192 protein-coding genes and 2 tRNA genes (1 of these 194 cut by a window edge) are annotated in these 230686 nt (G+C 33.3%); 79 read left to right on the top strand and 115 right to left on the bottom strand.

The window, feature by feature from the left end:
* Both IW20_RS03115 and IW20_RS03110 read left to right on the top strand, forming a co-directional pair.
* Positions 1 to 358, top strand: the final stretch of a protein-coding gene (locus IW20_RS03115; RefSeq protein WP_051885511.1) for an alpha/beta hydrolase family protein. 569 nt of this gene lie to the left of the window's left edge; the window shows 358 of its 927 coding nt (coding positions 570–927); its start codon lies off the left edge, out of view; the stop codon is at positions 356 to 358.
* A gap of 48 nt (positions 359 to 406) precedes the next feature.
* Positions 407 to 1408 (top strand): acyl-CoA thioester hydrolase/BAAT C-terminal domain-containing protein, encoded by a 1002-nt coding sequence (locus IW20_RS03110; RefSeq protein ID WP_123869427.1) that lies wholly within the window; start codon positions 407 to 409, stop codon positions 1406 to 1408.
* Between the two features lie 120 nt (positions 1409 to 1528).
* On the opposite strand, the gene IW20_RS03105 is transcribed toward IW20_RS03110, so the two are convergent.
* Together IW20_RS03105 and rnpA are read right to left on the bottom strand one after the other, a co-directional pair.
* The gene (locus IW20_RS03105) at positions 1529 to 3166 is read right to left on the bottom strand and encodes a S41 family peptidase (RefSeq protein WP_035618593.1); all 1638 of its coding nucleotides are present in this window, start codon (positions 3164 to 3166) and stop codon (positions 1529 to 1531) included.
* 97 nt (positions 3167 to 3263) lie between these two features.
* Positions 3264 to 3686 (bottom strand): ribonuclease P protein component, encoded by a 423-nt coding sequence (gene rnpA / locus IW20_RS03100; RefSeq protein ID WP_035618591.1) that lies wholly within the window; start codon positions 3684 to 3686, stop codon positions 3264 to 3266.
* 126 nt (positions 3687 to 3812) lie between these two features.
* Here rnpA and IW20_RS03095 point away from each other — a divergent pair, with 126 nt between their 5' ends.
* The 3 genes from IW20_RS03095 (at position 3813) to IW20_RS03085 (ending at position 6478) form a co-directional block, all read left to right on the top strand.
* Positions 3813 to 4547: a lysophospholipid acyltransferase family protein gene (locus IW20_RS03095; RefSeq protein ID WP_035618830.1), complete on the top strand. Its 735-nt coding sequence runs from the start codon at positions 3813 to 3815 to the stop codon at positions 4545 to 4547.
* A 10-nt stretch (positions 4548 to 4557) separates the two neighbouring features.
* Positions 4558 to 5550, top strand: a complete 993-nt coding sequence (locus tag IW20_RS03090) for an acyl-ACP desaturase (RefSeq protein ID WP_035618588.1) — start codon at positions 4558 to 4560, stop codon at positions 5548 to 5550.
* A gap of 274 nt (positions 5551 to 5824) precedes the next feature.
* Positions 5825 to 6478 (top strand): HD domain-containing protein, encoded by a 654-nt coding sequence (locus IW20_RS03085; RefSeq protein WP_035618585.1) that lies wholly within the window; start codon positions 5825 to 5827, stop codon positions 6476 to 6478.
* Between the two features lie 312 nt (positions 6479 to 6790).
* On the opposite strand, the gene IW20_RS03080 is transcribed toward IW20_RS03085, so the two are convergent.
* From IW20_RS03080 to IW20_RS03050, 7 genes are all read right to left on the bottom strand, one after another.
* The gene (locus IW20_RS03080) at positions 6791 to 7321 is read right to left on the bottom strand and encodes a hypothetical protein (protein ID WP_035618582.1); all 531 of its coding nucleotides are present in this window, start codon (positions 7319 to 7321) and stop codon (positions 6791 to 6793) included.
* A 32-nt stretch (positions 7322 to 7353) separates the two neighbouring features.
* Positions 7354 to 7758, bottom strand: coding sequence for a hypothetical protein (locus IW20_RS03075; protein ID WP_035618578.1), 405 nt, complete (start codon positions 7756 to 7758; stop codon positions 7354 to 7356).
* Positions 7759 to 7900: 142 nt separating this feature from the next.
* Positions 7901 to 8683 carry an enoyl-CoA hydratase/isomerase family protein gene (locus IW20_RS03070; RefSeq protein WP_035618577.1) on the bottom strand — a complete coding sequence of 261 codons (783 nt, stop codon included), beginning with the start codon at positions 8681 to 8683 and terminating at the stop codon, positions 7901 to 7903.
* Positions 8684 to 8694: 11 nt separating this feature from the next.
* The gene (locus IW20_RS03065) at positions 8695 to 10110 is read right to left on the bottom strand and encodes an ATP-binding protein (RefSeq protein ID WP_081912427.1); all 1416 of its coding nucleotides are present in this window, start codon (positions 10108 to 10110) and stop codon (positions 8695 to 8697) included.
* A gap of 146 nt (positions 10111 to 10256) precedes the next feature.
* Complete coding sequence (locus tag IW20_RS03060) at positions 10257 to 10805, bottom strand: CopD family protein (RefSeq protein WP_035618575.1); 549 nt, start codon at positions 10803 to 10805, stop codon at positions 10257 to 10259.
* Between the two features lie 45 nt (positions 10806 to 10850).
* The gene (gene hemH / locus IW20_RS03055) at positions 10851 to 11864 is read right to left on the bottom strand and encodes a ferrochelatase (protein WP_035618574.1); all 1014 of its coding nucleotides are present in this window, start codon (positions 11862 to 11864) and stop codon (positions 10851 to 10853) included.
* 147 nt (positions 11865 to 12011) lie between these two features.
* Positions 12012 to 12884, bottom strand: coding sequence for a helix-turn-helix domain-containing protein (locus IW20_RS03050; protein ID WP_035618569.1), 873 nt, complete (start codon positions 12882 to 12884; stop codon positions 12012 to 12014).
* 228 nt (positions 12885 to 13112) lie between these two features.
* Here IW20_RS03050 and hemA point away from each other — a divergent pair, with 228 nt between their 5' ends.
* From hemA to IW20_RS03005, 9 genes are all read left to right on the top strand, one after another.
* The gene (gene hemA / locus IW20_RS03045) at positions 13113 to 14369 is read left to right on the top strand and encodes a glutamyl-tRNA reductase (RefSeq protein WP_035618567.1); all 1257 of its coding nucleotides are present in this window, start codon (positions 13113 to 13115) and stop codon (positions 14367 to 14369) included.
* Positions 14370 to 14470: 101 nt separating this feature from the next.
* Positions 14471 to 15397: a hydroxymethylbilane synthase gene (hemC, locus tag IW20_RS03040; RefSeq protein ID WP_035618563.1), complete on the top strand. Its 927-nt coding sequence runs from the start codon at positions 14471 to 14473 to the stop codon at positions 15395 to 15397.
* The gene (locus tag IW20_RS03035) at positions 15397 to 16071 is read left to right on the top strand and encodes a uroporphyrinogen-III synthase (protein ID WP_035618560.1); all 675 of its coding nucleotides are present in this window, start codon (positions 15397 to 15399) and stop codon (positions 16069 to 16071) included. Before hemC ends, IW20_RS03035 begins: the two co-directional genes overlap by 1 nt.
* A 76-nt stretch (positions 16072 to 16147) precedes the next feature.
* Complete coding sequence (gene hemE / locus IW20_RS03030; RefSeq protein WP_035618552.1) at positions 16148 to 17173, top strand: uroporphyrinogen decarboxylase; 1026 nt, start codon at positions 16148 to 16150, stop codon at positions 17171 to 17173.
* Positions 17174 to 17338: 165 nt separating this feature from the next.
* Positions 17339 to 17992, top strand: coding sequence for a hypothetical protein (locus IW20_RS03025; protein ID WP_123869429.1), 654 nt, complete (start codon positions 17339 to 17341; stop codon positions 17990 to 17992).
* Between the two features lie 29 nt (positions 17993 to 18021).
* Positions 18022 to 18402: a hypothetical protein gene (locus tag IW20_RS03020; RefSeq protein WP_035618549.1), complete on the top strand. Its 381-nt coding sequence runs from the start codon at positions 18022 to 18024 to the stop codon at positions 18400 to 18402.
* A gap of 10 nt (positions 18403 to 18412) precedes the next feature.
* Positions 18413 to 18952: a GNAT family N-acetyltransferase gene (locus IW20_RS03015; protein WP_035618545.1), complete on the top strand. Its 540-nt coding sequence runs from the start codon at positions 18413 to 18415 to the stop codon at positions 18950 to 18952.
* Positions 18949 to 19851 (top strand): oxygen-dependent coproporphyrinogen oxidase, encoded by a 903-nt coding sequence (gene hemF / locus IW20_RS03010; RefSeq protein WP_035618542.1) that lies wholly within the window; start codon positions 18949 to 18951, stop codon positions 19849 to 19851. The genes IW20_RS03015 and hemF overlap by 4 nt, the downstream gene beginning before the upstream one ends.
* Positions 19842 to 20786: a DUF4421 family protein gene (locus IW20_RS03005; protein ID WP_035618539.1), complete on the top strand. Its 945-nt coding sequence runs from the start codon at positions 19842 to 19844 to the stop codon at positions 20784 to 20786. The genes hemF and IW20_RS03005 overlap by 10 nt, the downstream gene beginning before the upstream one ends.
* A 51-nt stretch (positions 20787 to 20837) precedes the next feature.
* On the opposite strand, the gene IW20_RS03000 is transcribed toward IW20_RS03005, so the two are convergent.
* A complete protein-coding gene (locus IW20_RS03000) occupies positions 20838 to 22646 on the bottom strand; it encodes a hypothetical protein (RefSeq protein ID WP_035618536.1) in 1809 nt (602 codons plus the stop codon).
* A gap of 2 nt (positions 22647 to 22648) precedes the next feature.
* Positions 22649 to 23281, bottom strand: coding sequence for a hypothetical protein (locus tag IW20_RS02995; RefSeq protein ID WP_035618534.1), 633 nt, complete (start codon positions 23279 to 23281; stop codon positions 22649 to 22651).
* A gap of 277 nt (positions 23282 to 23558) precedes the next feature.
* Here IW20_RS02995 and hemB point away from each other — a divergent pair, with 277 nt between their 5' ends.
* From hemB to IW20_RS02960, 7 genes are all read left to right on the top strand, one after another.
* Positions 23559 to 24551: a porphobilinogen synthase gene (gene hemB / locus IW20_RS02990; protein ID WP_035618532.1), complete on the top strand. Its 993-nt coding sequence runs from the start codon at positions 23559 to 23561 to the stop codon at positions 24549 to 24551.
* 20 nt (positions 24552 to 24571) lie between these two features.
* Entirely contained in the window at positions 24572 to 24970 is a 399-nt protein-coding gene (locus tag IW20_RS02985) for a c-type cytochrome (RefSeq protein WP_035618528.1), read from the top strand.
* A 585-nt stretch (positions 24971 to 25555) separates the two neighbouring features.
* The gene (locus IW20_RS02980) at positions 25556 to 26032 is read left to right on the top strand and encodes a methylated-DNA--[protein]-cysteine S-methyltransferase (RefSeq protein ID WP_035618525.1); all 477 of its coding nucleotides are present in this window, start codon (positions 25556 to 25558) and stop codon (positions 26030 to 26032) included.
* Positions 26033 to 26201: 169 nt separating this feature from the next.
* A complete protein-coding gene (locus IW20_RS02975) occupies positions 26202 to 26915 on the top strand; it encodes a 3'-5' exonuclease (protein ID WP_035618520.1) in 714 nt (237 codons plus the stop codon).
* Positions 26916 to 26999: 84 nt separating this feature from the next.
* Entirely contained in the window at positions 27000 to 28073 is a 1074-nt protein-coding gene (locus tag IW20_RS02970) for a winged helix DNA-binding domain-containing protein (protein WP_035618517.1), read from the top strand.
* A gap of 325 nt (positions 28074 to 28398) precedes the next feature.
* On the top strand, positions 28399 to 29838 hold the full coding sequence (locus tag IW20_RS02965; RefSeq protein WP_035618516.1) for a nucleoside recognition domain-containing protein: 1440 nt from the start codon (positions 28399 to 28401) through the stop codon (positions 29836 to 29838).
* A 136-nt stretch (positions 29839 to 29974) separates the two neighbouring features.
* Complete coding sequence (locus IW20_RS02960) at positions 29975 to 30727, top strand: hypothetical protein (RefSeq protein WP_035618515.1); 753 nt, start codon at positions 29975 to 29977, stop codon at positions 30725 to 30727.
* A 49-nt stretch (positions 30728 to 30776) separates the two neighbouring features.
* On the opposite strand, the gene IW20_RS02955 is transcribed toward IW20_RS02960, so the two are convergent.
* From IW20_RS02955 to IW20_RS02930, 6 genes are all read right to left on the bottom strand, one after another.
* Positions 30777 to 33554: a M4 family metallopeptidase gene (locus IW20_RS02955; RefSeq protein ID WP_035618513.1), complete on the bottom strand. Its 2778-nt coding sequence runs from the start codon at positions 33552 to 33554 to the stop codon at positions 30777 to 30779.
* Positions 33555 to 33927: 373 nt separating this feature from the next.
* On the bottom strand, positions 33928 to 34584 hold the full coding sequence (locus IW20_RS02950) for a CoA transferase subunit B (RefSeq protein WP_035618511.1): 657 nt from the start codon (positions 34582 to 34584) through the stop codon (positions 33928 to 33930).
* Positions 34585 to 34693: 109 nt separating this feature from the next.
* Entirely contained in the window at positions 34694 to 35395 is a 702-nt protein-coding gene (locus IW20_RS02945) for a CoA transferase subunit A (protein ID WP_035618509.1), read from the bottom strand.
* Positions 35396 to 35811: 416 nt separating this feature from the next.
* Positions 35812 to 38115 carry a penicillin-binding protein 1A gene (locus tag IW20_RS02940; protein WP_035618508.1) on the bottom strand — a complete coding sequence of 768 codons (2304 nt, stop codon included), beginning with the start codon at positions 38113 to 38115 and terminating at the stop codon, positions 35812 to 35814.
* A gap of 11 nt (positions 38116 to 38126) precedes the next feature.
* Entirely contained in the window at positions 38127 to 38606 is a 480-nt protein-coding gene (locus tag IW20_RS02935) for a gliding motility lipoprotein GldH (RefSeq protein ID WP_035618507.1), read from the bottom strand.
* Entirely contained in the window at positions 38590 to 39909 is a 1320-nt protein-coding gene (locus IW20_RS02930) for a PSP1 domain-containing protein (RefSeq protein WP_035618505.1), read from the bottom strand. The genes IW20_RS02935 and IW20_RS02930 overlap by 17 nt, the downstream gene beginning before the upstream one ends.
* A gap of 484 nt (positions 39910 to 40393) precedes the next feature.
* On the opposite strand from IW20_RS02930, the gene IW20_RS02925 reads away from it, so the two are divergent.
* The 4 genes from IW20_RS02925 to IW20_RS02910 all read left to right on the top strand — a co-directional run bounded on the left by IW20_RS02925 (position 40394) and on the right by IW20_RS02910 (position 43797).
* The gene (locus IW20_RS02925; protein ID WP_051885507.1) at positions 40394 to 41410 is read left to right on the top strand and encodes a hypothetical protein; all 1017 of its coding nucleotides are present in this window, start codon (positions 40394 to 40396) and stop codon (positions 41408 to 41410) included.
* A gap of 205 nt (positions 41411 to 41615) precedes the next feature.
* Complete coding sequence (locus IW20_RS02920; protein ID WP_123869430.1) at positions 41616 to 42323, top strand: hypothetical protein; 708 nt, start codon at positions 41616 to 41618, stop codon at positions 42321 to 42323.
* Between the two features lies 1 nt (position 42324).
* Positions 42325 to 43107, top strand: a complete 783-nt coding sequence (locus IW20_RS02915) for a hypothetical protein (protein WP_035618501.1) — start codon at positions 42325 to 42327, stop codon at positions 43105 to 43107.
* Positions 43108 to 43131: 24 nt separating this feature from the next.
* Positions 43132 to 43797: a hypothetical protein gene (locus IW20_RS02910; RefSeq protein WP_035618495.1), complete on the top strand. Its 666-nt coding sequence runs from the start codon at positions 43132 to 43134 to the stop codon at positions 43795 to 43797.
* Between the two features lie 119 nt (positions 43798 to 43916).
* Here IW20_RS02910 and IW20_RS02905 read toward each other — a convergent pair whose 3' ends face one another.
* The 3 genes from IW20_RS02905 to trhO form a co-directional block, all read right to left on the bottom strand.
* Complete coding sequence (locus IW20_RS02905) at positions 43917 to 44147, bottom strand: ferredoxin (RefSeq protein ID WP_035618494.1); 231 nt, start codon at positions 44145 to 44147, stop codon at positions 43917 to 43919.
* Entirely contained in the window at positions 44147 to 45388 is a 1242-nt protein-coding gene (locus IW20_RS02900; RefSeq protein WP_035618493.1) for a peptidase U32 family protein, read from the bottom strand. The genes IW20_RS02905 and IW20_RS02900 overlap by 1 nt, the downstream gene beginning before the upstream one ends.
* Before the next feature lie 184 nt (positions 45389 to 45572).
* On the bottom strand, positions 45573 to 46961 hold the full coding sequence (gene trhO, locus IW20_RS02895) for an oxygen-dependent tRNA uridine(34) hydroxylase TrhO (RefSeq protein ID WP_035618492.1): 1389 nt from the start codon (positions 46959 to 46961) through the stop codon (positions 45573 to 45575).
* Between the two features lie 328 nt (positions 46962 to 47289).
* On the opposite strand from trhO, the gene IW20_RS02890 reads away from it, so the two are divergent.
* The 3 genes from IW20_RS02890 to IW20_RS02880 are packed head-to-tail and all read left to right on the top strand — an operon-like array spanning position 47290 to position 52987.
* Positions 47290 to 48435, top strand: coding sequence for an efflux RND transporter periplasmic adaptor subunit (locus tag IW20_RS02890; RefSeq protein ID WP_035618489.1), 1146 nt, complete (start codon positions 47290 to 47292; stop codon positions 48433 to 48435).
* 18 nt (positions 48436 to 48453) lie between these two features.
* Positions 48454 to 51627 carry an efflux RND transporter permease subunit gene (locus tag IW20_RS02885; RefSeq protein ID WP_035618488.1) on the top strand — a complete coding sequence of 1058 codons (3174 nt, stop codon included), beginning with the start codon at positions 48454 to 48456 and terminating at the stop codon, positions 51625 to 51627.
* A complete protein-coding gene (locus IW20_RS02880) occupies positions 51620 to 52987 on the top strand; it encodes a TolC family protein (protein WP_035618486.1) in 1368 nt (455 codons plus the stop codon). Before IW20_RS02885 ends, IW20_RS02880 begins: the two co-directional genes overlap by 8 nt.
* Before the next feature lie 185 nt (positions 52988 to 53172).
* Here IW20_RS02880 and IW20_RS02875 read toward each other — a convergent pair whose 3' ends face one another.
* The 10 genes from IW20_RS02875 to IW20_RS02830 all read right to left on the bottom strand — a co-directional run bounded on the left by IW20_RS02875 (position 53173) and on the right by IW20_RS02830 (position 63016).
* Positions 53173 to 53583 carry a BrxA/BrxB family bacilliredoxin gene (locus IW20_RS02875; protein WP_035618483.1) on the bottom strand — a complete coding sequence of 137 codons (411 nt, stop codon included), beginning with the start codon at positions 53581 to 53583 and terminating at the stop codon, positions 53173 to 53175.
* A 168-nt stretch (positions 53584 to 53751) separates the two neighbouring features.
* On the bottom strand, positions 53752 to 54195 hold the full coding sequence (locus IW20_RS02870) for an ArsR/SmtB family transcription factor (RefSeq protein ID WP_051885503.1): 444 nt from the start codon (positions 54193 to 54195) through the stop codon (positions 53752 to 53754).
* Positions 54196 to 54410: 215 nt separating this feature from the next.
* Entirely contained in the window at positions 54411 to 54839 is a 429-nt protein-coding gene (locus IW20_RS02865) for an ArsR/SmtB family transcription factor (protein ID WP_051885502.1), read from the bottom strand.
* A gap of 401 nt (positions 54840 to 55240) precedes the next feature.
* Positions 55241 to 56038 (bottom strand): tetratricopeptide repeat protein, encoded by a 798-nt coding sequence (locus IW20_RS02860; RefSeq protein WP_035618480.1) that lies wholly within the window; start codon positions 56036 to 56038, stop codon positions 55241 to 55243.
* 16 nt (positions 56039 to 56054) lie between these two features.
* The gene (locus IW20_RS02855; RefSeq protein ID WP_035618478.1) at positions 56055 to 57209 is read right to left on the bottom strand and encodes a lycopene cyclase family protein; all 1155 of its coding nucleotides are present in this window, start codon (positions 57207 to 57209) and stop codon (positions 56055 to 56057) included.
* Between the two features lie 143 nt (positions 57210 to 57352).
* Positions 57353 to 57817, bottom strand: a complete 465-nt coding sequence (locus IW20_RS02850) for a thioredoxin family protein (RefSeq protein WP_035618473.1) — start codon at positions 57815 to 57817, stop codon at positions 57353 to 57355.
* A 237-nt stretch (positions 57818 to 58054) separates the two neighbouring features.
* Positions 58055 to 60331: a TonB-dependent receptor gene (locus tag IW20_RS02845; protein WP_035618471.1), complete on the bottom strand. Its 2277-nt coding sequence runs from the start codon at positions 60329 to 60331 to the stop codon at positions 58055 to 58057.
* 195 nt (positions 60332 to 60526) lie between these two features.
* Positions 60527 to 61438: an NAD(P)/FAD-dependent oxidoreductase gene (locus IW20_RS02840; protein ID WP_035618468.1), complete on the bottom strand. Its 912-nt coding sequence runs from the start codon at positions 61436 to 61438 to the stop codon at positions 60527 to 60529.
* A gap of 17 nt (positions 61439 to 61455) precedes the next feature.
* Entirely contained in the window at positions 61456 to 62664 is a 1209-nt protein-coding gene (locus IW20_RS02835) for a GTP-binding protein (RefSeq protein WP_035618465.1), read from the bottom strand.
* Complete coding sequence (locus IW20_RS02830; RefSeq protein WP_035618462.1) at positions 62657 to 63016, bottom strand: MerC domain-containing protein; 360 nt, start codon at positions 63014 to 63016, stop codon at positions 62657 to 62659. The genes IW20_RS02835 and IW20_RS02830 overlap by 8 nt, the downstream gene beginning before the upstream one ends.
* Positions 63017 to 63100: 84 nt before the next feature.
* On the opposite strand from IW20_RS02830, the gene IW20_RS02825 reads away from it, so the two are divergent.
* The 3 genes from IW20_RS02825 (at position 63101) to IW20_RS02815 (ending at position 66276) form a co-directional block, all read left to right on the top strand.
* A complete protein-coding gene (locus IW20_RS02825) occupies positions 63101 to 63478 on the top strand; it encodes a Fur family transcriptional regulator (RefSeq protein WP_035618459.1) in 378 nt (125 codons plus the stop codon).
* Between the two features lie 84 nt (positions 63479 to 63562).
* Positions 63563 to 65431 (top strand): Nramp family divalent metal transporter, encoded by a 1869-nt coding sequence (locus IW20_RS02820; RefSeq protein ID WP_035618456.1) that lies wholly within the window; start codon positions 63563 to 63565, stop codon positions 65429 to 65431.
* Between the two features lie 191 nt (positions 65432 to 65622).
* The gene (locus IW20_RS02815; RefSeq protein WP_035618453.1) at positions 65623 to 66276 is read left to right on the top strand and encodes a metal-dependent transcriptional regulator; all 654 of its coding nucleotides are present in this window, start codon (positions 65623 to 65625) and stop codon (positions 66274 to 66276) included.
* Between the two features lie 435 nt (positions 66277 to 66711).
* Here IW20_RS02815 and IW20_RS25715 read toward each other — a convergent pair whose 3' ends face one another.
* The 4 genes from IW20_RS25715 to IW20_RS02800 form a co-directional block, all read right to left on the bottom strand.
* On the bottom strand, positions 66712 to 66837 hold the full coding sequence (locus IW20_RS25715) for a FeoB-associated Cys-rich membrane protein (protein ID WP_081912426.1): 126 nt from the start codon (positions 66835 to 66837) through the stop codon (positions 66712 to 66714).
* 6 nt (positions 66838 to 66843) lie between these two features.
* Complete coding sequence (gene feoB, locus IW20_RS02810) at positions 66844 to 68943, bottom strand: ferrous iron transport protein B (protein WP_035618450.1); 2100 nt, start codon at positions 68941 to 68943, stop codon at positions 66844 to 66846.
* Positions 68944 to 68951: 8 nt separating this feature from the next.
* Positions 68952 to 69182, bottom strand: coding sequence for a FeoA family protein (locus tag IW20_RS02805; protein ID WP_035618447.1), 231 nt, complete (start codon positions 69180 to 69182; stop codon positions 68952 to 68954).
* A 183-nt stretch (positions 69183 to 69365) separates the two neighbouring features.
* Entirely contained in the window at positions 69366 to 70031 is a 666-nt protein-coding gene (locus tag IW20_RS02800; RefSeq protein WP_035618445.1) for an SCO family protein, read from the bottom strand.
* A gap of 237 nt (positions 70032 to 70268) precedes the next feature.
* Between IW20_RS02800 and IW20_RS02795 the strand changes: the two genes are divergently transcribed.
* Positions 70269 to 72329 carry a M13 family metallopeptidase gene (locus IW20_RS02795; RefSeq protein ID WP_035618816.1) on the top strand — a complete coding sequence of 687 codons (2061 nt, stop codon included), beginning with the start codon at positions 70269 to 70271 and terminating at the stop codon, positions 72327 to 72329.
* Between the two features lie 216 nt (positions 72330 to 72545).
* Here IW20_RS02795 and IW20_RS02790 read toward each other — a convergent pair whose 3' ends face one another.
* On the bottom strand, positions 72546 to 73469 hold the full coding sequence (locus IW20_RS02790) for a DMT family transporter (RefSeq protein ID WP_035618443.1): 924 nt from the start codon (positions 73467 to 73469) through the stop codon (positions 72546 to 72548).
* 210 nt (positions 73470 to 73679) lie between these two features.
* On the opposite strand from IW20_RS02790, the gene IW20_RS02785 reads away from it, so the two are divergent.
* Positions 73680 to 75740 (top strand): M13 family metallopeptidase, encoded by a 2061-nt coding sequence (locus IW20_RS02785; protein WP_035618440.1) that lies wholly within the window; start codon positions 73680 to 73682, stop codon positions 75738 to 75740.
* 417 nt (positions 75741 to 76157) lie between these two features.
* Here IW20_RS02785 and IW20_RS02780 read toward each other — a convergent pair whose 3' ends face one another.
* Positions 76158 to 76982: a Rossmann-fold NAD(P)-binding domain-containing protein gene (locus tag IW20_RS02780; RefSeq protein WP_035618438.1), complete on the bottom strand. Its 825-nt coding sequence runs from the start codon at positions 76980 to 76982 to the stop codon at positions 76158 to 76160.
* A 214-nt stretch (positions 76983 to 77196) separates the two neighbouring features.
* Positions 77197 to 78096 (bottom strand): LysR family transcriptional regulator, encoded by a 900-nt coding sequence (locus IW20_RS02775; protein ID WP_035618435.1) that lies wholly within the window; start codon positions 78094 to 78096, stop codon positions 77197 to 77199.
* A 147-nt stretch (positions 78097 to 78243) separates the two neighbouring features.
* Between IW20_RS02775 and IW20_RS02770 the strand changes: the two genes are divergently transcribed.
* Together IW20_RS02770 and IW20_RS02765 are read left to right on the top strand one after the other, a co-directional pair.
* On the top strand, positions 78244 to 78639 hold the full coding sequence (locus IW20_RS02770; RefSeq protein WP_035618432.1) for a rhodanese-like domain-containing protein: 396 nt from the start codon (positions 78244 to 78246) through the stop codon (positions 78637 to 78639).
* A gap of 104 nt (positions 78640 to 78743) precedes the next feature.
* Positions 78744 to 79700, top strand: a complete 957-nt coding sequence (locus IW20_RS02765) for a DMT family transporter (RefSeq protein ID WP_035618430.1) — start codon at positions 78744 to 78746, stop codon at positions 79698 to 79700.
* Between the two features lie 35 nt (positions 79701 to 79735).
* Here IW20_RS02765 and IW20_RS02760 read toward each other — a convergent pair whose 3' ends face one another.
* From IW20_RS02760 to IW20_RS02745, 4 genes are all read right to left on the bottom strand, one after another.
* On the bottom strand, positions 79736 to 82132 hold the full coding sequence (locus tag IW20_RS02760) for a M20/M25/M40 family metallo-hydrolase (RefSeq protein ID WP_035618427.1): 2397 nt from the start codon (positions 82130 to 82132) through the stop codon (positions 79736 to 79738).
* Positions 82133 to 82147: 15 nt separating this feature from the next.
* Positions 82148 to 82495, bottom strand: a complete 348-nt coding sequence (locus IW20_RS02755; protein ID WP_035618425.1) for a hypothetical protein — start codon at positions 82493 to 82495, stop codon at positions 82148 to 82150.
* Positions 82496 to 82630: 135 nt separating this feature from the next.
* A complete protein-coding gene (locus tag IW20_RS02750; RefSeq protein ID WP_035618423.1) occupies positions 82631 to 82963 on the bottom strand; it encodes a hypothetical protein in 333 nt (110 codons plus the stop codon).
* A 10-nt stretch (positions 82964 to 82973) separates the two neighbouring features.
* Positions 82974 to 84503, bottom strand: a complete 1530-nt coding sequence (locus tag IW20_RS02745) for a bifunctional GNAT family N-acetyltransferase/carbon-nitrogen hydrolase family protein (RefSeq protein WP_035618421.1) — start codon at positions 84501 to 84503, stop codon at positions 82974 to 82976.
* Between the two features lie 170 nt (positions 84504 to 84673).
* Between IW20_RS02745 and IW20_RS02740 the strand changes: the two genes are divergently transcribed.
* From IW20_RS02740 to IW20_RS02675, 14 genes are all read left to right on the top strand, one after another.
* Positions 84674 to 85009, top strand: coding sequence for a single-stranded DNA-binding protein (locus IW20_RS02740; RefSeq protein WP_035618418.1), 336 nt, complete (start codon positions 84674 to 84676; stop codon positions 85007 to 85009).
* A 752-nt stretch (positions 85010 to 85761) separates the two neighbouring features.
* Positions 85762 to 87447 (top strand): arylsulfatase, encoded by a 1686-nt coding sequence (locus IW20_RS02735; protein ID WP_035618814.1) that lies wholly within the window; start codon positions 85762 to 85764, stop codon positions 87445 to 87447.
* A gap of 69 nt (positions 87448 to 87516) precedes the next feature.
* The gene (locus tag IW20_RS02730) at positions 87517 to 88533 is read left to right on the top strand and encodes an HAD family hydrolase (protein WP_081912425.1); all 1017 of its coding nucleotides are present in this window, start codon (positions 87517 to 87519) and stop codon (positions 88531 to 88533) included.
* Between the two features lie 107 nt (positions 88534 to 88640).
* A complete protein-coding gene (locus IW20_RS02725) occupies positions 88641 to 89468 on the top strand; it encodes a hypothetical protein (RefSeq protein ID WP_051885501.1) in 828 nt (275 codons plus the stop codon).
* A 65-nt stretch (positions 89469 to 89533) separates the two neighbouring features.
* Complete coding sequence (locus tag IW20_RS02720) at positions 89534 to 90985, top strand: DUF1254 domain-containing protein (protein WP_081912424.1); 1452 nt, start codon at positions 89534 to 89536, stop codon at positions 90983 to 90985.
* A gap of 21 nt (positions 90986 to 91006) precedes the next feature.
* A complete protein-coding gene (locus IW20_RS02715; protein WP_035618416.1) occupies positions 91007 to 91786 on the top strand; it encodes a DUF2490 domain-containing protein in 780 nt (259 codons plus the stop codon).
* Positions 91787 to 91798: 12 nt separating this feature from the next.
* A complete protein-coding gene (locus tag IW20_RS02710) occupies positions 91799 to 93199 on the top strand; it encodes a DUF2252 domain-containing protein (protein WP_035618414.1) in 1401 nt (466 codons plus the stop codon).
* Between the two features lie 36 nt (positions 93200 to 93235).
* Positions 93236 to 93976 carry a DUF2092 domain-containing protein gene (locus IW20_RS02705; RefSeq protein WP_081912423.1) on the top strand — a complete coding sequence of 247 codons (741 nt, stop codon included), beginning with the start codon at positions 93236 to 93238 and terminating at the stop codon, positions 93974 to 93976.
* Positions 93977 to 93998: 22 nt separating this feature from the next.
* Positions 93999 to 94724, top strand: a complete 726-nt coding sequence (locus tag IW20_RS25265) for a DUF6515 family protein (protein ID WP_123869432.1) — start codon at positions 93999 to 94001, stop codon at positions 94722 to 94724.
* A gap of 268 nt (positions 94725 to 94992) precedes the next feature.
* On the top strand, positions 94993 to 95574 hold the full coding sequence (locus IW20_RS02695) for a DUF4136 domain-containing protein (protein WP_035618410.1): 582 nt from the start codon (positions 94993 to 94995) through the stop codon (positions 95572 to 95574).
* A 151-nt stretch (positions 95575 to 95725) separates the two neighbouring features.
* The gene (locus IW20_RS02690) at positions 95726 to 96934 is read left to right on the top strand and encodes a helix-turn-helix domain-containing protein (protein ID WP_035618408.1); all 1209 of its coding nucleotides are present in this window, start codon (positions 95726 to 95728) and stop codon (positions 96932 to 96934) included.
* 90 nt (positions 96935 to 97024) lie between these two features.
* The gene (locus tag IW20_RS02685) at positions 97025 to 97996 is read left to right on the top strand and encodes a SphA family protein (protein WP_035618406.1); all 972 of its coding nucleotides are present in this window, start codon (positions 97025 to 97027) and stop codon (positions 97994 to 97996) included.
* A gap of 90 nt (positions 97997 to 98086) precedes the next feature.
* Positions 98087 to 99085: a hypothetical protein gene (locus IW20_RS02680; protein WP_035618404.1), complete on the top strand. Its 999-nt coding sequence runs from the start codon at positions 98087 to 98089 to the stop codon at positions 99083 to 99085.
* A gap of 1 nt (position 99086) precedes the next feature.
* On the top strand, positions 99087 to 100247 hold the full coding sequence (locus IW20_RS02675; RefSeq protein WP_035618402.1) for a BamA/TamA family outer membrane protein: 1161 nt from the start codon (positions 99087 to 99089) through the stop codon (positions 100245 to 100247).
* Positions 100248 to 100342: 95 nt separating this feature from the next.
* Here IW20_RS02675 and IW20_RS02670 read toward each other — a convergent pair whose 3' ends face one another.
* The gene (locus IW20_RS02670) at positions 100343 to 101209 is read right to left on the bottom strand and encodes a CPBP family intramembrane glutamic endopeptidase (RefSeq protein WP_035618399.1); all 867 of its coding nucleotides are present in this window, start codon (positions 101207 to 101209) and stop codon (positions 100343 to 100345) included.
* 78 nt (positions 101210 to 101287) lie between these two features.
* Positions 101288 to 102091 carry a helix-turn-helix transcriptional regulator gene (locus tag IW20_RS02665; protein ID WP_081912422.1) on the bottom strand — a complete coding sequence of 268 codons (804 nt, stop codon included), beginning with the start codon at positions 102089 to 102091 and terminating at the stop codon, positions 101288 to 101290.
* A gap of 240 nt (positions 102092 to 102331) precedes the next feature.
* Here IW20_RS02665 and IW20_RS02660 point away from each other — a divergent pair, with 240 nt between their 5' ends.
* Entirely contained in the window at positions 102332 to 103528 is a 1197-nt protein-coding gene (locus IW20_RS02660) for a C1 family peptidase (RefSeq protein ID WP_035618394.1), read from the top strand.
* A gap of 630 nt (positions 103529 to 104158) precedes the next feature.
* Here the strand turns inward: IW20_RS02660 and IW20_RS02655 are convergent.
* From IW20_RS02655 to rseP, 6 genes are all read right to left on the bottom strand, one after another.
* Positions 104159 to 106258, bottom strand: coding sequence for a hypothetical protein (locus IW20_RS02655; RefSeq protein ID WP_035618392.1), 2100 nt, complete (start codon positions 106256 to 106258; stop codon positions 104159 to 104161).
* 12 nt (positions 106259 to 106270) lie between these two features.
* Positions 106271 to 106795 carry a Panacea domain-containing protein gene (locus IW20_RS25260; protein ID WP_051885499.1) on the bottom strand — a complete coding sequence of 175 codons (525 nt, stop codon included), beginning with the start codon at positions 106793 to 106795 and terminating at the stop codon, positions 106271 to 106273.
* 435 nt (positions 106796 to 107230) lie between these two features.
* Positions 107231 to 107629: a helix-turn-helix domain-containing protein gene (locus tag IW20_RS02645; protein WP_035618389.1), complete on the bottom strand. Its 399-nt coding sequence runs from the start codon at positions 107627 to 107629 to the stop codon at positions 107231 to 107233.
* A 1023-nt stretch (positions 107630 to 108652) separates the two neighbouring features.
* A tRNA-Asn gene (locus IW20_RS02640) sits at positions 108653 to 108726 on the bottom strand.
* A gap of 39 nt (positions 108727 to 108765) precedes the next feature.
* Positions 108766 to 108839, bottom strand: a tRNA-Asn gene (locus IW20_RS02635).
* A gap of 83 nt (positions 108840 to 108922) precedes the next feature.
* Positions 108923 to 110266: an RIP metalloprotease RseP gene (gene rseP, locus IW20_RS02630; RefSeq protein ID WP_035618386.1), complete on the bottom strand. Its 1344-nt coding sequence runs from the start codon at positions 110264 to 110266 to the stop codon at positions 108923 to 108925.
* A gap of 198 nt (positions 110267 to 110464) precedes the next feature.
* Between rseP and IW20_RS02625 the strand changes: the two genes are divergently transcribed.
* The 7 genes from IW20_RS02625 (at position 110465) to hflX (ending at position 121283) form a co-directional block, all read left to right on the top strand.
* Positions 110465 to 111532: an NADH:flavin oxidoreductase/NADH oxidase gene (locus IW20_RS02625; RefSeq protein ID WP_035618384.1), complete on the top strand. Its 1068-nt coding sequence runs from the start codon at positions 110465 to 110467 to the stop codon at positions 111530 to 111532.
* Between the two features lie 175 nt (positions 111533 to 111707).
* Positions 111708 to 112748 carry a Gfo/Idh/MocA family oxidoreductase gene (locus IW20_RS02620; RefSeq protein ID WP_035618382.1) on the top strand — a complete coding sequence of 347 codons (1041 nt, stop codon included), beginning with the start codon at positions 111708 to 111710 and terminating at the stop codon, positions 112746 to 112748.
* Positions 112749 to 113013: 265 nt separating this feature from the next.
* Entirely contained in the window at positions 113014 to 114231 is a 1218-nt protein-coding gene (locus IW20_RS02615) for an MFS transporter (protein ID WP_035618380.1), read from the top strand.
* 464 nt (positions 114232 to 114695) lie between these two features.
* Complete coding sequence (locus IW20_RS02610) at positions 114696 to 117533, top strand: carboxypeptidase-like regulatory domain-containing protein (RefSeq protein WP_035618378.1); 2838 nt, start codon at positions 114696 to 114698, stop codon at positions 117531 to 117533.
* Positions 117534 to 117551: 18 nt separating this feature from the next.
* The gene (locus tag IW20_RS02605; RefSeq protein WP_035618376.1) at positions 117552 to 118904 is read left to right on the top strand and encodes a DUF5689 domain-containing protein; all 1353 of its coding nucleotides are present in this window, start codon (positions 117552 to 117554) and stop codon (positions 118902 to 118904) included.
* A gap of 169 nt (positions 118905 to 119073) precedes the next feature.
* Positions 119074 to 119940, top strand: coding sequence for a hypothetical protein (locus tag IW20_RS02600; RefSeq protein ID WP_240478449.1), 867 nt, complete (start codon positions 119074 to 119076; stop codon positions 119938 to 119940).
* A gap of 107 nt (positions 119941 to 120047) precedes the next feature.
* A complete protein-coding gene (hflX, locus tag IW20_RS02595) occupies positions 120048 to 121283 on the top strand; it encodes a GTPase HflX (protein WP_035618371.1) in 1236 nt (411 codons plus the stop codon).
* A gap of 39 nt (positions 121284 to 121322) precedes the next feature.
* Here the strand turns inward: hflX and IW20_RS02590 are convergent, their stop codons facing one another.
* The 6 genes from IW20_RS02590 to IW20_RS02565 all read right to left on the bottom strand — a co-directional run bounded on the left by IW20_RS02590 (position 121323) and on the right by IW20_RS02565 (position 125434).
* Positions 121323 to 122255, bottom strand: coding sequence for a DUF3078 domain-containing protein (locus IW20_RS02590; RefSeq protein WP_035618367.1), 933 nt, complete (start codon positions 122253 to 122255; stop codon positions 121323 to 121325).
* A gap of 81 nt (positions 122256 to 122336) precedes the next feature.
* Positions 122337 to 122846 carry a DUF2480 family protein gene (locus tag IW20_RS02585; protein ID WP_035618363.1) on the bottom strand — a complete coding sequence of 170 codons (510 nt, stop codon included), beginning with the start codon at positions 122844 to 122846 and terminating at the stop codon, positions 122337 to 122339.
* A 73-nt stretch (positions 122847 to 122919) separates the two neighbouring features.
* Positions 122920 to 123243, bottom strand: coding sequence for an SUF system Fe-S cluster assembly protein (locus IW20_RS02580; protein ID WP_035618360.1), 324 nt, complete (start codon positions 123241 to 123243; stop codon positions 122920 to 122922).
* A gap of 112 nt (positions 123244 to 123355) precedes the next feature.
* Positions 123356 to 123781, bottom strand: a complete 426-nt coding sequence (locus tag IW20_RS02575; RefSeq protein WP_035618356.1) for a SufE family protein — start codon at positions 123779 to 123781, stop codon at positions 123356 to 123358.
* 1 nt (position 123782) lies between these two features.
* Complete coding sequence (locus tag IW20_RS02570; RefSeq protein ID WP_240478448.1) at positions 123783 to 124136, bottom strand: hypothetical protein; 354 nt, start codon at positions 124134 to 124136, stop codon at positions 123783 to 123785.
* A gap of 83 nt (positions 124137 to 124219) precedes the next feature.
* On the bottom strand, positions 124220 to 125434 hold the full coding sequence (locus IW20_RS02565) for an aminotransferase class V-fold PLP-dependent enzyme (RefSeq protein WP_035618351.1): 1215 nt from the start codon (positions 125432 to 125434) through the stop codon (positions 124220 to 124222).
* A 324-nt stretch (positions 125435 to 125758) separates the two neighbouring features.
* On the opposite strand from IW20_RS02565, the gene IW20_RS02560 reads away from it, so the two are divergent.
* Positions 125759 to 127102, top strand: a complete 1344-nt coding sequence (locus tag IW20_RS02560) for a serine hydrolase domain-containing protein (protein ID WP_035618348.1) — start codon at positions 125759 to 125761, stop codon at positions 127100 to 127102.
* Between the two features lie 134 nt (positions 127103 to 127236).
* On the opposite strand, the gene sufD is transcribed toward IW20_RS02560, so the two are convergent.
* The 6 genes from sufD to IW20_RS02530 form a co-directional block, all read right to left on the bottom strand.
* Entirely contained in the window at positions 127237 to 128553 is a 1317-nt protein-coding gene (sufD, locus tag IW20_RS02555; protein WP_035618343.1) for a Fe-S cluster assembly protein SufD, read from the bottom strand.
* Positions 128554 to 128619: 66 nt separating this feature from the next.
* A complete protein-coding gene (sufC, locus tag IW20_RS02550) occupies positions 128620 to 129366 on the bottom strand; it encodes a Fe-S cluster assembly ATPase SufC (protein WP_035618340.1) in 747 nt (248 codons plus the stop codon).
* Between the two features lie 22 nt (positions 129367 to 129388).
* Entirely contained in the window at positions 129389 to 129658 is a 270-nt protein-coding gene (locus tag IW20_RS02545) for a Txe/YoeB family addiction module toxin (RefSeq protein ID WP_035618337.1), read from the bottom strand.
* Entirely contained in the window at positions 129649 to 129840 is a 192-nt protein-coding gene (locus tag IW20_RS02540; protein ID WP_035618334.1) for a DUF2683 family protein, read from the bottom strand. Before IW20_RS02540 ends, IW20_RS02545 begins: the two co-directional genes overlap by 10 nt.
* 18 nt (positions 129841 to 129858) lie before the next feature.
* On the bottom strand, positions 129859 to 131307 hold the full coding sequence (gene sufB / locus IW20_RS02535) for a Fe-S cluster assembly protein SufB (RefSeq protein WP_035618331.1): 1449 nt from the start codon (positions 131305 to 131307) through the stop codon (positions 129859 to 129861).
* Positions 131308 to 131403: 96 nt separating this feature from the next.
* Complete coding sequence (locus tag IW20_RS02530) at positions 131404 to 131733, bottom strand: HesB/IscA family protein (protein ID WP_035618328.1); 330 nt, start codon at positions 131731 to 131733, stop codon at positions 131404 to 131406.
* A gap of 256 nt (positions 131734 to 131989) precedes the next feature.
* On the opposite strand from IW20_RS02530, the gene IW20_RS02525 reads away from it, so the two are divergent.
* Positions 131990 to 132847 carry an MBL fold metallo-hydrolase gene (locus tag IW20_RS02525; RefSeq protein ID WP_035618797.1) on the top strand — a complete coding sequence of 286 codons (858 nt, stop codon included), beginning with the start codon at positions 131990 to 131992 and terminating at the stop codon, positions 132845 to 132847.
* Between the two features lie 83 nt (positions 132848 to 132930).
* Here IW20_RS02525 and IW20_RS02520 read toward each other — a convergent pair whose 3' ends face one another.
* The 3 genes from IW20_RS02520 to IW20_RS25250 form a co-directional block, all read right to left on the bottom strand.
* Entirely contained in the window at positions 132931 to 133626 is a 696-nt protein-coding gene (locus tag IW20_RS02520) for a glycoside hydrolase family 78 protein (protein ID WP_035618325.1), read from the bottom strand.
* Between the two features lie 2 nt (positions 133627 to 133628).
* The gene (locus IW20_RS25255) at positions 133629 to 138740 is read right to left on the bottom strand and encodes a T9SS type A sorting domain-containing protein (RefSeq protein ID WP_051885498.1); all 5112 of its coding nucleotides are present in this window, start codon (positions 138738 to 138740) and stop codon (positions 133629 to 133631) included.
* Between the two features lie 210 nt (positions 138741 to 138950).
* The gene (locus IW20_RS25250; RefSeq protein WP_051885497.1) at positions 138951 to 141350 is read right to left on the bottom strand and encodes a LamG-like jellyroll fold domain-containing protein; all 2400 of its coding nucleotides are present in this window, start codon (positions 141348 to 141350) and stop codon (positions 138951 to 138953) included.
* A 303-nt stretch (positions 141351 to 141653) separates the two neighbouring features.
* Here IW20_RS25250 and IW20_RS26160 point away from each other — a divergent pair, with 303 nt between their 5' ends.
* From IW20_RS26160 to IW20_RS02500, 3 genes are all read left to right on the top strand, one after another.
* Positions 141654 to 141827 carry a hypothetical protein gene (locus tag IW20_RS26160; protein ID WP_165571400.1) on the top strand — a complete coding sequence of 58 codons (174 nt, stop codon included), beginning with the start codon at positions 141654 to 141656 and terminating at the stop codon, positions 141825 to 141827.
* A gap of 162 nt (positions 141828 to 141989) precedes the next feature.
* Positions 141990 to 143615, top strand: a complete 1626-nt coding sequence (locus IW20_RS02505; protein ID WP_035618322.1) for a S8 family peptidase — start codon at positions 141990 to 141992, stop codon at positions 143613 to 143615.
* 62 nt (positions 143616 to 143677) lie between these two features.
* A complete protein-coding gene (locus IW20_RS02500) occupies positions 143678 to 145555 on the top strand; it encodes a M1 family metallopeptidase (RefSeq protein WP_035618319.1) in 1878 nt (625 codons plus the stop codon).
* Positions 145556 to 145638: 83 nt separating this feature from the next.
* Here IW20_RS02500 and IW20_RS02495 read toward each other — a convergent pair whose 3' ends face one another.
* The 4 genes from IW20_RS02495 to IW20_RS02480 form a co-directional block, all read right to left on the bottom strand.
* Positions 145639 to 146847 carry a DUF418 domain-containing protein gene (locus IW20_RS02495; RefSeq protein ID WP_035618317.1) on the bottom strand — a complete coding sequence of 403 codons (1209 nt, stop codon included), beginning with the start codon at positions 146845 to 146847 and terminating at the stop codon, positions 145639 to 145641.
* 226 nt (positions 146848 to 147073) lie between these two features.
* Positions 147074 to 148282, bottom strand: a complete 1209-nt coding sequence (locus IW20_RS02490) for a DUF418 domain-containing protein (protein WP_035618314.1) — start codon at positions 148280 to 148282, stop codon at positions 147074 to 147076.
* Positions 148283 to 148502: 220 nt separating this feature from the next.
* Entirely contained in the window at positions 148503 to 149711 is a 1209-nt protein-coding gene (locus tag IW20_RS02485; protein WP_035618311.1) for a DUF418 domain-containing protein, read from the bottom strand.
* Between the two features lie 213 nt (positions 149712 to 149924).
* Positions 149925 to 150872 (bottom strand): L-threonine 3-dehydrogenase, encoded by a 948-nt coding sequence (locus IW20_RS02480; protein ID WP_035618309.1) that lies wholly within the window; start codon positions 150870 to 150872, stop codon positions 149925 to 149927.
* 579 nt (positions 150873 to 151451) lie between these two features.
* Between IW20_RS02480 and IW20_RS02475 the strand changes: the two genes are divergently transcribed.
* Together IW20_RS02475 and mfd are read left to right on the top strand one after the other, a co-directional pair.
* The gene (locus IW20_RS02475) at positions 151452 to 152057 is read left to right on the top strand and encodes a hypothetical protein (protein ID WP_035618788.1); all 606 of its coding nucleotides are present in this window, start codon (positions 151452 to 151454) and stop codon (positions 152055 to 152057) included.
* Positions 152050 to 155415 (top strand): transcription-repair coupling factor, encoded by a 3366-nt coding sequence (mfd, locus tag IW20_RS02470; protein ID WP_035618306.1) that lies wholly within the window; start codon positions 152050 to 152052, stop codon positions 155413 to 155415. Before IW20_RS02475 ends, mfd begins: the two co-directional genes overlap by 8 nt.
* 67 nt (positions 155416 to 155482) lie before the next feature.
* Here mfd and IW20_RS02465 read toward each other — a convergent pair whose 3' ends face one another.
* From IW20_RS02465 to IW20_RS02415, 11 genes are all read right to left on the bottom strand, one after another.
* Complete coding sequence (locus tag IW20_RS02465) at positions 155483 to 156214, bottom strand: AAA family ATPase (protein ID WP_205625896.1); 732 nt, start codon at positions 156212 to 156214, stop codon at positions 155483 to 155485.
* A gap of 175 nt (positions 156215 to 156389) precedes the next feature.
* A complete protein-coding gene (locus IW20_RS02460; RefSeq protein ID WP_035618303.1) occupies positions 156390 to 157736 on the bottom strand; it encodes an IPT/TIG domain-containing protein in 1347 nt (448 codons plus the stop codon).
* A 189-nt stretch (positions 157737 to 157925) separates the two neighbouring features.
* On the bottom strand, positions 157926 to 160229 hold the full coding sequence (locus tag IW20_RS02455; RefSeq protein WP_035618300.1) for an aminotransferase class III-fold pyridoxal phosphate-dependent enzyme: 2304 nt from the start codon (positions 160227 to 160229) through the stop codon (positions 157926 to 157928).
* Between the two features lie 132 nt (positions 160230 to 160361).
* Positions 160362 to 162497 (bottom strand): beta-galactosidase, encoded by a 2136-nt coding sequence (locus IW20_RS02450; protein WP_051885496.1) that lies wholly within the window; start codon positions 162495 to 162497, stop codon positions 160362 to 160364.
* 42 nt (positions 162498 to 162539) lie between these two features.
* Positions 162540 to 164546 (bottom strand): MGH1-like glycoside hydrolase domain-containing protein, encoded by a 2007-nt coding sequence (locus IW20_RS02445; RefSeq protein WP_035618297.1) that lies wholly within the window; start codon positions 164544 to 164546, stop codon positions 162540 to 162542.
* Positions 164547 to 164696: 150 nt separating this feature from the next.
* Positions 164697 to 166196: a RagB/SusD family nutrient uptake outer membrane protein gene (locus IW20_RS02440; protein ID WP_035618780.1), complete on the bottom strand. Its 1500-nt coding sequence runs from the start codon at positions 166194 to 166196 to the stop codon at positions 164697 to 164699.
* A 22-nt stretch (positions 166197 to 166218) separates the two neighbouring features.
* Positions 166219 to 169356, bottom strand: coding sequence for a SusC/RagA family TonB-linked outer membrane protein (locus IW20_RS02435; RefSeq protein ID WP_035618295.1), 3138 nt, complete (start codon positions 169354 to 169356; stop codon positions 166219 to 166221).
* A 765-nt stretch (positions 169357 to 170121) separates the two neighbouring features.
* On the bottom strand, positions 170122 to 170778 hold the full coding sequence (locus IW20_RS02430; protein WP_035618292.1) for an aspartate kinase: 657 nt from the start codon (positions 170776 to 170778) through the stop codon (positions 170122 to 170124).
* Positions 170779 to 170896: 118 nt separating this feature from the next.
* Positions 170897 to 171256 (bottom strand): YraN family protein, encoded by a 360-nt coding sequence (locus tag IW20_RS02425; protein ID WP_035618289.1) that lies wholly within the window; start codon positions 171254 to 171256, stop codon positions 170897 to 170899.
* A gap of 172 nt (positions 171257 to 171428) precedes the next feature.
* Positions 171429 to 172328: a S66 peptidase family protein gene (locus tag IW20_RS02420; protein ID WP_035618286.1), complete on the bottom strand. Its 900-nt coding sequence runs from the start codon at positions 172326 to 172328 to the stop codon at positions 171429 to 171431.
* Positions 172329 to 172444: 116 nt separating this feature from the next.
* Complete coding sequence (locus IW20_RS02415) at positions 172445 to 173461, bottom strand: XAC2610-related protein (RefSeq protein WP_051885495.1); 1017 nt, start codon at positions 173459 to 173461, stop codon at positions 172445 to 172447.
* Positions 173462 to 173637: 176 nt separating this feature from the next.
* Between IW20_RS02415 and IW20_RS02405 the strand changes: the two genes are divergently transcribed.
* The 9 genes from IW20_RS02405 to IW20_RS02365 all read left to right on the top strand — a co-directional run bounded on the left by IW20_RS02405 (position 173638) and on the right by IW20_RS02365 (position 182394).
* Complete coding sequence (locus tag IW20_RS02405; protein WP_035618280.1) at positions 173638 to 174711, top strand: endonuclease/exonuclease/phosphatase family protein; 1074 nt, start codon at positions 173638 to 173640, stop codon at positions 174709 to 174711.
* A gap of 167 nt (positions 174712 to 174878) precedes the next feature.
* A complete protein-coding gene (locus IW20_RS02400) occupies positions 174879 to 175418 on the top strand; it encodes a 3-hydroxyanthranilate 3,4-dioxygenase (RefSeq protein WP_035618277.1) in 540 nt (179 codons plus the stop codon).
* 146 nt (positions 175419 to 175564) lie between these two features.
* The gene (locus tag IW20_RS02395) at positions 175565 to 176491 is read left to right on the top strand and encodes a magnesium transporter CorA family protein (RefSeq protein WP_035618274.1); all 927 of its coding nucleotides are present in this window, start codon (positions 175565 to 175567) and stop codon (positions 176489 to 176491) included.
* 316 nt (positions 176492 to 176807) lie between these two features.
* Positions 176808 to 177701, top strand: coding sequence for a CorA family divalent cation transporter (locus IW20_RS02390; RefSeq protein ID WP_035618271.1), 894 nt, complete (start codon positions 176808 to 176810; stop codon positions 177699 to 177701).
* Positions 177702 to 177787: 86 nt separating this feature from the next.
* Positions 177788 to 179341: an L-piperidine-6-carboxylate dehydrogenase gene (amaB, locus tag IW20_RS02385; RefSeq protein ID WP_035618268.1), complete on the top strand. Its 1554-nt coding sequence runs from the start codon at positions 177788 to 177790 to the stop codon at positions 179339 to 179341.
* Between the two features lie 198 nt (positions 179342 to 179539).
* The gene (locus IW20_RS02380) at positions 179540 to 180352 is read left to right on the top strand and encodes a leucine-rich repeat domain-containing protein (protein WP_035618265.1); all 813 of its coding nucleotides are present in this window, start codon (positions 179540 to 179542) and stop codon (positions 180350 to 180352) included.
* Positions 180353 to 180394: 42 nt separating this feature from the next.
* On the top strand, positions 180395 to 181438 hold the full coding sequence (locus tag IW20_RS02375) for a hypothetical protein (RefSeq protein WP_035618262.1): 1044 nt from the start codon (positions 180395 to 180397) through the stop codon (positions 181436 to 181438).
* Between the two features lie 7 nt (positions 181439 to 181445).
* The gene (locus IW20_RS02370) at positions 181446 to 182009 is read left to right on the top strand and encodes a LemA family protein (RefSeq protein WP_035618259.1); all 564 of its coding nucleotides are present in this window, start codon (positions 181446 to 181448) and stop codon (positions 182007 to 182009) included.
* Positions 181993 to 182394 (top strand): hypothetical protein, encoded by a 402-nt coding sequence (locus IW20_RS02365; RefSeq protein WP_035618256.1) that lies wholly within the window; start codon positions 181993 to 181995, stop codon positions 182392 to 182394. Before IW20_RS02370 ends, IW20_RS02365 begins: the two co-directional genes overlap by 17 nt.
* A gap of 142 nt (positions 182395 to 182536) precedes the next feature.
* Here IW20_RS02365 and IW20_RS02360 read toward each other — a convergent pair whose 3' ends face one another.
* The 4 genes from IW20_RS02360 to IW20_RS02345 all read right to left on the bottom strand — a co-directional run bounded on the left by IW20_RS02360 (position 182537) and on the right by IW20_RS02345 (position 187578).
* On the bottom strand, positions 182537 to 185023 hold the full coding sequence (locus tag IW20_RS02360; RefSeq protein WP_035618253.1) for a pectate lyase family protein: 2487 nt from the start codon (positions 185021 to 185023) through the stop codon (positions 182537 to 182539).
* Between the two features lie 327 nt (positions 185024 to 185350).
* The gene (locus IW20_RS02355) at positions 185351 to 186142 is read right to left on the bottom strand and encodes a hypothetical protein (RefSeq protein ID WP_035618250.1); all 792 of its coding nucleotides are present in this window, start codon (positions 186140 to 186142) and stop codon (positions 185351 to 185353) included.
* A gap of 139 nt (positions 186143 to 186281) precedes the next feature.
* On the bottom strand, positions 186282 to 186806 hold the full coding sequence (locus IW20_RS02350; RefSeq protein WP_035618247.1) for a DUF6646 family protein: 525 nt from the start codon (positions 186804 to 186806) through the stop codon (positions 186282 to 186284).
* A 46-nt stretch (positions 186807 to 186852) separates the two neighbouring features.
* Positions 186853 to 187578, bottom strand: coding sequence for a metallophosphoesterase family protein (locus IW20_RS02345; RefSeq protein ID WP_035618244.1), 726 nt, complete (start codon positions 187576 to 187578; stop codon positions 186853 to 186855).
* Positions 187579 to 187813: 235 nt separating this feature from the next.
* On the opposite strand from IW20_RS02345, the gene dinB reads away from it, so the two are divergent.
* Together dinB and IW20_RS02335 are read left to right on the top strand one after the other, a co-directional pair.
* Entirely contained in the window at positions 187814 to 188896 is a 1083-nt protein-coding gene (dinB, locus tag IW20_RS02340; RefSeq protein WP_035618241.1) for a DNA polymerase IV, read from the top strand.
* Positions 188897 to 188978: 82 nt separating this feature from the next.
* Positions 188979 to 189494: a PAS domain-containing protein gene (locus tag IW20_RS02335; protein WP_035618238.1), complete on the top strand. Its 516-nt coding sequence runs from the start codon at positions 188979 to 188981 to the stop codon at positions 189492 to 189494.
* Positions 189495 to 189545: 51 nt separating this feature from the next.
* Here the strand turns inward: IW20_RS02335 and IW20_RS02330 are convergent, their stop codons facing one another.
* From IW20_RS02330 to aspS, 17 genes are all read right to left on the bottom strand, one after another.
* Positions 189546 to 190322 carry a Bax inhibitor-1/YccA family protein gene (locus IW20_RS02330; RefSeq protein WP_035618776.1) on the bottom strand — a complete coding sequence of 259 codons (777 nt, stop codon included), beginning with the start codon at positions 190320 to 190322 and terminating at the stop codon, positions 189546 to 189548.
* Between the two features lie 480 nt (positions 190323 to 190802).
* Positions 190803 to 192173 (bottom strand): NADH-quinone oxidoreductase subunit N, encoded by a 1371-nt coding sequence (locus IW20_RS02325; RefSeq protein ID WP_035618235.1) that lies wholly within the window; start codon positions 192171 to 192173, stop codon positions 190803 to 190805.
* Between the two features lie 145 nt (positions 192174 to 192318).
* Positions 192319 to 193758 carry a complex I subunit 4 family protein gene (locus IW20_RS02320; RefSeq protein ID WP_035618232.1) on the bottom strand — a complete coding sequence of 480 codons (1440 nt, stop codon included), beginning with the start codon at positions 193756 to 193758 and terminating at the stop codon, positions 192319 to 192321.
* 10 nt (positions 193759 to 193768) lie between these two features.
* Positions 193769 to 195652 carry an NADH-quinone oxidoreductase subunit L gene (gene nuoL, locus IW20_RS02315; protein ID WP_035618774.1) on the bottom strand — a complete coding sequence of 628 codons (1884 nt, stop codon included), beginning with the start codon at positions 195650 to 195652 and terminating at the stop codon, positions 193769 to 193771.
* Positions 195653 to 195658: 6 nt separating this feature from the next.
* Complete coding sequence (gene nuoK / locus IW20_RS02310; RefSeq protein ID WP_035618229.1) at positions 195659 to 195979, bottom strand: NADH-quinone oxidoreductase subunit NuoK; 321 nt, start codon at positions 195977 to 195979, stop codon at positions 195659 to 195661.
* Entirely contained in the window at positions 195979 to 196518 is a 540-nt protein-coding gene (locus IW20_RS02305; protein ID WP_035618226.1) for an NADH-quinone oxidoreductase subunit J family protein, read from the bottom strand. The genes nuoK and IW20_RS02305 overlap by 1 nt, the downstream gene beginning before the upstream one ends.
* The gene (locus IW20_RS02300; protein WP_035618224.1) at positions 196518 to 197063 is read right to left on the bottom strand and encodes a NuoI/complex I 23 kDa subunit family protein; all 546 of its coding nucleotides are present in this window, start codon (positions 197061 to 197063) and stop codon (positions 196518 to 196520) included. The genes IW20_RS02305 and IW20_RS02300 overlap by 1 nt, the downstream gene beginning before the upstream one ends.
* A 160-nt stretch (positions 197064 to 197223) precedes the next feature.
* Positions 197224 to 198276 (bottom strand): NADH-quinone oxidoreductase subunit NuoH, encoded by a 1053-nt coding sequence (nuoH, locus tag IW20_RS02295; RefSeq protein ID WP_035618221.1) that lies wholly within the window; start codon positions 198274 to 198276, stop codon positions 197224 to 197226.
* A gap of 2 nt (positions 198277 to 198278) precedes the next feature.
* On the bottom strand, positions 198279 to 199310 hold the full coding sequence (locus tag IW20_RS02290; RefSeq protein ID WP_035618219.1) for a 2Fe-2S iron-sulfur cluster-binding protein: 1032 nt from the start codon (positions 199308 to 199310) through the stop codon (positions 198279 to 198281).
* A gap of 71 nt (positions 199311 to 199381) precedes the next feature.
* Complete coding sequence (gene nuoF, locus IW20_RS02285) at positions 199382 to 200749, bottom strand: NADH-quinone oxidoreductase subunit NuoF (protein ID WP_035618216.1); 1368 nt, start codon at positions 200747 to 200749, stop codon at positions 199382 to 199384.
* Position 200750: 1 nt separating this feature from the next.
* On the bottom strand, positions 200751 to 201281 hold the full coding sequence (locus tag IW20_RS02280; RefSeq protein WP_035618214.1) for a complex I 24 kDa subunit family protein: 531 nt from the start codon (positions 201279 to 201281) through the stop codon (positions 200751 to 200753).
* Between the two features lie 141 nt (positions 201282 to 201422).
* Positions 201423 to 202661, bottom strand: a complete 1239-nt coding sequence (locus IW20_RS02275; RefSeq protein WP_035618212.1) for an NADH-quinone oxidoreductase subunit D — start codon at positions 202659 to 202661, stop codon at positions 201423 to 201425.
* A gap of 32 nt (positions 202662 to 202693) precedes the next feature.
* Positions 202694 to 203215: an NADH-quinone oxidoreductase subunit C gene (locus tag IW20_RS02270; protein ID WP_035618209.1), complete on the bottom strand. Its 522-nt coding sequence runs from the start codon at positions 203213 to 203215 to the stop codon at positions 202694 to 202696.
* 4 nt (positions 203216 to 203219) lie between these two features.
* Positions 203220 to 203768 (bottom strand): NADH-quinone oxidoreductase subunit B, encoded by a 549-nt coding sequence (locus IW20_RS02265; protein ID WP_035618207.1) that lies wholly within the window; start codon positions 203766 to 203768, stop codon positions 203220 to 203222.
* A gap of 124 nt (positions 203769 to 203892) precedes the next feature.
* Positions 203893 to 204258, bottom strand: a complete 366-nt coding sequence (locus IW20_RS02260) for an NADH-quinone oxidoreductase subunit A (protein ID WP_035618204.1) — start codon at positions 204256 to 204258, stop codon at positions 203893 to 203895.
* A 246-nt stretch (positions 204259 to 204504) separates the two neighbouring features.
* A complete protein-coding gene (locus IW20_RS02255; protein WP_007137066.1) occupies positions 204505 to 204699 on the bottom strand; it encodes a cold-shock protein in 195 nt (64 codons plus the stop codon).
* A 112-nt stretch (positions 204700 to 204811) separates the two neighbouring features.
* A complete protein-coding gene (gene aspS / locus IW20_RS02250; protein ID WP_035618200.1) occupies positions 204812 to 206569 on the bottom strand; it encodes an aspartate--tRNA ligase in 1758 nt (585 codons plus the stop codon).
* Between the two features lie 140 nt (positions 206570 to 206709).
* Here aspS and IW20_RS02245 point away from each other — a divergent pair, with 140 nt between their 5' ends.
* Entirely contained in the window at positions 206710 to 207702 is a 993-nt protein-coding gene (locus IW20_RS02245; RefSeq protein ID WP_035618197.1) for a TlpA family protein disulfide reductase, read from the top strand.
* A 176-nt stretch (positions 207703 to 207878) separates the two neighbouring features.
* Positions 207879 to 208226, top strand: a complete 348-nt coding sequence (locus tag IW20_RS02240) for a toxin-antitoxin system YwqK family antitoxin (RefSeq protein WP_035618195.1) — start codon at positions 207879 to 207881, stop codon at positions 208224 to 208226.
* Positions 208227 to 208282: 56 nt separating this feature from the next.
* Here the strand turns inward: IW20_RS02240 and IW20_RS02235 are convergent, their stop codons facing one another.
* The 10 genes from IW20_RS02235 to IW20_RS02190 form a co-directional block, all read right to left on the bottom strand.
* Entirely contained in the window at positions 208283 to 209395 is a 1113-nt protein-coding gene (locus IW20_RS02235; protein WP_035618192.1) for a PepSY-associated TM helix domain-containing protein, read from the bottom strand.
* A gap of 268 nt (positions 209396 to 209663) precedes the next feature.
* Positions 209664 to 211211 carry a PepSY-associated TM helix domain-containing protein gene (locus IW20_RS02230; protein WP_035618190.1) on the bottom strand — a complete coding sequence of 516 codons (1548 nt, stop codon included), beginning with the start codon at positions 211209 to 211211 and terminating at the stop codon, positions 209664 to 209666.
* Between the two features lie 3 nt (positions 211212 to 211214).
* Positions 211215 to 211517 (bottom strand): hypothetical protein, encoded by a 303-nt coding sequence (locus IW20_RS02225; RefSeq protein ID WP_035618187.1) that lies wholly within the window; start codon positions 211515 to 211517, stop codon positions 211215 to 211217.
* A gap of 25 nt (positions 211518 to 211542) precedes the next feature.
* Entirely contained in the window at positions 211543 to 211875 is a 333-nt protein-coding gene (locus IW20_RS02220; RefSeq protein WP_035618185.1) for a hypothetical protein, read from the bottom strand.
* A gap of 64 nt (positions 211876 to 211939) precedes the next feature.
* Positions 211940 to 214432, bottom strand: a complete 2493-nt coding sequence (locus tag IW20_RS02215; protein ID WP_035618182.1) for a TonB-dependent receptor — start codon at positions 214430 to 214432, stop codon at positions 211940 to 211942.
* 214 nt (positions 214433 to 214646) lie between these two features.
* Entirely contained in the window at positions 214647 to 217817 is a 3171-nt protein-coding gene (locus IW20_RS02210; protein ID WP_035618179.1) for an efflux RND transporter permease subunit, read from the bottom strand.
* Between the two features lie 71 nt (positions 217818 to 217888).
* Positions 217889 to 218956, bottom strand: a complete 1068-nt coding sequence (locus IW20_RS02205; RefSeq protein ID WP_035618175.1) for an efflux RND transporter periplasmic adaptor subunit — start codon at positions 218954 to 218956, stop codon at positions 217889 to 217891.
* Positions 218957 to 218961: 5 nt separating this feature from the next.
* Complete coding sequence (locus tag IW20_RS02200) at positions 218962 to 220332, bottom strand: TolC family protein (RefSeq protein WP_035618172.1); 1371 nt, start codon at positions 220330 to 220332, stop codon at positions 218962 to 218964.
* A gap of 24 nt (positions 220333 to 220356) precedes the next feature.
* Positions 220357 to 220956, bottom strand: a complete 600-nt coding sequence (locus IW20_RS02195; protein ID WP_035618169.1) for a TetR/AcrR family transcriptional regulator — start codon at positions 220954 to 220956, stop codon at positions 220357 to 220359.
* A 50-nt stretch (positions 220957 to 221006) separates the two neighbouring features.
* Positions 221007 to 221528: a YceI family protein gene (locus IW20_RS02190; RefSeq protein WP_035618166.1), complete on the bottom strand. Its 522-nt coding sequence runs from the start codon at positions 221526 to 221528 to the stop codon at positions 221007 to 221009.
* Between the two features lie 212 nt (positions 221529 to 221740).
* Between IW20_RS02190 and IW20_RS02185 the strand changes: the two genes are divergently transcribed.
* The gene (locus IW20_RS02185; RefSeq protein ID WP_035618163.1) at positions 221741 to 222715 is read left to right on the top strand and encodes a polyprenyl synthetase family protein; all 975 of its coding nucleotides are present in this window, start codon (positions 221741 to 221743) and stop codon (positions 222713 to 222715) included.
* 124 nt (positions 222716 to 222839) lie between these two features.
* Positions 222840 to 223193, top strand: coding sequence for a hypothetical protein (locus IW20_RS02180; protein WP_035618159.1), 354 nt, complete (start codon positions 222840 to 222842; stop codon positions 223191 to 223193).
* Between the two features lie 192 nt (positions 223194 to 223385).
* Here the strand turns inward: IW20_RS02180 and IW20_RS02175 are convergent, their stop codons facing one another.
* From IW20_RS02175 to IW20_RS25995, 5 genes are all read right to left on the bottom strand, one after another.
* Positions 223386 to 226520: a lantibiotic dehydratase gene (locus IW20_RS02175; RefSeq protein ID WP_035618157.1), complete on the bottom strand. Its 3135-nt coding sequence runs from the start codon at positions 226518 to 226520 to the stop codon at positions 223386 to 223388.
* 20 nt (positions 226521 to 226540) lie between these two features.
* Positions 226541 to 228700: a peptidase domain-containing ABC transporter gene (locus IW20_RS02170; RefSeq protein WP_035618154.1), complete on the bottom strand. Its 2160-nt coding sequence runs from the start codon at positions 228698 to 228700 to the stop codon at positions 226541 to 226543.
* The gene (locus tag IW20_RS02165) at positions 228693 to 229847 is read right to left on the bottom strand and encodes an HlyD family secretion protein (RefSeq protein ID WP_035618151.1); all 1155 of its coding nucleotides are present in this window, start codon (positions 229845 to 229847) and stop codon (positions 228693 to 228695) included. The genes IW20_RS02170 and IW20_RS02165 overlap by 8 nt, the downstream gene beginning before the upstream one ends.
* A gap of 412 nt (positions 229848 to 230259) precedes the next feature.
* Positions 230260 to 230415, bottom strand: a complete 156-nt coding sequence (locus IW20_RS26000; protein WP_117614463.1) for a class IIb bacteriocin, lactobin A/cerein 7B family — start codon at positions 230413 to 230415, stop codon at positions 230260 to 230262.
* A 25-nt stretch (positions 230416 to 230440) separates the two neighbouring features.
* The gene (locus tag IW20_RS25995; protein WP_117614462.1) at positions 230441 to 230593 is read right to left on the bottom strand and encodes a class IIb bacteriocin, lactobin A/cerein 7B family; all 153 of its coding nucleotides are present in this window, start codon (positions 230591 to 230593) and stop codon (positions 230441 to 230443) included.
* Positions 230594 to 230686: the final 93 nt, after the last annotated feature.

Raw genomic sequence — 230686 nt, 5'->3', positions numbered from 1 at the left:
AACTAATATTGCAATTGCTGGACAAGCCGATTTAATCGAATCAAAACGCCCTGAGATGTTTGGCGTTTATAGAGAAAGAATTCCGGGTTATGCCAAAGATTCAGTTGCAGCTTTAAAAACGCGTTCTAGTTTGCTGGCAATAGATTCTATCCAGAATAAAAAGGTTTCTCATTTTATTATTCAAGGTAATAAAGATGTGAAAGTTGATATTAGCAATGCCTTTGCTTTTTATTCCAAATTAAATTCAAAAGAATATACTACACGCTTATTAGTTTATGAAAATGAAGGACATGATTTAGAAATCGTAAACGATAATTTGTTAAATCAAATAGCCGATTGGCTAAAGAGATATTTATAGGATATATTTGTTTCTGTATGAATATAGAAACAATTTAAAACAGAATAAATGAGCATCTTTAGATATTTTATAATAGCTACATTTTCGTGTTTTGTTATGCATGCACAAAATGGAGAAGATTACCATTTGCAAAAAGCAGGGTTTGATAAAATAACCCTGAAGACAAAGAAGGATACAATTGTGTTTTTGATGTCTAAAAGCGAATCTAAAGTGCCGAAACCAACCATTTTATTTGCTCAGGGTTCGCTGCCTTTACCAGTAATTTTTTATGATCAAGATATATCAAATTCTTTGATTCCGTTTAGTATTAAAGAGTATTCCGAAAAATTTAATTTTGTCATCATTGCAAGAAAAGGAATCCCTTTAATCGGTACTTATGATAAAGATGCAAACGGTTATGTTGATGAAAAAGGAGAAGTTCCTCTGGAGTATACCAAAAACAATAATTTAGGATATAGAGTTAGTCAGGTACAAACAGTTATAAACTATTTATATAACGATAAAAGGGTCAAAAAAGATTCCATCTTTCTTATCGGACATTCAGAAGGATATAGAGTAGCGTGCAAATTAGCAGAAAGCGATACAAAAATTGCAAAATTAGTTTGTATGTCAGCAGATCCCTTTAATAGAGTAACCGAAAGTATTTTGCGAGAGCGAGTTAAGGGTTTCGGAACAAATAATGATGAAGCCTCACAATTAGAAATTGATAATTTAATTGATGATTATAAAAATATTCCAGCAAGTAAAATAACGTATAAAGATGATATAAAATTTAATAATTGGTTGAGTTATAATGAACATATGAGTTATGAAAGCCTACGAAAATTTAAAAAACCGATATTGGTTGTTTATGGTTCTGCAGATATTGGGTCAGCACACAATGATTTACTACCTTTTTTACTGCCCAAAAACAATATAAAACTCAAAGCTTATCCTAACTACAGTCATAATTATGAAAAGAAAGAATTTGATGCTAACGGAAACCCTTTAGAAGATAGCTATCATTGGGACGAAGTATTTAAAGATGTAGTAAATTGGCTCACTTTATAATAGTATAAAAGCTCATTTTACTGTAATTAACTTTAGAGGATATAAGGTATACCTCAAAAAAAAATGCAAAAAGAAAAATATTCCTTTTTGCATTTTTTTATAAAAACTATTTTTATAAAATTACATTTTCAAGATAGATTTATATTCTGTTTGATTGTTTAAAACACCCACAGCCTTTTTAATCTCGGAGTTGTTTTTAAGATAATATTGATACAAACCTTCCTGATATTGATATCTTTTTATTAACTCTTCCTGAATCAAATTTCTAATCTCTTTCTGATTCTTGTCAAGCAAAGTAGTTTCGCTTTTCTCCAGCGCATTAAGTAATTGCTGATATTCAGTAGTAATAGTTTCGTCTATTTTTTCTTTTTTGGCTGCAGCCAAAGTGTTTTTTAAAGCCACTTCAGTTTCAGTATCAAAAGTAATTTTGTTCGTTTTTAAAAACTGTTTAAAACTACTATAATCAGCATCAGTTATTGTTGGGATTTGAGTTCCAAGATTTGGATTCTTATAGTAATAGCTAGTAGCATAGTCAAAAATACCATCGTTTTTAAGCAACGCATTAGTAATTGCGCTCAATTTAGTTTCGTCTAATTCGATATCAGGCATAACCCCACCACCATCATAAACAGTTCTTCCTTTTCTGGTTTTAAACGCATTAAAGTTTTTAGCATCCGTTTTTGTAGCCACACCATTTTTGTCTTTATGAGCATAATCCAGCGCCTGAATACATCTTCCGGAAGGAGTATAATAACGAGAAATAGTTACTTTAAGCTGAGTTCCATAAGTAAGATCAACAGAACGTTGTACCAAACCTTTACCAAAACTACGGCTTCCTAAAACAACTGCACGATCTAAATCCTGTAATGCTCCCGATACAATCTCAGATGCAGAAGCACTTCTTCCGTTAACCAAAATCGCTAGTGGAATTTGAGTATCAATAGGCTCTTTAGTAGTTTTATAAGTATTATTATGTTTGTCGATTCTAGATTTTGTAGTTACAATAACCTCATTCTTTGGCACAAAGAGGTTGCAAATATTTACAGCCTCATTAAGAAGTCCACCTGGATTTCCTCTTAAATCCAAAACTATTTGAGTTGCACCATCGCGTTTAAGTTGTTCTAAAGCATTTTGAGTTTCGGCAGAAGCTTTACGGCTAAAATGAGCCAAAACGATATAACCTGTTTTAGCATCAATCATTCCGAAGAAAGGAACCGACTTAATATCTACTTCATCCAAAACGATATCAGTAGTATTCGTTTTTCCTTGACGAAGGTATTTAATAGAGATTTTAGTGTTTTTTGCCCCTTTAAGCAATTGCGAAGCATCATCCTTAAAATCAGCAATTAATACATCACCAATTTGTATGATTTCGTCACCCGCTTTAAGTCCAGCTTTATCAGCAGGATAATCTTTGTATTGTTCCTTAACAATTAATCGGTCTGCTTTTCGGGTAATTAAAGCACCAATTCCGGTATATTCTCCTGTATTGTTAATTTTAAAATTTAAAACATCCTGTTCATTAAAGTAAACAGTATACGGATCTAAACTAGCCAACATGCTTTTAATGGCTTTATCCATTAAATCACCCGGATTGGTTTCGTCAACATAATTAGTGTTAACAGCTTTAAATAAAGTTGTAAAGATTTCTATTTGTTTTGCAATTTCGAAAAAGTCGTCTTTGAAACTAGTTCCAACGAATAAAAAAGCAGCTGCAACAAAAGGGATTATAATTTTTTTTTTGAAAAACGCGACCATGTTTGTGATTTATCTTAAATTTCAGAGTACTAAAATAAGAATAATTCAGCAACATTAACGAGAGTCTATACCGAAACACGTTTTAGAGAGGTAAAATCTATTGAATTGGATCGTTTTGAGTGTCCGTTTCAGATTCAGGAACAGGTTTTGGGTTTACCAGAAGCGCGAATTTTTCAAACAATTGAATCGTTTTGGTATTGATTTCTTCATAAGACAGTCTGTCTTTTGTTTGATAAAAGAACATAAACGAATAAGGCTTGTCTAGATTATCAAGTAAGATATGCTTGTTTAAACGGTATGTTTCGCGCAAAACACGTTTGAAGTAATTACGCTCAACAGCCTTTTTGAAATATTTTTTGGATGTCGAAACACCCATTTTTATTTTCTCATCTTGCTTTATATCACCAGAATAATAAACCAATCGCAACGGATATTTAGAAACCGATTTCCCTTCAGAAAATAGTAGTCCAATGGTTGTTTTGCTTTTTAGTCGTTCGTTTTTTGGGTAAGTAAAGCTCATTTTTTGATTTTGAAAAAAACTGTGAATTATGCAGCAAAGGTACAATTTAACAACAAACCTATTATTATTTGCGATTTAATTAGAGCTAAAAATATATTTATTACTTTTGCAGCTAATTTTTTAAGCATGCAAAAACTAATTTCGTACCCCATATCCGTTATTTATTATTTGTGTTTTGGATTTTGTTTAGCAATTTTCCATCCAATTCAATGGGTTTGTTTAAATGTTTTTGGCTACCAAGCACACAAAAAAAGTGTAGATTACCTTAATTTCTTCCTGGTTAAATGTACAAACCTTGTAGGGACAACCTATAAATTTGAAAACAGAGAATTAATCCCAACAGGAGCTCCTATTATTTTTGTTTCTAATCACCAAAGCATGTACGATATTGTAGCAATGATTTGGTATTTACGCCGTTTTCATTGTAAATTTGTAAGTAAGAAAGAGTTAGGTTCAGGAATACCAAGTGTATCTTATAATTTACGTCATGGAGGTTCAGTTCTAATAGACCGTAAAGACCCTAAACAAGCCATTCCTGCTATAAAAGGATTGTCTGAATATATTGAGAAAAATAATCGTGCTGCCGTTATCTTCCCCGAAGGCACTCGAAGTAAAACCGGAAAACCAAAGGAATTTGCTCAAAACGGTTTGAAGATATTATGCAAATATGCACCATCTGCATATGTTGTACCCGTTAGTATTAATAACTCATGGAAAATGGTAAAATTTGGCTTTTTTCCTGTGGGTTTAGGAAATCATCTTACCTTTACCATCCATAAACCGTTGGCGGTGAAAGATTACGATTTTGCAACGATAATGGAAAAGTCGGAAAAGGCTGTAGTAGAAGGAGTTAAAATTTAAATTATATAAAATGTCTATAAAGAACATTCGATTAGAAGTGATGCAGTTTTTAGAGAAAAACGTAGACAGCTTCGTTGAACAGTATTTAATACCTGTTGAAAAAATTTGGCAGCCGTCAGATTTTTTACCCAATTCTGAAAAAGATACTTTTTTTGAAGAGGTAAAAGAACTACGCGAAATTGCTAAAGATTTACCATACGATTTCTGGGTAACTCTTGTTGGAGATACAATTACAGAAGAAGCATTACCAACATACGAATCTTGGTTAATGGATGTAGAAGGTATTAATCAAGTTGAAAATGGTGGAAACGGTTGGTCTAAATGGATTAGACAATGGACTGGTGAAGAAAATCGTCACGGTGATTTGCTAAATAAATACTTGTATTTGTCTGGTCGTGTAAACATGCGCGAAATAGAAATTACTACACAGCACCTAATCAATGATGGTTTTGATATCGGAACCGGAAGTGATCCATACAAAAACTTCGTGTACACTAGTTTTCAAGAGCTTGCAACATACGTTTCTCATAACAGAGTAGCACAAATGGCTAAGAAATATGGTGATAATAAATTATCTAAAATGTGTAAAATGATTGCTGGTGACGAGATGCGCCATCATCATGCATATAGCGAATTTGTTAATCGTATTTTTCAAGTAGATCCAAGCGAAATGATGCTTGCTTTTCAATACATGATGAAGCAAAAAATCGTTATGCCAGCACATTTCCTAAGAGAATCTGGACAAAAAATAAGCTCAGCTTTCGAACAATTTTCTGATTCTGCACAGCGTATCGGTGTTTACACAGCAAGCGACTATGTAGATATCATGCAAAAGCTAATTGATAAATGGGAAATTGACAAAATTGGTGGTCTTACAGATGAGGCTGAAAAAGCGCGTGATTACCTGATGAAATTACCAGCAAGAATGGCTAGAATTTCTGAAAGATTAGTTATTCCTCAAGAATCACATATCTTTAAATGGGTTGAACCTGCAAGACTTTAAATAATTTTAGATTGCAGATTTTAGGTTGTTTTGAATTTTAGATTTAAAATTGATTTTGTTTGCAGTTGATATTAATATTGAAAATATTGTTGATTGTTAGAGTTTTTCAAGCTTTAACAATCAACATTTTTTTATTTAGAATAAGGGTTTAAGCAGTTGAGTGTAATTCTACCTAGTGAGTTTAGAGTTAGTCTATGCTATTTAAATCTGCTTAATTTGCAAAATCTGCGAGCTATTTTTAGTTTTGCAAAGAAGTATTAATTAAATACATATTATGAGTAATTCGGAGTTAATAAACAAAACGATCACTTTTGTAAAAGAAAAGCTAAATGGTGCCGAAGGAGGGCACGATTGGTTTCATATTGAGCGAGTGTATAAAAATGCACTTTTAATCGCTAAGGATACATCCTGTGATGTTACAGTGGTAAAATTGGGTGCTTTATTACATGATATTGCCGATAGTAAGTTTCATGGTGGAGACGAAACTATTGGACCTAAAACGGCTCGATTGTTCTTGGAGTCAGAGAATGTTGATGAAGAAATTATAGCACATGTTATAAATATTATTGAAAACATATCGTACAAAGGTGGTAATTTTGAGAAAAAGTTTACTTCTCTAGAATTAGACATTGTACAAGACGCAGACCGTTTAGACGCTATTGGCGCAATAGGTATTGCAAGAGCATTCCATTATGGAGGATTTAAAGATAGAGCAATCTATGATCCTAGCATTGCACCGATTACCAATATGACCAAAGAGGAATATAAAAAGAATAATGCACCAACAGTAAATCATTTTTATGAAAAATTATTGTTGCTAAAAGATAAAATGAATACCGATACTGGTAAACAAATTGCGGCTGAAAGACATCGTTTTATGGAAACATTTCTTTCGCAATTTTATGCTGAGTGGGAAGGAGCGAAGTAAGTGTTCAGTCTCAGTATTCAGTGTTCAGTTTTTAGTAAAAAGTGCTCAGTAAAAAAGGATTTAGTTTGTCAAGCTGAGCATAGTTGAAGCTTTTTTGTGATTCACTAATTCTACAATCTTGTCTTTCCGACGCAGGAGGAATCTCCGCAAGAAACTAACACAAAACAGTCTTTAATTATCGAGCCACTCGTGGAGACCCTTCGTTCCTCAGGGTGACAAGATTGTGGTTGTATGGTGTAATTTTTATATCATAAGCTGTCTATAATAATTCGACAAAAAAAGAGCCTAAGTTTATAACTTAGGCTCTTTTTTTTATTCTTTTATGCTGTAAAGTATTTTCTGGAAATCAGCTTTATACTTGTCTTTATTATCTATAGATGCCCAAGATAAAACTTTATAAAAGGCAGTTTTTGTTTCTACAACACCAATCAAATAGTAAATGGTATTATTGATTTCTTTGTCAAAATAAGTAGCTTCTACCTCAATAAAACTAATATCACCTTTCTTAGTTGACTTTGGAGCAGATACGGATCTTTTCTCTTCGTCTTTTAGAAAGTCTTTAATGAAATCTTCGTAAAATTCATTAGTAGAAGTGTAATTCATTTCTAGAAGTTTTAATTCTTCCTTGGTGTCAAAAATGACAACTCCATAAATGTCTTTTACTACGTTTTTATATTGTATCGCTGCAGAGCTGTTTAAATCGGCAGTTTTGCTCATATAATCAGGCAAACTAATGTTAAAGGTATGTCCGGCTTTATATTCTTTCATAGTACTTTGAGCAAAAATAGTTGTGCTCATAAATAAAGAAGCGATAAATAATAATGATGTTACTGTGGTTTTCATTTGAAGGTTTTGGTTATAAATGATTTATGTGTTTAAACTATTCCTTTTTCAATCATCTCAAGCATTACAGGAGATGCATTTTTAAAAGTAGGAGCTTGTTCGATAATACTTCCCACATTCTTTTTGTTTACTTTAAAAGTAAGATCAGCATCGGTTGTAAACAACAAAGCAGTTAAAAAAGGATTTTTTATGTATGGAGTCAGAACTACAAAAGCTTCCTCAAGAGTATGAAAGCTTTCTATTTCCTCGGTTTTATAGCGAGTAGTAAGAGAAACGCCGTAAGTAGTATTGTCTTCGTTAATGACTAGACGAAAATAGATGTTCTTTATTTCGGTGTCACCAATAGTTTTAGCCAATGTTAGTTTAGCAAAAGTTCCGTTCTGGATGCTTTCTTTTACTTTTTGCCAAAACTCGATTAATATGGGTTCGTAAGACATGATTCTGTTTTAATGTTTAATTGATTTAACTTTTTAACCGCAAAGGGCGCAAAGTTTTTACGCAAAGAACGCCAGGAAAAAAAATACACAAAGCTTTGCGAACATAGCGTAAACCTTTGTGTACTTTGCGATTAAAAAAAAATTATTTCCCTGTAAATTCAGCTTTTCTTTTTTCTAAAAATGCTGTTGTTCCTTCGATGAAATCTTTAGTTCCAAAGCATTTACCAAATGATTTTATTTCAGTTTCAAAACCGTTTTTGCCATCTTTATAATTAGCATTTATGGCCTTAATCGCTTTAGAAATAGCGTATGGAGCATTCTTAATTATTTTTTCTGCAATACCGTTGCAATAAGTAATAAGTTCTGCTTGAGGCACTACATGATTTACCAATCCGTATTGTTTAGCTTCTTCGGCGTTAATCATTCCTGCAGTCATAATCATTTCCATGGCACGACCTTTACCAATAAGTTGAGGTAAACGTTGTGTTCCTCCATATCCAGGAATAAGTCCTAGAGTAACTTCTGGCAATCCCATTTTTGCATTATCAGATGCAATCCTGAAATGACAAGCCATCGCTAATTCTAATCCGCCACCAAGAGCAAAACCATTTACGGCTGCAATAACTGGTTTCTTTAAATTTTCTATAAAATCAAATAATTTCTCTTGACCTTCTGCTGCCAAAGCCGTCCCTTCTTCGATAGAATAATTAGCAAACTCTGAGATATCAGCTCCAGCTACAAAAGCTTTTTCTCCGCTTCCAGTTAATACAATTACGCGAACGTCATTGTTTTTAGCCAATAATTTAAATGCCTTTTGCAAATCATTAATCGTTTTTTTGTTCAATGCATTAAGCTTCGTAGGACGATTAATTGTAATAGTTGCAATTTTCTCTTCGATAGAGATAAGTATATTTTCGTAGTTCATGATACTGTTATTTATGAGTTTGTAATTGGTAATGTAACCGTAAATGTGGTTCCTTTTCCGTATTCTGTTTCAAAGGTAATTGTTCCTTTATAATTTTCGATAATGTTTTTTATAATTCCGAGTCCAAGACCCATTCCGCTATTTTTGGTGGTAAACTTAGGTTCAAAAACGCGATCAATATCTTGTTTTTGTATTCCTATTCCGTTGTCAGTTACAGTAATCTCAACATTATCGCCTTGTCTTTTTACAGTAACTAAAATTGATTTGTGATGCTGTATTTCTGGAATTGCTTGTGTAGCATTCTTAACCAAATTGGTAATAATTCGGATTAATTGCGTTCTGTCCATTTTTGAGATAATCTCTTCCTCTTCACTCTGGAAAACAATATACTCTTCGTTAAAAATATCTAGCGCAAGCTCTACAACTTCTACCACATTTAATGTTTCGTTTTGTTGAGCAGGCATCGAGGCAAAATTTGAGAATGCCGAAGCCACAGCGGTCATTGTATCTATTTGCTGAATTAATGTCTCGGAGTAATCGTTTAGTTTTTGCTTAACATCGGGTGCAGTTGGGTCAAATTTTCTCTGAAAACTCTGTACCGTTAAGCGCATTGGCGTAAGCGGATTTTTAATTTCGTGGGCAACTTGTTTCGCCATTTCGCGCCAAGCTTCCTCACGTTCGCTTTGAGCTAGTTTTATGGCACTTTTCTCAAGCTTTTCCACCATTCCGTTGTAAGACTTGATCAAGAAGTTAATCTCCTTGCTGCTCGCCTCTAAAACAATCATTTCGTTTTTCTGGTTTAAGTTGGTCTCACTTAATTTATCCGAAATGGTTTTTAATGATTTTGTAATGTATGTCGATAAGAAATAAGCCAAAGCAAATGCTACAATAAGCATGAAGGAATATACCTGACCTAAACGAATTAAGAAGGTGTTTAATTCATTTTCATAATAGCCATCATCTTCGATATATGGTAAATTCAAAATTCCAAGCGGTTTGAATTTTTCGTCTTTAATCAAACTATACGAAGAACGGTTTTTTACGCCGTCTTGAGTTTTTATATCTACAAAACGTTTCTCAATTGAGGAACGAACTAGTTTTAAGATGTATTCTGGGATTGGAGGAGCAACTTTATCAACAGCAAAAGACTCTTTGGATGATTTTAAAAGTTGTCCTTTAAGACTGTAAATATTGATTTCGATATTATGAATTTGGGCTAACTCATGTATTTTATCTTTAAAAATCAAATCTAGATTAGCAGTTTTTAAAGGATAAGTAGTAGTAGCAAGAACATAATTGATGTGTTCCTTTACCGCGTTTTCCTTTCGTTCTAAACGTTCTTGATGGTATTCTTTGGCTTCGTTCTTAAATTGAATAATCGAAATCGAAGCCAATAAAACAGAAGCGACAACAATCAATACAATCATCGAAAGGAATATCCTTACACGCAACGAAAGCATCGACATTTTGAAGTTCTTGAACATTTTTTTTAGTTTACAGTCTCGGTTTGCAGTTTTCAGTACTAGTATTCAGTCTCAGTTGGAAATCTGTAAACTGTCACTGCGACTAAGAACTATTTTTTTTCTCTTATTCTTTTATAAAATTGAAAACCCAACATGATTAAAACCGAGAACAATATAATTCCGATTACACCATAAATCCAGTTTACGGCATTTTTTAAAACAACCAAAAACACAACAGAAAACAAGATTATTGTTGCTCCCTCATTCCATAAACGCATGAAGTTATTCGTGTATTTTATTTCGTCATTTTGCAATTGCTTAAAAATCTGATGGCATTTTCCATGATATAAATATAATAAAAATACGAAGCAAAGTTTTACGTGCATCCACGGCATTTGTAACCACGATTTACCTAAATCGGTAAAAAACAGCATCCAGAAAGCAAATATACTTGCCAAAACTGCTGATGGCCAAGTAATAATATACCATAATCGATACGTCATTATCTTGTATTGCTTTTGTAAAATTTCTTTCTCTGGCGATGGTTTATCGTTGGCTTCGATTTGATAAACAAATAATCGAACGATATAAAACAATCCAGCAAACCAAGTGATTACAAAGATGAGGTGTAGCGATTTCAGGTAGTTGTAATATTCCATTATTAAAGTCTTTGTTCTATACTCTTTGTTCTGTTTTCTATTTGTCTATTTAGCCCAATCTTTAATCCAGTTACTTACCGTTACGCACCATTCATCATCATCGTTCAGGCAAGGAATGGCAAGGAATTCTTCGCCACCATTTTCTTGAAAATCTTCTTTGGCGCGCATTGCAATTTCTTCAAGTGTTTCTAAACAATCCGAAACAAATGCTGGTGTAACAACTGCTAGGTTTTTGATTCCTTTAGCAGGGATTTTGTTGATTTCAATATCGGTATAAGGCTCTAACCATTTATCACCTGCCAATCGTGATTGGAAAGTTAAACTGTATTTATCTGCAGGAAGTCCTAATAACTTCACAACTTGTCTTGTAGTTTCATAACATTGGTGACGGTAACAAAAATCATGTGCCGGAGATGGTGTATTACAACATGAACCATCGATTTTGCAATGTGATTTTGTTACATCGGTTTTACGAATATGACGTTCCGGAATTCCGTGGTATGAAAACAATAAATGGTCATAATCAAACCCAACCAAATTTCTTTGGATAGAATCTGCCAGGTTTTTAATGTAATCTGGTTTATTGTAAAATGCAGGAACATCAGTAAAAGTCATTTGTGGAAACTTCTTTTTACGAATTTCTTCAGCTTTAACCAAAATTGTTAAAGTAGATGCCATTGCATATTGCGGATACAAAGGGAAAAGCAATACTTCGGTCACACCTTTTTCATGTAATTCTTGTAATCCTTTTTCAATTGTCATGCTACCATAACGCATTGCCAGTGATACAGGAACATCTACTAGTGGTTGAATTTTCTTTTGCATTCTTTCTGAAAGAACAACAAGAGGCGAACCTTCGTCCCACCAAATCTTTTCGTAAGCATGTGCCGATTCTTCAGGTCTTTTTCTTAAGATGATTCCACGAACTAATAAAGCTCTCAGTAAATACGGAACGTCTATTACGTATTTATCCATTAAAAATTCATCTAAATATGGTTTTACATCTTTTGGAGTTGGACTTTCGGGTGAACCCAGATTTACTAATAATACGCCTTTCATTATGATTTTCTTGCTTTAGGCTTTAAGCTTTAGGCTTTAAGCATGTGTTTGTTTAAATTTTCGTCAAAAGTATGTATTACAACTTTTTAGAAATATGATAAATATTATTTTTTATTTATGTTTTGATATAGAAAATTGATACTGATTTTAAACATTCGTATTTATCGACATCAAATATTTTTTTGGAGTTGTTGCAAATTTTTTCTTGAAAGCCGCTATAAAGTGACTTCCAGTACTGTATCCTATTTTTAAGCCAACTTCGTTTACGTTATAAGATCCGCTGTCGAGTAATTTTCGGGCGTAATCCATTTTATAGTCGAATAAAAAACCATAAACCGTATCACCATAAATTTGTTTGAAACCCATTTTTAGTTTCTTCAAATTCAAACCAATTTCATCTGCCAATTCTTGTAAACCCGGTGGTTCAGCCATATTAGCAATAATGATTTCTTTGGCTTTTCGTATTTTTAAAACATTGTCTTCGTCTATCAAAAACGGACATTGTTCGGCATTTGGATCTTCGGTTCTATTAAAGTATAAACTCAATAACTCATATCCTTTGCCTTTATAATATAGGTTTTTTATAGAGGGATGTAAGTTGTAATGAAATAGCTGACTCAGAACAATTGCCATCGATGGACTAATATTTCCTTCGTTATAATATTTCTTATCTTTATTATCGGCACTTAAAAAAGTGATGTAATCAGCTTCTGTTGAGAATAATGCGTGAAATTTCTTAATCGAAACGATTACCGAAATAACCCACGAATTAGGAGAAAGTTCTAAATGAAGAGGTAATTCTTTTTGAGGATTGTATAAAAGAAGCGATTTTTCTTCTTTCAATTCCAATGCATAATTGCCTTGATTGAACAAGAATTTAGCTCTTCCTTTTATGCCAAAGTGAAACTGTATCAGTCCACTACCAATCTCTCGCTGGGCATTAAATACCTCCGAACTGTCATTCTGAAAACGAATAAGCGTAAAGTCGTCTTCAATTTTTATAATTTCTTGAGAACTCATAGCGATATTTTTTTTAGCTAAAAATGAAAGTTAATCTCAAATCTTATTTAGAACAACTCTAAATAAAACAATTCTAACGACTTGATTTTGCTGCAAAAATAACGTTTTTTGCATAATAACAACCAATTAGAATTAAAAAAACACATAGCGACACAAAAAGTACTTTGAGCGTTACTTTTATAAATACTATAATGATAATTTTGTTGCACTTTTATGATAAGGGCATATATGGAAAATAATAACGTATCGAAACATCACTATTTTTATTCAGTTGGACTGAGCTATAAAAAGGCCGATGCTGCGATTAGGGGTAAGTTTAGTATAGACGCTGATGCAAAAACGCGTTTGCTGGAACAAGCCAAAAATGAGGGAATAGAAAGCTTAATAGTTACATCTACATGTAACCGTACAGAAATATATGGTTTTGCAGAACATCCTTTTCAACTTATAAAATTGATTTGCGAAAACAGTAATGGTTCTATCGAAGAATTTCAAAAAGTTGGTTTCGTATATAAAAATCAAGAAGCAATTAATCACCTTTTTAGAGTAGGAACTGGTTTAGACAGTCAGATTTTAGGAGATTTCGAGATTATTGCTCAAATAAAAACTAGCTTCACACAATCAAAAGCATTTGGTTTAGCTAATACTTTTATCGAAAGATTAGTAAATGCAGTGATTCAGGCTAGCAAAAAAATCAAAAATGAAACCGAAATAAGCTCAGGAGCAACTTCAGTATCTTTTGCTTCGGTTCAGTATATCATCAAAAACGTTGAAGATATCGGGAACAAGAACATCTTGTTATTTGGTACAGGAAAAATTGGTAGAAATACTTGTGAGAATTTAGTAAAACATACTAAAAACGAGCATATCACTTTGATAAACCGTACTAAAGATAAAGCCGAAAAACTAGCGGGAAAATTAAATCTTATTGTAAAAGATTATTCAGAGTTACATCTTGAACTACAAAAAGCCGATGTTGTTGTTGTGGCAACAGGAGCACAAAACCCTACGGTTGATAAAGCAATCCTAAATCTTAAAAAACCTTTATTGATTCTGGATTTATCGATTCCTAAAAACGTAAATGAAAATGTAGAAGAGCTAGAAGGAGTTACATTAATTCACATGGATTATTTGTCACAACTTACAGATGAAACATTAGAGAATCGTAAAAAACATATTCCTGCTGCCGAAGCTATCATTGAAGAAATTAAGGAAGAATTTGTAACCTGGACTAAAGGGAGAAAATTTGCCCCAACTATCAATGCTTTGAAAGAAAAACTGAATGCAATAAAAAATTCAGAATTAGATTTCCAAAGCAAAAAAATAGCTGGCTTTAATGAGGAACAAGCCGAAATTATCAGCAATAGAATCATTCAGAAGATTACAACACATTTTGCCAATCACTTAAAAGATGATGATACTATGGTAGATGAAAGTATCGAATGGATTGAAAAAGTATTTAAAATAGGAGTGAGCGCAAAATAAAATCAAATTTTAAACCATATAAGTTCATTTAATAAAACTGCTGCTTTTATCCAAACTGCTTAAATTTACTTATATAACTTATATGGTTGAAAAAATAAAAAATGGCAGACAAAATCATAAGAATAGGAACTCGCGATAGCGAATTGGCTCTTTGGCAAGCGCATACGGTCGAGAAAAAACTAAACGATTTAGGATATAAAACCCAAATTATAGCGGTTAAATCGCAAGGTGATATATTACTTGATAAACCACTTTATGAACTCGGGATAACCGGTATTTTTACCAAAACTCTTGATATTGCCATGATTAATGGCGAAATAGATATTGCAGTGCATTCTATGAAAGATGTTCCTACGGCTTTGCCAAAAGGGATTGTTCAGGCAGCCGTTCTGGAAAGAGCCAATTCATTAGATATTTTGGTTCATAAAGGCAATCTGGATTTCTTAAATGGGTCTGGTACTATTGCAACCGGAAGTTTACGTCGCCAAGCACAATGGTTAAACAAATACCCAAATCATAAAGTAGTTGATTTGCGTGGAAACGTAAATACGCGCATGCAAAAATTAAGCGATAACGATTGGAGCGGAGCAGTTTTTGCAGCAGCAGGACTAGAAAGAATCAATTTAAAACCAGAGAATTATATTAATCTGGATTGGATGATTCCGGCACCGGCTCAAGGTGCAATGGTTGTTGTAGCAATGGAAAACGACAATTTTGCACTAGATGCTTTAACGCAACTTAACGATATCGAAACTGAAATTGTTACTTATATCGAACGCCAGTTTTTAAGAACTCTAGAGGGAGGTTGTACTGCACCGATAGGATCTTTGGTTCAATATAATGACGAAGAAGATACACTTCATTTTCAAGGAGTTTTATTTTCATTGGATGGAAAAATAAAAATCGAAATTGATAAGATTGTTCCAATTGAAGAATGGAAGAAATTAGGTTTTAATATGGCACAGGAAATTCTTAGTAATGGTGGAGCGGAATTGATGAAAACGATTAAAGAATCTCTAAAAAAATAATGGCAAAATCAATTCAAATATTATCTACAAAAGTGCTTTCGAGCATTCAGAAACAAGAATTGCAAAAAGCAAATATTGATGTAGTCGAAGCAAATTTTATTGAAACCCAAAATACACCTTTTAAGATTCAAGATATTAATGAAAATTTGATTTTTACGAGTCAGAATGCGGTTCATAGCATTTTATCTGATCCAAAATCAGAAGAACTGAAAAGTAAAAATGTCTTTTGTGTCGGATTAAAAACAAAGATTTTATTATCAGAAAGCGGATTTAATGTTGTGGCTTATACTGGTTATGCAGCTGATTTGGCTGAGATAATTACTTTGATTTATGCTAATGAGAGTTATACTTTTTTCAGTGGAAACCTTCGAAGAGAAACTTTGCCAAAAGCATTAAAAGATGCTGGAATAAAATTGAATGAGATTAAAGTGTATGAAACTACATTAACACCTCAAAAAATCAATTCAGCTGTAGATGGAATTTTATTTTATAGTCCTTCAGGAATTGAAAGTTATCTGAAAGAGAATACTATTAAAAATGAAATTTGCTTTTGCATAGGCGATACAACAGCCGAGGCATTAGAAAACATCACCAAAAATATCATCATCGCGGATCAACCAACGGTTGAAGATGTGCTTGAAGATGTAATTGCCGAGTACAGCAATAAGCTTTAGGTAGTAAACCAAAGCCAAAATTATAGATAAACAAAATGCTTAAAGCCTAAAGCTTAAAGTCTAAAGCAAGAAAAAAATGTTAAAAAACGACCTATTTTTAAAAGCACTAAAAGGAGAAACAGTTCAACGTCCGCCAGTTTGGATGATGCGTCAGGCAGGAAGATATTTGCCAGAATTTATCGCTTTGCGTGATAAATATGATTTTTTCACTCGTTGTCAAACTCCAGAATTAGCTGCAGAAATCACTGTACAGCCAATTCGTCGTATTGCTCCGGATGCTGCAATTTTATTCTCGGATATTTTAGTAGTTCCTCAAGCAATGGGAATTGAAGTATTGATGAAAGAGAATTTTGGACCGTTTTTGCCAAATCCTATTCGTACAATGCAAGATGTTCAGAGAGTTTATATTCCGGACATTCAGGAAAGCCTTGGTTACGTAATGGACGCAATTAAACTAACAAAGGAAATGCTGAATGATGAGGTGCCTTTGATTGGTTTTGCAGGTTCTCCTTGGACAATTTTTTGTTATGCTGTAGAAGGTAAAGGTTCTAAAAGTTTTGATACTGCTAAAGGATTTTGTTTCTCAAACCCAGCAGCAGCACATACCTTGTTACAAAAAATTACAGATACAACCATATTATACTTAAAAGAAAAAGTAAAAGCAGGAGTTGATGCTGTTCAGATTTTTGATTCTTGGGGTGGAATGCTTTCACCTGCTGATTATCAGGAATTTTCATGGAAATACATGAACCAGATTGTGGAAGCTTTGGCTGATCATGCTCCAGTAATTGTTTTCGGAAAAGGATGTTGGTTTGCTTTAGGCGAAATGGGTCAAAGTCGTGCTTCTGCATTAGGAGTTGACTGGACTTGTTCAGCAAGAAATGCTCGTTACTTATCTGGAGGAAACATTACATTACAAGGGAATTTTGATCCATCAAGATTATTTTCTCCAATTCCAACCATCAAAAAAATGGTACACCAAATGATTGATGAATTCGGAAAAGACAAATATATTGTAAATTTAGGTCACGGAATTTTACCAAATGTTCCTGTAGATCACGCCAAAGCATTTATTGACGCGGTTAAGGAATACGGGAACTAGAAGTTTGTAGTGCTCAGTTTTCAGTTTACAATTTTGACTCCTACAAGGTTTTTTCAACCTTTTAGGAGTCAAATGGTTTAGCAGCTTATGTAGGACACACCTACAAGGTCTTTAAAACCTTGCAGGAAATGAAACTAAAAAGGATTAAGAGATACTGAAAAATAGATGCTCGCAAATATAAACTTTCATAGAAACTCACCATTTTCTTTTATAGAATATGGTTTTTATGCTTATTATGCGACTGTGTTTTTGATGGTTTGGTTGCATCCTGAACAATACAATACTAGTTTGATAAACGATTTAGCTATATTAATCGTTTTTGAATTTATAATGGTTCATTCAGGAGTTTTTATGGCGGTAATGCCAAAGAGATATTCCATTTTTGTCTTTTTCCCCATGTACGGTCTTTTTGCATATAGTTTCAATAATTCTGTTATTGATACCAATATTTTTTATATTTATTTGCTGGTAGTTTTAAATCGAATGCGATTTGCTTTTTCAAATGTTAGTGATGAAGTCAGATTAAAAGAGATTGGAAAATCGGTTTTTAGGGCAATGTTGTATTTTGTTTTACTTTTTGCCGTAGTGCTAGGAAATGCGTTTGTACCAAAACTTGGACTTACACCCGATTTTTTGGATAAAGTTCATTATTTTGATAAAATAAAATCTAGTGGATTAATTATGGAAAAGCCATATATCGCAATGTGTATGGGCTTTTTATATTATTCATTACCCGTTTTGTTTTTCTTATACAGAATAATAAAGCGTACTTATAACTCTTATTTTGTAAAAGAGAGAGTGATAAAGAGATACTATTAGAAAATTTGCAGAAAATAAAATATTAAAACATGCTAAACAAAGGATTAAGAGATGAAGAAAGTACCCGAATAGACAATGTACTTAAAGTATTAATGTCTATTGGATTCTTGCCTAAATTTTGGAATATCGAAGATACCAGTCTTATCGATAATGAACTTACAAGCTTTGGATTAAGTGTAGAGAGTATGGTTAATCTTAGCGAACAGGACTTAATCACGCTCTTAGTTAGATGCCATTTAGATTGGAATCAATTAGAATTATTTGGGGATTTCTTAGTTAGATTTTCCGTTGTAGATAATTATAACTTTTCAGGAAAAGCAATTGCCATTTACGAATACGTTCAGCAAGAAAGCAAGACCTTTTCATTTGGGATTATTAGTAAAATTGCTTCTGCAAAAGCAAATTTGTAAATCATAGCAAATGATAATCTATAAAACAGAAGAGTTTCATATAACAACTTTAACTTTAAAAGATGCGATAAGTCTTAATGAAATGATGCTTCATAATGTAGAACGTTTTAAAAGATATTTCCCTAAAACGCTCTCTAAGAATTTAACTCTTGAAGCTTCAGAAGCTTATGTTTTAGAAAAAAATAACGAGATTCAATCCAATTCTGAATTTACTTTTGGAATTAAAGAGAACAAAACGGATAAAGTTGCAGGACTAATTATCATCAAAAAATTGAATTGGGAAACCAAACAAGGCGAACTTGCTTATTGTATTGATGCAAGATATCAAGGAAAAGGTTGGGTATCTGATGCAGTAAGTCAAATTTCAAATTATGCTTTCAATGTTTTAAATTTGAAAACATTACAAATCATTTCTCATAAAACGAATTTAGGAAGCATTAAAGTCGCAGAAAATTGCGGATTCCTATGGAGAAAAACATTAATTAGCGAATTTACTCCAACTAATGAACTTGCGTTAGATATGGAACTATATGAATTAACAAAAAGATGAAAGAACAATTTTATAAATATATACAAAGCCTTCAAGATACTATAGTTTCAGGATTAGAAGCGGTTGATGGTCAAGCCAAATTCCGTGAAGATATTTGGGAACGTCCAGAAGGTGGCGGTGGAAGAACACGTGTAATCGAGAACGGAGCAGTTTTTGAAAAAGGTGGTGTTAATATATCGGCAGTTCATGGTAAATTACCAGAAGCGATGCAAAAAATGTTTAATGTAGGCGAAGCCGATTTTTTTGCTTGTGGACTAAGTTTGGTTTTACACCCAAAAAGCCCGATGGTTCCTACTGTCCACGCCAATTGGCGTTATTTTGAAATGTATGACGATAAAGGAAATGTAATTCAGCAATGGTTTGGTGGAGGTCAGGATTTAACGCCATATTATTTGTTTGAGAAAGATGCGAAACACTTTCATCAGACTTGTAAAACGGCTTGTGATAAACATAACCCTGAGTTTTATCCAAAATATAAAAAACAATGCGACGCTTATTTTTGGAACGCACATCGTAATGAAGCCCGCGGAATTGGCGGATTATTCTTTGATTATTGTAAAGCGACAGACGAAATGAGTATGCAGGATTGGTACAATTTTGTTACCGAAGTAGGGAATAGTTTCTTAGAAGCGTATGTTCCAATTGTCGAAAGAAGAAAAATCCTGTTATATACAGATGAACAAAGAACATGGCAAGAAATTCGTCGTGGTCGTTACGTAGAGTTTAACCTGGTTCATGATAAAGGGACTTTATTTGGTTTAAAAACCAATGGTCGAATCGAGAGTATCTTAATGAGTTTACCACCTCATGTGCAATGGGTGTACGATCATCATCCCGAAGTAGGAAGCGATGAGGAAAAACTAATTCAAACGCTTGAAAACCCTAGAGAATGGATCTAAAATTGATTTATATAGTGTTTTTTGCAGGAGTTTTTGGGTGTTTTGCTCAAAAAGATTCTCTTCAAAATTCCTATTTTAAATCATATGATGGTAAAGTTACGGCAAGTACATATTATCTAAATACATCCAATAGTTTTCAGATTGTTTACCCAATTCCTGGAGGAGAGAAGGCAACACTTGATCTGATTCCAAATAGGAAAGAACAATTAGGAGCTTCACTTTCATTTAAGTTTGTTGATTTGTCATTTGGTTTCTCGCCGAAATTTTTAAATGCTAATAAAGACAATACCGATTCTAAACTTTTAAATTTTAATGCAAGATTGTATCATAAACAATGGATGCAAAGCTTTACTTATTTTTATCAAAAAGGGTTTTATGTAAGTCAAGACGGTATAAATGCTGCTTTCCCGGGATTTCGTTCGTTAAAATTAGGAGGAGCCACATCTTATATTTTTAATAAAAAATTCTCTTATAAGGCCATTGCTGGTCAGAACGAATGGCAAACGAAAAGTGCAGGAAGTTTTATTGCTAATTTTTCAGCTTATTATACCAATATAAAATATGAATCTGATGAAGATAAGATAAACGGAGATATATATTTATTCTCTCTGACACCATCTTATTATTATAATTTGGTTTTAGGAAAACATGTTTTAGTTTCAGCAGGATTATCTATGGGAGCAGGTATTAACATCACAGATGGAGAGACAAGAGTGCTTTACGAAGTTGATACAAGTTTAAAGATGGGCTACAATTCTGATTCCTTTTTTGTATTTATGAATGTTAATAATGTCAATTTTATTCAGGATGAAACTAATACTATTGGTTTAAACGATAATATATCGACTTTTAAGATTACGGCAGGTTATCGATTTAATGCTCCAAAAAAAGTGACTGAGATTTATGATAAGATAAATAAGAAAACAGGCTTATAAAAAAAAGGGAGACGCTCAGTACGTCTCCCTTTTTTTATAATGAAATCTAGATTATTTGCTAAGTTCTTGAACAAAATCAAGTGTTTGCAGAATGATGTTTTTATTCGATTTCAAAGAGTTTAATCGTAACTCGAATTTAAGTTTGTTATCAATCAGTTTTTTTGAAGATTGAAGCGTAACATCGCTAAACTGTGTTGCAAACTGGTCGATTTTTTTAATATCAGCCGTTTTTGTTTCTGCAGTATGACTATATGCATTAGAAATCTCTGGGATATTAAGTTTTGCCAAAAAGTAATTTTGCTTTAAATCCTTTTTTACTTCTTTTATAAATACTCCATTGTTAGTATTAAAGTATTCACGGCTATTTCCTATCACAACAACGTCATTATCTTTAAAAATAAATAAATCGCCATATTTTCCTTTAGTTCCAGCAATCTCGTAGTAATTTCCTTTTTGTATTAGTAATTTTTTGCGAACACCTAGTTGTAACAATTTATCGCCAAACGTAGGATGCGTTGAGGTAAAAACCATTGAAAAAAGCGGAATTGTTTTCTTTTCTATTTTCTCTACTTCAATTTCTTCGTAATTATCGTCATATTCGTAAGATTTTGTCATTACTTCAGTTTCCTTGATGTCGTGTAAGAACATGCTTAAATCGCCATCAAAAAGAGTTGCAGTAGCTTCTTCATCGACTATAGTCGAAATCAAATCTGTTACAATGCTAATATCATCTTTTGTTAATGCAGCACTGTTTAAAATCTCAGCCGTTAATGATGGCATGTTTTTTAATGCTTCTTTGGTATTAATATGATAAGTCATATACCCCAAAGGCTTCTTGTCAGGGAAGTAGTTAAAAATGTTTTTATTGATTTTTCTATTAGCTATTTTGTTTACAATATCAGCCATAGGTTTAGAGTATTCAATAACTTCTTCTACACGAGCATTATCATTATCAAAATAAAAATCCAGATTGATTCCTTTTACAAGATTCCCCCAGTTTTTCTGAGAAGGCAAGAATTTATTGTAAGTCGTAAATTGAGACAAAGTAGCATAAGACTCGTAAAAAGATGACATAGCTGCGCTGTAATTAATCCAAGAGGAAATATCTGCAGTAGCATTTATTTTATCCGAAGATGGGGCTGTAAAACCTTTATCAAAAAGAGATTTGATAAATTCATTTTGTTGTATCGATTGTAAACTATCAAAAACTCTACGACCATTCTCATATTCGGCGTAATAATTATCTGTATCAACAGCGGTAGAATCTATAGTTTCTTCTGAATACGGAGTGTTAACATCAATTGGAGATTCTTCAATTCGTTCTCCTTCGTCTGGAACTGCATCAACAGTTATTTCTTCCTGAGTTTCTGCAACATCATAAAGATTAGAACTATACTTTTTAGTAAAACCTACAATTACAAGATAATTATCATTCCAAGCAACAGAAGCCTTATTGTCTTTAGATGTTAATAATGAGTATAAAGGGAAATCTACGATAGAAGTAGTTGGGATAGAGTCAGCATCTTTTTTCGTATGCATTTTTTGCATGAATTGTTTAATGTCATTTCTATTCTTAATCGGAATTGTGACTTGATAATAGGGAATACTATCGGTAAAGTTACCGTTCACGCTTATTTTGTTGTCTAATTTAAAAAGATTTGCATATTGGTTAATGTCGAAATCAGGTTTGCCTTGGGTATATTTATTAATCAAAGGATGATTTAAGACATCGATAATATTTACTTTTTTAGAAAGTTGGTCGCCATTAAATTGTACAAAATAATCGTAGGATTTAATATTGGTTTGGGCATTGACAAAAAAAGTTATTAATAGAGTCAAATAGCTGAAAAAATGCTTCATAATTAGGGTGTTAATAGGATTGTATTGTTCATTAAAGATGATTTTTTAAGTACGCTGTACATACTTTGTTTTAAAAAAACAGTCTTTTTATTTTTAGAGATTTTGCTGTTAGGGTTATCAGTACTAGCAATATCACGGTCAAAAGTGTAAATCGATATAATGTTGGCTTGCTCCAAGTCTTGTTTTTTCTTAGGATCTTTTACCAAATTTTCGGGAACAGGATAAGATGCAATTCTTTCAAAGCCCTTGGAATTACTGCTAAAATGAATTTGGTCATTCTGATTGTTGATGCTATTTACCACAGCATTGAGTGCTTTTAGACTTGCATAATTGAGTTTGATAATGAAAATGTAATTTTCAAAATCAGTTTTAGTACTTACGTTCGTGATTCCGTCTATTTTTAAAGCTTTCACTTTAAAATCAGCTAGTTTCTTAGTGATTTCCTGTTCATTTGGGATTTTTACACCGTCAACTTCCTCCAGCCAAATGGCCGATTTAGTCTTAAACCATGATTTCGAAAAGTCAACCATCAGCGTATATTCACCACTTTGGTCGTCATGGTGTTTTATTCGTTCCGTTATCTCAAAACATCCTGTTAGGAGTAAACAGCAGCATAAAGCGAGAATTTTCTTCATTAGGCAAATTTAAATTTAAAATATTGTAAAAACTACCATACAAGTAGATTCTTAAATGGGAAATATAAAACATTAAATTTTAGATAATATTAACGCATTCTAAACAATGCTAAAAGCCTAATTCTGTTGATTTTTCTTTAACTTTGCACCGTTCCTAAAATTAGAATAATCTTCAAAATATAAAAACAACTGCGCTTTTAGAAACGATGATTAATTAATCTGCTTTTAATGAAATCAGCTTGAAGTCTAAAATCTAAAATTTAAAATCTAAAATTACATGTTCCCACTACAAAGAAACCGCCGTTTAAGAACTAATGAATCTATTCGCTCTTTAGTTCGTGAAACTACACTAAGTCCAAATGATTTTATGCTTCCAATGTTTATTGCCGAAGGAAAAGATGTAAAAGTCGCCATTCCGTCAATGCCGGGAATCTACCGTCATTCATTAGACAATACTATAAAAGAAGTAAAAGAAGCTTGGGCATTAGGGATAAAAGCAGTTAACCTTTATGTAAAAGTGAGCGACAACCTTAAAGACAACAAAGGGGTTGAAGCTTGGAACAAAGACGGATTAATGCAACAAGCTATTCGTGCGATTAAAGATGCAGTTCCAGAAATGATTGTAATGCCAGATGTAGCATTAGATCCATTTTCTATTTACGGACATGACGGAATTATAGAAAACGGACAAGTTATAAACGATGCAACGGTAGATGCATTAACTCGTATGAGTTTAAGTCATGCCGATGCAGGAGCCGATTTTGTAGCGCCAAGTGATATGATGGATGGACGCGTTCTTGCAATCCGCAAAGCATTAGAAGAAAACGGACACCACAATGTGGGAATCATGAGTTATAGCGCTAAGTATGCTTCGGCATTCTACGGACCTTTCCGTGATGCATTAGATTCTGCTCCAGTAAATATGCAAGAAGTTCCAAAAGACAAAAAAACATACCAAATGGATTATGCCAACCGTATCGAGGGACTTCGTGAAGCGTTATTAGATGTTGAGGAAGGAGCGGATATCGTTATGGTAAAACCAGGAATTGCTTATCTAGATATCGTTCGCGAGATAAAAGATGCTGTACATGTGCCAGTTGCAGTATACCAAGTTTCGGGAGAATACGCTATGGTAAAAGCCGCAGCCGAAAGAGGATGGTTAGATCACGACAAAATTATGATAGAGCAACTACATTGCATTAAGAGAGCAGGAGCTAGTATTATCTCGACTTACTTTGCTAAAGAGGCATCAGTGATTTTAAATAAGTAAAAGATCGAAATACATAAAGCATGAAAAAAATAATACTCGCATTTGCAATACTTGCATTCGTTTCTTGTAAAAAAGAAGAGAAAGTAACAATAGATAATTCCGGAATGCCAAGCGAAGAATCAGCTACTTTAACTGCTAAAACGCCAGAAGAATTAGGAAAAGCAATTTTTGAAGGACAAGGAAACTGTTTTGCTTGCCATCAGGTAGATCAAAAAGTTATTGGCCCAAGCATTAAAGAAATTGCCAAAATATACAAAGAGAAAAATGGAGATATGGTTACATTCCTTAAAGGAAAAGCCGACCCAATAGTCGACCCAAGCCAGTTTGATGTTATGAAAACCAATTTTCCTGTAACACAAGCCATGTCCGACGAAGAATTAAAAGCACTCGAAACCTATTTTTATAGCTTTTTAAAGTAGGAGCTTAATCCCGCTATTCGCTATATCTTTATGTTTTTAAAGGAAAAACATAAAGGATGCCGCTTCTATCGGGGCTAAAAATCTAAAAACCACTCGTATTTACGGGTGGTTTTTTTATACCTGCAAGGTTTTTAAAACCACAACTTTATCCTTCTGAGCTGAGTCGAAGAATCTCCACAATAAAGGAGACCTTTGTCAAAGTTTTAAACTTTGACAAAGGTTGCGTAAAGATTCTGATTGCAAAATCTGCGTGAGATTCACCGCAAACTTGTCCTTTTGAACAGAGTCGTAGAATCCTTAAAAACTAGTTTTGATTATAGCCCACGGTTTCAACCGGGATACTGATTGTAATAATGCATTGCGCTCCAACGGCTGAAACCGTTGGCAATGTTTATAGCGTGACATTTCCCTCAATCTTGTCCTTCTTAACCTAGTCGAAGAAACTATATAAGTTACTAAACAATAAATGATTGATATTAATTACTTAAAGTAGATTTTTGTCAAAGTTCAAAACTTTGAGAAAGGTTAGGAGTAAAGGATTGGAAGAATTGTAAATCTTTAGCGTTATTTTTTTACTTTTATAACATGGAAACAGCTTACATTAATTCGCCTTTAGGAATCACCAAAATTGTTGGTGACGAAAACGGAATCTCAGAGATTACCGTCGCTAATGCTGGTGATAATGCGGTTTCAGATATAATCGCAACAGAGTTGCAAGAGGCTGTTTCGCAATTAAATGATTACTTTCTAGGCAAAAGAACCGATTTCGATTTTAAGCTAAACCCCAAGGGAACAGATTTTCAGCAAAGAGTTTGGAAAGGATTACTTGAGATTCCTTTTGGTAAAACTATGAGTTATTTAGAACTATCAAAAAAACTAGGCGATGTAAAAGCTATTCGTGCCGTAGCATCTGCTAATGGAAAAAATCCACTTTGGATAGTTGTTCCATGCCATCGAGTAATAGGAACCGATGGTTCATTAACAGGATATGCTGGTGGATTATGGCGGAAAAAATGGTTGCTAGACCACGAAAATCCTCTAAAACAACAAAGCCTTTTTTAATTTGCCCATGATTAATTTTACGAATTTTGAAAGTGTCAAAATTTAAGTACATTTATACAGGCGATGAATTAGTTTTAAAAGATTTTTAAAACAGTCTAAATATCTAAGAATTTATGATTCTAAGAAGTCTAAGTATGTCTAACAATCTAAGTAAGTCTAAAATAAAATAATGATTGAAAAAATAAACCTAAACAACATCCTTTTTCTAGATATAGAAACCGTTCCCGAAACAGCCGATTTTGGAGAACTAGATGATGAGATGAAAGAACTTTGGGAACACAAAACACAATATCAGCGTAAAGAAGACTTTACCGCCGAAGAATTTTATGATCGTGCCGGAATTTGGGCAGAGTTTGGTAAGATTGTTTGTATTTCTGTTGGGTATTTTACCATCAAAGGCGATGTCCGAAATTTTAGAGTAACATCGTTTTTCGGTGATGAGGTAAAAATCCTGAAAGACTTCAATAACTTACTAAACAACCATTACAATAAACCGTACCACGTTTTGTGCGGACATAATGCAAAGGAATTTGATATTCCGTTTATCGCCAGACGTATGATTATCAACCAAATTGCAATTCCAGACAAATTGAACTTATTTGGGAAAAAACCGTGGGAAATTCCACATCTAGATACGTTGGAACTTTGGAAGTTTGGTGATTATAAGCATTTTACCTCTCTGAAATTATTGACTAAAATCTTGGGAGTTCCTTCTCCAAAAGGAGATATCGACGGAAGTCAGGTAGGACATGTTTTTTATGTTGAGAAAGACATTGACAGAATCGTAACCTATTGCGAAAAAGATACGATTGCTGTAGCCCAGATTTTTCTGCGTTTACGACGAGAAGATTTATTGATTGATGATGAAATTATTCATGTTTAATTTTTAAGGAACTAAGGCGCAAAGTTACAGAGGTTCTAAGTTTAAGTGGACTTACATAATTTATAAGATTTTAATGTTTTAGGAATGACACATCAGGAAATTTCACATCATCGGTTAGTTTCTCAAAAACTGTATAAAAACACACCAAGTTCTCCGCAAGATATTGTGCATCATTTAGGTGCGATGCAAGCTCAGGATTATGCAATGGCAAAGTGGGCGATAGGTTCCCGTTGCGATGCTACCGAAAAAGCAATAGAAGAAGCTATAAATTCTGCAGAAATTATCCGAACACATATCTTGCGCCCAACCTGGCATTTTGTCGCAGCAGAAGATATTCATTGGATGCTTGATGTTTCAGGACCTCAAGTGAAACGTATTGTCGCTTCTTATGTCAAAAAATATGGATATGATACTAAGAAATTTGACCAGATCAATGCATCTATCGAAAAGATATTGGCAGGTAATAATCATCTAACTCGTGATGAAATTATGCAGGAACTTAATATCAATAAGGTTTCTAGCGATGATTCTTTGAGCGGTCCTATCATGATGTACGCAGAATCGGTTGGTTTAGTTTGTAATGGAAGAATGAAAGGCAAACAAATAACGTATGCCTTACTGGATGAAAGAGTTGCAAAGCCAAAAACGAAATTATCTAAAGATGAGGCTTTGGCCAAATTAGCCAAGCGTTATTTTGAAAGTCACGGACCTGCAACGTTATTAGACTTTTCGTGGTGGTCAGGTTTTGCGCCTACAGTTTGTAAACAGGTTATTAGTTCGATTGAGTCGGAACTGAACTCGGTTGAAATTGACAATCAACAATACTGGTTTGGAACAAATTTCACCGATGAGGATAACTTTTGCGAAAGCGTACACTTTCTTCCCGCATTCGATGAGATTCTAATTTCGTATAAAACGCGAGAAGTCTCTATTTCACAAGAACATCAATCGAAGGCATTTACCAATAATGGTATTTTTAGACCAATTATTCTAGAAAACGGGAAAGTCATCGGAACTTGGAAAAGAACCATCAAAAAAGATCATGCAAAAATAAATACACAATTTTTTCATGAAACCGAAAATGCTAAAAAGAATGCACTGTTTGATGGTATTAGATCTTTTGAAAATTATCTCGAGACTAAAATTGTTATTGAGTAAATATTAGCGGTAGTTTTATATACTGTTATCACAAAAATATTAATGCAGTATTGTTGCGTTTTGTGTAGTCGCTTTGTTTTCAGGGGATTTATAGTAAATATTTGATGGTTTCTATTAGATGTCATGCTTCACGTAAGCTAAAAAAACTCCTTTAAGAGTTTGCTATTTATAGCAATAATTCATAGTTCGTAGTTTTTAATCTCATCGGAATGTCATATAAAATTGAATAATATTTTTCAATCTATAACAAATACTTCGAGTTTCATCAGTAAAATGGTTGTGCATTTTATTGCTAAATAATTACATTTACAAAAAATATATAATTATGGTGTTAAGTAGATTTTGGCTAGCGATATTTATTTCGTCAATTGCTTTTATTGTAATCAGTTTGTTTACTGGTAATACATATACTATTGATTATGTATTGAATGGTAAGAAAGACGAGCCTGTTTTAATCTCTGAAAAGTATATTGATCAAGTTCCTGTTTTTATCAGAGATAGTATTAAAAATGCACCAGACAACACTATTATCATCAATCGTGATGAGGCTAATGCTGATACGACCTATGTTTATAAAAACAAAACGGTAAAGATTTTTAGCGGAGTTCAAAAATCAGACGGTTTATTGCCAACTTGTAAAAGCACTTTGGTCGATTTAATTCTTCCGCTTATTGCTTATTTGGCGTTTTTCTGCGGATTAATGGAGCTTTTAATCATTTCTGGAGCGTCAGGAAAACTAGCAAAAGGCTTGAGCCCAGTATTCGTAAAAGTCTTTCCTAGTATCCCGAAAAATCACCCGTCGATTTCGTATATGACCTTAAATTTTGCGGCAAACTTCTTAGGATTAGATTCTGCTGCCACACCATTTGGTCTTAAAGCAATGGAGAGTTTGCAAGAAATAAATCCAGAAAAAGATAAAGCCAGCGATGCTCAAATTATGTTTATGTGTTTGCATGCATCGGGTCTTACATTAATAGCAACTTCTATCATCGGGTATCGTGCTGCCGCTGGCGCAACAAATCCAGCCGATGTTATGTTGCCTTGTATTATTACCTCTTTTATCGGAACAATTGCTGCTTTTTTGATTGTTGGAATCAAACAAAAAATCAATTTCAAAAGTGCTTCTTTAGTTTTAGGCTTGATGGTTATGATTGCTGCCATTGTTGGACTTTTATTCTATGTAAATAGTTTAGATTTAATTGGTAAAAACTTCTTCACATCAAATCTTTCAGGCTTAATATTGTTTGCAATCATTGGGTTTACGTTGGTTTTCTCGCTTAGACATGAGAAAAAATTTATTGCTGCAGACACTACCGTTTTTGATGCATTTGTAGTAGGAGCAAATAATGGTGTTAAAACAGGAGTTACAATTTTTCCTTACGTTTTAGGAATGTTAGTGGCTATTTCATTATTTAGAAACAGTGGTTTGTTTGAAATTATTAGCCACTGGATTGCATTCATTTTCTCGAATATGGGAGTGAGTAAAGAAATCACCGATGCGTTGCCAGTTGCAATGCTTCGTCCTTTTAGTTCAGCAGGTTCACGTGGATTCTTAATTGACTCGATGAATACTTTTGGAGCAGATTCTATGACTGGAAGGTTGAGTAGTATTTTTCAATGTAGTGCCGAAAGTACTTTTTACGTAATTGCGGTTTACTTCGGGTCAGTAAACATAAAAAATACCCGTTACGCTTTAGGAACTATGCTTTTGGTTGATGTAATTTGTGTGATTACAGCTATATTTGTGGCGAGTTGGTTTTTTTAATAAGTAGAATTTAAATTAAAAATTATATAAATATAAAACAGTATGAGAATTAGTAAATACACCAAATACATTGCAATTGCACTAATGTTGCTTTTTTTAATTACGAGTCTATTAGCTTAAACGTTAGTCGATTAATATGAATAGAATTTACATTACGTTGTTTTTGTTGGCTCTGGTAAGTTGTAAAAAAGAACCAGCAACAGTAGGTCCAAAGTGGACCAAGGAAGACAAAAAAGAAATGACTGCAAAGCCAGCATTTAACAGGACTACCCCAAAAATAGATACGATTTATATTTCTGGGAATGAAGAAATAGGAGCGAGTAACTATGTTTTAGCTTCTCTTTTAGATAAGAAAATGGATAAAGACAGTCTAATAACTGTTCAATACAGACTTGATTTCTTTACTAATAAAACAAAAGTTGGTTCTGAGAAAGTTACCATTGACTCATTTACCGAAGGTTCGGGTTGGGGTGCTACATATGGTTTATCAGATGAGGACAATGCTACGGTATCACCTTTTATCCATATCAGTATTGGTTATGAAGCTTGCGGATATAATCGACAAAACTATTTGTATTATCTAAAAAATAATAAGGTACAGCTTGTACACGACTGGGACTCTATGAGTGACGGTGGTTGGGGAAGTTGGTTAGAATTTGGAGGAATAAATCCTAAAAATGAACCAGTTTCTTTTTATAGCAAAAGAGTTTCTTACGGCGGAAAAGAAGATGTTAATGATGAAGATATGGGAACCGTTGAACATTCGGATTCTATCGTATTTCATTTGAAAAACAATAAATGGGAAAAACGATTGTTGACCCCAAAGGAAAAGGTGTACTGGAAAAAAGACATTACTTTTAATGAATTTTATCCTCAATTTGCAGAATAAAAAAAGCCTCGCACATTGCGAGGCTTTTCCGTTTTTAGTAAGCAACAATTTATTTCTTAACGAATTTCTTAACGATTCTTTTTCCGCCGTTATTTAATTCTATGATGTAAATACCAGTATTTAATCTGCTTACATCTATAGAAGTTCCGCTTAATTGTCCTGAATTTACTTGTTGTCCAAGATTATTTGTAATCCTGAAAGTAGCTCCATCGCTTTTTGCTAATGAAACATTCAATTCATTGTCAACAGGATTTGGATATAAAGCAAAACTTGCATTATCATTAGTTTCTACTAATCCTGCAATCACTTCTGGAGATACAATCGGACCAGCAGCTGTAATGTTTACAGAGTAATCTTCTACTTGACCATAAGAGAAAGCCTCACAAGAAGTTGGGATTCCGTTGTATTTCATAGCAACTCTTAATCTTGTAGTTCCAAGAGTGGCAGCAGCTGGAATTGTAATTGTTCCAGTTACAGGAGTTGTAGTAGATGTTGCTTTTGTCCAAACTGTTTCACCTGAATCTGCAAAATCACCATCTTGGTTGTAATCTATAAAAACAGCATAACCTTCACTGTAAACCGTAGATGTCCAAGAAGGAGTTATTGTAATTGTATAAGCAGTTCCTCTTGCAGCATTTGTAGAGATAGCAGTAAAGTTTTCATAACCAGCTGTTCCTGTTGAGGTATTGCTGATTGTACCAAATACTACTTTACCAATTTTTTCGTCGGCAGTATTGTTTCCTTGAGATGCACAATAGCTAATTGTATTAGCAAGCGTTGTTACATTTACAGTGTTACTTGCTGGAGAAACATTTCCTGCAGCATCTTTAGCTTTTACGCTAAAGTTATAAGCTGTTAAAGCTGTTAATCCAGTTACAGTATAGCTTGTAGTTGTAGATGAGCCTTTAAGAGTTGTTCCTTCGTAAATATCATATCCAGTTACGGCTACGTTATCTGTTGCAGCAGTCCATGATAAATTAGTAGTTGTTCCAGTTGTACCAGAAGCTGCAAGTGCAGTAGGAGCAGTTGGAGCAACTGTATCTGTAGAACCTGAGTAAGCAGCTCCAACACCTACAGCATAAAATGCATTTGTTGTAGCAATAACCTCTGCAGATCCAGCGCCATATAAATCAATAGCTGATTGTATTCCTGAGGTTCTTGCATTTGCAAAAGTAGAATTAGCAGTAAGATAAACGCTTTCTAAACGATAAGCGATTTTTGCAGCTTTATCGATTGTAATTCCTGTTACACTATAAGAACTACCAATGTCATTTGTTCCTGTCTTACCTACAGACAGAATGTAAAACCAATGGTTTAAAACACCAGAATTTGTATGAACACCGCAATAATCATTAGCTTGAGTAGGAGTTCCACAATTAATAACTTTCCAGTTTGTACCACCATAAGTATCTGGCTGACCTTCAGATTTAGGGTTGCTCATAGAACGTAAAGCAAGATGTCCTGCTCTTCTTTCGATATCTTCTCCAACTAACCAAGTTGATTTAGTAGGTGCTGCATAATACTCAATACATGCTCCCCAGATATCTGAGAAACCTTCATTCATCGCACCAGATTCTTTTTGGTAAGCTAAGTTTGCTGTATAAGTACAAACGGCATGACCAATTTCGTGACCAGCAACATCTATAGCAGTTAAAATATCAAAATAAGTTCCGCTTCCGTCGCCATAAGTCATTACGCTACCATCCCAATATGCATTATCGTATGCATTACTGTAATGTACATAGCTTTTTATGACTGCCCCAGCATTATTAAAACTATTTCTGCCATGAACTGCTGACCAATAGTCATACGTTTTTTCGGCTCCCCAATGCGCATCTAGTGCACCATTGTCTTTATTTGCATTTGCATACTCAGCAGCTGTCCAGTTATTATCAGCATCTGTAAAATTTACAGCAGCCGTATAACTAGTTCCTTTTTTCATATTATACGTGTTTATACCTAAACCTCTTGTTGCATCTGCAAGTATATATGAAGATCCGCTTAAAGTAGTTTGAATTACTTGAGTTCCGCTATAACGTGTAGCTGCATTTGCTGCAACAAAAGCCATTTTAGAATCAACAACTTCTTTTAGGTTTTTTGCATCAACATTAGTCGATTTTGACTTGCTGCCATGAGCATGCTCTCCAAGATGTTTTATAGTTGCATTATAGAACAATACCTGGCCGTTTTCTGCATCTATGTATAAATCCCCTCTACTTACAGGATTTGTTGCGTAAATGTCAAATTTATAGGCTAAACGAACCTTGTCGGTTGTTCTGTTAGTACCTTGATCTTCCATCGCAGGTAAAAACACTAGTTCGCCTTTTGGTTTTTCATAACCAATTTCTTTGGCATCTTGAGGATTTTCCCATAAATATTGTTTAGCGCCTGTGTAGCTAATCGCTCTATTAAGAGCATCTTGAGCTGAAAGTTTTGGTTTTGTAGTTACTTTGTTGATGTTGTAATACTCACCATTCATAGAAACTAATTTGCCATCTTTAGAGTGTAAGGTGTAGTTTGCAAATTCTACTTTAATACCTTGCTCATACAATTGGAATTTTTCGTGAGTATAACCTTGTGGGTCAGATTCGGTTTTAACTCTTGCAAAGGATTGGTTTTCCTTTAGTCCTAATTGATCCTGAAACACCTTTTGAGAATCAGACCCTTTGTAGGTCGATTTGTCGCTAAAGGTGATTAGACTTGGTTGTCCGTTTTCGGATACATTTTTTTGGCTTACACGCTTATCCGTTATTTGCGCAAATGCCGATAAAGAGAATGTAAGCACAACAGCGGTTGTTGTGGCAATTTTGGGTAATGTACTTTTCATAATCGATTTGGGGTTTAATGTTAATTTAATTATTAGTTTGTATAGCAATTAAAGCGTGTAGGTAAATACTTTAATTTGTTATAAAAATATAAACATTTTGTTAAATAAATTAACATAATTTCCATTAATCGATAAAATGCAACAATTGTTGTTAAATAATTATTAAATATTAACAAATTAAAAACAATCATCAGAAAAAACCTGTTTTTATTATTATATTATTGATTTGTAATGTTTTACTTTGTTGTTAACTCGTTGATGTTGATAGTGTTGCAGAATATATGTTGCTGCTAGGCAGAATAAGCTATGACAGAAAAAAGGCTAACATTTTTTATGTGTTAGCCTTTTGTGTGTATTCTTTAAAAAAAAAGTGTTAATCGATAATCATCTCGGGAATTTCACCTTCAATTATCAAATTTGCTTCAGTTGAAGCAATAATATGTTCTACAGAAACTCCGGGAGCGCGTTCTAAAAGTTTAAAGCCTTTTGGAGTTATTTCTAAAACAGCCAATTCAGTTACAACTTTCTTTACACAGCCAACACCGGTTAATGGTAAGCTACATTTTTTTAATATTTTAGATTCGCCAGCTTTGTTTACGTGCATCATTGCAACGATAATATTTTCGGCAGAAGCCACTAAATCCATTGCTCCGCCCATTCCTTTTACCATTTTGCCAGGAATCTTCCAGTTGGCAATATCTCCATTTTCAGAAACCTCCATAGCACCAAGGATAGTTAAATCTACTTTTTGGCTACGAATCATTCCAAAACTAAAAGCAGAATCAAAGAAACTAGCTCCGGGAAGAGTTGTAATAGTTTGTTTTCCTGCATTAATAACATCTGCATCTTCTTCTCCTTCAAAAGGAAACGGTCCCATTCCCAGAACGCCGTTTTCACTTTGAAATTCAACGTCAATTCCTTTTGGGATATAGTTTGCTACCAATGTTGGTATTCCGATACCTAAATTCACGAAATAACGGTCTTTAAGTTCTTGTGCAATTCGTTTTGCAATATCTTCTTTTGTTAACATATCTTTTTAATGTGTCAATTTTTTTAATGTGCCAATTAGTCAATTTGATAATTAGAAAATTTAAAACATTCTGTAGAGAATTATCTAATTGTCTTATTATCTCAATTATCTAATTCTTCACTCTAACAGTTCGTTGCTCAATTCTTTTTTCAAATTTTTCTCCTTGAAAGATACGTTGTACCATGATTCCTGGAATATGAATTTGATTTGGATCTAAAGTTCCAACGGGAACTAGTTCTTCTACTTCGGCAATTGTTATTTTTGCTGCACCAGCCATACAAGAATTAAAGTTTCTGGCTGTTCCTTTAAAGATAAGATTACCAGCTTCATCACCTTTCCATGCTTTTACAATAGCAAAGTCAGCTTTAAAAGCGTGTTCCATAATATGCATTTTTCCGTTGAACTCGCGAACTTCTTTACCTTCGGCAACTTCGGTTCCGTATCCTGCAGGCGTAAAAAAAGCTGGGATTCCGGCTTGTGCTGCACGACAACGTTCAGCTAATGTTCCTTGCGGAATAAGTTCGACATCTAATTCTCCTGAAAGCATCTGACGTTCGAATTCGGCATTCTCACCTACATAAGAAGAAATCATTTTCTTGATTTGCTTTTTTTGCAATAATAATCCCAAACCAAAATCATCGACACCTGCATTATTAGAGATGCAAGTAAGACCTGAGGTTTCTGTTTTTACCAATTCGGCAATAGTGTTTTCTGGAATACCACATAAACCAAATCCGCCAAACATAATTGTCATGTCGTTTTTGATTCCTTGAATTGCTTCCTGAACTGTGTTGACTTTTTTACTAATCATATTATTTGTCTTGTATTGACGTATATTTTTGATAAAAATACCAATTTTAGATTAAATTATAACGATTTCGTAAAAAATAAATCTACAAGGTAATTTGTCGAATATAATTCAATAACAAAGATGATTAACCGCAAAGGGCGCTAAGGTTTATGCAAGGTTAACAAAGCTTTTAAATCCTTTTAATCTGTGGCAAGGAAATTAACCGCAAAGTTCACAAAGACAAAACCGCAAAGTTCGCAAAGTTATTTTATAGATTAAGCTTTGCGCACTTTGCGTAAACCTTAGCGCGTTTTGCGGTTAATTTTTTATTTTTTTGGATCAATCTGCATTGAATTTGTTCCAGAAAAAATCCTTTTGCATCTTCCGAAAAATCAGAAGGAACAAAAGGATTTGTATTGTTTTAATATGAAGCTAAACTACAGTTCGAATTCGTCTGTGTTTTGTTCTGTGTCTGTTGTATCTTTTACTTTTGGAGCTGAGTAACAATCTACTTTTATCTGCAGACCTGGAGGTCTTTCAAATTCAGATTTTGATACTTGTAAACCTGGATCAGCATAACAAAGTTTCATAAAATAACCCCAAACAGGTAAGGCAGCAGTTGCTCCTTGTCCGTAAGTAATACTTTTAAAACGTGCCGAACGGTCTTCGCAACCTACCCAAACACCAGTAACTAAGTTCGGAACCATTCCCATAAACCAACCATCAGATTGGTTTTGTGTTGTTCCTGTTTTACCAGCAATTGGATTTCGGAACATATAAGGATATCCTGTCCAACGTTTATCACCGCTACCACCGCCTTCAGTACGTAATCTAGAACCCGAACCACTTTCGGTAACCCCTTGAAGAAGTTTAATTACAGCAAATGCAATATCTTTATTTAATACATCATGAGATTCTGGAATTGGCTCATAAATTACTTCGCCACTTTTATTTTCAATTCTGTTTAAGAACTGTGGTTTTACATAAACACCTTGATTTGCAAAAGTGCTATAAGCAGCAACCATATCTTCTACAGTAATTTCAACAGCACCTAATGCGATTGAAGGTTGTACCGGAATTTGAGATTTTACTCCCAATTTATGCGCTAGTTCAACTACAGCTTCTGGACCAACACGGTCAATTAATTTAGCTGAAACTGTATTAATCGAGTTTGCCAAACCTTGTTTTAAGGTAACCATTCCGCGGTATCTGTTATCCGAGTTTCTTGGCTCCCAGTCAGCCGTAACGTGGTGACGTCCTTTGTGTATCATAAACGGACCATCTAGGATAGAATCACAAGGAGACATATTTAATTGCTCAATCGCTGCTGCGTAAACAAACGGTTTAAATGTAGAACCTACTTGTCTTGCTCCCTGACCTACGTGATCGTATTGAAAGTATTTGTAATTGATTCCACCAACCCAAGCCTTAATGCTACCAGTTTGTGGCTCCATTGCCATTAAACCAGCCTGCAAAAAGTGTTTGTAATAACGAATAGAATCCAGAGGAGTCATAATCGTATCTCTTTCACCTTTCCAAGTAAATACAGTCATTTTTGTTTTTTCGCTAAATGACTTTATGATTTCTTCATCACTTTTATCGGCAGCTTTCATAACTGTCCAACGGTATGATGATTTCATCGCTTGGTTTATAATTCGTTGCGTTTCAGCTTCAGAAATATTAACGAAAGGAGCGTTTTTATTTGTTTTAGACTGTTCAAAAAATTCTTCTTGTAAGTTTTTCATGTGTGCAGCAACAGCTTCTTCAGCGTGTAATTGCATTCTAGAATCGATAGTCGTGTATATTTTTAAACCGTCTTTGTAAATGTTATATTCTGTACCGTCAGGTTTTTTATTTTCCGCTACCCATTTTTTCATGTAGTCACGTAAATATTCTCTAAAGTAAGTTGCAGTTCCTTCACGGTGACTCTCTAGTTTGAATTTCAATGAAATAGGAAGCGCTTGTAGTTTGTTTTTTTGATCGTTTGTAATCATACCCGCTTTTTCCATTTGCGAAAGCACAACATTACGACGATTTTTAACCCCTTGTGGGTTTCTTACTGGATTGTATAAACCTGAATTCTTGAACATTCCGACTAACATTGCCGATTCGTCCATAGTTAAATCTTTCGGTTCTTTAGAGAAATAGGTTTGCGCAGCAGAACTTACCCCAACCGAATAGTTACCAAAATCATATACGTTGCAATACATTGCAATGATTTCGTTTTTGGTGTATTGTCTTTCTAAACGAATAGCGATAATCCACTCTTTTACTTTTTGTACAATTCTAAAAGGTAAAAACTTAGATCCTTCTCCGTGAAATAATTGTTTTGCTAATTGTTGTGTAAGTGTACTTGCTCCACCACTAGTTCCTAAACTAGCAATAGCTCTTAAAGTTCCACGTCCGTCGATACCAGAATGCTCGTAAAAACGCTCATCTTCAGTAGCTACAAGAGCTTCAACTAAGCTTTTAGGTAAGTCTGAATATTTTAATTGTGATCTGTTTGTTTGAAAATATTTTCCGATTACAACTCCATCTGAAGAGATAATTTCGGTAGCCAAGTTAGAATCTGGATTTTCTAAGTCTTCAAATGAAGGCATAGAACCAAAAATTCCCCATGAAGCAAATAAGAAAAAGGTAATAACACCTAATAAACCGTAGCCAAAAATTTTCCAAAAGGTCTTTTTGTAATAATTTATGTCTTTCTCAGTTTTTGTTGGATTGTTTTTTTTAGCAGCCATATAAATCTATTCTAATCTTTTTTTTCAATTCTAAAACCTACATCTGTAATTCCGTCAAGTTGTTGTACACCAGGAACTTTACCTGATTCTCTAACCGCTTGTTTGATATGAACTTTGTATTTTCCTTTAAACTTAACATCCTCTTTATAAAAGAGTTTGCTTTCTTTTATGTCTGTAAAACCGTTACCCATTAAAGTCCCGTCAGGATGTGCCATTTGGTACTCAAGAGTATCTACTTTTGTAAATCCGCTTTGAGTTTCGATGGCAACAATCAAAAAGATATTGTTGAAAGGGAAATTGTTGTTATCTCTCAAATTAACAAATAAATTGTATCGTTTGGTCGAATCTAATTCGGGTAAATCAAATGTTACAATACTGTCTTTATGCCAAGCACTTCCTACAGATTTGTACTCATCAAATACTCTTTTTTTGTCGCATGAAAAAAGAAGTATAGCCACCAAAAGAAGAATCCCGCTATTTTTTATTCTCATTTTTTGTAATAATTATTGGTTTTCTAGGGCCTGCTGGTTTCTTATCGTTTCCAGCATTATTATTTGGCTTATTGTTATTGGGTTTATTGTTATTATTGTTTCCAGCTGGCTTGTTGCCTTTTTGGCCTTGATTGTTTTGCGTAGGTGCAGTAGCAACAGCAGCGTTTTCGCCAATTGTTTTACGTTTCTTAGCTGGTTTTTTCTTTCTCTTTGGTTGGTCAAAACGAGTTAAGCTTTCTTGACCCATAGCGTTATTGAAGTCTTTTTCAGGTTCTTGAGTGATTTCTATTGCAAAATCTTCAAGTGAAGAAACTCTATTTTTAAGTTTGTTTTCGGCTATGATTTCTTTTACCTGATCAATTTTTAAAACGTGCCAGTTTGCAAAGTTATTGGTGTAAGCAAACCACATTAACCCTTTAAAAATATCTTGTTTTTGGCAAATAGCATCACCTTTTTCAGTAACTAATTTGGTGTCGTAATCAGGGAAATCCTTAAGAGCATCCATGTAAGTGTCTAGCTCATAGTTTAAGCAACACTTTAGTTTTCCGCATTGTCCAGCAAGTTTTTGTGGATTCAACGATAATTGTTGGTATCGCGCTGCAGAAGTATTTACACTTCTAAAATCGGTTAACCAAGTAGAGCAACACAATTCTCTTCCGCAAGAACCAATTCCTCCTAAACGAGCAGCTTCCTGACGGAAACCAACTTGTTTCATTTCGACTCTTGTACTGAATTCTTTAGCAAAATCTTTGATTAAAAGTCTAAAATCGACTCTGTCATTTGCCGTATAATAAAAAGTAGCTTTTGAGCCATCTCCTTGAAATTCAATATCCGAAATTTTCATTTCTAGTTTTTGAGCAATCGCTAGTTCACGAGCGCGAACTTTCATCGGCTCTTCTTTTTCACGGGCTGCCGACCAAATATCGATATCTTTTTGAGAGGCTTTACGGTAAATTTTAGGAACTTCATTGCTACTAGGACTAACTCCTTTTTTCTTCATCTGAATTTTTACCAATTCGCCAGTAAGAGTTACAATTCCTATGTCATGTCCTGGAGATGCTACAGTTGCAACAATATCTCCAATACTTAAAGTTAATTTATCTGAGTTTCTAAAGAATTCTTTTCTACCGTTCTTAAAACGTACTTCAACACAATCAAAAGGAGCTTCTCCGTTAGGCAAACTCATATTCGAAAGCCAATCAAAAACCGTTAATTTATTGCAGCTATCGGTGCCGCAAGTCCCATTATTTTTACAACCCTTAGGTGCACCACCATCAGAAGTTGAACAACTTGTACATGCCATAATTTTATATGTAGTGTCGCAATTAATGCAACTTAAGTTCTTAAAAAAGATTAATGCGTAAAGATAGTATTTTTTTTAGTTTGCTTTTTAATGGATTAACACTAATGCTACGTTAAATACAAAAGACAGCCATGTTTAAGAGAAAATTAATGGTTTTTATGATAGTAAGAAACTTGATTTATCAAGAAAATTCTTTTGCTATTTATTTGTCTTAGTTAAAATAACTTACAGTTTGGTGGTGTTTTTTTTGATCAAAAAAACTATTCTGATTATTCTTAAATAACTATTTAAACTTATATTTGGTTTGTATCTGTAGGTTTTATATTAGGAACTTAACCTTTAGTATTGGTTCAAAAAAATAAAATATACCTCATTAGTAAGCGCTATTAGCTACTGGAATACAAATTATTATTATGCTGTAGAGAGTTCATTGTCAATATCTTCAAAAATTATCAATCTTTTTATATTATTTACTACAAAACCTATGAACAAATTATTTTACGTTTTATTCGCAATCCCTTTTTTTATTAGCTGTACGAATAAAAAGCCTTTGGATCAAAAAAATATTAATTCAACTAAAAAACAAACAGCTCTTACTGATACTGTTGCTGTGGGAACACAAAAAATATCAGATTTGGATATATATAGTGTTTATTCAATTTTTGGCGAAAAAGACACTATTGCACAAGTATCCTTATCAGATAAATATCAATTAAGCGACCATAAAGATTCTCTTGCTATTCCTAATATTAAAAACTTAGAAGAAAAAGATGCTAAATACTTAGTATTGAATTCGACATATAGAAATAGAATGCTATCCAAAATGAAAATATCAGAAAAAGATAGTGTTTATGTATATGATTATTCTACCAATATTGTCAATGCATTTTCTGTGAAGTCTTTAAAAGTTGTGGCTGTTGTAAGCCCATACGGAGCAGATTGGCCTTATACACAACATGATTATATGATTGGATTTGAACTAGATCCAAAATTATTAAAAGGATTTGATTCCTATTATTTGAATACTTTGGTTTGTATTGGTTCAAAAAATCCTTTTGCAATGAAGCCATTGAAAGTTATAAAGTGGAAAGAAACAACAATTGCAAAAGTACCTGCTGCATCTGTAAATCCTGACTATAATCATTTGATAAAAATGGCTAATAAGAAAACGGCTTATAGTTATAAATCAAACGGCTTTGAATATTTTTTGCAAGATTATATAGAAGAAGAAGCAGTATTGTTGAGAAGATTGATTGTTAAAGAGGAAAAATCAAATAAGATTGTTTGTGATAAATATTACCGTGCAGATGAAGGCGGTTCGTTTGCAGAATTAAGCCTTAATATAGAGAATCAAGAAACCGGTCAATGGACAGGTAAACTTTTTAAGAATAAACCCGAAGTGGTTTTTGGTTTTGTATACGTTTCCTTCGGTTGTCCAGGGATCTCATTCTTAGATAAAAATGAACCGGATGTTTTTATAAACTGTGATAACAGACATTAATTTAACAACATAAAAGAGAAAAGCCCTAATTCTATAATTAAATAGAATAGGGTTTTTCTTTTGCTGTCAATTGCTAATCTCGACAATCTACTTGGTTCAGAGTCATTTTAATTATCACAATTATGCTATTCTTTTAATTAAAAGTGAATACTTTTATAGATGAAATTATTTCAAATTAGATGAATATTCAATCCATAAGACTTTAATGAAATATCTATACTTGCTCTTTTTGTTTATCTGTAATGTGACTTTTTCGCAAACAGAAACAGATTCTATTTCGTACAATCTTATATTTAAAGTTAATTATCCTCCAGAATCTTATGGTGTTGAGGATATAGATTTTAATAAAGAAAAGCCTGAATGTGTATTTGAACTTAAGGGAAAAACACCTTTAAAATATTCCTTCCGTTTGCAAAATGATTCTATTGCTTCTCTTTATCAATTTAAAAATAACAAATTCGAACATCAGGAAAATGTGCATTATCAGTCTATTTTTTGGCATTTTGATAAGGATATACTTTTCTCAAATTTCAAGGTAGTTGATTTTGATAATGATGGAGACGAAGATTTGCTGTGCTGGGTATTTTCTAACATAAATGGTAATGAATGGACTATTGTTTTTATAAATGACCAAACGCAACAAAAACTGGTTAGATTATATAATGCAGCCGATGAAACGGATATTTGGGGCAAACCTAGATTTGATAAAGTGACAAATACGATTCATACGGAACTTTACGGAAGTGCTTTTGGAACTTCCGCTGAAAGCAGTTATAAGTTACAAGATAATCTGACTGTTATTCCTCTAACAAAATATTTTCAAGATAGAACAGGCAAACGCATGTATGACTATGAATATATTGGAATAAACGGTAAATGGAAATTAAAATCTAAAAATAGAGTAAAGCAATAAAATGAAACAAATTATAATTCTGACTATTTATTTGTTGTGCAATACAGTTGCATTAAATGCGCAAAGTGCCGATATTAAACAGATTGAGAAAGGCATAAAGCTCCAAGCGATGGAAGGAAAATATCAAAAAAAAGCGGTAGACCTGAATAACGATGGGCAAATTGATGTTATATATACTTACCAATGCGGAGAACCTAAATGTGTTGAGGTGTATTTAAATATAGGCGGTGTATATAAAAAAGTGGTAAATGAACCATTCGGGAGTAGCAAGTTGGATGAAACCACAAGCAAAAAACAATTACGTTTGATATTATATCATTGTTGTGGTGAAAGTCCTTATGAATCCAGACGTTTATTTGGTTTTGGTAAAAATGCTGCGTTACTAGAAGAGAACTATGTATTAACAAATGATGAATATGTACAAGAAAAGAATGCAATGTTGCTTCCAGTAGTTTATTTAGCGACACCACGTTTTGTAAGGAATACTATAGATAATTATAACGTACGTTATTCTCCAATAATAAAAGCAACAGGTAAAAAAGGAGTTGATGATTTTGTTTTTACCTGTGAGGAAGGCACAAATATTATAGCAAAATTAAAACAAAAGTCAACCATTAAAGTACTTGCAGAGAAAGTAGAAGCAGAGCGTACCTGGCTTTTTGTAGAAATAGAAAAAAGTGCCATTGCTGGCGAATGTAATCCTGTTAGTTTTGATTTTAAAGACCAAAAATTACGAGGTTGGATAAGTGGAAAATTTACTGAGAACATTGCTGAAAAAAAATAATAAGAAACAGAAAAAACAATAACGATGAACAAACCAAAAAAAGAGAATGAAATTTGGGGACAATGGATTACGATTAATAATTACCAAAATTATCCTGCATTAGTAAATATGTTAGCTGATTTTGTCGGTGATAACATCTTGGGATTTGTTTATATTGACCATGTGGCAGGAACTACATTGGAGGTTGTGAAATTATTTAACAATGTTGATGACGAAATAGTATTTACGGACTCTCCTCGTGATAAGGAAATTAGAGTTATTATACGACACGCTCAATTTTCACAAACTCTTTTTCAAGTAATAGAGGACAAATTTTTAGGTGATTATGAATTAGTTAAACCATTGTACATCGAAAGCTACGATAGAGATGATTTAACTGAATTTAGAAGGGATGAAACTCTTGATCCTTTTAGGGCTGAAGGTTTTCCTGACGATATAAAAATATTACTATTATCAAAAGATAATGATACAACACCCGAATTAGTTTGGGGGCGTATTATAAAGTATAATCATTTAAATAAAACAGGAATATCCCAGTTAATGGTTCAGCCAAATCAAGATTTTGGGATAAACAAGAATGAAGGACTAGCGTTTACAATGACAGAAGTTGAGGATGAAGTATGGATTATTGGAATAATAATCGATAAAAAAGTGAAAATTGAAAGTAAACCATGGTGGAAGATTTGGTAAGATATTCCTAAGAATTATTTGCAAAAGCACTGCTAAGCAATATAAGACTAACTATTTTCGTGAAAAACAAAAGAGCCACAATTTGTGGCTCTTTAAATTTATAATAATGTCAAGTATATCTATGTTTCTTTGACCGTAATAATCTTTACAGGACAAGCTTTTGCTGCTAGTTCGCAACTTTCGACAATGGCATGATTGGGAGATTTTAAAGTAAAAAAACCTTTAGCGTTTACCGAATGTATCAAAACTGATTTCCCGTCTTTTTTTGACATCTGAAAATGTACTGGATCCATTTCTACACAGTAGTTACAACCAATACATTTATCTCTTTGTAAAGTAATAATAACCATTATGCCTCTACGATTTTATATAATTTATCAGACATTCTGATTCTGAAAGGTAATTTGAAGGTACAATCATCGCCTTTTGTAGCTTTATCGGCTACAATGTCGTTTACGAACATTTCGTCGATTACCATTTCCTGAGCTCCTGTGCTTGGTCCTGTTACAAGAATTCTGTCTCCAATTTTAATATCGTAAGCTTCAATTTTAAATTGCCCAACCTCAGCTTTTGGAAAGAAATGAGTTCCTTTACCTACATAGACTTTCTTTTGGGTTGCTGCTGATCCCGGAATATCACTCCATTCTCCTAATTCTTGTCCAAGATAATATCCTGACCAAAAACCACGATTGTAAACGGTGTTTAAAGCTTCCATCCAAACTGCAATTTTTTCTTTAGAGAAAGTTCCATTATAGTAAGCATCAATAGCTTCGCGGTAGGCTTTTATTACCGTTGCTACATATTCGGGTGCACGACCACGGCCTTCTATCTTAAGAACCTGAATTCCAGAGTCGATTACCTGATCAAGGAAGTCTAGCGTACATAAATCTTTAGGAGACATAAGGTATTCGTTATCGACTTCGATTTCGAAACCTGTTTCCTGATCTATAACGGTATATTTTTTACGGCAGTTTTGCTTGCAAGCGCCACGATTTGCTGAGGAGTTATGCGAATGTAAACTCAAATAACATTTACCCGAAACAGCCATACATAAAGCACCATGTCCGAAAATTTCGATTTCGACTAAATTTCCGTTCGGGCCCTTTATTTGTTCTTTCTCAATTTGTTCTGTGATACTTTTTACCTGACGTAAGCTCAATTCACGACTTAAAACCATTGTATCTGCAAATAAACTGTAGAATTTTATGGTTTCGATATTTGTAACATTAAGTTGGGTTGAGATATGTACTTCCATACCAATTGTTCTTGCCATTGCAATTACAGCTTGGTCAGATGCAATTACAGCAGTAATATTGGCTTCTTTGGCTTTGTTTAGTAATGTTTTTACAATCGATAAATCATGATCGTAAATAATAGTGTTCAAAGTAAGATAGCTTCGTACTTTTTTGGTAGCGCAACGATTGGCAATTTCTTGCAAATCATCCATGGTGAAATTCACGGTTGAACGTGCTCTCATGTTGAGTTGTTCTACACCAAAATAAATAGAATCAGCACCATTATCTAGCGCAGCCTGAAGTGACTCAAAACTCCCTGCGGGAGCCATAAGTTCAATTTTATTGTTAATTGCCATTTTTGATTTATTATTCAAATGGCAAAAATAATGTGGGTATAGATTAGATTCCTATGATTTATATCATAGTCTATATTTTAAAAATTATTTGTAGTATATTATTAAAAAAGCCCACGATTGAAACAGTGGGCTTTGTTCTATATTATCAAAATTTAGCATAAATGCCGCAACACTCATATTAAATTCAATCTAAAATCTTGTATACCTTATCAGACAATCTAATTCTAAATGGAACCTCAAAAGTAACTCTATCGCCAATTTTAGCAATAGTAGCAACTTCTTCATTAACAATCATTTTTTCTAAAACCAATTCTTGATTTCCTGTAGTAGGACCAGAGATTAAGATGGTATCACCAGTGTTTAGTTCATGATTTTCGATAGTAAAAAGACCTACTTGCGCTTTTACATAATAATGCTCTGCTTTACCAAGAAGTACTTTTTTTACTTTTATTTTTTGGCGAATATCGACTGGTTTAGCTACGCTCCGTTCGGCTCCGCCTCGGGTTTCTGCCGTAGCCAAAGAAGCGTTAGGTAACTCTCCAGAATGTTTGAATTTCAAACTATCTGATTTTCCTTTTCTAAAAACTTTATTTCCAACTTGTTTTCCAGTTCTCAATCGAACCTGATCAACTAGTGGCATGTGTATAATGTCTAAACATTCTGTAGAACAGCAATTTTCCATTGCAGTTTTGCAATCATCACATTGAATAAACAACAAATGACATCCGTCATTCTCGCAATTGGTGTGATTGTCGCAAGGTTTTCCGCATTGATGGCATTGCGAAATAATATCTTCGGTGATTCTTTCGCCAAGACGATTATCGAATACAAAGTTTTTCCCAATGAACTTACTTTCTAAACCTTCAGCTTCAATTTGTTTGGCGTAATTAATGATTCCGCCTTCTAATTGATAAACATTTTTAAAACCCTGATGCTTAAAGTAAGCACTAGCTTTCTCACAACGAATTCCACCTGTGCAATACATTACCAGGTTTTTATCCTCTTTATGATTCTGAAGTTGATCGTTTATTATTGGTAAACTCTCTCTAAAAGTTTCTACGTCTGGAGTAATAGCTCCTTTAAAATGCCCAACTTCACTTTCATAGTGATTTCTAAAATCAACAACAATGGTATTTGGATCATCAAGAATTTCATTGAATTCCTTGGCTTTCAGGTGAACGCCTATATCAGTAACATCAAAAGTTTCGTCGTTTAAACCGTCAGCGACAATTTTGTGACGAACTTTAATGGTTAATTTTAAAAATGAATGGTCATCATGTTCTACTGCTTCATTCAATCGTATACCTTTCATGAAATCATAGATTTCAAGAGTTTCTCTAAAAGCTTCCAAATTTTCGGCAGGAATACTCATCTGAGCATTTATACCTTCGTTAGCAACATAAATTCGGCCTAAAGCATCGAGCTTGTTCCAGGCTACAAATAAATCATCGCGAAATTTTTTGGGATCTTGAATTTTGGCATACGCATAAAAAGACAACGTTAATCGTTGTTTACCAGCATCATCAATCATGATGGCTCTTTCTTCTGCGCTCAAAGTGTTATACAGTTGCATGCTATAAACAGTTTTAAGTTAAGAAATTAAAATATGAATTCACTTTTTGAATTCGGGTGCAAAAATAAGGTTTATTTTGAGATTAAAAATTCTATTAACATTTTATCTGATTTTTTTGATTAAAAAGCTGGATAAATTCACACAGTTTTGTTTATCGTCCACTTAAAACCTTAATAATTACTGATAATCAATCAAATACATGCTTTTTGAGGCAAAGAAAAATGAAATACACTTTTTTTACTTTTTTATTAAAAAAATGTTAACTTAGCTTTGGACTTAATTGGTTCTTAATTAGTTAAATATTAATGCATCTTAATATAAATTAAAAATGAACAAAATTTACCTTTCAGCAATTCTAATTCTTTTCTTTCTTACAGCCTGCAAAAAAGAAACCCCACCAGCACCTAAACCACTAGAAATCTCTATCCTTACCGTTTTGAATCAGGATGTAAACGTTGAATCTGAATATACTGGACAAACATACGGGCAATCAGATATTCAAATAAATCCGCGAGTGGATGGTATCATTACAAGTTTAAATTTTAAGGAAGGTGCTTTTGTAACTAAAGGTCAGTTATTGTACAGCATTGATCCGTTGCCTTATAACGCAAAAGTTGCTGAAGCTGAAGGAACATTGGCAGAATCACAAGCGCGTTTGGCAAAAACAAAATCAGACTTAGACATGATTGCACCATTAGCTAAGATAAATGCTGTTAGTCAGAGAGAATTAATTTCGGCAAAATCAGCCTACAATGCATCACAAGCTCAAATTAAAGCGTCACAAGCATCTTTAGAAAACTCAAGAATAGAATTGGGTTATTGCCAAATTCTAGCGCCTATTTCAGGTTTAATCGGAATATCAAAAGTAAGAGTTGGTGATTATGTGAGACCTGGTGCGGCATCTGTTCTAAATACAATTTCTGATCTAGGCGATGTAAGAGTTCGTTTTACAATGAGCGAACAGGAATTTCTTCGTTTATTTAGAGAATTCAATAAACCAGGTTCTGCTTTAAAAGGATCTGGTGCAATAGTTTCGCTAAAATTATCAGATGGCTCGACTTATCCTGAAACGGGTAAAGTTAGTTTTGCCGACAGACAGATTGATCCTTCTACTGGCGCCATAACATTTGAAGCGTCATTTACAAATCCAGACAAATTACTGCGTCCGGGACAATATGTAAAAATTGGTTTGCTTACAGATGTTCGTAAAAATGCAATTGTGATTCCGCAGCGAGCTGTTATAGAAGTACAAGGCATTTATCAGGTTTATGTTCTAGGAAAAGACAATAAAGTCAATATGCAGATCGTAAAACCAGGCCCATCGGTAAAAGATGGATACGTTATTGAAGATGGCTTAAAACCTGGAGATAAAATAGCCATGGGAGGTACTTCGTTATTAAAGAATGGAAGTGTTATTACACCAAAAGTAATTCAATGGAAATTAGGTCAGACTGAAGCTGGAGTAGCTAAATAATTTATACAAGATAGTATTATGGGAGAATTTTTCGTTCGAAGACCAATCGTTGCTATTGTCATTAGTATTATTATTGTAATACTTGGGTTATTGGCATTACAAAAAACACCTATTTCACAGTATCCTGACATCAATCCGCCTGTTGTAAAAATAACTACAAGTTTTACAGGAGCCAATGCGTTGAATGTTGAACAAGCCGTTGCCACACCAATTGAACAAAAAGTAAATGGCGTAGAAAACATGTTGTACATGAAATCTACCAATACCTCAGACGGAGCTTGTACTATTGAGGTAACTTTTGATGTGGGTACCAATTTGGATAATGCTAATATGCTTACGCAAAACAGGCAGAATCAATCTTCTCCTTTTATGCCCTCAAGCGTGAAGCAACAAGGTGTTGTGGTAAAGAAGTCGCTGTCATTCCCGATGATGTTATTTACGGTTACCTCGACCAATCCAAAATATGATGCTAAATTTTTAAATAATTATGCCAGTATCAATATTGTAGATCAATTGGCTCGTATAAAAGGTGTTGGAGAAGTTTCCTTATTTGGAGGAAGCGACTATTCAATGCGTGTTTGGCTAAAAGCCGATGTGATGAGCAAACTAGGTGTTACTGTTGATGATGTAAAAAATGCATTGAATGCTCAAAACATGATTAGCCCCGGAGGAAAATTTGGAGCTGAGCCAGCACCACCAGGAACCGAGTTTACTTATGGTGTTACATTACAAGATCGACTAGTAACCGAAAAGCAATTTGGAGAAATCGTTGTTCGAAGCAAAAAAGACGGCGCTCAGGTTTTACTTAGTGATATTTCCAGAATCGAATTAGGTACAGAAAATTATAGTTCTTCTGCACGTCGAAACAGTTCTCCTAGTGCGGTAATTGCAGTTTATCAAATGCCCGGTAGTAATGCTCTCGATGTAGCTGCATTAGCAAAAAATGCTATGAAAGAAATGTCTGAAAAATTCCCAAAAGACATTGAGTACCAAGAATCCTTAGATACAACTCTTGCTATTACAGCTGGAGTTGAGGATATTGTCCATACCCTTTTTGAAGCTGTTTTATTAGTTATTTTGGTAGTGTTTATTTTTCTTCAAAATTGGCGCGCCACATTAATTCCGCTTATAACAGTTCCTGTTTCCTTAATTGGAACAATTGCCGTTTTCCCGTTATTAGGATTCTCTATCAATACACTTTCGCTTTTAGGATTAGTATTAGCTATTGGTATCGTAGTCGATGATGCAATTGTGGTTGTAGAAGCTGTAATACATCATATCGAAAAAGGCAAAAGTCCGCGAGAAGCAACAATTCAAGCCATGCGAGAGGTATCTGGGCCAGTAATCGCAATTGCTTTAATCTTAATTGCTGTATTCGTACCTGTTGCTATGACTCCGGGAATTACAGGTCGTTTTTATCAGCAGTTTGCCATAACCATTGCAGTATCTGTAGCATTTTCTGCCTTTAGTGCTTTGTCATTGAGCCCTGCTTTATGTGCTATGTTATTAAAACCAACAAAACCAATCGAAGAACAAACAGGATGGCTATCGAAGTTTTTTGCAGGGTTTAATAGAATATTCGAAAAAGTTACAGGCAAATATATATCAGGAGCCACTTTTTTTGCTAAAAAAGCAACCCGAATAGTCATTTTGCTGGTAGTCATTTTAGCCTCAGTTGTATTATTGGGCAAAAAAATACCGTTAGGATTTATTCCTGAGGAAGATCAAGGTTATGTGTTAGTTAATTTGTCTTTACCGCCAGCATCTTCATTACAGCGTACAGATGAAGTATCGAAAAAAGTAGACAGCTTTCTGAAAGAAGAAAAATCGATACTGTCTTACACCACAATAAATGGGTTTAGTATGCTTACCAATTCATACCAACCTAACAGTGCTTTTGTTTTTATCTCCTTAAAACCTTGGGAAGATAGAGAAGAAACTGCAAAACAATTTATCGATCGATTAAATAAAAAACTTGCAACTCAAATAACTACTGCAACTGCCTTTGCGTTTGGTCCGCCAGCAATTCAGGGTCTTGGTGCATCGGCAGGTTTTAGTTTAATGATTCAGGACAGAGGAGGTAATCCGCCGCAGTATTTAGCAGAGCAAACACAAGCCTTTATTGCAGCTGCCCAGAAGCGCCCTGAAATAAAACGTATTTATACCACTTTTAATGCTGGTTCTCCACAAATTAAACTAGATATTGACAACGAAAAAGCTATGAAATTAGGTGTGCCTGTTTCGAAAGTTACAGAAGCATTGGGTGCTTTTTTGGGTGGAAGTTATGTCAATGATTTTAATCGTTTTGGGCGTCAGTACAAAGTTTATATACAAGGTGAAGCGGCTAATAGAGTTAAGCCCGAAGACTTAAATTTAATTTATATCAAAAATAATGATGGCGATATGCTGCCAATATCAACATTAGTTACCGCAACAAAAGTTACAGGTCCAGATTTCACCAATCGATTAAATCTATTTCGATCTGCTGAAATAGGAGGTGCACCAAACGATGGCTATAGTAGTGCCCAAGCATTAGAAGCTCTGGAAGAAGTAGCTAAACAAACTTTGCCAGCAGATATGAGTTATGATTATATCAACCTTTCATATCAAGAAAAACATTCGCCCGGCGGAGGTTCTGTTTTTCTAATGGCATTAGTATTTGTTTTTCTGATTCTCGCTGCGCAGTATGAAAGTTGGAAATTGCCTTTTAGTGTTCTGCTTGGAGCTCCATTTGCCGTATTTGGGGCATTTTTAGGACTGCTTTTAGCTAGAATTGGAAGTGATGCTTATGTCAACAATGTTTTTGCTCAAATTGGACTGGTATTGCTAATCGGGTTAGTAGCTAAAAATGCTATTCTTATTGTTGAGTTTGCCAAAGAAGAATATGAAAAAGGTAAACCTCTTTATGAATCGGCAATGGTTGCTGCAAAACTTCGTTTTCGACCAATATTAATGACAGCTTTTGCTTTTATTCTAGGTGTTGTTCCACTCTTAACTGCTACAGGAGCTGGCTCTCAAGCTCGTATTGTAATGGGAATGGCAGTATTTAGCGGTATGTTAATTGCTACTGTACTGGGCGTATTAATTGTACCCGGTTTATTTGTCATGATCGAAAACATCGGAAAAAAGAAAGATGATACGGTCAAAATATCCGAAAATAATATGGACTCAAAAACTACAGATCATGATTAAGAAATACAAAATAATCGTAGTTATATTTACACTTTCGCTATTACCGGTGGGCTGTATGGTGGGACCAAAATATACAAAACCCGAACAGCAAAAATCCGATTCTTATAAAAACGAAAGAAATTTAGATACTCTGGCTTCTGTAACCAACTTAAAATGGTTTGATTTATTTAATGATGATGTTTTAAAAGATCTGATTACAAAAGGCCTTCAAAATAATTATGATCTAAAAATTGCTGTCGCGAGAATTGATCAGCTTAGAGCACAGTTAGGCTATTCTAAAACAAATTTATTGCCCACATTTCAATACGGAGCAACCATAAACAGCAATGAAAAAAACTTAACTCCATCAAATGTGGGAGCGAGTATGTCATGGGAAATTGATTTCTGGGGAAAATACCGTCATGAAAATAATGCGACACAAAATGAACTTCTCGCTACAGAAGAAGCACGAAAAGTTGTTTTGTCAGATATTGTAAGCAGTATCGCTACAGCATATTTTCAGATGCGAAATTTAGATAATCAACTGGAAATTGCGAAACAAACGCTCTCTACCAGAGAGAAATATTATGATATTATAACTAAAAGATTTGAAAGCGGTTATATCTCTGAAGTCGATAAAGTTCAAATTGAACAGCAGGTTGCTATTGCAGAAGCTACTATTCCAAACATAAAAAGACAAATAACATTTCAGGAAAACTTAATATCGCTGCTAACAGGACAACTTCCTACCGAAATTCCACGAGGTAAATCGAATACTGAGTTACGAATTGTAAGCGAAATTCCGTTATCGATACCTTCTTCATTACTTGAAAACAGGCCAGATGTAAAAGCTGCGGAATTAAAATATAAAGCTTCAAATGAGAGAATCGGAACTGCTCAGGCTATGCGATTTCCTTCTCTTAATCTTGCTGCGATTGGTGGATTTGCCAGTGCCGATTTAAGTAATTTGTTTTTAGGAAGTTCGTACTCGCAAAATGCTTCTGCTGGAATCGCTGGTCCCATATTTGCTTTTGGAAGAAATAAGCGAAGAGTCGAAATTTATAAGCAACAGGCAGAAGAACTAAAATTTAGCTACCAAAAAACATACATTAATGCTGTAATAGAAGTGGAACAATCGATACAAGACATTAAAACATATAAAGAGGAATGGGCTGCACGCAACAGACAAGTGCAAGCGGCCTTAATTAACTATAAACTGTCCTATGAAAGATATGATAGCGGTTATGTCTCTTACCTGGAAGTTTTAGATGTAGAAAGCAATCTATTTCAAGCACAATTGAGTTTATCGCAGTTGTCTCAAAGTCAGCTAAGTTCTATGGTACAATTGTATAAAGCACTTGGTGGGGGATGGAGCTTCTAAGGTTCTGAGTTGCTGAGGGACTAAGATACTAAGGTTTTGATAAAGAGTTTAAAACAAAAAAAGAGGTTGTTCTGATTGAACAACCTCTTTTTTTTAATCTTTGTGCCTCTGAATCTTTGTTACTTTGAGCCTAAAACCTTAGTATCTTAGTCCCTCAGCAACTCAGAACCTTAGTCCCTTAAAAATTAGCAAAACTCGTTAAACGCATCTTGCAAATTCTCAGCGATTAATTCAGCTGGGCGACCCTCAATGTGGTGACGCTCTAGCATGTGAACTAATTCTCCGTTTTTAAACAAAGCCATACTTGGTGATGATGGAGGAAAAGGGAACATATGTTGTCTTGCTGCATCTACAGCTTCTTTGTCAACACCTGCAAAAACAGTAATTAAGTGGTCTGGTTTTTTAGCACCATCTAAACTCATTTTTGCTCCTGGACGTGCGTTTCTTGCTGCACAACCACATACAGAGTTTACAACTACTAATGTTGTTCCTTCTGATTTGATTGCGTTATCAACTTCTGCTGCACTATGTAAATCTTGAAAACCTGCTGCTGTTAATTCAGCTTGCATTGGTTTTACCATTTCTTCTGGATACATATTTTTTATTTTTTAGTTTAACTTTAAGAATTGCAAAGTTACAAAGTTTAAAAACATGAACTTTAATTCCGGTATAAAGTTTTGTTATAGTTTAGTGTTTGTTTTTAGATCTAATCATATAGTATAATATTCTTTTGAATTTTTCCCTATTTCGTGAATTTTAGACAGCTAAGAATCTGAAATGTCTTTAGTTGCTGTTTTATTTTTATCAGGAAATTGATAGTTGTATTGTTTTAAGCGACCATTTAAACTTGTTGTTTTATGTTTAGTTGTTAAAACGGTTGACTTATTTTGCTCAGGAACCTCAATAGTTGAAAGATAACTGCTTAGATATTTTTTAAGTATTTGCATGTTGTCGACTTCAACCGAGTAAACGACTCTTTTTCCTTCATTTTTTATAATAACAAGATTTGCTTTCTTTAATTCTAATAAATGTTTGGATATTGTTGATTGTGCTAAGGGAATTAATTCAACGATTTCACCACAAGTTCTGTTGTTTTTTTTCCAGAGTAAGGTCATAATCTGAATTCGCGTAGGATGACCTAGTGCTTTGCAAATTTCCCCTATTACTTTTGTCTCGATATCAAAATCTAAGTGTTTAGTAACTCCCATAAATTTGCAAATTAATTTATTATCGTTATTGAGCGATTACACTAAATATACATTAGTCTTAATTGTAAAGTTACAAAGTTTAAAAGCAAGAATTTTAATTACGGGATAAAGTTTTTGTAATAGTTTAAAGTTTATTTTTAAGTCGAAGATAAAGCTATACTTTCCTTCAAATTTTCTTTTACTTTATGGTTTTTCAATGGGGAAATCAGGAATATTTACATTGCCTGTTTTATTATTTTATCAGGGAATTGATAGTTGTATTGTTTATAATGACTATTTCGACCTCTTATTTTATGTCTGGTTTCTAAAACCGTAGTCTTACTTTGTTCAGGAACTTCGATAGTCGAAAGATAACTACTCAAATATTTTTTAAGCAGTTGTATATTTTCAACATCAATAGAATAAATTGTTTTCTTTCCTTCATTCTTTACAGTTACAAGATTTGCTTTTTTTAATTCTAATAGATGTTTTGATATTGTTGATTGTGCCAGCGGAATTAATTCAACGATTTCTCCACAAGTTCTGTTGTTTTTTTTCCATAACAAAGTCATAATTTGTATTCGCGTTGGGTGTCCAAGTGCTTTACAAATTTTTCCTATTGCGTTTGTTTCTATATCAAAATTTAAGTGTTTAGTAACTCCCATAATTTTCCAATTTATTCATTATCGTTAATGAACGATTACATTATATCTACATCATTAATTGTAGATTTTTTATTCATTTTTTTTCTCTCAACTTTGGTTTCTTTAATAATGAATTGAACATTATTTTGAATTTGCAAAGCTAGATAGCAATGAGCCTTCGTAATCGCCTCAAAAAAACCTTAAAGTACAAGAATAAGACATTATTGTTCTGGCAAACGATATTGCTAAATGAATAATTTGCTTTTTTTGTTTGCCGAATTAACCTCAGTTTTCAAGGTATGCACTACTTTTTTCGATAAAAAGATCTTAGCGAATTCAAGAATTATATGGAGCTATTTGGGTATAAAAAAATCTGCAAAGTCGAGAGACTTTGCAGATTTCAGTATTTTGTTGATTAAAGGTTATTTGGGGAACTTTACTTGATATGGGTAGGTCTCGTAAATTGTATTGTCTTCATTAATTGTAAAACCTTTCGCAGCATCTTCTTTTCCAGCATTGAATAAAGCAATAACTTCTTCTTTTGGTTTTCCTTGTTTAAGCATACAAATTGCTTTGTAACATTTCGCATCCGAAAATTGCGGATAAATCTTCAAGGCTTTATCAAAAATAGCAATAGCTTCGTCCCATTTTTTTAGTTCATATTTGGCTATTCCTTGGTAAAAATAGGCTGTGGGATGTTCTAGTTGTTGTCTGTTTTTATAAATGTCATTTACATAATCATCAAAAAGTTTTTCTGCTTTGTCATATTCGTTTAGTTGTAAGTAACAAAGCCCAATATAAAAACTATACGGATGATCCATTCTATATCCGTTGCCATAAAGAGCTATAGATTCTTCTAAATCCTTAATGGCATCTCTGCATGTTTTTGTGAAAATACATTTCATAAAGCCTCTATAAGGCAACCATTCCTGCTTATCATATAAAACAGCTTTGTCTAGAAATGGCATTCCGATTTCATATTTTTTACATTTAAAATAGGGCATTGCTTTTTGCTGCCACAAATAGGCTATTGTACTGTCTTTTTTTAAGCCTTCATCTATGCAATTTTGCCATTCCGACATTGCAATTGCATAATTGTGTTTGTAAGCACAACTGTCTAAAGCTTGTTTAACAATAGCTTCTTGAGCTTTGTCTTTTGGCATTTGACCTAAAGAAAGCATTGTGATAAAAAAAGGGAGAACTAAAATAATTTTTTTCAATTGCTAAGATTTAAAGTTAGAATTTATTTGAAAGAAAAACCACTCTAAATAACGCTTTAATAAATGGTGTTTTTGGACACTTTAAAATAACTTTAACATCTTCGATTAAGTTCGTTTCTTCATCTAAGAATTTAAAAATCAATGCAGGATTGCCTTTCTGAAACATATCTGAAAAAATGGAACTTCCGAGTTCATTGTTTCTATCGAGAATATCCAATAAAAGCAAATCATAGAACCAGAATTTACCTTTTTGATGAAATTTTCTGAAATCAGTTTGTGTTTCAAGAAACGACACTAATTGTGTTGATTTTTTATCGGACTTCTTAAAAGTATAACCTGTGCTTGCTTTGGTCCAACCGCCAGCTGTACCAATATTCAGCACACGATTAGTATTTCTTTTCCAGAAAGGGTAGCAAGTCATCGGGATGCATCCTTGTTCTTTTTCGATTATTTCATAATCATGAATGCCTAGATTCCTGATGTAGTTTTTAATCTCCGCTTCGTATTCTTGCTTTTCTAAAAGAGAATGTGAAAACAAAGTATATTCGAATAAAGCTTCGGTTGTAGATGTTGGTAAAACATACATAAAACGCGTGTTTCCTTTTTGTACAACCGAAAAATCCATGAAGGTAACTTGTTCCGGATTTAAAGCGGCTTGCTTACTTTTGATAAACCATCCGATAAAATGCTGTTGTAAAACGGGATATTTTTGTTGACTTTCAACCAATGCTTTATTATAAATGCTGTTTAAAAGCTGGTTGCAAGTAAACGTATTTGTTGAGATTGCAACAAAAACATGAGTTTCAAGTTCGTTAATATCGGTTACTTTGTCGTTTAAGAAAGTGATGTTTTCTTGTTTTCCTATTAGTTCGAAAACAGAGTTGTTAAAATCTAAACCGCGAATTTGATTGTATTGGTAAGGCTTTAACTCTAAATTACGTTTAAAGTTTTCGTTGGCAAATAATGCCGAATCCCATTTTTTTGAAATAGTATTCTCCCAGATTGATTGTCCTTTTTCCCAAAAACACCAAGTTCGGTCGTTGGTTTTCTTGGCGTCTTCATCAATTAATAAAATAGATTTTTCGGCAAACTTCCCAGATAACACCATTTTATAAACCGTCATCATTGCAGATAAACCGGTTCCTGTAAAAATGTAATCGTAATGCTTCATGTTGTGGGAAATCTATTTTTATCAAAAATAGGTAATTTTAGTTCGTTGGGTTTAATCGATGAAATTATTTATAACCATGTAAGTGATTTAAGTAAATATAAGTTTTGCTTAAATGGACTTATATAACTTATATGGTTAATTTTTTATCCCTTCAGCTTCGCCAAAATCACTTCAAAGTCTTTTGCATTGCGATAACTTGTATCTTGAAATATGATTTCGTTTTCGGGATTTAGAACACAAACAATGGGATAAGTTATTTGATTGTTTACTGTTCCTAGCTGAATCGCTAATTCATTAACTCCGCTTGAATTCCCGTTTGGTTTGTAATTGAAGGTTTGATTATTAAAATGGATTGTTCTTTTTTCTTCGGCATTAAAATCAACAAAATAGAAATTGTTGTTGAGTTGTGTTATTATTGTTTCGTTCTTGAAAGTCGAATTTTTCATTGCCTGACAATATTTACACCAATCGGTATGGATAAAAACGATAACTTTTCGTTTCTGAATTTGCTGTAAGCTATCTATTTGTTCAAACGAATAGAAGCTTAGTTGAGCAAAACCAGTAGAGGTAATTCCTAAGAAGAGAATAATTAGTATTAGCTTTTTCATTTGTTTTGTTTTTAAAGTGAAAATTTAACCGCAAAGGTTCATCTTTGGCTTAAAATGAATTTGGATAAAACGGATTCGCTAAGGCGAAAACGCGGATAAAAACGGATTTTTTTAACTTTTTTTAACTTTTTTTAAATCTGTTTTTATCCGCGTCTTTACTTTTGTAAATCCGTTTTATCAGCGTTCTTTTTTCGCTACTAACTTCTTTTAATATGTGCAATCTGTTGCAATAACTGTTTATCTCAAGTTATATCGTAATCCAAAGAAACCGCGTATTCCTTGGTTTGGCCCGTAAACATAAGTTGTGTCGAATGTTAAACCATACGGGTTGCTCGGTGTTACAAGTACCGTTCCGTTTGGTGCGTATTCTACATTTTTGTCAAAAGGGTCATTAGTTCTCGAAATCAAGAACGGATTGTTTCGCTTAGGTGTAAAGTTAAGTAGGTTTTTAATTCCTGCATACAATTCAAAATTCCTCCAACCTGTATACGTAAACTGAATGTTTTGTAGGCTATACCAAGGGGAATTTGGACTTCTTGGATCGGTATCGCTTAACAATGGTAATTTCATAGGACTGTAAAGATTTCCAGTATAATCTATAGCTAAATCTATCGGATCTATTTTATATGAAATACTCCAAGTTGCTGTAAATTTCTCTGTTAGATATGGTCTTTCTCGAACTCCGTCCTGTACATTGGAAACATCCATAATTGTAGCGCCAGTAATTAGTTTTAATCCGTTAGTAAAGTTCACGTCAATGTTTGTGCTGATTCCCTGACTTACTGCATAACCATTAATGTTGTCGTAAATAATTTTGTTTGGATCAGTTATATAATCTGAAACTATCTTATTACTAAATCGAGTATAAAAGGCTGTAGTTTCTATTCCTACGAATGTTCCGCTTGGGAAGTATATTTTTTTGATGTAGTTTAAATTGGCATTGACCGATTTTTCAGGATTCAGATTGTTTGCAATTACTACTTCTCTTGAGCCAGTTAACGCAGCATGGTCTTCTGTAAATAAATTCACAACTCTATATCCTGTTCCTGCATTAAAACGAAGAATGTTATTGTCGTTGAATTTTAGTTTATAAGCAAATCTAGGAGTTATGATATTCCCGTGAATAGAGTTGTAATCGTAACGAAGCCCTAATAGAATTTTATTTTTCTCGTTGAGGGTTATTTCGTCTTGCAGGAAAATACCCGGTAACCATGTTTTCTCTGGATTGTTTTGCCCTTGCAGTAATGTAGCAGTTGTATTGTCGTCGTAATAAGTGTAACGAGAAGCTATTCCGGCAAGCAAATCGTTACTTCTAATTTTCTTATCCCAGGTAAGTTGTGCAAAACCTATTTTTTGGTTTGCAATATAAGATGTAGTTCCGTAGCGGCTGTCTTGATAATGTACATTACCAGAAAAAGAGAATACTAGTTTTTCTTTTGTAGGTAATTGGTAGCTTCCTATAAGTTCCCCACGTTTGGTGTAAATACTCTCCCCGTAAATTTCGTCGCCACCACGATATTTTTTCTCCCAGCGTACATCACCACCCCAACGATCCTCGTACATTCCGCGTGCGGCAATGGTAAAGAGTCTGTTTTCTTTTCTTTTAAAAGTCCATTTTTGGAATACCGAAATACGATCTTGTAACGTAACATCGGTAAAACCATCATTATCGTTATCGATTCTCTGATTGTAGTTAAAATAGTTTACGCCTAATAATGCTGTTGCTTTTTTACCTACATCAAATTTTACTCCTAAATCTACATTTGTTTCTAACCAACTTGTAGTAAAAACATCGGCTGAGAAAGTGGGGGCGTTTGCTGCGCTTTTGGTGATAATATTTATTAAACCTCCAACAGCTTCACTTCCGTATAAAGATGAGGCTGGACCTTTTACAACTTCAATCCTTTCGACTAATGAATTCGGAATTCCAGACAATCCATAAACAGTGGATAAACTACTCACAATTGGCATTCCATCAATCATTACAGCAGTGTAAGGACCTTCGAGACCATTTATATGAATATCTCCTGTGTTACATACGCCACAATTAAGTTGAGGTCGAACACCGTTTACGTTTTGTAATGCTTCATAAATATTTGCAGTAGGATTTTTTTTGAAAAAAACTGGCGAATAAACCTCTACAGGAACGGCACTTTCTAATCTTTTTACGGCTTTTAAAGTTCCGGAAATTACTACTTCGTTTAGTTCGTTTTCGTCATTAGATAATTCAAAATCTAAAATAAGTGGTTGATTTTCTTTAACCAATATAGTTTTGGTTATGGTTTGTAAACCGAGTGATGAAATCTGAATCTTATAATTTCCTTGTGGAATACTTTCTAATTTGTAATTACCTAAACTATCGGTTTGGGTTTTATAATTTGTTTTTAATAATTGGACATTAGCTTGTGGTGTTTCTTGATTTTCAATAAATACTTTTCCTGAAATTGAACTAGTATTTTGTGAAAAAGAAACCTGAAGTATTGAAAACAGTAGTATTGTAAATAAATATTTCATTTTATTTAAATTATATTTTAGACAAATCTAAAAATTATATTTGATAAACAAAATTCTAATGCTTAAAAATATATTTTTGCATTAAAAAAAGCGATTCATTATTAAGAATGAACCGCTTAGTATTCCAACCGCAAACCAAAACAATTGGAATTTAACAAAACCCAAAATTCTTAAAATGTTATTTTCTGATTGTAATTAAACAAAATCTTCTTCGATAAGTTCTTTATTTATTAATGCACCAGCCACAGATCCCGATGAAACTGCAAGAGCAAGCGAACGACCAAATGTGCTATTGTCGCCTGCTGCATAAATGCCAGCAACGGTTGTTTTTTGGAAACTGTCAACCTTTATTAAACCTTGTTCTGTTATTTCGCAACCTAATTCCTGTGGTAAAAGAGAATGTTGTTCAAAAGGAGGTTTGGCATAAAGTGCTTTTATAGCGGTTTTAGTTCCATTTTTAAAAACGATATTCATTAGTTTACCTTCATTGTGCTGGAAATAATCAATCTCATTTTCTACGACAGTTATATTATTTTTTTTAAGAATACCGATTTGCTCTTCTGTTAAGGTAGGTTTGCCATTCGTAAAAACAGTTAAGTTTTTTGTCCAGTTCGAAATCATCTTAGTAAATTCATATCCGATATCCCCGTTTGCAACAATGCCGGTTTTTTCATTTTTAACCTCATATCCGTGGCAATATGGGCAATGTAATATTGAAATTCCCCAGCATTCTGCAAACCCATTAATTTCTGGAAATATATCTTTTAATCCTGTTGTAAAAAGTAATTTTCGGGAAGTAAATGTTTCTCCTTTTTCTGTTTCTATTTCAAAATCATTTTCAGTCTTTATAGCTTTAGTTGCTTTTGCTTCTAAGAAAGTTATTGTTGAATACTTTAGGACTTGTTTTTTTGCTTTAGCATTAATATCCGAAGGTTTCTTGCCATCGTGCGTTATAAAATTATGTGAATATGGAGTTTGATGGTTACAAGGTTTCCCGCTATCTATTATTAATACTTTGCGCAAGGAACGACCTAATGCCATTGCTGCAGAAAACCCTGCGTAGCTACCTCCAATTATTATAACATCATATTTATTATTGTCTATCATCGTTTTGTATTTATTGTTTATGAAAAGATTCTAGGTATGGGGAAAGGGTCTTTTTTTGAGAAACTTCCTTTTTGATAATCAATAATTTCATCTTCGGAGCAAAGGCACTTTTTTAGTTCTTTGGTGATTTTTTCTTCATTCATTTTTTGACCAATAAAAACAATCTCATTAAGTCGGTCGCCAAAATCGGAAGTCCAGCGTTCTTCGATTATATCCTGAAATTCTACAAAATTGTTATAAGACATACGTTCGCCAAGCGGCATACTTGCCCACCAGACACCAGCTCCCTCTGCTTTCATTGATCCTCCTGCCTGACTCCAGTTTATGGCTTGCTCAGGACGAGATGCCATCCATAATAATCCTTTACTACGAATTATATTTGAAGGGAAATCAGATTTAATAAAATGCCAAAAGCGATGTGGATGAAACGGTTTTGGATCACGAAACACAAATGAACTTATTCCGTATTCTTCGGTTTCGGGTGTATGAATTCCTTCTAATTCCCTAATCCATCCTGCTGAGTTCTCGGCTTCTTCAAAATTGAATAATCCTGTATTTATAATCTCAGCTGGATTAACTTTGCCTAAAATCGAAGTAAGTATTTTGGCAACGGGATTTAGTTTTTGTATATAAGCTTTAAGTGTTTGTAGTGATTCAGGATTTATTAAATCCGTTTTGTTCAGGATAATTACATTGGCAAATTCTACCTGATCTACCAAAAGATTCACAATTGTTCGGTTATCGTTTTCTATATCCGAAGCATTTCTTTCTTGTAATGTTTCGGCAGAACTAAAATCTTTGAAGAAGTTTAAACTATCTATAACCGTAACCATTGTATCGACATAACTAAAGCGTGATAAATCGATGTTTTCATCTTCATTTACAAAAGAAAATGTTTGTGCAACAGGAATAGGTTCGCTAATTCCAGTACTTTCGATAAGTAAATAATCAAAGCGATTTTCTTTAGCCAGTTTTTCTACTTCAATCATTAAATCTTCTCGTAATGTACAGCAAATACATCCATTGCTCATTTCGACCAGTTTTTCTTCGGTGCGGGACAATGTGTGTTCGTTTTTTACTAGTTGTGCATCAATATTTACTTCGCTCATATCATTAACGATCACAGCAACTTTTAAACCTTCTTTGTTGTGCAGAATATGATTAAGCAAAGTTGTTTTTCCAGCTCCAAGAAATCCGCTTAATACAGTTACAGGTAGTTTATTCATTTGCTTTTCTTTTATTATGATTTCTATAATTTAAAAAATGTCCGATAATCATACCAGTTCCCCCAATGTAGATTAAATAGGAATGTACATCTAACACTATTTCTATGAGAATACTTGCAAAAATTAGCGTTAACGACAGAATAAGGATACTACTTACCAAAAGATTGGATTTCTTTATTATTTTTACAACAGCAAAGAATCCTATTGAAACAAATAATAAATCGATTAAAGGATTGTGACTGATCCCTAAAGGAATGATTGTGATGATGGGAAAAATTAAGCAATGTATCAAGCAGATAGATGCGCTCGAAATTCCTAATAAGTCCCAATTAAAGATTGTTTTTGTTTTCATTTCGTGTATATTTGCTTAATGCAATAATGTTGCAAATATAGAAAATAATTTTAAATGCAACTATGTTGCGTTAATATTTTACATATGAAAGTTACCCGTAATACCGCGGCTAAGGGAGCCATTTTAGAATTAATTACTAATTCAGACACGGCATTGTCCCATTCAGAGATTCATAAACTTACCCAAGATTTATGTGATCGCGTTACCATTTATAGAATTTTAGATCGATTGGTAAACGAAGATGTTATTCATAAAATCGTCAATCTTGACGGTACTATCAAGTATGCCAAATGTCATCATGCAAATCATGTTCATATTCATAATCACGTACATTTTAGTTGTGAAAAATGTTTGAAAGTTACTTGTATGGAAAACGTGCAACCAAGCTATATAATTCCCCGTAATTACAAGGTCAACGACGTAAATTTTACCCTTTCGGGATTGTGTCCGAATTGTTTATAAAATCATTTAAGATTTAGACAAGGCTAAAAAAAATATTTGAGCAATACTATTTTTGTATATATTTGCTTTAATAATTTTTATGAAATGACTAAATCTCTTGAAGAAGTTAACCAATCGGTTCATACGCAAAATAAAACCTCAGTATTTAGAAAAATATTAGCATTTTTTGGACCAGCTTATTTGGTGAGTGTCGGTTACATGGATCCGGGAAACTGGGCGACCGATATTGCAGGAGGAAGTCAGTTTGGGTATGCCTTGCTTTGGGTTTTGTTAATGAGTAATTTAATGGCTTTGTTATTACAAAGTCTTAGTGCCCGATTAGGTATCGTAACCCAACGCGATTTGGCACAGGCTTCGAGAGAAACCTATTCTAAATTCATCAATTATATATTATATATTCTTGCCGAGGTGGCTATTGCAGCCTGCGATCTTGCTGAGGTTTTAGGAATGGCAATTGGTATTAATCTGTTATTTGATATTCCGCTTATCGAAGGAGTTCTAATAACTGTTCTTGATACTTTCTTGTTGTTGTTTCTTATCAATAAAGGCATCCGAAAGATGGAAGCTTTTATCATCGTTCTGGTTGCAATAATTGGGTTTTCTTTTGTTTTTGAAATGATTTTTGCGGAGCCCGAACTTGATAAAGTTATTTACGGACTGATACCATCTATACCAAATTCTGCTGCTTTATATATTGCAATCGGAATTATTGGTGCAACAGTAATGCCTCACAATTTATACTTGCATTCCTCTTTGGTTCAAACAAGAAAGTTTGACCGCAGCACCGCAGGAATCAAGCAAGCATTAAAATATAATTTTATTGATTCGACAATTGCGCTTAATCTTGCTTTTTTTGTAAATGCTGCCATTTTAATTTTAGCGGCAGCTACTTTTCATCGTAACGGAATGTTTGAGGTAGCCGAGATTCAAGATGCGCATAAGTTTCTGGAACCACTTTTAGGAACCAAATGGGCGCCAATCCTTTTTGCTGTAGCATTAATTGCTGCTGGGCAAAGTTCTACTATTACAGGAACTCTAGCAGGACAGATTGTTATGGAAGGATATCTAAACCTGAGAATCCAGCCTTGGGTACGCCGAATCTTAACTCGTATTATTGCAATTGTTCCAGCAGTAATCGTAATCCTGATTTATGGGGAAAGCGTCACGGGAAAATTATTGATTTTAAGTCAGGTAATATTGAGTTTGCAATTAGGGTTTGCTATAATTCCGTTGATACACTTTGTGAGTGATAAAACTAAGATGAAAGGGTTTCACATTGGTCGACTAACTCAGGTTACAGCATGGATAATTGCCTTAATCATCGTTTCGTTAAATGGAAAATTAGTTTTTGATGAAATAAGTGGCTGGTTAGCAGCTTCGGAAAATCCGATTGTGCTTTGGCTTACCGTTGTGCCGCTGGCAATAGCGTTTTTGGTTTTGCTGCTTTATATTGTTGTGAAACCGTTTGTTGCCAAAGCTAAATCTAACATTCAGAATCATTCACCTCATAATCTTAGCTTGCATTTTTCAGTAAAAGAAACGTATAGCAAGAAGAATATCGCCATTACAGTTGATTTCTCTAATGCGGATGAAGCTGCAATTAATAGTGCTTTTGAGTTGGGAGGAATAGATGCTAATTATACTTTAATTCACGTGGTCGAAACAGTTGGCGCTCATATGTATGGTCAAAATGTAGACGATCACGAAACCACAATCGATGAAAAACTGCTGCTAGAATATAAAGATATGCTCATGGCAAAAGGATTCAAGATTGAAACCGAACTTGGATTTGGTAAACCCAACAATATCATTCCAATCATTGTAAACAAAGGAAGTTTTGATATTCTGGTAATGGGAACTCATGGACATACTGGGTTTAAAGATTTGCTTTTTGGTACCACAGTCGATAAGTTGCGTCATAAAATTTCGATACCTTTGTTTATTGTTAAATAAAGTTGCTGAGGTACTGAGTTGCCAAGGTTCTAAGGTTTTTTTTAGATTCTTAAAAAAGCTTAGAACCTCACATTCTTAGAACCTCAAAATAAAATAAACGTTTCATTAGTGAGATAAAGATTCAGATAAGCAAAGACGTGAAGTTTTCTAAATTTGAAATCTAAAATCAACATTCTAAAATCTAAAATCAAATGACTTTCTCAGAAGAAAACTATCTTAAAGCTATTTATCATTTAACCACTTCTTCTGAAGCTGAGGTTAGTACAAATGCTATTGCCGAAATGATGGAAACAAAAGCCTCATCGGTAACAGATATGCTAAAAAAACTATCCGAAAAGGATTTGATAAATTATAAAAAATACCAAGGGGTTTCATTAACCGATAACGGAAAATTAGCTGCCAAGATGATTGTGCGTAAACATCGTTTGTGGGAAGTATTTCTTGTAGATAAACTAGATTTTTCATGGGATGAAGTACATGATATTGCTGAACAATTAGAACACATTAAATCAGAACAATTAATTAATAAGTTGGATGATTTTCTGGGTAATCCTACCGAAGACCCACACGGAGATCCAATTCCTGATGCTCATGGTCGAATCATTAAAGTCGAAAAGCAATTACTATCTGAACTTGTAGAGAATCAAGTTGGTGTTTGCGTAGGCGTAAAAGATACTTCATCGGAATTCTTGCAATATCTAGACAAACAAGAAATTGCTTTAGGTTCAAAAATCGAATGTGTATCAAAAGAAAGCTTCGATTTGTCATTAAAAATTAAAGTAAACGATAAGGAACTAACGATTTCTAATAAAATAGCTTCGAATCTTTTTGTGAAGGTACAGTAGTTTTCAGTCGCAGTATTCAGTTTCAGTCTTAGTAAAGTCAGGTTTTTATTACTCAATCTTGTCAGGCTGAGCGGAGTCGAAGCCCCACAAGCTTCATCGTAAATAGAACGCGGATTAAACAGATTCGCAAAAGCGAAGACACGGATAAAAATGGATTTTCTATTCGTAATCTTGTCAGGATAAACTCTGTCGGAGCCCACAAACTTCATCGTAAATAGAACGCGGATTAAACAGATTCGCAAAAGCGAAGACACGGATAAAAACGGATTTTCTATTCGTAATTTTGTCAGGATAAACTCTGTCGAAGCCTCGTACGTCCTTCGACACGGCTCAGGATGAAAAAATCGTGTAAAGAAAAGGTTCAAAGATTGTCGAGTTTAAACATAAACCGAGCAACCTTTGAACCTTTGTTTCTTAGTACCTCAGTACCTTTTCTCAGTGACATCCACAATCACTTCCTCCGCAGTTATCTTTCTTTTTAGAAGATTTCCAGAAAAACTTACGAATTAAAAATGCGATAGAGATGAATAAAATTCCAAATGCTATTATTTCCTGTATCATGATACATTATTTTAGTAGTTGAAAAGCCAGTAAGGCAGTAATGTATGCAAAGCCGGTCATTAACACGAGCTGAACCATTGGCCATTTCCAAGAGTTTGTTTCTTTTTTGGTAATTGCAAGTGTACTTGCGCACTGTAATGCAAAGGCGTAAAAGAGTAACAATGAGATTCCTGAAGCAAAATTAAAGATTTTTTCACCCGTTTGCGGATTGATTTCTTCTTTCATTTTGTTTTTTATGGTCGTTTCATTATCGGTACCACCTACACTGTAAATAGTTGCAAGCGTTCCCACAAATACTTCACGGGCTGCAAATGAGCTTATAATTGCAATACCAATTTTCCAATCGTATCCTAATGGTGATATTACAGGTTCGATGGTTTTACCCATTAAACCGATATAAGAGTTTTCTATTTTTTGAGATGCAACTGCTTCTTCAAATTCAAAGTCATCTAGAGGCTTCTCTTTGTGTCTTTCGGTTACGATAGCTTCAGCATCATTAAAGTTCTTTCCTGGTCCGTATGAGGCTAAAAACCATAAAACAACCGATATAGCCAAGATTATCTTTCCTGCTCCAAAAACGAATGCTTTAGTTTTCTCAACAACATTAATAGCAACGTTCTTGAATAAAGGCATTTTGTAGTTAGGCATTTCGACTACAAAATATGTTTTGGATTTTATTTTTAGTATTTTATTTAAGATATAAGAAGACAAAATCGCCATCCCAAATCCTAGAAGATATAATAACATTAATGTTAATCCTTGCATATTTAGGAATCCAAAAATACGCTCGTCTGGTATTACTAATGAAATAATAATAGCATAAACAGGTAATCTAGCCGAACAAGTTGTAAATGGTGTTACTAAAATCGTGATTAATCTTTCTTTCCAGTTTTCGATATTACGAGTTGCCATAATTGCCGGAATTGCACAAGCAGTTCCTGAAATTAAAGGCACAACGCTTTTTCCTGATAGTCCAAATTTGCGCATGATTTTATCCATAAGGAAAACCACACGACTCATATAACCACTTTCTTCAAGTATGGAAATAAAGAGGAATAAAAAGGCAATTTGCGGAATAAATATCAAGATTCCGCCAATTCCTGGGATAATTCCCTGAGATAATAAGTCGGTTAAGATTCCGCTTGGCAATCTTTCTGCAACTATTGTGCTTAATGATGCAAACGTACTATCGATAAAGTCCATTGGTATTGTTGACCATTGGAAAATGGATTGAAAAATAATAAACAAGATGGCAAAAAAGATGGCGTAACCCCAAACTTTGTGGGTTAATACACGGTCTAGTTTTGCACGGAAATCTTTAGCAACAGTATGGTCTACTTTTAAACCTTCTTTTAGGACATCATTTATAAATTGATACCTCTTGATGGTTTCTTTTTGTTGCAAACGTTTTAACTCTGAATGCGATTTGGTAAACGTACTTCTAACTTCGTTTCTATCTAAATTCAAGAAGTTCACATCTTGAGTAATTACCAACCACAGTTTGTATAATAACTGGTTTGGGAAAGCGTGTTGTAAACTCTTAAAATACTCCGGGTCAATAACCGATGCGTTTAAGCACGGTTCGTTCGGAATAGTTTTATAAGAAACAATCAAGTTTTTAAGCTCATCGATTCCGTGACCTTTACGAGAACTTATTAAAGCAATTTTTGTTTTTAAATGTTCCTCTAGATATGGGATGTCTAGAGTAATCCCTTTAGATTCCATTCTATCAGCCATGTTAATGACTAATATTGTTGGGATTTCAAGATCTTTTATCTGAGTATAAAGAAGTAAGTTTCTTTTTAGATTTTCAACATCTGTAACAACAAGTACTACATCTGGATATAATTTGTCGTTTTTGTTTAATAAAAGTTCAATTACCACATTCTCATCAATAGAGCTGGCATTTAAACTGTATGTTCCCGGTAAATCGAGAATGTTGGCTTTAATGTTATTTGGTAATTTGCAAAATCCCATCTTTTTCTCAACAGTAATTCCTGGATAGTTTCCTACTTGTTGATTAAGACCTGTTAATTGATTAAAAACTGAAGTTTTTCCTGTATTTGGATTACCGATTAAGGCAACATTTATATTTTGAATACTCATTGCAAATTCTATTTGATTATTTCTACTTCTATTACACGTGCCGTTTCTATTCGAATAGCCACATGCGAACCATTAATATTCAAATATAAAGGATCTCCGAACGGAGCAATTTGAAGCAATTCGACCATGTTACCTGGCAAGCAACCCATTTCTAATAATTTCAACGGAACTAAATCAATATCAAATTCTTTGATAATGGCTTTTTCGCCTTTTTTCAGGGTGTGGATAGAATGTTTCAAGTTTATTTAGATTGAATTAATATTGCAATATTAATCATTTAATATTGATTTAAGCCAGTTTTCCCCTATGGTTTCAATGTTTTAAGATATAATTCACATATAGGATTGCCTCTTCTAAAAGTTAAATGAAAACCATTTATTCAGAGATTTAACGATTTTGAGAGGAAATTTAAAACCGTAAAGTTATTCGGTACACAAAAAGTTAATATCTTCTATAAGTTTTTGAATATCTTCTTTCTTGGTTCCGTCATAAAAACCACGTACGCGTCTTTTTTGATCTACCAAAATAAAGTTCTCTGTATGTACCATATCGTACAATTGGTCAGGTCTTCCTAGTTTTACAGCCAAATAAGATTTTCTTGCCATGGTGTAAATTTCTTTTTTGTCGCCAGTAACCAAATTCCATTTACTATCTACAACACCATTTTTTACAGCGTATGCTTTTAGAACAGGAATACTATCAGTTTCTGGGAATACGGTATGCGAAAGTAATTTTACTTTAGGATTATCTAAAACCGCTTTTTGTACATCGGCAAGATTTGCTGTCATTTTAGGACAGATTGAACCACAAGTAGTAAAAAAGAAATCGGCTACGTATATTTTTCCATCATAATCTTTTTGAGTAATCGTATCGCCATTCTGGTTTACAAACGAAAAATCGGCAATTGTATGATACTTGCTTTTGTATTGCATAGTGCTATCAACCAGTTCTGGGTTTACATCGGCTGGATTAAAAATAGGCAATGTTTTCTTCGGTTTTAATGCTGAATAAAACAATGAAATTGTGACGGCTGAAAATACGAATAGGACCAAGAAAAATTTCCTGTACTTATAGAGTAAAGATTTCATAAACAAAATTTGGGGCAAAAGTACAAAAACCTCTTTTTAAATACGGTAACATTGTTTTTTTTAACCAAATTATAGCAGGTGATTTCTGCCAAGAAGATAAGAATGTATTGTAGTATTAATTGTTTTGTTATGAAACAACTAGATATTTTTGATTTTTCTGGCTAAAAATCGTACAATCGTTAACATTTTATTCAAAATAATAACGATATGTTTGTAAATACTAAACTAAAAACAAATATGAAAAAACAAATTAACAGGCATTTGTTGTTTGCAATTCCAGCAATGTTAGGATTTGCAGTGTGTCAGGCGCAAAGCACGGCGCCAAAAACATCAGGAATTGATGTTTCCTTAATGGATAAAAATGTTAAGCCAAGTCAGGATTTCTTTAGATATGTAAATGGGACATGGGTGGACAAAACCGAGATTCCTAGTGATAGAAACGCTTGGGGAAGTTTTAATGAATTACGCCAAAAGACAGACAACGATGCTTTGGCAATTTTGAAAGAAGCTTCAAAAAGTCAAAAATATAAATCGAATACCGATCAAGGAAAAGCAATTGCACTTTTTAATACAATCTTAGATACTGTAGGAAGAAATAAAAGAGGGATTACACCGCTTCAACCTTACTTAAAGAAAATTGATGCGATTAAAAATGTAGCCGATTTGCAGAATTTCTTAGCAGAAATGGAATCTCAGGGAGGCGTTGGTTTCTTTGGATTTTATATCGGAGCAGATAAAAAGAATAGTAATGTAAATGCGGTTAGCTTAAGCGTAGGTAGATTAGGATTGTCGGATAAAGATTATTATGTGTCTGAAGATAAGGACTCTAAAGAAAAACGTGCTAAGTATGAAACCCATATTGCAAGAATGTTGCAATTAATAGGGGAGACTCCACAAAAGGCAAAAGAAAACGCTGCACAGATTTTAGCTTTAGAAATTGCGATGTCTTCACCAAGGTTAGATCGTGTAGAGCGTAGAGACGGAAGACTGCAATATAATCCGACGGCTGTTGCTGATCTTAAAAAAATGACTCCTGCAATACAGTGGGATAAATACCTTGCGGGTATAGGAATGGTAAAAATAGATACGATTATTGTAACGCAACCTCGTTACATGAAAGCATTACAAACCATTTTTACCGAAAATAAAGTAGGGGCTTGGAAAGAGTATTTAAAATGGAGTATGTTAAACAAAACATCTTCGCAGTTAACTACACAAATAGAAGATGCTAGTTTTGATTTTTACGGAAAAACATTAACTGGAGCAATAAAACAACGTCCAGCAGAAGAAAGAGCACTTCAGGTAATAAACCAAGTGGTTGGAGAATCTTTGGGTAAACTGTATGTTGAGAAAATGTTTCCAGCTGAAGCTAAAGTAAAAGCCGAAAAGATGATTCAGAATGTAGTTTTGGCGTACCAAAATCGTATTACCAATTTGCCTTGGATGTCTGCAGAAACTAAAACTAAAGCAATTGAAAAACTGAATAAAATTGCCATAAAAATTGGTTATCCTGACAAATGGAAAGATTATAGCGAGTTGGTTATTAAAGATGTATCTGAGGGAGGAAGTTATTTTGATAATAGTATTAACCTAGCCAAATGGAACTATAATCAGGATATTGCTAAATATAAAAAGCCTGTAGATAAAACGGTTTGGGGAATGTCTCCGCAAACGGTAAATGCGTATTACAACCCATCGTATAACGAAATTGTATTTCCAGCAGCTATCTTGCAACCACCATTTTACAATTATCAAGCTGATGAAGCAGTAAATTATGGCGGAATTGGTGCTGTAATTGGTCATGAAATTTCTCATGGTTTTGATGATTCGGGTGCGCGTTATAACGCAAATGGTAATCTAGTGGACTGGTGGACAGCTGATGATTTAAAACAATTTACAGCTTTAGGAACTGCATTGGCAAATCAATATAGTGCATTAGAGCCTTTACCTGGAATTCACGTAGACGGAAAGTTTACATTGGGTGAAAACATAGGCGATTTAGGTGGTATAAATGCAGCTTATGATGGATTGCAATTATACTTGAAAGCCAATGGAAACCCTGGATTAATAGATGGTTTTACACCAGAACAACGTTTCTTTATTTCTTGGGCAACAGTTTGGAGAACTAAGAGCCGTGATGAAGCAATAAAAAGTCAGGTTAAAACAGATCCACACGCTCCGGGAATGTACCGAGCTTATGTGCCGTTGCAAAATGTAGATGCTTTTTATGATGCATTTTCTATAAAACCAGGAGATGGGATGTATATAGAACCATCAAAACGAGTTAAGATTTGGTAAAATAAAAATACAAAAACGGCTGTCTTTAATAAGGCAGCCGTTTTTTATTTAAGTATTAAGTATTAAGTATTAAGTATTAAGTATTAAGTATTAAGTATTAAGTATTAAGTATTAAGTATTAAGTATTTTGTGCTTAAAATCTATTTTTCTTAAATGCTAATATTTAAGAATTCTAAAAGTCTAAGCCAGTCTAATAATCTAAGAAGTCTAATTAGTCTATTTCTTTATCTTTCTAATAGAAGAATTTACCAAATACAAACCAATTAAAGTTACCAAAACTCCAATAACAATGGCGAGAGTAAGTGTTTCGTCAAAAAGGATGAAACCTAACAAAATGGCAACAATAGGATTAATGTAAGCATAAATACTACTAACTTCTTTTGGTAAATGTTGCAATGTATAGATAAATGCAATAAAGGTTAGAACCGACCCGATAATAACCAAATAGGCAATTGACCACCAAGAAACTGCAGGGATTAAATTAAAAGGAATATTAATTCCAGATGTTTCGGTTATACCAAAAAGAATAAAACTGGAAATAAGCATTTGCAATCCCAAACTAAAATAAGGATTAAAGCTAGCTGCTTTTTTCATGGTATGTAAAATCCCGAAAGCCCAAGTTATAGTTGAAGCTACAGATAAGAAGATTCCGAATTGAAATTGAGGATTTAGGAAATCGGTTAAGTGATCACTAAAAATGATACAAACGCCTAGAAAACATATTAAGATTCCCGCAACGGCAAGTCGGGCAATTCGTTCTCCTTTAAAGAAACAAATAACCACAATCCAGATTGGGAAAATAGCGCCAATAATCGCACCCAAACCACTACTAATATATTTTACGCCCCAAGTACTTAAACCGTTACTGCAAACAAAATTCAGGATGCTTAAAACCAAGATAGTTCGCCATTGTTTTCCTTTTGGCCAAGGTTCTTTCTTGAGTATGAAATAACCAACGTATAAAATTCCGCCTATAAATTGTCGGATAGTTGCGAGTTGTAACGCGGGCATATGTTTTACGCCTTCTTTGGATGCTAACCATGTTGTTCCCCAAAAAAAACTAACCCAGCATAAAGCGAGTATTGGTAAACCAATAGATTCTATTTTGTTAGAAAATGCCTGCTGAATTTTAGCTCTCACGTACTGATCGTTTTATGATGTAAATATTCAGAAATAATTTTGAATTAATATCATATAATTTACTTTTTGCTTACATTTTTTAATCTAAATATGTAACAAATTTTCAAAAGGTAGACCAATCGATTTACAAACTTAAATCTAACAAAAATTAACGTTTTATTAAAAATAATAACAATAAGTTTGTGAGTAACTATAAAACCGTATTTAAAAATGAAAAAGAACAATAGTAAGAATTTGCTATTTGCAATACCAGCAGTGTTGGGTTTTGCAATGTGTCAGGCTCAAAGTCAGGCACCTTCAGCTTCTGGAATTGATGTATCCTTAATGGATAAAAAAGTTAAGCCAAGTGAAGATTTCTTTCGTTATGTAAATGGAACTTGGTTAGATAAAACCGAAATTCCTAAAGACAGAACTACATGGGGAAGTTTTAATGAATTGCTGAAGAGTACAGATGCAAATTCGCTGGCTATTTTAAAAGAAGCATCAAAAGATCCAAAATATAAATCGAATACAGATCAGGGAAAAGCAATAAACCTTTTTAATGCAATCCTTGATACAGTAGGAAGAAACAAACAAGGAATTACGCCTTTAAAACCATATCTTAAAAAAATCGATGCAATAAAAAATGTTGCTGATTTAGAGAAGTTTTTAATTGAAACGGAGCCTATTGGCGGAATTGGATTTTTTGGAGTATATGTAAGTGCTGATGAAAAAAACAGTAATAAAAACTCTGTAAGTCTTGGTTTAGGTAGATTAGGTTTACCAGATAAAGATTATTACACATCTGAAGAAAAAGATTCAAAAGAAAAACGTGAAAAATATGTGCTTCACGTAGCTAGAATGTTGCAATTTATAGGAGAAACTCCTGCAGCAGCAAAACAAAATGCAGCGAAAATATTAGCATTAGAAATCGAAATGTCTAAACCAAGATTAGATAGAGTAGAGCGCAGAGATAGCAGATTACAATACAATCCGACTTCGATTGCTGATTTGCAAAAAATGACACCAACTATTAACTGGAAAAATTACCTTACGGGAATTGGAATGGCTAAAGTGGATACTGTTGTTGTATTGCAACCAAGATATATGAAAGCTTTGGAAACTGTTTTCAAAGAAAATAATCTTGCTGCTTGGAAAGAATATATGAAATGGTCTTTATTGAGTGCATCATCATCACAATTATCTACTGATATCGAAAGTGCAAACTTTGATTTCTACGGAAAGACGTTAACTGGAGCAATCAAACAACGTCCGCGTGAAGAAAGAGCACTTCAGGTTGTAAACCAAACAATAGGTGAGGCTTTAGGTAAATTATATGTAGAGAAATTATTCCCAGCTGAAGCTAAAGCGAAGGCAGAGAAAATGATTCAGAATGTAATCTTGGCTTACCAAAACAGAATCAATAATTTAACTTGGATGTCTGCTGAAACTAAAGTTAAAGCGATTGAAAAATTAAACAAGATTACTATAAAAATTGGTTATCCTGATAAATGGATAGATTATTCAGCTTTAGAAGTTAAAAGCCTTGCAGAAGGAGGAAGCTATTTTGAAGACATGAAAAACTATTCAAGATGGAGTTTTAATAAAGGACTTTCTGATTTGACAAAACCAGTTGATAAGACTGAATGGGGAATGTCTCCACAAACGGTAAATGCATATTACAACCCATCGTATAACGAAATTGTATTCCCTGCAGCTATTTTACAACCTCCTTTTTACAACTACCAAGCAGACGAAGCTGTAAATTATGGTGGAATCGGTGCTGTAATAGGACATGAAATTTCTCATGGTTTTGATGATGCTGGTGCACGTTATAACGCAGATGGAAACCTTGTTGATTGGTGGACAGAAAATGATTTGAAAGAATTTACAAAATTAGGAACTGCTCTTGCAGATCAATATAGTGCATTAGAGCCACTTCCAGGAGTTCACGTAGATGGTAAATTTACTTTAGGTGAAAACATTGGAGATTTAGGTGGAGTAAATGCTGCTTATGATGGTTTACAATTGTACTTAAAAGCAAATGGTAATCCTGGTTTAATCGACGGATTAACTCCAGAGCAACGTTTCTTTATTTCTTGGGCTACAGTTTGGAGAACTAAATCACGTGATGAAGCTTTAAAAAATCAAGTAAAAGTAGATCCGCACTCTCCAGGAATGTACCGTGGATATGTGCCTATCCAGAATATGGATTCTTTCTATGAAGCATTCTCTATTAAAAAAGGAGATAAAATGTACATAGAACCAGAGAAAAGAGTTAAAATCTGGTAATATCTAGTTTACAAAAAAAGGGGCTGCTTTATTAAAGCAGCCCCTTTTTTTATTGTCTTTTGTCAGCAAAACAATCTGTAGACTAGTTCGTGAGTAATTGATAACACATTACAACCATAGCCTACGGTTTCAACCGTTGGAGCGCAATGTATTATTGTAGCGTATTATCTTAATTGGTATCCCATGGTTGAAACCATGGGCTATGGTTATGTAGACAATCCTGTCATCCCGAAGAATTGAGGGATCTCCGTTAGTTGCTCCACAATCTAGAGGAATACGTTATGTTAGTTACTTGTAGGGCTCCGCCTCGCATACGTTCAGATTATGGAAAACCTATATTACGTAGACGCACTGCGGTGCGTCTCTACAGAAAACCTTTGCGTCTTTGAACCTTTTTTCAAAAACCTTTGAACCTCTTTAAGGCTTTTTAACAAAGTTATACCCAAGTACCGTTTCTATTTTTGTACTCGAAATAACCTTTTTAAAACTTTCTTTGTCGTGATTAAACTTAGGAGGAGTTAGATTCTTTTCGGCTGCTTTTTGGGTGTAATATTCCTTACGCATAGGATGAAAAGGAGCAACGCCATTAAAAGTTTCATTCCATGAGTCGGATGCTATGATTTCTAGGATAATACCAATACAATCTTCCTGATGAATAAAGTTGATAGGCGCATCGGGGTTTTCAACATTTCCTTTGCCGGCAAGAAATTTAATTGGGTTTCGGTCTTCACCAATTAAACCGCCAAAACGCAGAACAGTAGTTTTAAAATTGGAATTGCTTTGCAAAAGGGTTTCGGCAATTATCAATTGTTTTCCACTTTCAGTATCGGCATCAGGTTTTGTTTCTTCGGTTATCAATAAATCACTTTCACCATAAACAGATGTCGAACTTATAAAAAGTACTTTCTCAATAGTTGATTTTTCGATAAGTGGAATCAGAAAAGCGATTTTATCTACAAAGCTATCTGCGTTTTCGCCACGCAACTTGGGCGGAATATCGATAATAAGAATACTGCTTTCATTCAAAAAAGCTTCAATTTGTCCTGATGTACTTTTGCCGAAAGGCGGATTCTCTTCGTTAGGATTAATATTTATTAAAAACGGACTAATCCCAGATTCTTCCAATATCGATAATTTTTCTGTTGAGGTTGTAGATCCGTTTACCGAAAAGCCTTTTGTAATCATGGCTTTCGCCAAAGGAAATCCTAACCATCCACATCCTAAAATACTAATTTTTGTCATTTTGTTTCTTGTAATCAGTTTGTGTTTGTTCTTTTATGCTATTTGTAAATTGTCTCGCAAAGTCGCAAAGTTTACCATTATTAAAACTTCTTTATAATTCAATGAGATTTTTCAACCATTTAAGTAATGTAAGTTTATTTAAGTTTTACATTTATTAGTCATGCTTATATTTACTTACATTACTTATATGGTTAACTTTTGTTGCAATCTCGTATTATAAATTCCATTGATGGTGAATTTCGGTTTGTAAAAATTCTATAAAATGATTAAAATAGTCTGGATATTCTTTGCTTTGTCTAATTGCGATGAAATGTTTTCTTTTTAATCCGTTTTTGCCAATTTTTACCGCTTTTAACGGACTATTTTTCAAATATGGCAATACTGCCCATTTTGCCATCGACATAACTCCCATATCGGCCTTAATCATTTCGATAGAAGCTTCGGTAAGTGGCAATGGCGTTATTTTTCTTGGAGTTACTTTGGCTGGAGCCAAAAACATTTGATGAATTGTAACTGTTTCCATAGGTAGCGAATGAATAATCAGATGCTCATTGGTAAAATCTTCGGCTACAACGTATTTTTTATTTGCCCAAGGATGGTTTTCGGAAACAACCATTACAGATTCATCCTGAAAAAGTTCCAGATATTTTATTCTATCATCTTTTATAAGATCGCTTACAATACCAATATCTATTACATTCTCTAATAATTTTTGTAACGGATGATGTGTAGCTTCGGTTACAACTTTGAGTTCAATATTTGGATATACAAAGTGAAATTGCTTTAAGACAGATGGCAGCCAATGATAGCTGGAAAAACATTCGGTACTAATACGGATTTCGCCATATTCGCCAAAAACCATTTGTTTTATTTCTAGCTCCGTTTCTGATATTTTGTCTAGAATTTCATTAGAAATCCCATATAACTTTTCACCAGCTTTGGTTAAGACTAATTTCTTATTTGCTCTCAGGAAAATTTTGGTACCCAATTGAGACTCTGCCTCCTTTAGTTGGTGGCTTAATGCCGATTGAGTGAGATGTAGTTTATCAATAGCCTTGGTAATACTTCCTTCTTCGACAATTGCTTTTATTAATCGTAAATGTCTTATTTCCATTTTTGAGCGTTGTTTACACAAAGGAACAAAAATTTACTCTTGCATTTGCATGAAAAAAAGTAATGCAATAGATGAATTCTTTTCGTTTTTATTACAGTTGTGGTTGCTCTAATTTTGGATTGTTAAATAACTAAAAACAATACTACAATGGAAGACCAAATTAAGTATTACCAAAACAAACTTGCATTTGAAATGGATTCATCAGATTTATTTGATGCATTAAACGATGGGGAAAAAGTAATTGCACTCGATGCCCGAAAAGCTTTTGGGTTTGAAGCCGAGCATATACCAGGAGCGATTAATATTCCGCATCGCGAAATGACCATTGAAAGTACAAAACACCTTGATAAAGAAATTTTGTATGTAACCTATTGCGATGGGATTGGTTGTAACGCATCGACAAAAGGCGCTCTTAATATGACACGACTGGGTTTTAGGGTAAAAGAATTATTGGGCGGAATCGAATGGTGGAAATTTGACGGTTATGCTACCGAAGGCACAAATGGAAAACAAGCTGGATTGAAAATTGAATGCGCTTGTTAATGAATAATTGATTTAAAATCTATGAAACTTCTAGAAACCAATAATATTAATACTTTGTTATTTGGCTAAAGCCACATTTATTAAAAAAACATAATTTCATTATAATGGAAAAAAGTCCAGATTATAAATTATTACTCTGTTTGGCAACAGTAGGAATAGTATGGGGAACAACCTTTTTAGGAATTCGGGTTGCAGTCGAAACGATTCCGCCTTGGTTTGTAACCTCTATTAGGCAGGGATTGGCAGGATTAATAGTAATGATTATTTTACTATTTAAAAAAGAACTTAAATGGATTGGTTGGACAAATTTCAGACATCAGCTAATTCCGTCTTTATTAATGATTGTTATTGCAAATGGGTTTACAACAATTGCCGAACAAACCTTACCAAGCGGACTTGCATCGGTAATGAGCGCATTATCTCCCATACTTATTTTTATTGGGAGCGTTTTTGTTGGTTTACAAAAAGCAAGTTTAAAAGGGTTTGTAGGTGTAATAATCGGATTCTCGGGAGTGGTTTTTATATTCAAGGATGGACTTGGAGATTTTTTAGATTCTAATTACCAACACGGGCTTATATTTATAAGCATGGCAATTTTTGGTTGGGCTTCAGGAACAATTTATACCAAAGCTCATGCGCATAAATCGAATACAATCGCACTCAATTTGTTTTACCAATTTGCAATAGCAACTTTGGTTCAACTTGTTTTGGCTTTTATTTTCTCGCCCAATCCAGATATAAGTTCATGGAGTTTAAGAAGCATTTCGGCAGCTTTATATCTATCAGTTTTTGGTTCAGTACTCGCATTCTTCTCTTACCATTATGCGATAAAGCGAGTTACGGCGGTTCAAATTTCTATTTTGTCGTACATCAATACTATAATAGCAGTGTTTTTAGGCTGGTTGTTGCTAGACGAAGTAATCACTATTGATTTTATAATTGCTACTGTGCTGATTATTCTAGGAGTTTTTATCATCAACTATAAAAAGAAGGAAAAACCAATAACAATAAATGAAGAATGCTTACTTGTAGTAAACAAAAATCCCAAACTATCAGTTTGATAATTTGGGATTTGTTTTTTTGTGTAAACCGTATCTTAAGGAACAACTATTGTGCTCGGTCTTAAGCTATCTTTTGCAATTTTTAAACTGTCTTTGGCTGTGGTAGTCTCTACGGGAGTATCTAAAACTACAGCCGAAGGTTTTATTTTTTCTTTAATTACAACAGCATCGTTTAGTACAAAAGGTGTTGGCATCATCCAAGAAGCTCTTTTCTCCACCTTCAGTAATGGATTTGTCAATAAATCAAAAGAACTCTCGATTAAAGTCATGTCAAAAACCGTTTTGGCATCAATGCTAAACTGCATTATAAGTGGTTCATTATTTACAACATAATAACTTAATACTTTAGCGCCTTTTCGTTCCAGTTGGCTTCCTTTTTGTCCAAGCGGAGCCGTACCATTAGCTTTAAAATTATTGAAAGTCATTTTAGGATCTCCAAAAATATCATAACGATTTACGTTTCTGTTAGGCGTAATCTTTATTTTTAAGAATCTCGTATTACCTCTCACACTATCTTGTAAAAAAGCAATAGTTGGTCTTGCCAATGCTATTTTTGGAGCATCAGTACTGTAAGTAAACCCAGAGCTGTATTTGCTAAAAAGCGGAAGATTGTTTAACGCTATAGCATCTTTTGGGTCTTGCCCTAGATATTTTTGAGTCCATTCGTCTAGGTTAACATCGTAAGTTGCCCATTTGGCTTTGTCAGTATCTGCGCTGTATATATACAATAAACTATTCGATTTTGCCTTGCCGTTTTCATATCCAGCAGTATAACCACCCCAGGCAAAACAACCAATAGAAGCAATAAAGAAGAATAAAGCCCAAATTCCTTTTCTAGTAAATGTGCCAAAAACAGGAAGTAATAATCCAAAAGTTAGCGCAGTAAGAATTGCACTTCCAAAAAGTACTTTTAATCCTAAACCTATTGGAAACATTTGGATAAAAGGCGCAATAATCAATAAAGCAGGAATGCTGAACAAAAGACTTATAAATAAGTTTATTCTTTGAGTGATTATATAAGCTGCTAATAAGATTAACCCAAAATAAACAGGAATGATTAAAAAACCTGCACCTTTTAAGCTATTTGCAATTATACCATTAATGATAATCCACAAAAATAAAGGAGCTACATAATGATCTATTGCAACTTTACAGTCAGAAAAACTATTGTAAAAAGAGAAACAAATAGCAATTGTAAGTAAAACAAAAGCAGCAATATAAGCATGGCCGTTATAAGTAAAGCCATTTAGTAAGTCATTGTACTGAGGGTAAATTTGCAATATGATCTTCCAACCCAAGAAAGTAACAAGACCAGCAACAATTATTGCACCAAGCAAAGGGATAAAACCTCTAAACATATTGCTGAAAGTGATAATTCTTTTAGCTTTTCCTATAAAAATCAAAAATACAAAAAGACCTAATGCTACAAGAGTCATTGGTAAAACCCAAGAAAAAGGATAATTTATAAATGTAAACGGAATGGTAAAATAAACAAAATCCTCTTTAGTCGGTGCATCATTTAAATCAGTGTTAGAGAAATATTTAAGCAAAGGCATTAAGTAACTACCTTGGTGTGTTAAGCTTGTTTTGTTTAAATGAGCAAGGTCATCCTGTTGTGTATGATAATTAAAATGATCATCTATAAAAGCAAAATTAAAACCTTGTATGTTACCTTGTTCTCTAAAAACAGTTAGGTCTGTATCATTAGGTAACATTTTGTAAATACTGTACATAAGAGAGTTCGAAACAGGATAAGTCGTTTTTGCTTCGGCAAATTCTTTAACCATTTCAGCATTTCCGCTATTAGTTTCCATCAGCATATAACTTGGTCCCGAAGTCCCACGAGCTTCAAAATTTATAACCAAACCTACATCTTTAGCCCACTTATGTTGTGTTACAAAAAGAGCAGCACCATTTAAACCTAATTCTTCGGCATCAGTAAAAAGAATAATGATGTCATTTTTATGTTTTTCTTTGCTATACAAAAAGGCACGAACACCTTCTAGAATCGTCGCAACACCCGATGCATCGTCGCTTGCACCATGAGAGGAAGAATGCGGAGCACTGTCATAATGAGACAGTAATAATAATGCTTTGCTATTATTAGACCCTTTTATGCGAGCCATAATATTTTTAGATTTTACCAGATTTCCCCAGTCGCTCATTGTAAAACCTTCCTGAACAGAAGTTTCCAGACCTAATTCCTTAAGTTCCGACTCAAGATATTGAGCAACAATCTCATGATTTGCCGAACCTACATAATGAGGTTTTTGCGCAATCTCTTTTACATGAGCCAAAGCCCTGTCGGTCGAAAATTCGGCAAGAGCTTCTTCACCCTTAGAAACCCATTGTGGTTTAAGAGTGACATAAATAAATGCTAGTACAGCTATAATGACTAGTATTGATAAAATGGAGGGAATGTTTTTTTTCATGTGGTATTTGGGGGGCTATAGTTCTTTCTTAACAAGCAAATAATAATCGTTTTCCAAAGAAAGGTATCCTTGGTCGTATAAAAAATAGTAGGTATTTCCGTTTTTAGTATCCATAATATTGGTAAAAAAATCAAAATCAAACCCTCTACTAAGCATTTTATCTCTCGTAGCTTTTGATTTTCCGTCGGGATTTAACTCCGACAAGATGCGATAGTTTTTGCGTAACTTATTGTTTACATTACGCATAAAATTGGTGCTATCCTTGTTTATTTTATTATTATAAGCATTACGACAACTGTCCGAGCAGAATTTTTTATCCTCTCGACCTACAATTTTTTCAGAGCACTCCAAGCATGTTTTCATGGATTCACTTTTTTATATTAAACAGCTCATTTATTTTATTATTATGAGCGAGTTAATAGCTTTTATTTGTTAACATCGTTCCTGCTTTCGCCTTTATCTCTCCACTACGTTACGAGGATATCGGCTCTATCAGGGCTAATGAGAATTATTGTTTCTCTTATTTAAGATTAGTTCATTTATCTCATAAACTAATTTCTTAACCTCTTTAATATCACAATTTGTTAGTACAATCTCCTTAAAGCCATTCTCCAGATTAATCCGGAATTCATTCGATTTTGTGGGAACGTTCAAACGAAAAGTTACTTCAATAATCTTGTTCCAAATGGACAAGCTTTGTAACAACTCCACATTAAGAATACTATCAATCTTAAAGCTTCCATTGTCCTTAACATAATCAGTATTGTTAATGACCAAATAGTCATTCTCAACATATATTTCGAATAAAGGTTTCTTTCTTATTGTACCCATCTTGATATTTTTATGGCTTTAGTTTTTTAGTTTCATACAAATCATGTCGACGGTCTTTTAAAATCCTTACGCTACCATGTTCATGAATATCCTTTAATAAATCCAGATCAACATCTACAATCAGCGTCATTTCTGTATTAGGAGTTGCCTCAGCTTTAATCCCGTTACTCGGAAATGCAAAATCCGATGGTGTAAAAACAGCCGCTTGTGCATACTGAATATCCATATTATTCACCTTAGGCAAATTACCCACACAACCTGCAATAGCAACATAACATTCGTTTTCTATTGCTCTGGCTTGCGCACAATGTTTAACCCTAACATACGCATTTTGAGTATCCGTCAGGAAAGGAACAAACAAGATATTCATGCCTTCGTCAGACATTATTCTTGAAACCTCAGGAAACTCCACATCATAACAAATCAGAATTCCTATTTTACCACAATCCGTATCAAAGGTTTTAATTTCCGATCCACCTTTCATACCCCAATGTTGTACCTCGTTTGGAGTTATATGTATTTTGCTATACATCTCGGATGTTCCGTCACGCTTACACAAAAAGCCAACATTGTATAAATTACCGTTTTCCATATACGGCATACTACCAGTAATAATATTGATATTATATGAAATAGCAAATTCCTGAAAACGTTTACGAATAGGATCCGAATGTCTGGCTAATTCCCTAATCGCTTCAGCTTCAGATAAATGATTGTAATCGGCCATAAGCGGCGCAATAAACAGTTCAGGAAATAAAGCAAAATCACTTCCGTAACCCGAAACTACATCTATAAAAAACTCCGATTGCTCAAAAAGAGCCTCAATATTATTAAGTTGGCGCATTTGCCATTGAATCAGTCCAAGTCGGATGATGCTTTTGTCTAAGTTTATCAACTTCGGACTTTCGTCATAATACACATTATTCCATTCTAGGAGTACGGCAAATTCCATCGAAGCTTCATCGCCTTCCAAATAATTTTTCATGATTCGGATAACGTGGAAATCATTACTTAACTGAAACGAAAGCACCGGATCATGTAATTCTTTATGCTTTACCTTATCAATATAATTTTTAGGGCTTAATTTTTTAGCGTGTTGTGCATAATTTGGAATCCTGCCTGCAAAAACAATAGCTTTCAGGTTAAGTTGCTCGCATAATTCTTTTCTGGCATCATATAAACGTCTACCTAAACGTAAACCACGATAATTAGGATGAATAAAAACATCTATTCCGTATAAAATATCACCATTTTTATTATGAGTCGAGAACGTATAGTTTCCCACTATCTGTAGATAATTGTGTCTTTTGTCGACTAATTTTTCATCGACAATAAGCGATAACGCCGAGCCTACTACCTTTCCATCTACAAGAATCACCAATTGACCTTCGGGAAAAATTTCGAGTAATTTCTCAATATGCTCCACCCTCCAGTAAGAGTCGGCCATGGCAGGATAAGATTCCACCATAGAATTTTTTAGCTGTTTGTAGTCCTCAAATTCTAAATTCCGTAATTCTACTTTATTAATCTTTGCCTGCATATTGTGAGATTTTCCTCAAATATAATGAATTATTCCCATTTACAAACGCTTACAATTAGTTACAGTCGAAAGTAAGTAGTTACCAACCGATTAACGGTACTATCATGCCGCATCTTTGCCTCGTTGATTTGAGAGACATTTCAATACTAAATATTTAAAACATACACGCCATGAGTACATTAAGGAACAAAGTACAGTTAGTAGGAAACGTAGGAAACGATCCTGAAATTAAAAACCTAGAAGGAGGGAAAATGTTAGCCAATTTAATGATTGCTACAAACGAAAGATATACAAACGACAAAGGAGAAAAAGTAGAAAAAACCGAATGGCATCGTCTTGTTGCTTGGGGAAAAACTGCCGAGATTATCGAAAAATATGTGGTTAAGGGGAAAGAAATAGCTATAGAAGGAAAATTATCACACAGAAGTTACGATGATAAAAACGGAGAAAAACGTTTTATAACCGAAGTCGTTATAACCGAGTTACTTTTATTAGGTAATAAATAGATTTTATGAGCTATTTTATTCATGTAAGGGATTTAAGTAAATATAATGACAATCCATCAGAGTAAAACTTAAATTAATTACATACTTATTATGGCTAATTTTTCGACGTAATCTTAAATTATTAAAAAGTTCCATGAAAACAGTTTTCATGGAACTTTTTTTATGTGATTGAAGGCTTCATTTTCAAATTCTTAATAAAGGCATTTTAATCATTTTTTTCCATTTCCCACAAAAAAACAAAAACTACAAAGCGTACAAAAATTACCCATATAAAATAAGCTTTATAGATTACATAGTGATTGATTTGCTTTTTATTAAGGTTTCAAATTAAAAAATGAAACGAAATAAGCGAATTTTTTGGCGTTCCATTTTACAAAATGAAACTAACGTTAGATAATCTTACTCATGTTGCTCTTTTTTAATATTTAATTTTGATTGCCTTATGATAATTTTAAGAAAATTCTTGTTTCGGATTTAAAGAGATTGTTCTTATTTATTTGATTATGAGTGTTTTTGTTTTTATAGTGTAACTATTGACAGTTTAGTTAGAAAGGAATAAAAAAGTTGGTGAACTCCATTCAACTTGATGCGTTTTATTCTAAAAATTAGATAAGTAATGATTTTGATGAGAATAGTAAAGAAGAAAAATGTAAACATATTTATCCCTTAGGTTAAAGGTAAAATTTAAACCTAATAGTTTGCATTTCCATAGTATTAATATGAGTAGAAGTTTATTAACAAAATTTATTATTATGAAACAATTATTAAACAAGTGTGGATTAAAAGGCGCAATTTTCATTTTTGCGGCGGGATGTCTTACAGTTCCCCAGCTGAAGGCTCAAAACAGTAAAAAGCCCAATATTTTGGTACTTTGGGGTGATGATATTGGAACTACCAATATTAGTGCCTATAGTGATGGATTAATGGGATACACTACACCCAATATTGATCGTTTGGCAAACGAAGGAATTCGTTTTTTACATTATTATGGAGAACAAAGCTGTACCGCAGGACGTGCTGCCTTTTTAACAGGACAACATGGTCTTAGAACAGGACTTACTAAAGTAGGTTTTCCAGGAGCACCAATGGGTATGAGTCAGTTAGACCCATCTGTTGGAGGGATTATGAAAAATTTAGGATATGCTACAGGGCAGTTTGGAAAAAATCACGTAGGAGATCGTAATGAAAGTTTACCAACAGTAAACGGATTCGACGAATTCTTTGGGAATCTATATCATTTAAATGCTGAAGAAGAACCAGAATTGCCAGATTACCCTAAAGATCCTGAATATTTAAAAATGTTTGGACCAAGAGGAGTGTTAAAATGTAAAGCAACAAATGTTGATGATGCAACTACAGATCCTCGTTTTGGAAGAGTTGGAAAACAAAAAATTGAAGATACAGGTCCGCTTACAAAAAAAAGAATGGAAACTGTAGATGATGAAACTTCTGCAGCAGCAATTGATTTTATTAAAAGACAAAATTCAGATGGTAAACCATTTTTCGTTTGGTTTAATGCTACTCGTATGCACCTTCGTACACACGTTAGAAAAGAGCACAGAGGAAGATATACACATGGAGACAGTGAATATATTGATGGTATGATCGAACACGATGAAACTATAGGAAGCATTTTGAAAGCATTAGATGAATTAGGAATTGCTGATAATACAATTGTAGTGTACTCAACAGACAACGGTCCTCATATGAATACATGGCCTGATGGAGCTATGACACCTTTCCGTTCTGAGAAAAATACCAACTGGGAAGGAGCTTTTAGAGTTCCTTGTATTGTACGTTGGCCAGGAGTTATTAAGCCAGGAACTGTAACTACAGAGTTAATGAGTCATAATGACTGGATACCAACTTTTGCTTCTATTGCGGGAGAGCCAGATATAGTTAATAAACTTTTAAAAGGATATACTGCAAATGGAAAAAATTATAAAATACATCTAGATGGCTTCGACCAAAGTAATTTTTTACGTGGTAAAACTCAAAAAAGTGCCAGAGATAAATTCTTTTATACAGATGATGATGGTCTATTAGTTGGTTTGCGTGAAGGTGATTATAAATATGTTTTTGCAGAGCAACGTTTAGCAGGTACAATGGGAGTGTGGGCGGAACCTTTTACAAAACTACGTTTGCAAAAGATATTCAATTTATACCAAGATCCTTTTGAAAGAGCAGATATTACATCAAACACATTCTGGGATTGGCAGATGAATCATGTTCCATTGGTATATGGAGCATTACATGATGTTCTTGTATTTGCAGAAACATTTAAAGATTATCCACCTAGATCAATTCCGCCAAGTTTCTCTGCTTACACTATTATGGAAGAAGCAATGAGAGATATTAAAGCGCGAAACTATATTGAGAAGAATGTTTTACCTCAACTAAAAGAAGACACGCAAGACACATCCAAAAAGAAAAAATAAAGTAATAATCTTAAGTTAAGCCTAAGTTATCCTTAATAATTTGGGCTTAATTTTTTAATGAATCATATTATGTATAGAAAATTATATTTCGCAACCCTATTTTTATTTTTGTTTGTTTCATGTAAAAATAAATCTGAAGAAAACGCAACTGTAAAGTCAAAAGACAGTACTGAAAATGTTGCCACAAGTGGAGATCCGCTACCAAGTTGGAACGATGGAACTTTAAAAAAGGACATAATTGCTTATGTTGAAAAAGTAACCAAAGAGGGAAGTCCAGATTTTATTCCGATAGAAAGTAGAATCGCCACTTTTGATAATGACGGAACACTTTGGGCTGAAAAACCATATGTGCAGGAATTATTTGCTTTTTATCGAGTAAAGAAAATGGTTGAAGCTAATCCTGCTTTAGCACAAAAACAACCTTTTAAAGCGGTAGTTGAAAAAGATAAAAGTTATTTTGAAAAAGGTGGAGACAAAGCTCTTATAGAACTTGTAGGTGCAACACATACAGGAATGAGTGAAGATGAGTTTGAAAAATCAGTAGCAGATTTTTATAAAGATGCTAAATACCCAGGTAAAAATGTTTCAGTAAAACAAATACGTTACCAACCACAGTTGGAACTGTTGAATTACTTACGTGCAAATGGTTTTAAGACGTTTATCGTAACCGGTGGTACAGTTGAAGTAGTTCGTGGAATTTCTGAAGAATTTTATGGAATTCCAAAAGATCAGGTTGTAGGAACTTCTTTTAAATATAAATACGATTCAGATAAAAATGCTATTCAGAGAGAACCAGCTTTAGATCATTTTAATGATAAAGAAGGAAAACCTGTGGGCATACAATTGCATATTGGGCAACGTCCTGTTTTTGCTTGCGGTAATGAAGGTGGAGCGGGCGATATTGCTATGCTTAAATATAGTCAGGGTAACAAATATCCTTCATTTCAAATGTTGGTAAATCATAATGATTCGATAAGAGAATTTAGCTATCAGGAAAAAGATAATGCATCATTGAATGCAGCTGCAAAAAACAACTGGCATGTGATAAACATGAAAGATGATTGGAAAAAAGTTTTTGCAGACTAATAATTTGGTTTTTGGTTAGGTTTTAAAGCGATACAGCTTTTTTGTTTGTTTAAAAGCTGTATCCTTTAATGTTTTTGGATGATTAAAAAAATATAAAAAAAAGCGATATGAAATGTTCTGGCTCATATTTTAAACTTAAAACTGTATTAATTATAGTAGCAACTTTATTAATACACTGTACTATAATTGCACAAGAAGAAAAACCAGGGGCAAGTGCACAGGAACTTGCAGATAAACTGGCAAATCCAGTCGCAAGTCTTATAAGTGTTCCGTTGCAAAATAATCTTAGTTATGGTATTGGGCCTTTTAATGGATCTAAATATACAATTAACGTGCAACCGGTAATTCCTTTTAAATTAAGTGATGACTTAAATTTAATTACCCGTTATATAGTTCCAATTGTAGATCAGAGAGATATTACAGGAGAAAATACACATCAATTCGGATTGAGTGATGCCACCGTAACGGCTTTTCTTGCACCCAAAAGCGAAAAGTTAATTTACGGATTTGGCCCCGCTTTTTTGGTTCCAATAGCAACAGATAAATTATTGGGAACCGAAAAATTTGGGATAGGACCGAGTGTATTAATAATGCATCAGGGCAAAGGACTTTCGGTAGGTTTTATTGCCAACCAGATATGGTCGGTTGCAGGAAATAAAGACCGAGGTGACTTTAATCAATTTTATACCCAGATTTTCCTTTCGCATAGTTATAAAAGTGGTGCCAGTTTAGGGGTTAATGCAGAGATAACACAAAATTGGGAGGCCAATACAACAAATATTTCTTTAAACCCTTCGATAGGAGCAGTCACAAAATTAGGAAGTCAGGTGGTTCAGTTTGCCGTAATGCCATTAATACCAATAGACGGGCCATCATCATCAAGACCAGATTGGGGATTAAGAGCTGTTGTAGCTTTAGTTTTCCTAGGATCATAAACGGGTTTTAAAAACCTTTAGTTTTAGAGTAATTATTAAAATTTATTATTTTAAATATAGAAAAAATGAATACAAAAATTTTTCCATTTGTTTTTCTTGGACTATTGTTATCGTGCAATAACCCATCTGCTAAAACAGAGATGGCCAATGATAGTAAAGCTGCACAGACAACAGCTTTTAAACCTGAAAGTATTGATGAGCAAATAACATATAATCGAGCTGTTGAAGCTGTGATTTGGGGAATGCCTGCCGTAAATTTTGAGTTGTTGAATGAAAGTCTAAGCAAAACAAAAGGCAGTTTTAACCAAATTGTTTATTGGTCAGGTTTAATTAATTCAAAAAATCAGACATTAACGCCAAATCCAGATGTCATTTACATTAACCCTTTGTATGATACAAGAAAAGGTCCAGTTGTATTAGAAATTCCACCTGCTGAAGGTTCCTCTTCGTTAACAGGAAGTCTAGATGATGGCTGGCAAACAGCTATCGAAGATATAGGACCTGCTGGAGTAGATAAAGGAAAAGGAGGAAAGTATCTCATTTTGCCTCCTAATTATAAAGAAAAAGTTCCGCAAGGTTATATTCCAATGCCATCATCGACATATACCGGTTTTGCAATACTTCGATCTAATCTTACAGACGGAAGTCCAAATGATATTAAACGTGCAGTTGAATATGGAAAACGAGTGAAGATTTATCCTTATTCTCAAGTAGCAAACCCACCAGCAACAAAATTTATTGACTTACTAGAGGTTGAATTCAGTAATACGATTCCTTACAATTTTCACTTTTTTGAAGTTTTAAACGAGTTTGTTCAGCGTGAACCTTGGTTAACCAGAGATTTAGTTATGATTGATTTTTTAAAATCAATCGGTATAGAAAAAGGAAAGCCTTTTACAGCTGATACCAAGCGAAAAGAAATTCTAAATGCAGCTATAAAAGATGCACATCAATATCTGGATAAAGGATATGAAGCTATTTTTAAACCACCATTTTATGATGGCACAAATTGGGCTTTACCAGCTTCTCAGGATGTTGTAAAATCTATCATGGCAAATTATCTGGCGCCTAACATTTATCCGGTAAGCGAAAGGGCAATAAGTTATTCGATGGCTTATTTTAGTGCTAAGCATTTAGGGACAGGACAATTTTATCTAATGTCCATTAAAGATGATAAAGGGCAGTCATTTGACGGTTCAAAAACATACCAATTGCATTTACCTGCAAATGTTCCTGTGAAATTATATTGGTCAGTAACTGCATATAACCGCGAAACTCATGCATTAATCAAAGACATGAAATATTTCAGCAGGGCATCTACAACACCTGGACTTAAAGCTAATCCTGATGGTTCCGTTGATATTTATTTTGGTGCAAAAGCCCCAACAGGAAAAGAATCAAACTGGGTTCCAACAGATCCTAAAGGCAAGTTTGAATTACTCGCACGTTTCTACGGACCTGAAAAAGGATTTTTTGATAAAACCTGGAAAATGGGTGATGTTACAGAAGTGAAATAACCCAACGGATTCAACTATAATATGAAAGTAGCTAATGTTTTGAGAACGATATGTTTTGTAATTGTATTTACACTGTTTGGAAGTGTAAAAATAAACGCCCAAAAAATGGAGCAGAATGTTGCAGCATGGGTAGGTTACGAATTGTATTTGCCTTTTAAAGAAGATGGAAGATGGGGATTATTATTAGAAGGATATTCTAAAGGGAACGAATTGGTGTCCGAACTTCAGGGATCTTTTTATAGAGTTGGAGCCAATTATTATCTTAAAAACGGAAACAGGCTGGGAGCAGGAGTTGCTTATCAATGGGATTTGCCTTATGACGAAATTTCATTACCATACAATAATCCTGATTATAGGATATACGAACAATTTATCTGGCGCATCGTTAAGAAAGAAGGAAAAGAAGTATGGTCACAACGTTTTAGGATGGAACAAAGATGGTTAGGAAGAAAAGACGACCCAAATAGTGATAGTGACCATTTTGATTATTACAAATTCGAAAACACGTTGCGGTATCAAGTGCGATATCAATTATGGTTTAAAGAAAGATGGGCTGCGGTTGTTTACGATGAGGTACATATAAGAACCAATGCAGCAAGCAGTGATGAGAATTATCTAGACCAAAACCGATTGTATTTAGGAACGGCGTATAGTCTTGATAGACGTAGAGAAATACGATTAGAAGTAGGCTATATGAATCAGATTTTCTGGAAATCACCCGATACCGAAAGTGGTCTTAGCAGAATGAATCATACGATACGAGTTACGGTTACGACAGATTTGCCCTTTAAAAGAAAATAAAATTTAGGAGCTATGAGTGATGAATTCAAAGAAACCAATGAAAACAGATTTGATTCAGGTGTATCAAAAACGGAACGATTTGCCAAAGGAAAAGCAATTCGTAACGCAACACCACGTACCATACATCGTGAATGGAAAGCTGCAAAAGATAGACAAGACCCAGTAGAAATACTAATTAATACAAGTGTAGGAAGAGTCGAAAGTTTATTGCCCATTCGCTATAGCCGAATGATGGAATCTCCATTTTCTTTTTACAGAGGTGCGGCGGCAATTATGGCAGCCGATTTGGCAAGAACTCAAACTACAGGAATCGAACTGCAACTTTGTGGGGATTGTCACTTAATGAATTTTGGAGGATTTGCTACACCAGAACGTAAGCTGGTTTTTGATATTAATGATTTTGATGAAACGCTTCCTGGCCCTTGGGAATGGGATTTAAAAAGATTGGCAACAAGTTTTACCATCGCAGCAAGATGGAAGAATTTTTCTCCAAAAATATGTAAAGAAGTTGCTTGGATAGTTGCTGATAGTTATAAAAAACACATGCTGGAATATAGCAAGTTATCGGCACTCCAGATATGGTATGCACATATAGACCTTGCTGATTTGATAGAATTAGGTAGTGATGATGAAATAAAATTGTTCCAGAAAAAGAGATTAAAAAAAGCGGCTGAATATACAGCTCATGAAAAAGAGTTTGCAAAACTGACTTATAGAGAAGGAAAACGGGCACGTATTAAAGATGAACCACCACTTATTTATCATTTAACGGGTGAAGATGAAGAAAATATGTTGCGACAAGCTGAGACGATTCATAAAAAATATGTCAAATCACTCTCAGAAGATAAGCGAATACTCCTAAACCGTTATTCGGTACATGATATTGTTATAAAAGTGGTAGGAGTAGGAAGCGTAGGAACACTTTGCGGAATTAGCTTACTAATGTCGAGCACAGGCGAACCTATTTTTTTACAATTTAAAGAAGCGAGACAAAGCGTATTAGAGCCTCATTTAAAAACCAAAAGTATCTATAAACATCAAGGAGAACGGATTGTGATGGGACAGAAGTTAATGCAGTCAGCATCGGATATGTTTTTAGGATGGACAGACGGAGAAAGTGGTAAGTTTTTTTATATACGGCAACTTCGGGATGCCAAGGTAAAACCTGTTCTTGAAGTTATGAAAGCCAAAAATCTTACGGATTATGCTAAAGCCTGCGGATGGGTTTTGGCAAGAGCACATGCACGTTCTGGAGACCCTTCGCTTTTATCAGGTTATATAGGTAAGAATGATGAGTTTGCAAATGCAATTGCCAATTTCTCAGTTTCATATGCAAACCAAAATGAAGCAGATTATAAAAAGATGCTGGAAGCCATTAAAACCGGAAGATTGCCAATACCAGTGGAATGCTAATTCAGTATTAAAAATTAATAAGTAAAGAACAAACGTATGAATAGGAAGTTTTTATTTTTAATCGGATTTATGATTACGGTCATTACAGCAAATGCCCAAAAACAGCGTATAGATTCTACAGCTGTTTATATCTTAAATCGCACCACCGAAACAATGCAGGATATAAAATCTTGTCGTTTTATTGCAGTAACGACTTATGATATTCCTACAGATAATTTAGGACTTGTAAAACATGCGATAACAGATAAAGTTACTATTAAGTTTCCTGAGAAAATGAAAGTCAGTTCTAGTGGAGATAAAGGCAATCGAGTTTTATCATACAATGGAAGGGACTTAAATTATTATTCTTATGATAATAATAGCTACGCTACAACTACAGCACCAGGTTCTGTAATCGAAACCATAGATGCTGTTAGTAAAAAGTTTGGGATTGAGTTTTCGGCAGCTGATTTTTTCTATCCTTCCTTTGCCAGCGACATCCAATCGTCTAGTGACGATTTGGTCTTTTTAGGAAAAACAACCTTCGATGGTAAAGAGTGTTATCATATTGCAGGACATGATAAAACCAAAAGTTTCCAGTTTTGGATAGGAAATGATGATTTGTTTTTACCGCTCAAAATGGTAATAATTTATACAGATCAAAAAGGAAGCCCACAATTCGAAGCTGTTTATAAAGATTGGGTAATAAACTCCGATTTACCAGACTCCATGTTTGAGTTTAAAGTTCCTCCTAAGGCATCTAAGATAAAATTTGCTTCAAGAGAAGGTGTTAAATAATTCATTTATAAATAGAATCTTTATGGAATCATACAAATCAAATAGAATTTCGATATTTATTATGGTATTGCTTACAATGCTATTAATAACTCCAGAAACGGTTATAGCTCAGCGTTTTGGTCATTTTGCACCCCCACGCCCGATGCCTAGACCAATGCCTCGTCCTGAGCCAATAAGACCGATGCCTCGCCCAGAACCGATTAGGCCAATTCCGCCTAGACCATTGCCACCGCCGCCGCATCCATATCCGAGACCCTATCCGGTACCGTTTCATCCTTATCCTGTGCCTTATCCATATATATACCATCCGTTTGTACCGTATGTTTGGGGACCAACATGGTATCCTGTAGGTTTCTTTTTGGCAACATTAACTACCGCTGCCATAATTGTATCTGTAGAGAATACAAACTATAATTATGATGATGGTGTGTATTACGTAAAAGAATCTGAAGGGTATAAAGTTGTACCAGCACCATTGGGCGCTACAATATCTGATTTGCCCAAAGGATATGTAACAATATCTGTCTCGGGAGCTGAGTATTATTATTACGGAGGAACCTATTATAGCAAAGTTTCGGATAAATATAAAGTTGTAACAGCACCGGTTGGAGCAGTTGTAACACACCTTCCCGAAGGAGCAGAAGAAAAGACCATAGATGGACAAAAATACTTACTTTATAACAATGTGTATTACCAACCAATATCTAAAGATGGTCAGGATAGCTACGTTGTAGTACAAGGGAAATAATCAATACTGAGCATTTAAAAAAGCTCATTATTTGAGTGTAAATATTTGTTATTCAGTTTGTAATGTTAAATATTTAATTGAATTTGTTTGCGGTAATTAAATAAAATAATTTACCTTTAATGAAAATACCATTTAAATTTAAGAATGTTTTAACTAAAATAAAGCAGTATTCTTAACAGGAATTTCCGTTCATTCAAAATTTGATCATTTATTTAAGAGTTTAATAGTTTACTAATTTTTTTTACTAATCACTTTAAAATTTAATAAAATGAACACAAGAAGAACCTTATTCATAATCCCAATTATAGTGTTGGGTTTGATTTACAGTTGTGCTCCAAGCGTAAAAGTTACAACCGATTACGACCATGCAGCTAATTTCACAGAGTACAAAACATTTGCGCTTTATGACTTAAAAGCACAAGAAGGGCAAGTAAGCCAGCTAAATGTGGATAGAGTTACTAACGCAATTCGTGCAGAAATGATTAGTAAAGGATTTACAGAAACAACTAGTAATCCAGATTTAAAAGTTAATGCGGTTACAATCTTAAAAGACAAAAAACAAGTTACAGCAAATTCTAATTTCTACGGTTATGGCGGTATGTATCGTCCGTACGGATATTGGGGTGCTGGTGGCGGAATGCTAACAGGTACAACAACGTATGACACTTATGATTATGTTGATGGATCTTTGATAATAGATATCGTGTCTACAAAATCACAAAAACTGGTTTGGCAAGGAATCGGTAATACCGAACTGGACAAAAGACCAGACAATCCAGATGAATTTATTACTACTTCTGTTAAGAAAATTTTAGCCGGATTCCCTCCTGGCTTAGTTGTAAAAAAATAAGTTCTACAACGGGTATACTACAACTCGATTAAACTTATCTCCCTACTAGATAAGTTTAATCGTTTTATAATGTAGGCAACTAAAGGTGTCTTTAAGAATATTGATTTTATGAGTAAAATCACTTTAGAATAAAATGTTAAATCTATTCCCCATGATTTATATATTACTATCTCTTTTTTTCTTTATCGCATCAATAGCTGGTTTTGCTGTTTCGTTTGTGATCATTTTTACAAAAAAAAATCTTAATCAGAATTTCTTTTTAAGTCTTTGTCTGTTCAGTTTGGCAATAGGAAGTATTTATAGTTTTTATCTGTCTGCCAGTGTATTAAAGGAATTTTCGAATTTCTTTATAATGGCTCGTTCTTTTATTTTTTTGGTAGCACCCTGTTCTTTTTTATATATCAGAAATGTTCTGTTACCAGGAAAAATGATCAGAAAATACGATTGGATACATTTTACGCCTTTCATAGCGTGTTTCATTTATATTGTGTTTTCATTTTCAGATAGATATGTGAATCAGTTAGGTGGTTTGCTTAATGAAGATACAATTCAAATGACCGATTATTTATCTGTTAAGGTAAATGCTGCATTTCCATTAATCATAATAATAACATGGCTAGGTTATGCTTTTGTGCAAACAATAATGATTTTAAAATTTGATTTAAAAAGTACAAGTAAACTTAAGCGTTATAATGACAAGGTTATTAATTGGTTGAGGATTTTTAATATTATGATTATAGTACTTTTTTCGACACTTTTTGTGCACCGTTTTTTAAGTAGTTCTATAATTAATATTGATTTTGTTTACAATGCAATGGTATCTTTTATGCTTCTTTTTACAGTGAGCTGGTTGTATTTTAAACCTCAGGTTTTATATGGTTTGCGAGAGCCAGTTGCCATTTTGCGTAACTATAGCAGCAACCCCATAAAGGTAGAAGAAGTAAAGGACTCTTTGCCAATATTGAGTTTACTTACAGATGAAAAGAAAATAGCTTATTTGATAACACTCGAAAAAGCCTTTCTTAGTAAAAAACTTTTCTTAAAGAAAAATCTTGTCATTCGGGATTTATCCGAAGAAACAGGAATACCAGTCCATCATCTTTCGAGTTTGATAAACAGCGAATACAATCTTCATTTTCAGGATTATGTAAATCTTAAAAGAATCGAATATTTTAAAGATAAAGTAAATGATATCGATTGGAAACACTTGTCTCTGGAAGGAATGGCATGGGGTTCAGGATTTAAATCCAGAACAACTTGTTTTAGAGCATTTGTTAAACATACAGGTAAATCGCCATCGGAGTATTTTAAATTTATTCGAATATCTTCTGAGACCAGAAATGAATTCTCAATAAAATAATTTCATTAACAGAGCGAGATAGAACCTGTAATACGGGATTCTTTTATCGATTAAGTGTTTTAAAGTTATTTAATAAAATATTATAAAATCATGAAAACAATATTTAATAGAAACATACAATCTATAAAAACAGTTGTTACAACACTACTTTTATTACTTTCTTTTTTTAGTAATGCGCAACTTAAAGGAGGACATTTCCTAGGAGCGATGGGATTACAATCGGGTACTCAAACACCCGAAAATACCCTTTCTGTATTTGTACCTGTTTATTTTTATAACACAACTTCTTTACGAAATGACGATGGAGATGTTGCAGTAGCAGATCCAAACTTAAATATGTTTCTTACTGCTGTAGGTGTAAGTTGGGTAAGTGATATTAAGATTTTAGGAGGAAATTATGGAGTATCGGCATTGTTGCCATTTGCTACAAATACAATTCAGGGAAATTATGTAAGTTCAAAAAGTTCTTTTGCTTATTCAGATACTTATATCGTACCTGTACAATTGGGTTGGCATAATAAAAAAGCCGATTTTATTTTTACCTATGCGATGTATTTACCAACAGGAAAATTTGATATTGGAGCCAGTGATAATAGTGGTTTAGGGATGTTTATAAATGAACTATCGGCAGGAACAACACTTTTTTTTAATGATAAAAAAACGTTGCATTTATCTGCATTGGCTTCTTATGAAATGAATAGCAAGAAAAAGGGAACCGATATTAAAACAGGGGATCTTTTTAGCCTTGAAGGTGGATTTGGGAAAACATATTATGTAATGGGAGGTACTACAGATGCACCAGCTCCAAAATCTATAATTAATGCAGGTTTGGTTTATTATATGCAGTTTAAAGCAACAAGTGATGAAATACCTGTTGGGAGTTACATTTTTTCGGGTAACAAAGATCGAGTTATGGCTTTAGGAGCCGAGGTAAATTACTTTCATATTAGCTCAAGTACTTCAGCAGGATTACGCTGGTTTGGAGAAGTTGAGTCTATTAACAGATTTAAAGGAAATACTTTTTTTATAACTCTGGCTCATGTTTTTAGTACCAAGAAATAAAAATAGATAACCAATTATAATAAAATTGGTATAAATAGCTTAATCGATAAAGGTGTGAAATTTCTAATAAGTAATTAAATATACCTACGTATGAAATTAAAAGTATTATTAGTGCTGATATTTATTATCATAAATCAAAATATAGTATTTGCCCAAAAACAAGATTTACGCCAAGCTTATGCCGATAGTATAAAAACATCTACTTGGGCGTATAGATTACCAGCTTGGGGACAACGTATTACCAAAAGAGGAGTCGATTTGCCATATCCGATAGGAATAATGATAAATTATTTTACAGGAAGCCAAAAAGTTGTTATTAGCGACTTAGAAGTAGGAATAAACAACAGCCCATTAGTTCCTCTTAATTTTGTAAAATTTGGAGAAACCAAAGCTTCACTTAACTCCGTTACTTCACGTATAGATGTTTGGGCATTGCCTTTTGTAGATATTTATGCCGTTGTGGGCAAAACATGGGCAAGCACAAGTGTAAATGTGGTTTCACCAATGAATTTTAGTAGTAAAGTCGATTTTGAAGGAGGAACTTTTGGAGTCGGAATGACTTTAGGAGGAGCTTATAAACATGTGTTTGGAACATTAGATTACAATAATACATGGACAAAATTTGATCAGATAGAAGGAGCTATTCATTCACAAATGTTAGCGCCAAGATTTGGATATGTTTTTCAGTCCAGAAAGAGACCAAATAGAAATTTTGCACCATGGATAGGTGTTCAGGGACTCTTTGTAAACAGAGTTACTCAAGGAACTATTAATCTTTCGGAGTTGGGCGTTAACGGAAATTCTGCTGATTTTGATGTTGAAGATAAAACTTGGTATCAAAATTTGCCTGCTGCAGATAAAGTGATTGTCAAGCAAATTGCAGATAAAATAAAAGACAAATTAGATAAACTTGATCCAGAAGATGCTTCAATTTCGTATTCACTCAAAAAGAAAGCATTATCACCTTGGAGTATGTCTGTGGGCGGACAATTTCAATTAGATCATCACTGGCAGTTTAGAACCGAAACAGGTTTTTTTGGCGGACGCTCTTCAATTTTAGCTTCGGTAAATTACCGATTTGGATTTTAATATGAAAAAAATAAACCTACTCCGAAAAGTATTTCTGTTTCTTATTGTTCTCATAACGACAACAATGCTAGGACAAGACAAAGAACATAAGCATATAAGCATGAAAGATTCCCTAGACGGAGCTTTTGATTTAAGTGATTATATAATTTATGCACATGGTTTTATAGTTGTTCCTACACTTATTACCGAGCCAGCTTTAGGAGGAATCGGGGGTGCAGTGTTACCAATTTTTCTTAAAAAGCACGACCCGGTTATAGATGCAAATGGAAAGAAAAGATTTATAGATCCTGATATAACAGGAGCAATGGGAATGTATACCGGAAACAAAAGTTGGGTTGCAGGAGCATTTAGAGCAGGAAGTTTCATAAAATCAAGAATATTGTATCGTGTAGGAGGAGGGTATGGAAATGTAAATATGTCTTTTTATGAAAATTTACCCAACGTAAAAGATAAAGAAATCGATCTTAATTTTAAATCATTTGCATTCTATACTCGGGTTATGAAACAGTTTAGGAATGGAAAATGGAGCGCAGGGCCTCAGTATTTTTTTCTCGATTCTAAAATTAATTTTCCAGATTTAAATAATCTTCCATCATTTGCTAAATTAAGTGATGTTAAAAGTGTAGTTAGCCAATTAGGTGGAGCTATTCAGTTTGACGGGCGTGATAATATCTTTACACCAGATAAAGGAATGCGATTTCAATTTGACTTTTTCTGGTCAGATAATGCAATAGGCAGCGATTATGATGCCTGGAGGGTAAATTTATCTGCAATTGGGTATTATCCTATTGCTAAAAAATTAATTGGCGGACTAAGACTAGAAGGAGAACAGGCATTTGGGAATCCTCCTTTTTATCTGCGACCAGGAATTAACTTAAGAGGTATTCCTTCTGCCAGATACCAAGGTAAAACTAGTATTGTTACCGAAGCAGAGCTAAGATGGGATTTGTACAGAAGATGGAGTCTTATGGGGTATGGAGGTGTGGCAAGCGCTTTTAATAATTGGGACAAAGCTTTTGCTAAACCAGTTGTTTATAGTTACGGATCGGGTTTTAGATATTTAATTGCCAGAAAGTTTAAATTACGAATGGGAGTCGATGTAGCAAGAGGTCCAGAAGATTGGGCATATTATGTAGTTTTCGGAAGCAATTGGCTTCGTTAGACTATTTCAAAAAAAGTATCTGTTAGTTAGTTAATTCAATAATTGTCCTAAAACCTGATAGCAATTGCTATCAGGTTTTTTTTAAGAAACAATTCCTATTTGTTCTTCCAATAAGGGAGTATTATTTTGTTTTCTTTATGGCATAAAAACAGCAAAATAACAGTGGCAATTGTGCAGAATATTGCTGCTTGAATTGTGCCTTCCGGACCAAATTCCCCTCCGGTTATAAAAGTCGAACCTTCTATTTTGGTAACCAATAAACTATTAGATTTTTCGTTTCCCGAAGTTATTGCACCAAATATTCCCGATTGAGTAAAATTCCAAGCGAAATGTAGCGCTATAGGAAACCATAAATTTCGGCTATACATAAAAGCAGCACCAAGTAATAAACCTGCTTCTACAGCAATACACAATCCCGAAAGTAAAGTACTGCCAGCATTGGGTAAATGTAATGCTCCAAAAATAAGTGCCGAAATAATCAAGGCAATATAACTTCCTAGTTTTTCCTCCATAACTCTAAAAATGATACCACGAATTAGGATTTCTTCTATAATGGCAATCGTAAAAGCAATTGTTAGCGGAATTATAATAAACGAAACAGGATTTACCGATATAATGCTAAAACTTCCGTTAAGGTAAATTACCAAAATAGTCAGAGATTGCAAAACTGCACCAATTAGAGTTCCAACGATTAAATTTCGAGCAATTCCGTTAGTAGATAATTCTGTTACTTCTCTTTTTTCATATTTTTTAAAGAATATAATATAACTCGTAATTGCCAATAGCGACACGATAATTCCTTTAATAAGATTTCGGTAATTTTTATCAAGAGGAGTTAATCCTAATAATTTCCCAGCTATTTGTTGTCCGATTATCACAAACGCCATGCAGATAATTAGAGCAAGGATGATTTTAGTTAATGGGAAATTAAATATTTTTTGTTTTGTGGTAAAAGTTTCCATTTTGATTTGGTTTAGTTTTAAGTTCGAGCAAATGTAGCTCAGACCAAAAGCCAAAAAATAGAATGAAATTTGCCTGTTTTATAATTTTTGAAATTGTTTAGGCAGAAAACCAGTTTGATTTTTAAAGGTTCTTATAAAATGGCTTTGATCCGCAAAACCACATTGAAAACCAATTTCAGTAAGATTACCATTGTCGGATTTTATCAGCGAAAGCGAACGATTTATTTTAATGCGTCGCATGTATTCACCTAAAGTACAACCAAAATACCTAGGGAAGTGTTTGGATATCGTAATAGGATTTAAGTTCAGAACTTGTGCTAAATCTTGTAGGCTTGGGTTTTCGTTCCAGCAATCATTCAGCAATTCGTTTAAGCTTTTTACCCAAAACGGACTTTTTTCAAATCGATCTAGATGACTATTGTTATTAGATAATTGAGCAAACAGCATGGTAATAGTATCGCCAGAAAAAGTATCGGCAACAAGAGATTCTTTAAAGATTTTAAGAATCAGAAATTTAGTAAGCGCTGCGTTTTGAACTGATTTTTCGATTATGGCTTCACTAATTTGAAGTTCTTTAAGTAAATCTTCTCCAATTTCGATATTAATGTTTTTGGACGGAAAAAGGGTGTCTTGATTTAAATGCAATTCATCACTATGATAAAATAACAAAGAACCTGGGCCAATGGTTTCACTAGAGTTTTTTCGTTTTTCAGAAGTTCCGCCTTTCAGGAAAAGAGTTATGTGTGCATTATTATGCGAATGCCAACCTTCGTAAACCTTATTTTGATACTCCGTTTCAACAACCGCAAGTCCTTGAGTATTGTTGAAAATGTTTTTGGTGTTCCCTAAGTATTTCTCTTTTTCCAGTTCGTACATCTTCATGTTTATTACGTGACATAGCTGGAATTAAAAATACTACTTATTTAGAAACAATAGAATGATATTATTTGTTTGCTACATAAAGAATACCTGTTTTGAGTATTTTGTAAGTTTTTATAGCTTAATAAAAACATTGTATAAAAATTAACTGCTTTAGGCTAGTTTATTTATTTATTATTTAATTGTTTTGTAACAAAAATAAAATCTAGGCTACTAATTAGTCAACTATTTAAATTATTGATTATGTATAAAATTACGATGAAATCGGTATTCGCTGCATCTGCCTTTATGGTAGGAGTGAGCGGTTGTTTTGCACAAGACATTTTGGTTAATTCTTTAAAGTTAAATGCTAGCGAAAAAAGTAAAGAGAATTTTAAATTTACGGAGCAAATTAACTTAGGAACAACATCGGTAAAATCTCAAGGTTCATCAGGAACATGTTGGAGTTATGCAACAAATTCTTTCTTAGAGTCAGAAATGATCAGACTAGGGAAACAACCTGTTGAATTATCTCAAATTTTCTCTGCAAGAAATGTGTATGTAGAAAAAGGTAAAAACTACGTGCGTATGCATGGAGCAGTAACATTAGGTGACGGAGGTTCATTACATGATGTAGTTAATATGTACAGAAAATACGGAGCAGTTCCTAGAGAAGTATATACAGGATTAAACTACGGAACAGATAAAAATAAATTTGCCGAAATGGCAGCTATAAACGAAGGAGTTTTAACAGCAGTAGTAAAAAATCCAAACGGAGAACTTACTCCAAACTGGGAAAAAGCATACGCAGCAGTTATTGATTCTTACTTAGGAAAAGTGCCTGAAAACTTTACTTACAAAGGAAAAAATTATACACCACAATCATTTGCAAAAGAGATTGTAGGTATTAATCCAGATGAGTATGTAGAGATGTCATCATTTACAACAGCGCCATATTACCAAAAAACATTATTGGCTGTGCCAGACAACTGGTCATTTGATCAAGTTTACAATGTAAAAGTTAATGATATGACCGATGTTATTGATAATGCATTAAAAAAAGGATATACAGTTGCTTGGGCTACAGATGTAAGTGAAAAAAGCTTTAGCTGGAAAAATGGAGTAGCGTATGTACCTACTAAAAAATTCGATGACATGACTGCAGATGAAAAAGCAAACATGTTTAACGGACCAAAAGAAGAACCAGAAATAACTGCCGAAATGCGTCAGGCTGCTTTTGATAACTATCAAACTACAGATGATCACGGAATGCACATTATTGGTTTGGCAAAAGATCAAACAGGAAAAGAATACTATATCGTAAAAAACTCTTGGGGAGAAACTAATGATTACAAAGGGTTTTTATTCGTGACCAAAAATTTTGTAAAATATAAAACTACCGCTCTTATGGTAAACAAAGGAGGACTTCCTTCTGATATTGCTAAGAAATTAGGAGTATAATCTTTTACACTTATATTTTAGAAAAAGCGCTGCAAGTAATTGCGGCGCTTTTTTTTTGTACATACTTTACACAAACTTGTCACCCTGAGGTACGAAGAGTCTCCGCGAGAAATTAACATATAATATTTTTAAATTGTTGAGCTACTATTGGGATTCAACTGTTAGAGTACATGTAATAACAGCGGGAATTTTCAATCTGTGACCAGGAATAATATCTTTTTGCTTTTATCATGAATCCGTTATGGGTACGAATTAGAAATCCGCCCTATCAAGCCGTTTTCTGATAAACAAATAGAAAAAGCTTGCATTGGGGTTGCGGAAGCTTAATAGTGCTTTAACGCGCTTATTTTACATGTAAAACAGCCATAAATAATAACGCTCAATTTAACCGCAAAGAGCGCAAAGAAAAAAGACGCAGAGGTTCGCTAAGCTGTTGATTAAGCTTTGCGTAACCTTTGTGCTCTTTGATATTATTTTATCGAACCAATTTAAAACTGATTTAGAAAAATTATATTCGTTAAGTTTGGAATTTAAAATATATTTGAAGTATTGATTTGATTTTTTAAGAGATAAGCGCTATTATGAATTGTTAATTAAGATAAAAGTTAAGAAATCTAAATCTTAAATTCGTCATTTTTCATGTTTGACTTTTATAGTTCTATTTTTTAAAATTGAATCAACCTTTACAATAGAAATCGAGTCTAGTTTTTTATTTGTAACGAGGTCTATTTTGTATTCTTTCTTCTCAAAATTTGTCAAAGTATTAAACCCAAAAAAACAGACTAAGATTAATAAAGCAATAGGGATGTAGGCTAAGATGTTTTTATATAAATTTCTCGTTGAAAATAAAATTAATGTAATAAATATACCTAAAGCTGTTGCTAACGAAAGCATAAATAGAAGGGCTTCATATACACTTTCAACAAATTTATAAGTTGGTATGGAGGATAATACGAAAGTAATTATAGCAGTAAAAATGCTAATAATTTCAATCGATTTAAAATCTTTTTTGTCAAGTTCTTTATTCAACTCTTCAATTTTTTGAATTTCTTTTTTAAAGTATTTTCCTGTATCTACGAATAAAAGCAATTTATCATATTGTTCTTTAATATCTAAATAATCGTTTTCAATTTGATTATTAGATGGAGGTAATACAAATGAAGATGCATAAAAAATATGGGTTAAATCATCTACATTACTAGGGACTAATGACTCTTTAAAAGGTAGAATAAAAACATAATTAAAATTAAGTTTAGACCATTCTTTTTTTAAAAAATATGAATCAAATTCTTCTTTACAATGACCTTTGATAATATCATCATATACTTCAATAAATCGAATTTTGTCTTCTTCATTTATCTTTTTAATTAGAAAATTCGTAATGTAATCAAGATATTTAAACTCTGTAAAAAAATTATTTATTTCACCTTTTATTCTCTTTTTGACGAGAAGATATTCCTCTTTTATAAAATTATTATTTTTGTTGCTAGCGACGAAAAGTGAAAAAGAGTTATTTAAAGAATAATTTGTCTCAATTATGTTTACATATCTATCATAACTACTTAGGGTCTCTACATTTTTATTTTCAAAAAAGGTTGAGATTTCCTGAAGTTTGGAAGAATTAGGCTTAACATCTTTATAGTATTTTATTAGCTGATGGATTTCTGAAATTTTCAGGTCCTCTAATTTGCTATTTTTGTAAGATTTTACTCTTAATTCTAAAATGTATATCCAATTTTTAGAAATAAGTTCATATTGAGTTTGAATAATTTCGCACCATTCTTTTAATTTCTCATTTTCATCTTTAAAATCTTCAACTGCTTTTACACTGCCATCTGAAAAATAAAGATGAGCACTAGGATTTTCGCTAACTTTTCTCTGTTTCCACTTATGTTGTAAAAATTTAATTTTAATTAGAATATCTTTAGTTAAGTCGTTGTATTCTTGTATTTTAAGGTTTTTTATTTTCTTCTCGAGATCAAATAAATCAGTTATGTAATCATTTTCGTTGGAAGGACAATGGTCAATATGATTAATTCCTAATAGACAAAAGAAATAATCTGTTAATGAGTGTAATTTTTTAGATAATTTACTTTCTCTTAATATGCTTTCAAATTTATTATTTTCCGAAAATAGAAAGTTTATTCTATCAGAAGAATATTTGTTTGATATGTCGTGAGTGAAAATTTTATATCCTTCTACTATTATAGTTATAGCAGAGGTATATTCAAAAATTTTTGTCTGAATGTTATTTGGTAAAAAGTCTCCGTTTTTTATTAAATCTTTAACTTTTTCATCGACTAGTTTAAGTTTTTTTAATAAATCGCTAATAGAAATATATTCTCCAGACAATAAAGAAAAGCAAAATAATCTTACAATGTCAATAGTTGAATTTTCTATTTCTTGTATGAAAAGTTCGGTTGCAAGCTCTTGAGCATCTTCATTTGATTCATTAAATGCATTTTCCTCTATTATATTTGGGAGTTGAGCGTCTGCTTCACTAGGGATTTCTTCTTCAATACTTATTTGAATTTCTCCCACTATTTCTGGTATTTCTCCCATTGTTATATTTGGGAGTTGAGAGCTTGTTTCACTAGAAACTTCTATTTCAGTACTTATTTGAATTTCTTCTGAAACATCTGAGCTTGTTGTGTTAACGGATTGAAAGTCGCTAAACTTTTGTTCAAAATCATTTATACAAGCAATAATCTGGTCTATGTAATTCTCCATCAATGATTAAAATTACAAATGAAAAAACTTTTGTTCAGATTTGATGATTTCATTTGGAATTAGCTCACTGTACGCACCGTTTCTTCTCGCTTTTGCAATATAAAATTTCCAAGAATACCATGCATGACTTAATTCCACTAGTTCAAAAGGACTCATTTTTATCAAATTAATGTTTTCGGACTTTAATTTGTTAATAGAAAAATCTATTTTATTTTTTAATTCTCCATCAGGATAATCAATAGTATTTATAAAAGAGGAAGAAGAGTTTGTTATTTTTAAATTTGGTAGTTGATTATTACGTATAGTATCGTAAATTTCACTTTCAACATGGCCATAAGGCATTGCATAAAAAGTATTAAATGGAGAATCGAGTAATGTTTCTCTTTGACCTTTTTCCGTACCAATTGCAGTTGCAAAAAATAAAAGTTTTAAAACCTTTAATGTACTAAAATCATTTCTTCCATTGTCACCAACAACTTCTTGATGCCAATTTAGAAGTTGTGAAACAAAATATTCAAATGCTAAATTTTTATTCATATTTGATTGTAAAAAGTTTGCAAATGTAATTATTTTTTTTATAACCTGCGAGTGCAGGTGTGTTATTTATAAAAGTAATGAATTTATATTTGATATTCAATAAATTAAAAAATAAATGCAAAAATGATTTTATGGTTTTTCGTAATATATAGAAAGGGTTATTGATTTTATTTGTTTTAAGAGATGAACTTTATTGAGTTTATGGAAATTTATTTAATTTAAAAACATTTATTTAAGGAAAAAACGAAGATGATAAAATAGTGTCAAAGTTAAATTTTGAATATTTTACTAAAGATGATAAATATGGAAGATATGGTCTTTTTCCTTTGAAATAAATTATGAAGCAACCTTCCTAATAGGATTTTTACATCGCCTTTAATAAGAAGAGGTCTCAAACGAGACCTCTTTTTTATACATACTTCCGTAAAAGAAAACTTATTTTCCTTTCAATAATTTCTCTAAATATTCAATTTTCTCTTTTTCAGCCAAAACCAAACGCTCATAAAGTTCAACAACTTTATCAAGAGGATTGAATGTTGGTTGATATTGAATATTTGCATTCATTGATGCATTATCATGATTGTTAACTGTGTTACCAATAATATTGAAAATTGCTTCTTCTGAGAAATTTTTAATTGCTTCAACAGACACGCCAAGAGCTTTTGCTATTTCTACAAGTTTTTCATCTTCTATCGTTTCGCTGTTTTCAATAGCCGAAATAGCTTGTTGGTTTGTTCCTAAAGCTTGTGCTAATGCTTCTTGTTTCATATCTCGAAGTTCGCGAATACGGCTAATTTTTCGCCCTATATGATTTGGTTTTGTTAGTGTGCTCATAATTCAAAGATAATAATTAAGTATAATAACAATCAATATGTAAAAAACATATTTAGGTATGTACGGTACAGGCAAATAATTCGGTACAGTACAATCTATTGCTTAATTGTGATGTGTTAAACAAAAGTACAATTTTTCGCATAGGTAGCGATTGAAAACAAAAATATAAAAATGCAAAAAGAAAATCATATTCCATTACTTCATGATGAGGTAATGCAATCTATAGCAAGATTTCTTTCTGTTCTTTGAATGGAAGTTTAGGTGTCAACCAGATTATTTAGTTGAAATCTTCGAAGATATTTTAAAAACAGAAATTGGCAATGACCAGGATTTGAGAATTAAAACGCTAGTAAAAGCATTAGAGTCGTTTTCTGATAGCCAAATAGAAGAAGCTTGTATAGGGATTAAAGAAGCTTAATAATGTCTTTACGGCGCTTATTTGTGTTTAAAACAGCCGTAATATAATAACGTTTAATTTTACCGCAAAGAGCGCAAAGAATTATAAAGCTTAATCAATAGCTTTGCGAACCTCTGCGTCTTTTTCTCTTTGCGTTCTTTGCGGTAAAAGCCCACAAACAATAGCACTCTTTGCGGTATAGTCTTTTTAGTTAATCCTCAGCTTTTGTAATCGAGCTACTAGCGGAGACCCTTCGTTCCTCAGGGTGACAAGATTGGGTGGGAATAAGATATGGAAAACCGTTTTGTCGAGCGAAAAGGTTATCAAAGCTATTGATTAAACTTTGCGAACTTCTGCGTTTTTCTCTTTGCGCTCTTTGCGGTAAAACCCACAAACAATAGATTCGCGTTATCACGTGACAAGATTGGGAGGGAATAAAATATGGAAAACCGTGTTGTCGGACAAAAAGGTTATCAAAGCTATTGATTAAACTTTGTGAACCTCTGCGTTTTTTCTTTGAGCTCTTTGCGGTAAAACCCACAAACAATGAATCCGCATTATCGGGTGATAAGACTGCGTGAGAATTAAACAAAAAAAAAGACCATCATTTCTGATAGTCTTTTTTGCTCCCTCTCTTGGGCTCGAACCAAGGACCCTCTGATTAACAGTCAGATGCTCTAACCAACTGAGCTAAGAAGGAATCACCTTAAAGGTAAATATGTTTGCTAAAAAAAAGTTGCTCCCCCTCTTGGGCTCGAACCAAGGACCCTCTGATTAACAGTCAGATGCTCTAACCAACTGAGCTAAGGAGGAAGTTGTTGTTCTTTTTAGCGAGTGCAAATATAAGACGTTTTTTCGTTTCTAAAAAATTTTTTCGCACTTTTTATTAATAAATTTTACTTGCCTACGATTGCTTTATAAATATCGTTACCGTTAGCAAATAAAAGCAATGTTATAAGTAAAACGAACCCAACCATTTGCGCGTTTTCTAAGAATTTATCGCTTGGTTTCTTGCCGCTAATTATTTCGTATAATAAAAACATCACATGACCACCATCAAGAGCAGGAATTGGCAATAAATTCATAACTCCAAGCATAATTGATAAAATTGCAGTGATAGACCAGAACATTTCCCAGCTCCAAGTACTAGGGAAAATATTGTAAATAGCAGCAAAACCACCTACTTGTTTGTATGCTTTAGTTTCTGGATTAAAAATCATCTTAAGTTGCTTTCCGTAACCTACCAATTGATCTTTTCCTTTTTCAATTCCAACAGGGATAGATTCAAAGAAGCCAAACTCTCTAGTACTTATTTTATAGTAGCCTAATTTTTCTAAAGATTCCATTCCTAGAGTACCAACATTTACACCAAGTTTTCCTTCTTTGGTAACAATAGCATTAATTGGAGTCTCTTTTTGGTTTCTTAAAACTACAGCAGGAATTGTTTTTCCTTTATTACTTTCAAGTATAGCTTTTACCTCGTCGTAATATTTTACTTTCTGTCCGTTAAGAGAAGTAACCAAATCTTTAGGCTGTAATTCCTTGTTTGGAGATTCAGCAGCAATGTTTCCAATTACAAAAGGCATTCTTATAGAAGCAAGAGGGCTTTTTTCATGTTTAGATAATTGGTCAATAAGGTCGTTTGGCATTTTAATAGTTTGCTCAACACCGTTTCTTTCAATAAGAACTTGTTTAGACATAACTAAGGCCATGTTAATCTCGTTGTCAAAACGCTCTACTTTTTTACCATCGATAGCAAGAATCTTATCACCGGTTTTAAAACCAGCTTTAATCATAACAGGATTTTCGATAGAAAGACCGTCTTTTATATCAGCATTAGCAACATAAGTTTCGCCATAAGCAAATGCCATACCTATATATATAATAAACGCAAGAATAAAGTTTACCGTAACACCACCCAACATAATGATTAAACGTTGCCAAGCTGGTTTAGAACGAAATTCCCAAGGTTGTGGTGGCAAAGCCATTTGTTCCTTGTCCATACTTTCGTCAATCATTCCAGATATTTTTACATAACCACCTAGAGGTAACCATCCGATACCGTATTCAGTTTCGCCAATTTTCTTTTTTAGAAGTGAAAATTTCACATCAAAAAATAAATAGAATTTTTCGACTCTTGTTTTAAATAATTTTGCGGGAATAAAATGCCCTAATTCGTGAAGAATAATAAGTAATGATAAACTCAATAAAAATTGAGAAAGCTTGATAACTATATCCATTGTTTAATTTTAGTTCTTAAATAACGCACAAAAGTAACGTTTTCTATTTTAATTCATAGTGCAATATAAGTCATAAGCTTTTAAATGTTTGTTAATTAATAAACATTTAGATTTCTACTTTTAAGAAGATGCTGTAACTTTACTTTTTAAACACTATTTTAAATATTAGTAGTGTAAATCAGCTAAAAGTTACATTATATGGCTTCATTATTATTTTCTCCACTCACGATAAAAAAAATTACCTTAAAAAATAGAATCGTTATTTCGCCAATGTGTCAATATTCGGCTGTAGATGGCTTTGCTAATGATTGGCATTTGGTACATTTAGGCGCACGTGCAAGCGGAGGTTCAGCATTAATAATTCAGGAAGCAACAGCAGTTTCGCCTGAAGCAAGAATTTCACCCGAGGATTTAGGATTGTGGAAAGACGAACAAATAGAAAAATTACAAACAATCAATAAATTTATTGTTTCACAAAATGCCATTCCGGGAATCCAGATTGCACATGCGGGACGTAAAGCGAGTGTTTCGTCTCCATGGCAAGGAAACAAAAAATTAGATATCGCTCAAGGCGGATGGCAAACCGTTGCGCCAAGTGCTATTGGTTATCATGATAATGAAGCTACTCCAATAGCGTTGGACAAAGAGGGAATCCAGAAAGTAATTGCCGATTTTAAGGCAACTACTAAAAGAGCAGTTGTTGCAGGATATCAGGTTCTAGAAATTCACGGAGCGCACGGGTATTTGTTACACCAATTTATGTCGCCATTGTCTAATTTAAGAACAGATGAATATGGTGGAAGTTTTGAAAACAGAATTCGTCTTACCTTAGAAATCGTAGATGCAGTACAATCAGAATGGCCTGAAGATTTGCCTTTGTTTGTTCGTATTTCGGCTACCGATTGGGCAGAAGGAGGTTGGACACTTGAAGAATCAGTTCAGCTTTCTCTAATTTTAAAATCAAAAGGAGTTGATGTTATAGATGTTTCTTCGGGAGGATTGGTTTCTCATCAAAAAATTACACTTGGACCGAATTATCAAGTTCCTTTTGCCGAAAGGATAAAAAAAGACACGGGAGTTTTAACAGGAGCAGTAGGTTTAATTACCGAAGCAACACAAGCCGAAGCTATCTTAACTTCTGGTCAAGCCGATTTAATTCTGTTTGCTAGAGAATCGCTTCGTGATCCAAACTTGGCGTTGCATTTTGCATCCGAGTTAAACTCCGATATCCAATGGCCAAAACAATACGAAAGAGCTAAGATTTAATATTTCTTAGCCACAGATTTTAGGATTAAAAGGATTTTTTTTAACCACAAATTCCACAAATTCTCGCAAATTATTTAAAAATTTTTAAACGTATCGATTTGTGGAAATTTGCGAAATTTGTGGTTACTCTTTTCTAATCCTAAAATCTGCGGCAAAACAATAATACCAAATACAAATGCAAAAAATAAAAACAGCACTATTATCATACGGAATGTCGGGGAAAGTTTTTCACGCACCATTTATAGCAATTCACCCAGGATTTGAACTTATAGGTTCTTGGGAACGAAGCAAGAAATTGATACAAGAAGATTATCCAACAGTAAAAAGTTACCCAACAATAGAAGATGTTCTTGCAGATGATATCGATTTGGTAATTGTAAATACTCCAGTTGAAACCCATTACGAGTTTGCCAAAAAAGTTTTAGAAGCAGGAAAACATGCAATAGTTGAGAAAGCATTTACAACCACAGTTGCTCAGGCACAAGAGTTGGCAGATTTTGCTAAAGCAAAAGGATTAAAACTTGCCGTTTTCCAGAATAGAAGATGGGACAGTGATTTTAAAACCGTTCAGAAAGTTGTTAAAGATGGAGTTTTAGGAGATTTGGTCGAAGCCGAATTTCATTTTGACCGTTATAATCCTTTATTGAGTATAAAAGCTCATAAAGAAACTGCCAATTCTGGCGCCGGAATCCTAAAAGATTTAGGCCCGCATTTAATAGATCAGGCATTGCATTTGTTCGGATTTCCAAAATCTGTCTTTGCAGATATCAGAACAACACGAGAAAATTCATTGGTCGATGATTATATCGATTTACTATTATATTACGATGATTTTAGAGTTCGACTAAAAGCAGGTTTCTTTGTGAGAGAAGCTAATCCGGCTTATGTCGTTCATGGCAAGAAAGGCTCGTTCTTAAAACCTCGTGGAGATGTTCAGGAAGATGATTTAAAATTGGGTAAAAAACCTGACACAACAACTTGGGGAACCGAAGCAGAAGGTTTAAACGGAATTTTACATACAGAAATTAATGGCAAAGTTATCAGAGAGAAAATCCCAACTTTCCAAGGGAATTATTATGAGTTCTTTGATGGAGTTTACAACTCGATTGCAACAAATATAACAGAACCAGTTACTGCCGAAGATGGAGTTAAAACCATGAAAATCATCGAAGCTGCTATTGTGAGTAATGCACAACACAAAGTGATTAATTTGTAGGTGTTTAATTCTTTGCGAATGGAACGCGGATTAAACGGATTTACTAAAGTAAAGACGCGGATAAGACACGGATTTTTTTAAACAAAAGATAGGGAATCCGTTTTTTTCCGCGTTTTCGCCTTGGCGAATCCGCTTCATCCGCGTTCCATTCACGTCGCATTAAATTTATAAACAATAACGTTATAATTAATCCTAACTAGTTGGGTTGAATTAATGTTAAGAATGATTTTCGTAATTTTGCCAATTAAACTTTAAATAACTCATTTTGATAGATTTAAACTTCCTAGGCAGATTCAGAAGTAAAGCAAAATTCAAGAAAACATATAAAAATGCTAAAGCTTCGTACTTAAACCGAATCCGTTTTGCTGTCGGAATGTTCTATTTTGCAATGGGATTATGTTTTGCTACTTGGGCAAGCCGAATTCCGAGTATTAAAGCAGCATTAGATTTAAGCGAAGGAGAATTAGGTTCTATTCTGTTTGCATTACCATTAGGGCAATTATTAATTATGCCTTTCTCAGGTAAAGTTGTAACCCGTTTTGGTAGTCACAGAATCTTAATTTTTTCGTTGTTATTTTATGCCTTTAGCTTGACTAATTTAGGTCTGGCAACTACATCTTGGCAGTTATCTATAGGTTTATTTCTTTTTGGAGTATTCGGAAACCTGGCTAATATTGCTGTAAATACACAAGGAGTTTATACCGAAGTACTTTTCAAAAAAACAATAATGTCCTCTTTTCATGGCATGTGGAGTTTTGCAGGATTTACAGGTGCTTTAGTTGGTTTAGGAATGTTAGCTTTAAAACTATCACCATATTATCACTTTGTAATTGTAGCTGGGATTGTGCTTGTTATGATTGCTTTTAATTATAAATTTTTGGTCAAAGCCAAAGAAAAAATCAAAGTACAGGAAAAGAAAAAGAAGCTTTTTACAAAACCAGACAGTTCATTAATCTGGCTTGGTGTAATCGGGTTTTGTTGTATGGCAAGCGAAGGAGTAATGTTTGATTGGAGCGGTGTTTATTTTAAAGATGTTGCAAAAGCTCCAGGAGCATTAGAAATTTTAGGATATACATCATTTATGATTATGATGGCAAGCGGACGTTTTCTTGGCGATGGATTAATTCTTAGATTCGGAAGAAAAAAAGTGCTACAAATAAGCGGATTAGTTATTTCGCTAGGGCTTTTTACCTCAGTACTTTTCCCTTATATCATTCCATGTACAATTGCTTTTATGTTTGTTGGTTTAGGAGTTTCTACAGTTGTACCTACTCTGTATAGCGTTGCAGGTAAAAATCCATCGGTTCCTGCAGGAGAAGCTTTAACTATCGTATCGAGCGTTAGTTTCCTTGGTTTTTTAATGGGGCCACCTGTTATCGGTCATATTGCCGAAGCTTTCGGACTTCGTTTCTCTTTTGCATTTATTGGTATCTTCGGATTCTTTATCGCCTTTATGGTTACCAGAATCAAAGCCATAGAATAATCATATTATTTTAAAATTGTGAAAAGAAGTAAAACATATAAGTGATGTAAGGTCATTTATGCTTTTATGCTGATTAGTCAGCCTTATGTTTACTTTCATTACTTATATGGTTCAAATTAAGTTTTAGAACTTCAAATATTGAGGTTAATGATGTAATGCTTTAATTTTCTTAGCTATTCATAAAGAGATTTTCTATGTGTAATGGTTTTATTTAACAAGAAAAATATAGTTAAATATAAAATTGACTATATTTGAAATTAAATTAAAGAAAAAACGTACAATTTTTAATAGAGAATTTCAAATACCACCTGTTTTTTGATTAAGGCACTATTCCAAAAATAGATTTTTTTCTGATTGTGCTATAACTTGAGAGTCCTTCCTTTCGGGTTGTAGTGCTTTCGAAAATACTTTCTTCAACGCCATTTTTCGATGATATATTTTAAAACTTAAAAAGTAAAATGTTTATGAAAAAGTGGATGGCAGTATTTTTATTTATTTCACAAGTCGCGATTTCTTTCGCGCAAAGCGAAACTGGTTTTCATGGGAAGATTATCGATTCCAGAACGCAAAAGCCTTTACAATATGTTGTGGTTAGCATTCAGAATTCTTCAACAATGCAATTAACAGATAGTGATGGAGCGTTTAAATTACTTTTACTATCCGAAGGAAATCAATTGTTATTACTACACAGTCAGGGATATAAAGATTTGCTTTTTCCTGTAAAGGTAGTTTCAGGACAAATGATAGACTTGGGAGTTTTGAGTTTAGAAGAAGATAATCAAATCGGTTCACAAACTATTTTAATTACATTGTCTGAAAGTGACTTGACAGATGATAATAGCACATCCGAAAATACTTCGGGACTTTTGCAATCATCACGTGATGCATTCTTACAAGCATCGGCTTTTAATTGGGGACAAGCCCGCTTTAGGATGCGAGGATTAGATAGCGAGCATGCTAAAATGACAATTAATGGTGTCGAAATGAATAAAATGTATGATGGCAGACCACAATGGGGAAATTGGGGAGGTCTGAATGATGCTACCAGAAATCAAGAGTTTTCGGTAGGAACGGCAACATCTGATTATACATTTGGAGGGATTTTAGGAACACAACAAATTAATACCCGAGCTTCAGTTTACCGACCAAGTTCCCGAATTACATTTTCGGGAAGTAATACCAACTATAGTTTGCGTGCAATGGCAACTTATGCTACAGGATTAATGCCGTCGGGTTGGGCTTTTGTAGTTTCTGCGGGGAAACGTTGGGCAAGTGAAGGTTATTTTGAAGGAACAAATTACGATGCCGATTCTTTTTTTATGAGTGTCGAAAAGAAATTAAGTGATAGTCATTCACTTAATTTTACAGGATTTTATACGCCAAATTCAAGAGGGAAAAATTCTCCAAATACAAGAGAAGTTACAGAACTTACTAACGAACAATATAATTCGTATTGGGGCTGGCAAGATGGTAAGAAAAGAAATGCGAGAATAAAAACCGTTGAAGAACCTGTTTTAATGCTGAATCATTTTTTTAAGATAGATGATAAAACAATTTTAAATTCTAGTATAACATATCAGTTCGGGAAAATAAGTAATAGCAATATTGATTATCAAAATGCCGATAGTCCTGATCCTACATATTATCGTAAGATGCCCAGTTATTATAGTTCGCTTTATGCAAAAGATCAAGGAGAATATCCTGGTAATTTTACCCCCGATTATGAAAATGCCGAGATAAACAGAATTCAGTTTTTAGCAAATCCTCAAATAAATTGGGATGAATTATATTGGTCTAATCGAACAGTAACCACCGATTCTAAAGGAGTTGTAAATGGTTATATGCCCGCACAAAGTCATTATGTTTTATATGAAGACAGAACCGACGATAAAACATTGTCATTTAACTCCACTTTAAATGCCCAATTAACAGAGAATATCTTCTTTAATGGCGGAATTGCTTTTAGAAATTTAAAATCACATAATTATCAACTTCTCACTGATTTATTGGGAGGATCGTATTTTGTAGATATTGATTTGTTTTACAAAGGCGACCAAGCGCAATCGGATTTGCTACATCCAAATCGTCAAGTGGGAGAAGGAGATACGTATGGATATAACTATAATTATCTGGCGAATACAGTTGATGTTTTTACGCAATTTAAATTCTCTTATCGTAAAGTCGATTTTTATCTTGCCCAAGCTTTCTCAAGTGCTACTTATCAAAGAGACGGTTTGTATCAAAACGGAATTTATGCGACAAACTCTTTTGGCAAAAGCGAGAAAGTTAATTTTGAGAACTTTGCTTTTAAGGGTGGATTGACTTATAAAATATCTGGTAAACAATGGTTGTTTTTTAATGGAGCACATTTAACCAAAGCACCTACAATAAGAAATACATTTCCTAATGCTCGATTGAATAATGGTATAGTCGACGGTATAGAAAGTATGAATATAAGTAGTCTCGAAGGAAATTATATTTTTCATTCGCCTAAACTAAAAACACGGCTTACAGGCTATTATACTTTGATAAAAAATGCAACACAAACTTCGTTTTTCTATGCCGAAGGAATTTTTGATGATGGCGCAGGATATGATAATACGAATGCATTTGTGAGTCAGACATTAACACATTTAAACAAAAAGAACATTGGTGCAGAGCTTAGTTTTGAATATCAAATTCTGCCTACTTTTAAAACTACTTTGTCTGCTGCTTACGGACAATATACGTATGATAGTAACCCTAATGTTACAATTACAAATGATGCACAAGCGTCTTTAACAAATAGTAACCCAGTTTATAATTTCGGAACTGCTGCACTCAAGAATTATAAACAACCAGGAATGCCACAACAGGCTTATTCGCTCGGGATAGAATATCGAAATCCTAGATATTGGTGGCTTGGTACTAATATAAATTACCTCGCAAATTCTTATATAGATGTTTCTCCAATTTCCCGAACGGCGCAGTTTTTTATTAATCCTAAAAGTGGTTTTCCTTTTTCTGAGGCTACAGAAGAAAGAGCTAGGGTATTACTGAAGCAAGAAAAGTTTAATCCGATTACATTATTAAATATCACAGGAGGAAAATCTTGGCGTATTCGCCGAAAGAATGTTTCCTTTTTTGCAAGTATAAATAATGTGTTGAATACTGTTTATAAAACAGGTGGTTTTGAGCAAGCAAGAAATGCCAATTTCCGACGATTAGATCAACAAGCCTCGAGCGGAACGCCATCATTTGCTCCAAAATATTTTTATGGATACGGAAGAACCTATTTCGGAAATCTGGCAATTAATTTATAAACTTAAAATGTATTTAATATGAAGAATAAATATAACTCATCGTGTTTTTTAGTAATTGTGATTCTTGCTTTTTTTGGTTGCGCAGGAGATGAAACAGCAATTCCTGAGCTCACTTGTAATCAGCCTAACTTAACCGTAAATAAAACAGTTGCCGAAATTTACAATGCGGCTAATCCTGTTGCAGCAAAATATTTATATGATGATATTATAGAAGGATATGTAGTTTCTAGTGACGAATCGGGTAATTTTTTTAAAACAATTTCTTTTCAAACAATACCCATAAATGGCGTTGCACAAGGATTTAGTATAGGTTTTGACGCGACAAACTCTTATATCGATTATAGAATAGGGAGTAAGGTGTTTATAAAATTAAAAAACCAATTTACTGATATTTACTATGGCGGAATGAGAATTGGGAGTTTATATGTTAATGCTTATGGAGAAGCAACAGTTGGTAGAATTGCGCAAAATGAGTATAAAAATGTATTGAATACTTCATGTACTGTAATTGATGAAAGCATGTTAGTTCGTTCCCTTTCAATGTCAGAATTGTTAAATGATAGTAATATAAATACGCTCGTACAATTGTCTGATGTTCAATTTGCCGATGCTGCATTAGGACGCCATTATTTTGAAGAAGCAAATAATGTAGGAGGTGCTACCAATTGGAATTTGCGAGATAAATCAGGCAATCAGGTTATTTTTAGAACCAGCAGTTATGCCGATTTTGCAAATAGTTTAGTGCCAAACGGAAGTGGAACAGTACGAGGAATATTGACAAAATTCGGTACTGATTATCAAATAATGGTACGCTCAGAAAAAGATGTAGTAATGGAGGGGAAGAGAACTATTCCGTTTTTCTCAGAAGATTTTCAATCAGTCAAACACAATGTGAATTTTAGTTTACCAGGTTGGAGTAATATTGTCGAAAAGGCTACCAAATTATGGAAAAGTATTGTTTATGCTGGTAATGGTTATGCTGAGTTTAATACCACAAGCACCACAGCAGCCGAAAACGTTGCTTGGTTGGTTTCGCCTAAAATCAACACCGCTGATTATAAAAACGCTACATTATCTTTTAGGAGTGCACAACATGATTTAAAAGTCGATTCTCCATTAAATTCTTTAGAAGTCTATGTATCAAATAATTTTGATGGCTCTAATATTTCTAAGGCTAAATGGATAAAATTAACGGCAAAAGTTGCCTCGTTATCAACGCCTACCCGTCAGTTTATAAGTTCTGGTGGGATCGATTTATCTGCTTACTCAGGAAATATTCATGTTGCATTTAAATATATTGGGTCAGGTAAAGATAAAACGCTTAACGGAGCTTTTATGGTAGACGATGTTGTAATTGTAGGAGATAAGTAGTGATTGTAATTTTATTGAATTATTTGAAATGATTGTAAAGCACTGGTATTCAAATGATAAATTAAATCTTGTTTTAAGGATTTGTTATATGACTTAGTTTTTTAAAAGTAAAGACGGTATTCTTTCGATGATTTTTGTATTTTGGTCATCCCAAATCGATATAAATACCATGATGAAAAACTACTTCATTGCCATTTTTATGATGGCTTTTCAATGTTTGATCCACAGTCAAGATCAAGAAAATCAAGTTAAGTTAAAGCAAATTAATGTCGTAAAGACCAATTACCGCGATCTAAAAAGTGGTGAGATTGAAAACAAAACGGTTTTGTTTAAGGATGGTAAACTCTTAACAATTAAAACATCTGACGTTGTACAAAGTTTTTTTTATAATCCAAAAGGACTTTTGGATATGACTGTAAAAGAAAGAGTTGGAAGTAACTGGAAAGAGGTTGTAAATTATAGTTATGACAAAGACGACAGAATTACCAAGTTCTTAAAAAAATATGATGAGAATGGTGAGTCTGTTACCAAGACAGTAACAATGACTTACGAAGGCGCAAGAATAAAAGCCATTACCAAAAAAAGTAATGTTCATACCGTAATTGAGGATATTGAATACGTGGTTGAAAACGGACTTATCATTAGACGTTCCTCTAGAGATAGAAATCAGCAGATTTTTAATAAAGTCGAATATGTGTATTCTAATGATAATGTTATAAGACACAAAGGAGTACTTGGAGAAAAAATGTTTAATAATTTTACTTTCGATGATAAAAAATCAGTTGATTTATTAATTGTTCAGAATTTATTTGGTCCAAACTATAAAGTAATTGTACCATTAATTTCTTTTCATGAAGAAGAGTTTGACTTTGAGTCTATCTCTTATAATAATGAATTAGCCTTTATTCCATCTTCTACAAATTACACTGGAGTTACAGGAAAATACAAGTATAATGCTTCAAATTATCCAATATCATCTTCATTTTTAGAGCAAAATGGTATTGTAAAAATTGATAAAACATACATTTACGAATAAAAAGAATTACTTAATAGCGATTGAAGTCTTTGGTTTTATATTTAAAAAAAGACTTCAATTGGCTTTAGTACCTTGCAAATCACTAAATTTGTAGCTTATTTAAAGTTATGTTAGAAAAAGAAGTACTAAATTTTGAAAAAACAGCCATTGTTGGGATTGTAACTCAAAATCAAAGTGAAGAAAAGTTAAATGAATATCTGGACGAGTTAGAGTTTTTGACTTTTACCGCTGGCGGAGAAGTTATAAAACGCTTTACGCAGAAAATGGAACGTCCGAATCCTAAAACTTTTGTTGGAACAGGTAAAATAGACGAAATCAATCTTTTTGTAAAAGAATATGGTATTTCGACTCTAGTATTTGATGACGAATTATCACCATCTCAACAAAAGAATATATCCAAAATTATAGATTGTAAAATCCTTGATAGAACGCACCTTATATTAGATATTTTTGCTCAAAGAGCCGAAACTTCTTATGCGAGAACTCAAGTAGAATTAGCGCAATGTCAGTATTTATTACCTAGACTTTCTGGAATGTGGACACACTTAGAACGTCAAAAAGGAGGTATCGGAATGCGTGGACCTGGTGAAACCGAAATTGAGACTGACAGGCGTATCGTTCGTGACCGAATTGCATTATTGAAAGAAAAAATAAAAACTATCGATAAGCAAATGGGCGTGCAACGTAGTAATCGTGGTGCAATGGTTCGTGTGGCTTTGGTAGGATATACCAATGTTGGTAAATCGACATTGATGAATGCAGTTGGTAAAAGTGATGTTTTTGTAGAGAATAAACTGTTTGCTACTTTGGACACAACTGTTCGTAAAGTAGTTATTAAGAACTTACCTTTTTTGCTTTCGGACACGGTAGGGTTTATTCGTAAATTACCAACTCAATTAGTAGATTCTTTTAAGAGTACACTAGATGAGGTTCGTGAAGCCGATTTACTACTGCATATTGTAGATATTTCTCATCCTGATTTTGAAGATCATATAGAATCTGTAAATCAAACCTTGTTAGATATTAAAGCTCACGATAAACCAGTTATCATGGTTTTTAATAAGATAGATGCTTACAAACATTTAACAATCGACGAGGACGATTTAATTACCGAAAAAACACCAAGACATTATACACTCGAAGAGTGGAAAACTACTTGGATGCACCGCTTAGGAGAGCAAAATGCTTTGTTCATTTCTGCTACCAATAAAGAAAACTTCGAAGAGTTTAGAGAGCGCGTTTATGAAGCTGTTAGACAAATTCATATAACCCGATTCCCATACAATAAGTTTTTGTATCCAGATTATAAAGATGCAATAGAGAAAGAAGAAGACGAAGATTAAAAAAAAGCGCTTACAATTTGTAAGCGCTTTTTTTATGTTTTAGAATAAGTAGTTGATTCCTAAACCAAATACTTCTCTGGTTTGAAACCCTTGAAAAGCATTGTCGTCATAAATTGCTTGAAAAGATAAATTGGTCGACAAGAATTTATTGATTTTCATTACAATGTTTAATGAGTAATCAATATCTACATTCTGAGGATCTTCTAAGTAATTAGAATATAGGTTTAAAATGTTCTCTGCAGAAACGTTTGTCATTATATTAAGTTTGTAATATGCCGAAGCATAGAAACCAAGCTCATAACGCATCCTTTTGTTCGCTTTAACGCCAAAATACGATTCATCGACATATCCGACTTCAGAAGTGTATAATTTGTCTACAAAAGTCATTTTTGAGGTTACAGGAGCAAAGTTTAATTTTAGATTGTCATCTTTCTTCCAGAAAATACCTGGACCAAAAGTAAGATAACCCGGAGACATGAAATTAGTGTTCTCAGTTCTTATTTCTGCACCATTTGCATCTTGTCCGTAAACATATCCTTTAGTAAACTGTGTTCTGAAATTACCAAAAAAGGAGTAATACCAATTTCCGAATGCCCTTTTTCCGTAAATAGAATTAATTTCTAAACGGTCATCCGTCTTTTTCTCAAAATCAGAATTTTCGGTTTGTAAGATTCCATAAGAAGCCAGGATTTTATTGTCCCAACTAATGTCATCTTTCTTGTAGTTAATGTTGTAATTAAGACCTAAGTTTCCTGATACGTTGTTTTCACCACCAGCAATCCAGTTATTAAAATTAGATTGGTTAAAAAGGAATGAGATATTCCCAGTGCTTTTCCATCCATTTCCAGTAGTGTCGGATATGAATTTTACCGCTTTTTCTGTGTTTTTTACTAATTCTTTTTCTGTGTTCTGTGCCTCAACAAACGTTATGCTTGTTAGGAAGATAAAAAGGAGTTGAAGAAGATTTTTCATATGATCCTGTTTAAAAGTTGATTTAAACAAATATACTAAAAACCCTGAAGTTGTTAAAGCTTACTTAATTTTATTTGTAATTTATTTCTTATTTTCTTTGTACAAAGGCACGGCAGAACACGCTTCACCATACATAATGCTCCTTGCAAAAGGTTGTAAATAATGTGCCGCTAAGATGTAAGCACGTGTAGGAACAGGTTTTTTAGAACATCCTTTTATTATGACAGGTTTACCTTTATATGCTGAATAATCAAGGTTACGCAGAATTTCTTCATATAAACTAGAATCTAAATCTTCTAATGTACCATTAACAATTTTTTTAGCAAATGGAGCTAATTGTACAGCAACCAAAATAGAAGCCCAAGCTGGAACTATCGCGTCTGTGCTGCAATTAATTGCTACATAAGCATCTTGGTATTGTGACCAATTGTGATTTTTAAGGTGTTCACGAAAGTCTTTTTCTTTTAAAAGAAAACCTTCCAGAAGCCATTGCGAAATATCAATTTGCGCACGTAATCCTTTTGGATAATAATCCTCTAGGTCAAAAACTTCTAAAGTACTATTGGCAACTTTATTGATTATTTCTTCCATTTTTATTTAGTTTTCAGTCACAGTTTCAGTCACAGTATTTCACTGCGACTGAGCCTGTAAACTGTATACTTTTTTAAAGCATTCCTAATTCTAATTTAGCTTCTTCGCTCATTAACTCTTTGCTCCAAGGCGGGTCAAAAGTTATTTCAACTTCAGCATCTTTTACGTTATCGATAGATTTTACTTTCTCTTCAACTTCTCTTGGTAAACTTTCGGCTACTGGACAGTTTGGAGATGTAAGTGTCATTAAGATTTTTACTTCGTAATCAGTGTTTACCATTACATCATAAATTAATCCTAACTCGTATATATCTACAGGAATCTCAGGGTCGTAAATTGTTTTTAAAATTTTTACGATTGATTCGCCTAATTCGTTAGTGTCTATTTCTTGTTCCATTTTTTTGTTTTTGTATTTTTCAACACTCAGTGTTTTTATTTTTTTACCATTAAGATATTAAGCTTAGTACTTAATGAAACTTAATAGCTTAATGGTTTAAAATTCGACCTATTTAATTTTTGTTTTTCGAGTCGAATGCTAAAGCGTACATTTTGATGTTTTTGATCATCGAAACCAAACCGTTTGCACGTGTTGCGGATAAATGCTCTTTTAATCCGATTTCATCAATAAAATCAACATCTGCTTTTAGGATATCTTCTGCTTTTTGGTTAGAGAAAGCTCTAATTAAGATTGCAATTATACCTTTGGTTAAAATAGCATCACTATCGGCTGTAAAAACAACTTTGTCACCATTCTGTTCACCTTGAAGCCAAACTTTCGACTGACAACCTTTAATTAGGTTTTCGTCTGTTTTATATTCTTCTTTTATTAATGGAAGATTTTTACCAAGTTCGATAATGTATTCATAGCGTTGCATCCAATCATCAAACATTGAAAACTCATCGACTATTTCGTCTTGTATTTCTTTTATTGTCATTTTATTCTTGAGTAAAAGCAACTAATAAAGTTACTAATTTTTCTATTTCTGCTGGCGGAAAACCATCATCAAATCCTTTAGTTTCATAGGTTTTTCCGTTCTGCGTTATTTTTAAATTTGCAATGGCAGCTCCATCATGAAAACGTTTTTCGGTAGGTGCTTTTAAATTTGGAATAGCTTCTAGATTTATTTTTTTAAATTCAGAAGTAATTTTTGCCCATTGCATTCCATTTATTTTGTTGGCTACAGGTTCTTCGCCTCTGCTTTTTGTGATAGTAACCATTTGGTCCTTTACCACAACCTTCTGATAATAACCTCGTGACATAGCCGAATATTCTATCTGTGTTGTACTCATATCTGTATTCTTTTGGCTAGCACAGCTGTTTCCTATAAAAATTGTCAGAAGTAAAAAAGATAGTATTTTCATATGTCGTGTTGTTAAGATAGCATTGTTTTGGCTTTTTTTACTGCTTCGACCATTAAATCAATCTCTTCTTTTGTGTTATAAAAAGAGAAAGATGCTCTAATAGTTCCAGGAATTTCAAAGTAATTCATAATCGGTTGTGCACAGTGATGTCCTGTTCGCACAGCAATTCCTAATTTATCAATTATCGAACCAATATCATAAGGATGAATTCCGTCGATGTTGAATGAAATAACCGAAGCTTTTTCTTTACCAGTACCATAAATTTTTAAACCTTCAATTTCAAGTAATTGTTTTGTAGCATGAGCTAATAATTCATTTTCTTGTTGTTGAATATTCTCAAAACCGATACTATTCATGTAATCTACCGCAGTTCCTAAAACAATTCCGCCAGCAATATTTGGCGTTCCGGCTTCAAATTTATGAGGTAAATCAGCATAAGTGGTTTTTTCGAAAGTAACTTCTTTAATCATTTCACCACCACCTTGATAAGGAGGTAATTTGTTTAACCAACTTTCTTTTCCGTATAAAATTCCAGTTCCTGTAGGTCCGCACATTTTATGTCCTGAAAATGCATAAAAGTCACAATCTAAATCCTGAACATCAGGTTTTAAATGCGGAACTGCTTGTGCACCATCTATTAAAACTGCTGCGCCAACTGCATGAGCTTTCTCAATCATATATTTTATCGGATTGATTGTTCCCAATGCATTCGAAATATGGTTTACAGTTACAATTTTGGTTTTATCAGATAATAATGATTCGTATGCGATAATATCAAGTTCTCCGTCCTGATTCATCGGAATCACTTTAAGAATAGCACCGGTTTTCTCGCATAACATTTGCCAAGGCACAATATTACTGTGATGTTCTAAAGCCGAAACCATTACTTCATCTCCAGGTTTTAATATAGAAGCAAAACCATTTGCCACTAAATTAATCCCATGAGTTGTTCCCGAAGTAAAAAGAACTTCGTGCAAAAGTTTGGCATTAATATGATGTTGGATTTTTACCCTTGAAATTTCGTAAGCATCGGTTGCTAACTGGCTCAAAGTATGTACTCCACGGTGTATGTTTGCATTAATCTCTTGATAATATTTTGAAATTGCATCAATCACAACTTGTGGTTTTTGTGATGTTGCACCATTATCAAAGTATACCAAAGGTTTCCCGTTTACTTTTTGTGAAAGTATCGGAAACTCAGCTCTTATTTTATGAATATCTAGCATATCTTATTTAGAAAAATTCTACATACAAAAGTACTAAAACTAAATTGTTTTAAATAGCAATTGCTAAATTTCCTTTTCTGGTTTTAAATAATCCCATTAAATACAATGTTGTCTTGCGTATTTGATATTTTTTAGTGGTTTGTATTTGATTTTGAATGGTTTCAAAGTTAATTTATGAAGAAATTATAATTATATTGCAGTGTAAATTAACCTATGATTTTGTGAAATTACCTTATTTCAAAATCATAATTAGGGTCGGTATTGTCATATTACTTTGCTTGTTTGCTATTGTTCGAGTCATTTATAAATAAATATAATCTTAGTATGAAAAAAATCTTAAAACTTCTCGTTCTTCTTCTGGTTATAATAATTGTTTATTTCAGATTTACTACTTACCCCAAGCTTGATTTGATCTCTGGCTTTACATCCAAAAGTATTGCATCATGCCATTTTATCGATAATCGTTCGCTAGAATCTATAGAGAAAGAGGATAATGATATCCCTCTACTTGATTTGGCTACAAGTAAAATCAATGAAGCGAGAAAATTTGTTACTTCAAATGTCTACGGTTTAAAAGAACGGAAAGCAATATATCGTGAAGGTATCGGAGCGACCTTGATTAATGATAATTTTGATGTAACCAAACCATACGAAGTTCCTAAAAGAGCTAAACTGGTAAATAATTTGCCATTCCCTTACGGGAATAATGAGCCAAAGGATACAGTGTTTACTAATATTGACTATGCAAAATTGAATAAAGCTGTTTCAAATGCTTTTGATGTAGCAGGAGGAAAAACGAAAAGATCACGATCAGTTTTGGTCTTGTATAAAGATAAATTAGTTGCCGAAAAGTATGCGGATGGCTTTACTAAAAACAGTAAATTACTTGGTTGGTCTATGACTAAGAGTATTACAGGAACTATGTTTGGAGTTTTACAAGCGCAAAAAAAGTTTGATATTTATAAGCCTGCGCCAATAGCCGAATGGCAAAATGATGAACGTAAAAATATTACAACCAACGATTTGCTTCATATGAACTCGGGTTTAGAGTGGGTCGAGAATTATAATACAATTTGTGATGCTACTATTATGCTTTTTGGATCTGAAGATATGGCAAAAGTGCAGTTAGAGAAGCCCGCTATGTTTAAACCGAATACACATTGGAACTATTCTTCGGGAACAAGTAATTTACTATCGGCTATTTTAAGAAAGCAATTTAAAACACATCAGGAATATCTTGATTTTTGGTATTCGGGTTTAATAGATAAAATAGGAATGAACTCTACGGTTATCGAAACGGATATGGTTGGTAATTATGTGGGTTCTTCTTATGCTTGGGCTACGACTAGAGATTGGTCGAAATTAGGTTTGTTGTATTTGCATAAAGGAAATTGGAATGGAGAGCAAATTCTCGACGAAAGTTGGGTGAAATATGTATCTACACCGACCAATACATCAAATGGTGATTACGGGGCTCAATTTTGGTTAAATGCAGGAGGAAAGTATAAGGATGCTCCTCGAGATATGTTTTACTGTAGTGGTTTTCAAGGTCAGAAAGTATTTATTATTCCATCTTTAGATTTAGTAATCGTGAGAATGGGTTTAACGGACGATCTTGAATTCGATTTTAATGTGTTTTTGAAGGAGGTAGTTTCTGCAATTAAATAATGAAATATTTAACCGCAAAGTTCGCAAAGAAGAAAATCGCAAAGGGCGCTAAGTTTAATTACTAAACTAGCGCCCTTTGCGTAAACCTTTGTGAGCTTTGCGGTTAAATCAGCAAAGCTTCCAGTTAAATTCTATTATAAATCAAATCCCATTTTTACGCCTAATTTGCTGGCAATAATTGTAGTGATTCGCTTTTTTAATTCAGGTATTTTGATGCTTTCTATAACAGCATTCGAGAATGCGTACATAAGTAATGCCTTAGCTTCTTTTTGAGGAATTCCACGAGATTGCATGTAGAACATTGCTGTTTCGTCTAATTGCCCAACTGTACAACCGTGAGAACATTTTACATCATCGGCAAAAATTTCTAATTGAGGTTTTGCATTTATAGTTGCTTTATCGCTCAATAAAATATTGTTGCTTTTTTGGAATGCATTTGTTTTTTGCGCTTCTTTTTCAACTAATACTTTACCGTTAAAAACTCCTATAGCACGGTCTGTAAAGATTCCTTTGTAATCTTGGAAACTTTCGCAGTTTGGTGTAGCGTGTTTTACCAATGTATAGTGATCTACGTGTTGTTTCTCACCTATAATAGTTATTCCGTTTAACGTACTTGTTAATCTTTCACCAAAGTGATAGAAATTAAGATTGTTTCGGGTTAAGTTTCCACCAAATGAAAATGTATGAACCGATGCATGACTTTCTTGCTGTTGAGAAACAAAAGTGTTGTCTATCAAATTGGCTTCACTATTATCGTTTTGAATTTTGTAATAATCGATAATGGCGCGTTTTTCAGCAAAAATCTCTGTAACAGAATTGGTTAAAACTGGGTTTTCGTTTAAACTCTGGTGGCGCTCAATGATTTGCACATGTGAATTTTCACCCACGATTACCAGGTTTCTTGGTTGAACCATAAGTGCAGCTTCATTACCTGTAGAGAAATACATGATTTCAATAGGTTTAGCAGCTACTTTCTTTTTTGGGATATTGATATAAGCTCCTTCAACTGCAAATGCCGTGTTTAAAGAAGTTAAGCTATCTTCTTTATTGGCGATTTGATTAAAGTATTTATCAATAATCATTTTATATTTAGGTTTGGTCAATGCCGAAGACATTAAGCAAACATCAATTCCGTCATGCGTGGTCGAAGATAAATGTGAACTGAAAACACCATCGATGAATACTACTTTGTAGGTATCTATTTCGTGAATGAAATACTTCTTTACTTGGTTGAATTCGATTGCATTTTCTTGTTTAGGAAATACTGTAAAGTCATTTTTTAGGATGGCATTTAACGATGTATATTTCCAAGCTTCTTCTTTTTTAGTTGGGAAACCTTTATTCTCGAAGTTTTTTATCGCTTGTGTTCTGATTTCGTGAAGGTCTGAATTTACATCAACACTTTCTTCAAAAGCCATAAAAGACGATACTAATTTTTCTTTTAAATCCATTTTTGTTAGTTGTAAGTTAGGAGTTATGAGTTATGAGTTTTGTAAACTGTAAACTGTAACTGCAAACTAATTCTCTGCTTTAATCCAGTCGTATCCTTTTTCTTCAAGCTCGTAGGCCAATTCTTTTCCGCCAGATTTTACAATTTTTCCATTGTAAAGGACGTGTACGAAATCTGGAACGATATAATCTAATAAACGTTGGTAGTGTGTGATAACGATAATTGCGTTTTTGTCGCTTTTTAGTTTGTTAACACCATTAGCAACAATTCTTAATGCATCGATATCTAAACCTGAATCTGTTTCGTCAAGGATTGCTAGTTTTGGCTCCAACATTGCCATTTGAAAAATTTCATTACGTTTTTTCTCTCCACCAGAAAAACCTTCGTTAAGAGAACGTGATAAAAACTTACGGTCAATTTCTAATAATTCAGATTTCTCACGAATTACTTTCAGCATTTCGTTAGCCGGCATTTCCTCTTGTCCGTTTGCTTTACGAGTTTCGTTAATTGCAGTTCTCATGAAGTTTGTTACACTTACTCCAGGGATTTCTACAGGATATTGAAAAGAAAGAAAAACACCTTTATGTGCTCTTTCTTCTGGTGCTAAATCGGCTAAATCTTCTCCGTCAAGAAAAACTTCACCTTGTGTTACTTCGTAGTTTTCGTTTCCAGCAATTACTGCTGAAAGGGTACTTTTTCCAGAACCGTTTGGTCCCATGATGGCATGTACTTCGCCAGCTTTAACTTCTATGTTAATTCCTTTAAGAATTTCTTTATCGCCAATTGAGGCGTGAAGGTTTTTTATTGATAACATCTTTATTAATGTGTTTTTTCTTTTAATAATGCCCTTTTAAAGAAAGGATATTTAATATTTCGATTGTGTTTTCTTCGGTAATTCTATAGATTATTCTGTGTTCTTGATTTATTCTTCTTGACCATCTTCCAGATAATTGGTGTTTCAGTTGTTCCGGTTTTCCAATTCCTTCAAAAGGATGTAATTGAATATCTTTAATTAAAGCAGTGATTTTATTCATAATTGCTTTATTGCCGGATTTTTTCCAATATTCTCTGTCTTTTTGGGCCTTTTCGGAATAAATTACTTCCACAAGTCTTCCAGTTTTATTTTTACTCCTTTGCCTTCTTCGATGCTTTTTTCAGCATCCAAAATTTCTTTTACAAATTCAGGATTGTATGGTTTTTCTTCAATGATTTCAAAACCAAGAGACTTAGCTAATGATTTTAAAACAGGAAAATCTTTTTTCTTTACATTTTTTAAAATGACGTCCATAACTGATTGTTTTTTAATTTATCCTACAGAACCTTCCAAAGAAATTTCTAATAATTTTTGTGCTTCTACAGCAAATTCCATTGGCAATTTATTTAAAACGTCTTTGCTGAAACCATTTACGATTAATGCAATTGCTTTTTCAGTTGGAATTCCACGTTGGTTACAGTAAAAAACCTGGTCTTCACCAATTTTACTTGTTGTAGCTTCGTGTTCTATTTTTGCAGAAGGATTTTTGCTTTCAATATAAGGAAAAGTATGTGCACCGCAATTGTTACCCATTAAAAGGGAATCACATTGAGAAAAATTTCTAGCATTATCTGCTCGAGGGCTTATTTGTACTAATCCGCGGTAGCTATTTTGTGATTTTCCAGCCGAAATACCTTTAGAAATGATAGTCGATTTAGTGTTTTTTCCTAAATGAATCATTTTTGTTCCAGTATCTGCTTGTTGGTAGTTATTGGTAACAGCAATTGAATAAAATTCTCCTACTGAATTGTCACCTTTTAAAACGCAAGAAGGATATTTCCAAGTAACAGCAGAACCAGTTTCAACCTGAGTCCATGAAATTTTTGCGTTAGTTTCGCATAAACCTCTTTTGGTTACAAAATTAAAAACTCCACCTTTTCCTTCTTTATTTCCAGGATACCAGTTTTGTACAGTCGAGTATTTAATCTCGGCATCATCTAAAGCGATTAATTCTACAACAGCTGCGTGTAGTTGGTTTTCGTCACGACTTGGTGCTGTACAACCTTCAAGGTATGATACATAACTTCCTTCGTCTGCGATAACTAATGTTCTCTCGAATTGTCCAGTTCCAGCCTGGTTGATTCGGAAATAAGTTGAAAGTTCCATTGGGCAACGAACGCCTTTTGGAATATAACAGAAACTTCCGTCAGAGAAAACAGCTGAATTTAATGCCGCATAAAAGTTGTCTTTTTGAGGTACAACTGTTCCTAAATATTTACGAACTAATTCTGGATGTTCTTTAATTGCTTCTGAAATTGGGCAAAAAATAATACCTTTTTCTCCCAATGTTTTTTTGAAAGTAGTTGCAACAGAAACAGAATCGACAACAATATCCATAGCGACATTGTTCATCATTTTTTGTTCATCGACAGAGATTCCTAACTTTTTGTACATTTCTAAAAGTTCTGGATCTACATCGTCTAATGTTTTATTCGGATCTACTTGCTTAGGAGCAGAGTAATATGAAATGGCTTGAAAATCTGGTTTTTCGTAACGCACATTTGCCCATTCTGGTTCAATCATTTCTTTCCATGCACGAAAAGCTTCAATACGCCAATCGGTCATCCATTGAGGTTCTTCTTTTTTTAGAGAAATGGCACGAACAATATCTTCGTTTAGCCCAATAGGAAACGTTTCCGATTCTATATTTGTATAAAATCCGTATTCGTATTCTTTAGTTTCGAGTTCGATTTTTAAGTCGTCTTCTGTGTATTTGCTCATTGTTTTTTTATTGAAAGATTTAAAAATTGAAGGATTTAAATGTTAAAATCACTTACGCAATTTTTAAATCTTTAAATTTTGCAATCATTTAATTATTTATAGAGAAAAAGATTCTCCACAACCACAAGTTCTGCTTGCGTTTGGATTATTAAATACAAATCCTTTTCCGTTTAATCCACCTGAGAACTCTAATATTGTTCCAGCTAAATACAGAAATGATTTTTTCTCGACAGCAATAGTTATATCATTGTCTACAAATATTTTATCGTCGTCCCCTTTGGTTTTGTCAAATTTTAAATCATATGATAAACCGGAGCACCCACCACTTTTCACGCCTACTCTTACGTAGTCATGTGCGGCATCAAAACCATCGTCTTGCATCAAGTCGATAATTTTCTTTTTGGCAGTATCTGAAACCTTTATCATTGTTATATAGATTATTGTCTAAATTATTTGCAAAGATACTATATAAAAACCTTTTTCCATAACGGTTCACATTATTATAACAAATGTTAAAATAGATAAAGTCTATTTGATTTGATTTAATGCGAAAGGATTTTGTTAAATTGCAGGATTATTCAAAAAGTTTAAAGTTTTGATAATTTAAAGTGCTATTTAATAGTTTTTTTGAATATATCGTGATTTTGCTTTTTTGATGTCTAATTTTATAATAAAAAAAATAATGAAGTTATATCCTATAGAAACTGGAAATTTTAAGTTAGACGGAGGTGCTATGTTTGGCGTTGTGCCTAAAACTATTTGGAATAAAACCAATCCTGCCGATGCTAATAATTTAATAGATATCGGGGCAAGATGTTTACTTATTGAAGACGGAAACAAACTTATTTTAATAGATACCGGAATGGGTGATAAGCAAACTGAAAAGTTTTTTGGATATTATTCGCTTTGGGGAGGACATTCTATAGATAAATCATTGGCTCAATATGGTTTTCATCGAGATGATATTACTGATGTTTTTATGACGCATTTGCATTTTGACCATTGTGGTGGAAGTGTACAGTGGAACGCAAATAAAACAGGATATGAGCCAGCATTTAAAAATGCAAAATTCTGGAGTAACGAAAATCATTGGGAATGGGCAACGAATCCTAATGCTCGTGAGAAAGCTTCTTTTTTGTCTGAGAATATTTTGCCTATGCAGGAAAGTGGCCAATTGAATTTTATAAAAAGACCTGAAGGTGATTTTCTTTCAACGTCTGAACTTGGTTTTGGTATTTTCTTTGCTGATGGACATACCGAAAAACAAATGATTCCACATATTCAATATCAAGATAAGACGATTGTTTTTTGTGCTGATTTATTGGCTACAGCCGGACATATCCCGTTGCCGTATGTTATGGGTTATGATACGCGACCTTTGTTAACATTGCCTGAAAAATCAAAATTCCTTACTGCCGCAGCAGATAATAACTATTATTTGTTTTTGGAGCACGATGCACATAATCAGATCATAACTGTAGAACATACCGAAAAAGGTATTCGTCTTAAAGATGTTTTTACTTGCGAAGAGATTCTATAGAAGAAAATTAAAACATAAAAAATCCCATTTTCATTATATTGAAAATGGGATTTTTAGTTTAGTTAATTGTAATTATTAAAATTTTAGTTGGTTTTGAATTTCCAAACTTGTCCAATTGTTTCTCCTCCTTTATTGTCTTTTACGACAACTTTCCAGAAATATTGAGTTGAAGATTCAAGAGTAAGATCAAATGAAGTAGCACTTGTATTCTCGCTTATTTTTGCTGTAGGTGGATTTGTTCTTCCAAAATAAAGATCATAAGTTAGAACATCTGTTACGTCAACATCTGTCGCCTTCCATTTTAAAGTTGCAGTTGTTGTATTCAATACAGAATTAATAGCAGGCTGTACTAATTCAGGAGAAAACGGCAAATGATTCACTACAGCTTCACCAGTTGTGTACAGCTTATACGTAGGCGAATAAGTACTAGATAAACCTTTGCTGTTAGTAGCTTTTACTCTCCAGTAATATGCCGTGTTTTTATCTAAAGTTATTGAAGAATTATCAACTGTAACTTCGTTTGTTTTTACGATTTGAATAAACGTATTGTCTTTTGCTACCTGAATTTGATACGTTATAAGGTCTTTATTGACATCTGTAGAAAGTTTCCATTGAAACGAAACAGTATTGTCTACGCATAGTTTATTATCTGCCGGAAGGACTAATGCAGGTGCTGTTGGTGCTACATTTGCTTCGGGAGTAGGGTCTGAATCATCTCCGCTGCCGCCGCAAGCTGTGAATAAAAAACCAATGATGGATAGGTATATTAAATTCTTCATTTTTATTTTTTTATAATTTTAATGTATTCTGGAGTGTCTAAATAAATTTTTGCAGCATAAATTCCTGAAGGTTGATTTTCAAGATTCAATTGTGTTTTTCCGCTTTCGATAGAATATGTTTTAGTCGAAATTAATTGACCAGAGAAATTGTATAATTCTATTTTAACTTTGTCTTTAGTACTTGGAATTTCAATTGCTAAACTACCTGTAGTAGGATTGGGATAAGCCAATAAAATTTGTGGTTGGAAATCTGTAACTGAAATTTTTTTGGCAAAAACACCTTCACAAGCTTTTGCAGTAGCTACTTCTACTAAGGCATTTTTAGTAACATCTACAGAAAATGTTGCATCATTGGTTTGAAACTGTTCAGTGCCATCAACAAAAACTGTAAATGGTGCAGTTCCTGCTGTAATTTCTACATCGACTGTTTTAGATGTCATGCTTGATTTTCCTGTAATTGTAGCGCCTTTTGCAATAGTAAGAGTAAAGTTTTGCTCGAAAATCATCTCAGGAATCGTGATTTTGATTTTGTAAACACCCGGAGTTAAACTAGCTACTTTTAAACTATTGTTAGTAAAAGCGTATACTTTATCATTGATCGTTGCAGTATATGCAAATGAGTTTTTTGCAACAATGCTTATTTCTCCATTATTTTCACCAATACAAGATTCTCCTTTAGTTTCAACAGTAAAATTGTTAACGGGTAAAATTAATTCTCCGGCGCACTCCGTATTATAAGCTGCGAAAGTATCTTTTCTATTATACCAGTTGGTATTGGCATAGGTAATATCATCGACAAGAATACAATATAATTTTGGATTTGAATAAAGAGAGATATTACCGCTAGTTAATAATGTGTTTTTACCATTTTTTAAATTAAGGCTTGTTAACTGGTTATTATTAACAGTTAAAAAATTCAAAGTTGGGTTTTGAGATACATCAAATGTCTTTAAAATATTTTCTGATACTTTTATGACTTGTAAAAGAGTATTTTGTGAAACATCCAAACTTGATATTTGGTTAGATGCTACATCTATTGTAGCTAAATATTTATTGTTTGTAAGGTTTAGACTTTCCAATTTATTACTAACTGCGTATAAAGAAGTTAGTAATGTATTTTTAGAAATATCAATAGTGGATATTTTATTGTAATTAATGTATAATGCAGTTAAATTTGTGTTTTTAGAGATGTTTAGATCTGTAAATTCATTATTTGTAATAATCAAACTTTCTAATTTTATATTTTTAGAAACATCGATACTTGTTATCTTATTAAGAGAAGCGTCTAAACTTGTTAAATTAGTGTTTTTAGAAATTTCTATACTTGTTAATTGATTAAGAGAAGCATCTAAATTTATCAAATCATTGTTACTAGAAATGTCTAAAGTTGATAATTGGTTGTTTTTAAGAGATAAAGTTTTTAAAGAGACAAAATCCTGAATTCCTATTAAGCTTTTGATTCCCGAATTGTTTAAATCTAATTTTGTGATACTATTAATACTGGTTGTTGCTACTTTACCATTTTTACCGTCTTTATCAATTTGAAGTGCTATTAGTTTATCTTCAAAATTTGAATCAGGAATTAAGGTATAAAGTGTTATTACGGGGCAAGGGGTAGAAGAAAAAATGGCAGTAGTATCTTTTCTGTTTGACCAGTTTGTATTAGAAAAGGCAACATCGTCAACCTGAATACAAGTTAGATTTGGGTTATTTAAAAAGCCAGTGTTGTTAAGGTTTAAATTAACATTGTTTCCATTTTTTACGTTTAAATTGTTTAAATTGTTCTTAGAACAAACTAAATTATTCAGAGCTGTATTTTTAGAAACATCAAGAGTTGTTAGTTGATTACTATAACACCAAAAAATTTCTAAGGCTTTGTTATCAGAGATATCTATTATTTTTAATTGATTTTCATAAACATATAGCTCCTTTAAAGATTGATTTTTAGAAACATCAAGAGTTGTTATTTGATTGGTATAACAATGTAGTGCATTAAGATTTAGATTTTTTGTAACATTAAGGCTAGTCAATTGATTGTTAGCACACCAAAGATTATTCAAATTAGGATATTTTGAAAGATCAAGATCGGTTAATTTATTGTCATTTACATCTATTTTTTTCAAACTATTACTGTCAGGAAGGTTAATAGACGTTAGTTGGTTTTCAGAACAATAAATAAATTCTAAAGCGATGCTTTTAGAAAGATCGAGAGCTGTTAGATTATTTTTATATGCATATAGAGAAATTAAACTTTTATTTTGGGACAGATTAAGATCTGCTATTTGATTATTATCACAGATCACAGATTTTAAATTTAAATTTTTAGAAATGTCAAGAGTCTTTAATTTGTTTGAGCCACAATTAATGGAGATTAATTGGGTGTTTTCAGAAATATCGAGTGAGTTTAATTGATTATTATAACAGTCCAAACTTCTTAAATCTAAACTTTTAGAAACATTAAGAGTTGTTAAGCTATTGTCGCGAATACCAATATTCGTTAATTTTGTATTTTGACTTATATCTAATGTAGTTAATTCGTTTTTACTAATATATAAATGTGTCAATAGCGTATTTGCTCTAATATTTATGGCTTTTAATTTGTTTTGTACTGCATTTAGTGAGGTCAATTTGGTATTTGCAGAAAGATCTAATGTTGTTATTTGATTGATACTTATATCCAGATCCTTTAAGTCTTTAAATGCTTCAATTCCTGTTAAATCTTTAATAGCGCTATCCATTAAATTTAAACTAGTTAAAGATTGAATGTTTATAGTGGGTACTTTTCCATCTGGTTCTCCAGAGTCAAAGCTTAAAGAGATCAATTTTTTTTCAAAATTAAGATCAGGAATTAAAGTGTAAGGTGTACAATCTGTATTAAAACTTGCTTTTGGGTTTTTTTGGTTAGACCATCGCGCATTCGCCTCTTCTACATTATCAACCAGAATACATGCTAGATAAGGGTTGTAATCGAAGCGTATGGCTGAGCCAGGATTATAGAATAGGTTATTTGCTCCATTTTTGATATTTAGGCTGCTTAGCTCGTTGACAAAGGCAAGCATATTGGTCAGTTTATTATTTTTACTTAAATCAAGACTCGTTAACCAATTGTTATTACAGATTAGAGACTGCAGGTTCGTATTGGAAGACAAGTCGATATTTTGTACCCTATTGAAGCCAAAATCCAGACTTTGTAATGCTAATTGTTTAGAAACATTTATATTAGATATAAAATTGTTATAACATCTAATGGATGTAAGTGCTGTGTTATTAGAAAAATTTACCCCGAATATATTATTATTAGAGCATTCCAATACAAGTAATAATGGATTATTAGATATTTCCAGTGTGCTTAACTGATTATTATTACATTCTAAAGAGGTTAATGCGGTGTTTTTAGACACGTTTAATTTAGTTAATCGATTGTTTGCGCAATTCAAAGTTTTTAGAGAAACAAAAGCTTCAATCCCGGTAAGGTCTGAAATGGAGCTCTGTGACACATTCAGAGAGGTCAATGAAGCTACTTTGGTTGTGCGAATTTTTCCGTCGGCAACTCCTGAATCAATACCCTGGCTAATCAGTCTGTTTTCGAAATTAACATCAGGAATTAAGGTAAAATAATCTAAAAGTAAACAAGGACTTGAAGAAAAAGATGTTGTGATATCTTTTTTATCGAACCAATTTGTATTTGCTTTTGCTACGTCACTTACCTGAACGCAATACAAATCTGGATTTGATTTGAAAGAGACAGCATTGGTAAGTAAAGTGTTATTAGTAAGATTTAAAGTCGTTAATTTATTTGCGTCTAAAGATAAAGAAGTTAATGCTCGGTTGATTGATAAATCTAAACTTGTTATTAGATTTTCATTTAGATTTAAATAAGTTAATGCTTCACTATAGCCCGTCACTAATTTTTCGAATTTATTTTGACTGATATCAATACTTTGCAAAGAACGATTGTAAATCAAGTCAATTTTTGTTAATTGATTAGAAGAGCAGGACAGCGTTTTTAGAGCAGGATTACGGTCTAGATTCAGAGTAGTTATTTTATTTTGATTACAGCTTAAGGCTGTTAAATAGATGTTTTTGGTAATATTCAACGTGCTAAGTTGGTTTCCGTCACAGGATAAATTAGTTAAACTGTGAAAATCTTCAATACCAGTCAGATCAGTAATAGAACTATTTGAAACATTCAGGGAAGTTACCGAAGTAATATCTGCTGTTAGAACTTTGCCGTTCTCACCATCCTTGTCAATACCCAGAGCGATTAGTTTCTTTTCAAAATTGGCATCAGGAATTATGGTATAAGGGGAACAATATGTACTGTATTGTGCACCAGCCTTTACGCTAGCCCAGCGCACATTTGCCTCTTCTACATTGTCTACTTGAACGCATTTTAGATTAGGGCTTGCGAAGGTTAACGTAGAAAAAGAATCATTAAACAAATAATTTGTCCCGTTTTGGATATTGAAACTGATCAAACGATTGTCATGGGCTTGTACTCGATTGAGTTTGGTGTTTTTGCTTAGATCCAGATTTCTTAGTAAATTGGTATGGCACGCGAAGCGGTACAAATTAACATTAGAAGACACGTCGAGAGTTTCGATTTTATTGGTATCACAATAAAATTGCTCCAGCATTAACAGCTTAGAGACATTTAAAGTTGTAAGTTGATTGCTGGAGCAATAAATAGTTTTAAGTGCTGTATTATTTGTAAAATCAAGCGCCGTGAGTACATTTTGAGAACAGTCTAATGTTAGTAATAATGAATTATTAGATATATTAAGTGTGGTTAATAGATTGTTGCTGCATTCCAGAGAGGTTAGAGCAATGCTTTTAGATAGATTTAACTGTGTCAGTCGATTGGAGGAACATCTCAATTCTTTTAAAGCTGTAAAAGCTTCAATTCCGGTAAGGTCTGTGATGGCGCTTTTTTCAACATTTAAAAAAGTTAAAGAAGCTACTTTGGATGTCAGAACTCTTCCATCGGGAGCACCTGAATCAATGCCCAGACTAATCAGTTTGGTTTCAAAATTCACATCAGGAATGGAGGTGTACTGTTGCGCATAAATAGAAAAATTTGCTAGTAATAGCAATAAGAGTAGTTTTGTTTTCATAGATTGGTTTGAAAAGTTAGGTAATGCAATAATACAAATTAGAAATGGTTTCTTTTTTGATTTTATTCTATATTTTGTATCTTTTTTATGATAAAATTGTTAAGTATGTTTAGAATAAGTTTTAAATTTTTGCATATTTTAAAAATTACCTCAAAAAAATCCCATTTTCATTATATCGAAAAATGGGATTTTTAGTTTAGCTAATTATGGTTATTCTACGATAACTTTTTTAGCAGTATTTGCGCCTTCGCTTTCTAGATATACATAATAAATACCTTTTGGTAAACCGGCTAAATGAATTACATTATCGTTATTACCTGTACTAAAAGTTGTTGTTTTTATTAGCCTACCCAATGCATCATAAACTGTCGCTTTGTCTAGTAAAATATTATTTATGTGTAATTCTCCTTTTGTTGGGTTAGGATAAATTACAACTTTATCGAATATGGATTCTTCAACGCCTAAAGTTTTACAAGTGTTTGAATAAGTAGTTGTTGGTTCTTTTATGTTAAACCAATTTGCATTTGAATATTCTTCATTATCAACTTGAATGCATCCTAGTTTATTAAGACCAAGGAAGCTTGTACTAATACTTACTACTTTTTTTCCAGCTTTTGATGGGACGATAAGTTTTGTATTATTTCCGTTTCGCAGGTTTAATGAAATTAATGGATTGTTTACAATGTATATGATTTTAAGATTGGTGTTTTTTGATAAATCCAAAGTGGTAATTTGGTTAGAAGACGCATTAAGTGTTTCTAAAAGTAGATTTTGATTTAGGTTTAAAGTACTTATTTGGTTATTGCTACAATCTAAATCTGTTAATGAGGTGAAATTTTCGATACCAGCTAAATTTGAAATATTACTATTTGAAAGATTTAAAGAGGTAACTGAGGTTATATCTGCAATTGTTATTTTTCCGTTTAAACCATCAGTATCAATTCCTAAATCAATTAATTTTTGTTCAAAATTATTGTCAGGTAGTAGTATGTATTTTGGAGAGCAATCGGTGTTGAAACTGGCCGCAGCGTCTTTTTTACTTGACCAATTTGCATTAGAATAAGCAACATCGTCTACTTGAATACAAGTTAAATTTGGATTGTAAATTAATTCCAAATTAGAACTTTTTAAAAGAGTATTCTTTCCGTTTTTTAAATTCAGACTTTTTAATAGTAAGTTTTCACTACAAGTGAAATGTGTTAAAGCAATATTTTTTGAAAGATCTAAATTGGTTAATTGGTTAACAGTACAATATAATTCTGTTAAGGCAACATTTTTAGAAACATTTAAATTTGTTAATTGATTGGTTGCTACTGATAAAACATTTAGAGAAATGTTCTTTTCAACATCTAAACTAGTTAATTGATTGCCATTGCAATTTAAATATGTTAAAGCAGTATTGTTGGTAACATCTAGAGATGTTAGTTTATTGGTACTGCATTGTAAATATGTTAAAGCAGTATTTTTAGAAACATTCAGATTTGCTAGTACGTTATTGGAGCTACAATATAAAGTTGTTAAAGCAATGTTGCTAGAGGCATCTAAACTGGTTAATTGATTGCTATCGCAGCTTAACGTTTTTAAATTAGTGTTATTAGAAATATTCAAATTTTTTAGTTTATTACTGCTACAATTTAAAAATGTTAAAGCAGTATTCTTAGAAACATTTAAATTTGATAAGGAATTAGCTCTGCAATTAAGGACCTGTAAAGCTGCAAAGCTTTCAATTCCAGTTAAATCTGTTATTTGGCTGGCAGAGACGTCTAAGGAAGTTAAAGATGAAATGTTTGCTGTCACTACTTTTCCATTAATAGGACCAGAATCATAACCTAAGGCAATCAACTTTTTCTCAAAGTTTGCGTCTGGGATTAATGTGTAAAAATTGCTTGTGTCACCAGACTCATATAAAGCCATGATTTCTGTTGGAGTTAAAACACGATTCCAAATTCCAATATCATCTATTTTGCCTTTGAAGCTTTCATCGGTAGTATCGCCAAGAATTCTTTGTCCTATCTTGAAAGTATTGCCTGTAGTGTTTAAAGTTATGAAGTTTTCAGATGCAAATTCGCCATTAATAAATAATGAAGCTTTATTTCCATCGTATGTAAGTGTGTAGAAATACCAATCATTGTTTGAATAATCAAAGTTGTTTACATAAAAAGAGCCGTCAGTAAAAACAGGGCCATTTACTACATTGAGATATCCTTTTGAGTAAACAGAAAGAGAAAGTCTTTGTGTTTTTGCTAAAGCACCATAGTTAAAAATACAAATTTCATATTTGTCTGGGGCTGTAAAGGCATTATTCGTCTTGAACCATCCCGAAATTGTTCTAGGAGAATTGTTTTGAGGAATATTAGTTATTAGAGCATCAATATTACTGCTGACACCATTAAAAGAGTAGGCTGTATTGGCAACTCCAAAACGATCGGTAGTTAGAGTAACATCGGTAGGATTTCCGTTGCTTCCACTTCCGCTAGTATCATTTGCATTACCATTAAAAGGGAAATAAGCAAGTAATCCATCTTTAGGCACGTATGTTGGGACAGTAGAAGTTTGAGCGTAAGTTGAGGAAAATGCTGATAAAACAAGTAAGAGTAGTTTTTTAATCATAATTTTAACTATTTGAATTAGAATATACAATAATACAAATTACAAATGATTTCGTGTTAAAATTTTATTCTTCCGATTGTAATCAGATTCAATATTTCTATTTGTTATTAGAATGTTTATATTATTTTCTATAAAATTTAAAGGAGATGTAATTTTTTATAGATGTAGTAATTTGAATTGTTTTTTAAAAATAAGTTTTTATTTACTTTTCTTTTTTATTTTGTAGTATTTGTTTGTATTTTAGCTCAAATACAGCGGATGCCGAAAAGCTAATGAGTAGGTGAAAAAATAAATTGCTAGATTATGAATTTAAACGATTTTATTGAAAAAACTAATGATTTGGGTGTAGTAGCACTTGAATGTAATAATTTGAAAGAAGTTAACGGAGGAATTGGTGGGCCAGCCTCAAGGAGAATTCCATACGAAGTTACTGCTGAAGATGTATATCTAATGACTTATCAAGAAATAATGTCATAGGGTAGTATTTAAGTATTTTTATTAAAACCGAGTTTAAAAAACTCGGTTTTTTTATATAAGGTTATTATGTAAATAATCATAATTGACTGTTAAGGATTGGTATATTGTAGCAAAAATCCATAATTTAGGCCCATATTTTAACTTTTATTATATTATAGACACATGAGTCATATAAAACCTTTTACTTTATCAGCTTGGGTAATACTTGCTTTGGCTGGTAGTGCTACAGTGCAAGCACAAGTTTCAACTTCTAAAGAAACCATTACAGCGCCTTTAGTTATTGTCAAAAAAGCCCCACTTTCTGAAAATGATTTAAAAAGATGGAGTCATCTGGATTTAGTAAAAGATACTGTTCCTGGAATGAGTGTTGATAAAGCGTATGCTGAATTACTAAAAGATAAAAAAGGAATTAAGGTAATTGTAGGTATTGTTGATTCGGGTGTAGATATTGATCACGAGGATTTACAAGGGAAAATCTGGACCAATGCAAAAGAAATTCCTGGTAACGGAATCGATGATGACAAGAATGGTTTTATAGATGATGTTCATGGTTGGAACTTTCTTGGTGATGCTGTAAACGAGAATACAGAAATGACCCGTATTGTAAAGAAAGGGGATGATGGTTCTGCTGATTATAAAAATGCGTTAGAACAGTATAATGAAAAATACGAGAAAGCTTTAAAAGAAAAACAGATGATTGATTTTTATTTGGATGCAAATAAAACAATAAAAGATTTTTTAAAGAAAGATAAATATACACTTGAAGATCTTAGTGCTATTACATCGGTTGATCGAGCTGTAATTAGAAGTAAGGATGTAATGACTCAAATTTTAACTAATGCAGGTCCTGATTTTGAAATTAGCTTAGAAGAATATAGGGAATATGTTTATGATCAGTTAAATTATAATTTGAACAAAGAATTTGATGGTCGTAAAATTGTAGGAGATAACCCTGAGGATATTAAAGATACTCGTTATGGTAATAATAATGTTGCAGGACCAGATAAAGAAAAAGCATTACACGGAACTCACGTAGCTGGTATTGTAGCTCAGGTTCGTCATAACAATTTAGGCGGAGATGGAGTTGCTGATAATGTTGAAATCATGACAGTAAGAGCTGTTCCTGATGGAGATGAGTACGATAAAGATATTGCATTGGCAATACGTTATGCGGTAGATAATGGAGCAAAAGTAATCAACGGAAGTTTCGGAAAAAGCTTTTCTCCTCATAAAAAATGGGTTTATGATGCTATAAAATATGCTGCTAAAAAAGATGTTTTAATTGTGCACGCAGCTGGAAATGATGGGTATAATATAGATATTAACAAAAACATCAATTACCCAAATGACTCAGAAGACAATGTAAAAGAATTTGCAAATAATTTAATTACTATTGGTGCGATAAATAAAGTATATGAAGAGAATGTAATTGCAAGTTTTTCTAATTTTGGAAAGTTAAATGTTGATGTTTATGCTCCAGGAGAAGAAATCTATGCGACGATCCCAAATAATAAATATAAATATTTACAAGGAACATCAATGGCAGCTCCAAATGCTGCAGGAGTTGCGGCTTTAATTCGTTCTTATTATCCAAAATTAAAAGCTTCACAAGTAAAACAGATATTAATGGATTCTGGTGTTTTACTTCCGTCGATGGTAGTTTTGGGCGAAAACCCAAATCCAGACCAAAAGCCAGTAGCAGTTTCATCAACAGAGTCGTCAAAAACGGCTAAAATGGTAAATGCTTATAATGCGTTATTGATGGCAGAAAAAATGTCAAAAAAATAAATTGTAAAGAATATTAATCCGATGGAAGGGTGGCAACCCTTCCATTTTTTATTATATAGCCCATGCGAAAAATTATATTACTTTCCTTTTTGAGCCTTAGTTTTGGCTCTCTAGTTGCCCAAAATGCACCTTATTGGCAACAACATGTAGATTATAAAATGGATGTATCGATGGATGTAAAAGACTATCTGTACAAAGGCAAGCAAGAATTGGTTTATACTAATAACTCGCCAGATACTTTGAAAAAAGTATATTACCATTTGTTTTTTAATGCATTTCAGCCAGGAAGCGAAATGGATGCAAGAATCCAGACTATAAAAGATCCTGATGGAAGAATGATAAATAAGGTAAAAGTTGATGGCAAAGATGTTAAAGAAAGCCGCATGAAAACTTTAAAGCCTAATGAAATAGGGTTTCTTAATATTGCCAATTTCAAACAAGATGGTGTAGCTGCTACAACAAGAGTTTCGGGAACTATTATGGAAGTTACTTTGGCTAAGCCAATTTTACCAAATTCAAAAACTACTTTTACATTAGAATTTGACGGACAAGTTCCAGTACAAATTCGTCGTGCAGGAAGAAATAATTCAGAAGGTGTTGCTTTGTCAATGTCACAATGGTATCCTAAACTAGCCGAATTTGATTTTGAAGGATGGCATGCAGATCCATATATCGCAAGAGAATTTCATGGTGTTTGGGGAAATTTTGATGTAAAAATTACGCTTGATAAAGATTACACAATCGGAGGTTCTGGATATTTACAAAACAAAAATGAAATCGGTCACGGATATGAAGATGCTGGTGTTACTGTAGTTTATCCTAAAAAAACAAAAACACTTACTTGGCATTTTGTTGCGCCAATGGTACACGACTTTACTTGGGCAGCCGATAAAGAATATACGCATGATATAGTAAAAGGACCAAATGATGTTGACTTACATTTCTTATACAAAAACAATCCAAAGACTACAGAGAACTGGAAAAAACTAGAGCCTTTGATGGTTAAAGTAATGGATTTTTATGATCATAAAGTAGGACCATATCCATACAAACAATACTCATTTATACAAGGTGGAGATGGCGGAATGGAATATGCAATGTGTACTTTGATGTTAGGAAACGGAACTCTTGAAGGGATCTTAGGAACAGCAACACACGAGTTAGGACACTCTTGGTTCCAGCATGTTTTGGCTTCTAACGAATCTAAACACCCATGGATGGATGAAGGTTTTACAACTTATATCGAAGATTTAGCTTTGAATGAATTAGCTGGAGATAAAAAAGTAGAAAATCCGTTTAAAGGAAATTATGCTGCATATTATAAATTAGTAGAATCTGGTAAAGAGCAACCACAAACTACACATGGTGATCGTTACGATGAGAACAGACCTTACAGTATTTCTTCTTATGTAAAAGGAAGTATCTTTTTGTCTCAATTAGGATATTTGATAGGGGAGAGTAATTTAGATAAAACACTAAAAAAATATTATAGTGATTTTAAATTCAAACATCCATCACCAAATGATATCAAGAGAACTGCTGAGCGTGTTTCGGGAGCAGAATTAGATTGGTATTTAATCGATTGGACAGAAACTACAAATACAATTGATTACGGTATTAAAGAAGTAAGCGATAGCGGAGATAAAACAGTTGTGACTTTAGAAAGAATTGGAAGAATGCCAATGCCTATTGATTTAACTGTAGAATATACTGATGGAACAAAAGAGAGCTTTTACATTCCATTACGAATGATGAATTTTATAAAAGAGAATCCTAATCCTTCTATGAAAAGAACCGTTTCAAATGATTGGGCTTGGGCGATGCCAACTTATAATTTGACAATTGCAAAAAGCAAAAGCGCAATTAAGAAAATCACTATTGATCCAAGCGGATTAATGGCTGATATAAAAGCTGCGAATAATGTATATGAAGTAAAGTAAATCTTTGCTTATATTCTATAAAAAAGCCCTTAAAGACACATTGTTCTTTAAGGGCTTTTATTTGCAAAAGCTTTAGCAATACTTTACTCTGCTATTTTGGTGTTGGTATCTATAATAACGTTGTCTTGATTCTGTTTTTTAAACGGAAAAAGCTGTCTATAGCTGCCACATCTCCACAGCCATTCTATTGGTCCATAATTGTATTTTGAAAGCCACCATTTGCTAATAAATAACTGAATAATAAATATAAAAACAGCCAATGAGAAATAAAACCAATAGGGCATAGAATTACCAATGCCTAAACCAATTCCTGAAAAAATAAAAGCAGCAAGTAGATTTTGAGTTATATAATTTGTCAAAGTCATTTTTCCTCCTGCACTAAAATATTTGAATATTGTTTTGAGTTTACCATTTTCGTACAACAAGCATATTCCTGTTGCGATAAAAATCATTGTGCTTAAAATAAACCAGTAATAAGGGTGGAAGAATTTGAGAAAACCAGCTTTATTTTCAATTGCATAGTAAAAAACAATACCAGTTGTAACAGCAATAAGCAGACTGATTGCAAGTACATACATTAAAACCTTTTTCATTTTGGTTAAACGATTAAAAAAATCTGTTTTTTGAAGCACAACCCCAAAAAGCATACAAGCCAGCATTACAGTATATCCTATAATAACATAGCCAGGAGAAATGATTTGCTGGTAATAAGAAGCCAATAGGTTAAATTTAAAAAAGTCTAGCCAGTTTCCAGAATAATATAATTTTAGATATTCAGGATTGGAGATAATAACTATTCTTTCAAAATTAAAGCCTTTGATATAAGCCATTAAAAATGGAGTGATAAGGATAAGAATAGCGCAAATTATACTTAGCGTTTTTGTAGAGCATTTGTAGAAAAGCAATAATACAAGTCCTAAAAAAGCATAATCTTTTAAGATGTCCCCGAACCAAAAACAACAATTGATAAAAGCCAAGCCAAAAAGCAATAACATTCGCCAGCTAAAAAAAGTAACTGGATTTTTGCCTTTCGCAGCGACATTATTAATTAAAATAGCAAAGCCATAGCCAAACAAGATGGTTAATAAAGTCCATGATTTTCCGGAGAAAAAAAACTGATCGAAATTCGTTAATATTTCAGATAACATACTGTTCTTGGGTTCTTGTGTTGAACCAATGTGTGGTAAACCAGAATAGTTGCCAATTGCAACGCCTAATATGGCCCAGCCTCGAAGAATATCTACAATAGCAGTTCTTTTGCTTTGTTCTATAGGATGATACGAATTTGTCATTTGATTAACGTTTTTTCTTGTGATTTTATTAATTATTGTGAGTGAACTATGTGTTATTGTCAGTTTAATCAAAAATAATAAATTTATAACGCAATCAGTTTTTTATAAGCTGAATAATTGTTTTTCAATAAATTAGCGACATTTGTATAAATGCAAAAGCTCTAAAAGATACATTGTTCTTTAAGGGCTTTTTTATTTGCGAAAAATAGTTTTCTTATTGAAATAATTATTTTGTTGCTTCTGCATTGGTTTCCGAAGAAATAGCGGTCTGCTTTTGTTTTTTAAACGGAAACATCTTTCTGTAGCTTAACACTCTCCATAGCCATTCAACAGGACCATAATTGAATTTTGAAAGCCACCATTTGCTTATGAATAACTGAATTGTAAAAACAAAAACAGCCAAGAAAAAGTAAAACCAATAAGGTAAAGTATTGTAAATTTTGAAACCAATTCCGGAAAAAAGGAAAGCAGCAAGAATGTTCTGCATCATGTAGTTGGTAAGTGTCATTTTGCCGCTAACTCTAAAATAACTAAAAATTGTTTTCAGTTTTCCGTTTGTATATAATAGACAGATTCCAGACGCAATGCAAACCATTGTATTTATTATTATCCAAAAAACGGGATGAAAATAGGTGAAAGCTATTTTCTGCTTAATTGCAATTTCAAAAAGAACACCAGAAATTATTGCAAGAATCAGTGTAATTATAATAGTTCTTTTTAGTGTTTTTTTAAATTCAGGTAAACGATTAAAAAAATTGATTTTTTGGGCGTAGAAACCTAAAAGCATAAGTGCAAACATCACAACATGCACAGTAATAGCGTAAGCAAGATTAATCATTTCCTGATAATAAGTTCCGAGTAAATTAAACTTGAATACATCTAACCAGTTATCAGAATAAAATAATTTTAAGTATTTAGCATTCGATTGTACGTCAGGTAATGTTTGTTTTATAGAATGAATATAAGCGTTAAGAAACGGAACAGTTAAAAGAAGTATTACACAGCTTATAAGAATTGTTTTTTTTGAACTTTTGTAAAATAATAAAAGGAATAACCCTAAAAAAGCATAATCTTTTAATATATCACCCAGCCAAAATGCAGAATTTATAAATGCAAAAATAAACAGGATAAACATTCTCCAGCAAAAAAAATAAACTGGGTTTTTGCCTTTATCAGCCACATTGTTAATAAGAACAGCAAATCCATATCCAAATAAAACGCTTAATAAAGTCCATGATTTAGCAGAAAAAAAATACAGATTAAAGTAGCTGATGATTTCTGAAAATATACCTTTTTTAAGAATAAAACGTTCCAATCCGATATATCTAAAATCGACATAATTTCCTATCACGACTCCTAATAAAGCCCAGCCTCTTAAAATATCAACAATAGCTATTCTTTTATCTTCCTGAATAGGTTGAAATGAATTTGTCATTTGATTAACGTTTTTCTTGTGATTTGATTGATGATTGCTAGCAAATATTGTGTTATTACTAGCGCAATCAAAAATAACAAAATTATAATGTAATCAGTTTTTTTATAAGACGAATAATTGTTATTCAATAAATTAATGACATTTATATAAATGCAAAAAGCCCTTAAAGAAACGGTGTTCTTTAAGGGCTTTTTATTTGCAAAAAAGCTTTAGCAATAAATTATTCAGCCGCTTCAGTATTAGTTTCTAAAATAATTTTGTTTTGAATTGGTTTTTTAAACGGAAAGAACTGTCTGTAGCTAGCACATCTCCATAACCATTCTATTGGACCATAATTGTATTTAGAAAGCCACCATTTGCTTATAAATAATTGAACAATGAATACAAAAACAGCCAATGAAAAATAAAACCAATAAGGCATTGAGTTGCCAATTCCCAAACCAATTCCTGAAAAAATAAGAGCTGCCAGTATATTTTGAGATATGTAGTTTGTGAGGGTCATTTTTCCTGCAACCTGAAAATAACTAAATATGGTTTTTAGCTTACAGTTTATGTACAATAACGTAATTCCTGTAGCGATAAAAATCATAGTGCTTAAAATAAGCAAATAAAGAGGATGGAAAAATTTAAGAAATTCGGCTTTTTGATTGATTGCAATTGTAAAAAGAATTCCGATAGTAATGGCACAAAATAAACTAATAAACAGAATACGTTTCAGGAGTTTAGTCTTTTTGTCCAAGTCAACAAAGAAATCTATTTTTTGAAGTAAAAGACCAAATAACATACAAAGCAGCATTACAAGATGTGCTGTAATTGCATATCCCGGAACAATTATTTGCTCATGGACAGTAGCCAATAAATTGAATTTAAAAAAATCCAGCAAATTTCCAGAATTATATAGCTTTAAGTATTCTGGGTTAGTTGTAATCTCAAGGCGTTCCATATGAAGACCATTTACGTAAGCCATCAAAAATGGAATTGAAACAAGAAGTACGCTACAGATTACTGCTAAAGTTTTTGTTGAGGCTTTGTAAAACAATAATAAAACAAGCCCTAAAAAAGCATAATCTTTTAAGATGTCGCCAAACCAAAAAGAAGAATTAATAAAAGCCAGTATAAAAAGTAAAATCATTCTCCAGGAAAAGAAAGCAACAGGATTTCTGCCTTTACTTGCAATATTATTGATTAGAATAGCAAATCCATAGCCAAATAATACAGTTAATAATGTCCAGGATTTTGCAGCAAAAAAATAACGATTAATTATTTGGAGAATATTAGAAACGAGATTATTATTGATTTTTGAAGGTAAACCAATAAAGAGAAAATCGCTGTAATTGCCAATTGCAACACCTAGAATTGCCCAGCCTCTGAGAATATCGATAATAGCAGTTCTTTTGCTTAGTTCGATAGGTTGATAAGAATTTGTCATTCGATTAACGTTATTTTTGTGATTTGATTAATGATTGTTTGTGAATATTGTGTTATTGCTAACGCAACCAAAAGTAATAAAATTATAACGCAATCAGTTTTATAGGGTGAATAATTGTTTTTTAATGAGTTAAAGAGATTTATATAAAAGCAAAAGCCCGTTTTTAAAAGAAACTTCTTTTAAAAACGGGCTTTTATCGTATAAAGGGATTGTTTATTTTTTGTCTCCCAAATGCTCAAGCATATCTTTTGTCATAGACTCAAGATCAAAAGTATGTTTCCAGTCCCAATCTTCTCTTGCTTGCGAATCATCAATGCTAGCAGGCCAGCTATCAGCAATTTTCTGACGGAAATCAGGCTCGTAAGTAATTGTGAATTCAGGAATATGTTTTTTAATTTCATTTGCAATTTCAGTTGGCGTGAAACTCATCGCCGCTAAATTGTATGAAGAATGAATTTTGATTTTCTCGGCAGGAGCTTTCATGATATTAATAGTAGCATCAATAGCATCGTCCATGTACATCATTGGCATTTTTGTTTCAGATGATAAAAAGCACTCATATTTTTTATCGGCAATAGCCTTGTAAAAAATATCAACAGCATAATCTGTTGTTCCACCTCCAGGAGGAGTAGACCAGCTAATTAAACCAGGGTAACGGATGCTACGTACATCGACACCGTAAATGTTATGGTAGTATTCACACCATCTTTCACCAGCTTGTTTACTAATTCCGTATACAGTCGAAGGTTCCATAACGGTATATTGTGGCGTATTTTCTTTAGGAGTGGTTGGTCCAAAAACAGCAATACTAGATGGCCAGAAAACCTTTTTGATTTTATTTGCTTTGGCTAAGTTTAAAACATGGAATAATGAGTTCATGTTTAAATCCCATGCAAATGCTGGGTTTTTTTCGGCAGTTGCTGATAATAAAGCAGCCATCAAATAAATATCAGTTATTTTATGAACCTCTACAAGGTGCTCGATTTGATTAAAATCTAAGGCATTTACTACTTCAAAAGGTCCAGAATTAACTACGTCAGTATTTAATTTACGAATGTCAGAAGCAATTACATTCTCAGTTCCGTATAATTTGCGTAGTTTTTGGGTAAGCTCCGTTCCGATTTGACCGCAAGCGCCAATGATTAATATTTTTGGATTCATTATGTGTTGTTTTTAGTAACGCAAATATAACGTTTTCGCAAATAATTTTACTTTTCAGAATAACAAATTATAAATTTAACAAGGATGAAGTTTGTTTTTTGGATTATTCTCCGTTGAGGTGTTTAATTGTTTTTACCACAAAGCACACAAAGATTTTTATCTTACGATAAGTTTATTTTACCGCAAAGTTCGCAAAGATTTTATAATTAAGCCATTTTATAAACACAAAGTTCGCAAAGCTAGATCAATACAAAGCTTAGTGAACTTTGCGTAAACCCTTGCGAACTTTGCGGTTAAATTTTTCAAATATAGATTCTAGAAACACGGATTGTTTTTACCGCAGAGCGCGCAAAGATTTTATAATTAAGCCATTTTATAAACACAAAGTTCGCAAAGCTAGATGAATACAGAGCTTTGCGAACTTTGCGTAAACCCTTGCGAACTTTGCGGTAAATTTTTCAGACATGGATTCCAGAACGAGTGGCAAAAAAATACGACTCATTTATAGAATCTTTAGCAAAAAACAGAATTCGTAATTGTAAAATTACTTTGTAACTTTGTAGCTTAATGTTTGAACCAATGAAATATAGAATATCTCTTTTCCTGCTTTTTGTTTTTCTTTTAAATTCATGTCAAAATAATGACGAAAAGCGACTTGCCGAAAATAAAAAAGAAGCCAAAAAGAAAGAATTGATTTTTAATAATATTAGAAACAGTTGGGTTTTTTACGATAGTTCTATTAATGAGGCTTCTGAGCAAATTGAAAACCAATGGAATGAATGGCATCAGTTTTTAAAAGTATTAAAAGGAACACCTCAAAAAACGATTGGAGCATTTCAAAAAAAATCTACGGAAATTACTAAAAGTGCCGAGGCTTTAAATAATAATATTCCAGCCCAACTTAATGTACCTCAAGTTAAAACTAGAATCGCCATCATAATTACCAAAATAAAAATGATGGATTTATATATTCATTTGGATAGAATTCCTGACGAAAAGGTTAGTATTTTAATCAGAGAAATAAATAATGAGCTAATGGCTTTACAAAGACAAATGGATAAGATTCTTGTAAAGAGTAAAATTCCTGTAGAAGACGGGGAGACAGAATTAATGAAAATGATAAAGGATACTGCAAGAGCAATTCCTAATGAAAAAGTGACCCCAAATATTCCTAGAGTTGAGTAAAAGTGCTTTATATACTACGTATGATAATTTGCCCAAAACCCAGCAAATTGCCAATCAGTTATTAGAAAATAATGAAGTGAAATTGCATCTTAATGGTTTGTTAGGATCGGCGGTTTCATTTATAATTCGTTCTTTATTTAAGAAAGCCGAATTACCATTTCTTGTTATTTTAGATAATAAAGAAGAAGCGGCTTATTACCTTAACGATTTAGAGCAAATGGTTGGTGAGCAAGATGTATTGTTTTATCCAGGATCTTATAAAAGACCTTACCAGATAGAAGATACAGATAATGCTAATGTTTTGTTGCGTGCAGAGGTATTAAACAGAATTAATTCCCGTAAAAAACCTGCAATAATTGTTACCTATCCAGAAGCATTATTTGAAAAAGTAGTGACTCGAAAAGAGTTAGATAAGAATACCCTAAAAGTATCAGTTGGCGATAAAATTTCGATTGATTTTATCAACGAAGTTTTATTCGAATACGAGTTTAAAAGAGTAGATTTTATTACCGAACCCGGAGAGTTCTCTGTTCGAGGAGGAATAGTCGATGTGTTTTCTTTTTCAAATGATAACCCGTATCGTATTGAGTTTTTTGGGAACGAAGTCGATAGTATCCGAAGCTTTGATGTAGGAACGCAATTATCTGTAGAAACACATAAAAAAATCACGATTATCCCGAATGTCGAAAACAAGATATTTCAGGAAAATAGAGAAAGTTTCTTAGATTATATTTCTGAAAAAACAGTTCTTTTTATCCAGAATACAGATGGATTTTTGAGTCAGTTAGATAAGCAATTTGCAAGAGCCGAAGAAGCTTATGAGAAACTATCAAAAGAAATTAAACGTGCAGAGCCAGATCAATTATTCTTAAATCAGTCATCGTTTATAAAAAAAGCATTAGATTTTTCGATTGTAGAATTAGCTAATAAGCCAATTTTTAAAACGACAAAGAAATACGATTTTCATATTCAGCCGCAACCATCATTTAATAAACAATTTGATTTATTGCTTAATAACTTAAGTGATAATCATTTTAATGGATATAAGAATTATTTGTTCTGTTCGAATGATGCTCAGGCGAAACGCTTTCATGATATTTTTGAAACATTGGATGAAGCCAATTCAGAGAATATTCGCAAGCAATATCATACGATAGTTTTACCACTATATCAGGGATTTATCGATGAAGAAAATCAGATTACGTGTTATACCGATCACCAGATTTTTGAGAGATACCATAAGTTTAATATCAAAAACGGATATTCTAAAAAACAGAATATCACGCTAAAAGAACTTACCACATTATCGGTTGGAGATTATGTAACGCATATCGACCACGGAATTGGACGATTTGGAGGTTTGCAAAAAATCCAAGTTGAAGGAAAAACGCAAGAAGCCATTAAGTTGGTTTATGCAGATAATGATATAGTGTATGTGAGTATACATTCGCTTCATAAAATATCCAAGTACAACGGAAAAGACGGGACGCCACCTAAAATTTATAAGTTAGGTTCGAATGCTTGGAAAATTTTAAAACAAAAAACCAAAGCGCGTGTCAAACATATTGCATTCAATTTGATTCAGTTGTATGCAAAACGTCGTTTAGAAAAAGGATACCAGTTTGCGCCAGATAGTTATTTGCAGAACGAATTAGAAAGTTCGTTTATTTATGAAGATACGCCAGATCAGGTAAAATCGACACAGGAAGTAAAAGCCGACATGGAAAGCGACCGACCGATGGATCGTTTGGTTTGTGGTGATGTAGGTTTCGGAAAAACGGAAGTTGCCATTCGTGCTGCTTTTAAGGCCGTTGACAATAGCAAACAAGTTGCTGTTTTGGTGCCGACTACAATTCTTGCCTACCAACATTACAGAACTTTTACAGAGCGATTAAAAGATATGCCAGTTTCAATTGGTTATTTGAATAGATTCAGAACTGCGAAACAAAAGGCACAAACCTTAAAAGATTTAGCCGAAGGAAAACTCGATATTGTAATCGGGACACATCAATTAGTCAATAAAAATGTTGTTTTTAAAGACTTAGGTTTATTGATTGTTGATGAGGAACAAAAGTTTGGAGTAAACGTAAAAGACAAACTTAAAACTATTGCAGCAAATGTAGATACGTTAACATTAACAGCAACACCAATCCCGAGAACGCTTCAGTTTTCGTTAATGGCAGCGAGAGATTTATCCGTTATTACAACGCCACCACCCAATCGTTATCCTATCGAGACTAATGTAGTTGGGTTTAGTGAAGAAGTAATTCGTGATGCAATTTCGTATGAGATTCAGCGTAACGGACAAGTTTTCTTTATTAATAACCGAATCGAAAATATAAAAGAAGTTGCCGGAATGATTCAGCGATTAGTTCCAAATGCTAGAGTAGGAATCGGACACGGACAAATGGAAGGCGCAAAACTAGAGGAATTAATGTTGGCGTTTATGAACGGCGATTTTGATGTTCTGGTTGCTACAACAATTATCGAAAGTGGACTTGACGTACCAAATGCGAACACAATCTTTATTAATAATGCCAATAATTTCGGATTATCTGATTTGCATCAAATGCGAGGTCGAGTAGGACGTAGTAACAAAAAAGCATTTTGTTATTTTATCTGTCCGCCATATTCATCAATGACCGAAGATGCTCGTAAACGTATTCAGGCGTTAGAACAATTTAGCGAACTTGGTAGCGGTTTCAACATTGCCATGAAAGATCTTGAAATTCGTGGAGCAGGAGATTTATTAGGTGGCGAACAAAGCGGTTTCATTAATGAAATTGGTTTTGATACGTACCAAAAAATCATGAACGAAGCCATTGAAGAATTAAAAGAAAACGAATTCAAAGACTTATATCCGGAAGAGAACGATATTGAAACCAAGGAATACGTAAAAGATCTACAAATAGATACTGACTTTGAGTTGTTGTTTTCAGATGAATACATCAACAATGTCACCGAACGTTTGAGTTTATACAACGAGTTAGGTTCTGTAAAAAATGAAGCCGAATTAATTATTTTCCAAAACAAATTAATTGACCGTTTTGGGCCAATGCCACCGCGTGCCAATGCCTTAATGAATAGTATTCGCATCAAATGGATTGCGACAGCTGTTGGTATTGAAAAACTGGTGATGAAAAAAGGCAAGATGATTGGTTATTTCGTTTCAGATCAACAATCTGATTATTACCAATCCAAACGTTTTCATAAGATGATAAAATTTGTGCAAACACACAGTAATCTTTGTACAATGAAAGAAAAACAAACGCCAAATGGTTTACGACTTTTATTAACTTTTGACAATGTAAAATCAACCAAACGTGCTCTCGAATTGATGGAAATGTTGGGGGAATAATATTAGACTATACTAAACGGGTTTTTAAAACCTGTTTAGTATGTATTAGAAATATTATAGTAAAATTTTATCTTTTATTATCCAACAGTATTTCGGTCATATTCTTATAGTTATTTAAGAACCCTTTGGTGATTAAGTAGTGTTCAGTTTCTTCATAATCTATTTGTCTTATTCCGTTTTCATCCAATTGATATATTATTGCATTCGGGTAAGCCAAAAGAATTGGAGAGTGGGTTGCGATTATAAATTGCGAATTGTTTTTTACATGTTCATCTATTGCGGTAAACAGCGTAAGTTGCCTCATGGGAGATAAAGCAGCTTCAGGCTCATCAAAAACATAAAGACCATTTCCGCCTAATCTTTCAGTAAGGATTTTCATAAAAGATTCTCCGTGAGAACATTCATGCAAGGAGTGACCCGTACCCTGAAGGTTGTCTGTTTCCTCCATATAAGTTGCAAGATTATAGAAGCTTTCAGCACGAAGAAAGTAATAATCTTCTGGAAGACTATGACTTTTTACAATCTTCAAGAAATTAAAAAGCCCAGATATATTCTCGTGAGTACTAAAACGAGCATGTTTACTTCCTCCTTCTTGACTTAATCCCATGCTTAAAGCGATAGCTTCAATCAGAGTAGATTTTCCTGAACCATTTTCTCCTACAATAAAAGTAACATCAGAGTGAAATTCTATTTTATCCAACCCTTTTATGGAGGGTATCGTAAAGGGATATTCTTCATAATTTGTAATCAACTCTTTTTTGAGTGAGACTTCTTTTAAATAAGGTTTGTTTTTTATCACTTACAAGTTAGTTTTAATTGAATTGAAGAAGGGGCAAAAATAAAACATTTTAGCGTAAGAGTTCTTTTAAATACAATGTTGATTTAGTGTCGTTTGGATGATGTTATTTCTAAAAATAATAATGGCGTATGAAAACTTCATACGCCATTATTATGATTAAATTAAAATCTAATTATTATTCTAATTTTAGATAATGTAAACCTTTATTTCCAGAAACAATTATTTTATTTTTAGCAAAAGAGATGTCGTTTACAACTGAACCTGCAGGAAGTTCTAGTTCTAGTTCCCAGGAAGTACCAGAATTTTTTGTTACAAACAATTTATCCCCGGATTGAATATACCATTGGGTTTCTGTTCTAAGGAAGAAAGCCTTTACATCTGCCTTTATAACGTTCCATGTTTGAAGCATATCTGTAGATGCATATAATGATTTATCGTCTACATTTAATGCAAGTATTTTATTGATATTTACAAACTTATAACTAATGGAAGATATTTTTGAGTTGGCTTGTTTGGAAATAGAGTCTTTGACAACCCAGTTGTTGTACCCTGTTTCAGATTGCAGGATTACGTTTTTTGAATTATATAGGCCATTTTTAGAATCGTAAAGCAATCCAAGCTGATAAAATTTATTGTCAGATACCGATTTTCCAAAAGCTGAAATTGACAATCTGGTTGTTACACCTCCGCCACTACTAATGATGGTAGCCCAAGAAGGAGGGTCGCTTTTAATAGTTGTTGCCCCTTTATCTGCGGTGTAAATCTGACCGCTAACCATTGTTGTAAGAATACAAATGTTATTATCAAGATAACCAACTTTTACGCCATTAATTGCTGGACTAAAGCGGTTGTTGACACTAATTGTTTTTTGTGTTTCAAAACCGTTGTCAGTAAAAAAGCCAGCAACAGTATTTGTTAAAGCTCCAGTTTTATCGTCGATCATTTTAAAATCTCCATAACTTCCAGCCTGATTTATGTAAACTTCTTCATAGCCTTTAGATTTAGCTTCTAGTTTTTTTGGTGCCCCCCAAAAGCTTCCGTCACCAGATGTAATATTATTTACAAATGAAAATATAGTTTTACTATTATCAAGAACGCTTGATGATTGGATATCTAAATTTCCCAGTGTTGTTAATTTAGTCCACCCTTTTGTTATGCTATAAAAACTAATAGGTTTGCTGCTTACATTTTTTATTTGTAATCTTAAAGTATTAGTACCTGTTGTTAAGCCTTCTGGAATAGATAATACAATTTTAGTATTTGAAATTTCTTTTACTGTTGTTTCTGTTCCGTTAATGAAAATTTTGGTTGGATAATCTTTATTAAAAAAATTGGTTCCTGTAATTTCTAAATTTTCTCCAATTGTAAGAACTTCAGATGAAGTGGCTGTAATTGTAATGGGTAATGGCTCTACTATTGCTGTAGATGGCGATGCGTCATCACCAGAATCATTGCTAGAGCATGAAGTAAATGTCGTCAACCCGGTTAGAAGGATTGACAATAGAAGTAATTTTTTTTTCATTCGTTTTTTTTGATTGGTTTTCTGACGTAAAATAATGGAATTGTAAAATAATATCAAAAAATCAGATATTATTTTTTAGGTTATTTCCGAATAAATAAGGGCGTATGAAAACTTCATACGCCCTTATTTATTTATCGGGATAGAAACGATACCCGATTGTTGTAATTAACTATTTGACAATTAATTTATTTAAACATGAACTTCTTCTAAAATTTCTTCAAGGAATTGTGCCATTTCATCTGCATTTTGTTTGTTGAAAGGCATTGGTGGCTTTATTTTTAAAACATTATGCAAAGGTCCATCAGTACTTAGCAAATATCCTTTTTCTTTCATTTTTTCGACTACAATATCAATTTCAGGAATTGCAGGCTCCATGGTTGTTCTGTCTTTTACCATTTCGGCACCAATGAATAAACCATGTCCGCGAACATCACTAATAATTGGGAATTTAGCCATTAATCCTTTTAGTAAATCCATAAGATAATTACCAACTTCTAAGGCATGTTGTTGCATTTGCTCATTTTGAATTACTTCTAGAACGGCTAGTCCTGCCGACATTGATACAGGATTACCGCCAAAAGTATTGAAGTATTCCATGCCGTTGTTAAAAGCATCGGCAATTTCGTTTGTTACGATTACTGCTGCAAGCGGATGGCCGTTTCCTATAGGTTTTCCTAGTACAACAATATCGGGAACGACATCTTGTAATTCGAATCCCCAGAATTTATCACCAACTCTTCCAAATCCTACCTGAACTTCATCGGCAATACAAACTCCTCCCGAAGCTCTTACATAATCATATACTGTTTTTAAATAATTTTCTGGTAACGGAATTTGACCTCCAACACCCAATAAAGTTTCGCAAATAAATACTGCGGGTGATTTATCTTCTTTCTTTAAGTCTTCAATAATTCGTTGTACATCGGCAGCATATTTTTCCCCTGCATTTGCATCACCATATTTATAAGGACCTCGATATAAGTCTGGGTTAATAGCTTTGTGAATCCATGGCATCTGGCCAAAACCTCCTTTGCTGTCAAATTTATACGGACTCATTTCCATTGCCACAGTTGAGGTTCCGTGATAAGCATGATCCAATACAATAATGTCTTTTTGCTTAGTAAAGTGGCGACTCATTCGTATAGCAAGGTCATTGGCCTCACTACCAGAGTTTACGAAATAACAAACGCTTAATGACGATGGTAATGTTGCCGTAAGTTTTTCGGCATATTCTAAGATTGTATCGTTAAGATATCTTGTATTAGTATTTAAAGTCGCAATTTGTTTTTGCATTTTCTTTACCACTACAGGATGACAATGCCCTACATGAGATGGATTGTTTACACAATCTACAAATGTTCGTCCTTTATCATCATATAAATATTGTAATGCTCCTTTTACGATTTTTAGTTTTTGGTTGTAACCAATGCTTAAATTTCGACCTACATTTTTTTGACGAACTTGTAATAAGTCCGAATAATCGGAATTATTTATTACGCCATCAAATCCGCATGCTTTTCTAAAAACATCCTGAGCTTTTATCGGGTTTATTTTGATGAGTTTGTACAATAACTCCCAAGCAGGCTTTTCGGTCAGGAAATGATGGGCATTATCGCTATTTAGCGATGCGTTATAAGCCGATTGTGTTACGCTTATACAAAGCCTTCCTGCAATTAAATAATACAATAAATCTAATTCTTGTGTTGTAAGAGGGTACGTTTCGTGATATCCTTTTACAATGTATGAAGCGTCTGTTAACGGATCTTCACTTTCAAGAATTGCATAGGTACATGCTATTGCAAGGTTATTGATTAAAGCGGAATAAACCATATCGCCAAAATCGATTAAACCAGTTGTCTTTTCTCCTTGTGCCATCACATTACAATCATTAGCATCATTATGAATATATGCGTGTCGTAAGGTGTGTATTTGCGGAAGCACTTCGGTATCAAATTGCAAAAGGAAATATCCTGCAATTCGTCTTCGTTCGTGATTGGTAATGTATTTTAGTTTCTCATTAGCATCACTTGCTCGACTAATGTCCCAAGTATAATGACGTTGCATTGCTGGATGAGAAAAGTCCTGAAGTGATTTATCCATAGTTCCCATAAATACACCTAAATTATAAAGTGCAGTACTTGATTTTTTGGGTTGTTCGTGCCAAAAAGTACCTTCAAGAAAACTAAGGATTCGTATGTAATATGTTTTGTTATCTCTGATGATTTGGGTTAAAGCTTCTCCGTTTTTATTGATAGAAAACTGCTGAAAACTCTCGGCTAATGTGCTTTTGCTTAAATGCTGAATGATTTTTACTTGTGCATCCAGAAATGGATATGACTGATTTTCATCAGAAAGCTTTAATATATACTTCTGATTTTTTTCATCGGTTAAGATAAAGTTCAATTCATCATATCCGTCTAATGCTTTTACGGTAGCGGATAATCCATAATGTTCTATCGCTAATTGCTGAATGTCTGTTTCTGAAAAAATCATTGGTATTGTTTATTAAGTTGTTTTGTTTTGAAGTTTTTGCCACGACCCGAGCAATAGCGAACAGGCGAAGCAATTTCACGAATTTATACAAATTATCGATTGCTTTTGTTTTAAAAAATTCGTGGCTATTTTTTATTTCCAAATAATGGCTTGTGCTGGTTGTAATGGATTTTGTCCCACAAGAATTTTGCTTCCTTGAGGTATTGGTAAGTTTATAGGCTCATTTGTATAATTTACACCTACGTAAAAACCATCTCTCCATTCTATAAATACTCCTTTTGGTAAATCTTCGATAGCGACTTTTGCACGTTCGTAAATTGTACGAACAACTTGTCTTTCCAGACCTCCATCTTTACTTTCTGCTCCAATATAAGTAACTGTTCCTTTGCCTAGTTTTCTTGTAATTGCTGCTGCTTTGTCTTTGTAAAATTGGTCAGCATAAGTTGCAAGAACTTCTGTTCCTTGTTTCGGACTCAAGACATCTGCCCAAGTATTCCATTTATAAGTATTGCTTCCTGCTGTTATTGTTCCGTTAACATTGGCAACAAGCATGTCAAAAAAATCTACATCGGCACCAATTAACGGTACGATTGGACCACTCCAATTGGCTTCAAAGAAATGTCCGTTTCTATCTTTCTGACCAGTACGGCAAGAAAGGATTAAGTTTCCTCCGTTTTCAACATATTTAGTCCACTTATCTACTAATTTTTGATCTATAAGTTGGTAAGCAGGAGCAACGATAAATGGATAAGCAGAGAAATCATCATTTTCGGTAATAAAATCTACTGGAGCGCCAGTCGATTTTATAGCGGTTGTATACGTGTTTCTATGTCTCCAAGTACTCCAGAATTCCGTTTGTTTTTGGTTTTCTAAATCCCAAAGATTTTCATGACTCCATAAAAAACCTGTTTTTCTCTTTGCAATTTCTTGTGGAATTACCGCTTTAGGATTGTATTCTTTACGAAGCAATTTCATGTCCTCAATAGATTGTACAAATTCTTTTCCGCCTGTTGTAAGTGTTACACCATCGGTTCCTACGATTCCGTCATGGTACATTTCGCTACTTCCTAGTGGGTGTCTGTATCTATATGTACATGTAAAAAAACAACCACCACCAAAAGCTTGTGATATCCACATATGAACCGTTCCGGGTTGTAATTGTGGGTTTATCCCAGCCCAGTTTACTTGCCCAGGTTGTAGCTCCATAATACCAGTAACACCGGTTATTGATCTATAGTAATCATTGGCTTCAGATATTTTGTTAGGAGATCCCATTCTAAAACTATCTCCTCCCAAAGGATTTTGCCCACTTACAGGATACATCGTATAGGTAATGAAATCCATTTTGTTGGCGCTTCTTGGGTCGGCATCATAAATTACATTGGTAAAGTTGGTTGTTATCCATTGTTTTGGATCGACATATTTACGAAGTATTTCGGCTTGTCTATTCAAATATTCACCCTGAGCATCTGATGTAAATCTTTTAAAATCTAATACTGCATGCGGACTTAATTTATCTTCAAAATAAATTTCGGCATTAGGTAAAACTATTTGTTCAAAGTTATTATAACGGGTACTCCAAAAATTCCCAACCCATTCCGTATTTAGTTTTTCGATTGTTCCGTATTTGGCTTTAAGCCAAATTTGGAATGCTTTGCGAGCAGAAGGACTAAAATCGGCAGTACCTAAAGGTTCATTGTCGATTTGCCAACCCATGATATTTTTGTTTTTACCGTATCTTTTTCCAAGTTCGGCAACTATTTGATCTGTATATTCTCGGTATTTTTCATTTGTTATAGATACATTAGCTCTATTGCCGTGTTCTCTGCGACGTCCGCTTGCATCTACCAAATAAATTTCAGGATATTTGTCTCCCATCCATGCTGGTGGAGTTGGGGTAGGAGTACAAAGAATCACTTTTAAACCGTTTTTTTCGGCTATAGCAAGTGCATCATCAAGCCATTTAAAATCATATTTACCTTCTTCTGGTTCCATATAAGTCCAAGCAAATTCGGCAAAATGCGTAAACTCAAATCCTAGTTTTTTTATGTTTTTTAGATCACGTTCCCATTGTTCTTTTGGCCATTGCTCAGGATAATAGTAAACGCCAATTTGCATTAAATCGGGTTTAGAGAAAAAACGTTGTGGGTCTTTCTTCTCTGTAGCAGTGGTTTTTTTAGTTTGAGAAAAAACAGGATTCGAATTACAATTTGCGATAAGCAATAGTGTAAATAAAATTTTGACTAATGGTATATTTTGCTTGAACATTCTTGGTTGTATTGAGTTAATCGAATTTGTGGTATTTTTTAATTATTTATCTTCTAAAAGTAGCATTAAATAATGTGAGGCCGACCAGCTAAAGTTAAAAGCTTCCATTCCTTTTCCTGTAAGTGGTTGGTAGTTTTCTCTTATAGATGTGCCTTTGTCCAGAACTCCTTCTGCATTATGAATGAGTTTATGTGCCAATTGGTTTGCTTCGGTTGTATAACCATATTTTTCTAATCCATTTATACCAAAATAACTTTGGTCAAGCCAAATTGGTCCTCTCCAATAGCCACGTTCTGGTTTAAATTTTGGGTGATTTGCTGCCAATGTTGGTAACGGAACAAAAGTATTGAAGATAGCAGGATTCATCATGTTTTCTTTCATCGCCTTGGTTTGTTCGGCAGTAGCAACCTCAGCCCAAATAGGCAAATATCCTTCGCATCCCATTGCTTTTATTAATGTTTTACCGTCGATTGTGGTATCGTAATACCAACCTGTTGTAGGATCCCAAAATTGAGTTTGGATTTTAGCTTTTAATGCCACACTTTCGTCTTGCCATTTTTTAGCTTCTTCATTCAATTTTAAAACTTGAGCCATTTTGTTTAAATAGTTCTTCTCAGCATATAAAAACGAATTCAAGTCAACACTTTCTTGATCTAGCGAATAGGCTTTATCACCGTTTTTTAAGATTTTGCTATCGTCAAAACGAACAGCATTATCCATTCCGCTTTCCCATTTGGCAGCGACCAATGTACCATCTGTAGAACCAAATTCGCATATTCCATCCTGATCATGGTCACGCTCTTTGTACCACCAGTTGTGATATGATTTTAGTTTTGGATAAAACTCTTTTATAAAATTGGCATCTTTCGTTTTCTCATAAATCTTCCAGATTGCCCATGCAGCAAGGGGAGATTTTGTGTTTCGGTAATTGTTTTCTTCTATTAGATTGTTTCTGTAAACACAATCTGGAATAAATCCGTTCGGTTCTTGATAATCAAATAAGGCACGCATTTGGTCTTTTGCTAGTTCAGAATCATAATTGGCGACAGCAACAGCATGTTTCCAGCTGTCCCATGCCCAAAAGCCATGAAACCATTCGTAATTGTAACTCGGGAAAAGCCCACCGTGTTTTAAACCTTCGGCAGCAATTCGGGTATTGTTTTGTAATGTAAGTACTAGTTTAGCAATTAAATCAGAATAGGTATTGTCTTTATAGATGGCTTTTTTCTTGGCTATTAATTGTGCTAGTTGAGTTTCTTTTTCTTTTTGTGTGTTTTTAAGTAGGGTATTGAAGGCTGTTTTTGCTATAACTTCATTCTCTTTTTTCCATGAGTATTGTGAGAAAATAAAGGATTGAGAAACAACGATATCTTTAGTTTCGTTTGGTTTTAAGGTTAGCTTTTCTGTTTGAGTTTTATAACCTTGTTTTGTAATTTCAATTTCTGGGGTTGCATTAAAAAACTGAATATAACCCACAGCTGTACTTTTCGTGGAAACGATTTTTAATGTTTTATTTTCTTTAGATAACTGTAAATCATCTATAAAAAGAGTAGAACCATAAGATGGATAAAGTGTTATTGTTTTTCCTGATTTATTGGTAATACTTGTTTTTTGTAATGCCGAATGTCCTGATAAAAAAACAAGTTGTTGTTTTATCTCTAATTTCTCGTTTTTAAATTGTTGCTCTAAGTGGCTATTGTAGCTGTTTTGGCTTACTAAAGCTGTTTTCCAGTTAATAGCTTCTTGTTTGTTCTCGTCGTTAAGTTGCAAGGAAACAAATGAGGGACTTAACCAAACTCCGTTTTGTTCTGTCATTAAAAAAGGACCAGAAAAACCAGCCTGAACTTCGGATGGTTCTAAGAATCCGAATCCGAACCAAGCGCCTTTATCCGAGAAAACTAATGATTTTCTGTCGGTTGCATTTGCAGGGTTTCCTTTGTAATTTATACTGTTTTTTGAGGATTCTAAAATCGGAAAGTCTTTTTGTGCCCAACTGGATTGTAATATAAAAAAGAATGAAAGAATAAAAAGTGTTTGCCTTTTGCTCATGTTGTTTCGTTTTTTATTGAATGTTTTTGGTTTGAGATATATTTCTCTTTTTTAAATAGTGATTAATAGAGAAATATGAAATCAGTAGATAAAAAGAATAGCCCAAGAAATATAGGGCTATTCTTTTAAAAATTAAAATAATTCAATGGATTAATTTGCTTGTAATTCTGTTAATGGAATTGGATAAAAATTGTTCTTTGATGCATCAAAACCTGTACGGCCTACAGCATCAAGTGCAGCTTTTGCTTTGCCCCAACGACGTAAGTCATAAAAACGATAGTTTTCTAGAGGGAATTCTAGTATTCTTTCGTGTTCGATTTGAGCTTTTACCTCACTACCAGTTGTACCAGTCATTGCAGGCATATCGGCTCTGTCACGAACTTTGTTTATGTAAGGAATAGCTTCGGGTGTACGACCTAATTCGTTTAATGCCTCAGCTTGCATCAACAATACATTAGAGTAACGCATAAGCGGAATGTTGATTGCTGTAAATTCCTGATCCATTTTTTCCTGAGTACTTGGTATGAATTTACGGAACACAGGTTTGTCTGCACCTCCAAATTTTTCATCGTAAGTAGTTCCTAACACTCTTGGGTTATCTGGGTCATTAAAATAAGGATCTTTAAAGAAAAGTGTATTATAAAGACGTGAATCGTAGTTTCCTGTAGTCGCTATTTTTCCTTCTTTTTTAAATTCATTTACTAGCATTGTGCTCGGAAGAATTTCATCCCATCCACCAAGTTCTGATGAAGCCATCCAATAATGTAGTGCATTACGATAGAATGCTCCATTGGCAGTTGTTTCTGAGAATTGTAGTTCGAATATAGATTCTTTAGTGTTTTTATTAGTTCCATCAAACATAGACACATAATCTTTAACCAAATCATATCCTTGTACTTTGTTTAATGCAGTAAGAGATTCGTTTAAGTATGTTTGTTTTTGAGCCGTTTCTTCATAAGCTCTGGTTAAATAAGCAAAACCTAAGTAACTATTGGCAGCTCCGCTAGTAGCACGACCTGTTTTGTCCTGAGATTGTTTAAGAGGCAATATTGCAGCTACAGCTTTAAACTCGCTTGTAATAAAATCCCAAGCTTCGGCACGTGTAGATAAAGGAATGTTTAAATCACTTTCTTTAGTAACGTATTTGTTTCTAACATAAATTTGTTCCCAGTTAAGCAATAATTTCATGTGATAATACGCACGTAAAAAACGAGCTTCTGCTTCTATTTGTGCTCTGTCTGCATCGGTAATAGTTGATGCTGGAACTTGTGGTAATTTATCAATAACTTGATTAGCATTACTAATTCCTCTATAATTGATTCTCCAATATTCGGTAAATTGGCTATTACCATTGGTGTAGGTAAATGTTGAAAGTTCTACCCAGTTTTGGTAATTTAATGCATCACTACCTAAATCACAAATATCTTCACGGTATGCCTCAACAGGCCATTTTATTTCGGCAAAAGTCCATCTATCTGTAGCAGCTTCAAGTTGAGAATATGTTGCTGCAAGGGCAGATTCGGCATCAGATTTGTTCCTCCAGAAATTATTTGAGGTAAGTTCGTCGGGCGATTGTTGGTCTAAATAATCACTGCAACCAGTGATTGTGAATAAACCTATAACGGATAATATAAAAAATATCTTGTTCATGATTATGTTTTTTATAATAGTATTAAAATATATATTGAACACCAGATACAAATGATCTTGTAAATGGATACACAAAACGATCTACTCCTGTATTAAGAACAGAGTCACGTGAGAATTCTGGGTCAATACCTGAGTAATTTGTAATTGTAAATAGGTTCTCGACACTTACATAAAATCTAAGCTTGTCTATTTTGGCACCACCTAACATTTTATTAGGTATTGTATATCCTATTTGTAATTGACGCATTCTGATGAAATCTCCACTTTCTAAGAAACGATCAGACTCACGACTGTTTCCATTAGGGTCTTGTAGTACTGCACGAGGCGTATTACTATGATTTTCTGGTGTCCAAGAGTTAAGTGTTGTAGCCAACATATTTGTTCCTGAATTCATAGATTCGTAAAAATATCTGTTTCCGTTATATAATTTGTTACCCCAACCACTTCCTATTAAAGCAGAGAAATCAAAACCTTTGTAGCTAGCTCCTAAACTTAGGTTAGCTTCCATTTTTGGTAATCCTGTTCCTGCGTATGATTTGTCATTTTCGTCTATAACACCATCTCCGTTTAAATCTTTAAATCGAATATCTCCTGGTTGTGCATTTGGTTGTAATAAAACACCATTTTTGCTATGCGCATTTACTTCGTCAGTAGATTGGAAAATACCATCGGTTCTGTATAAGTAGAATGCACTAATCGGACTTCCTACACGTGCTTGAGTTGGGAAATGTTCTGTGCCAAATTTTAATCCTTGTCCGTAAATTGTCTGTCCTTCATTAGCAAGAGATTCTACGTTGTTTTTAAGCGTTGTAAGGTTAAAGCCTACGTTGTATTTAAACTCATTAATTTGATCACGATAATTAACTTCAAGTTCAAATCCTTTATTACTAATTTTACCTACGTTAAGGATTGGGTTATCTACTCCTGCAGATGGAGCTAGCCTTTTTGTAATCAATAAATTATCGGTTACATTGTGGTAGTAGTTCATAGAACCGCTAATTTTCCCGTTTTTAAGCGTAAAATCGATACCAATATTTTTAGAATCGGTTGTTTCCCATTGTAAGTTTCTATTTTCTAGTGCTGTTGCAATACTTCCTGGCCAAGGGTTGCTTCCGCTTCCTTGTACATAACCTGAACCTAAACCGTTACCAGTTTTAATTAATGTATTTGCAGAGTAATATCCTAAGGCAGCTTCGTTACCTAATTGCCCCCAGCTAGCACGTAATTTTAAAGTAGATATGATGAAATCTTTAGGAAAGAAATCTTCTTTTTCTATTTTCCACCCTACTGCTATAGATGGGAAAGTTCCCCAACGGCTGTCTTCGCCAAATTTAGAAGAACCATCTTTTCTTACTGTCATTTGAAGTAAGTAACGATCATCAAAAGAATAGTTTAATCGGCTAAAGAAAGAAACACGGTTGTATTGAAATTTAGAACCATCAGCAGAATATGTTCCTCCTTTACCAGCTCCGATAGTTGCAAAACCAGGATCTAGAAACCCAGACGGACGATCGATAGAAACCAATTGTCCATTCTCTACAGTATAATCGGTTGTTTTTCCTTCTACGCCTACTCGATTCCAGTTAGACGAAACACCATTTATAGTGTTACCAAGCATTAAACCAAAGGTGTGTTTTCCAAAAGTTTTATCTACTGTAATAATGTTGTCTAATATTTGCTCGTCCCAAAATGTTCTTAATTCTTCTTGTGTAGCATATTGATGTATCTCTTTTGGGTTGGCAATATATGGAGGGAAATGGTACGTTTCCTGATTGTTTTTTACACGGTAAGAGTACGCTATTTTATATTTTAGCCATGAAGCAAAGTTTGCAGTTATGGCAATATTTGCCGTTAAATCCTGTCCTTTTTTCATACCATCTCTAAAATGTTCTTCGGCAACTGGGTTTGTACCAGCTGGTAAGCCATTTTTGTTTGATAATCCATAACCATAAGGTTCGTTAGCATCATAAACAGGAACTAGCGGAGACATGGTGTACACTTCTTTTAATTGAAAATTAGGCAGCTCATTTTGTGTTGCTATATATGCCATTTTTCCATCTACATCGAAGATTGATTTTTTGAAACTAACTCTTGCACTAGCAGTTTGTTGCCCAAATTCATTATCGATTACAATTCCCTTTTGCTTTACATAGTTACCATATAATGCAAACTTAATATCACCTTGTCTTCCTTGGATACCTAAACCGTAATTTTGAGTAAGTCCAGAACGGAAAACCTCATCTTGCCAATCGGTATCGGTTGTAGATGGAGCGGATATATATGCTGGAAGTGGTTTAGGAGAAGTAGCATATTTATTATATTCATCGTACATTCTTTTGTGTACAGTTTTGTATTCATCAGCATTTAATAAATCCAACGTTTTAGATGGATTGGTGATGCTTAAAAAGGAACTAAAATCTACTTTTACGCCTTCTTTCTGACCGTTTTTGGTTGTAACAATAATAACTCCATTGGCGGCAACAGATCCGTAAATTGCAGCAGCAGCACCATCTTTAAGAACCTCCATAGATTCTATATTTGTTGGGTTAACTGTATTTATGTTTCCTTGAAATCCATCAATGATGTAAAGAGGTTCAGTAGCGCCAAAAGTATTTACCCCACGTATTTTTACTTGTACATCAGCACCTGCAACACCACCACTTTTTTGCACATTTACTCCAGATACTAAGCCTTGTAAAGCTTCGGCAGGATTTGTTGTAGCTCGTGTTTCAAGGCTTTCTTTCTTTACAGAAGAGATAGCTCCAGTAACGTTACCTTTCTTTTGCGTACCATAACCAATCACGATTACCTCGTTAAGTTTATTGGTTTCTTCTTGCATTGATACATTAATTACGCTACGATTATCAAGTGCTTCTGTTTTTTCTATAAAACCTACGTATGAAAAAACAATAGTTTGATTTGTACCGCTTGGTGTATACGTTAACGAGTACGACCCATCAAAATCGGTTGCAGCGTTGTATTTAGTCCCTTTTATAAATATACTCACACCTGGTAAAGTGTTGTTCTTATCATCTGTAACTTTTCCAGAGATAGTTTTTTTTGCCTGACTTTCTTGCGCAAGCAAGGTATTAGGCAGCCAAAAAAGGAGAATGATCGGCATTAGAAAAGGCTTCCTAAGTAAGTTTTTTAATTGTTTCATTGGTGTTAGTTTTTGGTTTCTGGTTGTGGTTAAGCTTTTTATTCTATTTGAGGAGGGGATTCGTGGTGGTTATTAATTTTTTGTCATTATGAATGGGTTTTTCTTTTAAAAAAGTGATATTTATTTTTTTGAATGCTTTTTGTTAAGAATAATGAAATCCAAATTTAGAAGATTGTATATATAAAATACACCAGTACCTACCAGTTTGTTTTTGATGCTCAAAAAAAAATGTGCCAAGTGTGCCATTTTAACAAGTGATAAAATTGGTAGATTATTGAGGTTAGAAAATCAAAAAAATAGGATGATTCTAAATGCTCATAAATTAATATAGAGGAAACAGATATGCAGTAAAATTTGTCTGAAAGATGAAAAAGCGCAAGGTTTTTCGTTGTAATATTAAGTGAAATGTATAAGTGATAATATTTTAAAGTAATCTCTTAATTGTATTTTATCTTTTTAAAAACTATTTTTTTGAAATGATTCTGTTATCAAAGTAAAATTTTAAGTATGAGTTTTAGTACAATTAAGTCTTGAAATCTATTCTTTTTTAATACTAAAAGTTTTAGCGGGAGAGCGGTATATTTTTTTTGGAATGATTCGAAAATAACCCTACCAGTACAAATCAGTTTGGTTTTTTGATGGTAATGTTTAAAGAAGTTTTCTTTTAATCAATTTGATATGTTACAAGTATTGAGAAGAATGCATAAAAAAATCCCTTTTTCAACTTTTAAATTGAGAAAGGGATTTGAGTATATTTAATAGAATCTAGTTCTTCAAGTCTTTGATTACTTTAAAAGCGATATCTACTTGATCTTCGCTTACTAAAATTGTAAATTCATTTGAAGTCGAAATTACTTCGTTGATTATAATTCCTTCCCAAGCCAAACGTTGGAATATGAAATAGTAAATTCCAGGAACTACAATATTTTCTTTTGGTAATTTTACAGTAATTGAAGCTAAGTTGCTCAGTTTCTGAATTAATTTTTCGCGAGCAAAATGCTTTTCAACTAATTGATTTATACTGCTGCTAACTACGATATTGGTTTCGTTTACACCACGAGATGAGGTATAAAATATGTCCGATAAAGTATTAATGTCTGAGATCAAATCAGCTTGTTTGTTTAAAACAGTTTCTGATGCTGCAAAAGTGTAATCCGTAAGTTCAGAGCGTACGGTAATCTCACCGATATTTTTGATTACTTTATTGATTTTGTGATTCAGTTTGAAATCTAATTCTTCCGTTAATCGTTTTAAAGACATTACTACAGCGCCTTGTTTTACTTCTTTGCCAAACTCGCTTTCTAATTCTGTCATTATATTTCTAGACAATGAGGTCAGGTTAATAATGCCGAGTGATAATGCATTTAATAAAAAAGGCTTCGTTTTGATGTAATTTTCTACGATGGAGGAAACAGTTTTCATAATTTTCTGGTTTTTTACTAATTTAGTGTGGTTGGTTTAGTTAGTTGTTGTGTTATATTTTTTTACAAATATAAATTAAAAAACAATTTGTTACAATTATAACAATCAGAAAATTATGTTAAAAATGATAAAAAGCGTCTATAAGATGTTCAACTACAAAGGATTCCTTTTTTTTAAGGATTCCGATGATATCAAAACGAACTTCAAAATCTATTTCCCTATCGTTTATGTAGGCATTTACTGCCTTTACAAGAAGTTGGATTTTTTTTGCATCGACAAAATCTTGTGGCGAACCAAAATCCAGACTCGATCTTGTCTTTACTTCTACAATAGCGAGGATATTTTCTTTGGTTGCAATAATATCAATTTCGGCTTTCTGGAAAGTCCAATTTCGATCTAGAATTTTATAGCCGTTTTCTTGAAGATATTCCACAGCAAGATCTTCTCCTTTTTTTCCGAGCTCATTGTGTTCAGCCATGTTTTTTAGTTATTGAAAGGTTAGTATTCAGTTTCAGTCTCAGTTTTTTTATGCTATTAGTTTTCATGCAAAGACGCAGAGTTGCAAAGTTTGGATTAGGTTTCTTTGCGACTCTGCGTCTTTGCGAGATTGTACTTAATTAAATAGGTACTTAGACTAGGTATTGTTTATGCTATTTATTAAAAACAAGCATACTTCCCGCCGCATTAACTTCGATTGTAACGGTGCTTCCCATTACTAATGCTCTATTGTCTTGGATATGTCCTGCAGGGAAATTAAAAATGACTGGGATATTGTATTTCTTGGTAACATCATCTATAATTTCTAAGGCATTTTTCCCCCACGGAATATCGTTGTCTTTCATTTTAGTCATTGCTCCAATCACGATTCCCTTTAGGTTTTCGATGCAACCGTTGCGTTTTAAATTCATCATCATACGATCGATATGATATAGGTATTCATCTAAATCTTCTATAAAAAGTATTTTATCCTGACAGTCGATAGCCGATTTAGAACCTAATAAACTATATAGTATAGATAAATTACCTCCAACTAATTCGCCAGTTGCTTTCCCGAAACGATTCATAGGATCAGGAGAAACAGTGTATGAAATCGGGTTGCCAAATAAAGCCATTTGCATAGTAGCAATTGCATCTGGAGTTGCACGTGGGACACTTACAGGCATAATACCGTGAATAGATTTATATCCCATCGTATTAAGATGATTGTGTAAAACGGTAACATCACTAAAACCAATAACCCATTTAGGATGCTGTTTAAATTTTGTAAAATCAAGTAAATCTATCATTCTAACCGTTCCGTAACCACCGCGAACACACCAAATAGCTTTAATGTTTGGGTTATCCATTTGATGCTGAAAATCGGCTGCACGTTGTTCGTCGGTTCCAGCAAGCTGATTTGTGTCTAAACCTATTGTGCTTCCAATTACAGTTTCTATTCCCCAGCTTTTAAGCAAGTCTATAGTAGGTTTTAAATTATCATCGATGTTTTTTCGGGCAGTTGCTACAAGTGCTACAGTATCGCCTTTTTGTAAATAAGGTGGTGTTATCATGTTTTGTTGAGATTGACAGGTGAATGATTGTAATGCTATAATAAGAAATGCGAATTTACAAAAAGCAAAATGTTTCTTTATGTATTGGAATTGGTTTGTAATCATGTTTTTTGTTTTTAGTTTACAACAACATTGTCTAATTGTGTTGTAGTTATATCTGTTAGTTTTCCTTTTTTGGTTGTGCTATTTCCTATCCAATTGTACGTTTTACCGCCAGTAACTATTGTAATTCCTATAGTATTGTTGTTATCATAAATGGTATAAACAACATCTTTATTCTTGAAGGTAACAGTATTGTTTTTTCTGTCAAAATTAAAATCAGGATTCTCATAAGCCGTATTTATAGGGTAAGAAAACTCCACTTCATCATTTTTATCAATTAAAACATAGTTAAGTGTCCGGTCATTGATGTTAAACAAAACAACCTGTTTCTGATTTTTATCTACCGTAAAAGATAATATAGTTTTTATACCCTCTTCGTCTAGATTAATTGTGTTTTTGGATGTTAATACCATTTTTTTACCATCCCAATTTTGTTCGCTGTAATTATTAAATGGATACCCCATTTGATTCTCTTCGATTATCTTAACCACTTTTGGTTTGTTATTCTCGACAATAAATTCCGAAAACTGATGCCAGCAACAGCCACTTTTTGTCATTACACTAATTCGTTTCTGCTTATAATCTACCTGAAACATACCACAATATTCTTGAGCAAGTGCTGTAAATTCGGGGCTGAATTTAAACCCGCTTTTACTTCCTAAATATATTCTAAAAGAAGGGCCGTGGTAACAGCTGTTCTGTCCGTCTTCGATCGCAAAATCTTTAATTCCGTCAAAGTTATAATCTTCATACATTATCGAACTTTGCTCTCCATAAGGCACTTGTTTTATGTTTGCTAGTGCTTTTCCGTCGTGTAAACTCAATGCTAGTTCTTCAGCTTCTACTTTTATAATTTGTTTTTGGGATTTAGTATCATAAATCGCAACCCAACCTTGAGAAAAAACTTCGGATGTGTCCGAGATAAATATCTTTCCATAATAATCCTTAGAGAAGTTACTTACTTTAAAAGTTGCTTGAGCAAAAGTAAAGTTGAATATAAAGACGAGTATAGTTGTCGCAAAAAGTTTCATTTTATATCAATATTATAAATGTCAATCCCTTGTTTTTAGGGGATAAATTAGATTTTGTAAGACAAAGATAGCCATTATCAAAAGTAATTTGAAATATCTTACTTAAATGAATTAGATTTATAATTGAAAGAAATTTCTTTAAATTAAAAGTTTTTCTTTTTTTAATATGAATCGTTATGAGAATAATTACCTTTTCTATCTTTATATTTTTCAATTTATTGATGACACAACTACACGGACAAACCAAAAAGTACACGATTCATACAGTGGCTTTTTATAATCTAGAAAACCTTTTTGATACCATAAAGAATCCAAATATTATGGATGACGAATGGACGCCAAATGGTGCACGACATTGGACATCCAAAAAATACTTTAAGAAATTATCCAATCTTGCTCAGGTTTTATCCGAAATTGGAACGCCCGAGAATCCTAATGCGCCAACATTTATTGGCTGTGCCGAAATAGAAAATAGGGGAGTTCTCGAGGATTTAATAAAACAACCTAAATTAATAGATAAAGAATACGGAATCATTCATTTCGATTCGCCAGATCAGCGAGGTATCGATGTGGCTTTACTATATCAGAAAAAATATTTCAAACCAGTTACCTTTTCTAATGTTCCGCTCGTTATTTATAAGAAACCAATAGAAAATAGTATAGATACAATAGAGAATAAGAAGAATCGGGTATTTACCCGAGACCAATTGCTTGTAACGGGATTTCTAGATGGAGAGGAAATTAATATAATTGTAAATCACTGGCCGTCACGTTCTGGCGGCGAACAAAAATCGAGTCCGTATCGAGAAGCTGCTGGAGCTTTGAACAGAAAAATAATCGATTCCTTGCAGCAAATAAATCCTAATGCTAAAGTAATTACCATGGGTGATCTTAATGATGGGCCTTATAATAAAAGTGTAAAAGTTGCGCTTGGCGCGAAAGCCAATAAGGCCGATGTACCTGAGTTTGGGGTTTACAATCCCTTTGAAGATATGGCAAAGAAGGGAATGGGAACTATTGCGTATCGCGATTCATGGGATGTTTTTGATCAGATCATGGTTACGGAATCCTTAATCAAGACCGATTTTAGTTCGTATCGATTCTGGAAAGCAGGAATCTTCAATAAATCGTATTTAGTACAAACTTCAGGACAATATAAAGGATATCCGTTACGGCATGCCACAACCGAAGTTGGTTACAGTGACCATTTTCCAGTTTATGTTTATCTTATTAAAGAGATGAGCTTCTAGTTTTTAGTCACAGTACCAGTCACAGTTTTCAGTTGTCAATCGCTACTTCGACTGGTACGGTAAACTGATACTATAACTGAACATCGAGACTGAATACTGGTACTAAAAACTGCGACTGAATACTTTTTTACTAACTTAGCAGCTTAGTAACTTAGCACTTCAAAAATATGGCAATAGCTAAACCATTCAATCTTACTAAATGGATTGATGAAAACCGTCACTTACTTAAACCACCTGTAGGAAATAAAAATTTATATACTGAATCAGGCGATTATATTGTAATGGTTGTTGCGGGACCAAATGCCCGAAAAGACTATCATTATAATGAAACCGAAGAATTGTTTTACCAACTTGAGGGAAGCATAAAAGTTATCATCCAAGAAGATGGTGAACGCAAGGAAATGGAATTACATGCGGGAGATATGTATCTTCATCCTGCTCGTGTACCACATTCTCCAGTACGCTCAGAAGGTTCTATAGGTTTGGTAATCGAGCGAAAACGTGCCGGTAAAGGTTATAAAGATGGATTGCTTTGGCATTGTGACAATTGTAATCACAAATTATATGAAGTGTTCTTTGAGCTTCATAATATCGAGAAAGATTTCTTGCCACACTTCGAGCATTTTTATAATTCTAAAGATTTGAGAACGTGTAAAAAATGCGGAACTGTAATGGAATCTGACCCAAGATTTGTGGCTAAAAAATAATTCTGTGTTTTCTATTTAAAAGATATACTTTTGCAAAAAAAAAATAAATTATCCACATGGACGATTATTATTCGAGGAAGAAGAAAGATAAACAGGAATAGTTGTTGCCTAATGCATGCGCTATTCCTATAATAACGTTTTGCATTATGATTACCTTTTACAAAAACAACAACGGATTATTCCCAACAGAAAACCGCGAAAACAACAAATGGATTAATGTAGTTTGCCCTACTCAGGAAGAAACTAAATTCTTACTCCAGGAGTTACAAATCCCAGAAGCTTTTTATAATGATATTGAAGATATCGACGAAAGACCTCGTATAGAAATCGAAAACGGTTGGTTTCTTATCATCTTGCGAATTCCTTTTAAGAGCAATGATGCAAAATTACCTTTTAATACCGCACCTTTAGGATTGATGTTTAAAGACGATGTTTTTGTATCGCTTAGTTTTCATCAAACCGAGATTTTACCCGATTTCGTTTTATATACCCAACGCAAAAAATCGGATATCAGCAGTCACTTCGATTTAGTTTTAAAACTGCTTTTGTCTTCAAGTATTTGGTTCTTAAAATACCTAAAACAAATAAATCAGCGTATTCGATTGGCTGAAGATAATCTGGAAAAATCGATTAAAAATGAAGAATTACAAGCATTGCTTCAAATAGAAAAATGTTTAGTGTTCTTTATTACTTCCCTAAAAGGCAACGATATGTTGTTTCATAGAATTAAAAACCTAAAAAATCACAGAGACGATTTTGATCCTGTTTTAGTCGAAGATGTTGAAATTGAGTTACGTCAAGCTGAAGAAACTACAAATATCTACAGTAATATCTTAACCGGAATGATGGATGCTTATGCATCTGTAATCTCAAATAACTTAAATGTTATCATGAAAAGGTTAACTTCGATTTCGATAATCTTAATGATTCCAACATTGGTGGCGAGTTTGTATGGAATGAACGTTCCTAATAATCTTCAGGAAAACAATCACGGATTCTTTATTATCTTGTTGATTTCATTATTAATATCAATTTGTGGTGTTTTCTTGTTCAAGAAAAAGAATATGTTTTAAACTTGTCATCTAATTTTACAATAATTAAAATATAAGTGTTTTTTCACGCAGATTACACAAGATTTAAGCTGATGTACGTAGATTTTTAATAATAAATCTTAGTAGTTATATAGTTAACTTTTGTGCTTGAAGTACTCATTTGACTATCTTTAGAACTTAAACGTATAATAGTTTATATAATTTATCTTAACCATATAAGTGGTTTAAGCTAATATAAGTGTAAAACTAAAATGTACTTACATTACTTATATGGTTGGCATTCTTGTTATATTTTTAACTCGAAAGGCTCAATCTTAATTAAAAACGTAACAGTATAATGACTAAAAATATCTCCGAAAAATCATTTGAATCATTTCATTGGCTTGACATAAAAGGACCAACCGAAGCGCAATTAGAAGATATTGCTAAAAAGTATAATCTAGAGGTTTTTCCTGTAAAGGATTCTCTGGAACATGGGCACTTACCCAAAATTGAAAAGATAAAAAATTATGATTTTATCATTTTAAGAGCTTATACAGCAAATGAATTTGATAATAATTCTACGGTAGAAGAACTGTCTAATAAAGTTGCTTTTTTTTATAATGAAAGTCAGTTGATTACGATTCATAGAACGCCGTTTTTATTCTTAGAAGATATTTTTAAATCTGATTTAAAATGTAAATCAGTTTATGAACTGGTTATTCATATTTTTAAAGAAATCGTTAAAACATACGATGCACCTTCGCAATGGCAAACCGATCAGGTCGATGAAGTAGAAAAAACTATTTTCTTGAAAAAGGAAAACAAAATATCTTTGGAAGATTTGTATTTCCAGAAAGCAGAAACAAGGATTAGTAAGAAATTATTAGTGCTTACGCAAAATGTAATCAATAAAATTCAAGTTCCTGACGAAAATTTATCGGCGCTTGAGGATGTAAAAGATAATCTTGTTAGACTTATTCTTGCTTATGAGGAAGCAATGGAGGATGCCATCAACTTAATGAACACTTTCTTGTCTGTAACGGCTCAGAAAAATAATGATGTTGTTAAATTATTAACAGTTTTCTCTGCTTTTTTCTTGCCTTTAACCTTTTTAGTAGGTGTTTATGGGATGAATTTTAAATTTATGCCAGAATTGGAATGGAAATATGGTTATTTGTACGCAATTATTTTTATGTTTGTCATGTGTGTTTTTATCTATATATGGTTTAAAAAGAAAAACATTATGTAACCACGCGTAATAAATTTTAATAGATAGATAAAATCAAATATATTTACATAAAAAAAAATATAACAATTTCTAACCAAAAAGTTACAATGATAACAATAGCAGAGCAATTCGGAATGAAAGACGCATTGGCGCAATTGGGTATAAAAGCCATAAACGAAGGAACATCAACCGGAATAAACAACTTTTCTTCAGGTGATATTCTTGAAAGCTTTTCGCCAGTAGACGGAAAATTAATAGCATCGGTAAAAACATCTACAGCTGCCGATTACGAAAAAGTAATGCAAACAGCAACTGAGGCATTTAAAACATTCAGACTTATGCCAGCGCCGCAACGTGGAGAAATCGTACGTCAGTTTGGAGAAAAATTACGCCAGAATAAAGAAGCTTTAGGTAAATTGGTTTCTTACGAAATGGGGAAATCATTACAAGAAGGATATGGTGAAGTTCAAGAGATGATCGATATTTGCGATTTTGCAGTAGGATTATCACGTCAGCTTCACGGATTAACAATGCATTCAGAGCGTCCAGGACACCGTATGTATGAGCAATATCACCCAATGGGAATTGTCGGAATCATTTCGGCATTTAATTTCCCAGTGGCAGTTTGGTCATGGAACACGGCTTTGGCTTGGATTTGTGGTGATGTTTGCGTTTGGAAACCATCAGAGAAAACACCTCTTTGTGGTATAGCTTGCCAGAATATAATTGCTCAGGTAATTAAAGAGAATAATCTTCCAGAAGGTATTTCTTGTTTGATAAATGGAGATTATAAAGTAGGGGAGTTAATGACTGCAGATAAACGTATTCCTTTAGTTTCAGCTACAGGTTCTACTCGTATGGGTAAAATTGTTGCTCAAACAGTTGCAGGACGTTTAGGTAAATCATTATTAGAGTTAGGAGGAAATAATGCAATTATTGTTACTCCAGATGCAGATATTAAAATGACTGTTATTGGTGCTGTTTTTGGAGCAGTAGGAACAGCAGGACAACGTTGTACATCTACACGTCGTTTAATCATTCACGAAAGTATTTATGACAAAGTAAAAGATGCTATTGTTTCGGCTTATAAACAATTACGTATCGGAAATCCTTTGGATGAAAATAACCATGTTGGTCCGCTTATCGATACTCATGCAGTAGAGATGTATGCTAATGCTCTGACAAAAGTTGTTGCCGAAGGAGGTAAAATCCTTGTAGAAGGTGGTGTACTTTCTGGAGAAGGTTACGAAAGTGGCTGTTATGTAAAACCTGCTATTGCTGAAGCAGAAAATTCATTTGAAATCGTACAACACGAAACATTTGCTCCAGTTTTATACTTAATAAAATACAGCGGAAATGTAGAAAACGCTGTTGATATACAAAACGGAGTTGCTCAAGGTTTATCTTCTGCAATTATGACTAACAACTTGCGTGAAGCTGAGTATTTCTTATCTGTTGTAGGATCAGATTGCGGAATTGCAAACGTAAACATCGGAACATCTGGTGCAGAAATTGGTGGAGCCTTTGGTGGTGAAAAAGAAACTGGTGGAGGTCGTGAATCAGGTTCTGATGCTTGGAAAATATACATGCGTCGCCAAACTAATACTATCAATTATACTACAAGTTTGCCATTGGCACAAGGAATAAAATTTGATTTGTAAGATTAGAATCATTTATATCAAAACCGCTTTTTTCCATATTATTTGGGAGAAGCGGTTTTTTTTATTGCTTAATTCATAGTGTTTTATTTAAATTAGCATTTAAGTATGAAATGTTTTGTTATTTCTGATGCCATTTTAGGTAAATAGTAGTAGAAATGATAATAGAGTAACCAAATAATATTTTGAAAAATTATTAAAATGAGTTTGATTTTTTTAGCAGGACTTACGCCTTTTGGATATGGTTTTTTAGGAGTGATGGCGCTTTCTGTTTTAATTGCTTATATGTGGCTTAAGGCATCTGGCAAAAAAGAAAAAATGGGTTGCCTCTCTGTAGGATTAACTGCTTTTGTTATTTGGTTTGTTTTAATGTTTCCCACAGCTATATCTTTTTCGATTATAGAGAATGGGACTGAAATAGCACAAATTGGTGTGGCTGTATTTTGGACTCTAATTTTTGCATTGGCAGCATACATCATATTCAGTAAGAATAGAACTGGAGTTAAAAAAGTCCTTCTTTCGATTTTTAAAAGTGTTTTGTTCTTAGTAGTACTAGGATTGTTTTTAACCATGGTTAGCGGCTTAGCCTATTTCGTTTATTTAAGGCTTTTTACTCATGAAAAAGATGATACTCCTGTTTGGGTTGCTTTTCTGTGTATCTTTTTTGTAGCATCACTTATTTTGGCTGCTTTTGGTCTTTTAATACAAAGGAAAGAAGGGATGAAAAAAGAAAAGTCAACCTTTTATAAGTTAGAAGAAGCAAAGTTAAAACCCGAAATGGTAGTAGAGTTAAATTTATCTAATGCTAAACTAGATACCTTTCCGGTAGCAATTTTGCAATTTAAGAATATTAAGTTTTTGATTTTAAGTAATAATAATATTGGTGAAATTCCTAACGAAGTCAATAAATTACAAGAATTAATAGGTTTAGATTTAAGTAATAATCCTATTTCTGATTCAGAACGAAATAAGATTCGAAGGTTGCTTTCTAATCAAGTTGAAGTTGTGTTTTAATAGTACCGAATACGGGATAATCTTTTTTTTGAATTTTTAATAATGAACGAATTTTTTGCTTTTTTTGATCAAAACAAGGTAGATGGCGGTATGGTCGTTTTCCTTATGTTCTTCAGTCTTGGGATTGCTTTGTTTCAAACTATAATACTCTCTGGTTTATATAACTTAAAATTCCCCAGTTGGCTATTTTTTGTTTTATGTCCATTGTTTATTGGTTTGAGTTTTCTGGTAGATTCCAAATATACACTTATGGTTTTCTTCTTTTTGTTTGCATCTGTTTTCATACTTGGTATTATCGGTATGTTTTACTCAGGAATTAGAAGTAGTAAAACTGAAAAAGCTGAAAGAGAAAAATTCAATAGTAAACATAACATTAAAGAAACTACCTTAGGTAAGAAACTCCTAGGTTTGCTTATGATGGTTGGGGTCGTTGGGGGATTTTTTTGGTTGCTTTATATAGAGAAAGCACATTTTCTTTTCTTTATCATTCCGGGACTTATTTTTATAAAATTCATTTTCTTTCCGAGTAACAAAAGCAAGTTTCTTAAGCTTCAGGCAGTTTTGCCCACTTCTAAGATGAATGCGATTGCGATGGGATTGGTAGAAGTAGAGGGAGATTTAGAAGAAATTGAGCCTATTATTTCCCCTTATTTCAGTAAACCCTGCATAGGATATTATTATACCATCGAAGAAGAAGGTCCTGCAGATGATGATGGGAAAAGATCCTATAGAACTATATTTACAGAACTAAAAGTAGGAAATTTTAAAATAAAAGACGAAACCGGAAGTGTTACTGTAAATGGAGAAGGATTAGAATTCTATTTTGATAGAATCGATAAGCAAATGGGAGGAAAAAAGAGATATTCTGAAACCTATTTAAAACACAATGATTATATGCTGCTCATTGGTTATGCCGATTCAGACCAAGGTAATACCGTTCTAAGAAAAGGTGATTCTAATGGGATTTTTGGCGTTGCAATACCTCAAAGTATTTCATTCAGGAATAAATACCAACCTTTGCTAGTTTCATTTTTAACAACACTATTTTTCATTACACTTATACTTATCTATATCATTTTAAACTAAATACATTATGTCTGCACAAAATATTGCTTTAATCGTGGGGTTAATTCTGGTAATTATACTAGTTGACTTTTTTATCGGCACCTATAACAAGCTGGTTATGCTCAAGAATAACTTCGAAAAAGCTTTTAGGAACATTGATGTTATATTGATGCAAAGAGCAGATGAAGTAACAGAATTGGTTAAAGTTGCCTCTAAGTTTATGGAACACGAAACTGCTATGCTAACTAATTTGACTAAGCTTCGTACTGATTTCTTAAATTCTAAAACTGTCGATGAGAAGATAGAAAACGCAAATGAGTTTTCTAAATCCTTGAAAACGTTGTTTGCTGTTTCAGAGAATTATCCAACTTTAGCATCTAATTCAAATTTTCTTGAATTACAAAGACGAGTTTCACAAATGGAAGATAAAATCGCCGACAGAAGAGAGTTTTTCAACGATAGTGTAAATCTTTATAATATCGGAATTCAGGAATTCCCTAATCTTATTTTGGCAAAAATGTTAGGTTATCATACACAAACGTTATTTGAAGTTTCAACAGAAGAAAAAGCATATAATGGGATTCAATTTTAATACATTCTTCGGTTATGAAACCGAAATCAATAAAGTAACAGATTCGGTCTTAATCTACGGATTTGCGACTTTGATATTTGGTATGTTAGGATTAGTACTAATTGCAGCCATATTCAGAAAAATTGGGTTTACCGCTATTATTAGTTATTTTATATCACCGCTATTACTAAGCTTAGGACTTACATTGTTGTTGGCGATATTACCAACTATTATTTTTTGTGTAGTAGCTTCAGATATATCTGGAGTACAACTTGTTTATAGTTGGATAACAATCTTTTTAGGGATGTTATTCTTTGTAATGTTTAACCTTAGCACAATTAAAAAGTTTGTTAAAGAGTTCGGTAAAATGTCAGAACAACAGGAATTTAGGAACAGAAATAGATAATGCAACATAGTTGCTTTTTAGATTTAAGGGATTAAATTCAGAAATAAATTTATGTTATAAATAGATAATGCAATTTAGTTGCAATAAAAGAAAGGCTCCCAATTTTGGAAGCCTTTTGCGTTGAATAGTAATCTGTTATGAATTATTTTTTAATTATTATTTGGTTTAATGTACCTTCTCCCGTTTGTAATTTTACCAAATAATTTCCAGGAATGAGATGGCTCATATCAATTGTTTCTATGTTTTTTCCTGTAGTTTTTACTATTGAACCGTTCATGTTATAAATGGTTACTTTCTCTACATTCTGATTTGGGTTTGATATGCGTAAATAATCTTTCACCGGATTAGGGTATAACATTAATTGTGTAGGCATGATGTTATCGTCAATACGTAATGTGGTTTTGTACTCAGTACTTATATAGAATAAGTTTGTAGTATCACCTTTTGTAATTGTATTGTTACCAGCCGGTACCGATATAGTTACAATTCCTGCTACTGCCGTATAATTTACACCATTTACTTTTACTTTTCCAGCAAATGTATTATCAAATACCAATGTTAGGGTTGACTCACTTGTTGTGGTATAGGTTATAGAGGTGCTTGATTCCATTTTTAAACGTGCCGTTAATGTTAAACCAGAATAGGTTACAGATCCTGCGGTTGAGTTCATATTTCCTGTAATAGTATAGAACGCATTTGTTTTAGCATCGGTAGTAAAATTATGTGTTTTATCCGTAGGAGTGCTGCCATTGGTAGAAACCGTGATAGTTCCTGAGCCAGTGGCAGGTGTTCCTACAGCACCAGTAGTAGTAATCGTATAAGATAGTGTAGCAGTTGGAGAACCAGTAATGCTAATTGTTTTAGTTATCGGGTTTTTTATATAGCTAATTCCTGATGCAGGTAATCCTGTTACGGTTACATCGGTAGCATCTCCGCCCCAAGTAAACACAATTGCGCTAATTGCTGCTCCAATAGCAACAGTTTGATCATTGTTTCCTGTAGAAGTTAGCGTATGAGAAGTTATTGGCGTATTGTTCTCTCCTTGTACAGCCACTAAACTTGTTCTGTAAGCTACGAGAGCTGCTTTTAATGGCGCATTGACCAAAGATTCGGCATCATCTACAGCATTGTTAAAAGTCCATTTAAAATCGCCTCCAGTAATACGCCCAGCATATTGCATAACATTTGTTTTGGCAACCTCGGGACTATCTGGTGTATAAGGATACATTACAGAAGTATCGGTATCGAAGTTATTATATGTTTTTGCCCCTTTTTTAGAAACAATACTACTACTCACTAATTCATTTCTTGTAGTTGCCACATAAGCATCAAATTCTACAGGGTAATTAGTGGCATCATACGCAACAAAACGACTTTCGCCGCTCATAGTATTATTATAGGCTTTTATTGTTCCGCCATCTTCTTTAGAGAACGTTCCTAATGCTCCATTATAAACATCTGTGCCTTGCATAGAAGTAAGCATTGGATATTTGCAATTACGGAAAAAGTTGTTCTCTACAAATACCGAAGAACTCATAGTCGATCCCACACCGTATTTTGCATTTCCATCATAATAGTTGTTGTATACGTGAGCAGAGTAAAAACGTACACGAGGATGGCGTGAATCCGAGTGGTCATACCAGTTATGGTGATATGTTATATATAATCCTGTTGTAGTATTCTCGCTTAAACCCAAAAGATTAGATTTTCCTGAATCCCAAAAGTGATTGTATGAAAACGTGATATAAGTCGATTTTTTGCAATCTAACGCACCGTCTCCTTTTATTTGGTCTTCATCGCCTCCAGCATTTCCATAAAAGAAATCACAGTTATGCACCCACACATAGTCATTGTCTTGTTGTAAACCTATATTGTCGCCTTCGCCACTATTACAATTCATTGTACCAATGTTACGAATCTCAATATTCGACGCATTTTTTACACGAATTCCCCATCCATCCGCTACAGCATCATCGCCAATTCCTTCTAGCGTTATATAACTAGAGGCATTATTATTGTTCTCGATTACAATATCGCCAGCCAGCATATAGTCTAGGTCTGTTATTTGTCCGATCATACGAATAATCAATGGGCGTAAATCTTTCCCTTTTTTATAGCCATCCAAGATAGTTTGTAATCCAACAGATGGACTTGGTGTTGCTCCAGTTACTGCAAGCGAAACCGTATTTTTAGTACTTTCTGTTATGTACAAAATTACAGCGCCATTTTTTGGTGTACCATCTGCATTATAGGCACCCGGAACGCGACCGTTAGAAAAAGCAAATCCTGCACGATCGTGGGCTTTTACAATAACAGAACTTGTTGTAGATCCTGTACCTTCTACGCCAGATATTACAGGTTTAATTTTTATCGTATACGTACCCGCTTTAATCCCTGGTATGTCTGCACGGTAGTAAGTTCCATAACTTCGTATAAGTTGACCATCTATTTTTTGGTCGGTTACACCCATGCCAGAGTAATATACATTATAGCTTTGAGCATTTGCTACAGGTTGCCATTTTGCATAAGCAGATTCTAGCCAGCCTGCAGCTTCATTAATGCTTACTTGCTGCGCCCAAACTTGTGCAGAGACAAGTGTAATTGTCAATAAAAGTAGAAATTTTTTCATAATCGTGGTTTTTAATAATGGTTTGGTAATTAATTGGTTGCAATAGGTTTGTAATTTTAATTTAAAATGTAATCGATTACACGAAAGTAAATAAAATTTCTGTATTAATAATTAATTTGTCAAAAAAATATACATAGTATAAAAAAATCAATGTTTGAATGGTTATTGTATAAGGGTATTTTGTTTTTTGTGTTTATTCTTTATTTGTTGAAAAACGAGGTGTTTTTCTTCTGGAGTTTGATAGTTTATGATTTTAGACACAAAAAAAGCAACTCGATAGGAGTTGCTTTTAGAATGGGTGTAGTAAAGATTATTTTAATCGAATACTTATATGTTTGTTTTTATCGCATTAAGGGAATATAGTAGTTTCCCTTTTTTGTAATATGGTTTTTCGTCTGGTTTCGTAGTAAGAATTGCATCGTATAATTCGATTTTATCATCATAAAATTGAATTCCCATTTTTTTTGAATTCCCATCTTTAGTCTTAAAATCGATTGAGGTTATTTCCTCAACATTAGCTTCATCGCCATTTATGTTTATATAATAGCTTTCAAAGTTTTCTAAGCCAGATACTTTTCCTCCAGAAAATGTAATGTCACTATTTGTAGAACCCGGTTTAGAAAATGTATGATGAGCAAAAAGCTTATTTTGATTTATTAAGATACGAACCACCGAAACTCCTGCTTTTTTAGCTGCATCTGTCAAGGTGTTATTAACCTTTATATATTTCTGTTCCTGATAGCGTTCATCTAGCGGCAACAGTATTAATTTTCCGCTTCTTAAAACGGCTTCTTGAGTTTTAGATTCACCTATATGATTTACTAAAGTATCATTTTTAATTGTTGCGGCATATTTTCCTTTTTCTAAATCTTCGTTTAAAAAAGTAATACTATCTTTTAGATTCTGTGGGATAATAATTTCAGTAACACCATTGCTGTTAGTTTTAATTCCGTTGTTGGTAATTAAACTATCAATAAATTGTCTTGCGACCCAAGTTCCTGTAAAAGCTTCGTTTTGCGCTGCTTTTACTTCTTTTTTATGATCTTTGCATGATACAATCGTTAGCAAGGAAATCCCTAATACGGCATAACTTAAAGTATTGATTATTGATTTTTTCATAATTTAAAATATAAAAATTTTAGTACAAATGTATTTGAATAATTAATTCAAGATTAAAAAAAAATCATAAAAAAAAGACGATTTTGAAATTTCCAAAATCGTCTTTTTAAATATTTGTACGCTTTTGCGTATGTATCTTTTACAAATTGAAAGAAGCTCCTAAACTAAAAGTAAATTGATTGTTTAAGTTGTAAAACACTCTATCATCATTTCCGTATTTTGCAATAGGAAATCCAAGCTCAGTGAATACTCCAAAACCATCAGTAAAGAAATAACGACCACCAACGTGACCACCAAAATTTCTTAAACCTAAGCTTAATCCAGGATAAACGTCTAATTTTTTATCTACATTAATAACGCTTCCTAGGTTAGCATTAAATCTAACTTTAGCATCAAAACGATCTTGAAAATCTGGTTTTGTACCATAATATTGAGTTACACCATAAAAACCTGAATATTCATTTACTCCTAATAAGTAATTTGAAACAAATCCGACTGAGAAATTTTCTCCAAGACCGAAGTCAATAGAAGCCTGAATACCAGAACCACCATCTTGAATGTTTGCACCAATATTAACCTTAGTGTCACCTTTACCACTAAAAGCTTGTTGTGCTTGAGTTAAACCAAATGCCAATAAAAACGCAAGTGTAATAATCTTTTTCATAAAATTTATTGATTTAATTTTTTTGCAAAAGTAGTTTTTTTATATCTTAATTCCTACCTTTTTCGTCAAAATAGAGTTCGTTTAAAGGTTCGCTTTGCCAAAACTCCTTAGTGTCAACGTCCATAATTGTTAATCTTCCTGTAAATGCAGCTCCAGTATCAACATTCCATACATTAGCTTTTTGTACAGGAACAGTTTCATGTATTCTTGTAACAGGAGTATGACCTATATAAATTTCTTTATAGTGTTTTAATCTTTTTGGATAAAATAAAGAATCAGTTTTCATATTCGGATCTAATGCCAGAGCGGTTTCCCAGAGTGTTCTGTCCCAATAAAAGGCTTCACTCGAATACTCATAAGTAACCCCATTCATATTGCTAAAACCAGCATGAACAAATAATCTGTTTTGAGAGTCTAAATAGTAATTTTGTAATGATTCAAAAAAAGCAATATGTATTTCTTTATGGCTGTCGCTTATCGATTCGTATGCAAGCACAGTTGCTTCGCCACCGTGATGGTACCATAATTCGTTGTTTTTACCGTCCCTCATCCATTGTTGTAGTAAATCATCATGATTACCACGAATGCAAATGCAGTTTTGTTTTTGTCTGAGGTCTATTAAAAAATCAATTACTTGCGGCGACTGGCTCCAACCGTCTACGTAATCACCCAAGAAAATCAAGGTGTCTTTGTCTGTTACAGCGGCTCTTTCCATGACTTGTTTCAAAGCCCTCAAGCCACCATGTATATCGCCGATAACGAATGTTCTCATTTTAATATTTTGTAATGTACTTACAAAAATAGCAGAAATTGATTTGGTTTTTGCTTATTCAGTTGTTAATGTTTCTTATTATTACAAAAATGTTAGATTATCTATTTTGTATAATTTATTACGTTGATCTGGATTGTTTTGGTTTACCAGATTATAGATAAAATTTAACGTATTTATCAAAATTTTTTGGTGTCATTAGAATCCATTATAACAGTTTCCTGTCTAAATTTGTAGCATGTCTGAAATGCCTACATATCGAAAAATTATCCATATAGATATGGACGCATTTTATGCTTCGGTAGAGCAAATGGATAATCCTTTTTTGAGAGGTAAACCCCTTGCTGTTGGCGGATCAGAAAATCGTGGAGTTGTATCTGCAGCAAGTTACGAAGCTCGTAAGTTTGGAGTTCGTAGTGCAATCAGCGGAGTTCTTGCCAAGAAATATTGTCCAGAACTTATTTTTGTACCGCCCCGTTTTGATAGATATAAAGAGATATCAAGAAAAATTCATAAAATCTTTCATGAATATACAGACTTAGTCGAGCCGCTTTCGCTAGACGAAGCTTATCTGGATGTTACCGTTAATAAAAAAGGAAATCCGAGTGCAAGTTTATTGGCACAAGAAATAAGACAGCGAATTTTTAATGAAGTTGGTATAACAGCTTCAGCAGGAATTTCGATTAATAAATTTGTAGCAAAAGTAGCTAGTGATTATAATAAACCAAACGGACAAAAAACGGTTAATCCAGATGAGGTTGTTCCTTTTCTCGAAGAATTACCTATTCGAAAATTTTATGGAGTAGGGAAGGTTACAACCGAAAAAATGTACCAGCTTGGGATATTTACTGGTACTGATTTAAAAAGTAAAAGTCTGGAGTTTCTCGAAAAGCATTTCGGTAAATCAGGCACTTTTTATTATCATGTTGTGCGTGGAGTTCATAACAGCGAAGTCAAAGCAGATAGAATTACAAAGTCGGTCGCAGCAGAACATACTTTTGATGTCAATCTTTCTTCGGAAATTTTTATGTTAGAACAACTCGAGCGAATTGCAATTTCATTAGAAAGACGTTTAAAAAGGCATAAGGTTTCTGGAAAAACAGTTACACTTAAAATTAAGTATAGCGATTTTACTCAGCAAACCAGAAGTAAAACATTGCCCTATTTTATTGCCGACAAAAGTTTGATAATGGAAACAATAAAAGAGTTATTGTATCAGGAACGGATGAAAGATTCAGTTCGATTACTCGGAATTTCATTAAGTAATCTTAATACCGAAGAAAAGAAAGCTATTGTTGTACAGCTCAAGTTTGACTTTTAAATCGATTAAACAACCGTTAAATGCGTAATATCGCTATGATAGATGTTGTTTTCATTATTACCTTTGATAAAAACTATCATTTATGTTTAATTTAGATGCTTATGATGCTGCAATTGCAAAATACCATCAAGGTATGAATTGCAATGTTGTCCCTGTAATTTCATGGGACTTTCATCATGAGTTTTTAAATGACTTAAAAACTAATTATACCGATTGGCAAAGAGTAAACAATATCTCTAAGCAATTTAATTGGGACGAATCCGAGTTTGATGTTTTAGAACGATTGAAAGATGAAGTTGTTGTTATTACCGATTTAGAGCTTAAGATAGTTTTTGCTTCTAACCGAATCGTAAATATGACAGGATATACAGAAGTTGAGGTTTTGGGTAAAACACCTAAAATGTTTCAAGGACCCGAAACAAGTTCTATTACTACAAACGAGATCAGAGCAGCGATTGAATCTCAAGAAATTTTCGAAAAGACTTTACTTAACTATAAGAAAAACGGAGAAACTTATCTCTGTACTGTAAATGCTTTTCCTGTTTTTAATTTAAAAGGGAAGCTAACCCATTTCATAGCTTTTGAGAAAGCAGCATAAAAAAAGCCTTTTTGAAAATCAAAAAGGCTTTTTTATATGTATTTAAAAGTATTAGTTTTTGCTATTTAATTTAGATAATAATCTTAAGAATTCGATATACAACCAAACAAGAGTAACCATTAATCCCATTGCACCGTACCATTCCATAAATTTTGGCATTTTTTGTTGCACACCTTCTTCGATTCTATCAAAATCTAAGAATAGGTTTAAAGCAGCAATAACGATTACAAAAACGCTAATACCAATACTCATCATAGAGTTACCGTAATGTACAGGTGTAAAGCTTGTAAACATCGAAAATAACCAAGAGATTAAGTAGTAAGTAGCAATTGCTAATGTAGCAGCCATAACCACTGATTTAAATTGCTCTGTTACTTTTACGATTTTAAATTTATATAAACCAAGACAAACCATAAATGTTACAAATGTAGCACCAACAGCCTGAATCACGATTCCAGGATACATTGCTTCAAAAATTGCGGATATTCCACCAATAAATAAACCTTCAAACAAGGCATAACCTGGAGCCAAGTATGGAGAAAGTTGTGGTTTGAATGCTGCGACTACAACTAAAATTAATCCAACGATTGCTCCACCAATAGTAGGAAGCATAGGGTTGATACCGTTAAAAGACATCCACCAAGTAATCATTGCAGTAGCAGTAAGCAATAAAAATAAGATAAGAGTTTTATTTATAGTACCAGATAATGTCATCTCGTTACCGTAATCGATAATTCTAGCTTGATGAGGATTGTCACTTTTAGCTGCAACCGATGTTGGAGAGAAACGTTTGTTACTTAAAAACGGATTGTTAGAATTGAAAGCCATAATATATTTTGATTTTAAAACGTACCAAATATAGCGCATATTTTGATATTTGGTCTAATTGCTATAAATATTTTAACAATTGGATTATGCCTTTTTTATCCCAAGAAGAGATTTGTTAAGCACATTTTATTTATGAATTGCCCGATGATTTAGTTCAATGCTATCAAGTAGCACTTTCTCGTATAAAGGTAGAAGTAGTAGTTTCACGCCAAGTCGCAAAGCCGCCAAGCGATTAAATATAAACTTTGCGCCTTGGCGTCTTTGCGAGAGAATTTACTGAACGCAATTCATTCTGCATAGCTTTAAAGAAATCTGCGATATTAATGAAGCTATAAAAAATGAAAAGCTAACCATTTAAGTCATATAAGTTAATTAAAGGAAAATAGCTGAAGCTTATATTTTCTTAAATTACTTAAATGGTTTAAACAAAAAAGCCACCAAGTTTTAAACTTGATGGCTTGTATTTTTATGTAATTAGGATTAGTTCAAAAGATCTAAAACTAAAGAAGGGAATAAACCAATCACGATGTTTAATAGTATAGAAACTACTGCAACAGCATAAATAAGGAAAGGTCTTCCTGTACGAGTTTCGTTAGGTTCTTTAGTGTACATTGCTAATATTAATTTGAAGTAATAACCAACACTTATGATAGAGTTAATTACAGCAACAATTACTAATGCTAAATAACCAGCTTGTAATACTTGATTAAACAAGAATAACTTAGCAAAGAATCCAGCAAAAATCGGAATACCAGCCATCGATAAAAGCGAAGCCGTAAGGATTGCTGCTAATAAAGGATTTGTTTTTCCTAAACCGTGGAAATTAGTGATATCCTCGTTATCTTGATTTTTACAAACATATAATATAACGCTAAAAGCAGCAATACCTGCTAATGCATAAGCAGTTGTGTAATATAAAAGAGTTCCTGCAGAAGTAGCTAAAGTTAATAATGTCATTAACATGAAACCAGCATGCGAGATACCAGAGTAAGCAAGCATACGTTTTACGTTAACTTGGCGTAATGCCATAATATTACCAACAGTCATAGACAACATCGAAACAATTACGATTACGATTACATAACTTTCAGAAAGTTCCGCATTCAATATCGTTAATAGTTTGTATAAAGTAGCAATAGCAACAACTTTTGCCAAAGTACTCATTAAAGCAGTTGTTAAAGCAGGAGAACCTTCGTAAACATCTGGAGCCCAAAAGTGGAAAGGAACAGCAGCAACTTTAAACAACATACCAACAGTTAATAATACAATACCAATTGGGAACCAAATAGGCAACTCAGCAGATTGAGATAAGTCGCTAATTTCAACTACATCAAAACTACCCATAGCACCGTAAATCAAACAGATTCCGAATAAGATAATACCAGAAGCAAAAGAACCCATCAAGAAATATTTCATTCCGGCTTCATTACTTTTGATTTTAGTTCTATCACTTGCAGCTAATACGTATAATGCGATAGATAAAACTTCGATTCCTAAAAAGAACATCGCTAAGTTTCCAAAAGAAACCATTGCAACAGCACCAGCCAATAAGAATATTTTTATGGCTACATAATCAGAAATTTTAGTTTGGTGATCTTCGTAGAAATTGTAACTCAACGCCACTAAGAAAATAGTTAAAACAATAAACAAAGATGAAAACGCCGTAGAGTATTTACTCACAGCAATCATGTTATTGTAATAACTTTCGGTTAAACCAAACTCAGAATAGTTTATTGCCAAAACGCCTAATAAACCAATTATAGTTACTGGAATAATGGCTTTTCTTAAATTAAGAATTTCAAACAGTAGGCAAAAAACACCCAATCCTATTATAGCTATTAATGTATTCATTTTTGTTTTTTTGATTTAGGAATCTAAAACTAATGATGCCCTAATTTATTTTTATTTAAAATGTGTTATTTATTCTTTAGTAGCTTAACTTTTTAAGAACCAGATAAAATCTGAAATCAAAAATAGTTAGACTTTATTCTAAAATTTAATTTCTATGTATAACTTTTAAAATTACATCTAAACTTGGAGAAATCAAATCTGTAATTGGTTTTGGATACAATCCAAAAAAGAATAATACAGCTATAATTGCTACAAGCGAAATTCCTTCAGAGATAGATACATCAGCAAAAGGTTTAGTATTCGTTTCACCTAACATTACGTGTTGAAACATCTTAAGCATATAGTAAGCACCAAGAATAATAGTAGTTCCACCTATAACGGCAAACCAAATATTAATTTGAGAAAGGCTATATAAAACTGTAAACTCTCCAACAAAGTTAAACGTAGATGGTAATGCAACTGATGCCAATACCAAAATTAAGAACATCGAAGTGAACTTAGGCGATTGGTAACGAATTCCTCCCATTTCTGCAATAGCTCTGGTTTCGTATCTTCTGAAGATGATCTCAGCAGCCAAGAACAAACCAACTACCACAAAACCGTGTGCAATCATTTGTAAAACAGATCCGCTTAAACCATCAGCAGTTAATGTATAAGTACCTGCAGCAATTAACCCAACGTGAGCTAAGGAAGAATAAGCAAGTAATTTTTTTAAGTCTTTTTGCCTTAATGCAACAATAGAACCATAGATTACACCAGCAATACCCAACCCAATAAATACAGACATGTATTCTTTTGCAGGAATCGGTGCAATTGGCAATTGCCAACGGATGATACTATACAATCCCATTTTTAGCATGATACCAGATAAAAGCATTGTTCCTGCAGTAGGAGCTTTTTGGTATACACTTGCTTGCCAAGTATGAAAAGGAATAAGAGGAATCTTAATAGCATAAGCTAAGAAGAAAGCCAAGAAAATCCAAAGTTGTTCCGTTGCAGATAAATCTACTTCGTATAAATCAGTCAATAAGAAGCTACCTGCTTTTGTATATAAGTAAACAAATGCTACAAGCATAAACAATGAACCTGCAAGAGTGTAGATAAAGAATTTAACTACCGCTTTTCTGCGTTCTTCAGTATCACCATTACCCCAAATTAAGGCAATGAAATAAATAGGGATTAATGATAATTCCCAGAAAATATAATATAACAAACCATCTGCAGCAAGGAAAGTTCCTACCATTGCAAATGCCATGAATAAAATCAAAGCATAGAATCCTTTTGCATTTGGGTAAGAGTTCCCAAACGAAGAGAAAATGATTATAGGCGTTAAAGCAGTTGTAAGCAATAACATTGCAATACCCAATCCATCTGCATTTAATACAAATGAAATTTTAGGCTGAATAATCCATTGGCTAATATAGCTGATGCTTTCGCCAAGATTATAATGATTTAACAATACAATCGAACAACCTAAAGCGGCCAAACTAAAGAACAAAGCTACTTTTGAAGCTAGTTTATCACCAACAAAATAAGTGACAAATGCACCAATTAAAAGTATAATTAATATAAGAGAAACGTTCATAGTTATTAAATTATTGAGCTAAAAATATATAAGAAACAATGGCACAAAGACCCAAAACAAAAGCAAACAAATATAAACCGATACTTCCGCTTTGTAATTTTCTACCTTGATAACTTATCTCATTGGTTACTTTTCCTAATCCGAAAACAAGTGCTGATATACTTGTTTCAACATAATCTCTAAAGAATTTAGATAATCCATTAATAGAGCGTACAAATACAAAATCGTAAGCTTCATCAACATAATACTTGTTGTATAATACCTTTGCAACTCCAGTTATAGATTCATCTTCACCAGGTACATTATCTTGTTTGATGTATTTTAAGTAGGCAATAAAAATTCCAACTAAACCACCAATAACAGCAACACCCATTAAAGTATATTCAGTAGCGCCTAAGTGATGTGCTTCGCCAGCTACTTTTGTAAATAACGGAGCTAAATAAGTATTCAACCAGCTATTTCCAGGTAAGCTTATCAATCCGCCAAAAGTAGCCAAGATTGCTAAAACAATTAATGGAAAAGTGATTAAAGCAGGACTTTCGTGTAAATGACTTTTTTGGTGTTCCGTTCCTCTAAAATCTTTAAAGAAAGTTAAGAACATCAGTCTAAACATATAAAAAGCAGTCATGATAGATGCAACCGATGCAACAACATAAAGAGAAATATTATGATGAAAAGCAGTCAATAATATCTCATCTTTCGAGAAGAATCCAGAAAATAATGGAACTCCCGATATTGCCAATGAAGAAACAAGCATTGTAATAAACGTAACAGGCATTGCTTTACGCAAACCACCCATTTTACGCATATCTTGTTCACCATGTAATGCATGAATTACAGAACCAGAACCCAAGAATAAACAAGCCTTAAAGAAAGCGTGTGTTATAACGTGGAAAACTGCTACTTCGTAAGCACCTAAACCTAATGCTAAAAACATCAATCCTAATTGCGAAACAGTAGAGTAAGCCAATACTTTTTTAATATCATTTTGAACCAGACCAATTGTAGCAGCAACAAGAGAAGTTATTGCTCCAATAATTGCAATTAAGCTCTGAACATCTGGAGTTAAATCAAAAACAAAGTTTAATCTGGTAATCATAAAGATACCAGCAGTTACCATTGTAGCCGCGTGAATTAATGCAGAAACCGGAGTTGGTCCAGCCATCGCATCAGGCAACCATGTGTATAATGGGATTTGAGCCGATTTACCACAAGCACCAATAAACAAACAAAAAGCAGCTAAAGAAAGTAACGGAACATTTAAGTCAGTTGCAGTAGCGATTGCCGTTTTTATAGTTGAGTAATCTAGAGAAGAGAACATAGAACCGATGATAAAAATACCAACCAATAATCCTAAATCTCCAATTCTGTTCATGATAAAAGCTTTTTTAGCCGCATCATTATACTCTTGGTTTTTATACCAGAAACCGATTAGTAAGTAAGAACAAAGTCCTACACCTTCCCAACCAATGAATAATACTAATAAGTTACTACCAACAACTAGTGTAATCATGAAAAACACAAACAGGTTTAAGTAAGCAAAAAACTGGTGCATTTTCTCATCATCATGCATATAGCTGATAGAGTATAAGTGAATCAAAGAACCAATACCCGTTACAAAAAGTAACCAAAGCAATGACAATTGATCTAATAAGAAACCTAAATCAACTTTAAAATTACTTATCTGAATCCATTCAAATAAAGAAATGCTGATAGGTTGTTGAGTCTGATTTATTTGAAGGAAAAAATAAATACTAACAGCAAATGAAACCACTACAGAAAGAGTTCCTATAGCGCCAGAAACTGTCTTTCCTAGACTTTTTCCAAAGAAAACATTGATTAAAAATCCTAAAAAAGGAGCTAATACTAAAACTAAAGCTAAATTGGTATCCATTGCCATTTATCCTTTTAAATTTTTTAAATTATCGATACTAATTGAATGTATGTTTCTAAATATCGATACTAAAATTGCCAATCCAACTGCAACTTCAGCTGCAGCAACTGCCATCGAGAAAAATACGAATACTTGTCCTTGTGCATCTTGGTGATAAGTAGAGAAGGCAACAAATAATAAGTTTACTGCATTAAGCATGATTTCGATAGACATAAAAACGATAATCGCATTACGTCTGTATAAAACACCAAATATGCCTACGCAAAAAAGGACTACACTTAAAAATATGTAGTTTTCAATACCTATTTGATTTAAAATATTATTCATTATTTTTTCGATTTTTCTTTTTTAGACAATAACACAGTTCCAATCATGGCAACCAAAAGTAAAATAGAAGCAAATTCAAACGGAACCATATACTCGTTCAGTAATATTTTACCCAATACTTTTATCGATTGAAAATCTTGACCAGTCGAGTCATATTCACCAACAATTGGTTTAGAGTTAATAAATATTGCAATCAATACAATACAAATCAAACAGAAAGAAACAATAGCACCCAAACGAGTAATTCGGGGTTTATGTACTTCGTGTTTTTCGTTCAGGTTCATCAACATAATGGTAAATAAAAACAAAATCATTATGGCTCCCGAATATACTATGATGTGAACTATCGCTAGAAACTGAGCATTTAATAGTAAATAATGACCAGCAATCGAGAAAAAGCAAATCACTAAATAAATAGCGCTATGAATAGGGTTACGACTAAAAATCGTTAAGAAAGCAGTTATCACTGTTATGAAAGCTAATATACAAAAAGTAATTTGTATTGCATTTGCATTTGCAAAATCAGGTATATGTATCATTAATTAGCGTTTTTAAGTTGAGCGTTTTTCATAGCCACATCTAATGGCATCACTAATTTGTCTTTTCCAAAAATAAAATCTTCTCTTTCATAACTAGAAGGAACCAATACTTTTGACGTAGTCAGGTAAATTGCATCTTTAGGACAAGCCTCTTCACACAATCCACAAAAAATACAACGCAACATATTAATCTCATATATCGAAGCATATTTTTCTTCTCTGTACAAATGTTTCTCATTTGCTTTACGCTCTTCAGCTTTCATCGTGATTGCCTCAGCAGGACATGACAAAGCACATAATCCACATGCAGTACAGTTCTCACGACCTTGATCATCGCGTTTCAATTGGTGTTGACCACGATAAACATCGCTTCGTACACGAACTTGTTCAGGATAGTGAATTGTTTTCTTACGTCTAAAAAAGTGTTTGATTGTAATAATCAACCCCTTGAAAATTGCAACAAGGTACAATCGCTCAAGAAAAGTCATCTCTTTGTTAGAGACTAACTTTTTTCTACCCGATAATGATATTGTTTCTATCGACATTTTAATTTATCATTTGCGATTTTGATTCCAAAACCAAATTCAAAAATTTATTTCTTTTATTTTTATCTGAAGCTAATCCTGCTATCCGTTACAATCTTTATTGTTTTAAAGAAAAACAATAAAGGATTTCCACTTCTATCAGGGCTAGGTATTTCGTTTATTAAAACCCTAAATAAGCTGCAATTTCACCTCTTAACATTACAACACCAGTAATCATGATATTGATGATAGAAAGCGGAATTAATATTTTCCAACCCAAATGCATCAATTGGTCATATCTGAATCTTGGAATAGTCCAACGAACCCACATATAGAAAAATATGAAAAAGCATATTTTGGCAAATAAAACAACCATTCCTAAAACGTTAGCCGGATTTACACCCACATTATCTACCATCCATTGCATACCAGGATAGTTATATCCACCAAAGAATAATACAGAGATAATAGTAGCCGAGATAAACATATTTGCATATTCAGCAAATAAATAGAATCCCATTTTCATCGAAGAATACTCCGTGTGATATCCACCAACTAATTCCGTTTCACATTCTGCTAAGTCAAAAGGAGTTCTGTTTGTTTCAGCAAAAGCACAAATAAGAAATATCAAGAAAGATAAAGGTTGGTAAAAAACATTCCAGTTTAATTCAGCTTGTTGCATAGAGATTTCTCTTAAGCTTAAACTACCAGTCATCATTAATAATGCAATCATCGATAAACCCATTGCGATTTCATACGAAACCATTTGCGAAGCTGCACGAACCGCTCCCATCAATGAGAATTTACTGTTAGATGCCCATCCACCAATCATGATACCATAAACCCCAACAGAAACAACTCCGAAGAAGTATAATAAACCAATATTGATATCAGTAGCCTGTAGTAAAATATCTCTGCCAAATAAGTGTAATTTATCTCCCCAAGGGATTACGGCACTTGTCATTAAAGCAGTACTCATGGCAATTGCAGGACCTACAACAAATAAAAATTTGTTTGGTGTATTAGGTATAAATTCTTCTTTAGAGAATAACTTCATACCATCTGCAAGAGGTTGTAATAATCCACCCCAACCAGCACGGTTAGGTCCAACACGGTCTTGTAAGAAAGCTGCAACTTTACGCTCAGCCCAAGTAGAATACATCGCCATAATCATAGTTACAGCAAAAACCACTAGAATTACAACACTTTTTTCTATAATAAATGTACTATCCATTCCTAAGAGATTTTGTCGTTATTGGTTAATGGAATTTGAGCCATACTAATCTTTTTACGGTCTTCATCTCTACCCAAAAGAATATTCTTTTCCGTAGCGATTTCTACTTTTTCTAACTTACGAGTATAGTTATTTTGGTTAATAACCGAATCTTTTTCAAACTCTCTTGGTCCTTCGATAGTCCAGTCAGCAACATTTTTGTGGTCAAAACGACAACTGTTACAAATAAACTCTTCTACTTCGTGGTAAATGTCTTTACGACCAGTTACACGTTGTATTTCGCCACCAAACATCCAAACAGTAGTTTTACCACAACATCCAGGAGTAGTACACTCTCTGTGCGCGTTGTAAGGCTTATTAAACCAAACTCTTGATTTAAAACGGAAAGTTTTATCAGTTAAAGCTCCAACAGGACATACATCAATCATATTTCCAGAGAACTCATTATCGATGGCTTTAGAGATACCAGTCGAAATATTAGCGTGATCACCACGATCTAATACACCGTGAACTCTATTATCTGTCAATTGATCTGCAACTTGTACACATCTCTGACATAAGATACAACGGTTCATGTGCAATTGAATATGCGGACCTATATCTTCTGGTTCAAAAGTTCTTTTCTCCTCAATAAAACGTGATTTTGGATTTCCGTGCTCAAAACTTAAATTTTGAAGATCACATTCACCAGCTTGATCACAAATAGGGCAATCTAAAGGGTGGTTAATCAATAAAAATTCTGTTACAGATTTACGTGCTTCCGTTACTCTGTCAGAAGATTTGCTGTTTACTTCCATACCATCCATACATCCTGTTACACAAGATGCCATTAGTTTTGGCATTGGTCTAGGGTCAGCTTCACTTCCTTTCGATACTTCAACTAAACAACAACGGCATTTTCCTCCGCTACCTTTTAATTTTGAGTAATAGCACATGGCTGGCGGAACTAAATCTCCACCAATCATACGTGCAGCCTGTAGGATTGTTGTCCCTGGCTCTACGTCTATACTTTGACCGTCTATGGTTACTTTCATCTCTATATTTGTTGGTTTAGTTTAAGGTTTAAAGTTGTCAAACTTTAAACTAAAAAAAACTTTAAACTAATTTAAACTGTTTGTTTTGTTACTAAATGTTTCACTTGCGAAAAAGGCTCAGCAACAAAATGCTCTCTGTTTTTTATCTTTTCTGGGAAACGAACGTGGTATTCAAATTCATCTCTAAAATGACGAATAGCTGCTGCTACAGGCCAAGATGCTGCATCTCCAAGTGGACAAATCGTGTTTCCTTCGATTTTACTCTGAATACTCCATAGTAATTCGATATCCTCTTCACGACCTTGACCGTTTTCGATTCTCCATAATATTTTTTCTAACCATCCAGTACCTTCGCGACAAGGAGTACATTGTCCACAAGATTCGTGGTGATAAAAACGTGCAAAATTCCATGTGTTTCTTACGATACAAGCAGTGTCGTTATATACGATAAATCCTCCAGAACCTAACATCGATCCAGTAGCAAAACCACCATCACTTAAAGATTCGTAAGTCATTAAACGATCTTCACCATTTGCAGTTTTAAAAATTAATTCAGCTGGCAAAATTGGCACAGAAGAACCTCCAGGAACAAACGCTTTCAAAGGTCTGCTAGAAGACATTCCGCCTAAGTATTCATCAGAATTCATGAATTCATCAACACTTAAACCTAATTCAATTTCGTAAACTCCAGGGTTTTTAACGTGTCCAGAAGCAGAGATTAATTTAGTTCCGGTAGAACGACCTACACCAATTTTGGCATAATCATCACCAGAGTTATTAATAATCCATGGCACAGTGGCAATAGTTTCAACATTGTTTACCACGGTTGGGTTAGCCCAAAGTCCAGAAACAGCAGGGAATGGTGGTTTAATACGCGGGTTTCCTCTTTTTCCTTCCAATGACTCAATAAGTGCAGTTTCTTCTCCACAAATATAAGCACCAGCTCCACAGTGAACGTGTAGTTCTAGGTCATATCCTGATCCTAATATATTTTTACCCAAAAATCCAGCAGCTTTCGCTTCGGCAATGGCTCTTTCTAATATTTTGAAAACCCACATATATTCTCCACGAATGTAGATATATGATAAGTTAGCGCCTAAGGCAAAACTTGAAGTAATCATACCTTCAATCAATAAGTGAGGAATGTATTCCATCAAATAACGATCTTTAAAAGTACCTGGCTCAGATTCGTCGGCGTTGCATACTAAATGTCTTGGTTTTCCTGATTTTTTATCAATAAAACTCCATTTCATACCTGCAGGGAAACCTGCACCTCCACGACCACGAAGACCTGATTTTTTTACCTCTTCAACAACTTCGTCTGGTGTAAGCGTTTTTAAAGCTTTTTCTACAGATGCATAACCACCATTTTTGCGGTATACTTCGTAGGTTTTAATACCAGGAATATTGATTTTATCTAATAATATTTTCTGTGACATATTATTTATCGTGTAATATTATTTTATTATCCTTACAATCAGCGATTAACTGATCTATTTTTTCTTCTGTAAGTTTTTCTTTGTAGAAATCGCCTAATTGCATCATCGGAGCATATCCACAAGCACCTAAACACTCAACGCCAGCAATGCTGAACATTCCGTCAGGAGTTGTTTCACCCATTTTGATACCTAATTTCTCAGATGTATAATCCATTAAATTTTCGGCACCACTTAAACAACAACAAGAGGTTTGGCAAAACTCAAACATATATTTACCCATTGGTTTTTGGTTGTACATGGTATAAAAAGTTACCACTTCGTAAACCTCAATTGGTTTTATATGTAAAATTTCGGCAACCTTGTCCTGTAACTCAATACTTAACCAATTTTCATGGGCATCTTGTACTTCGTGTAAAACTGGCAATAAAGCCGATTTTCTTTTGTCTTCAGGATAATGACTGATTAATTCATTGATGCGATTCATCAATGCTTCAGTCATATTTATTTCTTGTTTGTAATGTGTTCTTTCCATTCTTAATTTTAGATTTTAGATTTTAGACCTTAGATTTTTAAATCTTCAATCTATAATCTACATTAACCTACATTCTGCAATCGTTATTATTTGTTTTTGATTTCGTAATCTATAATCAGAAATCTAAACTCTACAATCTTTTTATGCGTCTAACTCTCCAGCAATAACATTTAAACTTGATAATATTACAATGGCATCAGATAACATTGCTCCTTTAATCATTTCAGGGTATGCTTGGTAATAAATAAAACAAGGTCTTCTAAAATGTAATCTGTATGGAGTTCTGCTTCCATCGGTTACTAGGTAAAATCCTAATTCACCATTTCCACCTTCAACAGAGTGATATATTTCGGCAACTGGAACAGGAACTTCTCCCATTACAATCTTAAAGTGATATATTAAAGATTCCATGTTAGTGTATACATCTTCTTTTGGAGGAAGATAGTAATCTGGAACTTCGGCATGATAAACATTTCCTTCTGGCATTTTATCTAATGCTTGACGGATAATGCTTAAACTTTCCCAAACTTCGGCATTACGAACGCAGAAACGGTCGTAAGTATCTCCAGATTTTCCAACAGGAACAATAAAGTCAAAATCTTCGTAAGATGAATATGGTTGCGCAACACGTATGTCGTAATCAACACCACTTGCACGTAAGTTAGGGCCTGTAAAACCGTAAGCCATAGCTCTATCGGCACTTATTGCTCCAACATTAACCGTTCTATCTATGAAAATTCTGTTTCTTTCGAATAAGCTTTCGAATTCTTTCCAAGCAACTGGAAATTCTTCTAAGAAAGTTTCGATTTTTTGGAAAGCAGCCTCAGACCAATCTCTCTCAAATCCACCGATTCTTCCCATATTTGTAGTTAAACGAGCTCCACAAATTTCTTCGTAGATTTCGTATATCTTTTCTCTAAATTGAAAAACGTAAAGGAAACCAGTATACGCACCTGTATCTACACCAAGAATTGAATTACAGATGATATGATCGGTAATTCTAGCCAATTCCATTACGATAACTCTTAAGTATTGAACACGTTTAGGTACTTCAATCTCCAAAAGTTTTTCTAGAGTCATCCACCATCCCATATTGTTAATAGGAGAGGAGCAATAGTTCATTCGGTCTGTAAGAGGAGTGATTTGATAAAAAGGACGATTTTCGGCAATTTTTTCGAATGCTCTGTGGATGTAACCAATAGTTGTTTCAGCCTCAAGAATTCTTTCACCGTCCATTAACAGTACGTTTTGAAAGATACCGTGTGTAGCTGGGTGTGTTGGTCCTAAGTTCAGAACAGAAAGTTCACTTCCTTCGTCGTTTAGTTTCTGTTCGATTATTTTAGCATAGCGATGCTCTGGTGGTAATAATAGTTCTGACATTTATTTAATGTGAAAAATTATATGATTTTGTCTTAGCAATTTGTTATTGTTCTTCCGAAGAACCTGTCGTCTTTATCAGTTCTTCCGCTGTCTTCCATTGGGAATTCTTTACGCATCGGAAATGAAATCATCTCATCCATATTTAAAATACGTTTCAATTGTGGATGACCGATGAAATTTACCCCATAAAAATCATAAGTTTCTCTTTCCATCCAATTTGAACATAAGAAAATGTTTGATATGGTTTTTATTTCTGGTTTTTCACCATTGATAAAGGCTTTTATTCTGATTCTTTTGTTTTCATACCAGTTATGCAAATGGTATACTATTGCAAACTGATGATCAACGTCATTATCAGGATAGTGAACACCACATAGATCGGTTAGGAAGTGAAAACGTAATATTGGATCATTTTTCAAAAAAAGAATTACAGCTGTAATTTTATCAGAATCAACTTCTAATGAAAAAATGTCTCTTTCTTGATTGAAATTGAAAACACTATTTCCAAATGTTTCAATTAATTTATCTTGAATTTCTATTGTCTCTAATGCCATTTTGTTATTGAATGTTATATGAAGCCAATAATTCTTGGTACTCTGGTGAGCTACGTCTTCTTACAGACTCACTTTTTACTAATTCTTGTAATTTCATTACACCATCAAGAATTTGTTCTGGTCTTGGCGGACAACCTGGAACATAAACATCTACAGGTATAATCTTGTCAATTCCCTGAAGAACTGAATAAGTATCAAAAATACCTCCAGACGATGCACAAGCACCTACAGCAATAACCCAACGAGGTTCAGCCATTTGTTCGTAAACCTGACGTAAAACAGGACCCATTTTTTTAGAAATAGTTCCCATTACCATTAGCATATCCGCTTGACGAGGAGAAAAACTCACACGCTCAGAACCAAATCGTGCTATATCGTAATGTGAAGCCATTGTAGCCATGAATTCGATACCACAACAAGATGTTGCAAATGGCAAAGGCCATAATGAATTGGCTCTTGCTAAACCTACAACGTCGTTAAGTTTTGTAGCGAAGAAACCCTCTCCTGTAACTCCTTCTGGCGGGGCAACCATATTTATATTTGAATCGCTCATTTTTATTTTAGATTTCTGATTTTAGATTTTAGATTTTTGTAAACCGTTTAATCAAAATCAATTTTAATATCGTTAAATCTTAAATTTGAGAAATCTAAAGTCAGAAATCTCAAATCAGAAGTTATTATTCCCACTCTAAGGCTTTCTTTTTGATAATGTAGAAGAAGCCTACTAAAAGAAGTGACATGAATACTAACATTTTTAGCATTCCCTCCATACCTAGTTCTTTAAAGTTTGCTGCCCAAGGGTAAAGGAAAATTACCTCAACGTCGAACAATACAAACAAAATAGCTACTAAGAAATATTTTACAGAAAATGGTACACGAGCATTACCAATAGATTCGACACCACACTCAAAGTTTTTGTCTTTGCTGGCAGAAGCTCTTTTTGGACCTAATTTTCCAGAAATGATAATGGTTCCTACTACAAAACCAACAGCTAAAATAAGCTGCATTAAAATTGGAATATAATTTACTTGATCTGAATGCATAATTTAAGGAATTTTTGCTTAAAAATAAGTCACAAAGATAGCCCTCAAGTATGTAAATCACAAGCTAAAAAATGATTTAAGTAGGTTTTGAAATGTAGTAATAGTGTAATTTTTATTGATTATAAATAAGATTTGATATTTTATGATTTTTTTAAGAATTTGACGCAAAAAAAAAGCGTTTCGAATTTAATCGAAACGCTTTTAAGCATTCGGTGGCAAAAAAAATAAATTGCTATATTTTTATGCTTAGATTACTGCAACTTTTGCAGCAACTTTACCTTTTCTTCCTTCTTCTTCTTCGTAGCTTACTCTGTCACCTTCGCGTAATTCTTCCGCGTTGATTCCTGATGCATGAACGAAAATGTCTTTTCCTGTTTCTTCGTCTGTAATGAACCCGTAACCTTTAGACTCATTGAAAAATTTAACTGTACCTGTACGCATTGTAATAGTAATAATAATTTATAATGAGGCAAATGTAAGATTTAAAATAATACAAAAGACAACAAACTGTTAATTTTTTAGAAAAAATATTGATTTACAGTCTATTCACTTATTATTTTGCTTCAATTTGGATGTGTAATTCTTTTAATTGTAAAGCATCTATTGCTGCAGGAGCATCAATCATAACATCACGACCTGAATTGTTTTTTGGGAACGCGATAAAATCTCTAATTGTCTCTTGTCCACCTAATATAGCAACTAATCTGTCTAGTCCAAAAGCTAATCCTCCGTGTGGTGGAGCCCCAAATTGGAATGCATCCATTAGGAAACCGAATTGTGCTTTAGCTTCTTCTTCGGTAAAACCTAGGTATTTAAACATTAATTGTTGTGTTGCCTTATCGTGAATACGAATAGAACCTCCTCCGATTTCATTTCCGTTAAGAACCATGTCATAAGCATTGGCGCGAACTTTTCCAGGTTCAGTTTCCAATAATTGCATATCCTCTGGTTTAGGAGATGTAAACGGGTGGTGCATTGCATGGTAACGACCAGTTTCTTCGTCTAATTCTAACAACGGGAAATCTACTACCCATAATGGAGCAAATTCTTCTGGTTTACGTAAACCTAAACGAGTTGCTAATTCCATACGTAAAGCACTTAATTGTGCACGTGTTTTATTGGCTGGACCAGAAAGCACAAAAATCATATCTCCAGGTTTTGCTCCTGTAACTTTTGCCCAATTGGTTAAATCGTCTTGATCGTAAAATTTATCTACAGATGATTTGTATGTTCCATCGTCATTACATTTAGCATACACCATTCCTGATGCACCAACTTGCGGACGTTTAACCCAGTCAATTAACCCGTCGATTTCTTTACGAGTGTAATTTCCTGCACCTGGAACAGCAATTCCAACTACTAATTCGGCAGCATTAAATACTGGGAACTCTTTATGTTGTGCAAATTCGTTTAATTCTCCAAACTCCATTCCGAAACGAATGTCCGGTTTGTCATTTCCGTATGTTTTCATAGCATAGTCGTAAGTAATTCTTGGGAATTTATCTACTTCTACACCTTTTATTTCTTTTAGTAAATGTCTTGTCAATCCTTCAAAAACATTTAAAATGTCTTCTTGTTCTACAAATGCCATCTCGCAATCGATTTGTGTAAACTCTGGCTGACGGTCTGCACGTAAATCTTCGTCACGGAAACATTTTACAATTTGGAAGTACTTATCCATTCCACCAACCATCAATAATTGTTTGAAAGTTTGTGGAGATTGTGGTAATGCATAAAATTGTCCTTCGTTCATACGGCTTGGTACAACGAAATCTCTTGCTCCTTCTGGAGTCGATTTTATTAAATAAGGAGTCTCAACTTCGCAGAAATCCAAATCAGATAAATATTTACGAACTTCCATTGCCACTTTGTGACGGAAAAGTAAACTGTTTTTTACTGGATTACGACGAATATCAAGGTAACGATATTTCATTCGGATATCTTCTCCACCATCAGTTTCATCTTCTATGGTAAATGGAGGAGTTAGTGCTGCGTTAAGAATAGTTAATTCGGTAACTAAGATTTCTACGTCACCAGTAATCATGTTTTTGTTCTTGTTCTTGTCTTCACGCTCAATAACTGTCCCTTTAACTTGGATTACAAATTCTCTACCAAGAGTTTTTGCTGCTTCAAAAACGGTTTTATCACTACGACTTTCGTCGAAAATAAGTTGTGTAATTCCATAACGGTCGCGTAAATCGACCCAATTCATAAATCCTTTATCACGTGATTTCTGAACCCAACCCGCTAGTGTAACTTCTGTATTAATGTGTGAGGCGTTTAATTCGCCACAATTATGACTTCTATACATGATCCAAATTTTAGATTGCAAAAGTAAACACAAAAATTAAATAAGTCCAGTTTTCTATTGTTTAATGCTATTCTTCTTGATTATTTTTTTATTTTGGTTTATATAAATGTTTATTTTTACTTGAACTTATTAAATAAATTATGAAAAAAATGACCTTTTTGCTGCTGTTTTCTGTGGGCGTAACCTTTGCTCAGAACAGTGAAAGCAAAATAAAATTTACAGCCAAAATCTCTAATAGAAATAGTGATACACTAGTTATTAGAGGGAAAAATAGCTTTAAGCAAGTTATACCTATAGATAAGAAACAAGTTTTTGTGGCAACATTTGATGCGCCTAAGGGATTCTATCAATTTTCGGACGGAACTGAGGCATCAAGTCTTTACTTAAAACCGGGTTCGGATATTAACCTGACTATGGATGCTAAACTTTTTGACGAAACGATTGTTTATAAAGGTAAAGGAACAAACGAAAGTAACTTTTTAGCTCAATCGGCATTGGCAGATGAAAAGTTTCAGGAAGAAGCTTTTGCAAAAGAAGCTATTGAATTTGCAAATCTTTTGGAAGCAAAGATGAAAACAGATTTAGCAAATATCGAGAAAGGCGATTTTGATCCTGAATTTAAAGAAGCAGTAAAAAAATCAGTAGAGAAATCTCATGCTTATGCACAAGAAGCGTATGAAAGCAATGCTAGAATGAAAAAGCTGAATGGTAAGCCATCTCCAGTTTTTGAATTTGAAAATTATAAAGGAGGAAAAACTAAGCTTTCGGACTTAAAAGGGAAATATGTTTATATCGATCTTTGGGCAACTTGGTGTGGACCTTGTAGAGCTGAAATTCCTTTCTTGCAAAAAGCGGAAGAAAAATATCATGGAAAGAATATTGAGTTTGTTAGTATTTCTGTAGATAAAGCGAAAGACCACGAAAAATGGAAAAAGTTTGTAGTCGATAAGAAATTAGGAGGAACGCAATTGTTTGCTGATAAAGATTGGGAATCAGATTTTGTGGTGAGTTATGGTGTAACAGGAATTCCTAGATTTATCTTAATCGATCCAAAAGGAAACGTTATAAGTGCAGATGCTCAAAGACCTTCTTCGCCAGAGTTATATGTTGAGCTAGATAAATTATTGAATTAAAATTCTTATAATTTTGTAATGCGTTGATATATTGGTAAGTATTGTATTTAAACACACTTTTAATTTCCAATGTTAAGTTTTTACTCAATGTTACCAAATTGTTAAGTAAAAGTTTTTTTAATGTAAAGTATTAGTTATATTTGTTTATAGATTTTAAAACATTAATAACTAAAGATATGAAAAAGTGTGTGATTTTAGTTGCAATATTGTTCTCTGGAATTTTAGTTGCACAAGAAACTAAACCAGTATTAGAAGCTGTTGGACAAAAAGTAAAAGCTACTTATTACTATGAAAATGGTAAAGTTCAGCAAGAAGGTTTTTTTAAAGACGGTAAATTAGATGGTGTCTGGGTTGCATTTGATGAAAATGGAAATAAAAAATCTACAGGATTATACGCGAACGGTGAAAAAACAGGTAAATGGTTTTTCTGGAATGGATCTAATCTTAGTGAAGTAGATTATTCTGATAGTCGTGTAGCATCAGTAAAAAACTGGAAACAAGATGCACTTGCAAACAGAAACTAAGACTAATTATAAAACCAAAAAAGGTTGTTCCTATTTGAACAACCTTTTTTTTGTGCCTATTTTTTTGATGATTTGCTTTTCTTTTTTCTTCCGTACCAAATGATAAATCCTGTTACGGGTAATGATGCTGCAATTAAACTCGCAATAAATGCGATTATCTTTCCTGGTAAATCAAGGATCTGACCTGTATGAATACCATAATTCATTTCGACCACTTGTAAACCTAAACTCTTTTTCTCAAAAGGATCGCTCTGAATTAATTCGCCATCATAAGGATGAAAATAATAATTACTCTGGTGGTCGTATCGTAACGAGTGAGGATATGCACCTGTATTTATAACGTCGCCTTTTTGTTGCGGAATCATTACATAAAACATTTCGGCTTCTGGGTTTTTTATCATAGTCTGTACTAAAGCACGATCTATGGCGGCAAATGTATTGTAGTCAAACTTTGTAGTGTCGACTACAGGAGCTTTAGTTTCTAGAGCTTTATCACCACCAAAATTGAAGGTTTTATAGATTCCGTCGCCAACCCATTCGTAAGTAAAGGTTAAACCAGTTATTGCAATAATGATAATGATTATCGATATGTAAAACCCAGATGTGTTATGCCAGTCATAATTTACACGGCGCCATTTGGCAGACCATTTAACACTTAAGCTACGTTTGATGTCGCTTTTGCGTTTAGGCCACCATTGAATGATTCCTGTAATTAAAAGTAGTATGAAAATAATAGTTGCACCGCCAATAATATGTTTGCCTATATAATCGGGTAGGAGTAAGTATAAATGAATGTGTTCGACGATGATAAAAAAGTCTGTTTCGGGATTTTCAGTCTTTAGATATTCTCCTGTATATGGATTAAAATAAAGATATAAGTTCTCGGTGTCAGAATAGGTGTAAACAATTGCAGAGCGATTTTTGCCATAAAAGGAAACCATGCTCGATTTATAGGTAGGAAGTATCTCTTTAGCTTTTTGCTGTAAAACTGAAGGGAGCATGAAAGGTTTGTTTTGTGGCTCAACCAAACGCCATTCTTTACGGGTAATATCTTTTATCTCGTCATGAAAGCAAAATATACAACCTGTAATGCTTACAATAAAAACAATAAGCCCAGATGTTAATCCGAGCCATTTGTGTATAAAGCGTATTTTTTTCTTAAAACCCATATTTCAATTTGCTAAAAGATAGTATCGTATCTTTTATTTAGAATTGTTGCAATAGGCAAAAGTAGATTGTAAATGTATAACCCACAAATTATATCGATTTATTTTGGATGAGTTAATGTTTGTCTAGGAAAAATGGAACGCGGATTATACAGATTTACTAAAGTAAAGACGCGGATAACAACGGATTCTTTCTATTGCTTTAAAAATTCGTTTTTATCTGCGTTTTCGCATAAGCGAATCTGTTTAATCTGCGTACTTTTTAGACAATCTAATTGTCTTCTTTTTTCTTTAAACGAAATGAAATGTAAAGTGTAATCGAAGCAAGAACTATCCAAAACACGTCGATAAAGAATATCTGAACTTCGTTTTTGGCAAATGTTTTCCAGAACCAGTTTCCTGTACAAATTCCGTTTGCAATAGGGATAAGGAATCCTAAAATACTTCCTGATAATAAGGAGAACTTGTTTGTAAAGGCATTGTTCTTTTTTAGAATGAAAAACACAGCTAATAGTAACCAACCTATAAAATAGATACTATAAATATTAGATTGCCCTAATGGATAAAATACTTTGGTTGCTATAAACGATAATGCTGTAATAGGATACATGCTTAAGCATATTGCTAGATAAATTCGAACAACACCTTCATTAAAACGACGTTTCTTTTCTGGCATATTCTTTTTATCTCTTGCAACTAACCAAATCATAACGCCAGATATTATTACAATACAAGTAATAATACCAAGTACAAAACTTATTATTTTGAGCGCATATCCTCCATAATCGCCAAAATGGATTCTGTACAAAACATTCTTCACCACATCGAGATATGTGGTTTGAGTAATCGGATCTTTTTTGGCAACGACTTTACCATCGGCAATCTTATAAATTACTTTCCCGATTCCGGTGAATTTTTTGTCATACTTCATTTCGCCTTCTACCAAGACATGCATATTGGTATCACCGTAATTTTGGATATAAACACGAGTAATCTCAAAATCATTCCAGTTGCTTTTGGCTTTAGCCACCAATTCATCTATGCTAAATGGAGTGGCCAATTTTTTATTGTCAAATTTATATTCTGGATCAGTGTATTCTAAATCTTTATATAATTTATCTTGATCACCTTTATAAAGTGCCATTACGCTTGGAGCGACAATCAATAATTTAATCATGAAGAATGCTCCTGTAACGGCATATACAAACTGAAAAGGCAAACCAATCATTCCTAATGAGGTATGAGCATCTGTCCATAATGTTTTTAGTTTTTCCTTTGGTCTGAATATATAGAAGTTAGAAACGATTTTGTTCCAATGTAATAAAACGCCCGTTATGATGGCAAACAAGAAAAACAATGCAACAAAACCAGAAAGGTAATAGCCAATTGGGTAAGGAATTTGCGCAAGAAAATGAAGTCGGTATAAAAACTCACCCAATGAATATGAATCTTCATAAGTATGAGTTTTGAAGTTTTTGGTATCTAGGTAGAAAAATGACCCTTCTTTTAATTTGGCAGCAGCCAAAGAATCTTTGGTGCCTTCGAGGAAAATGTTAACTCTTCTTTCGATACTATTTTTTGATATAGAAATATTTCTTCCGTGTAAGGTATATTCTTTATCCAGATTATTTAAAGCTTTGTCGTAATCTAGTTCTATGTTTTTTGTGATTGCTACAGATTCACTTCGTTCCCAATCGATGATTTCATCTCTAAAAAACGAAAAAGACCCAGCAAAGAAAATAACAAATAACACGACACTTATTACGATGCCACTTACGGTATGTGTATGAAAATAGATATTATAGTTCCTGTTATTCATAAATTATCGAGTAATAGGGTTATAGGTTTGACCAAGAAAAATAATACCACAAAAAATTAAGGTTAGTAATAAATAGATACCCCAGATTTTCCAGCCGTTTTTGGCTAAAAAAGCAACAACCATTAAAACAACCCAAAGTATAAATCCTGTAAAAGCCATTGTCATTATAACATTAACATGGCTGACCCATGAAGCTAGTGCGAGATGAAAACTTACTGAAACGAAATAACCACCAAGTATTGCAGCTGTTATTTTGGCAAAACGTTGCCATCTGGATTGGGTTAAGTATTTAGGATTTGCAGGCATATTTTAAAATAAGCAAATAGTTAATTTAGTAATAGTAAAATTCTAGTAGTCCTGAGATAGCAAATAGAATTAGGATTCCTTTTGGATTAATAACTTTTAGAGGTGCCAATAGGATAATCAAACTACCGATAGTCATTAATTGAATAAAAAAGAATAAAGTTGCCGAGCCCAAAGCTGCGGTAAGTAACCATAATGAATAAGCGAAAAATAATAAACACAATCCTGTGATTTTTGTTTGTTTTGGATTTTGGCGCATCCATTTTTGATAGCTAAAATCGTAAGATAAGGCGGCTCTTTTTGAGGTGTAGTATAAAGTATAAAAAGAGATAAAAACGAAAAGGCTTGCTATTGTTATCATGATTTTTATAGTTAAAAAAAGCATCTTTCCGGGTATTGTTAGAAAGATGCTTTTGGTGAGTTTTTTAGAATCTGTACGAAAAACTTGCTGCAAAAGTTCTTGGATCTTTTGGATGAATTGTAGACCAACCATCGTAAATTTCCTCGTTTGTAATGTTGTTTAATTTTAGAGTTACTGTGAATTTCTCTGCAGTATAAAATATAGATGAGTTGATTACTGTGTATTCAGGAATTGTAAATGTTCCTGCAGTAGCTCTGTTCATGATTTTGTTATCTCCAACGTAATTTCCTCCAAAACCTATTCCGAGACCTCTTAAGAGTCCTTGAGAAAATTTATATGTAGCCCAAAGGTTTGCTAAGTTTTGTGGTCCTGCACTTTCTGGTCTAAACCCTACAAAATCTGGATCACCTGCGGTTAAAACAGCATCATTGTAACTATAGCCCAAAAGAATGTTTAAACCTGTAATTGGGTTAGCAATAAGTTCTGCTTCAAAACCTTTATTACGTTGCCCTCCATCTTGATGCGAAACTTGATTATTAGGTACTACAGCAGTTGGGTCAGTTGGGTCAACATAAGGAGTTTCGATTACATAAACTTTATCTGTAACTTTTATGTCATAGTAGCTAAAAGTAGCGTATAGTTTATCTCTAAAAAGATTTAATTTAGTTCCTACTTCAAATTGATTAGCATGTTCTGGATTGAATGTTAAAGGAGTAACAATACCTGCATTACGATTTTGTCCAGGCGCTACATTAGAAAATCCATCCATATAATTTGCAAAGACAGAAACTTTGTCTATAATTGGCTGGTAAACAATACCCAATTTAGGAGAAAAAGCAGTTTGATTGTAGTTGTCATCTTTAGTAGTAACATCACCACCATTTATAAAACGGTCAGCTCGTAAACTAACCATTGCAGATAAAGCAGGTGTGAAATTAATTACGTCAGAGAAATAAGCACTGTAAACTTCTTGTCTTGTTTTGTTATTATTTCTTGGACTGTTTCCTATAATTGCATCAGATCCAGCTTTTGTTAAGTCACCAGTGTCTCCGTTTGTAGGGCGACCAATAACGTTATTAAAAGATTGTAAGTCATCTCCAATGTATACTAAACCATTACTGAACCAACCAGAGTTATGATCTGTTGCAGTTCGGTTGAAATAATCAAAACCTACTACAAGTCTGTTTCTTAATTTTCCAATTTTAAAGTCACCAATAAAGTTTTGTTGAATATCTGTAGAGACATCTCTAGCATCTTGATCAGTAAAAGATCTGCCAAGAACAATTCCTTCTTTGATAGATTCAAAAGCCTTTCTACTTGTTGATTCATACAAATAAGTATAGTTTCCTATTGATTTTGCTGAGCTCGTTGAAAAAACTGTCTGTGACGTCCATTGATTAGAAATCTTATAATTCATTTGACCTTGTAAGTTATACGAAGGTGTTTTCATTGTAAGTTCATTACTTGTATAAGAGCGGTTGTTATCATATTTTAATTCCGCAATGTTATGTACTCTTAATGGATTTGCTCTATCTAAAAATAACATAGTCGGATTAGTACTTTCATTGGTCATAAACTCCGTGTTTACTAAAAATGATAATCTATCATTTACCTCATATGATAATGAAGGTGCAATAAAAAAAGATTCTCTAAAACCAGCATCTTGAAAACTATTTTGTTTGTTATAAGCTGAATTGATTCTAAAGTTTAATGTTTTTTTGTCATTTAATGGTGTGTTAAGATCTACAGTAGCACGATTTAAACCGTAACTGCCAACAGTATAATTTACTTCACCACCAAAAGTTCTATAAGGTTTTTTTGTAGTTGTATTAATTAATCCACCGTATGAAATTAAACTACTTCCGAACAATGTTCCTGAAGGCCCTTTGATTATTTCGATTCTATCAATATTTGCAGGATCCAAACTTCCGTTTGTTAAACCAGGTAATCCGTTAACCATTGTTGGTTGAACAGCAAATCCTCTCAAAGAATAGTAACCTGCTCCATCTCCGGCACGACCAGTTGAAGCCCACAATTGTGTGATTCCAGATGCATTTTTTAATGCATCATCAAAGGTAGTTACAACTTGTTCTTTTAATACTTCACCAGTAATAGTTGTATATACTTGTGGATTTTCAAGATTTTTAAGTGGTAATCTTGATACTTGTTGGTTTTCTTTGCGAGCATAATGATTTTTTTTACCACTATTTATAACTACTTCGCTTAGCTCTTCGGAACTTGAACTAATGGTGAAGTTTTCCATTAATTCGTCACCATTGTTAACGGTTATTTTCTTTTCTCTAGTAGTTTGTCCTATTACGGATACTTTTATAATATAGGTTCCAGGCTTGATGTTCTTTAAGATATATTTCCCTTCGTCATCTGTTACTGTTCCTACTCTGGTTCCTTTTAGAACTACCGAAATATTGTCGGCACTACTATTATCTGTTAAAATAACCTGACCTTTGATAGTTGCTTTTTGCTGTGCCCAAGTCGTGGTACTTAGTAACATAACAAAACAGAAACTCAAAAAGGATATTGTAAGTTTGGATTTCATAATTATTTAGAATTGTTTTTGATAAGGCAAATTTAGTTGTTGAATGCAAACAAACCAAATTATTTTTATCTATTCTAAATAAAGCAAAAAACGCACTTTCAATTTATTCGTTTTGCGGTTTTTTAACAGAAAACGATTGTATTTGTTAAAAAGATATGAAAAAACCTGTTCAAATGAATGAACAGGTTTTCTAAATATAATATCGATATGTATCTTAATGTGTGTGTTTTGGGTTAAAACCGTCTTCACTAACTTCTGTTGGCGTATAATCTGCAAACATCTCAGTTTCGTAATCGATTTTTTCTCCTTTAGATAATCTTCTGACAATACCTTCCATTATTTGGTAGATTACAGGAACCACAATCAAGGTTAGGAATAAAGACGAAATTAATCCTCCGATAATTACCCAAGCCAAACCGTTTTTCCATTCTGCTCCAGCTCCAGATGCCAATGCAATTGGGAACATACCAAATACCATCGCAATTGTTGTCATTAAGATCGGACGTAAACGTGCGTGATTTGCCTGAATTAATGCATTTCTGATAGATTCTCCAGCAGCTCTTCGCTGATTGGTATAATCCACAAGCATGATCGCATTTTTACACACCAGACCAATTAACATGATAATACCCAGAATCGTAAAGATGTTTAAGGAGTTATTCGTTAAGGCTAATGCTAATAAAGCACCAATAAATGAAAGTGGAATAGCAAATAATACTACAAATGGGTGAACGAAACTGTCGTACAAACTCACCATTACAAGATAAACTAAGATAATAGCGGCTAATAATGCAATTCCTAAAGTACCAAATCCTTCAGATTGATTCTCCATGTCACCACCCCAAATATAATTTACTCCAACAGGTTTTTTCAACTTATCTAATTTTTCCTGCCATATTCCAACAATTGTTCCTGAAGGAACCCCAACGTTTTGTCCTTTTACAGTTACAGAAGCCGATTTGTCTCTACGCTCTAACTGGCTAGGTCCTGAACCTTCGGTAATATCTGCAAATTGAGATAACTTTATTTGTTGTCCTGCACCATTGATAAAAATCAAATTACTAACATCGGTAATACTTTTTCTGTCGAATGCATTATATCTGATATTGATATCATACTCGTATTCTCCAGCTCTGTATTTACCATCTGTGTTTCCGCTAAAAGCAGTTTGCATGGTTAAACCAACAGTTTGAAGTGTTAATCCTAAAGCTGCCATTTTATCACGGTCTACTTTAACGTTGATCTCAGGATTTCCGTCTTCAACCGTTAATTTAATCTCAGTTGTTCCAGGAATACTACGTAATTCAGCTTCAGCTAATTTGGCAAAAGCCATAGCACTTTCTGTAGATGGTCCCGTTACGATTAATCCTAATGTAGCATCTTCAGCAGTTCCTAAAATACCAACCGGAACAGTTTTTACTTTTGCTCCAACTAATACTTTCTCTAATTTACGTTTGATTTTTGCTGCATAAACAGAGGCGTCATCTTTACGATCTTTTTGTTCGATCATTTTTACATCAATCTCTGCTTTGTAAGCAGTAGCTTGCGACGCTCCAAAACCTTCTGAAGTTTGTCCTACAGTTGTAATTTGACTGTGAACGTATTCTTCTCCTTTAAGGAATGCTTCGGCTTTTTGAGTCATGAAGTTCGTTTGTTCTAACGAAGCATCTTTTGGCATTTCGATTTGAACTAAGAATTCTCCACTATCTGATGCTGCGAAAAACTCTCCTCCAATAAACGGTGATAAACCAAATATTGATCCAAAAAACAACATTAATACAAGAATAACTGTTTTACCGTAGTTGTCCAAACACCAAGTTAATAAATGAGAAACCCAATCAGTAAAACGTGTTAGGTAACTTTCGAAACCAAGAATGATTCTTCCAAATAGGTTCTTTCCTTCAATGTGTTCTAATTTTCCATAACGAGATGATAACCATGGAATAATAGTGAAAGATGCTAAAAGTGAGAATAATGTCGAAATAATTACAGTTACACAAAATTGAGTAATGATATTAGATACCAATCCAGAACTCATTGCGATAGGCAAGAACACCACCACAATTACTAATGTAATAGAAGTTACTGTTCCACCAATTTCTGCAGTTCCATCATACGAAGCACGGATTCGGCTTTTACCCATTTCCATGTGTCGATAAATATTTTCTAATACCACAATGGCATCATCCACAAGAATACCTACAACAAGAGATAACCCTAATAAACTCATTAAGTTTAATGTATATCCCATAAAGTAAATACCAATAAACGTAGCAATTAATGATGCAGGAATCGAAACCATTACAATCAATGAGTTTCTTATACTGTGTAAGAAGAACAACATTACAAATGCTACCAGAACAACTGCAATTAATAAATCGTGAACTACAGAGTCTGCAGCTTCAAGCGTAAAAACAGTACTATCTTTTGCAACTTCTAATTTTAAGTTATTGTCTTTATAATCGTTTTCAAGAGTCGTAATTGTCTTTAATAAATGCTCACTTACTGCAACGGCATTTGCATCTGATTGTTTTACGATTTGTAATACGATCGCACTTTTTTGATCTACACGTGATATTTTTTCAGCAATTTTTTGTGTATCCTGAACATCAGCAATATCACTTAATCTTACTTGAATTCCGTTTTGAGATGAAACTACTAAGTTTCTTAACTCATTAACATTTTTGTATTTACCGGCTAAACGAATTAATATTTTTTGATCACGAGTTTGAATATTTCCTGTCGGGAAATCTAAGTTCGAAGTCAAAATCATTTGCTGTACCTGAGGAACCGATAAATTGTAACCTTGCATTTTCTTTGCATCAAGGTTTACTTGAATTTCACGCTCAGAACCTCCAATGATATTTACTTGAGCAACACCTTGTACACGAGATAATATAGGAGCAATTTTTTTATCAATTAAGTCATAAAATGCAGCTTCATCCATTTTTCCGTTGGCACCAAGCGTCATAATTGGTAAATCACTCAGCGAGAATTTGGTTAATGCTGGTGTTTTAACATCATCGGGTAAATCACTTATAATAGCGTTTATTTTACGCTGTGCATCATTCAGAGAGAAATCGACTTTTGCATTTGATGTTAATGTAATCGAAACGATAGATAAACTTTCGTATGATTTTGAGTCAATTTTCTTAACATTCTCTAAGGATGCGATCGCATCTTCAATTTTCTTGGTTACTGTATTTTCTACCTCACTTGGAGAAGCTCCAGGATAAACGGTAGAAATTGTAATAACGTTTTGTTCAAATTTAGGGATCAGCTCATAGCCTAACTGGCTGTAGCTGAATAATCCACCAAGTGTTAGAATTGTAAACAATACAATTACTAACGACGGACGTTTTATGGATATTTCGGCTAATTTCATATATGTTGCTTTAGGCTGTAGACTTTAGGCAATAAGCTTAATGCTTATGGCGTATTGCTTACTGCTTTAAATTATTTAATAATTTCTACTGTATTACCGTCTTGTAAGTTGATCTGACCTGTTGTAATTACAATTTCTCCATCAGACAATCCATTGATAATTTCTACCTGATCTCCTAAAATTCTTCCAGCAGTTACCTTTTTTAATTTAGCAATACCGTTTTGAACTACAAATATTTCGTTACTGCTCACACTTCCTACAAATGCATTTCTAGGTACAACCATTAAGTTTTGTCTTTGTTGGTTTGATGCAAAATGTGCTGTTCCGTACATACCAGCTCTTAGGTCATTATTAGGGTTGTTTGTAATTTCAATTTCTACAGGAAAGTTCAAGCTTTCGTCAGCTTTTGCTGCGATAAAAGTGATTTTTCCAGAGAAAGTTTTGTCAGGATAAACACTAGCAGTTACGTTAATTACGTTACCTAATTTTAAACTTGCAACTTGATTTTCATTAACTGTTACAACTAATTTTAGTTTAGAAACATTTACAATATCAAATAAAGCAGTTGCAGGCATTCCAGCTAAGATAGATCCTGGCTCGATATATTTTTTATTAATAAAACCACTAATTGGTGCTTTTACTTTAGTATCACCTACATTAATGTTTGCTTGTTTTAAGTTAGCTTCTGCATTAGTCAATGCTAATTTTGCTTGGTCTAATTGTTGTTTAGTAACACCGTCAGTTTTAAAAGCATTTTCATATCTAATGTAATCAGACTTTGCATTTTGGTATGCTGCCTGAGCTGCCTGAGCGTTTACGTTAATTACATCGCCTCTTACTGTTAATAGTGTTTGACCAACTTTTACATAATCACCTTCTTTAGCTAAAACACTAATTACTTTTCCTGATTTCTCTGCAGAGAAAGTTAATTCCTGAATGGGTTGAAAGTTTCCGTTTGCCACGAAATCCAATGAAACCTCTTGTGTTTTTACAGTAGAAACTTTTACTGAAACAGCTGCGTTTTTCTCTGCAACAATATCTGTTTTAGCTTTATTCTCTTTTTCGTTCTTGGTTAATATGAAACCAATTAATGCTAATGCACCAATTATGACTACTATTGTTATTATTATTTTTTTCATTTGTTTTAGTTATTTAGGAGTGATTTTAGTTGGCCTTTTGATTTGATTACTTGAATTTCTGCTATTTTATAGCCTAGTATTGCTGATGAGTAATTGTTTTCTGCTTCGATATACGCGTTTTCAACATCTAATAAATCGTTTAGGGAAGCTAAACCTTGTAGATAATTGTTTTTGGTATTTTGCAATACTTGTTGAGCAAGTTCTCTATTCTCTTTTTGGTTTTTAATCGTCACAAGACTGTTTTCCATTTGGATTGTTGCATTGCTATAAGCAATATCAAGCGAAAGTTTTGTGTCTTTTATATCTTCTTGTAATGAACGAATGGCAACATCTGCCTGACGAACTTTGGCTCTTGTACCAAAACCAGTAAAGATTGGCACTCTTAAGTTTAACCCAATTGCAGAGAAGTCTGACCAGTAAACACCTGATGATGGTTTAGTAAACCAAGGCATTTCTGGACCTTGACCAATATAATTATATCCCGCGCTTAAAGATAGCGTTGGGTAAAACTCAGCTTGAACAGCTTTCTTTTGGAAAACCAATAATTGTTCTTGTTTTTTCAAAAGTAAATATTGACTTAAATTCTCAACATTTGGAGCTTCAGATAGGGGTTGAAGTGTAATTTCAAATTCAGTATTAGGAATTTCTATTTGAGTTTCAGCAGGCATACCCATGTAAAATTTCAATGCATTTTCCTGTAACGCTACTCTATTAATAACTTGTTGGCGTTGCGTACTAATGTTTGATAGCTTAACAATAACTCTATTAAGATCAATCTTTTTTGCTAAACCATTATCAAATTGTCCCTGAATAATATTTTTTACTTTCTCTGTATTTACGTAGTTACTGTCTAATACTGTTAAGTTTAATCGTTGTACATATACTTCGTAGTAATTATTTGCAACCTTTTCGATTACATCCTCTTCTGTTAATTGCTCATTGATTTGATAAAATTCACGAGTACTTTTTGCGGCTCTTAAACCTGTAAATACAGCTTGATCAAATATATTCTGAGTTAAAGAAACTCCAGCAGTCGAAGTCCATTTCTGACCAAAAGCTGCTTGTATCGTAGTTCCTGGAGCACCAAAACCTGCACCATCAATAACTGTAGTTTGTATTACAGGATTGTAAGTTAAGTTTCCGTTTGCCGAAATCTGTGGTAATGCTCTAGATCTTACTTCTTGTATTTTGTATTCACTATTTTCTACTTGTAATTTAGCCTTTTTTGCATCGGCTTTATTTTGTAGCGCATAAGAAATAGCATTCTTTAAGGTCAAGGTCTGTGCGCCTTGCTTAGCCGGATTGCTATTGTTTTTGTCTTGCGCGTTTGCGGTTATTGCAAAAGCCAGGACGAAGAGAATCATTATTCTTTTCATGGATTAAAGATTATGGATTGATGATTAGTGGGTTATTCTTTGTAATTGCTTTTCTAGCTCTATAATTCCTGCGAGAGTAGCCATGGCTCTCGTGTGGTATTCTAAAGCCTGTAATTCTGCTTGTTGCGCTTCTTTCTCAGAACTTGTTGTTTCGTTTATATGAAAAATTAAAGTGTAATAAAATTTCACATATATGTCTACATTAATATCCTCGCGATATAATTTCTGTTCGATTCCCTTAGTGATATTATCTCTAAAATATTGACTGCATTGATCTATCTCATGTCTCATCAAATTGGTGTAGATTTCGGGATAGTGTTTCTTTAGTTGATATATAGGAGATGTATCAATAGAAGACTGAAACATGTTTTTAAACATTTCTCTTATTTCAAAATTCTCCTGAATGGCATTATGATTTTTAACAACAATAGAGTCTATGATTTCATGAACTTTCTGGTGTACAGAAGAAGTACTTTCTTTAATTAATACCTCCTTATTGCAAAAATATTTATAAATTGTTTTTTTAGAAATACACATTTCGCCTGCGATATCATCCATAGTGACACTTTTAAAACCTAATTTTAAGAATAAGTCACTCGCTTTTGATATAATTTTATCTCTCATTTTGTTTCTTCTAATCTGTAATTTTTAAAAACTTCTATTTGATGTAAGCCTTAGATAGTAAATTCTAAATTGGCTACAAGTTTAATGTCTTGTCCAGTTGTTAAACCACTGCTTTGATGAAATGAATTATAGTCTAATCCAAAATCTTTACGATTTATGTCGCCAGTAAGTTCAAAAGAAACTTTTTTGTTGCCATCATAATAGTCAGTTTCCACTAGTTCGACATCCAGCTCTACGGTTTTAGTAACATCTTTTATGGTTAAATCACCTTTAAGAAAGTTGATGTTTTTGTTTACTTTTTGAAATGAAGTCGATTTAAAACTTATTGTAGGATACTTATTTACGTCGAAAAAGTCATTCAGTTTTAAGTACGTATTTATCTGCTCTAGTTTAGCTTCTCTGTTATTTACATCCAAAGAAAACTCTATTGTAGCATCTTCTATCTCATTATTTTGTAAGTCTACGTGACCTTGAAACTGATTTATAGAACCGCCTAAATAAGCAAGTATTGAATGTCTCATTTTGATTAAAACATCAGACTGGCTAGAATCAATTGTCCATTGTGTTCTCATAACGTTAAATAATATTTTATTAATAATTAGTATTTAACAGGATTACGCGGAAATTGATCATTGTAATTATTGTTAAATTTCGATGCAAATGTATATTGGAAACTCTAAACACCAAAATAGTTTCCAAAGTATTTTTGATTATTTAACATTTCATTAAGAAATGGAGTTTGCATTGCAGGCTTAATGCCGTAAATTAGCCAAAAATTACTTTTATGCATGCCATTTATCAATACCAGGAATTCTTTGTCGATTATCTGGAGAAACAAACTATAAGCAAAGAGCCTAAAAACTTATATGAGCCAATTGAATATATTGTAAGTCTTGGAGGAAAAAGGATGCGTCCAGTATTGACTTTAATGTCTTCTGAAGTTTTTGATGTTTCATACAATGAAGCACTTCCGGCTGCTATGGCAGTAGAGATTTTTCATAATTTTTCATTAGTACATGATGATATAATGGATGATGCTCCTTTGAGAAGAGGACAAAAAACAGTTCATGAAAAATGGGATCTTAATACTGGAATCCTTTCTGGTGATGCTATGCTTATTTTGGCATATCAATATTTTGAACAATATGAACCTAATACTTTTAGAGAACTAGCGAAGCTTTTTAGTAAAACTGCTTTGGAGGTTTGTGAAGGACAGCAATGGGATGTCGATTTTGAACAAAGAAACGATGTTACCATTCCCGAATACTTAAAAATGATTGAGTACAAAACAGCAGTTTTGGTTGCTGCAGCTATGAAAATGGGTGCAATTGTAGCAAAAACGTCTGAAGAAAATGCTAATTTAATATATGATTTCGGATTACAATTAGGATTAGCTTTCCAGTTACAAGATGATTATTTAGATGCATTTGGAGATCCGGAAACTTTCGGAAAACAAGTAGGAGGTGATATTATCGAAAATAAAAAAACCTATTTGTATCTAAAAGCGTTGGCTTATTCTGATGATGAAAAAGCAAAACAACTAAAAGAATTATTTACTACACAACCTGAGGATAGTACAGATAAAGTCGAAATAGTAAAGGGTATATTTAATAATTCTGGTGCTTCAAAAGAAACTAAAGATGCAATAGAAATGTATACACTCGAAGCTTTTAAAACATTAGATAAAATGGATATTAGCGACGAAAAGAAATTGTCATTGCGCACTTTTGGTGAAAACTTAATGGGAAGAAAAGTTTAGTATTCCGTTTCCAGTTGCAGTGTTCAGTAATCAGTTTTTTAATTCAGATCCAGATTTAGATTTTTGAATCTTTCAATCATTAAATTCTGAAATCACTAATCATAAATCAACAATCCTAAATCAAATGTTTGTAGCCCCACAAAATACAGATTTATTACTTCAGGAAGCGGAGAAAGAAGCTTTGTATCTTAAATTGATTGAACAGATTAATAAAGATTTCAACTTGGCGAATGAAGGAATTGATTTCCCGCTGAGTATTTCTCCCGATGAACTTAAAATTCAAATGCACGAAAAAATATACAGAATGATTCAGTATAAATTTGCCGAGTATTTGAACCTACTTTATATAATAGATGTTTCTGAAGCTGAGATAAAAAAACTAGACGGATCAGATTTAGTGATTCTAGCCGAACAAGTTTCCTTTTTAATCCTAAAAAGAGAATGGCAGAAAGTTTGGTTTAGAAATTTTTATAAATAGTTTTTTTAAGATTCAGGGTAGTTTCCTGTTACTAAATTAGCATACAAATTGATCCTAATGTCATAAAGAGAAAAACTTCCTTCAGCAAATAATGCTAAAGGAAGTTTTTTTATGTTCTCTATCCAAATCAAATATTTTATACTCTTTAATTTGATTAAATAGAAAGGGTTTTAGTAACCAATGCTTTCTTATTTATACAGCTAATTCTGCTTTTTCTTTTGTTTTTTTGCCAGCGTTGGTATGAAGCTGTTTGCTGTAGTATTTGTATAAATAATCATAAACAACCATCTCATGAATTCTGTGTTTTGTTAGAAAAATTCGATTGCAAATCATATGAACATAACTCAACATTATATTGTCAAGATGTGTTGGCAGACGCTGTTCTTTTCCTATTTGCTTGATTCGTTTTGCTACATCAGCATTTTTATCGGTACGCTCCTGAAGAATCTCAATTAAAGGCTCATACATTTCATTAATATTATCTTGGTCTAAGAAAGACTCGATCTCGGATTCATGCTTAACAAACATTTCATTAATTTGTTTATTGAGTTTTCCAGAGCGATTAAATTCTTTTCCGAAACTAGTTTTGGCAGCGTTAAAAAGTTTGATTTTTCCCTCAAGTTTGACATCAAAATCATTCAAAAAATGATCAATAGACAATAAAGCAAATAACCATCTGATTTTTTCTCCGGAATCTCCTTCAATCATATCAGTAAACTTTAGGGTGCATTCGCTATCATTAAAAAACAATGTTTCGGTTTCTTCAATGGCTTCATATCCGTAACGTTGTAGTTCTCTATTGTAATTATCGGTTTGTGTTTTCCAGATGATTTTGTTCTTTTCAAGAGGTTCAATGTTCTTTTTTATGATTTGAATACAATCTGTAAAAGAATTGATGTCTTTTAGTAAAACTCTAAATCTTATATGATGTCCTGGTGCATCATAATATCTAATAAAAAACCATTTATCAATTAAGCCTTTTGCATGTAATTCTTCAACAATTGGATTAATTGCTCTGTTTAGCAGTTCTTCGCCAGCTCTTTCTCCACAGTAAAATTTGTAATAAAGCCATTTTTCACCTATAGAAAAGGAAGTCGCAATATCATCTTTTCTTTCTTTTGAAACGTATAAATCTGTGTTGGCAATTTTAGCTTTTTGATCTATATTTTTATGTGCAGTAAATATAATTTCATTGCAATAGTTGGAGGTTATTGTGTCTTCGAGGAATAAAAATTCTTTCAATTGAACGAAGCTTTCTCCTTTTAGCATATAAGAAAAGACATTGCAACTTAAATCATTATTAAAATTAATAAGTACTTCATTATCTCCTTGAGAGAAATATACAATATCTGGGATGTTTCTTTTGTTCTTGAAATCTCTAACAAATTCTATTGTTTTAGATTCGTCAGTAGCCAAAATAGCATCGATTTCAGTTTTGCTTATATTCCAGGCAGCTCTGCTTAAAACCGTGTCTTTGTAATTTACTCTAGGCAAGAAATCAAATTCGTTTTGAAATGTTCCCCAATTAAAACCAAACCCGAAAGAATTTTGATTTTGAAGATCACAAAGGAAATGATAGATTGGTAATGCATTAGATCTAAAATTGTGTGCATTACTTAATCTTGGAATTATCTCTTTGTTGAGTCTTTTAGATCGCAAAATAATCTTTCCAGATTTTACAGAAACATATAAGTCCTCAATCATTATTTGATGCTCTTTATCTACAGAAGCATTACCCAGATAAGGAATTTCATATTCTCTCTGAAAGTTTCGGTATAAAATATTTCCTGTTCTTGCCTGAGGTAAATGAACAATTTCGGCAATAATTTTATCAGAATTTAATTGGTTTTCAATCGTAGTAATTTCATCACATAAGTCTAATATTTTAGTATCTAAATGGCTGAACCTTCCTATTAACCCATTTGCAGATGGACCACTTGCTGTCTTTAAATTGATTTTTTCTACTCCATTTTCATGGAATACATTTACAAACGCCGAAAAAGTATCAGGATATAAGGATTCGTTTTCTTCAAATTTATTGATTTCTTCATCTGTTAAATCAATAGACTGAAGATTGTGTTTTGTGGCTTGGATTAATTTTTTTAATAAAAATGATTTTTTAGAATCCATCAAAATCTGAGACGAATCAGAATGACTTACATTGATTAGTAAATCGTCTACCAAAGGTGATTTTGTTCCTGATACGTTCCCATAACCAATACCGATATCCGGATCCAGAACACTTACAAGAGGTTGCTCATATTCTTCAAATCGCTCCAAGAATTTTTTTCTGAATTCTTTCAGATTTCCATTTTCAGAACTAGATTGTAATTTGTTTAAAACGCTTAATGCAGGGCGCAAGTTTTTTAAGGTTTTAAAACCAATTGAACCGTTATTAATTTTTCTGAAACTATCTACCTGAAATAATTTTGAAATATCAACATGATTTAATTCTTCATTAACTAATTCATGTATTTCAGTATATAAAGCAGGATCGTTACTCGTATTTTGGTCAAGGAAATTGATTTTATTTTTTAGATTGCTTATTAATTCTTTGATTACTTCGGCTTCGTAAAAATTGAATCTTTCCTCAGAAAATATTCTTAATAGTTTTTCGAAATAGTCTTCTCCTGTAATTGTAAACTCTAGTTCAGATAGAATAAATTGACTTTTAATAAGGGTATCAATAAATTCATTAGCATCTTGTGCAGTAATCTCATCAGAAATAAGATGATTAACGAGTTCGCTTAATAGGATTCCAGTTTTAGCTTTCTCGAATATTAATTCTAAATATTCAGAGATTTCTACTTCCGAAATTTTATGAAAACGTACATTATCTTTAAAGTAATATTCTACATATCTGTATTTATCAAAAACTTTATAAGTAGAATTATTGCTATAGTATTTTAAAACGTTTCTTATCTCATCATTTTTTACAATAACGGGCAAAAAGCTTCCTAAAAAGTACATGTCAAATTTTGTGAATCGCCCAAAAGTGCTCTCAGCAATATTTAGGTTAGTCTCGGCATTAAGATCTACAGCGGCAACAGTAGAGAACATCCCAAAAGGAGTACTTCTGTTGGATAGTCGGGATGCATATTTATATAATGATCCTTTTAGGTTTTTTAATTCATCTTCGGTTTGAAATGCTTCTCCGTTTTCCCATAAAATTAGCGCTTTGTAAATATTTGGTGAGCCAATAAACAACGCTTCTCTGTTTTCTTTTTTAGAAAAAATTGTTTTAATTTTTTCCCAGGTAAGATCCATTTGTTTTTCTTCAATTGGAGTTCTCACAATAGCCGTTTTTGTAAAAGAGTAATTTTTCATTTTTTGTTAAATTTTCCTTATTAAACACTTATATTTTTCCACATTTTATAATAGTATTCTTTTTTATTCAGAAGCTCTTCATGTGAGCCGGATTCCATTATTTCGCCTTTTTTGAAGGCATAAATAATGTCTGCTTTTTTTATCGATTGAAGCTTATGCGCAATAACAATGATTGTTTTTCCCTGTGCAGTTAAGTCTTCGATTAGGTTTTTAATGACCAATTCAGATTCAGAGTCAAGAGCCGATGTTGCTTCGTCCAGAATAAGTACTTCAGGATCTTTATAAAGCGCTCTTGCAAATGCAATTCGTTGTCTTTCTCCACCTGATAAATTGGCTCCAAACTCGCCTAGATAAGTGTTAAATCCGTTTGGTAAAGCTTCGATGAAATCATAAGCACCTACTTTTTTACTTACATCGATTATTTTTTCCATATCAGGACTTGATTCTCCAATAGAAATATTAAAAGCAATAGTTCCATCAAAGAGCTCTACGTTTTGAGGTACAGTCGTAATGAGTGCATTAATACTTTTTTTGGATATATAATTTAAATCATATTCTCCAATCAATATTTTACCTTCTTTAGGGCTATATATATTCTGAATTAATGCAGCAATAGTGCTTTTTCCACTTCCGCTTTCTCCAACCAGAGCTGTAAATTGTCCTTTTTTGATAGTAAGATTCAAATCTTTAAAAATGTATCGCCCTAATTGATAAGAGAAATCAATATTTTTAAATTTGATATCATTAAAATTGGCTTTTGTCAAGTTCACTTTAGATTCCATTTCTTCTCTGTCAAGATCCATGATTCCAAATAAACGATCAGAAGCGATCATAGCATTCTGAATAGCCTGATTTGTTCCTATTAATTGAGATGCAGGCCCTGTAAAATAACCTATGATAGAGTAAAATGAAAACAATTCTCCTGGTGTAATATCACCATCAATAGCATAATAAGTTCCTACCCATAAAAGGATAATTGTAAATAGGCGTGAAATAAAATCGGTTGATGTTCTCGAGAAAATTCCATTCATCCCAGATTTATAGATGCTTTTAAGTAAATCTATAAATTTTAGTTCTGTTCTTGTTTTAGAGAATTCTTCTAATGATAATCGTTTAACGGTACCAATATTTTTTATAGACTCTACTAACTGAGATTCTAAAAGAGCATTTTTCTCCATTATCTCGCGTTCTACTTTTTTATTTAACTTGTTTGTTATTAAATAAATTATAATGTAAAACGGAATGATTAACGAGATGATTAATGCTAGTTTCCAATAGAATGAGAACATGAAAATAAACGAGAAAACTACGATTAGTATGTTTACCGAAATGCTTAATGCCGTTTCGTTTATTAAAGCTCTAATCTTTACAGCATCTCCAATTCTTGACATGATTTCTCCAATTCTCATGGTGTCAAAAAACTTTTGAGGCATTGTAAAGAGATGTTTGTAATATCCTAATATCAGCCTTGAATCGATTTGCTGACTTGTCTTTAAAATAAAAACATCTTTTAAAACGCTATATACAATTTGTAGCAGTAAGCAACCAATTACAATGACGCTCATTAAATTCAATAAACTTTTATTACCGCTTACAAGTACAAAATCGGTGATCTTACCTATATATATCGAAACCGAAAAACCTAATAAGGTGTACAAAACAGCACCAATAATAGCTTGTAATAAAATATATTTATGAGGTTTTAATAAAAAGAGTATCCTTCTGAAATTCGATATTTTTTCGTTTTTTTCTTTAAAAATATCTTCATCAGGAACTAGTATTAAAGCATAACCTGTAAATATTGTTTCAAAATCGGCTAATGGTCTTTTTTCTAATTTACCAGTAGACGGATCCATAACCTGGATATATTTATCGGTTATTTTATAAGCTACAACGTAATGAGGAAACTCATGACCGCTTTGTTTTATAAGAACATGTAAAAGTGCTGGTAACGGAAGATCTTTTAATCCTTCAAATTCAACTTTTATTCCTTTAGCAAGAAAACCTAATTTTACTGCTGCTTCTCTTAATCCTAAAAGTGTAGTTCCTTTTTGAGTTGTATTTGCATATTGTCTAATTCTTGAAATTGGTAAGCTTAAATTGTAATATTCTGAAATTGAAGCCAAACAAGTAGCGCCGCAATCTGAAAGGTCATGTTGTTTTATTGCTATTTTACTCATTTTTGCTGTTGTAAGGATTAAACCAATCTTCTACTTTGTCGAATAATAATTGAAATGCAGTTCTTTTGGTAAGGAAAAAACGGCTTGTTAAACTCATTCCTTTTTTTAAATTCCCTTTCGCTCCATTTTTTAAGGTTAAATTATTAAGATCGAGATTGCTTTTTATTTTATAATAGGGGGCGTTGTTTATGATTAGTATATCCTTGCTTATCTCGAAGATTCTGCCTTTGGCAAATCCCCATTGATTTGAGTTAAAGGCATCAATTTGGTAAATAGCATCACCACCTTCTTTTAGATATCCAATTTCTGATGGGGTTACATAAGTCTCTACAATAATATCTTTGTCTGGAGAGATTTCTACAATTGGATTTCCAGAAGCGATTCCGCTTCCTTTATGAAATCCTTGCATATTGATAAGTTCGCCATCTATAGGAGCAATGATGATGTAATTGTTTTCCTCTTCCTTTAGTTGTTTTTGGTTAGAATGGATACTTTTATTAGATTGATTTAATTGAGTGTATTCTTTCTGCCAGGATAATTCAGCTTGTTTAATTAAATTGATTCTATCGTTTTTAATTTTATCCAATTCTAGTTCCGATTTCTCCAGTTCCGATTTTGAGATTACTTCTTTTTTATAAAGATGCTCTTTTCGGTTAAAGTCGGCTTGTGTGTTCTTAACGATAACATCAATATTGTATAATTCTTGCTGATGTTTTAAAAGCTCTCTTTTATATTGATCTGATTTTATCAGACCATAATTTTTACGAATCAAATTGTTCAGGTCATTTATATAAAGAGAGTTCTCTGAGCTTTGAATCGAGTTTAAGTTTTCTCTTTCTTTTAATATGTTATGATCTATTATAAGAAGTGTATCTCCTTTCTTGATTTTTTGATTTTCTTCAATATTAAAGAAGGATATTTTTCCATTTATTGGAGAGTAAAGAGTTAGCTTTTTTTCTTGTGGAATTATAGTTCCTCTACTCGTAGTATAAATATCTATGTATATAAAAGGAAGTGTAATAAAGGCAATTAAAAGTGCCAAAAAAGTAATCACAAATAATAGTGATGTTCTTTTGCTGTGTTTAACAATATGATTCTCAACAGTGTTGTTTAAAATCTCTTCTGGGAAAATTTCTTGATTGCTCATCTTTATCGTATTAATTTCAATGACAAATGAACCTAATATTTAAGGAAGAAAAAAATGAAAAATACCTATTTTTATAAAAAATAGTGTCCTTTTTGTTGTTTTATGTTGTTTGTTTTCAGTGTGTTACACGGGTTTTGAGTCATTTGGGTAATTTGGAGTATTGTTAAGTGTTTTTTGTGGTTTTAGGGTATAAAAAAAGGCATTATTGGTTTAAACCAATAATGCCTTTTGTGGAATTGTAGAGGTACTAATGTCTATATTGATCGTATTATTATAATACCAGGAAGACAAATAGCTGAGCTTTTACCATCTACATTATATCTTTTATCGTCATTCAATCCCGTAACATTTACTTCGTTGAAAACGAGTTTGTTTTTTGGATTTTGCATTTCAATGTTTCTAATTTTGAGGATTAGTTATCCATTGCAATTGATATTGTCAAGCCAATAATTACACCTACACAAATAGGAGTAGTTCCGCCATCTACATCGTGCATTTGGTTGTCATTTAATTCTATAACAGCCACTTTATTGAAAGCAAGCTTGTTGTTTACGTTTTGTTTTTTCATAATTTTAAATTTTAAGGGTTTTTAGTTAATTAGAAGATTTGTATATTATATAACCAATGGCTACACCTATGCAAAATGGAGTAGTTCCACCATCTACATCATACATTTGATTGTCATTTAATTCTACAACAGCCACTTTGTTGAAAGTAAGTTTGTTGATTGTGCTTTGTTTTTTCATAATTTTAAATTTTAAGAGGTTTCTAATTAATTAGCCTCCATTGCGATTGTTATTGTAATAATTGTTATTACGCATAGTGGAGTAGTTCCACCA

Origin of the sequence: Flavobacterium hydatis (assembly GCF_000737695.1) — a bacterium.
Classification (GTDB): Bacteria; Bacteroidota; Bacteroidia; order Flavobacteriales; family Flavobacteriaceae; genus Flavobacterium; species Flavobacterium hydatis.
Note: the sequence above shows the minus strand (reverse complement) of the source record. Positions and strands in the feature narration are given on the sequence as shown.

What these genes read in the sequence shown, in the direction of transcription:
- IW20_RS03110 (WP_123869427.1), top strand. Translation starts at nt 407, where the DNA reads ATGAGCATCTTTAGATATTTTATAATAGCTACATTTTCGTGTTTTGTT.
- IW20_RS03105 (WP_035618593.1), bottom strand. Translation starts at nt 3,166, where the DNA reads ATGGTCGCGTTTTTCAAAAAAAAAATTATAATCCCTTTTGTTGCAGCT.
- rnpA (WP_035618591.1), bottom strand. Translation starts at nt 3,686, where the DNA reads ATGAGCTTTACTTACCCAAAAAACGAACGACTAAAAAGCAAAACAACC.
- IW20_RS03095 (WP_035618830.1), top strand. Translation starts at nt 3,813, where the DNA reads ATGCAAAAACTAATTTCGTACCCCATATCCGTTATTTATTATTTGTGT.
- IW20_RS03090 (WP_035618588.1), top strand. Translation starts at nt 4,558, where the DNA reads ATGTCTATAAAGAACATTCGATTAGAAGTGATGCAGTTTTTAGAGAAA.
- IW20_RS03085 (WP_035618585.1), top strand. Translation starts at nt 5,825, where the DNA reads ATGAGTAATTCGGAGTTAATAAACAAAACGATCACTTTTGTAAAAGAA.
- IW20_RS03080 (WP_035618582.1), bottom strand. Translation starts at nt 7,321, where the DNA reads ATGAAAACCACAGTAACATCATTATTATTTATCGCTTCTTTATTTATG.
- IW20_RS03075 (WP_035618578.1), bottom strand. Translation starts at nt 7,758, where the DNA reads ATGTCTTACGAACCCATATTAATCGAGTTTTGGCAAAAAGTAAAAGAA.
- IW20_RS03070 (WP_035618577.1), bottom strand. Translation starts at nt 8,683, where the DNA reads ATGAACTACGAAAATATACTTATCTCTATCGAAGAGAAAATTGCAACT.
- IW20_RS03065 (WP_081912427.1), bottom strand. Translation starts at nt 10,110, where the DNA reads ATGATTGTATTGATTGTTGTCGCTTCTGTTTTATTGGCTTCGATTTCG.
- IW20_RS03060 (WP_035618575.1), bottom strand. Translation starts at nt 10,805, where the DNA reads ATGGAATATTACAACTACCTGAAATCGCTACACCTCATCTTTGTAATC.
- hemH (WP_035618574.1), bottom strand. Translation starts at nt 11,864, where the DNA reads ATGAAAGGCGTATTATTAGTAAATCTGGGTTCACCCGAAAGTCCAACT.
- IW20_RS03050 (WP_035618569.1), bottom strand. Translation starts at nt 12,884, where the DNA reads ATGAGTTCTCAAGAAATTATAAAAATTGAAGACGACTTTACGCTTATT.
- hemA (WP_035618567.1), top strand. Translation starts at nt 13,113, where the DNA reads ATGGAAAATAATAACGTATCGAAACATCACTATTTTTATTCAGTTGGA.
- hemC (WP_035618563.1), top strand. Translation starts at nt 14,471, where the DNA reads ATGGCAGACAAAATCATAAGAATAGGAACTCGCGATAGCGAATTGGCT.
- IW20_RS03035 (WP_035618560.1), top strand. Translation starts at nt 15,397, where the DNA reads ATGGCAAAATCAATTCAAATATTATCTACAAAAGTGCTTTCGAGCATT.
- hemE (WP_035618552.1), top strand. Translation starts at nt 16,148, where the DNA reads ATGTTAAAAAACGACCTATTTTTAAAAGCACTAAAAGGAGAAACAGTT.
- IW20_RS03025 (WP_123869429.1), top strand. Translation starts at nt 17,339, where the DNA reads ATGCTCGCAAATATAAACTTTCATAGAAACTCACCATTTTCTTTTATA.
- IW20_RS03020 (WP_035618549.1), top strand. Translation starts at nt 18,022, where the DNA reads ATGCTAAACAAAGGATTAAGAGATGAAGAAAGTACCCGAATAGACAAT.
- IW20_RS03015 (WP_035618545.1), top strand. Translation starts at nt 18,413, where the DNA reads ATGATAATCTATAAAACAGAAGAGTTTCATATAACAACTTTAACTTTA.
- hemF (WP_035618542.1), top strand. Translation starts at nt 18,949, where the DNA reads ATGAAAGAACAATTTTATAAATATATACAAAGCCTTCAAGATACTATA.
- IW20_RS03005 (WP_035618539.1), top strand. Translation starts at nt 19,842, where the DNA reads ATGGATCTAAAATTGATTTATATAGTGTTTTTTGCAGGAGTTTTTGGG.
- IW20_RS03000 (WP_035618536.1), bottom strand. Translation starts at nt 22,646, where the DNA reads ATGAAGCATTTTTTCAGCTATTTGACTCTATTAATAACTTTTTTTGTC.
- IW20_RS02995 (WP_035618534.1), bottom strand. Translation starts at nt 23,281, where the DNA reads ATGAAGAAAATTCTCGCTTTATGCTGCTGTTTACTCCTAACAGGATGT.
- hemB (WP_035618532.1), top strand. Translation starts at nt 23,559, where the DNA reads ATGTTCCCACTACAAAGAAACCGCCGTTTAAGAACTAATGAATCTATT.
- IW20_RS02985 (WP_035618528.1), top strand. Translation starts at nt 24,572, where the DNA reads ATGAAAAAAATAATACTCGCATTTGCAATACTTGCATTCGTTTCTTGT.
- IW20_RS02980 (WP_035618525.1), top strand. Translation starts at nt 25,556, where the DNA reads ATGGAAACAGCTTACATTAATTCGCCTTTAGGAATCACCAAAATTGTT.
- IW20_RS02975 (WP_035618520.1), top strand. Translation starts at nt 26,202, where the DNA reads ATGATTGAAAAAATAAACCTAAACAACATCCTTTTTCTAGATATAGAA.
- IW20_RS02970 (WP_035618517.1), top strand. Translation starts at nt 27,000, where the DNA reads ATGACACATCAGGAAATTTCACATCATCGGTTAGTTTCTCAAAAACTG.
- IW20_RS02965 (WP_035618516.1), top strand. Translation starts at nt 28,399, where the DNA reads ATGGTGTTAAGTAGATTTTGGCTAGCGATATTTATTTCGTCAATTGCT.
- IW20_RS02960 (WP_035618515.1), top strand. Translation starts at nt 29,975, where the DNA reads ATGAATAGAATTTACATTACGTTGTTTTTGTTGGCTCTGGTAAGTTGT.
- IW20_RS02955 (WP_035618513.1), bottom strand. Translation starts at nt 33,554, where the DNA reads ATGAAAAGTACATTACCCAAAATTGCCACAACAACCGCTGTTGTGCTT.
- IW20_RS02950 (WP_035618511.1), bottom strand. Translation starts at nt 34,584, where the DNA reads ATGTTAACAAAAGAAGATATTGCAAAACGAATTGCACAAGAACTTAAA.
- IW20_RS02945 (WP_035618509.1), bottom strand. Translation starts at nt 35,395, where the DNA reads ATGATTAGTAAAAAAGTCAACACAGTTCAGGAAGCAATTCAAGGAATC.
- IW20_RS02940 (WP_035618508.1), bottom strand. Translation starts at nt 38,115, where the DNA reads ATGGCTGCTAAAAAAAACAATCCAACAAAAACTGAGAAAGACATAAAT.
- IW20_RS02935 (WP_035618507.1), bottom strand. Translation starts at nt 38,606, where the DNA reads ATGAGAATAAAAAATAGCGGGATTCTTCTTTTGGTGGCTATACTTCTT.
- IW20_RS02930 (WP_035618505.1), bottom strand. Translation starts at nt 39,909, where the DNA reads ATGGCATGTACAAGTTGTTCAACTTCTGATGGTGGTGCACCTAAGGGT.
- IW20_RS02925 (WP_051885507.1), top strand. Translation starts at nt 40,394, where the DNA reads ATGAACAAATTATTTTACGTTTTATTCGCAATCCCTTTTTTTATTAGC.
- IW20_RS02920 (WP_123869430.1), top strand. Translation starts at nt 41,616, where the DNA reads ATGAAATATCTATACTTGCTCTTTTTGTTTATCTGTAATGTGACTTTT.
- IW20_RS02915 (WP_035618501.1), top strand. Translation starts at nt 42,325, where the DNA reads ATGAAACAAATTATAATTCTGACTATTTATTTGTTGTGCAATACAGTT.
- IW20_RS02910 (WP_035618495.1), top strand. Translation starts at nt 43,132, where the DNA reads ATGAACAAACCAAAAAAAGAGAATGAAATTTGGGGACAATGGATTACG.
- IW20_RS02905 (WP_035618494.1), bottom strand. Translation starts at nt 44,147, where the DNA reads ATGGTTATTATTACTTTACAAAGAGATAAATGTATTGGTTGTAACTAC.
- IW20_RS02900 (WP_035618493.1), bottom strand. Translation starts at nt 45,388, where the DNA reads ATGGCAATTAACAATAAAATTGAACTTATGGCTCCCGCAGGGAGTTTT.
- trhO (WP_035618492.1), bottom strand. Translation starts at nt 46,961, where the DNA reads ATGCAACTGTATAACACTTTGAGCGCAGAAGAAAGAGCCATCATGATT.
- IW20_RS02890 (WP_035618489.1), top strand. Translation starts at nt 47,290, where the DNA reads ATGAACAAAATTTACCTTTCAGCAATTCTAATTCTTTTCTTTCTTACA.
- IW20_RS02885 (WP_035618488.1), top strand. Translation starts at nt 48,454, where the DNA reads ATGGGAGAATTTTTCGTTCGAAGACCAATCGTTGCTATTGTCATTAGT.
- IW20_RS02880 (WP_035618486.1), top strand. Translation starts at nt 51,620, where the DNA reads ATGATTAAGAAATACAAAATAATCGTAGTTATATTTACACTTTCGCTA.
- IW20_RS02875 (WP_035618483.1), bottom strand. Translation starts at nt 53,583, where the DNA reads ATGTATCCAGAAGAAATGGTAAAACCAATGCAAGCTGAATTAACAGCA.
- IW20_RS02870 (WP_051885503.1), bottom strand. Translation starts at nt 54,195, where the DNA reads ATGGGAGTTACTAAACACTTAGATTTTGATATCGAGACAAAAGTAATA.
- IW20_RS02865 (WP_051885502.1), bottom strand. Translation starts at nt 54,839, where the DNA reads ATGGGAGTTACTAAACACTTAAATTTTGATATAGAAACAAACGCAATA.
- IW20_RS02855 (WP_035618478.1), bottom strand. Translation starts at nt 57,209, where the DNA reads ATGAAGCATTACGATTACATTTTTACAGGAACCGGTTTATCTGCAATG.
- IW20_RS02850 (WP_035618473.1), bottom strand. Translation starts at nt 57,817, where the DNA reads ATGAAAAAGCTAATACTAATTATTCTCTTCTTAGGAATTACCTCTACT.
- IW20_RS02845 (WP_035618471.1), bottom strand. Translation starts at nt 60,331, where the DNA reads ATGAAATATTTATTTACAATACTACTGTTTTCAATACTTCAGGTTTCT.
- IW20_RS02840 (WP_035618468.1), bottom strand. Translation starts at nt 61,438, where the DNA reads ATGATAGACAATAATAAATATGATGTTATAATAATTGGAGGTAGCTAC.
- IW20_RS02835 (WP_035618465.1), bottom strand. Translation starts at nt 62,664, where the DNA reads ATGAATAAACTACCTGTAACTGTATTAAGCGGATTTCTTGGAGCTGGA.
- IW20_RS02830 (WP_035618462.1), bottom strand. Translation starts at nt 63,016, where the DNA reads ATGAAAACAAAAACAATCTTTAATTGGGACTTATTAGGAATTTCGAGC.
- IW20_RS02825 (WP_035618459.1), top strand. Translation starts at nt 63,101, where the DNA reads ATGAAAGTTACCCGTAATACCGCGGCTAAGGGAGCCATTTTAGAATTA.
- IW20_RS02820 (WP_035618456.1), top strand. Translation starts at nt 63,563, where the DNA reads ATGACTAAATCTCTTGAAGAAGTTAACCAATCGGTTCATACGCAAAAT.
- IW20_RS02815 (WP_035618453.1), top strand. Translation starts at nt 65,623, where the DNA reads ATGACTTTCTCAGAAGAAAACTATCTTAAAGCTATTTATCATTTAACC.
- IW20_RS25715 (WP_081912426.1), bottom strand. Translation starts at nt 66,837, where the DNA reads ATGATACAGGAAATAATAGCATTTGGAATTTTATTCATCTCTATCGCA.
- feoB (WP_035618450.1), bottom strand. Translation starts at nt 68,943, where the DNA reads ATGAGTATTCAAAATATAAATGTTGCCTTAATCGGTAATCCAAATACA.
- IW20_RS02800 (WP_035618445.1), bottom strand. Translation starts at nt 70,031, where the DNA reads ATGAAATCTTTACTCTATAAGTACAGGAAATTTTTCTTGGTCCTATTC.
- IW20_RS02795 (WP_035618816.1), top strand. Translation starts at nt 70,269, where the DNA reads ATGAAAAAACAAATTAACAGGCATTTGTTGTTTGCAATTCCAGCAATG.
- IW20_RS02785 (WP_035618440.1), top strand. Translation starts at nt 73,680, where the DNA reads ATGAAAAAGAACAATAGTAAGAATTTGCTATTTGCAATACCAGCAGTG.
- IW20_RS02780 (WP_035618438.1), bottom strand. Translation starts at nt 76,982, where the DNA reads ATGACAAAAATTAGTATTTTAGGATGTGGATGGTTAGGATTTCCTTTG.
- IW20_RS02775 (WP_035618435.1), bottom strand. Translation starts at nt 78,096, where the DNA reads ATGGAAATAAGACATTTACGATTAATAAAAGCAATTGTCGAAGAAGGA.
- IW20_RS02770 (WP_035618432.1), top strand. Translation starts at nt 78,244, where the DNA reads ATGGAAGACCAAATTAAGTATTACCAAAACAAACTTGCATTTGAAATG.
- IW20_RS02765 (WP_035618430.1), top strand. Translation starts at nt 78,744, where the DNA reads ATGGAAAAAAGTCCAGATTATAAATTATTACTCTGTTTGGCAACAGTA.
- IW20_RS02760 (WP_035618427.1), bottom strand. Translation starts at nt 82,132, where the DNA reads ATGAAAAAAAACATTCCCTCCATTTTATCAATACTAGTCATTATAGCT.
- IW20_RS02755 (WP_035618425.1), bottom strand. Translation starts at nt 82,495, where the DNA reads ATGAAAACATGCTTGGAGTGCTCTGAAAAAATTGTAGGTCGAGAGGAT.
- IW20_RS02750 (WP_035618423.1), bottom strand. Translation starts at nt 82,963, where the DNA reads ATGGGTACAATAAGAAAGAAACCTTTATTCGAAATATATGTTGAGAAT.
- IW20_RS02745 (WP_035618421.1), bottom strand. Translation starts at nt 84,503, where the DNA reads ATGCAGGCAAAGATTAATAAAGTAGAATTACGGAATTTAGAATTTGAG.
- IW20_RS02740 (WP_035618418.1), top strand. Translation starts at nt 84,674, where the DNA reads ATGAGTACATTAAGGAACAAAGTACAGTTAGTAGGAAACGTAGGAAAC.
- IW20_RS02735 (WP_035618814.1), top strand. Translation starts at nt 85,762, where the DNA reads ATGAAACAATTATTAAACAAGTGTGGATTAAAAGGCGCAATTTTCATT.
- IW20_RS02730 (WP_081912425.1), top strand. Translation starts at nt 87,517, where the DNA reads ATGTATAGAAAATTATATTTCGCAACCCTATTTTTATTTTTGTTTGTT.
- IW20_RS02725 (WP_051885501.1), top strand. Translation starts at nt 88,641, where the DNA reads ATGAAATGTTCTGGCTCATATTTTAAACTTAAAACTGTATTAATTATA.
- IW20_RS02720 (WP_081912424.1), top strand. Translation starts at nt 89,534, where the DNA reads ATGAATACAAAAATTTTTCCATTTGTTTTTCTTGGACTATTGTTATCG.
- IW20_RS02715 (WP_035618416.1), top strand. Translation starts at nt 91,007, where the DNA reads ATGAAAGTAGCTAATGTTTTGAGAACGATATGTTTTGTAATTGTATTT.
- IW20_RS02710 (WP_035618414.1), top strand. Translation starts at nt 91,799, where the DNA reads ATGAGTGATGAATTCAAAGAAACCAATGAAAACAGATTTGATTCAGGT.
- IW20_RS02705 (WP_081912423.1), top strand. Translation starts at nt 93,236, where the DNA reads ATGAATAGGAAGTTTTTATTTTTAATCGGATTTATGATTACGGTCATT.
- IW20_RS25265 (WP_123869432.1), top strand. Translation starts at nt 93,999, where the DNA reads ATGGAATCATACAAATCAAATAGAATTTCGATATTTATTATGGTATTG.
- IW20_RS02695 (WP_035618410.1), top strand. Translation starts at nt 94,993, where the DNA reads ATGAACACAAGAAGAACCTTATTCATAATCCCAATTATAGTGTTGGGT.
- IW20_RS02690 (WP_035618408.1), top strand. Translation starts at nt 95,726, where the DNA reads ATGATTTATATATTACTATCTCTTTTTTTCTTTATCGCATCAATAGCT.
- IW20_RS02685 (WP_035618406.1), top strand. Translation starts at nt 97,025, where the DNA reads ATGAAAACAATATTTAATAGAAACATACAATCTATAAAAACAGTTGTT.
- IW20_RS02680 (WP_035618404.1), top strand. Translation starts at nt 98,087, where the DNA reads ATGAAATTAAAAGTATTATTAGTGCTGATATTTATTATCATAAATCAA.
- IW20_RS02675 (WP_035618402.1), top strand. Translation starts at nt 99,087, where the DNA reads ATGAAAAAAATAAACCTACTCCGAAAAGTATTTCTGTTTCTTATTGTT.
- IW20_RS02670 (WP_035618399.1), bottom strand. Translation starts at nt 101,209, where the DNA reads ATGGAAACTTTTACCACAAAACAAAAAATATTTAATTTCCCATTAACT.
- IW20_RS02665 (WP_081912422.1), bottom strand. Translation starts at nt 102,091, where the DNA reads ATGAAGATGTACGAACTGGAAAAAGAGAAATACTTAGGGAACACCAAA.
- IW20_RS02660 (WP_035618394.1), top strand. Translation starts at nt 102,332, where the DNA reads ATGTATAAAATTACGATGAAATCGGTATTCGCTGCATCTGCCTTTATG.
- IW20_RS02655 (WP_035618392.1), bottom strand. Translation starts at nt 106,258, where the DNA reads ATGGAGAATTACATAGACCAGATTATTGCTTGTATAAATGATTTTGAA.
- IW20_RS25260 (WP_051885499.1), bottom strand. Translation starts at nt 106,795, where the DNA reads ATGAATAAAAATTTAGCATTTGAATATTTTGTTTCACAACTTCTAAAT.
- IW20_RS02645 (WP_035618389.1), bottom strand. Translation starts at nt 107,629, where the DNA reads ATGAGCACACTAACAAAACCAAATCATATAGGGCGAAAAATTAGCCGT.
- rseP (WP_035618386.1), bottom strand. Translation starts at nt 110,266, where the DNA reads ATGGATATAGTTATCAAGCTTTCTCAATTTTTATTGAGTTTATCATTA.
- IW20_RS02625 (WP_035618384.1), top strand. Translation starts at nt 110,465, where the DNA reads ATGGCTTCATTATTATTTTCTCCACTCACGATAAAAAAAATTACCTTA.
- IW20_RS02620 (WP_035618382.1), top strand. Translation starts at nt 111,708, where the DNA reads ATGCAAAAAATAAAAACAGCACTATTATCATACGGAATGTCGGGGAAA.
- IW20_RS02610 (WP_035618378.1), top strand. Translation starts at nt 114,696, where the DNA reads ATGAAAAAGTGGATGGCAGTATTTTTATTTATTTCACAAGTCGCGATT.
- IW20_RS02605 (WP_035618376.1), top strand. Translation starts at nt 117,552, where the DNA reads ATGAAGAATAAATATAACTCATCGTGTTTTTTAGTAATTGTGATTCTT.
- IW20_RS02600 (WP_240478449.1), top strand. Translation starts at nt 119,074, where the DNA reads ATGATGAAAAACTACTTCATTGCCATTTTTATGATGGCTTTTCAATGT.
- hflX (WP_035618371.1), top strand. Translation starts at nt 120,048, where the DNA reads ATGTTAGAAAAAGAAGTACTAAATTTTGAAAAAACAGCCATTGTTGGG.
- IW20_RS02590 (WP_035618367.1), bottom strand. Translation starts at nt 122,255, where the DNA reads ATGAAAAATCTTCTTCAACTCCTTTTTATCTTCCTAACAAGCATAACG.
- IW20_RS02585 (WP_035618363.1), bottom strand. Translation starts at nt 122,846, where the DNA reads ATGGAAGAAATAATCAATAAAGTTGCCAATAGTACTTTAGAAGTTTTT.
- IW20_RS02580 (WP_035618360.1), bottom strand. Translation starts at nt 123,243, where the DNA reads ATGGAACAAGAAATAGACACTAACGAATTAGGCGAATCAATCGTAAAA.
- IW20_RS02575 (WP_035618356.1), bottom strand. Translation starts at nt 123,781, where the DNA reads ATGACAATAAAAGAAATACAAGACGAAATAGTCGATGAGTTTTCAATG.
- IW20_RS02570 (WP_240478448.1), bottom strand. Translation starts at nt 124,136, where the DNA reads ATGAGTACAACACAGATAGAATATTCGGCTATGTCACGAGGTTATTAT.
- IW20_RS02565 (WP_035618351.1), bottom strand. Translation starts at nt 125,434, where the DNA reads ATGCTAGATATTCATAAAATAAGAGCTGAGTTTCCGATACTTTCACAA.
- IW20_RS02560 (WP_035618348.1), top strand. Translation starts at nt 125,759, where the DNA reads ATGAAAAAAATCTTAAAACTTCTCGTTCTTCTTCTGGTTATAATAATT.
- sufD (WP_035618343.1), bottom strand. Translation starts at nt 128,553, where the DNA reads ATGGATTTAAAAGAAAAATTAGTATCGTCTTTTATGGCTTTTGAAGAA.
- sufC (WP_035618340.1), bottom strand. Translation starts at nt 129,366, where the DNA reads ATGTTATCAATAAAAAACCTTCACGCCTCAATTGGCGATAAAGAAATT.
- IW20_RS02540 (WP_035618334.1), bottom strand. Translation starts at nt 129,840, where the DNA reads ATGGACGTCATTTTAAAAAATGTAAAGAAAAAAGATTTTCCTGTTTTA.
- sufB (WP_035618331.1), bottom strand. Translation starts at nt 131,307, where the DNA reads ATGAGCAAATACACAGAAGACGACTTAAAAATCGAACTCGAAACTAAA.
- IW20_RS02530 (WP_035618328.1), bottom strand. Translation starts at nt 131,733, where the DNA reads ATGATAAAGGTTTCAGATACTGCCAAAAAGAAAATTATCGACTTGATG.
- IW20_RS02525 (WP_035618797.1), top strand. Translation starts at nt 131,990, where the DNA reads ATGAAGTTATATCCTATAGAAACTGGAAATTTTAAGTTAGACGGAGGT.
- IW20_RS02520 (WP_035618325.1), bottom strand. Translation starts at nt 133,626, where the DNA reads ATGAAGAATTTAATATACCTATCCATCATTGGTTTTTTATTCACAGCT.
- IW20_RS25255 (WP_051885498.1), bottom strand. Translation starts at nt 138,740, where the DNA reads ATGAAAACAAAACTACTCTTATTGCTATTACTAGCAAATTTTTCTATT.
- IW20_RS25250 (WP_051885497.1), bottom strand. Translation starts at nt 141,350, where the DNA reads ATGATTAAAAAACTACTCTTACTTGTTTTATCAGCATTTTCCTCAACT.
- IW20_RS26160 (WP_165571400.1), top strand. Translation starts at nt 141,654, where the DNA reads ATGAATTTAAACGATTTTATTGAAAAAACTAATGATTTGGGTGTAGTA.
- IW20_RS02505 (WP_035618322.1), top strand. Translation starts at nt 141,990, where the DNA reads ATGAGTCATATAAAACCTTTTACTTTATCAGCTTGGGTAATACTTGCT.
- IW20_RS02500 (WP_035618319.1), top strand. Translation starts at nt 143,678, where the DNA reads ATGCGAAAAATTATATTACTTTCCTTTTTGAGCCTTAGTTTTGGCTCT.
- IW20_RS02495 (WP_035618317.1), bottom strand. Translation starts at nt 146,847, where the DNA reads ATGACAAATTCGTATCATCCTATAGAACAAAGCAAAAGAACTGCTATT.
- IW20_RS02490 (WP_035618314.1), bottom strand. Translation starts at nt 148,282, where the DNA reads ATGACAAATTCATTTCAACCTATTCAGGAAGATAAAAGAATAGCTATT.
- IW20_RS02485 (WP_035618311.1), bottom strand. Translation starts at nt 149,711, where the DNA reads ATGACAAATTCTTATCAACCTATCGAACTAAGCAAAAGAACTGCTATT.
- IW20_RS02480 (WP_035618309.1), bottom strand. Translation starts at nt 150,872, where the DNA reads ATGAATCCAAAAATATTAATCATTGGCGCTTGCGGTCAAATCGGAACG.
- IW20_RS02475 (WP_035618788.1), top strand. Translation starts at nt 151,452, where the DNA reads ATGAAATATAGAATATCTCTTTTCCTGCTTTTTGTTTTTCTTTTAAAT.
- IW20_RS02460 (WP_035618303.1), bottom strand. Translation starts at nt 157,736, where the DNA reads ATGAAAAAAAAATTACTTCTATTGTCAATCCTTCTAACCGGGTTGACG.
- IW20_RS02455 (WP_035618300.1), bottom strand. Translation starts at nt 160,229, where the DNA reads ATGATTTTTTCAGAAACAGACATTCAGCAATTAGCGATAGAACATTAT.
- IW20_RS02450 (WP_051885496.1), bottom strand. Translation starts at nt 162,497, where the DNA reads ATGTTCAAGCAAAATATACCATTAGTCAAAATTTTATTTACACTATTG.
- IW20_RS02445 (WP_035618297.1), bottom strand. Translation starts at nt 164,546, where the DNA reads ATGAGCAAAAGGCAAACACTTTTTATTCTTTCATTCTTTTTTATATTA.
- IW20_RS02440 (WP_035618780.1), bottom strand. Translation starts at nt 166,196, where the DNA reads ATGAACAAGATATTTTTTATATTATCCGTTATAGGTTTATTCACAATC.
- IW20_RS02435 (WP_035618295.1), bottom strand. Translation starts at nt 169,356, where the DNA reads ATGAAACAATTAAAAAACTTACTTAGGAAGCCTTTTCTAATGCCGATC.
- IW20_RS02430 (WP_035618292.1), bottom strand. Translation starts at nt 170,778, where the DNA reads ATGAAAACTGTTTCCTCCATCGTAGAAAATTACATCAAAACGAAGCCT.
- IW20_RS02425 (WP_035618289.1), bottom strand. Translation starts at nt 171,256, where the DNA reads ATGGCTGAACACAATGAGCTCGGAAAAAAAGGAGAAGATCTTGCTGTG.
- IW20_RS02420 (WP_035618286.1), bottom strand. Translation starts at nt 172,328, where the DNA reads ATGATAACACCACCTTATTTACAAAAAGGCGATACTGTAGCACTTGTA.
- IW20_RS02415 (WP_051885495.1), bottom strand. Translation starts at nt 173,461, where the DNA reads ATGAAACTTTTTGCGACAACTATACTCGTCTTTATATTCAACTTTACT.
- IW20_RS02405 (WP_035618280.1), top strand. Translation starts at nt 173,638, where the DNA reads ATGAGAATAATTACCTTTTCTATCTTTATATTTTTCAATTTATTGATG.
- IW20_RS02400 (WP_035618277.1), top strand. Translation starts at nt 174,879, where the DNA reads ATGGCAATAGCTAAACCATTCAATCTTACTAAATGGATTGATGAAAAC.
- IW20_RS02395 (WP_035618274.1), top strand. Translation starts at nt 175,565, where the DNA reads ATGATTACCTTTTACAAAAACAACAACGGATTATTCCCAACAGAAAAC.
- IW20_RS02390 (WP_035618271.1), top strand. Translation starts at nt 176,808, where the DNA reads ATGACTAAAAATATCTCCGAAAAATCATTTGAATCATTTCATTGGCTT.
- amaB (WP_035618268.1), top strand. Translation starts at nt 177,788, where the DNA reads ATGATAACAATAGCAGAGCAATTCGGAATGAAAGACGCATTGGCGCAA.
- IW20_RS02380 (WP_035618265.1), top strand. Translation starts at nt 179,540, where the DNA reads ATGAGTTTGATTTTTTTAGCAGGACTTACGCCTTTTGGATATGGTTTT.
- IW20_RS02375 (WP_035618262.1), top strand. Translation starts at nt 180,395, where the DNA reads ATGAACGAATTTTTTGCTTTTTTTGATCAAAACAAGGTAGATGGCGGT.
- IW20_RS02370 (WP_035618259.1), top strand. Translation starts at nt 181,446, where the DNA reads ATGTCTGCACAAAATATTGCTTTAATCGTGGGGTTAATTCTGGTAATT.
- IW20_RS02365 (WP_035618256.1), top strand. Translation starts at nt 181,993, where the DNA reads ATGGGATTCAATTTTAATACATTCTTCGGTTATGAAACCGAAATCAAT.
- IW20_RS02360 (WP_035618253.1), bottom strand. Translation starts at nt 185,023, where the DNA reads ATGAAAAAATTTCTACTTTTATTGACAATTACACTTGTCTCTGCACAA.
- IW20_RS02355 (WP_035618250.1), bottom strand. Translation starts at nt 186,142, where the DNA reads ATGAAAAAATCAATAATCAATACTTTAAGTTATGCCGTATTAGGGATT.
- IW20_RS02350 (WP_035618247.1), bottom strand. Translation starts at nt 186,806, where the DNA reads ATGAAAAAGATTATTACACTTGCGTTTTTATTGGCATTTGGTTTAACT.
- IW20_RS02345 (WP_035618244.1), bottom strand. Translation starts at nt 187,578, where the DNA reads ATGAGAACATTCGTTATCGGCGATATACATGGTGGCTTGAGGGCTTTG.
- dinB (WP_035618241.1), top strand. Translation starts at nt 187,814, where the DNA reads ATGTCTGAAATGCCTACATATCGAAAAATTATCCATATAGATATGGAC.
- IW20_RS02335 (WP_035618238.1), top strand. Translation starts at nt 188,979, where the DNA reads ATGTTTAATTTAGATGCTTATGATGCTGCAATTGCAAAATACCATCAA.
- IW20_RS02330 (WP_035618776.1), bottom strand. Translation starts at nt 190,322, where the DNA reads ATGGCTTTCAATTCTAACAATCCGTTTTTAAGTAACAAACGTTTCTCT.
- IW20_RS02325 (WP_035618235.1), bottom strand. Translation starts at nt 192,173, where the DNA reads ATGAATACATTAATAGCTATAATAGGATTGGGTGTTTTTTGCCTACTG.
- IW20_RS02320 (WP_035618232.1), bottom strand. Translation starts at nt 193,758, where the DNA reads ATGAACGTTTCTCTTATATTAATTATACTTTTAATTGGTGCATTTGTC.
- nuoL (WP_035618774.1), bottom strand. Translation starts at nt 195,652, where the DNA reads ATGGATACCAATTTAGCTTTAGTTTTAGTATTAGCTCCTTTTTTAGGA.
- nuoK (WP_035618229.1), bottom strand. Translation starts at nt 195,979, where the DNA reads ATGAATAATATTTTAAATCAAATAGGTATTGAAAACTACATATTTTTA.
- IW20_RS02305 (WP_035618226.1), bottom strand. Translation starts at nt 196,518, where the DNA reads ATGATACATATACCTGATTTTGCAAATGCAAATGCAATACAAATTACT.
- IW20_RS02300 (WP_035618224.1), bottom strand. Translation starts at nt 197,063, where the DNA reads ATGTCGATAGAAACAATATCATTATCGGGTAGAAAAAAGTTAGTCTCT.
- nuoH (WP_035618221.1), bottom strand. Translation starts at nt 198,276, where the DNA reads ATGGATAGTACATTTATTATAGAAAAAAGTGTTGTAATTCTAGTGGTT.
- IW20_RS02290 (WP_035618219.1), bottom strand. Translation starts at nt 199,310, where the DNA reads ATGAAAGTAACCATAGACGGTCAAAGTATAGACGTAGAGCCAGGGACA.
- nuoF (WP_035618216.1), bottom strand. Translation starts at nt 200,749, where the DNA reads ATGTCACAGAAAATATTATTAGATAAAATCAATATTCCTGGTATTAAA.
- IW20_RS02280 (WP_035618214.1), bottom strand. Translation starts at nt 201,281, where the DNA reads ATGGAAAGAACACATTACAAACAAGAAATAAATATGACTGAAGCATTG.
- IW20_RS02275 (WP_035618212.1), bottom strand. Translation starts at nt 202,661, where the DNA reads ATGTCAGAACTATTATTACCACCAGAGCATCGCTATGCTAAAATAATC.
- IW20_RS02270 (WP_035618209.1), bottom strand. Translation starts at nt 203,215, where the DNA reads ATGGCATTAGAGACAATAGAAATTCAAGATAAATTAATTGAAACATTT.
- IW20_RS02265 (WP_035618207.1), bottom strand. Translation starts at nt 203,768, where the DNA reads ATGAGCGATTCAAATATAAATATGGTTGCCCCGCCAGAAGGAGTTACA.
- IW20_RS02260 (WP_035618204.1), bottom strand. Translation starts at nt 204,258, where the DNA reads ATGCATTCAGATCAAGTAAATTATATTCCAATTTTAATGCAGCTTATT.
- IW20_RS02255 (WP_007137066.1), bottom strand. Translation starts at nt 204,699, where the DNA reads ATGCGTACAGGTACAGTTAAATTTTTCAATGAGTCTAAAGGTTACGGG.
- aspS (WP_035618200.1), bottom strand. Translation starts at nt 206,569, where the DNA reads ATGTATAGAAGTCATAATTGTGGCGAATTAAACGCCTCACACATTAAT.
- IW20_RS02245 (WP_035618197.1), top strand. Translation starts at nt 206,710, where the DNA reads ATGAAAAAAATGACCTTTTTGCTGCTGTTTTCTGTGGGCGTAACCTTT.
- IW20_RS02240 (WP_035618195.1), top strand. Translation starts at nt 207,879, where the DNA reads ATGAAAAAGTGTGTGATTTTAGTTGCAATATTGTTCTCTGGAATTTTA.
- IW20_RS02235 (WP_035618192.1), bottom strand. Translation starts at nt 209,395, where the DNA reads ATGGGTTTTAAGAAAAAAATACGCTTTATACACAAATGGCTCGGATTA.
- IW20_RS02230 (WP_035618190.1), bottom strand. Translation starts at nt 211,211, where the DNA reads ATGAATAACAGGAACTATAATATCTATTTTCATACACATACCGTAAGT.
- IW20_RS02225 (WP_035618187.1), bottom strand. Translation starts at nt 211,517, where the DNA reads ATGCCTGCAAATCCTAAATACTTAACCCAATCCAGATGGCAACGTTTT.
- IW20_RS02220 (WP_035618185.1), bottom strand. Translation starts at nt 211,875, where the DNA reads ATGATAACAATAGCAAGCCTTTTCGTTTTTATCTCTTTTTATACTTTA.
- IW20_RS02215 (WP_035618182.1), bottom strand. Translation starts at nt 214,432, where the DNA reads ATGAAATCCAAACTTACAATATCCTTTTTGAGTTTCTGTTTTGTTATG.
- IW20_RS02210 (WP_035618179.1), bottom strand. Translation starts at nt 217,817, where the DNA reads ATGAAATTAGCCGAAATATCCATAAAACGTCCGTCGTTAGTAATTGTA.
- IW20_RS02205 (WP_035618175.1), bottom strand. Translation starts at nt 218,956, where the DNA reads ATGAAAAAAATAATAATAACAATAGTAGTCATAATTGGTGCATTAGCA.
- IW20_RS02200 (WP_035618172.1), bottom strand. Translation starts at nt 220,332, where the DNA reads ATGAAAAGAATAATGATTCTCTTCGTCCTGGCTTTTGCAATAACCGCA.
- IW20_RS02195 (WP_035618169.1), bottom strand. Translation starts at nt 220,956, where the DNA reads ATGAGAGATAAAATTATATCAAAAGCGAGTGACTTATTCTTAAAATTA.
- IW20_RS02190 (WP_035618166.1), bottom strand. Translation starts at nt 221,528, where the DNA reads ATGAGAACACAATGGACAATTGATTCTAGCCAGTCTGATGTTTTAATC.
- IW20_RS02185 (WP_035618163.1), top strand. Translation starts at nt 221,741, where the DNA reads ATGCATGCCATTTATCAATACCAGGAATTCTTTGTCGATTATCTGGAG.
- IW20_RS02180 (WP_035618159.1), top strand. Translation starts at nt 222,840, where the DNA reads ATGTTTGTAGCCCCACAAAATACAGATTTATTACTTCAGGAAGCGGAG.
- IW20_RS02175 (WP_035618157.1), bottom strand. Translation starts at nt 226,520, where the DNA reads ATGAAAAATTACTCTTTTACAAAAACGGCTATTGTGAGAACTCCAATT.
- IW20_RS02170 (WP_035618154.1), bottom strand. Translation starts at nt 228,700, where the DNA reads ATGAGTAAAATAGCAATAAAACAACATGACCTTTCAGATTGCGGCGCT.
- IW20_RS02165 (WP_035618151.1), bottom strand. Translation starts at nt 229,847, where the DNA reads ATGAGCAATCAAGAAATTTTCCCAGAAGAGATTTTAAACAACACTGTT.
- IW20_RS26000 (WP_117614463.1), bottom strand. Translation starts at nt 230,415, where the DNA reads ATGAAAAAACAAAACGTAAACAACAAGCTTGCTTTCAATAAAGTGGCT.
- IW20_RS25995 (WP_117614462.1), bottom strand. Translation starts at nt 230,593, where the DNA reads ATGAAAAAACAAAGCACAATCAACAAACTTACTTTCAACAAAGTGGCT.